The sequence below is a fragment of the Sporosarcina sp. FSL K6-5500 genome (assembly GCF_038005665.1).
In the GTDB taxonomy this organism is placed as follows: Bacteria; Bacillota; Bacilli; order Bacillales_A; family Planococcaceae; genus Sporosarcina; species Sporosarcina psychrophila.
This window is the reverse complement of the sequence record NZ_JBBOTP010000001.1, coordinates 2,740,001-2,970,686: the sequence shown is the minus strand read 5'-3', so window position 1 is coordinate 2,970,686 and position 230,686 is coordinate 2,740,001. Positions and strand designations below refer to the sequence as shown.

At 39.4% G+C, this 230,686-nt stretch carries 207 protein-coding genes, 20 tRNA genes, 2 rRNA genes, 1 other RNA gene, 8 pseudogenes, 2 riboswitches and 1 other annotated feature (2 of these 241 cut by a window edge); of the genes and pseudogenes, 74 read left to right on the top strand and 164 right to left on the bottom strand.

Going from position 1 to position 230,686, the window contains the following annotated elements:
- Window positions 1–269, bottom strand: partial view of a metal-dependent hydrolase gene (locus MKX62_RS14260; RefSeq protein WP_340741696.1) — the 5' portion only. The gene continues 211 nt to the left of window position 1, outside the view; the window shows 269 of its 480 coding nt (coding positions 1–269); its start codon is at window positions 267–269; the stop codon falls past the left edge of the window.
- Window positions 270–748: 479 nt separating this feature from the next.
- Here MKX62_RS14260 and ssrS point away from each other — a divergent pair.
- The 3 genes from ssrS (at window position 749) to MKX62_RS14245 (ending at window position 2,719) form a co-directional block, all read left to right on the top strand.
- Window positions 749–940, top strand: a non-coding RNA gene (gene ssrS / locus MKX62_RS14255) — 6S RNA.
- A gap of 74 nt (window positions 941–1,014) precedes the next feature.
- The gene (locus MKX62_RS14250) at window positions 1,015–1,572 is read left to right on the top strand and encodes an SLOG family protein (protein ID WP_067213872.1); all 558 of its coding nucleotides are present in this window, start codon (window positions 1,015–1,017) and stop codon (window positions 1,570–1,572) included.
- 421 nt (window positions 1,573–1,993) lie between these two features.
- Window positions 1,994–2,719, top strand: coding sequence for a glycerophosphodiester phosphodiesterase (locus MKX62_RS14245; RefSeq protein WP_340741695.1), 726 nt, complete (start codon window positions 1,994–1,996; stop codon window positions 2,717–2,719).
- Window positions 2,720–2,794: 75 nt separating this feature from the next.
- Here MKX62_RS14245 and MKX62_RS14240 read toward each other — a convergent pair whose 3' ends face one another.
- From MKX62_RS14240 to MKX62_RS14220, 5 genes are all read right to left on the bottom strand, one after another.
- On the bottom strand, window positions 2,795–3,499 hold the full coding sequence (locus tag MKX62_RS14240; protein WP_340741694.1) for a gamma-glutamyl-gamma-aminobutyrate hydrolase family protein: 705 nt from the start codon (window positions 3,497–3,499) through the stop codon (window positions 2,795–2,797).
- A gap of 30 nt (window positions 3,500–3,529) precedes the next feature.
- Complete coding sequence (locus MKX62_RS14235) at window positions 3,530–5,188, bottom strand: FAD-binding dehydrogenase (RefSeq protein ID WP_340741693.1); 1,659 nt, start codon at window positions 5,186–5,188, stop codon at window positions 3,530–3,532.
- A gap of 21 nt (window positions 5,189–5,209) precedes the next feature.
- Window positions 5,210–5,527, bottom strand: a complete 318-nt coding sequence (locus MKX62_RS14230) for a thioredoxin family protein (RefSeq protein ID WP_338653143.1) — start codon at window positions 5,525–5,527, stop codon at window positions 5,210–5,212.
- A 110-nt stretch (window positions 5,528–5,637) separates the two neighbouring features.
- Complete coding sequence (locus MKX62_RS14225) at window positions 5,638–6,432, bottom strand: GNAT family N-acetyltransferase (protein WP_340741692.1); 795 nt, start codon at window positions 6,430–6,432, stop codon at window positions 5,638–5,640.
- A gap of 108 nt (window positions 6,433–6,540) precedes the next feature.
- Window positions 6,541–7,050 carry a DUF3231 family protein gene (locus MKX62_RS14220; RefSeq protein ID WP_067213871.1) on the bottom strand — a complete coding sequence of 170 codons (510 nt, stop codon included), beginning with the start codon at window positions 7,048–7,050 and terminating at the stop codon, window positions 6,541–6,543.
- 217 nt (window positions 7,051–7,267) lie between these two features.
- Between MKX62_RS14220 and MKX62_RS14215 the strand changes: the two genes are divergently transcribed.
- Entirely contained in the window at window positions 7,268–8,254 is a 987-nt protein-coding gene (locus tag MKX62_RS14215) for a M23 family metallopeptidase (protein WP_067206962.1), read from the top strand.
- A 397-nt stretch (window positions 8,255–8,651) separates the two neighbouring features.
- On the top strand, window positions 8,652–9,209 hold the full coding sequence (locus tag MKX62_RS14210) for a membrane lipoprotein lipid attachment site-containing protein (protein ID WP_340741691.1): 558 nt from the start codon (window positions 8,652–8,654) through the stop codon (window positions 9,207–9,209).
- A 70-nt stretch (window positions 9,210–9,279) separates the two neighbouring features.
- On the opposite strand, the gene MKX62_RS14205 is transcribed toward MKX62_RS14210, so the two are convergent.
- The 6 genes from MKX62_RS14205 to MKX62_RS14180 form a co-directional block, all read right to left on the bottom strand.
- Entirely contained in the window at window positions 9,280–10,062 is a 783-nt protein-coding gene (locus MKX62_RS14205; RefSeq protein WP_340741690.1) for a class I SAM-dependent methyltransferase, read from the bottom strand.
- A 134-nt stretch (window positions 10,063–10,196) separates the two neighbouring features.
- Window positions 10,197–10,535, bottom strand: a complete 339-nt coding sequence (locus MKX62_RS14200) for an ASCH domain-containing protein (RefSeq protein WP_340741689.1) — start codon at window positions 10,533–10,535, stop codon at window positions 10,197–10,199.
- 129 nt (window positions 10,536–10,664) lie between these two features.
- Entirely contained in the window at window positions 10,665–11,390 is a 726-nt protein-coding gene (locus tag MKX62_RS14195; protein WP_231885780.1) for a class I SAM-dependent methyltransferase, read from the bottom strand.
- A gap of 161 nt (window positions 11,391–11,551) precedes the next feature.
- Window positions 11,552–12,010: a VOC family protein gene (locus tag MKX62_RS14190; RefSeq protein WP_340741688.1), complete on the bottom strand. Its 459-nt coding sequence runs from the start codon at window positions 12,008–12,010 to the stop codon at window positions 11,552–11,554.
- A gap of 474 nt (window positions 12,011–12,484) precedes the next feature.
- Entirely contained in the window at window positions 12,485–14,521 is a 2,037-nt protein-coding gene (locus tag MKX62_RS14185; protein WP_340741687.1) for a prolyl oligopeptidase family serine peptidase, read from the bottom strand.
- Window positions 14,522–14,645: 124 nt separating this feature from the next.
- Entirely contained in the window at window positions 14,646–15,662 is a 1,017-nt protein-coding gene (locus tag MKX62_RS14180) for an LLM class flavin-dependent oxidoreductase (protein ID WP_067206944.1), read from the bottom strand.
- 154 nt (window positions 15,663–15,816) lie between these two features.
- Window positions 15,817–16,044, top strand: a binding site (T-box leader).
- A gap of 59 nt (window positions 16,045–16,103) precedes the next feature.
- Between MKX62_RS14180 and MKX62_RS14175 the strand changes: the two genes are divergently transcribed.
- Together MKX62_RS14175 and serA are read left to right on the top strand one after the other, a co-directional pair.
- Entirely contained in the window at window positions 16,104–17,264 is a 1,161-nt protein-coding gene (locus MKX62_RS14175) for a pyridoxal-phosphate-dependent aminotransferase family protein (protein ID WP_340741686.1), read from the top strand.
- Window positions 17,265–18,851, top strand: coding sequence for a phosphoglycerate dehydrogenase (serA, locus tag MKX62_RS14170; protein ID WP_187047035.1), 1,587 nt, complete (start codon window positions 17,265–17,267; stop codon window positions 18,849–18,851).
- Window positions 18,852–19,176: 325 nt separating this feature from the next.
- On the opposite strand, the gene MKX62_RS14165 is transcribed toward serA, so the two are convergent.
- The 6 genes from MKX62_RS14165 to MKX62_RS14140 all read right to left on the bottom strand — a co-directional run bounded on the left by MKX62_RS14165 (window position 19,177) and on the right by MKX62_RS14140 (window position 26,190).
- Complete coding sequence (locus MKX62_RS14165; RefSeq protein WP_340741685.1) at window positions 19,177–19,614, bottom strand: hypothetical protein; 438 nt, start codon at window positions 19,612–19,614, stop codon at window positions 19,177–19,179.
- 130 nt (window positions 19,615–19,744) lie between these two features.
- Window positions 19,745–20,173 carry a hypothetical protein gene (locus MKX62_RS14160; RefSeq protein ID WP_338653161.1) on the bottom strand — a complete coding sequence of 143 codons (429 nt, stop codon included), beginning with the start codon at window positions 20,171–20,173 and terminating at the stop codon, window positions 19,745–19,747.
- A 397-nt stretch (window positions 20,174–20,570) separates the two neighbouring features.
- The gene (locus tag MKX62_RS14155) at window positions 20,571–21,029 is read right to left on the bottom strand and encodes a YjdJ family protein (protein WP_340741684.1); all 459 of its coding nucleotides are present in this window, start codon (window positions 21,027–21,029) and stop codon (window positions 20,571–20,573) included.
- A gap of 873 nt (window positions 21,030–21,902) precedes the next feature.
- Window positions 21,903–22,709, bottom strand: coding sequence for an HAD family hydrolase (locus tag MKX62_RS14150; protein WP_340741683.1), 807 nt, complete (start codon window positions 22,707–22,709; stop codon window positions 21,903–21,905).
- Window positions 22,710–22,897: 188 nt separating this feature from the next.
- Window positions 22,898–24,964, bottom strand: coding sequence for a catalase (locus tag MKX62_RS14145; RefSeq protein ID WP_340741682.1), 2,067 nt, complete (start codon window positions 24,962–24,964; stop codon window positions 22,898–22,900).
- Window positions 24,965–25,101: 137 nt separating this feature from the next.
- Complete coding sequence (locus MKX62_RS14140; RefSeq protein ID WP_340741681.1) at window positions 25,102–26,190, bottom strand: branched-chain amino acid aminotransferase; 1,089 nt, start codon at window positions 26,188–26,190, stop codon at window positions 25,102–25,104.
- A 400-nt stretch (window positions 26,191–26,590) separates the two neighbouring features.
- Between MKX62_RS14140 and MKX62_RS14135 the strand changes: the two genes are divergently transcribed.
- Window positions 26,591–27,559, top strand: a complete 969-nt coding sequence (locus MKX62_RS14135) for a ring-cleaving dioxygenase (protein ID WP_340741680.1) — start codon at window positions 26,591–26,593, stop codon at window positions 27,557–27,559.
- A 297-nt stretch (window positions 27,560–27,856) separates the two neighbouring features.
- Window positions 27,857–28,504 (top strand): CPBP family intramembrane glutamic endopeptidase, encoded by a 648-nt coding sequence (locus MKX62_RS14130; protein WP_340741679.1) that lies wholly within the window; start codon window positions 27,857–27,859, stop codon window positions 28,502–28,504.
- Between the two features lie 269 nt (window positions 28,505–28,773).
- On the opposite strand, the gene MKX62_RS14125 is transcribed toward MKX62_RS14130, so the two are convergent.
- The 5 genes from MKX62_RS14125 to MKX62_RS14105 form a co-directional block, all read right to left on the bottom strand.
- Complete coding sequence (locus MKX62_RS14125; protein ID WP_067206910.1) at window positions 28,774–29,223, bottom strand: SRPBCC family protein; 450 nt, start codon at window positions 29,221–29,223, stop codon at window positions 28,774–28,776.
- Between the two features lie 160 nt (window positions 29,224–29,383).
- Window positions 29,384–30,106 (bottom strand): amino acid ABC transporter ATP-binding protein, encoded by a 723-nt coding sequence (locus MKX62_RS14120; protein WP_067206907.1) that lies wholly within the window; start codon window positions 30,104–30,106, stop codon window positions 29,384–29,386.
- 17 nt (window positions 30,107–30,123) lie between these two features.
- Window positions 30,124–30,825 (bottom strand): amino acid ABC transporter permease, encoded by a 702-nt coding sequence (locus MKX62_RS14115; protein ID WP_338653165.1) that lies wholly within the window; start codon window positions 30,823–30,825, stop codon window positions 30,124–30,126.
- A gap of 85 nt (window positions 30,826–30,910) precedes the next feature.
- Complete coding sequence (locus MKX62_RS14110) at window positions 30,911–31,705, bottom strand: basic amino acid ABC transporter substrate-binding protein (protein WP_067206901.1); 795 nt, start codon at window positions 31,703–31,705, stop codon at window positions 30,911–30,913.
- 242 nt (window positions 31,706–31,947) lie between these two features.
- The gene (locus MKX62_RS14105; RefSeq protein WP_067206899.1) at window positions 31,948–32,565 is read right to left on the bottom strand and encodes a cyclase family protein; all 618 of its coding nucleotides are present in this window, start codon (window positions 32,563–32,565) and stop codon (window positions 31,948–31,950) included.
- A 323-nt stretch (window positions 32,566–32,888) separates the two neighbouring features.
- Between MKX62_RS14105 and zwf the strand changes: the two genes are divergently transcribed.
- Entirely contained in the window at window positions 32,889–34,331 is a 1,443-nt protein-coding gene (gene zwf / locus MKX62_RS14100) for a glucose-6-phosphate dehydrogenase (RefSeq protein ID WP_340742583.1), read from the top strand.
- Between the two features lie 229 nt (window positions 34,332–34,560).
- A complete protein-coding gene (gndA, locus tag MKX62_RS14095; protein WP_340741678.1) occupies window positions 34,561–36,009 on the top strand; it encodes an NADP-dependent phosphogluconate dehydrogenase in 1,449 nt (482 codons plus the stop codon).
- 285 nt (window positions 36,010–36,294) lie between these two features.
- On the opposite strand, the gene MKX62_RS14090 is transcribed toward gndA, so the two are convergent.
- Window positions 36,295–36,741: a GNAT family N-acetyltransferase gene (locus MKX62_RS14090; RefSeq protein ID WP_187047028.1), complete on the bottom strand. Its 447-nt coding sequence runs from the start codon at window positions 36,739–36,741 to the stop codon at window positions 36,295–36,297.
- Window positions 36,735–38,954: an RNA polymerase recycling motor HelD gene (gene helD / locus MKX62_RS14085; protein ID WP_340741677.1), complete on the bottom strand. Its 2,220-nt coding sequence runs from the start codon at window positions 38,952–38,954 to the stop codon at window positions 36,735–36,737. The genes MKX62_RS14090 and helD overlap by 7 nt, the downstream gene beginning before the upstream one ends.
- A gap of 390 nt (window positions 38,955–39,344) precedes the next feature.
- Between helD and MKX62_RS14080 the strand changes: the two genes are divergently transcribed.
- The gene (locus MKX62_RS14080; RefSeq protein ID WP_067206889.1) at window positions 39,345–39,536 is read left to right on the top strand and encodes a hypothetical protein; all 192 of its coding nucleotides are present in this window, start codon (window positions 39,345–39,347) and stop codon (window positions 39,534–39,536) included.
- A 78-nt stretch (window positions 39,537–39,614) separates the two neighbouring features.
- The gene (locus MKX62_RS14075) at window positions 39,615–39,839 is read left to right on the top strand and encodes a DUF5342 family protein (RefSeq protein WP_067206887.1); all 225 of its coding nucleotides are present in this window, start codon (window positions 39,615–39,617) and stop codon (window positions 39,837–39,839) included.
- 60 nt (window positions 39,840–39,899) lie between these two features.
- On the opposite strand, the gene MKX62_RS14070 is transcribed toward MKX62_RS14075, so the two are convergent.
- The 3 genes from MKX62_RS14070 to MKX62_RS14060 form a co-directional block, all read right to left on the bottom strand.
- Complete coding sequence (locus tag MKX62_RS14070) at window positions 39,900–41,588, bottom strand: methyl-accepting chemotaxis protein (RefSeq protein WP_187047026.1); 1,689 nt, start codon at window positions 41,586–41,588, stop codon at window positions 39,900–39,902.
- Window positions 41,589–41,768: 180 nt separating this feature from the next.
- Window positions 41,769–42,452, bottom strand: a complete 684-nt coding sequence (locus MKX62_RS14065; protein ID WP_340741676.1) for a GNAT family N-acetyltransferase — start codon at window positions 42,450–42,452, stop codon at window positions 41,769–41,771.
- The gene (locus MKX62_RS14060) at window positions 42,449–43,561 is read right to left on the bottom strand and encodes a mandelate racemase/muconate lactonizing enzyme family protein (protein WP_067206881.1); all 1,113 of its coding nucleotides are present in this window, start codon (window positions 43,559–43,561) and stop codon (window positions 42,449–42,451) included. The genes MKX62_RS14065 and MKX62_RS14060 overlap by 4 nt, the downstream gene beginning before the upstream one ends.
- An 83-nt stretch (window positions 43,562–43,644) precedes the next feature.
- On the opposite strand from MKX62_RS14060, the gene MKX62_RS14055 reads away from it, so the two are divergent.
- The gene (locus tag MKX62_RS14055) at window positions 43,645–44,895 is read left to right on the top strand and encodes an HTH domain-containing protein (protein ID WP_340741675.1); all 1,251 of its coding nucleotides are present in this window, start codon (window positions 43,645–43,647) and stop codon (window positions 44,893–44,895) included.
- A gap of 78 nt (window positions 44,896–44,973) precedes the next feature.
- On the opposite strand, the gene nhaC (MKX62_RS14050) is transcribed toward MKX62_RS14055, so the two are convergent.
- A complete protein-coding gene (nhaC, locus tag MKX62_RS14050; protein ID WP_338653169.1) occupies window positions 44,974–46,428 on the bottom strand; it encodes a Na+/H+ antiporter NhaC in 1,455 nt (484 codons plus the stop codon).
- A gap of 645 nt (window positions 46,429–47,073) precedes the next feature.
- On the opposite strand from nhaC (MKX62_RS14050), the gene MKX62_RS14045 reads away from it, so the two are divergent.
- The 3 genes from MKX62_RS14045 (at window position 47,074) to MKX62_RS14035 (ending at window position 50,929) form a co-directional block, all read left to right on the top strand.
- Complete coding sequence (locus tag MKX62_RS14045; RefSeq protein WP_156475977.1) at window positions 47,074–48,408, top strand: TrkH family potassium uptake protein; 1,335 nt, start codon at window positions 47,074–47,076, stop codon at window positions 48,406–48,408.
- Between the two features lie 164 nt (window positions 48,409–48,572).
- Window positions 48,573–49,283 (top strand): polysaccharide deacetylase family protein, encoded by a 711-nt coding sequence (locus MKX62_RS14040; protein WP_187047811.1) that lies wholly within the window; start codon window positions 48,573–48,575, stop codon window positions 49,281–49,283.
- A 929-nt stretch (window positions 49,284–50,212) separates the two neighbouring features.
- Window positions 50,213–50,929: a 3-ketoacyl-ACP reductase gene (locus MKX62_RS14035; protein WP_340741674.1), complete on the top strand. Its 717-nt coding sequence runs from the start codon at window positions 50,213–50,215 to the stop codon at window positions 50,927–50,929.
- Window positions 50,930–50,997: 68 nt separating this feature from the next.
- Here the strand turns inward: MKX62_RS14035 and MKX62_RS14030 are convergent, their stop codons facing one another.
- From MKX62_RS14030 to MKX62_RS14010, 5 genes are all read right to left on the bottom strand, one after another.
- On the bottom strand, window positions 50,998–52,296 hold the full coding sequence (locus tag MKX62_RS14030; RefSeq protein ID WP_340741673.1) for a hemolysin family protein: 1,299 nt from the start codon (window positions 52,294–52,296) through the stop codon (window positions 50,998–51,000).
- A 69-nt stretch (window positions 52,297–52,365) separates the two neighbouring features.
- Complete coding sequence (locus MKX62_RS14025) at window positions 52,366–52,689, bottom strand: MerR family transcriptional regulator (protein ID WP_445683552.1); 324 nt, start codon at window positions 52,687–52,689, stop codon at window positions 52,366–52,368.
- Window positions 52,690–53,222: 533 nt separating this feature from the next.
- Window positions 53,223–55,229, bottom strand: coding sequence for a penicillin-binding transpeptidase domain-containing protein (locus MKX62_RS14020; protein ID WP_338653175.1), 2,007 nt, complete (start codon window positions 55,227–55,229; stop codon window positions 53,223–53,225).
- 368 nt (window positions 55,230–55,597) lie between these two features.
- Entirely contained in the window at window positions 55,598–56,149 is a 552-nt protein-coding gene (locus MKX62_RS14015) for a DUF420 domain-containing protein (RefSeq protein WP_370569972.1), read from the bottom strand.
- 105 nt (window positions 56,150–56,254) lie between these two features.
- Window positions 56,255–57,037 (bottom strand): ABC transporter ATP-binding protein, encoded by a 783-nt coding sequence (locus MKX62_RS14010; RefSeq protein ID WP_340741672.1) that lies wholly within the window; start codon window positions 57,035–57,037, stop codon window positions 56,255–56,257.
- A gap of 154 nt (window positions 57,038–57,191) precedes the next feature.
- On the opposite strand from MKX62_RS14010, the gene MKX62_RS14005 reads away from it, so the two are divergent.
- The 4 genes from MKX62_RS14005 (at window position 57,192) to MKX62_RS13990 (ending at window position 60,602) form a co-directional block, all read left to right on the top strand.
- Entirely contained in the window at window positions 57,192–58,097 is a 906-nt protein-coding gene (locus tag MKX62_RS14005) for an AEC family transporter (protein WP_340741671.1), read from the top strand.
- Between the two features lie 117 nt (window positions 58,098–58,214).
- Complete coding sequence (locus MKX62_RS14000; RefSeq protein ID WP_187047017.1) at window positions 58,215–58,646, top strand: YusW family protein; 432 nt, start codon at window positions 58,215–58,217, stop codon at window positions 58,644–58,646.
- Between the two features lie 620 nt (window positions 58,647–59,266).
- Complete coding sequence (gene pssA, locus MKX62_RS13995; RefSeq protein WP_067206854.1) at window positions 59,267–59,800, top strand: CDP-diacylglycerol--serine O-phosphatidyltransferase; 534 nt, start codon at window positions 59,267–59,269, stop codon at window positions 59,798–59,800.
- 25 nt (window positions 59,801–59,825) lie between these two features.
- On the top strand, window positions 59,826–60,602 hold the full coding sequence (locus MKX62_RS13990; protein WP_067206852.1) for a phosphatidylserine decarboxylase: 777 nt from the start codon (window positions 59,826–59,828) through the stop codon (window positions 60,600–60,602).
- A gap of 67 nt (window positions 60,603–60,669) precedes the next feature.
- Here the strand turns inward: MKX62_RS13990 and MKX62_RS13985 are convergent, their stop codons facing one another.
- From MKX62_RS13985 to corA, 12 genes are all read right to left on the bottom strand, one after another.
- Window positions 60,670–62,106: a DEAD/DEAH box helicase gene (locus tag MKX62_RS13985; protein WP_067206849.1), complete on the bottom strand. Its 1,437-nt coding sequence runs from the start codon at window positions 62,104–62,106 to the stop codon at window positions 60,670–60,672.
- Window positions 62,107–62,356: 250 nt separating this feature from the next.
- Window positions 62,357–64,396: a glucose-specific PTS transporter subunit IIBC gene (gene ptsG / locus MKX62_RS13980; protein ID WP_340741670.1), complete on the bottom strand. Its 2,040-nt coding sequence runs from the start codon at window positions 64,394–64,396 to the stop codon at window positions 62,357–62,359.
- A 379-nt stretch (window positions 64,397–64,775) separates the two neighbouring features.
- Window positions 64,776–65,618 (bottom strand): glucose PTS transporter transcription antiterminator GlcT, encoded by an 843-nt coding sequence (glcT, locus tag MKX62_RS13975; RefSeq protein ID WP_067206843.1) that lies wholly within the window; start codon window positions 65,616–65,618, stop codon window positions 64,776–64,778.
- Between the two features lie 402 nt (window positions 65,619–66,020).
- Window positions 66,021–66,995 (bottom strand): quinone oxidoreductase family protein, encoded by a 975-nt coding sequence (locus tag MKX62_RS13970; RefSeq protein ID WP_067206840.1) that lies wholly within the window; start codon window positions 66,993–66,995, stop codon window positions 66,021–66,023.
- Window positions 66,996–67,010: 15 nt separating this feature from the next.
- A complete protein-coding gene (locus tag MKX62_RS13965) occupies window positions 67,011–68,783 on the bottom strand; it encodes an acyl-CoA dehydrogenase family protein (RefSeq protein ID WP_445683533.1) in 1,773 nt (590 codons plus the stop codon).
- Complete coding sequence (locus tag MKX62_RS13960; RefSeq protein WP_340741669.1) at window positions 68,773–69,534, bottom strand: 2-phosphosulfolactate phosphatase; 762 nt, start codon at window positions 69,532–69,534, stop codon at window positions 68,773–68,775. The genes MKX62_RS13965 and MKX62_RS13960 overlap by 11 nt, the downstream gene beginning before the upstream one ends.
- Window positions 69,531–70,595, bottom strand: a complete 1,065-nt coding sequence (locus MKX62_RS13955; RefSeq protein ID WP_421102462.1) for a phosphotransferase family protein — start codon at window positions 70,593–70,595, stop codon at window positions 69,531–69,533. The genes MKX62_RS13960 and MKX62_RS13955 overlap by 4 nt, the downstream gene beginning before the upstream one ends.
- A gap of 40 nt (window positions 70,596–70,635) precedes the next feature.
- On the bottom strand, window positions 70,636–71,508 hold the full coding sequence (locus tag MKX62_RS13950; RefSeq protein WP_187047806.1) for a 3-hydroxyacyl-CoA dehydrogenase family protein: 873 nt from the start codon (window positions 71,506–71,508) through the stop codon (window positions 70,636–70,638).
- Between the two features lie 3 nt (window positions 71,509–71,511).
- Complete coding sequence (locus MKX62_RS13945) at window positions 71,512–72,081, bottom strand: TetR/AcrR family transcriptional regulator (protein ID WP_187047013.1); 570 nt, start codon at window positions 72,079–72,081, stop codon at window positions 71,512–71,514.
- Window positions 72,078–72,851, bottom strand: coding sequence for an SDR family oxidoreductase (locus MKX62_RS13940; protein WP_187047012.1), 774 nt, complete (start codon window positions 72,849–72,851; stop codon window positions 72,078–72,080). The genes MKX62_RS13945 and MKX62_RS13940 overlap by 4 nt, the downstream gene beginning before the upstream one ends.
- A gap of 2 nt (window positions 72,852–72,853) precedes the next feature.
- Window positions 72,854–74,080: an acyl-CoA dehydrogenase gene (locus MKX62_RS13935; RefSeq protein ID WP_187047011.1), complete on the bottom strand. Its 1,227-nt coding sequence runs from the start codon at window positions 74,078–74,080 to the stop codon at window positions 72,854–72,856.
- A 301-nt stretch (window positions 74,081–74,381) separates the two neighbouring features.
- Window positions 74,382–75,344 (bottom strand): magnesium/cobalt transporter CorA, encoded by a 963-nt coding sequence (corA, locus tag MKX62_RS13930; RefSeq protein WP_067206826.1) that lies wholly within the window; start codon window positions 75,342–75,344, stop codon window positions 74,382–74,384.
- A gap of 582 nt (window positions 75,345–75,926) precedes the next feature.
- On the opposite strand from corA, the gene MKX62_RS13925 reads away from it, so the two are divergent.
- Window positions 75,927–76,403, top strand: coding sequence for a DUF5658 family protein (locus tag MKX62_RS13925; RefSeq protein ID WP_187047010.1), 477 nt, complete (start codon window positions 75,927–75,929; stop codon window positions 76,401–76,403).
- A gap of 63 nt (window positions 76,404–76,466) precedes the next feature.
- On the opposite strand, the gene MKX62_RS13920 is transcribed toward MKX62_RS13925, so the two are convergent.
- Both MKX62_RS13920 and MKX62_RS13915 read right to left on the bottom strand, forming a co-directional pair.
- The gene (locus MKX62_RS13920; protein ID WP_067206824.1) at window positions 76,467–76,784 is read right to left on the bottom strand and encodes a spore coat protein; all 318 of its coding nucleotides are present in this window, start codon (window positions 76,782–76,784) and stop codon (window positions 76,467–76,469) included.
- On the bottom strand, window positions 76,781–76,981 hold the full coding sequence (locus MKX62_RS13915) for a hypothetical protein (RefSeq protein WP_340741668.1): 201 nt from the start codon (window positions 76,979–76,981) through the stop codon (window positions 76,781–76,783). Before MKX62_RS13915 ends, MKX62_RS13920 begins: the two co-directional genes overlap by 4 nt.
- Window positions 76,982–76,983: 2 nt before the next feature.
- On the opposite strand from MKX62_RS13915, the gene MKX62_RS13910 reads away from it, so the two are divergent.
- Window positions 76,984–77,523 (top strand): hypothetical protein, encoded by a 540-nt coding sequence (locus MKX62_RS13910; protein ID WP_340741667.1) that lies wholly within the window; start codon window positions 76,984–76,986, stop codon window positions 77,521–77,523.
- 216 nt (window positions 77,524–77,739) lie between these two features.
- Here MKX62_RS13910 and MKX62_RS13905 read toward each other — a convergent pair whose 3' ends face one another.
- The 3 genes from MKX62_RS13905 to MKX62_RS13895 are packed head-to-tail and all read right to left on the bottom strand — an operon-like array spanning window position 77,740 to window position 78,793.
- Window positions 77,740–78,309 carry a manganese catalase family protein gene (locus MKX62_RS13905; RefSeq protein WP_067206819.1) on the bottom strand — a complete coding sequence of 190 codons (570 nt, stop codon included), beginning with the start codon at window positions 78,307–78,309 and terminating at the stop codon, window positions 77,740–77,742.
- 14 nt (window positions 78,310–78,323) lie between these two features.
- Window positions 78,324–78,590, bottom strand: coding sequence for a spore coat protein CotJB (locus MKX62_RS13900; protein ID WP_067206816.1), 267 nt, complete (start codon window positions 78,588–78,590; stop codon window positions 78,324–78,326).
- Entirely contained in the window at window positions 78,587–78,793 is a 207-nt protein-coding gene (locus MKX62_RS13895) for a spore coat associated protein CotJA (protein WP_082786798.1), read from the bottom strand. The genes MKX62_RS13900 and MKX62_RS13895 overlap by 4 nt, the downstream gene beginning before the upstream one ends.
- Before the next feature lie 150 nt (window positions 78,794–78,943).
- Here MKX62_RS13895 and MKX62_RS13890 point away from each other — a divergent pair, with 150 nt between their 5' ends.
- Window positions 78,944–79,753: a DUF2935 domain-containing protein gene (locus tag MKX62_RS13890; protein ID WP_340741666.1), complete on the top strand. Its 810-nt coding sequence runs from the start codon at window positions 78,944–78,946 to the stop codon at window positions 79,751–79,753.
- Between the two features lie 796 nt (window positions 79,754–80,549).
- On the opposite strand, the gene MKX62_RS13885 is transcribed toward MKX62_RS13890, so the two are convergent.
- Entirely contained in the window at window positions 80,550–82,178 is a 1,629-nt protein-coding gene (locus tag MKX62_RS13885; RefSeq protein WP_340741665.1) for an ABC transporter substrate-binding protein, read from the bottom strand.
- A gap of 433 nt (window positions 82,179–82,611) precedes the next feature.
- Here MKX62_RS13885 and MKX62_RS13880 point away from each other — a divergent pair, with 433 nt between their 5' ends.
- The 4 genes from MKX62_RS13880 to MKX62_RS13865 all read left to right on the top strand — a co-directional run bounded on the left by MKX62_RS13880 (window position 82,612) and on the right by MKX62_RS13865 (window position 87,890).
- Window positions 82,612–83,226 carry a YIP1 family protein gene (locus MKX62_RS13880; RefSeq protein WP_067206807.1) on the top strand — a complete coding sequence of 205 codons (615 nt, stop codon included), beginning with the start codon at window positions 82,612–82,614 and terminating at the stop codon, window positions 83,224–83,226.
- 736 nt (window positions 83,227–83,962) lie between these two features.
- On the top strand, window positions 83,963–85,939 hold the full coding sequence (locus tag MKX62_RS13875; RefSeq protein ID WP_340741664.1) for a methyl-accepting chemotaxis protein: 1,977 nt from the start codon (window positions 83,963–83,965) through the stop codon (window positions 85,937–85,939).
- 1,066 nt (window positions 85,940–87,005) lie between these two features.
- Window positions 87,006–87,425, top strand: a complete 420-nt coding sequence (locus MKX62_RS13870; protein WP_067206802.1) for a DUF948 domain-containing protein — start codon at window positions 87,006–87,008, stop codon at window positions 87,423–87,425.
- A 15-nt stretch (window positions 87,426–87,440) separates the two neighbouring features.
- Window positions 87,441–87,890: a DUF948 domain-containing protein gene (locus MKX62_RS13865; RefSeq protein ID WP_340741663.1), complete on the top strand. Its 450-nt coding sequence runs from the start codon at window positions 87,441–87,443 to the stop codon at window positions 87,888–87,890.
- A 47-nt stretch (window positions 87,891–87,937) separates the two neighbouring features.
- Here MKX62_RS13865 and MKX62_RS13860 read toward each other — a convergent pair whose 3' ends face one another.
- The 4 genes and pseudogenes from MKX62_RS13860 to MKX62_RS13845 form a co-directional block, all read right to left on the bottom strand.
- The gene (locus MKX62_RS13860) at window positions 87,938–88,471 is read right to left on the bottom strand and encodes a DUF948 domain-containing protein (RefSeq protein ID WP_082786505.1); all 534 of its coding nucleotides are present in this window, start codon (window positions 88,469–88,471) and stop codon (window positions 87,938–87,940) included.
- 27 nt (window positions 88,472–88,498) lie between these two features.
- Window positions 88,499–88,915 (bottom strand): DUF948 domain-containing protein, encoded by a 417-nt coding sequence (locus MKX62_RS13855; RefSeq protein ID WP_067206796.1) that lies wholly within the window; start codon window positions 88,913–88,915, stop codon window positions 88,499–88,501.
- A gap of 141 nt (window positions 88,916–89,056) precedes the next feature.
- A pseudogene (locus MKX62_RS13850) lies at window positions 89,057–89,191 on the bottom strand (anti sigma factor C-terminal domain-containing protein); the annotation flags it as partial.
- 154 nt (window positions 89,192–89,345) lie between these two features.
- Window positions 89,346–90,101 (bottom strand): NRDE family protein, encoded by a 756-nt coding sequence (locus MKX62_RS13845; RefSeq protein WP_340741662.1) that lies wholly within the window; start codon window positions 90,099–90,101, stop codon window positions 89,346–89,348.
- 294 nt (window positions 90,102–90,395) lie between these two features.
- On the opposite strand from MKX62_RS13845, the gene MKX62_RS13840 reads away from it, so the two are divergent.
- From MKX62_RS13840 to MKX62_RS13820, 5 genes are all read left to right on the top strand, one after another.
- Window positions 90,396–90,767, top strand: a complete 372-nt coding sequence (locus tag MKX62_RS13840; protein WP_340741661.1) for a hypothetical protein — start codon at window positions 90,396–90,398, stop codon at window positions 90,765–90,767.
- A gap of 96 nt (window positions 90,768–90,863) precedes the next feature.
- The gene (locus MKX62_RS13835; RefSeq protein ID WP_067206787.1) at window positions 90,864–91,490 is read left to right on the top strand and encodes a LysE family translocator; all 627 of its coding nucleotides are present in this window, start codon (window positions 90,864–90,866) and stop codon (window positions 91,488–91,490) included.
- A 920-nt stretch (window positions 91,491–92,410) separates the two neighbouring features.
- A complete protein-coding gene (locus MKX62_RS13830; protein ID WP_340741660.1) occupies window positions 92,411–92,839 on the top strand; it encodes an Rrf2 family transcriptional regulator in 429 nt (142 codons plus the stop codon).
- A 138-nt stretch (window positions 92,840–92,977) separates the two neighbouring features.
- Window positions 92,978–93,619, top strand: a complete 642-nt coding sequence (locus MKX62_RS13825; protein ID WP_340741659.1) for an NAD(P)-dependent oxidoreductase — start codon at window positions 92,978–92,980, stop codon at window positions 93,617–93,619.
- A gap of 23 nt (window positions 93,620–93,642) precedes the next feature.
- On the top strand, window positions 93,643–94,707 hold the full coding sequence (locus MKX62_RS13820) for an LLM class flavin-dependent oxidoreductase (RefSeq protein ID WP_340741658.1): 1,065 nt from the start codon (window positions 93,643–93,645) through the stop codon (window positions 94,705–94,707).
- Between the two features lie 851 nt (window positions 94,708–95,558).
- Here the strand turns inward: MKX62_RS13820 and MKX62_RS13815 are convergent.
- Both MKX62_RS13815 and MKX62_RS13810 read right to left on the bottom strand, forming a co-directional pair.
- The gene (locus MKX62_RS13815) at window positions 95,559–96,833 is read right to left on the bottom strand and encodes an acetylornithine deacetylase (RefSeq protein WP_370569994.1); all 1,275 of its coding nucleotides are present in this window, start codon (window positions 96,831–96,833) and stop codon (window positions 95,559–95,561) included.
- A 211-nt stretch (window positions 96,834–97,044) separates the two neighbouring features.
- Window positions 97,045–97,147, bottom strand: a riboswitch (TPP riboswitch).
- A 17-nt stretch (window positions 97,148–97,164) separates the two neighbouring features.
- Complete coding sequence (locus tag MKX62_RS13810) at window positions 97,165–99,351, bottom strand: S-layer homology domain-containing protein (protein WP_340741657.1); 2,187 nt, start codon at window positions 99,349–99,351, stop codon at window positions 97,165–97,167.
- 232 nt (window positions 99,352–99,583) lie between these two features.
- Between MKX62_RS13810 and MKX62_RS13805 the strand changes: the two genes are divergently transcribed.
- Window positions 99,584–100,612, top strand: a complete 1,029-nt coding sequence (locus MKX62_RS13805; RefSeq protein ID WP_067206771.1) for an NADP-dependent oxidoreductase — start codon at window positions 99,584–99,586, stop codon at window positions 100,610–100,612.
- A 96-nt stretch (window positions 100,613–100,708) separates the two neighbouring features.
- On the opposite strand, the gene MKX62_RS13800 is transcribed toward MKX62_RS13805, so the two are convergent.
- Complete coding sequence (locus tag MKX62_RS13800; protein ID WP_340741656.1) at window positions 100,709–101,626, bottom strand: PhzF family phenazine biosynthesis protein; 918 nt, start codon at window positions 101,624–101,626, stop codon at window positions 100,709–100,711.
- A gap of 41 nt (window positions 101,627–101,667) precedes the next feature.
- On the bottom strand, window positions 101,668–102,213 hold the full coding sequence (locus tag MKX62_RS13795; protein WP_340741655.1) for a hypothetical protein: 546 nt from the start codon (window positions 102,211–102,213) through the stop codon (window positions 101,668–101,670).
- A 226-nt stretch (window positions 102,214–102,439) separates the two neighbouring features.
- On the opposite strand from MKX62_RS13795, the gene MKX62_RS13790 reads away from it, so the two are divergent.
- The 3 genes from MKX62_RS13790 (at window position 102,440) to MKX62_RS13780 (ending at window position 104,503) form a co-directional block, all read left to right on the top strand.
- Window positions 102,440–103,072 (top strand): TetR/AcrR family transcriptional regulator, encoded by a 633-nt coding sequence (locus tag MKX62_RS13790; RefSeq protein WP_067206763.1) that lies wholly within the window; start codon window positions 102,440–102,442, stop codon window positions 103,070–103,072.
- On the top strand, window positions 103,065–104,207 hold the full coding sequence (locus tag MKX62_RS13785; protein ID WP_340741654.1) for a DUF418 domain-containing protein: 1,143 nt from the start codon (window positions 103,065–103,067) through the stop codon (window positions 104,205–104,207). The genes MKX62_RS13790 and MKX62_RS13785 overlap by 8 nt, the downstream gene beginning before the upstream one ends.
- A 98-nt stretch (window positions 104,208–104,305) precedes the next feature.
- The gene (locus tag MKX62_RS13780) at window positions 104,306–104,503 is read left to right on the top strand and encodes a hypothetical protein (RefSeq protein ID WP_067206759.1); all 198 of its coding nucleotides are present in this window, start codon (window positions 104,306–104,308) and stop codon (window positions 104,501–104,503) included.
- A gap of 118 nt (window positions 104,504–104,621) precedes the next feature.
- Here MKX62_RS13780 and MKX62_RS13775 read toward each other — a convergent pair whose 3' ends face one another.
- The 3 genes and pseudogenes from MKX62_RS13775 to MKX62_RS13765 form a co-directional block, all read right to left on the bottom strand.
- Window positions 104,622–105,146 (bottom strand): 5' nucleotidase, NT5C type, encoded by a 525-nt coding sequence (locus MKX62_RS13775; RefSeq protein ID WP_067206758.1) that lies wholly within the window; start codon window positions 105,144–105,146, stop codon window positions 104,622–104,624.
- 1,203 nt (window positions 105,147–106,349) lie between these two features.
- Window positions 106,350–106,733, bottom strand: a pseudogene (locus MKX62_RS24470) (DEAD/DEAH box helicase); the annotation flags it as partial.
- A 418-nt stretch (window positions 106,734–107,151) separates the two neighbouring features.
- The gene (locus tag MKX62_RS13765; RefSeq protein WP_340741653.1) at window positions 107,152–107,595 is read right to left on the bottom strand and encodes an SWIM zinc finger family protein; all 444 of its coding nucleotides are present in this window, start codon (window positions 107,593–107,595) and stop codon (window positions 107,152–107,154) included.
- A gap of 213 nt (window positions 107,596–107,808) precedes the next feature.
- Between MKX62_RS13765 and MKX62_RS13760 the strand changes: the two genes are divergently transcribed.
- The 5 genes from MKX62_RS13760 (at window position 107,809) to MKX62_RS13740 (ending at window position 113,464) form a co-directional block, all read left to right on the top strand.
- Window positions 107,809–108,318 carry a ferritin gene (locus MKX62_RS13760; protein ID WP_067206752.1) on the top strand — a complete coding sequence of 170 codons (510 nt, stop codon included), beginning with the start codon at window positions 107,809–107,811 and terminating at the stop codon, window positions 108,316–108,318.
- Window positions 108,319–108,864: 546 nt separating this feature from the next.
- Window positions 108,865–109,197: a DUF485 domain-containing protein gene (locus tag MKX62_RS13755; RefSeq protein WP_067206749.1), complete on the top strand. Its 333-nt coding sequence runs from the start codon at window positions 108,865–108,867 to the stop codon at window positions 109,195–109,197.
- Window positions 109,198–109,212: 15 nt separating this feature from the next.
- On the top strand, window positions 109,213–110,763 hold the full coding sequence (locus MKX62_RS13750; RefSeq protein ID WP_187046999.1) for a solute symporter family protein: 1,551 nt from the start codon (window positions 109,213–109,215) through the stop codon (window positions 110,761–110,763).
- 83 nt (window positions 110,764–110,846) lie between these two features.
- Complete coding sequence (locus tag MKX62_RS13745) at window positions 110,847–112,766, top strand: DUF294 nucleotidyltransferase-like domain-containing protein (RefSeq protein WP_340741652.1); 1,920 nt, start codon at window positions 110,847–110,849, stop codon at window positions 112,764–112,766.
- A gap of 32 nt (window positions 112,767–112,798) precedes the next feature.
- Window positions 112,799–113,464, top strand: coding sequence for a 3'-5' exonuclease (locus MKX62_RS13740; RefSeq protein ID WP_340741651.1), 666 nt, complete (start codon window positions 112,799–112,801; stop codon window positions 113,462–113,464).
- Between the two features lie 89 nt (window positions 113,465–113,553).
- On the opposite strand, the gene MKX62_RS13735 is transcribed toward MKX62_RS13740, so the two are convergent.
- The 9 genes from MKX62_RS13735 to argC all read right to left on the bottom strand — a co-directional run bounded on the left by MKX62_RS13735 (window position 113,554) and on the right by argC (window position 123,176).
- Window positions 113,554–113,679 carry a hypothetical protein gene (locus MKX62_RS13735; protein ID WP_255428601.1) on the bottom strand — a complete coding sequence of 42 codons (126 nt, stop codon included), beginning with the start codon at window positions 113,677–113,679 and terminating at the stop codon, window positions 113,554–113,556.
- The gene (locus tag MKX62_RS13730) at window positions 113,672–113,980 is read right to left on the bottom strand and encodes a hypothetical protein (protein WP_231885777.1); all 309 of its coding nucleotides are present in this window, start codon (window positions 113,978–113,980) and stop codon (window positions 113,672–113,674) included. Before MKX62_RS13730 ends, MKX62_RS13735 begins: the two co-directional genes overlap by 8 nt.
- Before the next feature lie 157 nt (window positions 113,981–114,137).
- On the bottom strand, window positions 114,138–115,520 hold the full coding sequence (locus MKX62_RS13725) for an S-layer homology domain-containing protein (protein WP_340741650.1): 1,383 nt from the start codon (window positions 115,518–115,520) through the stop codon (window positions 114,138–114,140).
- 193 nt (window positions 115,521–115,713) lie between these two features.
- Window positions 115,714–117,255, bottom strand: coding sequence for an S-layer homology domain-containing protein (locus MKX62_RS13720; RefSeq protein WP_340741649.1), 1,542 nt, complete (start codon window positions 117,253–117,255; stop codon window positions 115,714–115,716).
- Window positions 117,256–117,428: 173 nt separating this feature from the next.
- Window positions 117,429–118,376, bottom strand: coding sequence for a stalk domain-containing protein (locus MKX62_RS13715; protein WP_187046994.1), 948 nt, complete (start codon window positions 118,374–118,376; stop codon window positions 117,429–117,431).
- A gap of 633 nt (window positions 118,377–119,009) precedes the next feature.
- Window positions 119,010–120,179, bottom strand: coding sequence for an acetylornithine transaminase (locus MKX62_RS13710; RefSeq protein WP_187046993.1), 1,170 nt, complete (start codon window positions 120,177–120,179; stop codon window positions 119,010–119,012).
- Window positions 120,158–120,937 carry an acetylglutamate kinase gene (gene argB, locus MKX62_RS13705; RefSeq protein WP_340741648.1) on the bottom strand — a complete coding sequence of 260 codons (780 nt, stop codon included), beginning with the start codon at window positions 120,935–120,937 and terminating at the stop codon, window positions 120,158–120,160. The genes MKX62_RS13710 and argB overlap by 22 nt, the downstream gene beginning before the upstream one ends.
- Complete coding sequence (argJ, locus tag MKX62_RS13700; RefSeq protein ID WP_340741647.1) at window positions 120,900–122,126, bottom strand: bifunctional glutamate N-acetyltransferase/amino-acid acetyltransferase ArgJ; 1,227 nt, start codon at window positions 122,124–122,126, stop codon at window positions 120,900–120,902. The genes argB and argJ overlap by 38 nt, the downstream gene beginning before the upstream one ends.
- A gap of 15 nt (window positions 122,127–122,141) precedes the next feature.
- Entirely contained in the window at window positions 122,142–123,176 is a 1,035-nt protein-coding gene (argC, locus tag MKX62_RS13695; protein ID WP_340741646.1) for an N-acetyl-gamma-glutamyl-phosphate reductase, read from the bottom strand.
- 217 nt (window positions 123,177–123,393) lie between these two features.
- On the opposite strand from argC, the gene MKX62_RS13690 reads away from it, so the two are divergent.
- Window positions 123,394–124,173, top strand: a complete 780-nt coding sequence (locus MKX62_RS13690) for an enoyl-ACP reductase FabI (RefSeq protein WP_187046989.1) — start codon at window positions 123,394–123,396, stop codon at window positions 124,171–124,173.
- A gap of 758 nt (window positions 124,174–124,931) precedes the next feature.
- On the opposite strand, the gene argH is transcribed toward MKX62_RS13690, so the two are convergent.
- From argH to MKX62_RS13665, 5 genes are all read right to left on the bottom strand, one after another.
- Entirely contained in the window at window positions 124,932–126,260 is a 1,329-nt protein-coding gene (argH, locus tag MKX62_RS13685; protein WP_340741645.1) for an argininosuccinate lyase, read from the bottom strand.
- The gene (locus MKX62_RS13680; protein WP_340741644.1) at window positions 126,261–127,784 is read right to left on the bottom strand and encodes a Na+/H+ antiporter NhaC family protein; all 1,524 of its coding nucleotides are present in this window, start codon (window positions 127,782–127,784) and stop codon (window positions 126,261–126,263) included.
- 158 nt (window positions 127,785–127,942) lie between these two features.
- On the bottom strand, window positions 127,943–129,046 hold the full coding sequence (locus MKX62_RS13675; RefSeq protein ID WP_340741643.1) for a Ger(x)C family spore germination protein: 1,104 nt from the start codon (window positions 129,044–129,046) through the stop codon (window positions 127,943–127,945).
- Entirely contained in the window at window positions 129,043–130,125 is a 1,083-nt protein-coding gene (locus tag MKX62_RS13670) for a GerAB/ArcD/ProY family transporter (RefSeq protein WP_340741642.1), read from the bottom strand. Before MKX62_RS13670 ends, MKX62_RS13675 begins: the two co-directional genes overlap by 4 nt.
- Before the next feature lie 3 nt (window positions 130,126–130,128).
- Window positions 130,129–131,613 carry a spore germination protein gene (locus MKX62_RS13665; protein ID WP_340741641.1) on the bottom strand — a complete coding sequence of 495 codons (1,485 nt, stop codon included), beginning with the start codon at window positions 131,611–131,613 and terminating at the stop codon, window positions 130,129–130,131.
- A 388-nt stretch (window positions 131,614–132,001) separates the two neighbouring features.
- Here MKX62_RS13665 and MKX62_RS13660 point away from each other — a divergent pair, with 388 nt between their 5' ends.
- Entirely contained in the window at window positions 132,002–132,904 is a 903-nt protein-coding gene (locus MKX62_RS13660) for a cation diffusion facilitator family transporter (protein WP_187046984.1), read from the top strand.
- Window positions 132,905–132,955: 51 nt separating this feature from the next.
- Here the strand turns inward: MKX62_RS13660 and MKX62_RS13655 are convergent, their stop codons facing one another.
- Together MKX62_RS13655 and MKX62_RS13650 are read right to left on the bottom strand one after the other, a co-directional pair.
- Window positions 132,956–133,936 (bottom strand): LCP family protein, encoded by a 981-nt coding sequence (locus MKX62_RS13655; protein WP_340741640.1) that lies wholly within the window; start codon window positions 133,934–133,936, stop codon window positions 132,956–132,958.
- Between the two features lie 20 nt (window positions 133,937–133,956).
- On the bottom strand, window positions 133,957–134,610 hold the full coding sequence (locus MKX62_RS13650) for a DUF1232 domain-containing protein (protein WP_340741639.1): 654 nt from the start codon (window positions 134,608–134,610) through the stop codon (window positions 133,957–133,959).
- A gap of 237 nt (window positions 134,611–134,847) precedes the next feature.
- On the opposite strand from MKX62_RS13650, the gene MKX62_RS13645 reads away from it, so the two are divergent.
- Both MKX62_RS13645 and MKX62_RS13640 read left to right on the top strand, forming a co-directional pair.
- Window positions 134,848–135,429, top strand: coding sequence for a branched-chain amino acid aminotransferase (locus MKX62_RS13645; RefSeq protein ID WP_340741638.1), 582 nt, complete (start codon window positions 134,848–134,850; stop codon window positions 135,427–135,429).
- A gap of 14 nt (window positions 135,430–135,443) precedes the next feature.
- Window positions 135,444–136,388, top strand: coding sequence for a TRM11 family SAM-dependent methyltransferase (locus tag MKX62_RS13640; RefSeq protein ID WP_340741637.1), 945 nt, complete (start codon window positions 135,444–135,446; stop codon window positions 136,386–136,388).
- A 68-nt stretch (window positions 136,389–136,456) separates the two neighbouring features.
- On the opposite strand, the gene MKX62_RS13635 is transcribed toward MKX62_RS13640, so the two are convergent.
- Entirely contained in the window at window positions 136,457–138,004 is a 1,548-nt protein-coding gene (locus MKX62_RS13635) for a sensor domain-containing diguanylate cyclase (protein WP_340741636.1), read from the bottom strand.
- A 248-nt stretch (window positions 138,005–138,252) separates the two neighbouring features.
- Between MKX62_RS13635 and MKX62_RS24465 the strand changes: the two genes are divergently transcribed.
- Window positions 138,253–139,440: an ABC transporter permease gene (locus MKX62_RS24465; protein ID WP_445683532.1), complete on the top strand. Its 1,188-nt coding sequence runs from the start codon at window positions 138,253–138,255 to the stop codon at window positions 139,438–139,440.
- Between the two features lie 321 nt (window positions 139,441–139,761).
- Here MKX62_RS24465 and MKX62_RS13630 read toward each other — a convergent pair whose 3' ends face one another.
- Window positions 139,762–141,147: a leucyl aminopeptidase family protein gene (locus MKX62_RS13630; RefSeq protein ID WP_340741635.1), complete on the bottom strand. Its 1,386-nt coding sequence runs from the start codon at window positions 141,145–141,147 to the stop codon at window positions 139,762–139,764.
- Between the two features lie 331 nt (window positions 141,148–141,478).
- Between MKX62_RS13630 and MKX62_RS13625 the strand changes: the two genes are divergently transcribed.
- The 3 genes and pseudogenes from MKX62_RS13625 (at window position 141,479) to MKX62_RS13615 (ending at window position 144,242) form a co-directional block, all read left to right on the top strand.
- Window positions 141,479–142,105, top strand: a complete 627-nt coding sequence (locus MKX62_RS13625; RefSeq protein ID WP_187046978.1) for a LysE family transporter — start codon at window positions 141,479–141,481, stop codon at window positions 142,103–142,105.
- Window positions 142,106–142,257: 152 nt separating this feature from the next.
- Window positions 142,258–143,490 carry an MFS transporter gene (locus MKX62_RS13620; protein WP_340741634.1) on the top strand — a complete coding sequence of 411 codons (1,233 nt, stop codon included), beginning with the start codon at window positions 142,258–142,260 and terminating at the stop codon, window positions 143,488–143,490.
- Between the two features lie 125 nt (window positions 143,491–143,615).
- A pseudogene (locus MKX62_RS13615) lies at window positions 143,616–144,242 on the top strand (LysE family transporter).
- On the opposite strand, the gene MKX62_RS13610 reads toward MKX62_RS13615, so the two are convergent.
- Window positions 144,227–145,579 carry an amino acid permease gene (locus MKX62_RS13610; protein ID WP_067206690.1) on the bottom strand — a complete coding sequence of 451 codons (1,353 nt, stop codon included), beginning with the start codon at window positions 145,577–145,579 and terminating at the stop codon, window positions 144,227–144,229. The pseudogene MKX62_RS13615 and the gene MKX62_RS13610 overlap by 16 nt on opposite strands.
- Window positions 145,580–146,058: 479 nt before the next feature.
- Here MKX62_RS13610 and MKX62_RS13605 point away from each other — a divergent pair, with 479 nt between their 5' ends.
- Window positions 146,059–146,733, top strand: a complete 675-nt coding sequence (locus MKX62_RS13605) for a DNA alkylation repair protein (protein WP_340741633.1) — start codon at window positions 146,059–146,061, stop codon at window positions 146,731–146,733.
- Window positions 146,734–146,859: 126 nt separating this feature from the next.
- Here the strand turns inward: MKX62_RS13605 and MKX62_RS13600 are convergent, their stop codons facing one another.
- Window positions 146,860–147,045 (bottom strand): gamma-type small acid-soluble spore protein, encoded by a 186-nt coding sequence (locus MKX62_RS13600; protein WP_338653252.1) that lies wholly within the window; start codon window positions 147,043–147,045, stop codon window positions 146,860–146,862.
- 348 nt (window positions 147,046–147,393) lie between these two features.
- On the opposite strand from MKX62_RS13600, the gene MKX62_RS13595 reads away from it, so the two are divergent.
- Both MKX62_RS13595 and MKX62_RS13590 read left to right on the top strand, forming a co-directional pair.
- Window positions 147,394–147,717 (top strand): PadR family transcriptional regulator, encoded by a 324-nt coding sequence (locus MKX62_RS13595; RefSeq protein ID WP_067206684.1) that lies wholly within the window; start codon window positions 147,394–147,396, stop codon window positions 147,715–147,717.
- Window positions 147,710–148,738 carry a DUF4097 family beta strand repeat-containing protein gene (locus tag MKX62_RS13590; protein ID WP_340741632.1) on the top strand — a complete coding sequence of 343 codons (1,029 nt, stop codon included), beginning with the start codon at window positions 147,710–147,712 and terminating at the stop codon, window positions 148,736–148,738. Before MKX62_RS13595 ends, MKX62_RS13590 begins: the two co-directional genes overlap by 8 nt.
- Window positions 148,739–149,636: 898 nt before the next feature.
- Here MKX62_RS13590 and MKX62_RS13585 read toward each other — a convergent pair.
- Window positions 149,637–150,140 carry a DinB family protein gene (locus tag MKX62_RS13585; RefSeq protein WP_340741631.1) on the bottom strand — a complete coding sequence of 168 codons (504 nt, stop codon included), beginning with the start codon at window positions 150,138–150,140 and terminating at the stop codon, window positions 149,637–149,639.
- 234 nt (window positions 150,141–150,374) lie between these two features.
- Between MKX62_RS13585 and MKX62_RS13580 the strand changes: the two genes are divergently transcribed.
- Together MKX62_RS13580 and MKX62_RS13575 are read left to right on the top strand one after the other, a co-directional pair.
- Window positions 150,375–151,700, top strand: a complete 1,326-nt coding sequence (locus MKX62_RS13580) for a M20/M25/M40 family metallo-hydrolase (protein ID WP_340741630.1) — start codon at window positions 150,375–150,377, stop codon at window positions 151,698–151,700.
- 60 nt (window positions 151,701–151,760) lie between these two features.
- On the top strand, window positions 151,761–152,207 hold the full coding sequence (locus MKX62_RS13575) for a YaiI/YqxD family protein (protein WP_067206672.1): 447 nt from the start codon (window positions 151,761–151,763) through the stop codon (window positions 152,205–152,207).
- An 80-nt stretch (window positions 152,208–152,287) separates the two neighbouring features.
- On the opposite strand, the gene MKX62_RS13570 is transcribed toward MKX62_RS13575, so the two are convergent.
- Window positions 152,288–152,425 carry a hypothetical protein gene (locus MKX62_RS13570; RefSeq protein ID WP_187046973.1) on the bottom strand — a complete coding sequence of 46 codons (138 nt, stop codon included), beginning with the start codon at window positions 152,423–152,425 and terminating at the stop codon, window positions 152,288–152,290.
- Between the two features lie 67 nt (window positions 152,426–152,492).
- Complete coding sequence (locus MKX62_RS13565) at window positions 152,493–152,639, bottom strand: hypothetical protein (RefSeq protein ID WP_187046972.1); 147 nt, start codon at window positions 152,637–152,639, stop codon at window positions 152,493–152,495.
- Between the two features lie 1,122 nt (window positions 152,640–153,761).
- Here MKX62_RS13565 and MKX62_RS13560 point away from each other — a divergent pair.
- Complete coding sequence (locus MKX62_RS13560; protein WP_067206669.1) at window positions 153,762–154,217, top strand: GNAT family N-acetyltransferase; 456 nt, start codon at window positions 153,762–153,764, stop codon at window positions 154,215–154,217.
- Window positions 154,218–154,584: 367 nt separating this feature from the next.
- Here the strand turns inward: MKX62_RS13560 and MKX62_RS13555 are convergent, their stop codons facing one another.
- On the bottom strand, window positions 154,585–155,589 hold the full coding sequence (locus MKX62_RS13555) for an LLM class flavin-dependent oxidoreductase (protein WP_340741629.1): 1,005 nt from the start codon (window positions 155,587–155,589) through the stop codon (window positions 154,585–154,587).
- A 132-nt stretch (window positions 155,590–155,721) separates the two neighbouring features.
- Here MKX62_RS13555 and MKX62_RS13550 point away from each other — a divergent pair, with 132 nt between their 5' ends.
- Together MKX62_RS13550 and MKX62_RS13545 are read left to right on the top strand one after the other, a co-directional pair.
- Window positions 155,722–156,801, top strand: a complete 1,080-nt coding sequence (locus tag MKX62_RS13550; protein ID WP_340741628.1) for a type III polyketide synthase — start codon at window positions 155,722–155,724, stop codon at window positions 156,799–156,801.
- Between the two features lie 12 nt (window positions 156,802–156,813).
- Window positions 156,814–157,344 (top strand): isoprenylcysteine carboxyl methyltransferase family protein, encoded by a 531-nt coding sequence (locus tag MKX62_RS13545; RefSeq protein WP_340741627.1) that lies wholly within the window; start codon window positions 156,814–156,816, stop codon window positions 157,342–157,344.
- Window positions 157,345–157,881: 537 nt separating this feature from the next.
- On the opposite strand, the gene MKX62_RS13540 is transcribed toward MKX62_RS13545, so the two are convergent.
- The 4 genes from MKX62_RS13540 to nhaC (MKX62_RS13525) all read right to left on the bottom strand — a co-directional run bounded on the left by MKX62_RS13540 (window position 157,882) and on the right by nhaC (MKX62_RS13525) (window position 161,115).
- Window positions 157,882–158,136: a GlsB/YeaQ/YmgE family stress response membrane protein gene (locus MKX62_RS13540; RefSeq protein WP_067206657.1), complete on the bottom strand. Its 255-nt coding sequence runs from the start codon at window positions 158,134–158,136 to the stop codon at window positions 157,882–157,884.
- Window positions 158,137–158,467: 331 nt separating this feature from the next.
- Window positions 158,468–158,878: an NUDIX hydrolase gene (locus tag MKX62_RS13535; protein ID WP_067206654.1), complete on the bottom strand. Its 411-nt coding sequence runs from the start codon at window positions 158,876–158,878 to the stop codon at window positions 158,468–158,470.
- 47 nt (window positions 158,879–158,925) lie between these two features.
- Complete coding sequence (locus MKX62_RS13530) at window positions 158,926–159,291, bottom strand: hypothetical protein (RefSeq protein ID WP_067206651.1); 366 nt, start codon at window positions 159,289–159,291, stop codon at window positions 158,926–158,928.
- Between the two features lie 426 nt (window positions 159,292–159,717).
- On the bottom strand, window positions 159,718–161,115 hold the full coding sequence (gene nhaC / locus MKX62_RS13525; RefSeq protein ID WP_067206648.1) for a Na+/H+ antiporter NhaC: 1,398 nt from the start codon (window positions 161,113–161,115) through the stop codon (window positions 159,718–159,720).
- 745 nt (window positions 161,116–161,860) lie between these two features.
- Between nhaC (MKX62_RS13525) and MKX62_RS13520 the strand changes: the two genes are divergently transcribed.
- The 4 genes from MKX62_RS13520 to MKX62_RS13505 are packed head-to-tail and all read left to right on the top strand — an operon-like array spanning window position 161,861 to window position 164,966.
- Complete coding sequence (locus tag MKX62_RS13520) at window positions 161,861–162,232, top strand: GntR family transcriptional regulator (RefSeq protein WP_067206645.1); 372 nt, start codon at window positions 161,861–161,863, stop codon at window positions 162,230–162,232.
- Window positions 162,233–162,246: 14 nt separating this feature from the next.
- The gene (locus tag MKX62_RS13515) at window positions 162,247–162,936 is read left to right on the top strand and encodes an ABC transporter ATP-binding protein (RefSeq protein ID WP_340741626.1); all 690 of its coding nucleotides are present in this window, start codon (window positions 162,247–162,249) and stop codon (window positions 162,934–162,936) included.
- Window positions 162,933–163,763, top strand: a complete 831-nt coding sequence (locus MKX62_RS13510; RefSeq protein ID WP_187046965.1) for a hypothetical protein — start codon at window positions 162,933–162,935, stop codon at window positions 163,761–163,763. Before MKX62_RS13515 ends, MKX62_RS13510 begins: the two co-directional genes overlap by 4 nt.
- Before the next feature lie 15 nt (window positions 163,764–163,778).
- The gene (locus MKX62_RS13505; RefSeq protein WP_340741625.1) at window positions 163,779–164,966 is read left to right on the top strand and encodes a hypothetical protein; all 1,188 of its coding nucleotides are present in this window, start codon (window positions 163,779–163,781) and stop codon (window positions 164,964–164,966) included.
- A gap of 220 nt (window positions 164,967–165,186) precedes the next feature.
- Here the strand turns inward: MKX62_RS13505 and MKX62_RS24460 are convergent.
- The 12 genes and pseudogenes from MKX62_RS24460 to MKX62_RS13445 all read right to left on the bottom strand — a co-directional run.
- A pseudogene (locus MKX62_RS24460) lies at window positions 165,187–165,296 on the bottom strand (thermonuclease family protein); the annotation flags it as partial.
- A 91-nt stretch (window positions 165,297–165,387) separates the two neighbouring features.
- On the bottom strand, window positions 165,388–165,714 hold the full coding sequence (locus MKX62_RS13495; protein ID WP_340741624.1) for a hypothetical protein: 327 nt from the start codon (window positions 165,712–165,714) through the stop codon (window positions 165,388–165,390).
- Between the two features lie 5 nt (window positions 165,715–165,719).
- On the bottom strand, window positions 165,720–166,904 hold the full coding sequence (locus MKX62_RS13490; protein WP_340741403.1) for an IS256 family transposase: 1,185 nt from the start codon (window positions 166,902–166,904) through the stop codon (window positions 165,720–165,722).
- A 102-nt stretch (window positions 166,905–167,006) separates the two neighbouring features.
- A pseudogene (locus tag MKX62_RS13485) lies at window positions 167,007–169,052 on the bottom strand (glycoside hydrolase); the annotation flags it as partial.
- 36 nt (window positions 169,053–169,088) lie between these two features.
- Window positions 169,089–170,276: a sensor histidine kinase gene (locus tag MKX62_RS13480; protein WP_197485375.1), complete on the bottom strand. Its 1,188-nt coding sequence runs from the start codon at window positions 170,274–170,276 to the stop codon at window positions 169,089–169,091.
- Window positions 170,277–170,451: 175 nt separating this feature from the next.
- Window positions 170,452–171,099 carry a response regulator transcription factor gene (locus tag MKX62_RS13475; RefSeq protein WP_067206628.1) on the bottom strand — a complete coding sequence of 216 codons (648 nt, stop codon included), beginning with the start codon at window positions 171,097–171,099 and terminating at the stop codon, window positions 170,452–170,454.
- A gap of 130 nt (window positions 171,100–171,229) precedes the next feature.
- Window positions 171,230–172,066, bottom strand: a complete 837-nt coding sequence (locus MKX62_RS13470) for a metallophosphoesterase (RefSeq protein WP_340741622.1) — start codon at window positions 172,064–172,066, stop codon at window positions 171,230–171,232.
- Between the two features lie 331 nt (window positions 172,067–172,397).
- A complete protein-coding gene (locus MKX62_RS13465; protein ID WP_340741621.1) occupies window positions 172,398–173,138 on the bottom strand; it encodes a thermonuclease family protein in 741 nt (246 codons plus the stop codon).
- A 112-nt stretch (window positions 173,139–173,250) separates the two neighbouring features.
- Window positions 173,251–175,290 carry a catalase gene (locus tag MKX62_RS13460; protein ID WP_445683531.1) on the bottom strand — a complete coding sequence of 680 codons (2,040 nt, stop codon included), beginning with the start codon at window positions 175,288–175,290 and terminating at the stop codon, window positions 173,251–173,253.
- Window positions 175,291–175,364: 74 nt separating this feature from the next.
- Window positions 175,365–175,727: a fluoride efflux transporter FluC gene (locus MKX62_RS13455; protein ID WP_340741619.1), complete on the bottom strand. Its 363-nt coding sequence runs from the start codon at window positions 175,725–175,727 to the stop codon at window positions 175,365–175,367.
- Complete coding sequence (locus MKX62_RS13450) at window positions 175,724–176,101, bottom strand: fluoride efflux transporter FluC (RefSeq protein ID WP_340741618.1); 378 nt, start codon at window positions 176,099–176,101, stop codon at window positions 175,724–175,726. Before MKX62_RS13450 ends, MKX62_RS13455 begins: the two co-directional genes overlap by 4 nt.
- Window positions 176,098–178,254 carry an ATP-dependent helicase gene (locus MKX62_RS13445; protein ID WP_340741617.1) on the bottom strand — a complete coding sequence of 719 codons (2,157 nt, stop codon included), beginning with the start codon at window positions 178,252–178,254 and terminating at the stop codon, window positions 176,098–176,100. Before MKX62_RS13445 ends, MKX62_RS13450 begins: the two co-directional genes overlap by 4 nt.
- Before the next feature lie 526 nt (window positions 178,255–178,780).
- Here MKX62_RS13445 and MKX62_RS13440 point away from each other — a divergent pair.
- Complete coding sequence (locus MKX62_RS13440) at window positions 178,781–180,259, top strand: WD40/YVTN/BNR-like repeat-containing protein (RefSeq protein ID WP_340741616.1); 1,479 nt, start codon at window positions 178,781–178,783, stop codon at window positions 180,257–180,259.
- A 200-nt stretch (window positions 180,260–180,459) separates the two neighbouring features.
- Here MKX62_RS13440 and MKX62_RS13435 read toward each other — a convergent pair whose 3' ends face one another.
- The 4 genes and pseudogenes from MKX62_RS13435 to MKX62_RS13420 all read right to left on the bottom strand — a co-directional run bounded on the left by MKX62_RS13435 (window position 180,460) and on the right by MKX62_RS13420 (window position 183,490).
- Window positions 180,460–180,921, bottom strand: coding sequence for a VanZ family protein (locus MKX62_RS13435; RefSeq protein ID WP_340741615.1), 462 nt, complete (start codon window positions 180,919–180,921; stop codon window positions 180,460–180,462).
- Window positions 180,922–181,810: 889 nt separating this feature from the next.
- Window positions 181,811–182,234: pseudogene (locus MKX62_RS13430) on the bottom strand (nucleotidyltransferase family protein).
- A 316-nt stretch (window positions 182,235–182,550) separates the two neighbouring features.
- On the bottom strand, window positions 182,551–182,958 hold the full coding sequence (locus MKX62_RS13425; protein WP_156475971.1) for a hypothetical protein: 408 nt from the start codon (window positions 182,956–182,958) through the stop codon (window positions 182,551–182,553).
- A 265-nt stretch (window positions 182,959–183,223) separates the two neighbouring features.
- A complete protein-coding gene (locus MKX62_RS13420) occupies window positions 183,224–183,490 on the bottom strand; it encodes a hypothetical protein (protein WP_340741614.1) in 267 nt (88 codons plus the stop codon).
- Window positions 183,491–183,603: 113 nt separating this feature from the next.
- Between MKX62_RS13420 and MKX62_RS13415 the strand changes: the two genes are divergently transcribed.
- On the top strand, window positions 183,604–184,956 hold the full coding sequence (locus MKX62_RS13415) for an IS1182 family transposase (protein WP_338652378.1): 1,353 nt from the start codon (window positions 183,604–183,606) through the stop codon (window positions 184,954–184,956).
- Window positions 184,957–185,015: 59 nt separating this feature from the next.
- On the opposite strand, the gene MKX62_RS13410 is transcribed toward MKX62_RS13415, so the two are convergent.
- Together MKX62_RS13410 and MKX62_RS13405 are read right to left on the bottom strand one after the other, a co-directional pair.
- Window positions 185,016–185,183 (bottom strand): hypothetical protein, encoded by a 168-nt coding sequence (locus tag MKX62_RS13410; protein WP_340741613.1) that lies wholly within the window; start codon window positions 185,181–185,183, stop codon window positions 185,016–185,018.
- Between the two features lie 507 nt (window positions 185,184–185,690).
- Window positions 185,691–185,957, bottom strand: coding sequence for a hypothetical protein (locus MKX62_RS13405; protein ID WP_067206586.1), 267 nt, complete (start codon window positions 185,955–185,957; stop codon window positions 185,691–185,693).
- A gap of 354 nt (window positions 185,958–186,311) precedes the next feature.
- Between MKX62_RS13405 and istA the strand changes: the two genes are divergently transcribed.
- The 3 genes and pseudogenes from istA to MKX62_RS13390 form a co-directional block, all read left to right on the top strand.
- A complete protein-coding gene (istA, locus tag MKX62_RS13400; RefSeq protein WP_422397631.1) occupies window positions 186,312–187,562 on the top strand; it encodes an IS21 family transposase in 1,251 nt (416 codons plus the stop codon).
- Window positions 187,563–187,565: 3 nt separating this feature from the next.
- Complete coding sequence (gene istB / locus MKX62_RS13395; protein WP_340741390.1) at window positions 187,566–188,339, top strand: IS21-like element helper ATPase IstB; 774 nt, start codon at window positions 187,566–187,568, stop codon at window positions 188,337–188,339.
- 45 nt (window positions 188,340–188,384) lie between these two features.
- A pseudogene (locus MKX62_RS13390) lies at window positions 188,385–189,146 on the top strand (tyrosine-type recombinase/integrase); the annotation flags it as partial.
- A 77-nt stretch (window positions 189,147–189,223) separates the two neighbouring features.
- Here the strand turns inward: MKX62_RS13390 and MKX62_RS13385 are convergent.
- The 13 genes from MKX62_RS13385 to MKX62_RS13325 form a co-directional block, all read right to left on the bottom strand.
- A complete protein-coding gene (locus tag MKX62_RS13385) occupies window positions 189,224–189,646 on the bottom strand; it encodes a hypothetical protein (protein ID WP_082786501.1) in 423 nt (140 codons plus the stop codon).
- Window positions 189,647–189,863: 217 nt separating this feature from the next.
- Complete coding sequence (locus tag MKX62_RS13380; RefSeq protein WP_067206581.1) at window positions 189,864–190,373, bottom strand: DUF6985 domain-containing protein; 510 nt, start codon at window positions 190,371–190,373, stop codon at window positions 189,864–189,866.
- A 402-nt stretch (window positions 190,374–190,775) separates the two neighbouring features.
- Complete coding sequence (locus MKX62_RS13375) at window positions 190,776–191,363, bottom strand: histidine phosphatase family protein (RefSeq protein WP_340741612.1); 588 nt, start codon at window positions 191,361–191,363, stop codon at window positions 190,776–190,778.
- Between the two features lie 140 nt (window positions 191,364–191,503).
- Window positions 191,504–191,806 carry a hypothetical protein gene (locus tag MKX62_RS13370; protein WP_067206574.1) on the bottom strand — a complete coding sequence of 101 codons (303 nt, stop codon included), beginning with the start codon at window positions 191,804–191,806 and terminating at the stop codon, window positions 191,504–191,506.
- A 904-nt stretch (window positions 191,807–192,710) separates the two neighbouring features.
- On the bottom strand, window positions 192,711–193,574 hold the full coding sequence (locus tag MKX62_RS13365; RefSeq protein WP_067206571.1) for a CPBP family intramembrane glutamic endopeptidase: 864 nt from the start codon (window positions 193,572–193,574) through the stop codon (window positions 192,711–192,713).
- A gap of 59 nt (window positions 193,575–193,633) precedes the next feature.
- On the bottom strand, window positions 193,634–194,167 hold the full coding sequence (locus tag MKX62_RS13360; RefSeq protein ID WP_067206568.1) for a hypothetical protein: 534 nt from the start codon (window positions 194,165–194,167) through the stop codon (window positions 193,634–193,636).
- Between the two features lie 201 nt (window positions 194,168–194,368).
- The gene (locus MKX62_RS13355; protein ID WP_340741611.1) at window positions 194,369–194,752 is read right to left on the bottom strand and encodes a hypothetical protein; all 384 of its coding nucleotides are present in this window, start codon (window positions 194,750–194,752) and stop codon (window positions 194,369–194,371) included.
- A 123-nt stretch (window positions 194,753–194,875) separates the two neighbouring features.
- Window positions 194,876–195,175: a hypothetical protein gene (locus MKX62_RS13350; protein WP_067206563.1), complete on the bottom strand. Its 300-nt coding sequence runs from the start codon at window positions 195,173–195,175 to the stop codon at window positions 194,876–194,878.
- 144 nt (window positions 195,176–195,319) lie between these two features.
- Window positions 195,320–195,760: a terpene synthase gene (locus MKX62_RS13345; protein WP_340741610.1), complete on the bottom strand. Its 441-nt coding sequence runs from the start codon at window positions 195,758–195,760 to the stop codon at window positions 195,320–195,322.
- Window positions 195,761–195,870: 110 nt separating this feature from the next.
- Window positions 195,871–196,440, bottom strand: coding sequence for a hypothetical protein (locus MKX62_RS13340; RefSeq protein WP_340741609.1), 570 nt, complete (start codon window positions 196,438–196,440; stop codon window positions 195,871–195,873).
- A gap of 478 nt (window positions 196,441–196,918) precedes the next feature.
- Window positions 196,919–197,209, bottom strand: coding sequence for a hypothetical protein (locus tag MKX62_RS13335; RefSeq protein WP_340741608.1), 291 nt, complete (start codon window positions 197,207–197,209; stop codon window positions 196,919–196,921).
- 356 nt (window positions 197,210–197,565) lie between these two features.
- The gene (locus MKX62_RS13330; RefSeq protein ID WP_067206554.1) at window positions 197,566–198,003 is read right to left on the bottom strand and encodes a hypothetical protein; all 438 of its coding nucleotides are present in this window, start codon (window positions 198,001–198,003) and stop codon (window positions 197,566–197,568) included.
- Between the two features lie 615 nt (window positions 198,004–198,618).
- Window positions 198,619–198,807, bottom strand: coding sequence for a hypothetical protein (locus MKX62_RS13325; RefSeq protein WP_067206551.1), 189 nt, complete (start codon window positions 198,805–198,807; stop codon window positions 198,619–198,621).
- Window positions 198,808–199,360: 553 nt separating this feature from the next.
- On the opposite strand from MKX62_RS13325, the gene MKX62_RS13320 reads away from it, so the two are divergent.
- Window positions 199,361–199,897 carry a hypothetical protein gene (locus tag MKX62_RS13320; RefSeq protein ID WP_067206548.1) on the top strand — a complete coding sequence of 179 codons (537 nt, stop codon included), beginning with the start codon at window positions 199,361–199,363 and terminating at the stop codon, window positions 199,895–199,897.
- 459 nt (window positions 199,898–200,356) lie between these two features.
- Here MKX62_RS13320 and MKX62_RS13315 read toward each other — a convergent pair.
- From MKX62_RS13315 to MKX62_RS13275, 9 genes and pseudogenes are all read right to left on the bottom strand, one after another.
- A pseudogene (locus tag MKX62_RS13315) lies at window positions 200,357–201,564 on the bottom strand (oxalate decarboxylase family bicupin).
- Window positions 201,565–201,768: 204 nt separating this feature from the next.
- Window positions 201,769–202,047 carry a hypothetical protein gene (locus tag MKX62_RS13310; RefSeq protein ID WP_338653315.1) on the bottom strand — a complete coding sequence of 93 codons (279 nt, stop codon included), beginning with the start codon at window positions 202,045–202,047 and terminating at the stop codon, window positions 201,769–201,771.
- 462 nt (window positions 202,048–202,509) lie between these two features.
- Entirely contained in the window at window positions 202,510–203,058 is a 549-nt protein-coding gene (locus MKX62_RS13305; protein ID WP_340741607.1) for a GNAT family N-acetyltransferase, read from the bottom strand.
- The gene (locus MKX62_RS13300; RefSeq protein ID WP_187046946.1) at window positions 203,055–203,642 is read right to left on the bottom strand and encodes an AAA family ATPase; all 588 of its coding nucleotides are present in this window, start codon (window positions 203,640–203,642) and stop codon (window positions 203,055–203,057) included. Before MKX62_RS13300 ends, MKX62_RS13305 begins: the two co-directional genes overlap by 4 nt.
- Window positions 203,639–204,166 carry a signal peptidase I gene (gene lepB, locus MKX62_RS13295; protein WP_067206530.1) on the bottom strand — a complete coding sequence of 176 codons (528 nt, stop codon included), beginning with the start codon at window positions 204,164–204,166 and terminating at the stop codon, window positions 203,639–203,641. Before lepB ends, MKX62_RS13300 begins: the two co-directional genes overlap by 4 nt.
- 377 nt (window positions 204,167–204,543) lie before the next feature.
- Complete coding sequence (locus MKX62_RS13290; protein WP_187046944.1) at window positions 204,544–204,981, bottom strand: YusW family protein; 438 nt, start codon at window positions 204,979–204,981, stop codon at window positions 204,544–204,546.
- 703 nt (window positions 204,982–205,684) lie between these two features.
- Complete coding sequence (locus MKX62_RS13285) at window positions 205,685–207,685, bottom strand: methyl-accepting chemotaxis protein (RefSeq protein ID WP_187046943.1); 2,001 nt, start codon at window positions 207,683–207,685, stop codon at window positions 205,685–205,687.
- A 184-nt stretch (window positions 207,686–207,869) separates the two neighbouring features.
- Window positions 207,870–208,463 (bottom strand): histidine phosphatase family protein, encoded by a 594-nt coding sequence (locus MKX62_RS13280; RefSeq protein ID WP_335339517.1) that lies wholly within the window; start codon window positions 208,461–208,463, stop codon window positions 207,870–207,872.
- 42 nt (window positions 208,464–208,505) lie between these two features.
- Window positions 208,506–209,294 carry an alpha/beta hydrolase gene (locus MKX62_RS13275; protein ID WP_067206522.1) on the bottom strand — a complete coding sequence of 263 codons (789 nt, stop codon included), beginning with the start codon at window positions 209,292–209,294 and terminating at the stop codon, window positions 208,506–208,508.
- Between the two features lie 119 nt (window positions 209,295–209,413).
- Between MKX62_RS13275 and MKX62_RS13270 the strand changes: the two genes are divergently transcribed.
- Window positions 209,414–209,926 carry a gamma carbonic anhydrase gene (locus MKX62_RS13270; protein ID WP_187046942.1) on the top strand — a complete coding sequence of 171 codons (513 nt, stop codon included), beginning with the start codon at window positions 209,414–209,416 and terminating at the stop codon, window positions 209,924–209,926.
- 302 nt (window positions 209,927–210,228) lie between these two features.
- Here MKX62_RS13270 and metK read toward each other — a convergent pair whose 3' ends face one another.
- Window positions 210,229–211,425 carry a methionine adenosyltransferase gene (gene metK / locus MKX62_RS13265; RefSeq protein ID WP_067206517.1) on the bottom strand — a complete coding sequence of 399 codons (1,197 nt, stop codon included), beginning with the start codon at window positions 211,423–211,425 and terminating at the stop codon, window positions 210,229–210,231.
- Window positions 211,426–211,614: 189 nt separating this feature from the next.
- Window positions 211,615–211,732: riboswitch (SAM riboswitch) on the bottom strand.
- A gap of 182 nt (window positions 211,733–211,914) precedes the next feature.
- Here metK and pckA point away from each other — a divergent pair.
- Window positions 211,915–213,501, top strand: a complete 1,587-nt coding sequence (gene pckA / locus MKX62_RS13260) for a phosphoenolpyruvate carboxykinase (ATP) (RefSeq protein WP_340741606.1) — start codon at window positions 211,915–211,917, stop codon at window positions 213,499–213,501.
- A 175-nt stretch (window positions 213,502–213,676) separates the two neighbouring features.
- Here pckA and MKX62_RS13255 read toward each other — a convergent pair whose 3' ends face one another.
- The 5 genes from MKX62_RS13255 to MKX62_RS13235 all read right to left on the bottom strand — a co-directional run bounded on the left by MKX62_RS13255 (window position 213,677) and on the right by MKX62_RS13235 (window position 216,058).
- Window positions 213,677–214,468, bottom strand: coding sequence for an alpha/beta hydrolase family protein (locus tag MKX62_RS13255; RefSeq protein ID WP_340741605.1), 792 nt, complete (start codon window positions 214,466–214,468; stop codon window positions 213,677–213,679).
- Window positions 214,458–214,919, bottom strand: a complete 462-nt coding sequence (locus tag MKX62_RS13250) for an NUDIX domain-containing protein (RefSeq protein ID WP_340741604.1) — start codon at window positions 214,917–214,919, stop codon at window positions 214,458–214,460. Before MKX62_RS13250 ends, MKX62_RS13255 begins: the two co-directional genes overlap by 11 nt.
- A 46-nt stretch (window positions 214,920–214,965) precedes the next feature.
- Window positions 214,966–215,274: a transposase gene (locus MKX62_RS13245; RefSeq protein ID WP_340741603.1), complete on the bottom strand. Its 309-nt coding sequence runs from the start codon at window positions 215,272–215,274 to the stop codon at window positions 214,966–214,968.
- Between the two features lie 88 nt (window positions 215,275–215,362).
- Complete coding sequence (locus tag MKX62_RS13240; protein WP_067206503.1) at window positions 215,363–215,545, bottom strand: putative motility protein; 183 nt, start codon at window positions 215,543–215,545, stop codon at window positions 215,363–215,365.
- Between the two features lie 63 nt (window positions 215,546–215,608).
- On the bottom strand, window positions 215,609–216,058 hold the full coding sequence (locus MKX62_RS13235) for a Dps family protein (RefSeq protein WP_067206501.1): 450 nt from the start codon (window positions 216,056–216,058) through the stop codon (window positions 215,609–215,611).
- 101 nt (window positions 216,059–216,159) lie between these two features.
- Here MKX62_RS13235 and yidD point away from each other — a divergent pair, with 101 nt between their 5' ends.
- Window positions 216,160–216,390 (top strand): membrane protein insertion efficiency factor YidD, encoded by a 231-nt coding sequence (yidD, locus tag MKX62_RS13230; protein WP_067206498.1) that lies wholly within the window; start codon window positions 216,160–216,162, stop codon window positions 216,388–216,390.
- Window positions 216,391–216,550: 160 nt separating this feature from the next.
- Entirely contained in the window at window positions 216,551–217,528 is a 978-nt protein-coding gene (locus MKX62_RS13225) for a metal ABC transporter solute-binding protein, Zn/Mn family (RefSeq protein WP_340741602.1), read from the top strand.
- Between the two features lie 508 nt (window positions 217,529–218,036).
- Here MKX62_RS13225 and MKX62_RS13220 read toward each other — a convergent pair.
- The 5 genes from MKX62_RS13220 to MKX62_RS13200 form a co-directional block, all read right to left on the bottom strand.
- Entirely contained in the window at window positions 218,037–219,482 is a 1,446-nt protein-coding gene (locus MKX62_RS13220; protein WP_340741601.1) for an o-succinylbenzoate--CoA ligase, read from the bottom strand.
- Between the two features lie 196 nt (window positions 219,483–219,678).
- Window positions 219,679–220,497 (bottom strand): 1,4-dihydroxy-2-naphthoyl-CoA synthase, encoded by an 819-nt coding sequence (menB, locus tag MKX62_RS13215; RefSeq protein WP_067206491.1) that lies wholly within the window; start codon window positions 220,495–220,497, stop codon window positions 219,679–219,681.
- A complete protein-coding gene (gene menH, locus MKX62_RS13210) occupies window positions 220,494–221,339 on the bottom strand; it encodes a 2-succinyl-6-hydroxy-2,4-cyclohexadiene-1-carboxylate synthase (RefSeq protein ID WP_340741600.1) in 846 nt (281 codons plus the stop codon). The genes menB and menH overlap by 4 nt, the downstream gene beginning before the upstream one ends.
- Window positions 221,332–223,044 carry a 2-succinyl-5-enolpyruvyl-6-hydroxy-3-cyclohexene-1-carboxylic-acid synthase gene (gene menD / locus MKX62_RS13205; RefSeq protein WP_067206486.1) on the bottom strand — a complete coding sequence of 571 codons (1,713 nt, stop codon included), beginning with the start codon at window positions 223,042–223,044 and terminating at the stop codon, window positions 221,332–221,334. Before menD ends, menH begins: the two co-directional genes overlap by 8 nt.
- Window positions 223,037–224,422, bottom strand: coding sequence for an isochorismate synthase (locus MKX62_RS13200; RefSeq protein ID WP_187046935.1), 1,386 nt, complete (start codon window positions 224,420–224,422; stop codon window positions 223,037–223,039). The genes menD and MKX62_RS13200 overlap by 8 nt, the downstream gene beginning before the upstream one ends.
- A 163-nt stretch (window positions 224,423–224,585) precedes the next feature.
- Here MKX62_RS13200 and MKX62_RS13195 point away from each other — a divergent pair, with 163 nt between their 5' ends.
- Window positions 224,586–225,497 (top strand): 1,4-dihydroxy-2-naphthoate polyprenyltransferase, encoded by a 912-nt coding sequence (locus MKX62_RS13195; RefSeq protein ID WP_187046934.1) that lies wholly within the window; start codon window positions 224,586–224,588, stop codon window positions 225,495–225,497.
- Between the two features lie 184 nt (window positions 225,498–225,681).
- A complete protein-coding gene (locus tag MKX62_RS13190) occupies window positions 225,682–226,410 on the top strand; it encodes a TraR/DksA C4-type zinc finger protein (RefSeq protein ID WP_187046933.1) in 729 nt (242 codons plus the stop codon).
- Window positions 226,411–227,267: 857 nt separating this feature from the next.
- On the opposite strand, the gene MKX62_RS13185 is transcribed toward MKX62_RS13190, so the two are convergent.
- The 22 genes from MKX62_RS13185 to MKX62_RS13080 all read right to left on the bottom strand — a co-directional run.
- Window positions 227,268–227,339 (bottom strand) — tRNA-Glu (locus tag MKX62_RS13185).
- A 10-nt stretch (window positions 227,340–227,349) separates the two neighbouring features.
- Window positions 227,350–227,440 (bottom strand) — tRNA-Ser (locus MKX62_RS13180).
- Window positions 227,441–227,449: 9 nt separating this feature from the next.
- Window positions 227,450–227,524, bottom strand: a tRNA-Asn gene (locus MKX62_RS13175).
- A 1-nt stretch (window position 227,525) separates the two neighbouring features.
- Window positions 227,526–227,602: transfer RNA gene (locus MKX62_RS13170), tRNA-Ile, on the bottom strand.
- Between the two features lie 4 nt (window positions 227,603–227,606).
- A tRNA-Gly gene (locus MKX62_RS13165) sits at window positions 227,607–227,680 on the bottom strand.
- Window positions 227,681–227,687: 7 nt separating this feature from the next.
- Window positions 227,688–227,763 (bottom strand) — tRNA-Phe (locus MKX62_RS13160).
- Between the two features lie 59 nt (window positions 227,764–227,822).
- A tRNA-Asp gene (locus MKX62_RS13155) sits at window positions 227,823–227,898 on the bottom strand.
- A gap of 3 nt (window positions 227,899–227,901) precedes the next feature.
- Window positions 227,902–227,976 (bottom strand) — tRNA-Met (locus MKX62_RS13150).
- Between the two features lie 42 nt (window positions 227,977–228,018).
- Window positions 228,019–228,111: transfer RNA gene (locus MKX62_RS13145), tRNA-Ser, on the bottom strand.
- A 17-nt stretch (window positions 228,112–228,128) separates the two neighbouring features.
- Window positions 228,129–228,205, bottom strand: a tRNA-Ile gene (locus MKX62_RS13140).
- Window positions 228,206–228,212: 7 nt separating this feature from the next.
- Window positions 228,213–228,286 (bottom strand) — tRNA-Met (locus MKX62_RS13135).
- Window positions 228,287–228,308: 22 nt separating this feature from the next.
- Window positions 228,309–228,384, bottom strand: a tRNA-Ala gene (locus MKX62_RS13130).
- Between the two features lie 81 nt (window positions 228,385–228,465).
- Window positions 228,466–228,542 (bottom strand) — tRNA-Pro (locus MKX62_RS13125).
- Window positions 228,543–228,568: 26 nt separating this feature from the next.
- Window positions 228,569–228,645 (bottom strand) — tRNA-Arg (locus MKX62_RS13120).
- 21 nt (window positions 228,646–228,666) lie between these two features.
- Window positions 228,667–228,752 (bottom strand) — tRNA-Leu (locus MKX62_RS13115).
- A gap of 7 nt (window positions 228,753–228,759) precedes the next feature.
- Window positions 228,760–228,834 (bottom strand) — tRNA-Gly (locus MKX62_RS13110).
- An 8-nt stretch (window positions 228,835–228,842) separates the two neighbouring features.
- A tRNA-Leu gene (locus MKX62_RS13105) sits at window positions 228,843–228,924 on the bottom strand.
- Window positions 228,925–228,954: 30 nt separating this feature from the next.
- Window positions 228,955–229,030: transfer RNA gene (locus tag MKX62_RS13100), tRNA-Lys, on the bottom strand.
- Window positions 229,031–229,036: 6 nt separating this feature from the next.
- Window positions 229,037–229,112, bottom strand: a tRNA-Thr gene (locus MKX62_RS13095).
- Between the two features lie 24 nt (window positions 229,113–229,136).
- Window positions 229,137–229,212, bottom strand: a tRNA-Val gene (locus MKX62_RS13090).
- A gap of 66 nt (window positions 229,213–229,278) precedes the next feature.
- Window positions 229,279–229,394, bottom strand: a 5S ribosomal RNA gene (gene rrf / locus MKX62_RS13085).
- A gap of 154 nt (window positions 229,395–229,548) precedes the next feature.
- Window positions 229,549–230,686, bottom strand: a 23S ribosomal RNA gene (locus MKX62_RS13080) (it continues 1,794 nt past the right edge of the window).

The window sequence follows — 230,686 nt, the reverse complement described above, 5'->3', positions numbered from 1 at the left end:
GCTTCATTTGGGATAAAGGCATTCAGTAACGTCGCGATAATCACTAAGAACAATAAACTGTGTGTAAATGTACGATGACCGAATAGCATATTGATAAGCTTCGATAACAACTTAAATTTTCTTCCGATTTTACTACCACTGTGACAAATGTCAGGAAGTAACGCGCCAATTATCCCCGCTCCAAGCATTATAATCGGATCATGATTTGTAAATTGTGCATAAGCAAGACTTGCTGCAATGCCGCCTACGATGTGTGTTTTCCCTGTCATGCTTATTCTCCTTTTTCAGCTAAATTCATTTCTTAACTAGTTTGAACTCCTCTTCATTAAAGCAAAAAGATTCGCTATGTTTCAATTTCCAAATTTCCACCATTCTAATTCTCTTCTTGGCCACTAAAGCGTATGTATGAGTCCATTTGCGCAAAATAGTTACTGCTCCGTTTACATCGCTATTCATAAAGATATAAGTTCCAGCTCTATAGAGTTCTCGAACACTCGTCTTCCACTGAAAACGGGTTTTTCTCCTTTCAATCCTATCTTCATTATACCAAACGAACGTTCTTTTTAATATAGTTTCTACATATTTATTCCATAATAAAAACCAAGAATACACATAGCTAAAGTCACAAGTGTTTTTAGTTTGTTCATAAACGTTGTTGCAGTGCATGGATCAGAAATCATTCAAATATTTCTTAATGGATTCCAACAATTTCATTTGAAAATATCAAGCCGATGATGTACACTATATTTACAAGCTGCGTTGTGCGTATAAATATTAAGTTTTAACCCTTAAGCTGTAATCGGGAGTTTTACCTAGATACAGGAATGGCATACCCAGTTCTTTCGATAACTGGGGCATACAGGATTGTTTCTGCGAACACCCACTTTGAGAAGTGGTGGTTTAAAACTTTCTAAGACCATACGGCAAAGGCGGCTGTTATTTTAATAATTTAAATGAAACTGGTTTCCATTGGAAGCTGGTTTTTTTATTACACATTTGAAGGGGGCGGACATCATTCTCAAACGATTGGTTGTCACGGGTTATAAACCCCATGAACTCGGCATATTCGATGACAAGCATCCGGGCGTCCGTTTTATAAAAAAAGCATTAGAAAAACGACTAGTCGCCTTACTGGACGACGGGTTGGAATGGGTAATTATAAGCGGTCAACTAGGAATTGAAGCATGGGCAGCCGAGGTCGTAATCGATCTAAAAAAAGAATATACCGATTTGAAATATGCCGTAATTACTCCTTTTACAGATCAGGAGAAAAATTGGAACGATATGAAAAAGGAAAAGTATCATTCTCTCATCGCTAAAGCAGACTATCATACGAGTCTTACGAAGAGACCCTATGAAGCTCCATGGCAATTTATCGAAAAAGATAAGTTCTTCATGCGCAATTCTGATGGAATACTCATTGTTTACGATGAGGAAAATGATGGCTCTCCAAAATTTGTTAAAAGGTCCGCGGAAAAACATGCGGAACGTTCCGATTATCAAGTTCTCACAATCAGCGCGGACGACTTGCAAGTAATTGCAGAAGAAGAACAAATGGATGAATGGCAATAAGGTTTCCGATTCCTTGACACTTCTTGTGCTACATGGTATGATAGTTCCGTTAACAATAAGGTAATGCTTAAGATTTGAATATCTGGCATTCTACGTACTGTTTTTGAGAATACTTATTCACACTGGCGCGACTAAAGGGTCGCAAGGACATAAAAGTAGGCAGGGTTTATGTTGCTTAAGTTAGAAAGCACCCAGTGGAACAATGACCGCGGCTCTGAAAGCTTATCCTTTCTATGGAAATTATTCCCCGAATAATCGGGATGAAAAATTAAATTCAAAAGTATAGTGTTACCTGACAAAACAAAGGGATGTTCCTCAATCGAGGACATCCCTTTTCCAATTTCATTTACTAATCGGGTTTATAATTGCGTTGCTGTTATACACATATTACAATAGCATGAAAAGGATGGTGATCACAATAATGGATATTTACGCACATCGCGGTTCGTCCGGAACACATCCAGAAAATTCACTCGCCGCCTTCCATGAAGCTGCCAGGCTTCCTATTTACGGCGTAGAATTCGATGTTCATTTGACAAAAGACGGTGAACTGGTTGTCATTCATGATGAAACAATAGCTAGAACATCAGATGGCAAAGGTTTCGTGAAAGACATGACACTTGCGGAGTTAAGGTCATTTGATTTTGGCAGTTGGTTTTCTGATGAATTCCGGGGCGAACTTATACCGACGCTGTATGAAGTACTCGAAATTTTTTCCGAGACTTCTCACCATCTAAATATCGAACTAAAATCGGATATATTTCCTTACGAGGGAATGGTGGGGAAAGTTGTTGCAATGGTTCAGAAGATGAAACTCGATGCGCGTGTCGTTATTTCATCATTCGATCACGAAGCTGTTCGGGCAGTAAAAAAAATTGCACCGCACATTGAAACTGCAGCCTTGTTCATGGAAGTACTAGTCGATCCGCTCGATTATATGCGTACTATTCCTGCCGATGCACTCCATATCTCATTACCATCCGCTGCTCGTCCATCTATGAGAAAAGTGGTAGAAACCGGAGTGGCTGTTCGCGTCTTCACTGTTAATGAAGTAAAGTATGCAGAAGCACTGAGGAAAATTGGTGTCACCGCCCTATTTACTGATTATCCAAAAAAAATGATGATTCACTTGAATAGAAAAAGCTGAACAAACCCAGCTTTTTCTATTCAATCATTTTTTCGTTTAAAGATTGATTACTATCACTAGCCATTATTTAATTCCCTAGTTAGCACACTCACTAATGAATCTTTCAAATATTCGCAAGGAAACAGCATCCCCTGCTGCCGATAATGCTTCGGGATGCCATTGAACGCCTAATACGAATTGTTCATCCGTGCTTTCAATTGCCTCTACAATTCCATCGCTTGCTACACCAGTAACTTTGAAATCCGACGGTACTTCCTTCAACGATTGATGATGATACGAATTCACCTGAATGCGTTCACTCCCCGCAATCGATTCAAGCAAACTTCCTTTATCCAGTTGAACATAATGAGAACAGTGCGTGTTGGGTGCCTTTTGTATATGTTGAAGAATTGGACTGTCGTTTTGTTTATAAAGATCTTGATACAATGTTCCACCAACTGCGACATTCAATACTTGAAGCCCTCTACAAATGCCAAGAATCGGTTTCCCTGTTTTGAGCATTCTGCGCGCAAGTTCAAGTTCGCTTGAATCCCTGCTTGGTGAGACTACTCCGAGATACTCATGCGGTTCTTCATTAAACAACATCGGATTGATATCATTTCCTCCAGATAATAAAAGGCCATCAAACATTTCGATCAGTTGCTCAACGTCTTGCTCCAACCCAACCGGAACAATCATCGGCAATCCACCCGCTCGGATAACTGCCTGTACATATGTGTTTTTTAATATATTTTCCCCATCTTGCTGAACATCTGTCGTTATACCAATAACTGGTTTCATCCACATATCCCCCTTATAACTAGTATATTCTTACGCTCGCGTATAGTTTGCACATGCCCTTCCCGCTTGCCTTCCGGAAAAAATACAGCCTCCAAGGAACGTCCCTTCCAATGAACGATAGCCATGAACACCACCACCGCCAAATCCTGCTACTTCGCCAGCGGCATATAAACCCGGTATTGGATTCCCAGTCAGGTCAAGAACTCGGCCATCTAAATCGGTTTGCAATCCACCAAGTGTCTTTCGACTGACGATATGTAAACGCACCGCAATCAACGGTCCTTTTTTAGGATTAAGGAGTTTATGTGGAGCCGCTACTCTGACAAGCTTATCTCCGATATAGTGACGGGCACCACGCAATGCTGTAATTTGCAAATCCTTGGTAAATTTATTATTCATCTCTCGATCCCTAGCATTGACTTGCCGTTCAATGTCGTCTAACTTCAATAAGTTTTCTCCAGTCATTTTATTCATCCCCGAGACAAGTTCCGGGAGTGTATCGGCTACGATAAAATCTTCGCCTTTATCCATGAATGCTTTTACCGGTGCAGTTGGGCCAGGCAGGATTCTCTGTAGCACTTTCCAGATACTCTTTCCCGTCAAATCCGGATTTTGCTCAGATCCGGATAACGCAAATTCTTTCTCGATGATCGATTGGGTCAATATGAACCATGAGTAATCGTAACCGGTTGCCCGGAGTGCTTCAAGTGTTCCTAATGTATCGAATCCAGGGAAATTCGGAGCTGATAATCGCTTCCCCTTAGCATCTAGCCAAAGGGAGGATGGGCCAGGAAGAATACGAATCCCATGATTTGCCCATACCGGGTTCCAGTTTTTAATGCCTTCCGTATAATGCCACATCCGATCCCTGTTAACAATTCGGCCCCCAGCTTGCTCTGTAATCGCCAGCATACGCCCATCCACATGCTCAGGAACCCCTGTAATCATATCTTTCGGTGCTTTTCCAAGACGGAGTTGCCAGTTTTTTCGGATCAATTCAAGATTCGCTCCCATACCCCCACTTGTCACTAACACCGCTTCCGCATATAATTCAAAGCCACTAATCACTTCACGGGAACTCGCTACACCACGGGCGACGGCACTAGGTACAAGTACAGCACCACGTACTCCAGTCACAGCACCATTTTTCGTAATCAATTCATCGACACGGTGGCGAGGCAGATACTCAACTAATCCTTTATCTATCGCAATCCGCATTTTATCCTCAAAAGGTTTAACGATACCAGGTCCTGTTCCCCATACAATATGAAAGCGCGGGACCGAATTACCAGGTCCTTCCGCTAGATGGCCACCGCGTTCCGCCCATCCTACAACCGGAAAAAAACGAATGCCTTGCGCATGCAACCACTCTCTTTTCTCAGTTGCAGCGAAGTTAACATACGCTTCGGCCCACTTCTTTCCCCAATAATCTTCATCTTCCTGACGGTCAAAACCAGCAGTTCCCAACCAGTCCTGCCAAGCAAGTTCCTGCGAATCCTTAATGCCCATTCTTCGTTGCTCAGGTGAATCAACGAGAAATAAGCCGCCAAATGACCACCAAGCTTGTCCGCCAAGAGAGGCTTCCGGTTCCTGATCGAGCAGTAGAACTTTCTTCCCGGCATTTGTAAGCTCTGCCGTCGCAACTAATCCCGCCAAACCAGCACCAACAACAATGACGTCATATTTCATTGAGTAGCCTCCCCCCTTAAATCAAGCCGAAAGACTGTTAATAAATTCTTCGATTTCCGTTTGCGATTTACGGTCTTTACTAACAAAGCGACCCGCTTCAACACCACTATGGAATGCGATAAAACTCGGGATTCCAAAAATATCTAAGTCTCCACATAAATCTATAAACTCATCACGGTCAACAAGAATGAAACTATATTCCGGGTAATCTGCTTCGATCCCAGGTAACAAAGGTTCTATTACTCGGCAGTCCGGGCACCAATCTGCCGAAAACATGAACATTGTTCTCTCCTCATTTTTCAGCTTGTCGAATTGTTCCATTGATTGTAGTTTTTCCATTTGAAATCACTCCTATTTTTTAGTTAGCTTACACGATCTAATTATAGCATCAACAAAGACACAATTTAATATTTTCAGTGAATTATAGTTAGATTCCACCTACCATTCTGTTATTTGAAACTCCACATGCACCATTTCCCAATATCAACAAAACCAATTCGTTTATAGATGGAGCCCGCAGCGGGATTATCATAGAAAAGACAAAGCATCTTGCCTTCATTGAGCAATTCTGTGCAAAGAATAGACATGCAATATGAAGCTAATCCTTTTTTCTCATATCCCGACAAAGTACCAACGCCAACAATCATAGCAGACTGACTATTTTCTGCAGTGCTCGATGCGGAACTTATTATCCGCCCATCTTCTTCGATGAAGTACGTACGAGCAGATTTATTATTAAGTGACTGACGTTTACGTTCAACACTGAATGTACTCGTAGCAAATTCGGGAATTCCATACATTTGATCTATGATTCGTTCCGCGTCATCAGGTGTCGCTTTTTTCACTTCAATCTCTGAGGGTACTTCTTGCAAACCCTTAGCATGCTCACATTTAGCGTAATAGAGTACACGTGGATTTGACGGTTTACTAGTCAAATACGGTTCCAATTTAACAACAATCTGCTCAATCCCTGAAATGAACTCATACTTTTCATCATGATTGATAATTTCTGCAAACCCTTTTGCATCGTATTCTGCTGGTGCATATACGATGAAATTACCATCATAGTTTAGTAGAATCCCTCGCAATTCACCATCCTCAACAAAATCTCCCCATAATTTCTGAATCGGATTAGTAAACCCATACGCTTCAATATCTCCTATTATAAATAGATTTTCTGCTGGCTTCTGTGAAATGAAATCGAACGTAACTTTCCTGTCTTCTTCCACAAGCTGTCGAATCATCTGAATTCCCCCTCTTCAAGTTTTATGGATTAGCTTACCATATAAGACTTTCAAGGTGCAATACGAAAAGGACCTTGTCAACTTAATGACAAGATCCTTTTCGTTTCGTTAACGGCTAGGAGAATCCGTATGAAGCGGTGGCGGTATAATCCACCCTTTTTCTTTGTTCATTCTCAATAACTTCAAACCAAATAACATTTTATCTGCATGGAATTTTCCGAACATCATTGCAAGGTCTTCTCGCAAGCATTGTCCCAACACTTGGCTGCAAGACACAAGAGCTTGTCCGACGTTAATCGATATGGCACCGCTGATTTCAGGATCCATAAACCTTGCACCGACCGGTATATCTTCTGCTTTCGCTTTAGGGCGTTCTGGCAATGACGGCGGCAATGCAATCCCATTCTCTTTTAAAATATTTTCAAGTTGTTTGTTCTCCGATTTCATCGTTTTTACTGCTTCTTCCAACAGCTCGATGAGATCCCCGTCACCTGCATGATTAATAAATGCTTGATACGCACTGATTAGACCATTATTCGCTCCTACAAAAGCCCATGAGCCTAGTACTTCACCGTAATGTAACGGTTCGTCTTTTGGATTACCATTTAAAATACCCAATTCATCTCTCCTTTTCTCTCCACTTGTGTAATGGATTTCAATCGTATTATGTGCTAGAAAAACATTTATATACATATTTTTCACCCGTGAGTCACATATAGATCACAGGTGAAAAATCAGCTTTAATTCAATTTTGAATTGTTTTCCTGAAAAATGTACTTATGAATAAATCCAATTGGGGAATTCTAATATACATGTATTAAAAGGAGGTTTTTTCGTGCGTCACTGGTTTGTTTTACCAATGTATGTACTCGCATTGTCTTTGCTATTCTTAACGGTTGTATCAGCAAAAGAAGAGCCTACTCAAGAAATGATTCTAGATGAACGAATGCGTCTTTATTTACGCTTCGAAAGCGTAACTGTCCCATGGTATTATTTAGCTGCAGTTGATCAATTTGAACGCAACATCCAACAAGTTCGAACTGATATTCCGAAGAATGAAGGTCCGGTCGCCATTCAGTTTTCAGATGATTATTGGACAGGCCCACTTAACCCCGATAAAAAAGATACCTCTCCTGAATCGATTGCTTATTCAGACGGAAATGGACTTGATGGCAATGAAGATGGGTTAGCCAATATAAATGATGCAGAAGACGTCCTTTATACAATGGCAACTTATTTAAGCGAATACGGGCAAGCAGAAGAAGATTTCAAATTGGCTTTATTGGACTATTACAAGCGCGAAGACACGGTTAAACAAATTATAGCTATTGCAAAACTGTATAAACACTTTGAAACATTGGACTTAGATGAACACGCCTTTCCTGTCCCAACCAATTACAATTACAGTTACCGTGGAACCTGGGGAGCAAGCAGAGGATGGGGTGGCAGAAGGATTCACGAGGGAACCGATTTGTTCGCTGGATATGGTACCCCTGTTCGAGCCACGTCCTATGGAGTTATCGAAATAATGGGATGGAATGACTTTGGAGGTTGGCGGGTCGGCATTCGCGACACCCATAATACGTACCACTATTTTGCCCATTTAGCTTATTTCAATAAAGATCTAAAAGAAGGAGACATAGTTGAACCAAAGACCATCATTGGTTCAGTGGGTAGCTCAGGTTATGGAAAAGCAGGAACATCAGGACGTTTTCCTCCTCATCTCCACTACGGGATGTATAAATATAACGGACGTACAGAATGGGCTTTCGATCCTTATCCTTCGCTTAGAATTTGGGAACGGCAGGATAAACAGAAGTGAGGTCAGTGAAAACATCAGTTATAATACTAACGTATTCGGTTGACGGAGAGAAAACATCAAATAACAACCTATATTGGGGACACAATTCACTATGAATTGATGTCTTCCTTTTTGTTGTTATATCAATGCTTAAGTCGATTTGACAAACTAATTAACAGATCAATACGTACACGAATTGAAGTCACCGCATAAATTTATGCGGTGTTGTTGAAACAAATGCCGATAATGTTGCTAATTGTTCACTTAATATGAAGCGAACTTATTAAATAAATGAAATTTATGTTTAAATATATTTTGAATTTTTAAATTATCCATTTAAACAAACTAGCAGGATTCTTGAATGAAGTGAAACCAAAAAGTGGGACAATTCGTCTCATTAAAAAAAGGGGGATAATTGTTGAAAAAAATATTATTGTTTATTTTAGCCACCTTCATTTTGAGCGCTTGCAATAAATTGACTAAAAATTCAAATGAAGCTAGTGTTTCGCGTTCAAAAGAAACCGCTTCTACTGTTCAAACTTTGCCAGAAGATATGCCAAATGACTTTGGGTTCTCTGTTCAGTTTGGTGTGGGAAAAAATAATGAAATCAACACATTTCAAAATACAGTTACCAAAGATTTAATAACGGATGGGACTGCAAAGGCAACTGTAAATTTAACAGATAAGGAAATGGATAAGATTTATAAGAAAATGAAAGAAGTTAATATAGTTGAAAAGAAAACTTTTATACCTGAACCTATAAACGGAACCATTTGCACACAAGAACCACACGAAGAGGATGAATGGAAAATTACCATCAACGGCGAAATCATAACTCATTCTTTTTCAGAGACATACTGTGATCCTACCAACGATGCTAAACAATTAATTGAGTTACGAAATTACGTATTTAGTATAATTAGAAGTAAGGAAGAATATATAGGACTTCCCGAATCCAAAGGGGGATATGAATAGTTAATAAAAAATGGATACTTTTTTACTAACGTTTAATAATTCAACTAAAGTACTGTTAGTGAAAAAAATATTATTCAATCTTTAGCTTTATAGCTCTTGTAGTAATAAAAGTTTTAATATGCTTGTCTAAAATCCTTGTTCCACCGAAGTCATCCTCATAAAAACCTGTAATAACAAACCCTGCTTCAATTTGCCCTTGAATTTGATCTTCCAAAGTATGTGCGTATTCTATTGTTTGACTTGATTTTATATAAGCTTGAACTTCATCCTCTTGCAAATAATCCAATGACGATGAAGGTATGGAATATTTCACATCAAGAATACCTTTTCTTTCTTGATTATCATCAAAAATCCATAATAAAGGATTTGTAAATCCTGCAATTAAAATACCTCTATTTTTTAAAACTCTTGAAACTTCCTTCCATACAAGGTTAACATCTTTTACGAATAAGTTAGAAACAGGATTAACAACAATATCAAAATATTCATCTTTAAAGTCACTAAGGTCTGACATATCGCCTTGTACCGTTTTTATAGTTAATCCATCACGTTTAGCTACATATTCATCTTGTTGCAATTGCTTTTTAGATATATCAGTAACTGTTACATCTGCTCCAGCCGCAGCTAAAATAGGTCCTTGTTGCCCTCCACCAGATGCTAAACAAAGTATTTTTAATCCTACTAAAGATTTCGGAAACCAATCTCGTGGAACTGATCTTTCAGTAGTGACAGTAATTTCCCATTCACCAGATTTACTTTTTTCAATGATTTCGCTACTCACAGATTGTGTGTATCTAGACCCCTCTTCAACTTTCTTATCCCAAGCGTTACTGTTTTGTTGTGTTGTGTCCATTGTAATTCCTCCTATTTTGGCTAGGTTGTGGATGGGGCACCTTCTTAAAGTGAATCCGCTACGTTACTTTATTAACAGTAAAAACAATCTCCTGGCAGCCTGCAAATATCCCCATTAGTTATAGCGATTTTGGTTTAATACTTTATTGTAATAGCAAGTGTTCCCCATTCACTTTCTTGTTCCAGCGAATATATTTCATAGGTTCCTTTCAGCATTTTTTCCATTGTCCAACCTTCACAATCAAAACTGTGAAGCGGAATATCTTTATACATATTTTCAAAAGTATCATATTTTTTTAATTCTAAAACTTGAACTTTTAATGTTTCATTTTGTTCAGGCACACTTATAAATTCGATGGTATCGCCTACTTTAATTCTTCTTCTATTCTCATCATTTAAGCGTACCTCAACTGTCTTTCTCCCTTCTTTAATTGCTTTAAAATACTCTTTATATAACCCCATTTGATGTTGCATTTCACTACACCTCTATTTTATATTTCTTTGCCTTCAATTATTCTTCTTTGGTGTAATACCTGGCCGGTAAGTCAAAAACGTTCCTATTTATCATAGAAACGTCGCGACATTAATAATAATTTTCCATCATTACTTTTTGAAAGCTTTTATTATAAATGTTGCAGGCACTAATTGGGCTTTTTGGGTTGAGTACCATCTCGAAGGATTATCTGAAACTTTGTTATCAGATAACTCAACATCATCTAATACTTTTTCAATAGTGAAACCGGATTCGATTAGTGTATTTATATATGTACTTAATTTCCGATGGTGAATAATGACACTATTATGCCACGCTTCATTGTATTCCGGACCTTCGATATTATAAGATTTATTAAAAGTAAACGATGACTCTTCGTAGGTCAAGCGGTCGTGGATAGGGTGTTCCCAACTAAAGATGAAAATACCACCTGGCTTTAGATAGTTATGGATATTTGACAATGTACGTCGTAAATCAACCGTCCACCCTAATGCATAAATTGAGTATGCAATATCAAAGTAATTGCTTGGTAGTCCTGGGTTTTCCTCCATTGGAGACTCTACTAAAGAAACTTTGACTTGTTGGTTACTCAACAATTTAGTAGCTGTTTCTATTTGCTTTGTTGAAAGATCCACCCCCCATAGTTCCTTTGCTCCTTGGTTACCCATATATTGTAATGAATGCCCACTACCACATCCAATATCCAAGACCTTTTGATTTGAAATATCACCAAATAGTCCAAGTCGTTCTTCATTCAAAGAAAATGGTCCATATTCCGGAAGAGCTGCTCTTCCGAAAAAACGTTCTGCTGATTTCTCCCAGCTTTCCTTATTCAATTTCAAAATCTCCTTATTTGCTTCGATGATTACCACTCCCCTTGATTGTTCACAAATTTAATTTAGTACCAATTTACTTCTGACTATCTAAATTCTACGAAATATTATTATTTCTTTTTCAATCAAATGCCCCTTAAGTTTAACAAGGAAAATAGTTACAATTAGTTATTTTTCCTATTCCAATCTTCTAACGACATCATTTCAAAGTCTTCCTCAAAATCCAACCTTAAAGGGGTAATTAATTCAAGAGAATTACCATCAGGATCTTGAAAATATATTGCTGCATGCGCATTGGGATTATTCGGTAAAACTAGTGGTTGCTTTTCTGGTCGGAATCCAAAGTCAGTCTTTACTGGAATTCCTTTTTGTTCGAGCCATTCTTTGGCAACCTCTATATCCTCTATATCAACTTGAAAAGCAATGTGTCTCAATGAAGGATGATATGGTGTTTCAACTTTATCTGTTTCCCACAGCCCTAACCAACTACGTCCTTTCTCAATCCAAAAAAATACTAGTTTCTCTTTTTGATATGCAATTTCAAAATTAAGTTTTTTATAAAACTCTATAGATGTTTCAAGATTCCTAACAGGTAAATGTGCTTCATATAAACCTTTAATCATCGACATAACCCCCTTTTGGTTAGAATACTTTTTTCGAATCAATCACCTCAAATTACTGTCTGAAAATCATTCAATTTCAGACCTGAGGTAAAAAGCATTCACTTTATGATTTGGAGACGAAAGATCAAACCAACACCTATGTTGAAGTATTGAATACGGTGTACAAACTGAGCGAAGGCGCCTTACAAGGGGTAGCCGAAGCCCTAAGACTAACGGCGAAGCTGTCTGGCTTAGGGCGGGAAGCATCCCCGAGCGCCGAAGGGAATTCAATGGGATTCTTTATTCCAACTTATTAACTTATCTCATTGAAAAATTCTTGCTAAAACTGTTGCGCTTTTTAATCGCAAAATCATAGGAATGGCTATATACAAAAAAAGGGGGACCTATCCGCTATTGCGAATAGGTCTGTAATTCCCCTAGTTATTTCGTTCCCATCACAAGAAATAGTTACGATTGTTTCGGTTCTTGTCTAACTTAAATTTCAATCTCCAATGTCTTAAACAAGAACGAATACATATCCGTCTGTTCTTCGATGATTTTAACAGTTGGTTTACCAAGTCCGTGGCCGGCATTCTTTTCCACCCGCAGAAGGATTGGATTGTTTCCTAGTTGTGCCGCTTGCAATGTCGCTGCAAATTTCGTCGCATGCCACGGCACCACACGATCATCCGTATCAGCTGTTGTCACAAGTGTCGGTGGATACTCGACGCCTTCTTTGACATTATGAAGCGGAGAATACTTGTACATGAACTCGAAATGTTCCGGATTTGTTTCAGCATTTCCGTAATCGGTCACCCAATAGCGTCCCACAGTAAATTTATGATAGCGCAGCATATCAGTGACAGGAACGAGACAAAGTGCCGCCCCATATAGATCAGGCCGCTGAGTGATGCATGTTGCGACAAGCAATCCACCATTACTTCCGCCCATAATGGCAAGCTTCTTGCTGTTCGTATAGTTTTGTTCAATCAGCCACTCTGCTGCTGCAATGAAGTCATCAAAGACATTTTGCTTTTGCCCCAACGTCCCCGCTTTGTACCATTCCTCACCAAACTCTCCACCGCCACGTAAATTCGCAACCGCATACACGCCGCCCGCCTCAATCCACATACGCTGTGATGGGGAAAAAGCCGGAGTCAAGTTAACATTAAAACCGCCATAACCATATAACAAAACAGGATTATCGCCCGTCAATTTCAACCCTTTTCGATGCGTCAGGAACATCGGAATACGCGTGCCATCTTTGGATGGATAAAACACTTGAGTAGTCTCGAAGCCTGTTGCTACAAATAACTCTGACGTATTAAATACAGTATTCAATTCATCTTTTTCAAAATCATAGCGTGCAATCGTTGTCGGCACCAAATATGATGTATAGCCTATGAACATCGTTGACGCTGTTTTCTTGCCGGTCACGCCTGATAAGGAAATGTAATTAGGAAGAGACACTTCTTTTTGGAACTGTCCGTCCAAATCATAAATACGTAGTTTGTAATGGGCATTATGCAAATAGCATACGACAAACTGCCCGTTAATGATTTTTGCGAATGTAATGACGTCTTCTTGTTCTGAAATGATGTCAATCCAATGCTCTTTCCCTGGTTTGTCCAAATGAACAGCAATAATTTTTTCTTTCGGTGCATCGTGACTAGTCGTGAAGTAAAAGAGCTTCCCTTCATTTCCTATAAACGAATATTCGCCGTCATCGTCTGCCAATAAATGAACAAATCCTTCATCAGCTTGTTCATCACGATAATAGATACGACTTTTATTTTCTGTTCCTTTCCATACTGATAAAATCAAATAACGATAATCATCAGAGAGTATTGGATTAAAAGATAACTCTTTATCCTCAGTGTCTTCATATGCCAGAATATCCTCTTCTTGGACTGTACCAACCGTGTGCCAGTAAACGCGGTTATAGTTACTCTCATCTTCTGAATCGACCGTCCCAGGTTCAGGGAATCGATTATAATAAAACCCGCTTCCCTCTTCATTCCATGCAATACTGCTAAACTTGCACCATTTGATGACGTCAGCTTCGTCTATTCCCGTCTGTAAATTGCGGATTCGGATTTCCTGCCAGTCACTTCCGTTCAATGAAACACCGTAAGCTAAGCGATTCCCATCTTTCGTAAACGCAAGATTCGTTATCGCTGCCGTCCCTTCTTCATTCAACGTATTCGGATCTATAATGACCTCAAGTTCATCTGATGATATATCCTTTGTCCGATAAAAGATGGCTTGGTTTTGTAATCCATTATTTTTATGAATATAATAATAGTCCCCTTCTTTTTGCGGAACGGAGTATTTCGGATAATTCCATGATTTCGTTAATTTCTCTTTCACTTTATCCCGTTTCGGATACGTTGCTAAATAGTCTTGGGTTGCTTCATTTTGTTCATCAATCCAATTCTTCACCTCTAAAGTTTCCGGCTTTTCGAGCCAGCGAAAAGGATCTGCAACATCAGTACCATGGTAGTTTTCAACAATCGTTTCTGTCTTTGTCATATTGCCCACCTCATTACCCCCTATAAATGTCATCATCTATATTTTACCATATCACCACCTCAATTAAATAACTATTCTAAATAAAAAGCCGCTAACCTAATTAAAGGTTGCGACTTTTATTTATTCAATCCATCATGTCTGCAATTATGCTATACGAACGCATGCGCTCTTCATGACTGTATACTTGCGTATTGATAATTAATTCGTTCGCTCTTGTTTCTTGAATGAAACTTTCAAGCTTGCGTTTAACCGTTTCGGGACTGCCCACAATCGTTGTACGAGGATCGAGCGTTTGCTTAATAGATGCTTGTTGCTGTGGTGACCAATACTCATTGATATTGTCAACTGGTGGTTTTAATTGTGATGGCATTCCCGTAGTGATACCAAGGAATTGAAGTTGCTGTGAAGTCGCCAACCATTGCGCTTTTTCGTCCGTCTCCGCTGCGATGACATTGATACCAAGCATGGCATACGGTTCTTTCAAAAACTTAGATGGCTTAAAGTTTTGATGGTACAACTGTAATGCTTGCAACGTATACGCAGGTGCAAAATGACTCGCGAAAGAAAAAGGTAAGCCTTTCTGTGCTGCAAGTTGTGCACTAAAGCCGCTCGAGCCGAGAAGCCAGATGGGTATATCAAGTCCTTCACCTGGAAAGGCGCGAACTCGAGCGGATCTGTCCGGTTCAAAATAAGCTTGAAGTTCGGCTAATTGTTCCGGGAAATCGTCACCAGTACTTTGTAATGTGCGACGCAGTGCATAAGCAGTTGCTTGGTCAGAACCTGGCGCACGCCCAAGTCCCAAATCGATTCTTCCAGGATAGATAGATTCGAGTGTACCAAACTGTTCGGCAATAACAAGTGGTGCATGGTTAGGTAACATAATACCGCCCGAACCTACGCGAATTCGTTTTGTTACGCCTGCAATATGACCTATAAGTACCGATGTTGCGGAACTTCCAATGCCAGGCATATTGTGATGTTCTGCAAACCAGTACCGATTGAAACCTAATTTTTCAGCATGCTGTGCCAATTCCGCACTATTTTTGAAGGACTGTGTTGCATTGCTACCTTCATTTATTGGAGAAAGGTCCAAAACGGAAAGTGGAATCGAATTGAACTTTTTAATTTTATCAGCAACCAAATCTTTTCACTCCTTATTTTGTTCTTATAAGAAAGAATACCGTTCCTGACTAGATTCCTCTACCAATTGGACTCAGAAAAACGTGATTTCGGATAAAATGATGCTTGACATTCAATTTTCATTTGTTATGATTAGTTCTAATTCCATAACTAATCTAACTATTTTGATGGAGACACACTTTATCTACTGAAATCTCAAGAGAGCTGATGGATGGTGCAAATCAGTGATTTCGCAGTAAAGTAGCACTCTGGAATAGATAAACTGAAACGTCTAGTAGGTTTATCCGTCACATGCGCGTTAAGCATGCTAACCAAGACTGTCTATTTTTTCAGACAGTAAAAAGGGTGGTACCGCGTGAGTATTTCAGCTTTTCGCCCCTTACATTTATTTGTAAGGGGAGGAGGGCTTTTTTTTATTCCCAAAATCGAGAGGAGAATGAAGATGTTACAAGATCAAATGCTACTTAGGATTCCAGGACCAAGTCCCATCCCGCCAAGTGTACAACGAGCGATGAGTCGACCAATGATTGGCCACCGAGGACAAGAGACATCGAATATGCTTAAAAATATCGCACCAGGTCTGCAACGGATTTTCGGTACGACACAAGACGTTGTTATTTTAACAGGTAGCGGAACAGCTGGTTTGGAAGCTGCTGTTGTAAATATTGTGAAGCCTGGTGATGAAGTATTAGTCATTGTAACAGGCGCATTCGGCGAGCGTTTCTCAAAAATTTGTGAAGCTTACAATATCACGGTTCAAAGCTTAAATGTCGAATGGGGCGAAGCGCTGAATCCCCTAGAAATTAAACGCTATCTACAAGAGCATCCTGAAATCAAAGCTGTATTTTCTACATATTGCGAGACTTCTACTGGCGTATTAAATCCTATCAAGGAACTCGCACAGGCAGTACGTGAAGTGTCAGATGCATTAATCGTCGTCGATGGTGTTTCCTGTGTTGGCGGTGTTGAGACGAGAATGGATGATTGGGGAATCGATGTCCTGGTGACAGGTTCTCAAAAAGCATTCATGCTACCAGCAGGACTGGCTTTCATCGCAGCAAGTGAACGTGCCTGGACTATCATCGAGAATAACCCACAACCACGCTACTATATGGATTTAGTAAGATATCGTGACAATCTGTTAAAAGATACTACCCCTTTCACACCTGCACTATCTTTGTTATTCGGCTTGGAACAAGTTCTTCAGCTTGTCGATCAAGAAGGAGTCGAACAAGTAAATGCACGACATATTTTGATGATGAACATGACGCGCGCCGCTTTCCGGGCATTAGGTATTCCTTTATTAACAAGTGATAAAGATGCCTCTCCTACGGTCACAGCGGTTAAACCGGAAGATTTCGACGCAGAAGCGTTTAGAAAAGTGATTAAACATGAGTTCGGCTTAATCGTAGCAGGCGGCCAACAGCATTTAAGCGGCAAAATATTCCGCATTGGCCATATGGGATACTGTTCTCCCGCAGATGTCCTTCAAACAATCAGTGCGATGGAAATCGGCTTACTCAAAGTCGGCAAAGAAATTGAATTAGGAAAAGGCACTGCCGCTGCACAGCAAGTCTACTTAAACGAAGGAGTGTTGGTCTAAATGACTTTTAATATACTTATTAGCGATCCGTTAAGTGAAGATGGTATTTTTCCATTAAGGCAGGCTGAAGGCTTGAACATTGTCGTTGATACAACTTGCACACCCGCTGAATTAGCGTCTAAAATTCATAACTATGATGCCTTGCTTGTTCGTAGTCAAACACAAGTGACACGCGAAATTATTGAAAAAGCAACGAGGTTAAAAATCATTGGGCGTGCTGGTGTCGGCGTCGACAATATCGATTTAGACGCAGCGACTGAACATGGTATTATCGTTGTCAATGCTCCGGACGGCAACACGAACTCCGCTGCTGAACATACAATTGCAATGCTGATGTCCCTTGCTCGCAAAATTCCACAAGCCTTCAACTCATTAAAAAATCAGCAATGGGACCGCAAGTCATTCATTGGTGTTGAATTAAAAAATAAGACACTCGGTGTAGTAGGTCTTGGTCGTATCGGCGCGGAAGTTGCGGCAAGAGCAAAAGGTCAGCGAATGAATGTCATTGCCTATGATCCTTTCTTAACGGAAGAGAAAGCGAAGAAGATGGGTATTACTGCGGGAACTGTTGAAGAAGTACTAAGAGCAGCAGACTTTATTACTGTTCATACTCCACTTTTGAAAGAAACGCGACATATGATCAATAAAGAAGCCTTTAATCTGATGAAAGACGGCGTTCAAATCATTAACTGCGCACGCGGCGGTATTATCGATGAAGATGCGTTGTATGATGCAATCGTATCGAAGAAAGTTGCAGGAGCTGCACTCGACGTCTTTGAAACGGAACCATTTGTTGGCCATAAACTGCTGACACTTCCTGAAGTCATCGCGACTCCACACTTAGGTGCAAGTACGATTGAAGCGCAAGAAAGCGTTGCGATTGATGTTAGCCGTGATGTAGTCACTTTCTTAAACGGCGGTGCGGTGCAAAATCCAGTCAATCTTCCTTCAGTCTCAAAAGAAGCGCTGGCTAAAGTTGAACCATTCTTTGACTTAGTTGAAAAGTTGGGCGTATTCTTATCTGATTTAGCAGAGGGTGTTATCGAGGAAGTAAATATTTATTACTCAGGGCAGCTTGCTGAATCTGATGTCCGTCCTTTGACACGCAACACGCTAAAAGGCCTGTTGAAGCGCAATCTTGGAAACCATGTCAATGATGTCAACGCCAAGTTTTTGGCAGACCGTATCGGCATCAAGGTTAATGAACATAAAACTTCTACATCTAAAGGTTTTTCAAATTTAGTTACGGTTGAAGTATCGACAACGAATGGAGTAAGACGTGTTGCCGGAACTTTACTAAATGGTTTAGGTGCACGTATTGTCAAAGTCGATGATAATCTTGTCGATGTAAAACCTGATGGCCATTTACTATTCATTAAACATAAAGACCAACCGGGTGCAATTGGCCGGGTCGGAACATTACTAGCAATCGAAAACATCAACATCGCAACGATGCAAGTTGGTCGATCCACTGTTGGCGGTAATGCAATCATGATGCTATCTGTCGATAATCATGTTGAGAAGGCTAACGTAGAACGTTTGAAAGAGCTTGAAGATATCTTTGATGTTATTGCGATTGATTTGTAAGTACGATTCTAATTTATTTTAATATAGTCAGCACTTAATAATTAGATTGTTCTTCCAACACCGCTTAGTCGCTTGGTGATGGCCTCACGCAATAAGCCCGCCATAAGATCACTGTCGGTCTTATTGCTTCGGCTCACACTTGTCGCTCCTTCGCTAGTTTTTTTTATAATGGTGAGATATTCCACCTAGTTAATACTAAATAAATAGTGCCGAATATATAGTCACTAAACAAATGGATAGAGTTATCAGACAAAATCTGATGACTCTATCCATTTTTCTTTTTTAGAAATAGTGAGTGAACAAATAAAGTTTCAAACCCTCAAAATTACAAAGCCCCTTTTTCTTCTACACCAGTACCTAGTTCCCTGCAAATGAAATTAATAAATAATAAATAAAATGGATAACTAATTAGTTGCGAAATAATAATAAGCCCAGAAACTGGAGCAGATTTATCTCCTGGATAAGTTACAGGGAATAAAAATAAAAATATTATGACTAATAGAATTAAATAGGGAAACCAAAGAATGACCGACCAGTAACTTGCTTTTCTACCTTCCAACCAGTTGCTAATCAAAAAGTAAAATAAAAACAGTGTTGAAATAAATCCAGCAAAATGAATAACACCAATCACAATGTCTACTGCATTCACTTGCCATCCTGTCAGCCGCCAAATTCGATAGTAATTGACTTGAAGTTCAATGGAAATAAACAACGCAAAGGCATATAACGCGCTGACCATATTTAACTTCAAAAAGAACTTCACTAACTAAAAACCTCCATCATTTTAAGATGTATGTGAATGGATTACCACGTATTTTAATAGGTTATTGATGATATGAATTATCCCTAAAGACTAACCTGTCTGGTTAATAACAATGCCGTTCCACAGTATATTATTTGTATTTACTATAAGACGTTCTTTCTGGCATCAGGGATTCGATAAAATTGATATCTTTTTCATTTACCACGCCCGCAAAGAATTCCGTTCCGTTATGTTCAGAACTAAAAATTAATATTTCATTTCTTCTTAGAAAGATTGAAAACCATTTGATTTCAATCTTTCTGTTTAAGTTAGTAAATAAATAGTCAACCATCTCCGCTGTTTTATTTCCTGTGAAAATAGTCATTTCGTTTTCAACGGATATTTCAAAAGATTCCTTGGCCCTAGATTTAACTTCTTCTATCAAAGCCTTTTCAATACTCCAGCAATGGATTTCAATATTGTCCGACTGATCCAAAAAGTATTTCATCAAAGGAACCCAGTAATCATTTTTTTCGTTTCCTCCCACTACAGGTACTTCAAAATATAATTTATAATTCATTTTAATTATCCCCTTTAACTCGTTTTCCATAGAATGGTTCCCAAACAATTTCACAATCGAACTAGATGAATAAGAATCATCATTTATTGAGTTCGTTCCATTTTGTACGACGATTTTTCCACTATATTCATCGCAGGAATCAGTATCACTTTTAGAAATATAAAGTTGTTTTTTTATTCTATATATTGGACAAATGAATACCTATTTGAACTGAGCAAAGGCGCCTTACAAGGGGTAGCCAACCAAACAACGAAGAGTTCGGTTTGTATAATTTCTGCGTTCTTTGCAGAAATTATACAGTTAATGCCAAGAGGCTATTCCATATAGGTTAAAGGATACCTCATCTGGCTTAGGGCTTCGACATCCCCGAGCGCCGGAGCGAATTCAATGGAGTTCTTTATTTCAACCTATAGAGTCTAACCACTGCAGTAACTAGAATTAAAATACCGATAAACAAAAGACTAGCGAAAATGATTTTCAAACCGCTAGTTGGAGAATTAGACAGGAAACCGCCTAATACCAGGAATAAAACACTAATAGAAGCAAGGTAATACGTGAACACCTTATGGTTACGTTTAAATAAAATATACCCCAGGAGGATTATGAGATATGTCCCACTTAACAACATTAGCAAAGGAAATACAGGTGCAAATTTAGCTGCATACATAAAATAATCAATTGGTAGAATTTCGCTTGCGTTTTCCACTTGTCCATTCACTATTCCAGAAAAAAGCGCGGTATGTTTCCATTCCCAAGAATGCTCTAGTAGTGCGCTACCTTCATACCATGCTACCCCAGTAGAAAATAGTAAAAGAATTGATGCCAAAACCAATTGGATGATGACCCTAAAAGACATTTTCTCCACCTCAAATTATCGATAAACTCTGATTTCCATTTACTCACAACTTAAATATCTCTACTATATATGTTGAACAAATGAATACGACGTATGCGGTTTACAAGGGCTTTTGGAAGGCTACTGAAAAACCCTAATAATTGGAATGAAATAGAAATCCTACGAATACCGCTTCGACGCTTTGTGGATGCCTACCACGAAGACGCGCCTTCGCTAGATGGTCTATGTGAGAAAGCGCATTTCATTATTAGTGGTGAAATCTGCAACCTGGATTGCCTCTTTCTTGACTATAATTATATATGTTGAATCCGGTATATATACTGAGCGAAGGCGCCTTAACAGGGGTCGCCGAAGCCATAAGACTGGCGGCGAAGCTGCTTGGCTTATGGCGGGAGGCATCCCCTAGCGCCGGAGCGGTTCAATGGGATTCATTTATGTAGTATCAACTAGTAATCACATTATAATCTCAGCATATACATCTCAAAATCACATTTTTCTCGATATTGAACACCCTAGCGCAGGCGCGGCAAAGGGGTCGCCGAAGCCGTAAGACTGGATGCGAAGCGATAATCCAGGCTTATGGCGGAAGGCATCCCCAAAGCGCCAAGCGTTCTATAATCCACACCCCGAATTATAACTCTCTCATTATCGAGAACCACAGCAGATTCAATGGGATTCTTTAATTCAACATATATAATACGTTCTTCACGATACGAAGATTCCGTTAATTTTAGATGATCAATCCAAAACTATTTTCATTTCCATAATTTAAATCCCGCACAAAAAAGCGCTGACCAACTGGAGCGCTTTTTCGTTTTGTAATGTAAGCAGTTTGTCCACTCCATCCTCAATCCTTCAGGATAGATTTGATACTCATTGGACAGCCTGTTTCTTATTCAACTCTTCAAGGATAGGATATAACTTTTCTAAATGATTAATTTCATAAGTCGGTACAACTTCTTCACTGGGCAGTTTATTCTCCCGATTAATCCAGACAGAACGCATTCCGACACGTGATGCTCCTAAAATATCCGTCATTAGATTATCGCCTACCATTATTGCTTCCTCTGCAGTTACGCCGCTTTCAGTAAGCACATGTTGAAAAATAGATACGTCTGGCTTCCCTATTCCGAATGCGCCTGAGATGATGATTTGGTCAAAATAAGGAACGAGTTCGGATGTGACTTCAAGTTTCGTGTGTTGTAAACTTGGTGAACCATTTGTTAATAGTACAAGCTTGTATGTATCTTTCAGACGGTCCAGCACTTCGAATGTTTCTTCATATAAATAGGGATGCTTTTTTCGTTCCTGTGGGAATAATTCTGCTAACGTGCTGCCAAGGTCTTCATCATTAATGCCGATTCGCTGAAGTCCATTTGTCCACGCTTCCTTACGATAGCCTGGAACAATTGCTTTCATTTTTTGAAAATAGTCCCCTTCATCATTGAATGTCCCCCAGAGGCCTTCGAATGGGTTAATGCCAATCATCTGAGTAAATTCATAGGTATCATACGATTCGTAAAGCTTTCTCGCTTCCAATCTGACAGCTTCTTCAAGTTTAGCAGGATTAAGATCATGTACTTGGGCTGCATGTTCACATGTTTTTTCGAATGCGGTTTCTACACTTTTTTTATCCCATAATAATGTATCATCCAAATCAAAAATAATCGCTTTTATCATAAGAAATCATCCCCTATCTGCTTTATAAACTAGTATACATGATTTCAGACTAGTTTAACGAGTAAGAACAAAAGCGCTAGAGTCTAGACGTGAAATAGCTTCTCTTGGTGTTTAACCACAGTACGAGATTTTATAATTTCCTAGTCAAAAAAAAACCGCTCCCTATTTCTAATCGGAGCGGCCATTCTTCAATAAATTTCTCTGTCCCAGAAGCGTTGCTGTGCGATTGCTTTTACAAAATCATCATCAAAATCGGGATTATCCGTCGCGAAGACAATTCCTGGCCCCGCCTTCGCATTTGATAATTCAAAGAAAGGAAGACCTGTCGATGCAAATCCAATCGGTTTATAATGCTTGAACGATTCGTTAATAAAGTATTGGATATTGGAATTGAATTTTGCTTGATTTTCAGCCGTACCACCAACAACATATAAGCTATCAAATAAAACCGGATCCATTGTAAGGAATGTTTCATTAACGATTACATTAAGGCCATCCGCACCTCTTACTGTGCCTAGTTTTTCACCAACAATATCCACTGTGACGCCATATTTCCTTAACGTTTTGACAGCTCTTTTCACTTCTGCACCATTAAAATCATTGCCAATCAGCACGCCGACTTTCAACGTGTAAGGGACTCTCGTCGTATTTTGCTGACTGAGTGCCGGTGATGAGGCCTTGACGTTCACTTGCTTGCTAGTAGGAGGGTTTACCCCGACACCATCTGCGATATGGATTGCCAATTCTTTATCCACATTGGCAAACATATCAACGACTTGCTGTCTCACACTTTTACTAGCCACTTTCCCAACTTCAAAGATGAATGCATCAGTGATATGTTGCTTCTCTGGTGGCGACATACTGTTCCAAAATAGCCTTGCCTGAGAAAAGAAATCTTTGAATGAATCGCTTCTTGCTTGAATGATACGCCCTTCCACTTTTTCTGCATAATGGACGAATCCACCTTCTTTCGCAGTAGAAGTGGACGGTGTATTATCCGCAAGCGAGTTTTTATGGTAACTGACCTGCCCAACATCAATCCTCTGACGGCTATAGCCATTTCGCTGATTATTATGGAATGGACAGACGGCACGATTGATAGGAATCTCAGTGAAATTCGGTCCCCCGAGGCGAATGAGTTGTGTATCTAAATAGGAAAATAATCTACCTTGTAGAAGTGGGTCATTTGTGAAATCAATTCCAGGTACGACATTACCCGGATGGAACGCAACTTGCTCTGTTTCCGCGAAGACGTTATCAACATTTCGATTAAGTGTCATCTTGCCAAATATTTTAACAGGAACGATTTCTTCCGGCCAAAGTTTCGTAGCATCTAGTACATCGAAATCGAACATGAATTCATCTTTTTCATCAATCATTTGTACACCGAGTTCATACTCCGCAAAATTACCATGTTCAATTGACTCCCATAAATCCCGCCGTTGAAAGTCTGGATCTTTTCCTGAAATCTTCTGTGCCTCATCCCATACAAGCGAATGTACCCCAAGTGCTGGTTTCCAGTGGAACTTTACAAACCGGCCTTTGCCTTGTTCATTGACGAATCGGAATGTATGAACACCGAATCCCTCCATCATTCGCCAACTCCTCGGAATCGCCCGATCTGACATTAGCCACATGACCATATGAGCCGATTCTTGGTTGTTAGCAACAAAGTCCCAAAACGTATCATGTGCAGAGGCAGCTTGCGGCATCTCATTATGTGGTTCAGGCTGTATCGCATGGACAAGATCCGGGAACTTAATGCCATCTTGGATGAAAAAGATGGGAATATTGTTACCCACAAGATCATAGTTCCCTTCCTCCGTATAAAACTTAACAGCAAATCCTCGTACATCCCTTACTGTATCCGCAGAACCTTTGCTCCCTACAACATTCGAGAATCTCGTAAAAACTGGGGTTTTCGTTCCGGGTTCCTGCAGAAATCCTGCTTTTGTAAATTCCCTCATTGATTCATACAATTCGAAAAACCCGTGCGCTGCATATCCTCTGGCGTGTACAACCCGCTCTGGAATCCTTTCATTGTCAAAGTGAGTTAATTTTTCTCGAAAATGAAAGTCCTCCATTAATGTTGGTCCACGGATACCCGCTTTCAATGATTCCTCGTCATTCGAAACTTTCAGTGCTTGATTTGTTGTCATTTTTGTTCCTTCATTATTCACACGGAATTGTTCCAACTGTTTATCTTTACTGTTTTCATCTATGACTTGTTTGTGGTTTGGTGATAATTTATCCACACAATCCCCTTCCGCTATCCATTTAGTAATTCTAGGCGCTTCCCTACTATATGCAGGACTTCCCCAACTGGATACAAAGAAAAGGATAGCACCTTGGAAGGGCTACCCTTTTCTTCACCTTTATATAGAAGAAACAATTATACTTTTACCGTGTCAGTGACTTCAACTACCCACCCGAATGAATCTTCCACTTTACCGGTTTGAATACCCGTTAGTGTCTCATACAGTTTTTTAGATAATTCACCGGTTTCATTATTATTAACGACCATTATGTCATCGCCCCAATTGAGTTCTCCAATTGGTGAAACAACTGCCGCCGTTCCCGTTCCGAATGCTTCCTCTAAGGTACCTGCTTGGTGTGCTGAACGAAGTTCTTCCATGGATATTTTACGTTCAACAACCGGAATATCCCAATGCCTCAGTAATTGAAGGATTGACTTCCTCGTAATTCCTTCTAAAATACTGCCATTTAATATTGGTGTAATAACTTCACCGTTAATTTTGAAGAAGACGTTCATACTTCCCACTTCTTCTATATACTTTCTTTCTACACCATCAAGCCAAAGAACTTGTGAATAACCTTTTTTGCTTGCTATTTCTTGTGCTCTTAGCCCGGACGCGTAGTTACCCGCCGTTTTTGCCGTTCCAGTTCCGCCTGCTACTGCACGCACATACTCATTTTCAACGAGAATTTTAACGGGATGAATTCCTTCTTTATAATACGATCCAACAGGAGAAAGGATAATGATGAATTTATATTTCTTCGATGGTGAAACGCCAAGATAGGGTTCAGTCGCAACCATGAATGGTCTTATGTACAGGGAAGTTCCTTCTGTTACTGGAATCCAGTCTTTATCGATAGAAATTAATTTTTCTAAAGCTTCGATTGCAATTTCTTCATTGAAAGCTGGCATGCATAAGCGTTCACTCGATTTGTTCATGCGACGCATGTTTTCTTCTGGGCGGAATAACAATACTTGCCCCTCTTTGCCTACATAGGCTTTTAATCCTTCAAAAATTGTTTGTCCATAGTGAAAAACGGTTGCCGCCGGATCCAGTTCAAGTGGTGCATATGGAATGATTCTATGATCCGTCCAGCCTTGGCCTTCACAATAGTCAGCCACAAACATATGGTCTGTAAATACTCTTCCGAATTCCAACTGATCTGATTGTGGTTGTTGTTTTTTTGATTCACTCAATGTGACAGTGATTACATGGTTCGTCATGATGTGTGCATCTCCCTATGTCTAATTTTCAGGCCAGCTGATTTGGCTATTTCCGTATATTATGTGATTAAAAAGGAATACCTAGATAAGCGTTACCTCACGCTTAAACGATATTCCTTCATTTATCCATGTACGTAAATAACTTTCTAATAATATAGATTATATCAACTTCTTCGTAAATAAGCTATCTAATCATAAAAATATATCACATTTTTTATAGTCCCTTTCCAGAATTAAGAATAATCGTTCTGAATACCTATGAAGATAAAAACAGATGATATGTATGGATATTGAACCCTCGAAGGGACACATCTCTTGACAATTTCGTCCTCTCGCTGTAATATTAGCTTGAATTCAAGATAACTTTACAAAGATATTATCCAAGAGAGGATTGATAAAGATGAACGTAAAAGGCATTCACCATCTAACAGCAATGACTGGTAGCGCGGCGCATAACTTTAAGTTTTACACTGAGGTACTTGGTATGCGACTAGTGAAAAAAACAGTAAATCAGGACGACACAACTGCTTATCATTTATTTTACGGAGATGAGCAAGGGAATCCAGGAACTGAACTGACATTTTTTGATTTCCCAAATGCTGGACCAAAACGAGCAGGTGTCAGTAGTATTTCCAACTCATCACTTCGTGTAGCAAGTGACGCTGCACTAAATTATTGGATTGAACGCTTTACTGAATTTAACGTAAAACATGCACCCATTTCAGAATTTGCTGGTCGCAATGTTATTTTCTTCGAAGATGCGGAAGGCCAACAATTGACGCTCGTTTCCGATGAGACAAATTCAGTCGCTGCGACTGGAACTCCATGGGATAAGAGCCCTGTTCCGATTGAGTATGGGATAACTGGGCTTGGTCCAGTTAGGCTAACTGTTCGCACTCCTGAACCGACTATCGCAGCCCTTCAAATACTCGGGTTTACAGAGAAGAACCGTGTTCCAGCTCTTATTGAAGGACAAGACGACATCGTTGTTATGGAAGTCGGAGATGGTGGTTCAGGCGCTGAAGTGTATGTTGAGCCACGCAATGACTTGCCTGCAGAGGTTCAAGGGATAGGCGGCGTTCACCACGTAGCTTTCCGTGTTAATGACGAAGAAGAACTACATGCATGGATTGATAAAATTAACAGTACACGATTGCCGAACTCCGGATTTGTAGAGCGATTCTATTTCCGTTCACTATACTTCCGCGAGCCAAATGGTATCCTATTTGAACTTGCAACAGATGGACCTGGATTCGCAACAGATGAGCCGCTTGAAACATTGGGTGAGTCACTTGCGCTACCACCATTTTTGGAAGGTAAACGTGCGGCAATTGAAGCGAATATCAAACCATTGAATACAAGTAGATAAAAGAGCTGCGTGTAGAGATAATGTCTGGCTCTATACATCAAGATTCCTATATGGAGTAATCACCATTACTGGTGGTTACTTCTTTTTTATTGGAATATATTTTATGCGTTAACCATGAAAATCTAACTTGAAATTGTTTAGTGTAATCGATATATCCTTCAAAATCCAATTAGTAGATTATACTGATTAATTAATCGGTAAATGATACGATATAATGGATACGGTTTAAAATGATAGTCATTGCTACCCGAAAGATAGGGATCTTTATTACGACTTAAAACACATGGAGGATTTATAATGAAACTCTCAGTTTTATTAATTGGCCCTACGATTATAATCTTTTTAGGTTTAATCATATTCAAAAGTGTCCCTATTACCTTTATCCTATTCTATGGTTGGCTTTTATTTGTTCCGATTCTGCTATACTTTAGAAATAACAGTATTCGATGGAATCGTAAAAAACACCTCAATCTCAAATCTTTCACAGTTGGTCTGATTAGTGGTGTTATTTCTTTGGTAGCTATTTACGGGGCAGTTGCACTACTACATAATTTAGTTTTCGATCTTGGCGAACTAAAACAAATTTTGGTGGAGTGGAATTTCACAGGAAGTATCCTTTTCTGGTTAATTATTTTCCTCATCTTCATCAATCCTGTTTTGGAGGAGCTCTATTGGAGAGATGTTATGTATAAGCGCCTTATAGATAGAGTAGGTGCGGCTCAAACGATTATGATTACATCATTTTTTTATAGTCTATATCATCTAGTTCCCCTCTTTTCAATTTTCACATTTCCTTTTAATTTCATTGCTGTTATTCCAGTATTTATAGCAGGTCTTATGTGGGGCTACTTTAGATACAAATTGAATTCAATCAGCGCATCAATTATTAGTCATATCCTAGCTGATCTTGGAATCATGTTGGTTTACTTGAACTATATTTTGTAATTTGCCCTACCAAATATCCCCTAAGTAATTTACTCTATTTGTTGAGATAAAGAATCCCATTGAATTCGCTAGGGAATGCTGCCAGTCTTTGGGCTACGGCTCCCCCTTTAAGGCGCCTTTGCTTAGTTTATATAGGAATTCGGTGTATGTTGTGTTGTCCTCAAATCATATTGGTACTCATCATGATAAAAAGGCCATTCCCCGTGGGATGGCCTTTTCTATTGTATAGACTCCATCATCCAGTTAGTTTCTGTGAGAGGATCGATAGTTTAGTTTTCCGATTCAGCTACCTCTTTTACCCGTTGTAAAAATTCCACTACAATCTTGTCTGTGGAAAACAGTAAAAATAATTTCATGAACCATTTTAACGGACGATTCGTCGCAGTATAGGTTAAAGAAGTTCTGTGATCACTGAGCTTGACCAGCTCGTAGCGCGCCGTTATATCAAACATATTAGCAAGTGTAAAACCAACCTTTAACTTTTTCGCATTCGGGGAATCGTCATACTCTAACGTTTCTATTTGGTACTCCATAACACGCTTTCCTTCTTTATATTTTTGTAAATACACACTTCCGACCATTCCATCTGTTATTGTAATAGGTTTATTTTCAACTACTTGTGGCATAATTTTTTGCATATTTTCTAAAGAACCATTAAAAAAATTCCATACTTGCTCAATTGGCGCATCAATCTCTATTTCCTTCGTCCACTGTTTCATAATAAAAATCACCTCACAAAAATTTGCTTACATGTATTATAAATTTCACTTTACCACACAAGAAGATTCACAAATTCCTTCATAAAAAAGGAAAACAGTATAAGCGAACATACATCGCCTATCTGCTTTCCTTGATTCCAGCTTGCAAGATTGGTCCAAACTAGAGCACTTTACTTAAAAATGCTTTTGTTCGTTCGTTTTTGGGTTTATTAAATACTTGATCAGGTATACCTTCTTCTACGATTATTCCTTGATCCATAAACATCACGCGATCGCCCATCTCTCTCGCGAAGCCCATTTCATGCGTGACGACGACCATTGTCATCCCTTCAATTGCAAGCTGTTTCATAACATCCAGCACTTCTTTCACCATTTCTGGGTCGAGTGCAGAAGTCGGTTCATCGAATAGCATGATTTTAGGTTGCATCGCTAATGCTCTCGCAATTGCAACACGTTGCATTTGACCACCCGATAACTGTTCGGGATAAGAATTCGCTTTATCAGCTAGTCCGACCTTCTTCAACAATTCATGAGCTAGTTTTTCCGCTTCCGCAGAATTCATTTTCCGGATTTTCCGCGGAGAAATAGTGATATTATCGATTACACGCATATGCGGGAACAGGTTAAACTGTTGAAACACCATACCAACATCTTTCCGGATTCCATTGATATCCGTTTTCGGGTCATTTACTTTAACTCCGTCTATAAAAATGTTGCCGGCCGTAATATCTTCCAACAAATTTATACAGCGTAAAAATGTACTTTTCCCAGAACCACTTGGACCGATAACACAAATGACTTCTTTTTCTTTCACTTCATAATCGATTCCTTTTAACACTTCCAATTTCCCAAAAGACTTATAGAGGCCTTCCACTTTAATCATTTGATCACCTTCCTACCTTAACGCCGAGTTGAGAACATTTTCTTTCTTTGCATTGGAACATAGCTATTACTGAAGCGTTTTTCTACATACGAAATAATTTTACCGAAAACGAAAGTTAGACACAAATAAAGTATTGCAACCGTAAGATAGGGCTCCCAAAACCTTGAATAAGCTCCGGCAACTACTTTCCCCGCGTACAATAAATCATTAGCTGCGATAATCGTAACTAATGATGAATCTTTTAGAAGGGCAATCAATTCATTCCCAAGTGGTGGAACCATCCGTCTAAAAGCCTGCGGTAGAATAATATTTTTCATCGCTACATTTTGCGTCATTCCAAGAGACCTTGCCGCTTCCATTTGCCCTTTTTCAATCGACTGAATACCCGCACGTATAATTTCCGCATTGTATGCAGCGCTATTTAAAACAAGCGCAAGTGCACCTGATACAAAATAACCCAATGAGTGACCGAAAATCCCTGGAATAAGTGCTAGATGTATTAATAAAATTTGTACTAATAATGGCGTCCCACGGAAAAAGTCGACATAGTATTTGGATGGATAATAGATCCACTTTTTCTTGGATAATTTCCCCATACCCACGAATAAGCCTAATACAAATCCTCCCAAATAGCCAACTACGGTGAGTGCTAAAGTAATTCCAATTCCACGAATGAATAATTCGCGATAATTCCATATCATTTCCCATCTAATATCCATTAAATCCAGAAAATCTAGGAAAACCAATTCAATCACTCCCATTAAATGACTTGGTGTATGCATATCGTCTTTAAACTACAAACGATTAGTCAACATCAAACCCTGTGATTTCCTTCAATTTCCCGTTGTCCTTGATAATTTTAATCCCTTCATTCAGCATGTCAATAATTTCTGTATTGCCTTTTTTGACCATTAATCCATAAAACTCTTTTTCAAAACTATCATCTTCTACTGTTTTAAGTTTCACCTTCGGGTTGTTCGCTTTGTAATCAATGATAACTGCATTATCCCCTACAGCTGCATCTGCATTACCATTAATCATTTCACTAATTGCTAGTGGCATAGATTCTGTTGCTACAATTTTGGAACTTGTATTCCCTAGAAGTTCCCTAGTTACGATATGACCCGTTGTATTGATTTGAACAGAAACCCTTTTATCTTTCAAATCTTCAAACTTGGCAACAGTTGAATCTTCCGGTACAAGAATCAATTGGTTTGCAGCAAAATATGGATCTGAAAAATCGAATGATTCTTTGCGTTCATCTGTGATCGTAATCGATGACACAGCAAAATCCACTTCTCCACCATCTACTGCCGGGAATAAAGGCTCCCAACCGTAGTTTTTGAATTCAACTTCAAATCCTGCAGCTTCTGCAATCGCTTTCACAATATCAATATCTATCCCAACAATATTGCCTTTCTCATCCATTAACTCCATTGGTGCATACGTTGCATCCGTCCCAACTTTTAATACTCTTTTTCCACTGTCTCCATCTTTCGATGAACCAGAATCCTTCGTGCCTGTTCCACAAGCAAACAATAGAATGCTTACACTCGCTAACAGTAACCCCAATGATATAAAGCGCAATCCTTTTTTCATCGTCATTCCCCCTTATGTTTTTGAGTTCCTGCAACATGTATCACTATAGTTATCCGAAAGTTCTGGATAGTTACTTTATTATATACGAGTCATCAGTCCTATACAATAGAAAAATAGACGTTACCTAAGCACAACCGACTAGGGTATAATCCACAGACCAATAATTTTATAGTTTCCTATAGGAACAACAAAATCCCACCGGTAATAGTTACCCGGTGGGATTTGATTCTCAATTAATAAAATTATTGTAGTCCCTCAAATAATAACACTCTTGCAGGTGATGCATCTGTACCCGTCAATTTTAAAGGTGCAGCAACCATGAAATAGTCCCCTTGTTCAACTTCTTTTAAACGAAGTCCTTCAATAATAATAATTTCGTTTGCAAATAATGTTTTATGAGTTGGATGTCCTTCTTGGCTTCTTTCAATTCCAAGCGTATCTATTCCCACTCCTCGAATACCAATCTCGGAAAGATATTCTGCTCCATCTTGTGCAAGATAAATAAAATCAAAATTAAATGTATCCTCAAAAGAATTCTTCGTTTTAAATAGAACGAAATCACTCTTTTGGATCTCAAATTTTTCTAAATCCGCTTTAGAAATCCCATCTTCTACATTTGTTAGATCGAGTACTTTACACTGTCCCACAAGACTTTCCATTGGAATTGATTCGAATGTATCTCCATCTACAACCATGTGTAGCGGCGCATCGATGTGTGTTCCTGTATGCACATCAATCTCCAACCGAGTTTCGGTTACATAGCCATTTGTTACCCGATTAAGTTTTGGTTGTTTTTCAGGTTTATCTTTGTAAACAGTCATACCTTCATAAATAGTGCCTGTTACATCATGCATTTTCATTTTAGCAACACTTCCTTTTTTTTAGTGTCTGACTATATAGCTATCCTCGCATGAAATTTAGCATGCCGTCTAGCAAAACTACTTTCGTTACCTCATCAGTATACCAAAATTGACACTAAGTTCATGCATGTCCTCTATATATGATTTTATTTATAGTCTTAGAACCACACATCGTTTAATGATATACTTGAAGCAGTTTCAAGTATAATTCGTGTCTACACTACAATTGGAGGAAAGCGAAAATGGATAACGTAACAGCCTCAGTTGGACCTGATGAAAAAAATCAATTAATTGATTTCCAAGAAGAATGGACAACCCAAGACATGACCTTTGTTTTATTTGGAGCAACGGGAGACTTAGCAAAACGTAAATTATTTCCTGCTTTATATAATTTGTTTCTCGACGACAAATTGCCAGATTCAATCTCCATAATTGGTTTAGGCAGAAACTATTTTTCCGATGACATTTTCCAATCAAAAGTCGAAAGTGCACTTCGTGAATATTCTAGAAGAGCTGTCCAAACTACCGGATTGAATGAATTTTTAGCCAAATTTCGATACTGTAAATTTGATGCAACAGACAATGATTCGTATCAAAACCTACATGAACTTATTCACGACAGAGAAATAGAATTAAACATTCCCGGAAATCGACTTTTCTATTTGTCGGTTGCTCCTCAACTGGTTGATATCATTACATCTGGTCTTAATCAAAGCGGTATCAGTCAAACATCAGGCTGGAAGCGGCTCATAGTTGAGAAACCCTTCGGAAGCGATTTAAAGACGGCACGACAATTAAACGAGAGTTTGAACAACGCTTTCAATGATGAAGAAATTTACAGAATCGACCACTATCTTGGAAAACCTATGGTCCAAAATCTCGAATCCTTTGAATTCGCCAATCCGATATTTGGTTCATTATTAGATCATAAACGAATTGCTAATATACAAATCACAGCATGTGAAACGGTCGGGGTAGAAACACGAGCCGATTATTACGATCAAGCAGGTGCAATTCGGGATATGGTTCAGAATCATCTTCTTCAGTTAGTAATGATGACGGCCCTTCACCTACCCGAAAAAATGACTGCTGAAGAAATTCGAAAGCAAAAAGTAACGATCATGGAATCCCTTCGACCTATCAATAAAGATAAGATGGAACAAGATGTTGTACGTGGTCAATACGAAGCCGGTGAGATTTTTGACACCCCGGTTGTTGGTTATAAAGAAGAGCCTGGGGTTAATGCTTCTTCAATGAATGATACTTATTTCGCAGCTCGCCTCTATATTGACAATCCATCTTGGAGCGGAATCCCCTTTTATATACGAACAGGGAAACGGATAGGTACAAAATCCACCAAGATTGTCATTGAGTTTACGAACAATGTAAAACAAATAGATGCCCTTCCAGCCGATGGGATCACTCCAAACTTATTGATATTCGAAATTAGTCCGAATGAAGGTATTTCTTTAGTGATAAATATGAAAAACCCTTCAAGTAACCAATTTGAGCCAGCTTCCATTAATTTCTCCACCAATTCAGAGGATCAGCCAGAAGCATATGAACTACTTCTATTTGATGCGATACGCGGTAATGCAACATTCTTCGCTAATTGGAAAGAAGTTGAATTATCATGGCAGTGGATTCAACCACTCCTAGAAGCGTTTCAAGAGAATACACTACCTTTACATTCATACCCTGCCGGTTCAAATGGGCCAGAAGCAGCTAATCAACTATTGCAGGCCGATCAATTTAATTGGTGGTAAAGAGCCGCCTGTTCAGGAGCACAGCCAAAGTACGCCGCGTCCTGCGACAATTAGGAGGGATGAAGTTCAATCCCTCCCCGCTGCGTGACCCATATCCTGGAGGCCTCCAAGTCTCTAGGTGATGGAGTCTAGACGTGAAATCTTCATATTGCAGATTACCTACAGTACGAAGTTTTATTATTTCCGAAGCAAAACGTGATAAATTACATAAAAAGAATGGGGTAGGATTATGACTAAGAAACAAATGGGCGTTATTGGTTTGGGCGTAATGGGGATGAACCTTGCGCTAAACATCGAAAGTAAAGGCTATTCGGTAGCTGTCTATGATTATTGGACAGATCGAACAGATGAATTTTCCAACAAAGAAGCGAAAGATAAAGCTATTCATGGGAGCTACAGCATTGAAGATCTAGTCGCTTCGCTAGAAGTCCCACGTAAGATCTTATTAATGGTTAAAGCCGGGGAAACAACAGATACAGTGATCCAGTCCCTTGTCCCTCATCTTCAACAAGGGGATATTCTTATCGATGGAGGAAATACATTCTTTAAAGATACGAATAGACGTACAGCAACCTTAAAAGAATCAGGCATACATTTCATTGGTGCAGGTGTTTCTGGTGGAGAAGAAGGAGCTCGTAACGGCCCATCGATTATGCCTGGAGGCTCAAAAGAAGCTTACGAACAAGTGAAGCCCATTCTTGATGCTATTTCGGCAAAAGTTGACGGCATTCCCTGCAGTGCATATATGGGTCTTGATGGAGCAGGACATTATGTGAAAATGGTTCATAATGGCATTGAATATGGCGATATGCAACTGATTTCCGAAGCCTATTTCATCATGAAACATGCACTTGGTCTTGAAGCGCAGGAGCTGCATGAAATATTTTCAGAATGGAACAAGGGAGAACTCGACAGCTATCTCATTGAAATCACAGCAGATATTTTCACAAAGATGGATGAAGAAACTGGGAAACCGCTCATTGATCAAATTCTAGATGTAGCCGGACAAAAAGGCACAGGAAAATGGACAAGCCAAAATGCGTTAGACTTAGGCGTGTCCCTTCCAATCGTCACAGAGTCCGTATTTGCAAGATTTATTTCTTCTATTAAGGGAGAGCGCGTTGCAGCAAGTAAACTACTAAAAGGCCCTGAACTGAAAAAGTATGTAGGTGATCCAAAAGAGTTGATTGAAGCGATTCGTAAAGCTTTATATATGAGTAAAATTTGTTCATATGCCCAAGGTTTTGCGCAAATGCGTGCAGCATCTGAGGAGTATGATTGGAAAATCCCTTACGGAGAAGTAGCCATGATTTTCCGTGGAGGATGTATCATTCGTGCCCAGTTCTTACAGAATATCAAAGAGGCATTTGATACTAACAGTGACTTGCCAAACCTATTAGTTGATCCCTATTTCCAAGAAATAGTAGGAGACTATCAGAATTCGCTTCGCGAAGTAGTAGCCGTAGCCATTCAACATGGGATTCCAATTCCTGCTCTCTCAAGTGCATTGGCTTACTATGATAGTTACCGTACGGAGACATTACCGGCCAATCTTATCCAAGCTCAACGCGATTATTTTGGCGCACATACCTATGAACGCCTGGATAAAGAAGGCCATTTCCATACTGAATGGGCAATAACAAAAGCGCAAGCGCCTGGTCAGGGGCGACAGGCATAAGACGGGCTGGCGAAGCGGCGTTCTTTGCCGCACAGCCGGACCGACAAATTAAGGAACACAGCCAAAGTACGCCGCGTCCTGCGGCAATGTCTGCGTGACCCACATCCTGTGGGCCTCCGAGCCTCTAGGCGCTGGAGGCCTAGACGTGAAATAGCCTATTTCGCAGGTTATCCATAGTACGAGATTTTATAGTTTCCTAAGCAGCAAAAAAGTACCAGGTACCGATAATCGGCGCCTGGTACTTTTTATTGGCTTTCGGTCGTTTAAAATTTCGGTGACAGTCATTTAGTTTGCGGACAGTTTTTTCTCCAATATGATTCTATGAATTCCCTCGTCATCCGCGAATGTTTCCACAACATCAAATCCATTTTTAATATTAAGGATAAGCATATTCCGCCAGCTATTTCTCGTCTTTGTTTGAACAATTTTATAACCCGACTCAACTAAAAAGCGATGTTGCTGTTCCAGTAGCCTTGTTGCGATTCCTTTTCCTCTGTAGTCCTCATGAACTGCCCCGTACCAACTATAATACTTATGCGGGTCAAGCTCGTAACCAATTTTATAACCGACCACCGTTGATTGATCAAAAGCTACATTTATTAAGATTTTCTGCTTTAATTTTATTTTCTCCACTAACGTTTTGGAATCTTTGAAAATACTTTCATGTAATTCCAAAATCCCATCAATTATTTCATGTTCAGGAATCTCCAAAAACTGTTTAAAGTTCAGCATAACGAACCCTCCTCACCAATAATATGCAGTTCATGCATTGGCCTTGTCATTGCTACGTATAGTAACTTTCGGTCGATTGGGTGATTTCGGAATGGCTCGTCGAAAGCGGCGATAATGACCGCATCAAATTCCAATCCTTTTGCTAAGTGGCTTGGAACAATGAGCAGACAATTGTCATTGATGCCAGATTGATCTCCCACTAGATGGACTGACATTCCAAACTCCTGCAGAGAGGTGAAAATCTCCCTAGCCTCTTTACGCGTTTTACAAATAAGTGCGACAGATTGATGACCGCGTTCGATAATTCCTTCATAAATACGTTGAATGCCGCCCCCCTCTAACTCATGCATCTCATAATACTTCGGTTCTCTTCCATGACGAACGACCGGTTCTACAAGTGGTAGATCTTCATCCATCTGTGCAAGAACTTGATTCGCCAGATTCATTATTTCAATCGTCGTTCGGTAGCTTTTTTGAAGTGTCGTATACGTTGCTCTTGGAAACAGTGCCTTTATCGGTTCCCATGATGTTAATGATCTGTAACTATGAATTCCCTGGGCCAGATCCCCAACCATTGTAAACATATCCGTCTCTAGACCGTCTTGCATTGAAGCAAGCTGGAATTCGCTGTAATCCTGTACTTCATCGATGAAAACAACCCTCATTTTCCATTCATCTGCAATGCCTCTAAGCTTTGCGTGCAAATAATAAAGAGCTGCTAAATCCTCGACTTCCCAAAACTCTTTTTTATGTGCCTCCCAAAAAGCATATCTGTCGCGCTCGGACCACTCGTCTGCAAATTCCTTTTGTAGTTCGCTACTTGTTAGCCAGTCCCGATATAATTTCTTGATATTGAACTTTTTGAATCTGCGCATATAGGCTGACGCAACCGTTTTGCCTTCCTTTTCAATAACAGGAAGTCTTTCATCTCTTTCTTCCAATATTCTTGTTAACTTCAGTTTCCTTCTTTCATCATCCCTTATTCCGTATAACGCCTTATCAAGTGCCGCGTCGTACTTTGTCGTTAGCATATCCATAAGTTGTTTTCGTTTTCGCTTAACGTCACTTTGAACGATAATTTTAATTCTATCCAGTCTTTTCTCAACTGGCATATACGAAAACTCTTTTAGAAATAGCTGTTTCAACCGAGAAGCTTTCATAATCCGATATTTTTCAATAAAGACATCTTCAAATAACTCAGCCATATCCAGTTCCAACTTATGCACATAGCGTTGCATGATTTCTCGGTATTGTAGGCTTCCCTTCACACGTGTTACAAAAAGCAAACTTGCATCTAGCGTGTCAGATTCAGTAAGCTGTTCCAACTTAGCGTCTGGATCCATCAACTTCAGTTTCAATCCTGTAGCACTTAAAACATATTCGCTATATGTCGTCTGACAGATGCGCCCTACACCGAGTTCGGGAAGCACATCCGCAATATAATCCATAAATAATTTACTTGGTGCCAAAATCATCAATTTATCAGCAGGAAAGTTTTCACCCATTGTATAGAGGAAATAAGAAATACGGTGAAGGGCAATCGTTGTTTTCCCGCTTCCTGCGGCTCCCTGTACAATAATTGGTTGTTTCAAATTCGCACGGATAATTGCATTTTGTTCAGCTTGAATCGTCGACACAATTTCAGTCAGCCGTGTATCCGCCTTGCCAGCAAGGGCTTCCTGAAGTAGTTCATCATTCGTTGTAAGATCGACATCACGGATATCAAGAAGTTCACCTTCTTCAATTCGATACTGCCGTTTGGAATAGAGATGTCCCTCGAACTCTTCATCTCGCACTTTATAGGATAGAGCCCCTAGTCTCCCGTCGTAATAGACATTTGCAACCGGTGAGCGCCAGTCGACGATAATCGGTTCCTGCGTTTCCCGGTGGAATAAAGAAGTCTTGCCAATATAGAGTAACTCATCAGCCTCATTCTCTTTTCGAAAATGAATGCGGGCAAAATAGGGCTTCTGCTGAATTGCCTCCAGCCCCTCTTTTTGCGAACGGGCCATTTCAAAAAATCGAGCGTTTGTCAAAATGTTGATATAGCTTAAACTTGAATCCAAATAATCCAGATCAGCCATCGACTGGCGGATCTGTTCTTGGGAGGATTTTACATCACGTCGCGATTCCTCCAACAATTGCTGCATGTACTGTTTGGTGTAGTCAAGGCGCTGTAATTCAAACTCTAAGTCAGGATGTTTCTGAGACATACAGACCCTCCATTTGTTGTATTTTGCGTCACGTGCGGTTGTATGGGAGATGTTGGGGATTATTAAACAGAATTGAAGTTTACCACTTGCTAAAGGCGGAATCAACACCATTTAGTACAATGGAAAAAATATTCTGATTAAAGAAGTGATTCAGCGCGGATAGATACAGATAAGTAAATTCACTACCACTGGTTTAGATATTCGTAAAAGTAAATAGCGCTTTCTCATCAAACTCTCATCTGCGTCTCATGTCTCTCTAATTTAGGTGCGTTACTCTAGATAAGTAGGACAGGTTGAAAGCATGTCCACAAAATTGGCTAGCGTATTTCATGTACATTAATCAATTCTTAAAAATTATTCTATCAAACATAAAAAATGGAGGCCCCAACTATGTTGACTAAACTTCAAAATCGAATTCATGAATGGATAGCAGTAAACTACCAAGGGAATGAATATTCATGGCTCTCCCAGAATGCAGTCACAAACTGGTTTAGCCCTAATCCATTAAGTAAACATGAAATTCAGCAATTACAACAAGCTAAAATCAAAGCAAATGCTAACATGCATAACTTCATGTACTAGTCCTAGAATTATACTTTCTCAGCAAATTTTTATTATAACTTTTAAAATATCAATCTAAAAAAAATGGAGGCTACAAGTATGGTCAATCAATTTCAAATTAAAAAAGCGTTATTCCAGAACCACATTAATGAACGGTTTTCATTTTCATTAAACTACCAAGGTAATGATTTTCAAGGCATTTATCACGAGGGCGTAATTAACTGGTTCAATCCACACCCACTAAACAAAATTGAGTCACAACAATTAGGGAAAATCGAATCCAGTGTAACTAATAAAATGAACAGGCTTCTTGTCTCCAGCTAAGAAGTGTGGCGAAAAAACAAGCTAATTGCAAGTGGCAATCAGCTTGTTTTTTCCTACCTATTAGACTTTAAATTGTCCCATATCATTTTGCAGTTTTTCCGAAAGCTCCGCAAGCACTTGCGCACTTGAAGAAATCTCTTCATTTGCAGCAAGCTGTTGTTCTGTCGCTGCGCTTGTCGACTGAGCTGCAGCAGATGATTCCATGGCAAGTTCCTGCACTTTTGAAGAACCACTAGATACTTCATCCGTCATTGTACGAATCTGTTCGATTGCGGCGGAAACAGCTGTCACTTTTTCACCGACGTCACTAGCCGCCTGTTCAATCCGGTTAAATACACTGCGTGTACGTTCCGTCACAACAAGCCCCTCTTCAACGCGGCGATTTCCATCTTCCGTGCTGGAAACAGCCTGTGCGACGTTGCCAATCATTCTATCAATCATATTACCGATTTCTCCAGCGGATCGTTTCGACTGTTCAGCAAGTTTTCGCACTTCTTCTGCAACAACCGCGAAGCCTTTTCCATGCTCGCCAGCACGGGCTGCTTCAATCGCCGCATTGAGCGCCAGCAAATTGGTCTGCTCAGCAATATCAGTAATGAGTGACGTTACTCTCCGGATTTCTTCCGAATAATTAGCCATGCCATTCATTATCTCAGCCGACTGTCCAATTGCTGAACTAATGACCGTCATTTGGCCGTTAACATCTTCCATAAGGGATGCTCCCTCTTCGACCAATTGGGCAACGTCTTCAGATGACAGAAGCATTGCTTCATTATCTTCCGTAATTCGGTTGATGCTTGTTACCACTTCTCCCATAGCTAAAACCGTCTCATTTACAATCGCAACTTGCGATTCGCTTCCGAATAAGTTTTTCTCCGAAATTTCGGCAACCATTTCAGATGCTGCTAAACTCTCTTCCGAACTCGCAGATAATTCTTCCGCCTGGACGGCAAGCTGAACTGCAGATTCATTTGCATTCGTAATGATAGCGCGAAGGTCTTTGCTCATACTGTTAAATGCCGTCGCCATCTCACCTATCTCATCTTTATTGCGAATTATAACCGGTTCTATTGCTAAGTTACCATCCGCAATTTCTGTTAACGCTGCTGTCATTTTCCCGACTGGACGTGCAATACTACGGCTGATCACAACAGCAATAGCAATACTCAACAGAATCGCTAGGGCAATTAGCCCCACAGTCAAAATACGTGTTTGCTTAATAAGTTTTTCAATTTCTAGATTTATTTCGTCCGTCTTTGCATTTTGATCATTAATTTGGTCATTGATTTCCGTTACAATTATATCCTCAAAGACAGATGCATCAGATGCAATACTGAGCGCCTTTTCTTCACTGGAATTATTAAGTTCACTAATGGCCGACTCTAAAGTTTCTACATAATTTACACGTGAGTCTTTTAGTTCGTTAAATAACACACGTTCGGCGTCTGTCTGTGGCAATTTGTCTAGGATTCCCCAGTACAAATCAAATGTTTCGATTGACTTTTCTTTATTCTTTAAAAACAATTCATTTCCAAACAATAAGTAGCCCCGAAAATCGGTCGAAGTTGCATACTGTGCAGATAATAGTTTTTCAAACAACACCACTTTTGTTACCTGTTCGTCTAGGATAGATCGGTACTCACTATTCACTTTAGTTAGCGACCAAAAACCCATTGCCCCCACTATTATCATAAAGACAAGAACAGATAAGAACCCGCTCCATAATTTTTTACCAACTGAAAATTTCATTTAAGTTTTACCTCCCGCATATTAAATCCATTCATTAGTATAGCTTATATGAAACTAGTAGTATAGTTGTAATAATAAAATATAATGACATAGGTATTAACATCTAATTACAATTTAATCCCATCTAAAAAAACCTTACTTTACATGTATCTTGTAAAGTAAGGTTTTATTCTATCAAGATCACTTTTCAAAACGAACAACCCATTGGTTATCCACTTGTTCAATGCCTGTCCCCTTCCAACCATCATACAGGTACTTTTGTTGTTGTTCTGTATCCGCCATCAAGACAAAGCAACAGTCCAAGGTATCCTGTTCTATTAAAGGGCCTGTTAAATCTTTCATCAAAATATATCTGAGTAAATCACCATATTTCACTTTTAATGCTACAATTTGCATACCATGTGCAAATTTATCTTTTAGACTGGCAATATTAAATGGTGCAACAGTTGTACAAATATAGCGAAATTGCTGTGAATCTACTTGCTTCATTAGAACTTTCCCCAATAACACTTGTAAGCCATTGCCTTGGAAGTCCGGATCGACATTCGAGATTTCGGAATAGAGCACAAGCGCCCATTTACTTCTTGGTAGTCCCGCATCTTTCCCTAGATGCTCTTCATCCAGTTCTGGTTCAAGCATGGCCCGAAATGCAATCAGTTGTTCATTAGCATAGGCACCAATCATGAGTCCTTTGCCGTTTAAAATATAGCTAAACTCCTCTTCTGTCAACGGCTGTAAAAAGGAACCTGTAGATAATGATTCAATCACTTTCCGCTGAAGGATAAGAATTTCGTCGAGCTGATCTGCTTCTAAGCGTTTTATAGTAATTTCACGCCCGTTTTTCAACAAATGCTTTTCCCTCATCCGCTTACCTTCTCTGAGAACACAGTCAGTTCCTGCAACACTTGCTCATCAATGTCGATTCCTAATCCCGGCTTGCCACTCAAACGGATAAATGGAACGTCATAATGTAAATTTCCAACGTCTTTGCTGAACTTAAGCGGTCCTGTTAATTCCACACTTGTAATTATTTTTTTCGAGAATGCAACGTGGAATCCTGCTGCTGATCCGATAGAGGACTCCACCATCGAACCAATCTGACACTCAATCCCCGCCATTTCGGCCATATGGGCAAGCTTTGTCGCTGGATAAATCCCGCCACATTTCATCAATTTAATGTTCACTTTATCAGCAGCACGCTTCGCGATGATTTCTCTCATGTCACGCACGCCACGTAAACCTTCGTCAATCATCATTGGAGTAGAAGACTTAGATTTCACCTCGACCATACCATCTATATCATCAGCTCGCACAGGCTGCTCCAACCAATCGAGCGAACAGTCCTGCAGCTTTTGAAGACCTTGTAATGTATTGGCGCTATTTACCCAACCTTGGTTAACATCGACACGAATCGCAATATCCTCGCCTACACGCTCACGTACCGCTTGAATGCGTAATACATCGTCCGCTACATTGGTGCCGACTTTCATTTTCATCGAACGGTATCCAGCGGCTACACGTTCTTCTGCTTCATTTGCCATTGCTTCCGGAGCTGCGATGCTTAACACATGCGTAATCGGAAACTCTTCGTGGTATCTTCCCCCAAGAAGATTATAGACAGGGACACCAAGTGCTTTTCCTGCAACATCATAGCATGCTATGTCAATTGCAGCTTTTGCTGTTGGTACTCCGTAAATTTCAGCATCCATCAGTTCATGAATTCGCTCCATATTCATAGGATTTTCACCTATTAACTTCGGTGCCAGGGTATTTTTCAAGATTTCAAAAGTACCTTTCCAACTCTCACCCGTTACATGTTCATCGGCAACACCTTCTCCATAGCCGACTAAACCGGTATCCGTTGTGATTTTGACAATGATGGATGGCATATAATCATAAGTAGCGTAACTAATAATAAAGGGTTCATAAAGTGGTAGGTGAATCGCATAAATTTCAATTTCAGCTATTTTCATAAGTCAAAATCCTCTCTCTTGGCAAACTCTATTTTTTATTGTATCATTGTCGTTAAATAGTCGCTAATCATTGGGGGTTCATCGTGAAGATTAAAATCGCAGTTATCGGGTCAACTGATTTTTGCCAACGTACAGAACAACTTGTCAACAAACGAAAAGATATTGAACTTAACTGGTATCGCTACGCTGAACCCAGTGAGGCACCGAGTTTACTACAGACACTTAAACCGTGTGATGCCCTTTTGTTTTCAGGTTCCCTGCCTTACTTTTATTCCAAGAAGCTACTTGATAACCTACCTATCCCAGCCATTTACCTGCAACAAGATGAAACGGCAGTTGCCATTACATTGCTTCATTTATCTGCACAGAACCAGCAGGATTTGAGTCGCGTATCCATCGACGTACGTGAGCAATCCTATATTGAACACGTACTCAATGATTTAGGTCGAAGTGTGGAGTTGCCTTTTGTTCACTTGCTAAAAGATGATGAAAAAATCACTACCATAACGTCCTATCATCAAACTCTTTCTTTACAAGGTAAAACAGATATGGCGATTACAAGCGTCCATGCTGTTTTCGAACAGCTACAGCAGCAAAACATTCCTGCATGTAAGATGATTGACCCTGAAAGTACGATTCTTCGGAGTATTGAACAGGCAAAACAGCAAGCATTGTTACAAAAAAGTAACTCCGCACAGATCGCAGTCGGAATTGTAAAATCAATTTCTTCGCGACAAAACGTAGAGACATCTATTGCGAAAATGGCGTCCATCATGCAGGCTCGTTGGAGTGTACATGACGGTGATTTCACCCTGTACACTTCAATGGGAAACATCGAATCCGCTATAAAAAACAAGGAATTTCTTTCTACGTTCCAATCACTTGCTACCAAAGCGAAAATGGCATTCGGCTGTGGCGAATCAATCATTGATGCAACTGAAAACGCGAACTTCGCACTCAATCTTATACAACTAAGTGATGGTCATTGTTTTTATATGTTAGATACAAACAAAAGATTGCATGGTCCGTTTCCACAATCGGAAGTAACCGTTGAGATGAAAATCACTGAACCTGCCCTTGTGGAGATGGCCGAAAAAACCAAGCTCAGTCCAGCAAATATCTCTAAATTGATGCAATATAGTCTGATGCGTCAAACGAAACAATTTACTGCAAATGATTTGGCATTATATTTAGATGTCTCACGAAGAACAGCAGAACGTACATTAAAAAAACTCGTCGACTATAAGTATGCGACGATCATTGGTGAAGAAATGACCTACCGACAAGGAAGACCTCGCGCTTTATATGAATTTAACTTTCACCCTTATTTTTAAAAAGAATGGAAAGTTCACTTGATAGATGTGAACTTTCCATTCTTTCTTGTCTAAACTCCAGCGCTTACGCTTTTGTTTTTAAGCCAAATTTACCTCTTCGTTTACTTTTTCTTTTTTTAATTCATCTACTGCAAGTTTTTCCTTTTCTTGTTCAGTCAACTTCACAATCGAAAAGCCTGTTAATGCATAAATAATGGATATTAAAGGAACAACTAAATTCAATATGGCATATGGACCGTATTGTACAACACTTACTCCCAATGTTCCAAAAATGAATACACCGCATGTATTCCATGGGATGAAAACCGAAGTCAGCGTTCCACCGTCTTCAAGTGCACGTGATAAGTTTTTCGAATGCAAGCCCATATTCTGATACGCTTTACTGAACATCCGTGATGGAACGACGATAGAGATATATTGCTCTGAACAAGATGCGTTTGTTAAGAAACAAGCTCCGATTGTCGAGATAATTAACGACGCGGAAGATTTAACAACTTTAAGCAGTTGATTCATTAATGCCTGAAGCATCCCTGAAAACTCTAGAATCCCGCCAAATGTCATGGCGACAATAGTCATAGATACCGTAAACATCATCGAATCCAATCCGCCCCTGTTAAATAATTCATCGACCATTACATTTCCCGTAGCAATTGTAAACCCGCTCTGCAACGCCTCAATCCCCCCTATGAGAGAACCACCTTGTATAAATATTTGTGAAAGGAAACCAAGTACAATACCTACAACCAGTGCTGGAATTGCAGGTACTTTCAAGGCTACTAGCACAATGACGGCAAGTGGCACAACTAAAAGCCAAGGTGAAATCAGAAAGTTTTCTTGTAGAACTTTTGCTGTTTGTGCAATTTCAGCAACTTCAATATTATTTTCAGCAAAACGATTCCCCAAAAAGGCATAGACACCAAGAGCAATTGCTAAGCCAGGAACCGTCGTGTAAAACATATGCTTGATATGATCAAACAAATCCGTCCCCGTTAACCCTGCTGCTAAATTCGTAGTATCTGAAAGCGGAGACATTTTATCCCCAAAGTAGGCTCCTGATATAATTGCTCCTGCAATCATACCTGCTGGAATCCCCATACTTAAACCGATTCCCATTCCCGCTACGCCGATTGTTCCCATTGTCGACCATGAGCTACCAATTGCCAAAGATACAATTGAACAAATAAGACAAATTGTAACGAGAAACCAAGCTGGTGTAATGATTTGCAAACCATAGTAAATCATCGTGGCAACAATACCGCCGCCCATCCACGCTCCAATTGTCAGCCCTACCAAAATAATGATAACGACAGCCGGAAGAGCCAATCGAATACCTTTATACATCATTTCCTCAATTTCCTTCCAAGTAAATCCAGCTCGCCAAGCTACAATAGCTGCAGTCGATGTTCCAATTATCAATGGAATATGAGGACCTTGTTCTAATTTAACAACCGTAAATATCATGACAACAATCATTACGACTAAAGGAAGTAACGCCATCCAAAAACCGATTTTTCTCTCATTTTGTTGATCCATCTATATTCCCCCAGATTTAAGTATTTTCAAAATTATTAACTGTCGCTTAATAGTCGTTAATAGATATATTAAGGGCTGTTTGGAACAAAGTCAACCGTATTTCCGAATTATTTGTAAGCGGTTTCAAAAGAAATGAACTATTATTAAAGTTACCCCCATCAAAAATAATCTCGCCCCGCCCTTCAAATAAAATAGGTAATGAGATTTTTCATTCTGATTTAAAATGGCTAGGCGGAAGCATTTTAACACTTTAAAAGAGACTTTTTGCATTGTAAGTGTTGAAATAAAGAACTTCATTGAATTAGCTACAGCGCTTGGGGATGCCTCCCGCTTTTAAGGCACCTTCACTCAATTTATATAGGTATTCGAATGTCCAACTTATATAGTTGTTTATTTCCAAAAAAAGTAACGTAAAAAGCACCTATTCTGATAATATGTAAGCAACTAAACACTATCAAGCTGACACGCATAAATTTCTATCCGCTGTGTCATTCTCATCTTTTTAGCTCAGATAGTAACAGTCGAATGGAAAATACTACTCTCCATCGAGAGACTGCAATCGGAAAGGTTTACTGTAGTTGGTTAATCACTAGATATCTATCGACTAGCCCGCAATAAGAATTCCATATTCTATAGGATGGGAGCATGCATATGCACTCAAAGAAACTATATAGACGACACATCTCTCCTCCAGTGGTAATTGCCGGAAATTTCCTCCTACTAATCCTTATCGGCACGTTACTTTTGAAATTGCCGATTGCAACTGAGCGCCCAATCACTTGGATTGATGCACTATTTACAGTGACGTCTGCAACGACGGTGACTGGGCTAATTGTATTCGATCCAGGCTCTACACTTACATTATTTGGAGAAATCGTTTTGCTGTCTCTTATTCAATTGGGCGGAATTGGCTTAATGGTATTTGCCGTAGCCATACTTTTATTGCTTGGGCGAAAAGTTGGGATGCAGAACAGAATTTATCTACAAGAATCCTTTAGTTTTCAAACGCTCGGAGGAATGGTGAAATTCGTTCGTCAGATTTTACTTTTTGTTCTGATTGTTGAAGGGATTGCTATTATCATCTTATCGCTCCATTGGGTACCTACCTTTGGGTTACGGGATGGGATTTATTACAGTGTTTTCCATGTCATCTCGGCATTTAATAACGCAGGATTTTCATTATTTCCTGATAACCTTGCTCAATTTGTTAGTGACCCGCTCGTTAATCTTGTTCTTTCTTCATTACTCATCATTGGAGGATTGGGGTTTGTAGTCGTGCTCGATCTTGTCAAAAACAAGTCGTTTGTGCATTGGTCACTTCATACAAAGATGATGATTACTGGAACGATTGCATTAAATTGTGTAGCCACAGTGACAATCTTTGTGCTTGAGTTTAATAATACGCATACAATTGCTGACTTTTCATTGGCCGATAAAGCACTGGCATCTTATTTCCAAGCGGTTTCTCCCCGTACTGCCGGCTTTAATACAATCTCGATTGGTGACATGGAAGATCCTTCTTTGTTATTTACAATGCTCCTCATGTTCATCGGAGGAGGTAGTGCTTCAACTGCATCGGGGATTAAATTAACTACATTTATGATTATTGTCATAGCTACCCTCTCCTATTTTAGATCCATACGCGAACCTCATCTTTTTGGGAGGACGATTAAATTCGACATTATCTTTCGATCATTGGCAATTGCAACGGTTAGTACTATGATCGTTTTTGGTTTTATATTTATATTAACGATTATAGAAACCATCCCGGTATTTCCTCTCGCATTCGAAGTCTTTTCAGCATTCGGGACTGTGGGATTATCAATGGGGGTAACCGAAGACTTTAGTGCTATTGGAAGAGTGCTATTATGTGTGGTGATGTTTTTAGGTCGAATTGGTCCACTGACATTATTCTTTTTACTGCTGAAACCGAAAAAAGAGTCTTTCCGTTATCCTTATGATCAAGTCCAATCTGGATAAAAAATAAATGACTCGAAGTACAAAAAAATAGCCGTATAATCCTTCCTCTTTGACAAATACTATTTGCGAGGACACAAACAACAATGAATCCTCTGCCAAAATAGCAAGGCAAGGAGGAATAATGCGTGAAGTATTGGGGATTAAAAATAGGAATTGTTAGTGTGATGTTTTTTTCAATTGCTTATGTTTCTTTTGCAACAGAGAAAGATAGGCCTTATTACGAGGATAAAGGGTATGTGCTGTGGGATATCAAAACAACAGAGAAAGTCATTGCTCTTACATTTGACGATGGTCCACACCCTACTTATACACCACAAATCTTAAATGTACTTGCTAAATACGATGCGAAGGCAACTTTTTTCGTTATTGGAGAGCACGCTAAAAAATTTCCAGCTATTATCCTTAGAGAAGAAGATGAAGGCCATGAAATAGCTAATCATACGTATACCCACCCCTATTCAAAAACTGCAGAAGTACTAGAAAATGAATTAATAAAAACGAATGAGGTCATTTATGACATTACCGGTACTTATCCAACGTTATATCGGCCCGTAGGTGGAAGTTATAATGATCGTATTATTAATATTGCTGTAGAGAATGGGTTTAAGGTGGTTATGTGGTCATGGCATCAAGATACAAAGGATTGGCAAAGACCAGGGGTAAATAAAATTGTAACAACCGTATTATCAGGTGCTAAACCAGGTGATGTCGTTTTATTTCACGATGCGGGCGGTGATCGCTCCCAAACCGTGCAAGCACTCGAAGAAATTCTACCTGCACTTAAGAAGCAGGGATATGAATTTGTCACGATATCTGAACTTTGGAATAGAAATGGTAGTCAAGTATCAAATCAAAAAGATGATTTATTGAAATGAAGAGCCATAGATCTATCTAATGAGCCCATAATGATGAGTTCAAATTTCCCATTGGAAGTATAAAAGAGCTATTTATGCTGAATTAAAGAATCCCACTGAATTTACTTTGGCGCTCAATAATGCAAGAGCTGTTATTCGGGTTGTGGGTTGTAGATCGCTTGGCGCTTTGGGGATGCCTCTCGCCCTAAGCCTGGATTAGCGCTTCGCATCCAGTCTTACGGCTTCGGCGACCCCTTTGCCGCGCCTGCGCTAGGATATTCATTATCGAGAGAAATGTGATTTTGAGATGTATATGGCGAGATTGTAAGGTGATTACTAGTTGATACTATATAAATTGAAATAAAAAAATTCCATTGAACCGCTTCGGCTACCCCCGTTAAGGCGCCTTCGCTCAGTATATATACCGGATTCAACATATATAATTATAGTCAAGAAATCCACAATCTAGGTTACGGATTTTATCACAGCTTATGAAATGCGCTATCTCAAATAGACCATCCAGCGAAGGCGCGACTTCGTGGTAGCCGGAGCGATAAGACTGAAGGAGGGATGCAGTTCAATCCCTCCCTGGTCTTCTTTCTGGCTTACCGCGGGAGGCATCCACAAAGCGTCGAAGCGGTATTGGCAGGAATTCTAATTGTGCCTAAGTATCGGGACTTTTTCAGTGGCCGCCCAAAAGCCCTTGTAAAGCGCATACGCCGTATTCATTTGTTCAACATATATATCAATCATTTTTGTTGTGAAAGCAGTATAAACTTGGATAAAAACCGTTTGTAGGTAACTATTTGCGGTTGGCATCTGCTAGTGATGCCACTTTTTTTCACACCTCAGTTCCTCCAAAACGTTTCTTATAATCGCCGCGGACACTAATTCGCGCTGCATTTGTTATACTGCTCTATGTAGAAACTTTCATAGAGGGAGTGTTATGTATGCAAATCATAAAAGGTAAAAATGCTATAATTACTGGTGCAGGCAGAGGTATCGGCCGCGCGACAGCCATTGCTTTTGCTCAAGAAGGCATCAATGTAGGACTTATCGGAAAAACAGCCGAAAACCTTGAGAAAGTAGCAAAAGAACTTAGCGAATACGGTGTCGAAGTGACGATGGCAACTGCCGATGTATCGGATAATGAATCAGTCATTGCTGCAGTCGAACATATCAAATCAGAGCTTGGTCCCATCGATATCCTCATTAACAATGCAGGCATCGGTAAATTCGGCAAGTTCCTTGAACTTTCACCAGAAGAATTCAAAAATATAATCGATGTTAACTTGATGGGCGTCTATTACGTCACACGAGCTGTTCTACCAGGAATGATTGAAAGAGAATCAGGCGACATCATTAATATTTCCTCAACTGCCGGTCAAAAAGGAGCACCAGTTACAAGCGCATACAGTGCATCAAAATTCGGTGTTCTCGGACTTACGGAATCGCTTATGCTTGAAGTGAGAAAACATAATATCCGTGTCAGTGCATTGACACCGAGCACAGTCGCTACAGATTTGGCTTTCAGTGAAAACTTGACAGACGGCAACCCGGATAAAGTGATGCAGCCTGAAGATCTTGCTGAAGTAATGGTTGCACAATTGAAACTGCACCCGCGGATCCTAGTTAAATCTGCTGGTTTATGGTCAACTAACCCTTAAGAGAACTTCAACTAAATTTTTTCAAAACAAAAGGACCTTTTTAGGTCCTTTTGTTTTGAATGAATAGTCTATTCGTTTTTCCGGATTTCTATATAGCGTATTTGATGCCCGTCTAGTTCTTTGATTATAAAAAGAAAGCCGTCTTTCTCAATCACTTCGTCTTCTTCAAGTTCGTAATTCTGCGACAAGCACCATCCGCCAATCATATCCACAGTTTCATTTTCCAATGATGTTCCAAGTAAATCATTAATTTCTTCTATCAATACTTTACCGCTGACGATATAATGGTCTTCTGCAATTCTTGTGATTTCCGCGATCTCATCTGCATCAAATTCATCGTGTATATCCCCGACAATTTCTTCAAGGATGTCTTCGATTGTTACCATTCCAGCCGTACCGCCATATTCATCGATTACAAGCGATAATTGGGACCGTTCGTTTTGCATTCTTTTTAGAACTTCATCAATGGGCAATGTTTCGATTACCACTGGTATCGGATGCAACAAGTCTTTAATGGAGAATGACTCTAAGGCCGAGCGATCTCCGAGAGTAAAGTATAGCAAATCCTTACTGTTGATAAAACCTATGATATTATCTATATCCCCCTCGTAAATGGGATAACGTGTATATCTTTCCTCTTGGATTGTATATGCAACTTCATCGAAAGAAACATCCGAAGAGAACGTTACCATTTCAGTCCGTGGCACCATAATCTCTTTTGCAATTCGGTTGTCAAATTCGAACATTTTGTTAACATAGTTCAGTTCGGACTGATTAATTTCTCCGCTTTTAAAACTGTCTGACAAAATGAGCCGTAACTCTTCTTCAGTATGAGCAACTTCGTGTTCCGATGCTGATTTAAAGCCGAATAGACCTATAAGCAAACGAGCTGACCCATTCAACACAAAGATAAAGGGAAACATTAATTTATAGAACCACATTATTGGTTTAGAAAAAAGCAATGTCAATGCTTCTGCTTTTTGGATTGCTATTGTCTTCGGAGCAAGTTCCCCCACTACAACGTGTAGGAAAGTAATGAAGACAAAGGCAATTACAAAGGAAAGTATCTGGGAAACAGATGGATCTACATCGAATTTTTCAAACAGTGGATGTAGCATTGTCTCGACTGTTGGTTCACCGAGCCAACCAAGCCCTAAAGCGGTAATTGTAATTCCTAATTGGCAGGCAGAGAGATACTCGTCCAAATGAGTGGTGACGTGCTTTGCAGATATCGCACCTTTTCGTCCTTCTGCAACTAGTTGATCAATTTTTGTACTTCTAACTTTTACTAATGCAAATTCTGTTGCTACAAAGAAAGCTGTTAAAGCAATCAGTACTACAACTAATACTAAATTTAATATTTCCACTATGTCAACCTTACATTAAGCAAAGCCTCCACCTCCTGAAATGATTGTTTACTACTTTCGCGTGTAAAATTAGACAAGTAATTGTAATAAAGCTTGTATTACTGGCAGAGTATCATGGGTGATGCTCTCCTTAATTGAAGAGTTTTCCCGTTCAGCTCTTTTTAATAAAACCAAAAGTTCCTGAAGATTACTTTTTACTAAGAGTGCTTTCTCCAGCACCAGCTCACTAGTATCAGGAAACGCCAGCTTCTCATTAATTTCTTCAAGTGAGAAACCTTTTCCCTTTAAATATGAAATCTTATCTAACTGCTCAACATCAGAAAGGTCAAAAAGACGATAGCCAGTATCGGAACGTGATGGTTTTAAAAGATTCAAGTTTGTATAATAATCGATTGTCCGTTTAGATACACCTGCAATGTCGGCTAATTCCCCAATTTTTAGTTTATCCTTCCCAATAGACTCGCCTCCAAACTATCACGTGATACTTTTATTTTACCATTTTTATGAAACAACAAACAAATATTGAACTAACTATTTTCTACACTTTCAAAAAATTGTTCATAGAATTGTACCAAATCGCGCTCCTAATATAATAGCTAAAACATGATTGGCTAAAATCAAGCTACATCACCTGACAATCTAGAAATCGAGCAAGTCATCACTTTAATCGATAAAATAAGGAATTTTCCAACTATATAGGTTAGATTAAAGAATCCTACCAACAACGCTTGGCGCTAGGGGATGCCTCCCACAATAAGCCGGACAGAAAATCACTGTCAGTCTTATTGCTTCGGCTACCCCAGTAGACGCCTTCGCTGGAGATTATATAGAATCATTCGTTCAACATATATACTATGAAAAGCATCGTTCGCTGTACTTGCGTTTTTTCAGTGAACTAGACACCCAAACCATGCTTGCACAAGCTATTAGTTCCCCATGACTTGTGCAACCTTTTTTACTACATAGCTGCTTCCACCTTTATCCTCTATACTTTCAATCATCATCGCCAAAATATAAGACGTTTCATCTGTTTGATACCCGACGAAGAATCCATTTTCCTTGCCGCCCTTTTCCTGTGATGACTTTAATTCTGTAGTGCCTGTCTTCCCAGAAAGTTTAACAGAAGGGATATTTGCATCTTTAGCAGAACCATTTACCACTACTTCACGTAAGTCTGCCCGAAGGATTGCAGCGTTGTCAGCTGAAATTAGCCCCTCTACCCATACTTCACCTTTTGGTTCATCTTCGAATAAAACCATCTTGAACATCTTTCCGTCATTTAGGATTGGAGCATAACTCGAAGCTAAGTGAGCGATGTTCATTAACATTTGACCTTGTCCATAAGAGGTATCCACAAGTTGTGCTTCTGTCCCGATTGTTCCGTCATTCGATATTTGAGAAGTTCGGAGTGGATAACTAAAGGGAATATCTGCTCCAAAACCGAATCTTTTTAGACCTTCAGTTAGGGTATCTTTCCCCATTTCGAGTGCTTCCTTTGCAAAATAGATATTATCCGAGTAAGCAAGTGCTTTTTTTAAGTCGATTGGATTCGGTGGAGTATAAACTCTTGTGACACCAAAATTGCCCCATGATTCATCTTTTTTCCACCTCTTCCCTTCAATTGTATACCCTTTACTAGGATCAATCGTTCCTGCCTCTAATCCAATTGCCGCTGTAATCGGTTTTATTGCCGACCCAGGAGCATATGTCGCTGCGAATCGATTTAATAGTGGTTGTAAAGGATCATCAGTCAATTCTTGGTAGCGTGATGAACCCACGCCAATCATAAATTCATTTGGATCGAAAGCTGGTGAACTTGTCAACACAAGCATTTCTCCCGTTTTGGGATCCACTGCTGCCGCTGTTCCTACCTCACCATTCATCGCATTAAATGTCCTCTGCTGAAGTTCCGCATCGATTGTTAATGTGACTGAATTACCATCTGCCGCAGTTTTCTCAGCTATCGTAATTCTCTCTGCTTCTTGTTTCGTTTTCTCAATATATATTCGAATCCCGTCCTGACCACGGAGCTGTTCTTCAAGTAGCTGTTCGAGTCCACGTTTACCGATAGAATCGTTTTCTCCATACCCCTGAGCTTTGACTTTCTCTAACTCGTCAGCATTAATACGACTGATATAGCCCGTAAGATGTGAGAGTGACTCGCCATATGGATATTCTCGCATTTCTACTTGTGTATAGGTAACCCCTGGCACTTCAATCATTTTTTCTATAATCATATCTTGGGTTGATGCCACTTTTTTAATAGGAACAAATTGATCTGGCTTGACCCAACTTTGAGTGAGTTGTTTGTTAATAAATTCCGGCGTTACGCTAAGTATTGTTGCGAGTTTTTCTGCATCTCTTTCTTCATTGAACTTTTCTGGTACGATTCCTGCTTCGTAGCCTTTTCCGTTTATAGCCAAAGGCAGTGCATTACGATCAAAGATTTCACCGCGCTTTGAAGAAATAGTAGAAATGCCTACTTTATCTGCCTTCGTTAAATCTGGGAGAATGAAAGATGGATCCCATTCGACAAACCAATTTTCATCTTCACTTGATTTACTATATGTCATAATTACTTTTTTCTCGAACTCCACTGGTCCTGCAACGGTTTCCATTGTTATATGTACAGGAAACTCCGGTTGATCCTCAGGTTTATAGTTCTTATCTTCATCCGACTTAGTAAAAACAACTTTTACATCAGTGATAGTTAAATCTTTATAAAGCTTCGTCGTTCGGTCAATATATTCACTTGAACCAAAAGCATCTTTTGAAGCTTCACTTACATATTCATCATACATTTTTGTAAACTCAGCATCGTTCCATAATTTGATATAAGCCGAAAGCCTATCTTCGGGCGTTTCCTTTTTTGAACATGCTGCGAGAATAGCAATAACGATAAGAAAAATACCGATGTATCTCCATTTTTTCATATGTATGACCTCTTTCATTTGTATTTACACTGAAAAACCATTTGTGAATAATTGGATTTAATTACTTCCCTTAGTTTCAAGGCATTTCTTAAGGCATTACTCAAAACCCTCCTTTTTATCAAAGGCATCCTTCATCATAAAAAGAACGCTCTACTATCAGTACGTTTAATTATACAGAAGGTTCCATTAATTCAAAATAAAAGACCTTTAAATTACACTTTCAAAATTCACTCCCCTGTATTTCAATTCCACTGACTAAATTTCCACATAAAAAAAACACCACCAAAAGGCAGTGCTAATTCATGTGCTACTATGATGTTAATTTAAGTGTGTTTGTCCATACATTTATACTAACTCCAGCAACTCACTCAATAATAAGGTGAAATCAGTATATACACCAAAACACCTGTAAAGCTGACGTATAACCAAATCGGCATTGTCCATCGCGCAATTTTCTTATGACGCTCATTCTCCATATTCCATGCGCGAGCTACACTCGTCAGTGCAAGCGGGACGATAGCTGCTGCAAGAATAATATGTGTAATTAGAATGAAGTAATAGAATCCAGCCATAAAGCCTTCTCCACCGTAGGGCGTGGATGGTGCTAGATAATGGTAAGAGACATACGTAATTAGGAAGAGAAATGTAGTAACAAACGCCGCGTAGATAAAACGGCGATGAACAGTGATATTCCTTTTAAGAATAGCGATAAGAGCACACACCAGGAATACAAATGTAAAACTGTTGAAAATTGCATTCATCAAAGGAAGGATTGTTAGATCGAATGCATCAAAATCTTTAACTCCTCGCATTCCAGACAAAACGCCAATTGCACCGATGAGTATAACAGAAAGTGCAATAATCCATGGTTTATAATTACGTTTTTTAAACGTTTTTGCAGATTTTTCATTCTTCATCATAAAAATCATTCACTCCATTACTAATTAGATGAAACGCTATCCTATAATTGTATAGCAAGAAGCAAATCAATGCCTTATCAAAGAGTACTTTTTTGTGAACGAATACTAGCTCCTTATTTCCAACCATGGCCTACTTTCCCTCCAATGCACATGGACGGGAATTCCAAATGTGTCACTTAGCAACTCATCGCTAACTACTTGTTCTTTGGGTCCTGCGGCGATGACTTTTCCATCCTTCAGAAGGAGAACATGTGATATCCCTTGGACAAGCTCTTCGATATGGTGGGTTACATAAACGATATGGCATTCATCCTTCATAATTCCATCCAGTGATTGGAGGAACCGCTCACGCGAAAGAATATCCAATCCAGAGCATGGTTCGTCCAACACAAGCATTTTAGGCTCACTCATTAACGCACGGGCGATGATGACTTTTCTCTTTTCCCCTTCTGAGAGTAGCCGATAGGGCTTTCCCTTCAAATACGTCAACTGCAGGCTCTCGAGTAAAGAATCCGCTTTCTCCCATTCTTCTTTTTTCACTTGCTCATAAATACCGAAACTAGCAAACTTTCCACTTACTACGACTCTTTCAATCTTTTCATTATTGAAATATTCGGTAAAGCGCTCCAATGAACTACTGACAAAACCTATTTCTTTACGGAGTTCCGGCAAATTGGTCTTCCCAAACAGATTGCCCAGTACGCTAACTTCGCCAGTTGAAGGGAAATGGAATCCAGACATGATACTAAGTAGGGAAGTTTTCCCTGATCCATTCAAACCAAGTATTCCCCAATGTTCATTTTGATGGACGGACCAATTAATGGCCTGCAAGATTACCTTGTCCCCCTTACTGAATGACACTTCCTTGAATGAAACAATTTCATTCACACTAAAAACCTCCTTTTTTTACAGCAAAAAGCACCGTGCAGATAATGTAAATCTACTGGACTTCGCTACATTACTTTGTTTGTCTATCATTATAGTTGACTAGTCCAGATTCTGCTATGCTAGTAGCAGGTCAAAACGTTGGAGCTGAACCCTAATGAATTTACTATTAATTATTTTACCAGTATTTATCATCTTCTCAATTGGCTACATAGGACAAAAATTTATAGGCTTTGATATTAAATCAATTTCAACAGCGGCCCTTTATTTAATGTCTCCCTTTTTAGCATTCCGCACGTTTTACACAAATGAGTTGACGATGGACTATTTCTATATTGTGTTATTTAGTTTACTCCTGACAACTATCCTGCTAATTGTTGTATGGATTACGGCAATTAGTATGAAGGCAACACGGTCAGAACTATCAGCAATGATTCTTGGCGGGGTATTTATGAATAGCGGGAACTACGGAGCTCCGGTAGTACTGTTTGCATTCGGAGCAGTCGGATTTGACTATGCCGTTATTATGATGGTATTTCAATCGTTACTAATGAATACCGTCGGCATCTTCTTTGCAGCGATGGGTGGAGAAGAAAAATCTACATTACGCCAGTCCGCACAGCGGGTAATCCGTATGCCACTCATGTATGCCGCCTTTTTAGGAATAGGACTCCAGCTAGTTTCAGTGCCCATTCCAAACGCAGTCATGGATGCCGTTAGCCTCATTGCTGATGCATCTATTCCGACTGTGATGCTCGTACTCGGTATGCAGCTTGCGGCCATTTCGCGAAAAAGAGTCGCTTACCGCTATGTTTCTGCCGTCAGTATTATCAGAATGGTAGCCTCTCCGTTGATTGCAGTCGGAATTTTGTATTTCATGCCCGTCAATGACCTTCTAAAAGCGGTCGTTATTGTACAAGCATCCATGCCCGCAGCGGCAAATACAACGATGCTTGCATTACAGTTTGGGACAGAACCTGATCTTGTATCGTTTACAACATTTTTCACAACACTAATCAGCATTATCACTATTCCAGTCATACTGTTCTTCTTAGGTGTTTAATACTGACACGTGATTGGAAACAGATTTATCGTCTCTATCCGTATAACTCCCCCCTACTCCGGTTAGATTGACAGTAGTCTACTTTAGATAAGGCCGGAAAGGATGACCGAGTTGAATATGATGCGTTTAATTTTACGAATCGCGATGATTTCTACACTAATACTGATTGTCGGTTGTAGCAATAAGAACCTAGTAACAGAATCCGATTCACCCAAAGAGCCGCTTGGTGAGACATACGGCTTCACGGCTTTTGATGTAGCAATTGATACAAAAGAAATCAAACAAGCAGTCACCGCCAATTATGATGAAAAACGTGATAAAACAGAGGCAACATACGAAAATCAAATAGAAGACCTCTACTTGCATGGCAATAAAGCCATGGAAAAGCTTAATACAATCTTCGAGGAACTCTCGCTTGAACCAGACATGGATGATGAAGATATCATCAAGCAAGCATCAGAGGCATTCGAAGTGATTGATTATACAACGTTAAAATTGACAGTGAAGTTTAAAGGCCACGATATAAAAAAATTAATGATGTCGAAATAGTCCCTCTGAATAACAGTAACGCCCCTATCAGCAATTGATTGGGGCTTTTTTGTTGCAATCACTATCTCTACTTTTTGGGCGTTTACACTTCTTTTAAAAAGAATCATCGAGACATTCATGATGCATCGAGGTTTTTGCCAAAACATTTTATGGGAAAATCAAAGATCTTGATTTCAGCTTACATTAGACAAAGCAGCTATGATTTTTTTAAGTGTAGGGGATAGTAGATGGTCAGTTCCCCCACTGCTTATCTCTGAATAAGCTATTGTCCACTGAAGTTATTCCTATGGCTAATCATATAGGAGTAGCGCCACCACTTAGCTTGTTTGAACGCTTTTGTTCATGTAGTAAGAAACCCTTACTGCAATAACAGTTTATTATAAGTAACGGGAGGTCCAAGAGATTGAAAGAGAGCAAAGCGGCTGACATTCATACTTTAAATTGCACAGCATTCATTATTCAAGTATAATATAAGATTACCGGTTACATACTTTATTTTAATTCGTCTTTAATTTCACAGTTTTCACCATAGAAATCATGGTATCATTGTATTTTCGGGTAGTTGAAATCATGGCTATTAATTAGTCTAAGATCGTATGTACACTATTAGGAGGTGTTTTATGATTTCACCTGATTATGTTGAACAATCCAAAGTGAAAGCGCAGTTAGCAAATGCAATTACATTGATGAACTTATGTTTCGGCGTTATTGCTATTATTCTTATTATAAAAGGCTTAGGTCATATGAGTTTACTTTTCATCTTCCTTGCCGCATTATTTGATCGTTTCGATGGAATGGTCGCGAGACATTATAATGCAGAATCGCTTTTTGGTAAAGAACTTGATTCATTATGTGATTTAGTTTCATTCGGATTAGCACCCGCATTATTGATTTACGAAACAACACTTTATTCGACGCCTTGGCTTGGAATCATTGCTACCGTTTTTTATGTCTTAGCCGGTGCAGTTCGTCTCGCTCGTTACAATGCATCTGAATTTGATGGTGCATTTTATGGTGTTCCTATTACGGTAGCAGGGGTTGTCATGACACTAAGCTTTTTCCTTGTTCCATATGTGGGTCCATTATTTTTCGTTATATTGATGTTGATTATGTCAGTATTGATGATTAGCAACATTCGTATTGCGAAAGTGTAAATGAATCGTTCGGAGGATAAATTAAATGAAAAAAGCACTTTTTAAATCTTTTGTTGAGCTCACGGGGAATCCAGTTTCTTCTGCTCTCTTAAAATCATTTACAAGTTCACGATTTAGCCGGCCGTTCATTCAGCCATTCAGCAATGCTTATCGCATTAATAATGACGAAATGGAACACCCAATCTCACACTATAAAAGTCTACAAGCCCTCTTCACACGCCAGCTAAAAGAAGGTATTCGTCAAGTGGATCCTTCGCCCAATGCCCTCACTTCACCAGTGGATGGTGTTGCAAGTGGAGTTGGGAAAATAGCTACCGACCAATCTTTTCTGATAAAAGGCCATCAGTATAAGATAAACGAAATTATGGGTACCTCTGAAAAAGCAGCTGCTTATAAAGATGGCACGTATTATATCTTTTACCTGTCACCTAGCCATTATCATCACTTCCACTATCCTGTTACAGGAAGTTTGGTTTCACGCTACGCTCTTGGCGGCGTTTCTTATCCAGTGAATAGTTTAGGATTACGTCTTGGACAGAGCCCCTTCTCCACGAATCATCGCCTCATTTCAGAAGTAATGACAGATTTCGGAAAAGTGGCCATAATAAAAGTTGGAGCTTTAAATGTGAATAGCATACAGCTTCACAATTCATCAAAAGAATGCATTAAAGGAAATGATTTTGGTTATTTCAGTTTTGGATCTACAGTTATTCTGTTTATAGAAAATAATCCGGACTTCATTCCGACTATTGAGTTGAACAGTGAAGTGCAAGTGGGACAAGCAGTTGGTAAATGGACTTAGTAGTATATAAAAAGCAATCCTTGTTCAGTGAATATACTGATCAAGGATTGCTTTTTTATATCGAGATTTATTTATTCGCTTTATGCACTTTCAATAACTTCCCTTTAACTGTTGTCGTTTTCATTTCATTCAACACCAGCTTACCTTTGCCATTCAGTATATCAATATAGGTCACAGTGTCCTGGATTTTAATGATTCCGATGTCTTCTGCAGAGACGCCAGGAATATTTGTAATTGTACCGACAAAGTCAACCGCGCGAAGCTTTTTCTTTTTACCACCGTTAAAATAGAGCTTCATAATATCTTTATTTACTAGTTCATTTTTGTTCTTTTTCAATTCAGGAAGGCTTTCTATTTTCTCTGTAAATGCGCCCATTGCTACTACAACTGCCTGTTTGGATGGAGCATTGCGTTGTTGAATTTCAAATCCAATGTACGCTTCAATCTCATCAAGGAAGTGATTTTCATTAGGCGTAACGAAAGAAATCGCTTTCCCTCTCTTACCAGCCCGTCCAGTTCTCCCTACTCTATGCACATAGCTTTCAGTTTCCACAGGGAGATCATAGTTAATTACATGCGTAATGCTGTCGATATCAATACCACGGGCAGCAACATCTGTGGCAACTAGGTAACGGAATTCGCCGCGCTTGAATTCATCCATGACAGAGAAACGGTCTTCCTGCATCATGCCGCCATGGAGTTTGTCGCAAGTATAGTGGAGTTTTTCAAGCTGTTCAGTAACACTATCCACTTGATCTTTTGTCCGGCAAAAAATGATGCAGCTATCTGGATTTTCAACAACGGTCACATCACGCAGCAGGTCAAATTTCTGTGGATCCCTTACGATAATGAGTGAGTGGTCAATTTGATCCGTCAATGTAACAGTAGAAGCTATCTCAATATTTTTCGGGTTCTTCATATATTTACTGCTTAGTTTGCCTATCTTTTCTGGAAGTGTTGCTGAGAAAAGCATAGTCGTTCTATTTTTCGGTAATTTATTAATAATCGATTCGACTTGGTCAATAAAGCCCATATTTAGCATTTCATCAGCTTCATCTAGCACCAGATATTCAATTCGATCAAGCACAAGTGAACCTCGCTCAATATGATCGAATACACGCCCTGGTGTCCCGACAACTACGTGGCATTTTTGCTTCAGTTCTTCTTTTTGATAGGCATATGGTGATTTCCCGTAAACAGCGGCAGCTTTAATACGCTTAAAACGGCCAATGTTTGTAATGTCTTCTTTGACCTGATCTGCGAGTTCACGCGTCGGTGTTAAAATTAGCGCCTGTGGTTTGTTCTCGTCCCAGTCAACCATTTCACAGATGGGAATTCCAAAAGCCGCTGTCTTCCCGCTACCCGTCTGTGATTTGACAACTAAATCGTTTTTAGTAAGTGCCGCAGGAATTACTTTCTCCTGCACTTCTGTTGGTGAAGAATACCCAAGCCCGTCTAGCGCCCGTGTAATCTCCTTGCTTAAGTTGTAATCTTGAAATGTCATTGTTAATCAGCCTCTCATTCTAAGTGTATTATCTCACAAACAGGGGCCATTCGTCAGTTAAGGAAGTCTTCTGACACTAATTATAAGGGTGAAATACAAAAAAGAAAGAAATCAGCTATTTTATACATGGCTGATTTCTCTCTAAAGGGGCCTGACACTCAGTATTTACAGGTAAGAAAGTATAAGTTTTCCGACTTAGAATAGTGTCTAGCTTCAGACGCTCGGTTCTAGAAGGCGCCTTCCGCTTTTCTTACTTTTCAATCGTCACAATGTTGTCTTCTTCTAATTCAACAGTACCTGACTTATTAATAACGACTGATTCACCCTCAAATAGATTAGTGAAGATAATCGGAGTAATGATTGAAGTCGCATGCTCCTTAATATAATCAACATCGAATCTCAACAAAGGTTGTCCTTTTTTAACTTGATCACCTTGTGCAACTAAAGCTTCGAAACCTTTACCATCTAATTTGACCGTATCAATTCCAACATGAATTAAAATTTCTCTTCCTGAATCAGCTTGAATTCCTAATGCATGTTTTGTCGGGAAGAAAGTAACGATTGTCCCATCTACTGGTGAAACAACAATACCTTCAGATGGCACAATCGCAAAACCGTCGCCCATCATTTTTTCGGCAAACACAGCATCAGGTACTTCTGAAAGTGGCTTAATCTCGCCTTGTATCGGTGAAATAAATACATCTGTCGTTTGATTCGTTATAACTTTACTTACAGCTTGGACAGGTTGTTCAACCACCTCAGTACGAGGTCGTTTTCCACTGATTACATCTTGAATTTGGCCTTTAATAATTTCAGAACGTGGGCCGAATATTGCTTGAATGTTATTACCAACTTCAAGTACGCCCGCCGCACCTAACTTTTTCAAGTCTTTTTTGTTAACGGCTTGAACATCGATAACAGATACACGAAGCCTTGTAATACAAGCATCTAACTGGCTGATATTCTTTTGACCACCCATTGCTTCAAGAATATTGTAAGCAAGATCAGTGTTGCCCTTTGGACCAGTTTTCGCTTCTTCTGTATCTTCATCATCTGCTTCACGTCCCGGTGTCATTAGATTAAACTTACTAATCATAAAGCGGAACAAGAAGTAATAGATTACTGCAAAAACAAGGCCGAGTAATACGGCAATCCACCATGACTCTTTGCCCGGTAAAATACCGAAGAGGAAGAAGTCAATGGCTCCACCTGAGAAGGTGTAACCGATATGAACTTCCAAAAATGTCATCAATACAAATGATAAACCATCTAAAACAGCATGGAGTAAGAAAAGTATAGGCGACAGGAATAAAAATGAAAATTCAAGTGGTTCGGTTATCCCTGTTAAGAATGATGTTAAAGCACCTGACGCTAATAGTCCTGCAACTAATTTTTTCTTTTCTGGTCGCGCTGCATGATACATCGCGAGCGCTGCTGCCGGCAAACCAAACATCATAATTGGGAATTCTCCACCCATGAAGTTACCAGCTGTAAGTTGTACACCATCTTTTAATTGTGCAAAGAAGATTGTCATATCACCACGAACAACTGAACCAGCCGCCGTCGTATATGTACCAAATTCATACCAGAATGGTGCATGGAAAATATGGTGCAATCCAAACGGTATTAGCAAACGTTTGATAAATCCAAAGAAGAATACGGCGATATATGTACCTTCATCGAGTAACCAAAGTGATGCACTATTCATTCCGGCTTGAACTGTTGGCCAAATAACAATCAATAGTAATCCAGCTACGAAAGCCGCACCAGCTGTAGCAATTGGAACAAACCTTTTCCCTGCAAAGAACCCAAGGAAAGAAGGCATTTCAATATCATGAAACTTGTTGTAACAAAACGCTGCTATCAAACCTACAATAATCCCGCCGAAAACTCCGGTTTGTAACGTTGGAATTCCGAAAACGAGTGCATAGGCTGGATTATCAGCAAGCATGTCTGGTGTAATCCCGAGCCATGAACTCATTACTTGATTCAATACAAGGTAACCAACAAGTGCCGCAAGTGCTGCAGCGCCGTCTTTTGCTAACCCAATCGCGACACCAATTGCAAAGATGAGCGGTAAGTTATCAAAAATAATTCCCCCCGCATCTTCCATTACTGTTGCTGTCAACTGGATCCAATCTGCTGATAAAAATGGCAGATAGTTAAGCATTGTTTCTTGCTGGGCAGCATTACCTATACCAAGCAATAAACCTGCTGCTGGAAGTAGGGCTACTGGAAGCATTAAAGCTTGTCCAACTTTTTGTAAAACACCAAAAGTTTTTTTAAACACTGTATAACCTCCTAAATCTTTAATAAGTCATCGGGGTTTTTCAACTATATAGGTTGACATAAAAAATTCCATTGAATTCGCTACGGCGCTTGGGGATGCCTTCGCTTAGTTTAATAGCTATTCATATGTTCAACATATATACATACAAAAAAGACATGAGAAAAAAGGAAATTGAAATAAGCCTAAGAGTTGCCCCCAAAACTATCATCAATCATCTTTTCACTCATGCCTGATCGTATCAGTAACACGTACGAAGATAATATTTTTATAAATTATGTCTGACGCCAATTGTATTACCCAATGACTTTATATATTAACCCTATCATAGTTATTAGAACCTTGCAAATAGATTTATTTGACCTGCAACAGATTACGATCTTTATTCCATTTTTGCTTGTATCCGTTGGAGATGAAGTGTTAAGTAAACCGCTTCAGCTTCATAGATCTCTTTTTGTAAGGTCTGTTGCATTACTTTAATCAGCTTCCAAGCTAGATTGTAACAAATTGGATACTCGTTTTTTAACAACCCTGTGATTTTTTCCGGCTCAGCAATCTTGTCTCCACGTACCACCCGCTCAATTGCAAAACGAAGATGGCGGATTAAACGAATATAGTCGATGCTAGTTTTATCAATAATTATGTCCAATTGCTCTTCAATCATTGTGACAAGTCGAACAATTAAATCTGAATGTCTCGTTAATTCACGCACATTTTTATTTACAAGGGCACTGTGAATATGTAAGGCAATGAAACCAATTTCACCTTCTGGGAGCGCGACAGATAGCTGTTCATTGACCATCGCTGTCACTTCAGCAGCAATTTTATACTCATCAGGATAAAGTGCCTTTGTCTCCAGTAAAAAAGGATTCCGAATTACCATTCCCCGTCTCATCCGATTAACCGCAAAGAATAAATGGTCTGTCAGCGCTATGTGGATATGTTCATTTAGCGGCATGCCAGCCCGTTCCCGAATAATTTCGACTGCTGAAATAAGCACTTTTAATGTCTTTTCATCAAGAGTGGAAATAAGCTGTTTGTACTGCTCCTGCTCTTCAGGATCATTCAATACAAATAATTTCTCAACTTCCTCTCGAATAATCGACTCTCCAGACTTTTTACCAAAGCCAATGCCCCGACCAATTAAAACGACTTCATTTCCATTCACATCAGTAGCAATAAGTACATTATTATTCAACGCTTTCTTGATCAGGTACGTTTTCATCCATCTATCCCCATTATCTTTTCTTGACTCTATTCTAGCACTAATCTCAATTGAATAGGTGCCTGTTATGCTCACCATGAATGTACTTATGACCGCCATTGGGCTGTTTATGACCGGCACGAAGCGTATTATGACCGCCTTACGTCACTCATGCAAATAAGTTTTAATACATTTTCTTTACATATAGAAACACCACGAGTAGGAAATCTTTATCAATCTCTCAACTACCTATTTATTGAACATATGACTACATGTAAAAACTTAGCGAAGGCGTCTTAAAAGGGGTAGCCGACGCCATAAGACTGATAGCCGCGCAGCGTCAGGCTTATGGCGGAAGGCATCCCCGAGCGCCGCAGCGGAGTTGAGGGGTATTTTTTCTCAACTCTCTAATTACCACTATTATTAAGGAATCAAAACAAGTTTCCCCATCGTTTTTCTCCCCTGCATCAATCGATGTACATCCGCCGCTTCTTCCAGTCTGTACGTGCCGCCAATCGTCAATGCTAAATCGCCGCTCTCAATAAACCCAAGCAATTCCTTGAAACTAGCTTGATACATATCATAATTATTCATAATTTGTGGCAGGAAAAATCCAATGACAGATTGATTGCGGCGCATCAATTCTCCAGCCAGCAGTGGTGAGGATTCACCGCTTGCCGCACCAAATACAACCACACGTCCGAATGGTGCAAGGCATTTCAACGTCTTGCGGAAAATATCGCCACCGACCATTTCAAGTGCTAGATCCACGCCTTTACCATTGGTTAGTTCACGGACCTTTAATTCCCAACCTTCTTCTGTATAGTTAACAACATGATCGGCACCCATTTCTTTTGCATGCACCAATTTTTCATCACTGCTTGCAGTAGCAATAATCTTGCCTGCTCCAAATATTTTCGCAAGTTGAACTGCAATTGCACCGACCCCACCTGCTGCTGCATGAACGAGAACGGTTTCTCCTTTTTCAAGCCGTCCCATTGTCTTTAAAATATGGTATGCCGTTTGCCCTTGCAGGGGTAGCGCGACTGCCTCAACAAAATCAACGCCGTCAGGAATAGGGGCAAGTGCCATCTCATGAAGATTCACATACTCCGCATAACCCGCCGATTCAATTAAAGACACGACGCGCATACCAGATTTATAACGTTTAACGTCTTTCCCTACTTCAGTAATAACGCCTGCAACTTCAGCACCAGGCATAAACGGCAGCGGAGTCGGCACAACGTATTTCCCTTCACGACGCGCGATATCCGCATAATTCACACCAATCGCCTTCACTTCAACCAGCACTTCTTGATCGCCAATTGTTGGTTTATCGATATCGACTAGTTCCAACACGTTCGGACCTCCATACTGTTCAAATCGAATTGCTTTCATCTTCAAAATCCCCCTTTAAGATATATACTGCCGTGATTCATTAAATGCTTTAGCAATGGCTCTTTTCGTTTGGATTGTGCCTTTACTCGCTAGATTACTAAATCGATTTGTCACATCAGCAAGTGCTGTCTTGCGCTTCTCTCCAGTTGTAACACCTGCAATCAATTTGCGAGCAATCATCTCAACTTCGAAAAGCGTATCGTCAATCAAAGCTTCTGTCAGTTGCACTTTAAGAGTAGATTTTTCTTCACCTTTTTTTGCAATTGATTTCTCAGTTCGCAGTACAGCAGATTCAGCTGCGTATAGTGCAATTGCGATGTCAGCCAATTTTAGTATCGTTTCTTGCTCATCCGCAATACTAGCTGCAAAAGCTTCATAAGCAAGACCTATGGACAGTAAAAATACATTGCGGATTGAACGGATTGCTTCTTTTTCATGGGCTAGAATTTCATCCTCTAACTCAATTGATTGCTTTAGTTGCGCAACGGCCTGCCCGACAAGCCCTGGTAACGGGACTAATCCTTTCCCCACCTGTTGCAACAGAGCCATCGGAATGAGCAATCGGTTAATTTCATTTGTACCTTCGAAAATTCGGTTAATACGCGAATCACGATACACTTGTTCAACCTTATACTCTTTTATAAATCCATAACCGCCATGAAGTTGAAGTGATTCATCCGCAACATAATCCAACGTTTCAGAACCGTATACTTTGCAGATAGCGGCTTCAACCGCATACTCCCTCATTCTGTCTGCAATAAGCTTCATGTTACTTGACCCGTCCACTTCACCAAGTGCATCTTCAAGATAGGAAGCAGTTCGGTATTGAAGAGACTCTGCTGCGTAAATGCGTATTGCCATATCTGCCACTTTTTCTTCGGTGGCAGTAAAGGATGCAATCCTCTTGCCAAATTGTTGACGTTCATTTGTATAATCAATCGCTAACTTGAAGGTGTATTTCGCTGCTCCTGTGCAGGCAGAACCAAGATTGAAGCGGCCCAGATTTAGCACATTCAATGCAATATGATGTCCTTTGCCGATTTCACCCAATAAGTTCTGGACAGGCACTTCACAGTTGTCGAAAAATACGGCTGTCGTGGACGAACCCTTGATGCCCATCTTCTGTTCTTCTGGCCCAAGTGATAAGCCTGGAAAATCTTTTTCAACGATGAACGCCGTAAACTTGGTACCATCGACTTTTACATAGACAATGAAGGTATCGGAAAACGAAGCATTTGTAATGAACATCTTCGTTCCGTTCAACAAATAATGCGTTCCCTCTTCATTTAATAGCGCTGTAGTAGATGCAGCTAAGGCATCCGACCCGGCAGAAGGCTCTGTAAGGCAATAGGCGCCGATAAATTCACCAGATGCAAGCTTCGGCAAATACCTTTCTTTTTGCCACTGCGATCCGAAATACGTAATCGGTAACGTTGCAATACATGTGTGATTAGAATGTGCAACGCTATAACCACCTGCAGCTCCGATAATTTCCCCTACAAGCCCTTTCGTGATTTTATCGAGGCCAAGTCCACCGTATTTCTCGGGAATACTATGGGCAAGCAAACCCAATTCTCCTGCTTTTCTAAGAAGTGACCTGACAAGCGTAAAGTCCCCGCCCTCAATTTGTTCATTGTGAGGCCGCACTTCTTTTTCAATGAATTTCTTCGCCGTATCGGCAATCATATGGTGTTCAGCCGTAAAATCTTCCGGGGTGAAAATAGCTTCTGGCTGCGACGCGCTGTATAAAAATGACGTACCACGATATATTAGTTGATCAGTAGTCAATCGTTTTATCCCCTTTCACACTCATTTTCCCGTCCTCAAATTCGGGTACAACCTCAACTATTCCTCTAGTAGCGGAATAGAGAATATCTTCCTCCAAATCCACTTGCATAAGCATCTGGCCTGTTAAAGATGTTTTGAGTATCGAAGCGGCGTTCTCTTTATTCCCTCTATATAAATACAGAGCTGCTTTCGCAGAATCCGTCAGTTCCCACGACTCATTTTGTCGAAGTAATTCATCTATGAAATAGCCTGCCCCGTAAAAGTCCTCTAGGGAAAACTGCTTCATGGTTCCAGCGCAAATTAAAATGATTGAATCGTCCACGTGCTCTAGTGCTATTTTTCGTGCAACAGCGTGCCCATTTATCAATGAGGCGGCGAATACCTTTTTTGCGTTCTCGACATGACGAATAGCGACGGTGCCATTCGTTGTTGAAAGGATGATAGTTTTTCCCTTTGCAACATATTTAAGTATCGTGGGAAGCGGATCCACAAAACCTTCAATTGTTAGTCCTTCAGATTCTCCAGCTATAATTGTCGCTGATTTCTCAAAACTTCCCGCTACTTTCAAGGCTTCCTCCCCGTCCATTACAGGGATAACTTCCTTTGCTCCATGATGAAGAAGTGTGGCAATGGTCGTTGTCGCAAGTAAAATATCAAACACGACTGCCACTTTATCTTTATTGATCAACTCTGGCATGATCGCTTCTTTTTGAAGAATGACATGAAGCTTTGGTCGAGTTACTGTCATCATTTTGTCGTTCCGACCATCGCTTGCTTGACAAGTATCTCTACAAATTTATCCATATGAGAGAAGCGAGCATCTGTCGTTTGTCCATTTTTATAGCGGTAATAAATTTGCTGACAAATGACAGCGAGTTTAAAGTACGCAAAGGTACTATAATAATTAATATTCGTCATATCCCGCCCACTTTTCTCTGCATAACGCGCAATAAAATCTTCGCGTGTGAAAAATCCTTTCTGAATCGTAATCGGTGGTTTGCCAAGTCCATGCAGTAACTGATCCGGATCATCTGCCTGCATCCAATAACTTAGTGCCGCCCCGACATCTGCAAGTGGGTCTCCAACAGTCGTCATTTCCCAGTCAAACAATCCTGTCATCACAGAATAATCAGGTGAAAACATCGCATTATTTAATTTATAATCATAGTGAATAATCGTTGGTTCAGCTGATTCAGGAATATTGTTTTGCAGCCAAGTAGTAAGCGCTGCAACTTCCTCAATAGCAGATGTCTTCGCTTTTTCATAGCGTCCAATCCAGCCATGGACTTGCCTTTCCAAGAACCCGTCCGGCTTGACCATCTCAACAAGTGCTGTTTTTTTGTAGTCAATCGCATGTAACTCCACAAGTTTATCGACCATGATTTCAGATACTTTTCTTCCTAATTCTTCAGGAGAATTCGTACCACTTGGAAACTCTGTATCGAGAACAATTCCGTTCCGTCTTTCCATAACAAAAAATGGGCTACCTATGATAGTTGAATCATTACAAAAGACGAGCGGTTTCGGTGCAGTTGGATAAACAGGATGAAGTGCAGCTAATACATTGAATTCTCGTTCCATATCATGCGCTTTCGCAGCAACTGGACCGAGTGGCGGACGTCGAAGTACCGCTTGCCAAGTCCCTATTTCGATTTCATAGGTTAAATTAGAATGGCCCGTTCCAAACTGCCGAACTTCAAGTTCACCTTCTGGTAAATCGGCACAATTCTCCCGAAGAAATCGCAAGAGGACTTCTTCGTCCAATCCTTCTCCTTTTCGGACAGGTATCGTATCGTTAGTTGTTGATATCACCCTACTCACTCCCTATTCTTTTGGAATTAATTCACCCTCATCAGCCGCGATTGTAGGAATAGAATCCTTGTCCCGTTTTCCGTCCTAAATGACCTGCTTCTACTTTTTGCACAATACATGCAGCTGGTTTGTCTGCCTGATTTCCCGTTTCCGCGAATTGCTGCTGCATGACAAAATTGACAACGTCTGCGCCGGATAAATCAATAAGTTCAAACGGTCCCAATGGATGCCCAAGCGATTTTTTCACGATTAAATCTATATCTTTAAAATCAGCGATTCCATTTTCATAAAGTGCAATGGCTTCTTTATGAATTGCGCCTAATATACGGTTTGCGACAAAGCCGGATATTTCCTTTCGAAGGATAATTCCCTCCTTGCCGATTTGTCCACAAACAGCTAATGCAGTCTGCGCTGTTTCTTCAGACGTTTCTTCACTCATGACGATTTCCACACACTCCATAACCAGAGGTGGGAAAAAGAAATGCGCGTTACAAACTTTGTCTGGACGCTCCGTCACTTCTGCAAGCAACGAGTTGACGATGGTTGAACTATTAGAGGCTAAAATGGCATGTTTCGGTGTAAGACGGTCCAGTTCCCTAAACAATTGCTGTTTACTAGTTAGTTTTTCCACAATCGCTTCAATTACAAAATCTGCATCTCTCGCGGCTTCGTTGAGATTATCCGTGAATGTGAGATTTTGAAAAGCAGTTTCCTTGCTACTCGCAGTTAACTTCCCACTTGCAACCCATTTATCCATTCGCTTTTCCAAGCTCGCTTCTGCACCCTTCAGTGCTTCACTATTTACATCCTGCAATGAAGTCCTGTATCCTCCAAGCGCGCACAGCATAGCAATTTGATGCCCCATTTGTCCCGCTCCAACAACAAGAATATGCTTAATTTCATTCGCACTCATCATTCATTCCCCCTTCAAATCAATTCCGTGTAAGATGAAATCCATATACATATTCGCAAGTTCTTTCGACGATATATTGCCAGACGGGTCAAACCATTCATAACTCCAGTTTGTAACCCCTAAAATCGCAAAAGTAGTCATTTTGGGATCTAGATTATCCCGAAACTCCTTCTTTTCAATTCCCTCTTTAATGATTTTCTCAATAGTGAGATGGAACATTCTTCGTTTATTTTTTATGACACTACTGTTTTCCTCTGATAAATGACGCATCTCCCTAAAGTAAACACGTACATTTGAACCTTGTGTTTGAATATCCTTAATGAGCATCTCAACAATTTTCGTAAGCTGATTTCGGCAACTTTCATTACTGTCTAAAACCTTCTTTTGTCTGGCTACTAAATCATCGATATAGCGGAGATGGATGTCCATAAGAAGCGTTTCTTTACTCGTGAAGTAATAGTAAAAAGTCCCTTTCGTCACGCCTAGTGAATCAACAATGTCCTGAACAGAGGTTGAACTAAACCCTTTCCGTTCAAAAAGTTGAATGCTTTGTCTAGTAAGCTCTTCTTTCATAATGTACTCATTCCACCGTCGACTAGCAGAATATCTCCCGTCACATAGTCAGAAGCTTTCGATGCAAGGAAAAGAGCGACACCTTTTAAATCTTCTTCTGACCCTAAGCGGTTTAACGGTGTGGAATTTAAAATATATTCATGCCCTTGTTCAATTGTGACTTTTGACATTTTGGTTGGGAAAAATCCAGGTGCAATCGCATTAACGTTAATATTGTGCTGCCCCCATTTAGCTGCGAGATCTTTCGTAAATGTGATAACTGCTCCTTTACTGGTGTTGTAGCCGATAGTATCCATAAAGCTCGGATGCGTCCCGCCAAGTCCAGCAACGGATGCGATGTTAATGATTTTTCCGTTTTCTTGCTCAATCATGACTTTACCGACTTCTTGACTCATCAAAAATGTGCCATTGACGTTTACATCCATCACTTTTTTCCACGCTTCATAGGGCATGTCAACAACAGGCGCACCCCATGTTGCCCCGCTATTGTTGACAAGGATGTCTATCGTGCCAAAAATTTTCATCGTCTCTTCAACTACCTTTTTTACGTCATGCTGATTCGTCACGTCACATGCAAGTCCAATCGACCGAACACCAAGCGCTTCCAGTTCTTTACTCATTTCAATACAAGCTTCAATATTGCGTGAACACAGCACAACGTTTGCACCTGCTTCCGCAAACCCTTTTGCAATCTGTGCCCCAAGTCCTCTGCCACCACCTGTTACGATTGCTGTTTTCCCCGTTAATCTAAAAAGGTCAAGTACAGTCATAATTAGTTCCCCTTTCCGTGAGCTGCATATTTTTTAAGTTCCAGACGTGCGATTTGATTGCGATGAACTTCATCAGGTCCATCTGCGAGACGCAGCGTTCTTGAATTTGCCCACTGCGCCGCCAATGTATAATCTCCACTTACACCCGCTCCACCAAACGCTTGAATAGCGCGGTCGATTACACGCAGTGCCATATTTGGCGCCGTCACTTTAATCATCGCGATTTCTGCTCTCGCTTCTTTATTACCAACCGTGTCCATCATATAAGCTGCTTTTAACGTCAAAAGGCGTGCCTGCTCGATATCAATGCGTGATTCTGCAATCCATTCTCGAACGACGCCTTGTTCAGCAATAGATTTCCCAAATGCAGAACGTTGTTGAACACGAATACACATTTCTTCAAGCGCACGTTCTGCAGCGCCAATTAACCGCATGCAGTGATGAATTCGACCAGGTCCTAGACGACCTTGCGCTATCGCGAATCCTTTCCCTTCACCCCACAACATGTTTTCCGCCGGTACACGAACATTGTCAAATGTGATTTCCGCATGTCCGTGCGGCGCATGATCATAGCCAAATACGGAAAGCATTCTCTCAACCTTCACCCCGGGTGTATCAAGTGGCACTAAAATCATCGACTGCTGCTCATGCAACGCAGCATTAGGATCGTTCTTGCCCATGAAAATTGCAACTTTACAACGCGGATCGCCCGCGCCGGAAGTCCACCATTTACGCCCATTTAATATATACTCGTCCCCATCCCTGATAATGCTTGATTGGATGTTTGTTGCGTCGCTAGAAGCGACATCCGGTTCTGTCATAGCAAAGCAAGACCGGATTTCCCCATCTAACAGCGGTTCGAGCCATTGTTTTTTCTGCGCTTCCGTTCCATATCGCACAAGCACTTCCATGTTTCCTGTGTCAGGCGCGTTGCAGTTAAATACTTCTGGCCCTATTAATGATCGGCCCATAATTTCACAAAGCGGTGCATATTCTACATTGGTAAGGCCTGCACCCATTTCACTTTCAGGAAGAAACAAGTTCCATAGACCTTTTTCGCGTGCTTTCATTTTCAACTCTTCTATAATTGGCGGATTTTGCGCCCAGCGATTTTCTTGTGCATTTAGCTGTTCGTCAAAAGTCTTTTCATTTGGATAAACAAGTTCTTCCATAAATGCCGTCAACTTCTGTTGCAATTCAATCGTCTTTTCCGAGTATGAAAAATTCATAATCTCTCTCCATCCTTTCATTCTATAAATAATATGTGTACTAACCGGTTAGTATGTTCTGAATATAACAACTATTCAACATGTTAACGCTTACTAATCGATTAATCAAGTAGATATATGGAATTATAGGATGCCATCGAATTCGCTACGGCGCTAGGGGACGCCTTCGCTTAGTCTGTATAGTATTTATTTGTTCAACATATATAGTTTTATAGAGTAAGGAAGAACAACGTTTAAAAAGGCGCCAGCTATGTAGATGCTGACGCCTTTCGATAAATCTATCCATACAAATGACTACCATTTAAGATTTAAACATACCTAACCAGCCTTTATATTTGAACAATGCCAACATAGACGTTCCTATTACAAGCATAACAATTAATACGATGATGTATCCGTATCGCCAAGTAAGTTCCGGCATGAACTCAAAATTCATCCCGTATACACCCGCTATAAACGTTAGAGGTATGAAAACGGATGATACAATCGTCAGTATCATCATAATACGGTTCATTTGATTCGAATTTATCGATAATTGGCTGTCTCTAATATCAGTTGTTAGTTCCCGGTTAGATTCAAGAATATCTCCGAGTCGTAGTAAATTATCATAGATATCACTAAAATAGGCTTGTTCATTCGCAGATAGCTTTATCCGTTCTGAATTAATTACTCGATGTAAAAGTTCATGCATCGGCAAAATTGTTCGCCTTAATCGCAATAAATTGCTGCGGACTTCGAATACAGAATCCATGGATAAATGAACAGTTGATGGTGCAAGCGTGTCTTCAATATCATCCAGATGATCTTCTATTTTATGAAGTACCGGGAAGTAATCATCGACGATTTTATCGATAATCTGATGCGCAACAAAAACATGTCCTTTTTTCCATTTCCCTGGATTTTGAATAATCCTTTCCCTCGCATTTTCCAGCCCCTGAACCGCCGTATAATGAAAAGTGATGACATAGTTTTTTCCGAGATACAAATTTATTTCTTCTGCTTTTATCGTTTCAGGATTTATGGTATGCAATACAAAAAAAGCATAGTCATCATAAAAATCCAATTTCGGTCGTTGAAGACGGTTCAAACAATCTTCGATAGTCAGCGGATGAAACTGAAAAAATGAATGCAACAAAGAAGCTTCTTCTTCATTTGGCTGTTCCAAATCCACCCAGTACCACTTGAATTGACGAGTATGTATGTCTTCTAGCGGAAAATCAAATAATAATTTATTCTCTACTGTGAGTCCCATCGTCCGGATCAAACGAACACCTTCTTTCTAACTCCACAAATCCTGTTCATGAGTAGCCTTCGCTCGATATATATATGTTGAATTAAAGAATCCCATTGAATCTGCTGTGGTTCTCGATAATGAGTGAGTTGTAATTCGGGGTGTGGATTGTAGAACACTTGGCGCTTTGGGGATGCCTGCGCTAGGTTGTTCATTATCGAGAGAAATGTGATTTTGGATGTATATGGCGAGATTGTAAGGTGATTACTAGTTGATACTATATAAATTTGAAATAAAGAATTCCATTGAACCGCTACGGCACTCAGTATATATACCGGATTCAACATATATAATTATAGTAAAGAAATCGGCAATCTAGGTTGTAGATTTCATCCCAGCTACTAAAATGCGCTTTCTCATATAGACCATCCAGCGCAGGCGCGACTTCGTGGTAGCCGAAGCGATAAGACTGAAAGCGGTCTCCTTTCTGGCTTATCGCGGGAGGCATCCACAAAGCGCCGAAGCGGTATTAGTAGGAATCCTAATTCATTCCAAGTACAAGGGCTGTTTCAGTGGCCTCCCAAAAGCCCTTGTAAGCGCATACGACGTATTCATTTGTTCAACATATATAGTATACAAAAGAAAATCATTCACCGCATTGTTCACACTCTTTCATCAGCCTTACTGTCTAGTATGAATAGCCGCAAGTTATCCCAAACTCTATGTAGAACTTTAACTATCGTCAGCATAGGAGGCGTTACTATTCAGGATGACAGGAATATATTTTCCACCCGTAAAAAACTGCTTACCGCCGGAATTCTTCTTTTACTATTAGCCGTTGTTGATTCATTTTTCACCGATTTTGGCATTCAAAAACAGTATATCACTGAAGCGAATCCATTAATGGCACTTATCTACGACACAAGCATTTGGGGATTTTACGCCCTTAAAATTAGTTTGCCCTGTGTTTTACTCTATTTACTGACAGAGGTTGAACAAAAAAGGTATTTAAAACTATTAGTTGGATCTGCAATTCTGCTTTACAGTGTCGTTCTATTCCAGCATATCTATTGGATTTCATTAGTGCTTTAGGACAATGAATCCAAAATAAACACCACTCAATCAACTTAGTGGTGTTTATTCGTGTTACTTTTGTTATTTTAGTTGTTGCTTGTACTCGGTGTACTCCTGATAAAGGGCTGTAACCTCACTAGACTGAGCAGGTGTAAGCGAGCACCAACCATGTTGGAATTGCAAATCATATAATTTTCGATGTTGCTGCGATGTTTCTTTCATCATATCAAATAGTGATGAGTAGAACTTTGAATTGCTCGCTTCAGGCATAGCAATTGCGTAGGAGTTGCACATATTTTTTTCCGTCGCTAATGCTGAGCTTAACAGATCAGAATCATTGACCGCGGACTTTTTAGAAAGCTGTGTTTTAGGATTTTGAATCTTTTTAGTAGAAGTCATTGCATATTACCCCCGTTTTCATTTAGGACAGTTAGCAAATTATCATAGTGCGTCAAGTGCATTTTCCCTGCTTCTTCGAATTGTCGTTTTAAATCAGGCAGTTGGCAACTTTGAGCGGCCTGTCTATACTGTTTCACCGCTAGCAAATTCGAATTTAGCATATTTTTCAAATAGCCAATATCTGAAGTTGACACCATTCTTGGGGGCTCAAAGTAAAGTATCTTCTGTTGTTGTTGCGATTGCCCTTCTGATTGTTGTGGTTGTTCCAGTGGTTCAGGTTGCTTTGGTTCTTGTGATTGCGGTGTTTGCGGTGTTTGCTGTGGTTCTGGTTGTTGTTGTTGCTGCGGTTGCTGTGGTTCTGGTTGTTGTTCTTGTTGTTGTTGCAGCGGTTCTTGTTGTTGTTGTTGTTGTTGTGGCGGTTGCTGTTGTTGCTGTTGCTGTTGTTGTTGCTGTTGTTGCTGTTGTTGCTGTTGTTGCTGTTGTTGCTGCTGTTGTTGCTGTTGTTGTTGTTGTTGTTGTTGCTGTTGTTCTTCTTGCTCCTGCTGTTGAATCTGTATCTGCAGTTCGAGTTGTTGAAGTTGAATTTGCAGTTTTTTTAGTTGTTGAAGCTGTTGTTGTGATTGTGCAGACTCCACACTTCTTAGCTCCTTTCAAACAATTTAATCTTAGTATGAATCTTGCGACAGATATTATACGGTCTAAAATAAAAATACCAGGATATGAATCTAGTCGAAATTGAGTCTTGAAGCCCATCTTCTATCCTTCAGCTTCTAGTGAAAAGTCCTATTTGAATTGGAATAGGCGGTTATGCTGATGTTCGCAGAAATCCATCACTTCTTAAACAACGTGAAGGAGGTGGTAGTTCTATAATCAATTAGTTTAGTAAATTTAAGGATACTGATTCTAGTAAATTAAAAATTCCGTCACCCAATTACCAGGGGAACGGAATAATCTTTTAAAATACCTTTTTACGATCACGCTCATCTTTTAGTAGTTCAACTGATTCCCTAAAGCGCAAAGAATGAATATTTTCCCTCTCCCTCAAAAACCTCAAGGAATCATTGATTAACGGGTCGTCTGAAACGTCGATAAGCCATTGGTATGTCGCTCTCGCTTTTTCTTCAGCTGCGATGTCTTCATACAAATCGGCAATCGGATCACCTTTCGCTTGAATATACGTTGCAGTAAACGGAACACCGCCTGCATTTTCATAGAAGAGATCGTGACCATGATTGACGAAATGTGCACCAAGGCCAGCCTCTACTAGCTGTTCGGGTGTTGCGTCTTTCGTCAATTTATAAATCATCGTCGCTAGCATTTCGAGATGAGAGAATTCTTCCGTTGCAATATCAGTCAATACCCCGATGACCTTACTTGGAACCGTATAACGCTGATTCATATATCTGAGCGCCGCAGCAAGTTCCCCATCTGCTCCACCATATTGTTCCATAAGGTATTTCGCGAGCGTCGGATTACATGTACCTACCTCAACTGGATACAAGAGTTTTTTTTCATAAACCCACATTACCTATCCCCTCCTTATCGTTGCCATGGCCACGGTGTTGAATTCCAGCGCCATCCAATTTCAATTGCCTGTTCAGAAGGAACTGATGCGAGGGATAAAGGTCCATATCTATTTTCGTATTGGTGTCGTACATGGGCTGCTGCTTTTATTGCTTCCCGCCATTGATCTAGGGCTTCCGCTTCATCGGGATGCGTATCCGTGTACAATGTTAGTTCAACAACGACGAAATCTGCTTGCTGCACGCGTAACATCATTTGGCGTTCTTCTTCAAACGCACTCATGAAATCCCCTCTTCCCGAGAAAATCCATCTGCAAGTGACGGCCAAAGTGTCCCTGTTCGTAACGCTTCTTCAGGTGAGTTTTGAGGGAGTCCCGGTTGCTGGTAATTCATAAAAATTTGTGGCGGCAAAACAAAGGTCTTCACCCGTATAGGCGGACACGGGTCAAGCGGCGAAACGTAAGGCCTATAACTCCCCCGGAACATTGGACGTTCCAAATTTAATCACTCCTCGAACCATCATATGATAGAACCGCCTACTTGATACACTGACATATTTTTCATAATCCGAATGCTTTATCTCATAAATACTATGTGTGACTCATAGGAATAACAATAGAAAGAGGAGGTTGTTTTTTGGTTAAATCGTTTCAAGTGGATGCACTATTTAAACTTCATTTTTGGCTACAAATTTTGGGAGACCATAGCCGTTTCATCCATGACTCATTAGCGCCCAGTGAAATTGAAAATATCAAGATTTCTAATACGTTCATAGAGAAATTCGATCAACTGCTTACAGCTTCTGAACAGCAATTAGAAGAGCAACAGCTTCTCACCCTGCTCCAGAATGCAAAAATCGCAAGTGAGGAAATTCGAACATTTAAATTGCAATTAATTCAGGAACAGTTAATCGGAAATATAAAAATCTCTTTACCTCCATCCTTCATCAACCACATGGTCAATGAAGTAGAAGAAGCGATCCGTCTCTTTTCCTATTTGGAAAAAGGACAGATAGCACCAGCCGTCCATCCACTCCATCATGATTTGCTTTGGTTACTTGACGCCGCCGGTCATGCAGGTGCCATTGACGCAAACCTGGACCGGGTTGAAAAACCACTGCATGAGAAAAGCCGTAAATTTACAAAGGAATGGGAAGACTTCTATTTAAAAGCGATAGAACTCGCTGGTTTCTTACGAACAAACATCATGAAATTCCCTGCTTTAGAAAATTTCCATAATGATGTTCATTTGGAAATGACAATTTTCCAAGTATTTTTGCACGAATTAGAAGAAATGGAACTGAATAAAGAAGCACTAGGAACTTTTACTGCACTTATGGCTGATCATATGGCTCGAGAGGAAAGTTATTATTTAATGAAATTGGCAGAAACAGCCGGTACCCCATCCCCATCAAGCAATCCTACAAAACCGCGAACAACAGCATAATCGAACCGCTGAAGATTACATCAAAATAAAAGAGGCAGCGTCTAACACGATTCTAAATCGTGGCAGACGCTGCCCTTATTGTTGTTCAAGTTTTAACCAACACAACTATTCTTTATGTTTAACAGATAACAAGTCTGTTGATTAACCACTTTCTTACATTATGACCTGTTAGAAAAGCAAATAAGTCTGCATTTGCAACTATACATTTCTGACTCGCTTTGGACTAAATAATCACAATACCTTTACCTCGGGTTAAATGTGGCTGGAAGTGTTGAAGTCACTTCCAACCACATCCCTTGGGGAGGAATTGTAATTCATTCCTCCTCGGCCATTCTGTTGCGATTATCTGTCCGTCGCGAACCTACAATGTTCAGGTGTTAATGCAACTACTTTAGAAGATGAAAATTCGGGCACTCCATCGATTTTAATAAAGCCTCTTTGCTTAATTTAGCAAAGATTATACAAGTAACAGTGTGACACTGCCTTAAACTCGAAAAGGTAATATTAAAAAGATGGGGTAAGTAGCCAAAATTGCATCTTTGGCTGCTCCATCCTGGATAGGAAAGTAGCTATTCACTCGTTCCCAAAAGCTTCAGTACTAAGTGTACCTATATCTTTGGGGAACGAAGGACGAACGGCAACCCTACACAGCAAGAAATCCCGATAATTGTATAGTAGTCGTTCACCACAAAGCAATACGAATACACCTGTATATTGGGCGTCTTGTGTCTTATCACAATCGTAAGCGGTATCTCCTGGTTAACTTTGGTTAATCAACACTTGAGACCTTTTACCATTATTTATTTAAATAGATTTTAGCGAAATTATCATTTTCCATTGGATGAGCCTCAAAACCTTCAACATAATCGGCAAGGCCAATAGGCGGTGTTGTATGAGCTATTGTTACCCATGGAGCATCTTCATGGAATATTTCCTGCGCCTTTTTATACAATTTAATTCGTTCTTCTTGATCGAAAGTTTCACGAGCTTGTTGCAATAAAGATGTAAATTCTTCATTTTTATAAAAAGCACGATTACTAGCGGGTTTCTCAGTGTTAGTGCTACTTAAATTCGGAGATAAGAAATTGTCTGGATCGGCCATCACACCTGTCCAACCGTACATTGCCATCGTATGCTCACCGTTTCCTGTTTTCTCAAGATACGTAGCCCACTCATAGGTTTTGATTTCAGCTTCAATACCAATCGCTTGTAAATTTGCTTGAATCACTTCAGCCGTTTTTAAAGGCTGCGGCATATATGGTCTTGGGTTACTCATTGCCCATATCTCTGTTTTAAACCCATCGGGATACCCGGCTTCCACCAATAATTTCTTCGCATCTTCAGGATTATATGGATAATCCACAATATCATCATTGTATCCCCAAAGTGATGGTGGTATTGGATTCTTCGCCACTTCGGCATAGCCATTATAGAATGCATCTACTAACCCTTTCTTATCAATAGCCATATTAATCGCTTGACGCACTTTTACATTATCAAACGGTGCCTTTTCCGTATTAAATACCATGAAACCATTATTAAAACTTGGTCGTTTGACCAGTTTTAAACTGTCATTCGCTTCGACTGTATCAGCATCACTAGGGTTCATACCATCAATGATATCTACCTCTCCAGATAATAAGCCATTTAAGCGAGCAGAGTTATCAGGAAGTACCGTGAAAATTATTTTATCCAAAAGTGGTTGACCTTCAATATAGTAATTTTCGTTCGCCTTTAATACAATTTTGTCATTACGTGTCCAACTTTCGAATTCAAATGGCCCCGTACCTACGGGATGTTCAATGAATTTCTCATTGTACTTTTCAATCGCCGCTGGACTTGCCATACCAAACATCGGAATTGCCAAATAGCTAATAAAAGGAGCTGTCTTTTCTATCAATTTAATTTCAACAGTTGAATTATCGATTGCCTTTACATGTTCAATTTTGTGATTTGGTTCCCCTTTAAATCCTCCATAGAGGAACGGATAATATGTAAAATCCCCAATATGATAAGGATTCTGTGGATCCATCCAACGGTCGAAATTGAAAACGACTGCATCGGCATTGAAATCTGTCCCATCGTGAAACTTAATACCGTTTTTAAGATGAATTGTCCACGTTAACCCATCATCAGCCGTTTCGAAAGATTCCGCCAATTTAGGTTGTAATTCCAACTTCTCATCGTATTCAAATAATGTTTCAAAAATAGCATGTGTAACCCGTATCGATTCGCCGTCCGTTACATTAATTGGATCTAGCCCTACAGAATCCGCACCTCGAGCATAAACTAACGAACCGCCTGCTTTAACTGCCCCATCCTTATTTTCTTCTTTTGAATCTTTCTTATTATCTTCTGAACAAGCCGTAAGTACTAGTAATAGTACCACTAGAATACTAGTCAACCTAAAAGCTTTCCTTTTCACTATAATTCCCCCTTTATTTCAACGGGATAAAAAGTAATATGTGTAGACTCTATGCAGAATGAATTCAGCTCAGTTCACATAACAATTATCTGTATTTTAATCCGATTGATTATACTGATTTATCTTATATAACTATTTTCTACTCGTCAAGGTCACTTTTATTGGTTATATAGGTTGAAATAAAGTATCCCATTGTTAGGCGCCTTCGTTCGGTTTATATGGTATTCATTTGTTCAACATATTTAGCACGATTTCCCCCAGTAGAGTAATGGTAAATAGTGACCTGCACTGGGTTGCATCTCATACAATATAAATAATAGAGATGACTATCGATTCGTCATTTTCAGTCAACTAATATACAGACATACTAATTTTCAAATATATAAAAAAGAAAAGTGGATCATGAAAACTGACGGAAAGGAGCAATTTAAGAATGAATCCGCTATTTTCGATTTGGTCACAGCCAAGCACCACAATTCGATACATTATTGGTCATAAATCAATGATGTATCCATTTATCCTAATTTCCATTTCCGCGCTTATCAATAGCATTATGGCATTTGCAGACTTAGGCTTTTTTAACGGTTTTTCATTATTTACAACACTTGTTGTCGTTCTTTTTTCTAGCTTGCTTTCAGGGCTGGCAGGCTGGGGAGTTGTTATAGTTGCGTATACGTGGATTGGTAAATTATTAGGTGGAACAGGGACAATGCGGAAAATGGGCCTTGCAACCGGAGCCAGTGCAATTCCTATGATTTGGACAGCGCCTATAGGAGTCATTGCAATTTCCCTCTACGGACAGCAGCTTTTCGCTACTCCAACAGGCCCGTTAGGTACGAATATGTCCGTGGGCTTCTTCTTCTTTCAAACCTGGATTATGTTAGCTATTTCTATTTTCGGGCTTGTTGTCGAGAGTAAAGCAATTGGAATTGTTCACAACTTCTCTGCATGGCGCGGATTTGGCACAATGATGTTATTTATGTGTTTTATAGTCGTTATTTCAATCATTATCCTTGGATCCATATTTTCAATACTTCTTGCTATGTAGTCGGTACTTAACAAATAGACTGTTCTTCCAACAACGCTTTGTCGCATGGTGATGGCCTCACGTAATAAGCTCGCCAGAAGATCACATAGGAGGGATTGAACTGCATCCCTCCTTGATCTTATTGCTCCGGCGCCTGTAGTATGCGGATGTGCTGCCTTTCATTAGTGGCGCTCCTTCGCTAGATTTGTTCGTTATACGGGTGAGGTATAACATCTAGTAACTCCAAATAAATAGTGCCGAATTTATAGTATTTAATCCGAAGGTTACCTACCTTTAAAATAACTACTGATTAAACGACAAACTTCTATGTTTTCCCCCTAATGACGCTATTACTCTAGTAAATTGGTTCACTATTAAAATTGCATTACTTTTCTAGTCAAATAAATAAGCCCTTATTTTTCCATTTGAATTGCATTAATTTCATCCATATAAATGTATTTTAACCGAATCCCCTTTTGGTAATATTGCATTCTCAACTAATATCACAAAAAATATCCCCCTCGTTTCAGTATAATTTTTTTCTTCTTCTCTCCTATTTATTATTTTAAAATAATTAATCAAACCATATAGAATATTATGACATGTTCAATTCTTTCGTTTAGTAGTATGCTAAAGTTAGTGGATAAATATGATTCCTTAGTTCTACGTATTTCCACGTAGTCACCTGAGCAATCAAGCACTATTATCCCTATTTCCAAAGACTTAAAACACAAAGTTAGAGAAAGAGGTTAGCTGGATGAAAAAAATCTTAATGGGCCTGCGAAACATTAAAACGAAACTAATTACATCTTTTGCAATCGTATTAATTATCCCTGCAATTATTATTGGAGCACTGGCTTATATGACGGCCAAAGACGCGGTTAAATCTGAGATATTGGCTGGTTTCACTGAAAATATCAACTTATTAAATTCAACAATTGATAATACGATGCAACTAAAAACACATGATATAAATACCTTTTCTACAAATATAACTTCAAGGCTATACCAGGGAGATAGTAGTCCTGAACTACGCGAAATCTTCACTCAGTACATAGAACTACATCCGGAAGCCGAAATCATCTATATAGGTACTGACAAAGGTTTATTTATACAAGAACCTGATGTAGGGATTCCTGCGGATTACGACCCTAGAAAAAGACCCTGGTATATAGAGGCAATGGACAAAAAAGGTGAAGTCATTATTTCCGATCCCTATATTTCGGCGAGTACAAATGAAATGGTTGTTACCCTTTCACAGGTAATAAAAGATGGTTCTGGGGTTGCGGCAGTAGATATCAACTTGAATCATTTACAAAATATAACCAATCAAGTAAAAATAGGTAAATCAGGATATGCCGTTCTAATAGACAAAAGTAAAAAATATATCACGCACCCTACCGAAGCTGCCGGAAATGAAGTAAATATTGGCTTATCCGATAAACTTTATGCTCAGGAAATCGGACAGTTTGACGCTAAGTTCGATGGTGAAGAAAGATTAACGGCTTTCGTAACTAATGAGTTAACCGGTTGGAAGCTCGCGGGATCTGTAGCCACCTCAGAGATTAATGCTGCAGCATTACCTATTCTACAAAGGACCGCTTTGATCATCTTGCTTGCGATCATTATAGGAGCGATAACTGTTTACTTTATTATTAAATCCATCATTAATCCAATCAAAGATCTAAAAGAAAAAGCGATTACAATAAGCCAAGGAGACTTAACACAGCATATCGATGTGCAAACTAACGATGAAATCGGACATTTAGGACAAGCATTTAACGACATGCAGGAAAGTCTCAGAACGTTAATTAAAAACGTTGAAAAGAGTGCAGAATTAGTAGCATCCTCTGCTGAAGAGTTATCGGCAAGTGCGGAACAAACAAGCGATGCTACAGAACAAGTGGCAACTTCCATTCAAGAAGTAGCACATAGTGCAGAAATGCAAACAGATGGTGTAGACTCCGCTGCACATGCATTAGCTGCGATTTCTATTGATGTCACGCAAATTGCAGAAAGTTCTACAATGGCTTCTGAACTATCTTATCGTGCAACGACTGAAGCTGAAATAGGTGGTCAAGCGGTCACAGATACGGTTAATCAAATGACATCAATTCATAAATCTGTTATTGAATCGAACACAATCACCAAATCATTGCATGAGCGATCTAAGGAAGTGCGTTCGATTTTGGATGTAATTACAGATATTGCGGGACAAACAAACCTTCTTGCTTTGAATGCCGCTATTGAAGCTGCAAGAGCTGGTGAACATGGTAAAGGATTTGCTGTTGTAGCTGATGAAGTTCGTAAACTAGCGGAACAATCTCAGAACTCTGCAAAAGAAATCCGTGAAATCGTGGAAGGCATTCAAGTAGATACAGAGAACTCCGTTGAAATCATGGAACGTATTACGGAAAATGTACAAGAAGGTGTAGATGTATCAAATGAAGCCATTGAGAAATTCAATCACATCATTCACAGTATGAAAGAGATCACACCTCAAATGGAAGAAGTCTCGGCCACTGCTCAAAGAGTAGCCGGCGCTGTTCAAGGAGTCACTATCACGGCAAATGAAATTGCAAACAGCGCGCAAGGCAATGCAGCTGCTTCCCAAGAAGTAGCTGCATCTTCAGAGGAGCAGCTAGCTTCGATGGAGGAAATTTCTTCATCGGCTGAATCACTATCCTTTATGGCAGAAGAATTAAAAGAATTGATTTCCAAGTTTAAGTATTAATAAACCTTAGATTTCTTCATGATTAAAAGCTCAACTTTCTCTTGTATGAATAGAGAAAGTTGAGCTTTTATCACGTCTATTAATTAACCAATAGTAACCAGTGAATATCATGATCAGCTACTGGGCGCTACGTGAATAGTTGACTTTGGATTGCTTTGGATAGAATGACTTCTATACGATTACCGAGATGCCTGGATGTGTAGGGGTGCGACTTTGTCGAATCCCTACACATTTTTTCGGTAATCGTATGCTGGTCCTTTATCCGTCGTGATCCAAATCCAAAGTACTCGTAGTGCTGAATCTTTTTTGGACGAAAAAATAGAGGGGCATCTACCTGGATAAAAGCCGCCAAAGATGCAATTTTGGCGGCTGATGCTTCCTATATGGTTTTCACTTTTTTATTAAAGATGTGTCAGTTTCTATAAGACATCACATGAATTAGATGCATAATCTTTACTAAAAGTAAGCAAGGTACGCATTGTACAACGTGCAAGAGTGGCCGAAATTGCATCTTCGGGCACTTACACTCTCTATAGAAAGTCATCTATTCACTTCATTCAAACATAACTGCATTTTTCACTTGAACATTGTAGGGACGCGACAGGCAACAATTCACAACAGGATTACTGAAAAATGTGTGGCTAGAAGTGACGGAGACACTTCTAGCCACACTAGGACCCCTCAGTAAATCTGTCATGAATAGTTAACCGAAAGCGGGCCGAAAATAGTCCAGTGAAAATCAAGATCATTAAGCCCTACTCACCAGTATTTTATGCAACTAAATGGTTAATCAACAGACGTAAGTTTTTATCTTACTATGCTCTATAGCTTATTTGAACCTCCCCTCCGCCTACCCTAAATGACAACTCCAAAATCCGAGTTCAACTGCATCCAAACTGTTGTAAGTGTTTAGTGAGGGCTGTATAGTGGTAGAAAAGAGATAAAGATAATTTACTATATATATTGAACAAATGAATCTCTATATAAACTCAGCGAAGGCGCCGCAGCAGATTCAATGGAATTCTTTATATCAACATATATAGTCCGAATTGGAGATGAAGTATTAATGGAAATTCTTTTATATGTAAGTGCCCTCATTGCATCCTTATCCTTATTGCTTATTGTCATTTTTGTTATCATCACATTAAAAAGTGCAAAACAGACCATGGGAGAGGTTTCAGAAACACTGAAACGGGTTGAGACGAAACTCACTGGCATCACTGAACAATCCGAGCAATTGATGGAAAAGACGAACCGAATTGCCGATGATGCGGAAAACAAACTACAAACATTGAATAGCTTATCCGACTCTGCAAAAAAACTTGGAAACTCCACGGATCATATGAACAGATCGATTCTTGCGATTTCGGATGATGTTGCTACACCTCCCGAAAAATATCGTGATTTTATGGAGAAAGCAACGGTTCTAACTGAGACAGCGGCACGGGTTTATTACCGTTTTCAAAAGGAAAAGCATAAAAATTAAATGAGGTGATTCAATATGGATTGGTTAGGTATTGGTGTACTCATTATCGGAATCGCATTTGCTATACTCGTCATTTATTTATTGAAACCGATTAAAAAACTAGCGTCTGTACTTGGAAGCCTCCAACAGACAACAGATCGTCTGCCAAAGGTATTAGACGATGTAACAAGCCAAGCCACGACCGTACTTCAAGCAAGCAATACGACACTCGCTAACGTCAATCAACAAGTAACTGATATTAGTCCAGTATTCCACATTATCGGAGAGGTAGGTAAAGAGGCAGAAAAGTTCACATCCGCTGCTCTTGATAAAACAACTTCGTTAAAACAACAAACTACTGGCGCAAAGGAATTTGTGACAAGCAAAAAGTATGAAGGTATCTTTGGCCTACTGTCATTCCTATTCTTCCTTTCACAGAAGAGACACGAAATCTCAGAAAAAATGCCTAAAACAAAATCAATTTAAGCAAATAAAAATCGTGTGAAGGGAATCTTAATCCCTCCACACGATTTTTATTCTCCCCTACTAACAGCCTCTTTTGCTTCTTCTTTCATCTTATTAATAGCAATTGTATGTTTCTCACCTTCGCTATACAAGTTTTTCCCAAGAATTACACCAGACCGTTTTTTAGCCATTTTAGTTTTTCTCATTGTATAGAATCCGAGAGCGGCAGTACCATATAAACCACCCAATCTCTTATCCTGCTTGTCTCTATCTGCTTCGCTCATTTTATTCTTAGCGGAAGCAGTCAAATCGACAAGTGAAGAGGACAATATCCTTGTAGACTCACCAACATCACCGACGATATGAAACAAAGGTGACAGCGTTCCAAGCTTTTCATTGACATCAGCAAGAGTGTTATTACTATTTTGGATTAAGTTCCCTGTCTCCTGTAAGATGCCGTCCAATTGAGTTGGTAGTTGTTCAATTGTCTTATCAACACCATTTAAAATAGAAGCAACATTATTCAATACGCGTGCGAGATAAATGGCAAGTACCAATAACGCGATTCCAATCAGCAATACGCCGATTCCCATTAAATCCATATCCATCCCTCATTTCAATTTTTTAAATTAAGTACGTTTTCCACGTTGCCAAGAAGTTAATAGGCTTGAAGCGAATTCAGAAAACTGAATGACGCGCACGAACGGTTTTATCCCCGGCAATGAAGAGTTTTGTGCATAGCGCTCAGTTCGCACTTCCAATTCCTCACTCAATAATGATGACGAATCCCCAACATGCTTGACCGTATAAAAAACACTATTTAATGCCAGTGATTTTTCTTCAATATCTGTTGCCGTAGTATTTGCCTCCGCAATCGTTCGTTCCAATTCAATAACCGACTTATCCAGTTTAGTTTCAAACGTACTGACAGTCTTTCCAACAGTCCCAATGATACCTGACACGCGGAAAAGCAATTTTGCAAAGTATACTGAAACAAGCGCAAACGCGATTGCTACGATAAACACGCTAATATGTATGAAAGCCATTTATCTGCAGCTCCTTCCTTCTCATTTTATACCACTTAGACATGGCCCATGAAACATAAGTATTTTTATGATTAATCAGAAGTTAAAAATCAATCCTTTCTACCTAATCACAAACAACCACTTTATCTCATTCTAACAGATTTATTCTGCATCCCAATTCCAATACGTAATTTCACCTAATGAAACGCAATGAATTCCTTTTAATTCTTGCAGTTTCATTAATTCTTTGACTGGACCTGTAACAACCGCACCGTTCGCTTGGAAACCCTGGTCCCTAAAATGGTCGTACTTCTATAAAATGTTAGGGTCTATTTTGAGCTTTCTATAGCTTTTTCAATTAAGACTGAAAAATGTTTCTGATCAACTGAATCGATTGGCAACTTGCACACTAGATATTCGGAATTCTGTATATGTATTTGTGGTAAATACATCAGATGAAATACTTCCTTTCATTCGCCAATTCTCCGTTTACAAAAGTACGCTCAACGAAAGTAATGCTTTGATCATGCCCTACTAACAAAACAGTAGACGAACGGGTTCCATAATTAGGAGTTTTGATGAAGAGCGGTGATAGTTGCCGTTCGAGGTCCAAGCCTACCCCCGTATTCGGCAATAGTGCATCTGGCGCGACGTCAGCATCAGAAATGAGTTCGAACAGTGCATCAGTATCAATAATAGCGTGTTCCAATACATAATCCCGAAGTGTAGTTCTCCCCTTCACCACTTTCGGCCAAGCAGTGTTTAGAAATTGATTGCTCAAACCATGTGTCCCTGCGGATACTTCCATAATTTCTGGTTGCTTATTGGAAAAGTAGAATAAGGAATCAGCATCACCAACGAGAATGTTGAATCCTGCATAATCATCTTTTCTCTCTTTTAACGTTTCGAGGAAAACTTCGGGCGACACGTTCCCCGCCAAAAAATTTGTGACGATATCCCCCCGCGTTTTTTTGTCGGCATTAGCTTCTCCCGGATCACGGTAATTCGTCAATGCTGCAAATCGACCAGACTTCGTTATACCGAGCCAAGTCCCCATATGCAATAAATCACGTCCTGCCAATATATCAGGCTGATCCGTCCAAAACTCTGCGGAAGCTGTCGGACGTTCATAAAACTCATCTCGATTTGCAGCTACAATCAATTTGTACATCGGATGGTCAGCGTAATGAAAATTAATCAGACACACTTTCTCACGTCCTTTTAACCTCTATTATACATTGAATCAATACTAAGTTTCTGAACAATGATGTATCATAAATTCATTCGGTTAGAAATTGACAAAAAACTAAATTCTCGTTCACACTAGTAATAATCTATGCTCCTTTTGTTAGTGTAGGGCACAGATTGAATCATAATTCCCCTCTCTACAATTGGTATTTTTTATTTTTCTGCAAGTAATTTAGATATAGCAATCAATTGTTTTACATATTTCCACTAATAATTCAGTGGGTACCTTAGATTTAGGAGGTGAATTAAAACTATGATGTTAGAAATTAAAAATAAAAATACATTGAACAAAGCTAAAATTACAACCTTTATATTTTACACTATTTTTTTCACACTGCTTGTAGGTTGTAAACAGAGTAGCACAGATTGGGCATTCCATTTTGTAGTATGGAACGAAGATATATACGAAATTGATAAATCGGTTATTGTTGATGTAGAGAAAGAAATTGGCACGGTGAAAAAGTATGTAGAAAATGAAGGATACTATAAAGGGGTTTTTTCAAATTTCGTTCCAAAAGGTACAAAGTTATATAAGATAAAAGATATAAATGTTAACGAAGCAATAGCAGTAGAGTTAGATGGCTATTATATTGAAGCGAGAAACCAGGGAAAGTATGGAGAATAAAAAAAGGCATTTGGCACTAATGCAATTCCGAATTTTTTCTGTACCAGCGGCCTTAAATTTAGTTTGTTTATTAAAATAGTCGAAAGGGGTGGTGAAATGCTTGATATCTCTACTTTGAGCGCATTTATTATCGTCGTCATCGGATTGTTTTTGATACCAGGACCTGCTGTCTTATTAACAATTACCCGGGCGGCACAGGGAGGTCGTAAAACCGGAATCATGACTGGGCTTGGCATAGCAACAGGAGATTTCATTCATACGTTATTTTCTGCTGTCGGATTATCAGCAATTCTAATGACTTCCGCGGTTGCTTTCAATGCTGTGAAATTCGCGGGAGCGTCCTATTTATTATATATGGGTATTCGGGCGATTTTGGCAAAAGCTTCGACAACCAAGATGCCTGATATTTCACAGGTGTCAGCATCACGCGCTTACGGGCATGGTATTTTGGTGGAAGCTTTGAATCCGAAAACTGCTCTTTTCTTTTTAGCTTTTTTCCCACAATTCGTAAAGCCGGAAAATGGGTCAACCTTTATCCAATTTCTAATTCTAGGCATTATTTTCGTTGCATTGAGTATGATCTATACAACAATTTTGGCAATTGGTACGGGTACGATTGGGCGACTGATGAAGCCGAGATTAGGGATTGGCCGGTGGGGCGGAAAAATTTTAGGATTAGTTTATATCGGCATTGGTTTTAAAGTCATTTTTCAAAGTCGTTAACACTTTATTGTTCTAGATAACTACATTTTTCAATAAGAGGTTTCGTGAAGTTAACAAGAACCGGTTCTCTAAAATTTGTTTAGTATAAGTCCCTAAAACCATAATTTCCAGCTCTGTATCAAGATCAAATACCCTATATATGTTGAACAAATGAATATGGCGTATGCACTTTACAAGGCTTTTGGGAGGTTGTTGAAAAGCCTGATACCTAGCATAAAATAGAACTCCTACCAATACCGCTTCGACGCCTTGTGGATGCCTCCCGCGATAAGCCAGAAAGAAGACCCCTTTCAGTCTTATCGCTCCGGCTACCACGAAGACGCGCCTTCGCTGGATGTTCTATGTGAGAAAGCGCATTTCATTATTAGTGATGAAATCTGCAACCTAGATTGCGTCTTTCTAGACTATAATTATATATGTTGAATCCGGTATATATACTGAGCGAAGGCGCCTTAACAGGGGTAGCCAACCGAACAACGAAGAGTTCGGTTTGTATAATTTCTGCGTTCTTTGCAGAAATTATACAGTTAATGCCAAGTGGTTATTCCAGATAGGTTAAAGAATACCTCATCTGGCTTATGGCGAGAGGCATCCCCTAGCGCCGTAGCGGTTCTATGGAATTCTTTATTTCAATTTATATAGTATCAACTAGTAATCACAATACAATCTCTCCATATACAACTCAAAATCACATTTCTTTCGATCATGAACACCCTAGCTCAGGTGCGGCAAAGGCATCCCCAAAGCGCCAAGCGTTCTACAATCCACACCCCGAATTAATACTCTCTCCTTATTGAGTGCCACAGAGATTCAACGGGGTTCTTTAATTTTATAACACCCACTCCCCATCACTTGAATAATAACAATTGACAATCAATACGCGCTGTAACTATAATGATTACACCGGGAGGTTACTTGCAATGAAAATCAGTAGTCGCTTTACAGTTGCAGTTCATATTCTATCCCTCGTGGCGATTGAAAGTAACGAGCTTTGTACTTCGGAATGGATTGCGGAAAGTGTGAATACAAATCCTGTAGTCATACGAAGAATAATTGGTAAACTAAGAAATGCAGGACTTATTCAAGTTCGGCAAGGTCTTGGGGGAGCTACGCTTCAAAAATCTTTAAAAGATATTACTTTACTCGATGTGTACAGAGCAGTCGAAGTCGTGGAAGAAGGCGAACTTTTTCAATTTCATGAAAAACCAAATCCAAATTGCCCGGTTGGCGCCAACATTGAGGCAGTTCTTGAGCTGATTTTACTTCGAGCTCAAGAAGCGATGGAATCTGTGTTACATGAAATTACGATGGAAGAATTAGTATCGGTATTAACACAAAAAATCGGATAGTTCATTCGATTTTTTAGCCGTCGCTGTAACTGTAACCATTACAGTTACATTTGGATTAATTATAGCCAATGGCTTCAAATCACTAGGCGCGCATTATTTTATGTGCATAAAAAAACTAATTTACTGGAGGATTTAAACATGAAAATTGGAATTATCGGAGCTACAGGAAAAGCAGGAAGCCTTATTGTAAAAGAAGCGAATGACCGCGGACACGAAGTAACAGCTATCGTTAGAAATGCAGCAAAACTAACTGAAGAAAATGTTGTCGCCCTCGAAATAGATATATTTGATCTACAAGCTGAAGACCTTCGTCAATTTGATGTTGTTGTAAATGCATTCGGTGCTCCTGCAGGACAGGAACATCTTCATCTAGATGCCGGAAGAGAGTTAATAGAGGCGTTTGAAGGCGCTCCAGAAACAAGATTAATTGTTGTAGGTGGCGCGGGAAGCTTGTTTGTAGATGAAGCAAAAACCATCCGTCTAATTGACACACCGGAATTCCCTGAAGAATACTTTGCAACTGCTTCCAATCAAGGAAAGAACTTAGAAGACCTGCAAAAGACGAGTGGAGTTAAATGGACATTCATTAGCCCAGCAGCATTCTTTAATCCTGAAGGAAAAAAAACGGGTTCGTATCAAAAAGGAAAAGACAATTTAATCGTGAACTCAAAAGGTGACAGCTATGTAAGCTATGCTGACTATGCAATTGCAGTTCTTGATGAAATCGAAAATCCTCAACATATAAATAAACGTTTCACCCTTGTTTCTGAAGCGGAATAACTTAGTTTTAGGAGATGAGAACAATGCAAACAGAAACTAGGAAACCCGGAATTGAAATTGGAATATATACATTTGGGGATCTTGGTCCAGATCCCCTAACTGGAAAAACAATAAGTATTCAACAGCGCCTTCATGAAGTATTGGCTATTGGAAAGCTGACTGAAGAAGCCGGACTTGATATTTTTGGTGTCGGTGAGCATCACCGCTTAGACTATGCCGTATCAGCTCCGCCAGTTGTTCTGGCGGCAGTGGCACAAAACACGAAGCGTATTAAATTGACGAGTGCAACGACTGTTTTGAACACAGTCGACCCTGTTCGCCTATTCGAGGATTTTGCTACACTCGATTTAATTTCGAATGGTCGCGCTGAGATTATTACAGGTCGTGGTGCATTCGTTGAATCTTTTCCGTTATTCGGTCATGACTTAAACAATTATGACGAACTGTTCGATGAAAACATACGACTGCTTCAAGAATTGAATACCAATGAAATCGTCAATTGGAATGGGTCATTCCGTTCGCCTTTAACTAATTCTATGATTGCCCCGCGCCCTGTTCAAAATAAACTGCCGATTTGGGTTGGTGTAGGTGGAACACCTGATAGTGCAATACGAGCTGGAAAACTTGGAACTGGTTTAGCATTAGCTATCCTTGGTGGGGATCCAATTCGTTTCAAACCACTTGTTGATTTGTATCGCCAAGCTGGCATAAGTGCCGGACATCGTGTAGAGGATTTAAAAGTGGCTGTAACAGGACATACGTATATAACAAAGACATCCCAACAAGCGAAAGACGAATTTTATCCTTACTATGCAAATTATTGGGGATATGTGAACAAACAACATGGAATGATTACGAGAATATCCCGCTCTGATTTCAATTATATGGCCAGTCCCGAAACCGGATTATTTGTCGGCAGCCCTCAGCAAATAATTGAGAAGATTCTCCACCAACACGAACTATTTGGACATCAACGATTCATTGCACAAATGGATATCGGCGGCTTGCCGTTTTCTAAAGTCGCAGCGAGTATTGAAATGTTAGCAACACAAGTAGCTCCGATCGTTCGGCGTGAAACGGCTCGTTAAGGTATCTCATAATAATCTATCTGGAAACATAGAAATCAATTGATACCGTATAAGTAATAGCTTCACTTATTTATATGTTGAAACACATGACTGCTTACTTTTGTGATAAAACACTAGAAGCCTTATGTACATGTGCTTTTGAATCGCTTTGGACTGAACGACTACTGCACCATTATCGGAATTTCTTGCAGCGTAGGATGCGACTTTGTCGCATCCTACGCTGCTTTTTCGTTAATTGTATGGGGGCCCTTCGTCCACCGCTCTTCAAAGGTACAGCTACACTAAGTTCTGATGCTTTTGGGAACGAGTGAATAACTACATTCCTATCCATAAAGGGGCAGCCAAAGATGCAATTTTGGCTGCCTAATCCCACTCTATAGTATTTCCTTTTTGTATTTTAGAAAGGGTCACTTTCTATATGGCATCACATTGTTACTTGTATGATTTTTGCCAAAGTAAGTAAGGAAAGCTTGTTAAATGCAGCAGAGTGCCCGAAATTTCATCTTCGGGCACTTGCAACTTTTATAGAAAGGTAGTTATTCTTCCATCTTCCAAAGTAGTTGCATTTTCCACTTAAACATTGTAGGTATGTGGTGGACAGTTAGTTGTAACAGGATTACCGAAAAGAGTGTAGCTGGCATTTCCAGCCACATTTAACCCGCGGTAAAGGTGTTGTAATCATTTCGTCCAAAGCTAGCCGCAAATGTACAAGTCAAACGTAGACTTTTAAGCTTTTCTTAAGGTTTAGGCTGTCCCTTGTAAGGTGCCTTCGCTTAGTTTATATAGGCATCCATTTGTTCAACATGTAACAGTTTAATAGTAGTAGATGAATGGGGAGATTACTTGCACTCCTATTTTTTCGTATTACACCACTCATTTATAAATAACATAAGCGTCTTGGTAAATACCACTAATTCTTCAATGTTTATCTTTTCATCGACTGAATGTGCCTCTTCCAACTTTCCAGGACCATAGATAACAGTTGGAATTCCTGCTGCTCCTAGCCAGCCCGCATCTGTTACTGATCTCGACATACCTATTATTGCAGGACTTTTTTCGGTTTGTTCATGACAATGCGCAAGAAGTTGAACAGCTGCATGGTCCGCATTCATTTCAAGCGCCGGAAATATTTCTCCACGTTCTTCAATCATTGATTTTCCACCCCAGCGAAAGTGAATGGGATTTTCTCTTAACCACGTGTCTGCTTTTGCTACATGGTTCAAATGCTCTTCGATTTCTTTTGTTACAGATTGATAGGTTTCATTCGGATAGAAATGAACGGTGATCCAGAGCCGACATTCATCCGCCACAAAAGCTGCATGCCTTCCTCCTTCTATAACTGCTGGATTAATAGTAGTGGTGCCAGGCGCAAAACCCGGATATTTTTTTGTCACAGCCCAGTGACGTTCTAAATCTTGTAATCCAGCAATAACCTTCATCATCTTTTCTATCGCACTAGCCCCATTAACCGAACCGCCTGCATGAAGCATACTCATCCTCATTGCATCATGGAAAACTTCCTTACTTTTAATCGTTATCCAGCCGGTAATCACACCACCCTGACCATGGATTTGACGATCACTGCCATCGACTACAAGTGCAAAGTCTGCTGTATAGCCTTTTTCCATACATGAAAGTGTTCCTGCCTCTCCCGCTTCCTCCCCAATGACAGTCTGAATTTGCAAATCACCTTTCAGTTCCACACCTAGTTCGTTTAATAATTTAACGGCTAGTAAAGTCGCCGCTACTGCACCTTTCATATCGGATGTTCCTCGCCCATATGCGTTGCCATCTTTAGTCGTTAGTTCAAAGACAGGCACAGTCCACTCTGTTTCATCCCCCACTTCCGCAACGTCTATATGTCCATTAATGATTAGGCTGTTATACAGGTTTCCATCCGTTCCCTTTTTAACGCCTACAACGTTCGGGTCGCCAGGAAATACATCCCAACTAACCGTTTCAAATTTTTCTTGTGCTAAAAAATCTTGAATATACCGCTGTACGCCTGTTGTATTTCTTGCCGGTGGACTAACTGTCGGGAAACGAACGAGGTCCGCTAGCAATTGCACTAACTCCTCTAGACGTTCATCAACTAGGTTACTAATTTTATTTTCCATTTTACTCATCCATCCCTTATCTATATTTTTGGTAGGTGAATCTATATACGTTGTAATAAAGAATTCCATTGAATTCACTACGGCGCTAGCCCTTGTAATGCGCCTTCGCGCAGTTCACTATCTTTATTTCATTTGTTCAACATATATACACTGGAACAGAAAACAGCCGCTTTCCATAATCGGAAGGCGGCTGTTTTCTACGTATATAAAGACATTGAGTGTAGAGTTTCAGCTGCTTCCCTACGCTAGTATGAACTAGATCAGGTTCGAAGGGTTTACATCTATGATGTGTCTCAGCCTAAACGGCTCCCCTAGCAGTATCTATTTAGTTTTTTCTTCTTCACAATGCATCTGTTCTTTCTTCCCCTTTAGGAAGATAGTTCGATAAGTCGATATCACGTAACCCGTTCTTTATTTTAGTTGTGTAACCTAAATTTTCATTCGATAAAAACGAAGCTTTTGAAGCAATCATTTCTTCTAATAAAGGCAAATACGTCGGATCAATATCTTTCCAAAGTTTGTACGAATTTATTAAATCCTCTAAAGTCAGATGCTTGTAATCATCGCCTTTATAGTCACGTAATGCGGAAATACGATACCAAATATCGCCATTATCACGAATCCAATCCTCTTTATCCGCTACAATCGCTGTTTGTATAGCCTGCGCTGTATCTAAATACTTCTGATCACCGAACTCATTATAAGCCATGAGTAAAACGTTCATACCGCCCAACACATGATTCATAGAGGCATGCGTCGTTACTTGCTGTGCAATCGGGAAGTAATCCGCGATGTAGTAAGACTCGTCATTCACAGGAATGACGTTTCCTTTACTTTTTTGTGAGACTAGTAAGTCAGCATAATTACGCAATGGCTCTTTCGCATTCTCAATTCCAAAATCAGCACCACTATTATAGTAGAAAAGCGCGATTTGCTCATTAAAACGTGTATCAATGAATGGAGCTGTAATGTCATATAAATCTTTCAAATAGGTGCTTGTAACTTCTGTTTCCCAATAATCTTTGTCACCTTTGAAATTCTTCAAGTTAACAAATGAGTTGTAAATTAAGTTCTCAAAATAACGATCCTCTTGCTCATTATATAAAACCAGCGCACGATCTTCTTTTAATAGAAGTAAGTTCCGCCCATATCCTTGCCCTGTATCAGGCATTGGCTCTGTGGTTATCGCCATTTTATTGTATGGGCCACCCGCCGTGTACCAATTATTACGTTTTTTATAATACTTAGCTGACTCAAGCATCCAGCTCTCCATATTCTCTTCATTCGCAAATAATTGGTCATCCGCATTCATATACCACTGATCTACAATGTCATTGCCTTTTGAATTTAACGTATGCACAGATAATAATGTTGTTCCAACCTGAGCATAAGACAGTGCCTCTTTTTCACCGAGCAATTGACGCATGTAACTGTAGCCATCATTCTCATACTCTAATGACAATTGCTTTGACAAATAAGACTGACCAACCATCCGCTCCTTCACTGATCCATCTAGCTTCACAAATTGGAGTAAACCTGTCGGATAGGATGTTGTGTCACTGCCAAAAACATCTTTATCATTACGTTTAATCTTGTATTTATCATAACGGTTTAGCTCAAATGAAGCCACTTCATTTTCTTTTTGAATGACATCTACTGTTACAGCAGATTCAGTAGGGTTAATGATTTTCGAAAATAAGAAGTAATCGCCATTATCAAATGAACGAACCGTTAACTCAATGGTCGCACCTTCTATACCGATGTCATAAGTGTAAATATTATCTCGTGAAAATGAGTTATCGATTCTCGTATGATTCGTGAAAAGTATATTCTCTGTCGATCTTAGGTAAATCGGATGTTCATCAAATGACACCTTCATTAAATTCACAGCAGAGGGAATCCGAGTAAAATTAGGCGACAGCTCTAAGTTCGTTAATTCATATTTTTTGGTAGTTGCAATGTTCCCCTTCTTCACAAGTACTTGATGCAGAATCACCGCAAAAGTAGCGCGGTCTACTTGTGATCCGTGATTGAATAGACCTTTTTGTATGCCTGGCATAATTCTGTATTGTGGAACTGCGCCTACACTTCCTTTATCCAATGAAATAAGACTTGGCCATTCGATTAATGCACTATCTTGCAAATTAAATGCATCTACTAATGCCAACTCCATTTGCCTACGTGTTAAAGGTTCTTCCATACCAAAAGAATTGCCTGTCACGTCTTTGATTAAAAATTCATATCCCGCTTTTGTAAAAGATTGAGTAGCCTCTCCAACTGTCATTGCTAGATCCGGACGAAATTGCATATCGCCGTAACCCGTCAATATGCCCATTTCTACAAGTTGCATAACTTCATTTTTCGCCCAGTGGCTATTTGGAATATCCGTAAATTTTGCAGCTGTCGTGACGTCTTCTGATTTAACGACTTGAGCTTCTGCCGCGTTAGCTGTTAATCCAACAGTAGCTGACGTCGGTAAAGCTACCGTTAATGCTAAAGCGAGAAACATTGTATTTATTTTCTTCATTTTTGTTTAAAGCCCTCCTTTAGTTAAAATTAATAACATCAAATTATAGTTAAGTATAATTATAACACTTTTGGATACTATTTTGGAGTTCGTCCACAGGAGAAAGCAAGGCTGAACAATAGCAATTCAATGGAAAAGAAACACCAGTCCATAATCATTGACCTTAGTAACTCTTGAGTGTTAGGGTTTTCACTTGCCAACTAATTCGGCAAACTACAAAGGAGGAATTGCAATGAAGCAATTGATACAACAGGAAATTCACCTAGCAAATCGTCCCAAAGGAATGCCTGCGAAAGAAGACTTTACCTTTGTAAAGAATTCAGTTCCCTCACCAAAAGTAAATGAAATTTTAGTACGGACGCTTTATTTATCTGTTGACCCATACATGCGTGGAAGAATGCAAGATGCCAAGTCATATATTGCTCCATTTGAATTGAATAAGGTCATTTCAGGGGGTGTCGTAGCTGAAGTAGTTGAATCCCAGTCAGACGCCTTTAAACAAGGTGATGTCGTTGTTGGGAATCTTGGCTGGGCTGAATATACCGTAGCTACTCCAAATGAAATTCGCAAAATAGACCCTAAAATGGCACCTATTTCAACACATTTAGGTATTCTCGGCATGACAGGTTTAACTGCCTATTTTGGATTGCTTGATATCGGAAAACCCCAAGAAGGCGAAACGGTCGTCGTTTCTGGGGCTGCCGGGGCAGTTGGATCAGTAGTTGGACAAATCGCGAAAATCAAAGGTGCCAAAGTAGTAGGTATTGCAGGTTCAGATGAAAAGATTGACTACTTATTGAATGTACTCGGCTTTGATGCAGCTGTAAATTATAAAAAGGATAGTTTCTGGACAGATTTAAAAAATTCCGTACCTGCTGGAGTAGATGTCTATTTCGATAATGTAGGCGGCGACGTTTCAGACGCTGTTTTTACAATGCTAAATCGAAATGCTCGTATTCCATTATGCGGATCAATTTCTTCCTACAATGCTGAAGGAAAAGATAGAGGTCCACGTATTCAATCAGCTATGATCAAGACGAGCGCTATGATGCAAGGCTTCACGCTAGGCGATTTTGCCACTGATTTTGAAAGAGGGTTTACCGACTTAGGTAAATGGCTACTGCAAGGCAAACTGAAATATGAAGAAACAATTGTTGAAGGATTTGAAAATACACCAGAAGCATTCCTTGGTTTATTTAAAGGAACAAATCTGGGAAAACAGCTCGTAAAAGTGGCTAATCCTGAATACGCGAAACTTTAACATTTAATGTAAAATAGCATGACCTGCAACTTCCAAATACTTATTCAACAATCTCCTCAGGTTACTAAATGAGGAGATTTTGTTTTGTCAAAAAATCTAAACCTTGTTGTGTTTGTTCGTAACAAAAACTATTTCAAGCTCTTTTACATATACTGCAGTTCCTGTAATTTCAATATCATAACTTTTTTCATTTTTCGAGACTTTAACTAGTACACGACCATCCTTTCCCATTTCATGTCCTTGTTCTACTAAAATACGTAGATGGTTTTCGAAGTTTCTATCTATGTATTCGGCGTAATAAGCACCCATCACTCCTGAGGCTGTTCCTGTAACGGAATCTTCAATTGTACCGGAATATGGTGAAGAGAAATGACGAGCATGCATATCTGCATTTTGATCGTACGTCTCCAAACAAAAAGGATGAATAGATGCTTTAGGTATTTCTTTTAATACGGATGGAAATAGCTCATTGTTAGCTTTCATTTTATTAAAAATGCTAAGTTTCTTAATTGGAACTAACAATGTCCATGAACCTGTACTACCATATACAGTGGGTAAATCAGATTCTATATCATCTCTATTAATTCCGATTGAATGGGCCAATTCTTCGTACGAACCGCTAAAGTCTTTTAATTGTGGGGAATCTTGTTTCATAGTTATGTATTCCTCACCATCCGCTTGTGAATCTATTCTGATAGGTAAAATCCCTACTTTCGTTTCAATTGTTAGTTTACTCTTATCATTCAATAAATTCTTAGACTTTAAAGCATATACAGCAGCAATTGTTCCATGTCCACATAAATCCATTTCTTGTCCTGGTGAAAAATAACGTATTCCAAGATCAGCCACATTCGAATTGACTAAAAATGCAGTCTCGTTGAAACCTGCCCTGTAAGCTATTTCTTGCATCTCAAAATCTGTTAAATCATCCCCGTTCAGCACTACTCCAGCAGGATTCCCTTTGTTTGGCTCTTTACTAAATGCGTCATAATGGTAAATAGTTATCGATTTCACTCTTCATTTCTCCCACCTAAAATAAATATATTATCCACTCTTCATTTCCATACAGTCATATACTTCTTACGGTATTTGATATCTTCTTCTGTCTCAATCAAACCCATTGCTATCTGTTTAATTTCTTCCTCTTTTAATGCATCATATAAATTTTTCAAGCCTTGAATCATATCAAATCGAATCAAGGTGTAATGTTTTTCATGCACACCGTTTTGAAAACGTTCCACTATATGATGAATCACTTGTTGTTTTTGTTCCTTTCCAGCTAAGCCCACTCTCCATATCGACTGTAAGCTATGTCGGGCTGTAACAAATTTCGGATCTTTGGTCACTTCCCATAACGCTGGAAAATCGCCTAATATACGTTTTTCTGGATCACTTTTCGCAAGACCAGCTAGGAACTGAGCACCCCTAGATCTTCGATGATTATCGGAATCTGTTAGCCATTCCTTTAATTCGTCCCAAACTTCATAAGCCCAGTCCACTTCTTCTTTTACAGCTGCATTAATAGCATTAAACGCTTCCAATTGAACATTTTTGTCCTTTGCTTCTAGGTTTTCAAAGTAGGATCGGGTTACACTGTCCACTTGATTCATCTCCCTCTCAATAAAAAGTTATTTACTTACGACATTACATCCTACCGATAAATATACAGTGAACCCCCTCATATATCTATCGCTATACTTCATTAATAAATTGACCGTGAAATTTCTCCGTGTTAAAATCTGATTGAGTGATCAATTAAAAATTTGATTGTACAATCAAATTAACTTGGAGGAATCATAATGTATATAAATAATAGAGGTCATATAAATGAAGGAAGATAACAAAGTTGAAGGAAAAAAATCGTTTATCGCAGAAGCAAGACGTGACCAAATTGTGGAAGCAGCAATTAAAACCCTTGATGAAATTGGATACTTAAAAGCCAGCCTTTCTCAAATTGCTAAAAGAGCGGACATCAGTACCGCATTAATTTCTTACCATTTTTCGGATAAGAACGATTTGATGAACCACCTTCTGATGAATCTTGTAGAAGGGTCAACATCTTATATCTTAGAGAGAGTTGGTCGAGAAAATACAGCTTTTGAGCAACTGAATACATTCATAGCGGCAAATTTAGCATATCAAGGTACGCATCCGACACGTTATACGGCTCTGATAGAAATTGTCTTTAATGCCAGAACGCCCGATAACATTCCCTACTATAAATTAGGCGATGATGAAGAGGACCAAATCATGTATGAACTACAACAAATACTACATTATGGTCAAAAACAAGGGGAATTCGGATCTTTTAATGTAGTAGTCATGGCCAGTATGATTCAAGGAGCTATCGGAGAGTATATGGCTCACACTGCTATAACAAAAAAAGTCGACTTGGATACGTATAGCAGCGAGCTCGTGAAAATTGTTAATCAGGCAGTAAAGGGTAACAAATTTGACTAACGTTACTCTAAAGTCAAATCCTATCTCCAATTATGATCGGAAGCTTGCTCCGGATCTTGCCCGCGGCTTTATGCTACTGTTCATCGCATTGGCACACGCCCACGTATTTCTATACGCCGCCGATCGAGAAATCACAAAGGTTGACCAGATCGTTGTATTGTTTCGGCAAGTCTTAGTTGACGGCCGTGCATTCCCTATGTTCTTTCTCCTCTTTGGCTACGGTATGGTCCAGCTCATGCTTCGTCAGGAAGAAAAAGGTAACGATTGGATTTCAATTCGCAAGCTGTTCCGCCGGCGAGGCTGGTTGATGATTCTCATCGGTTTCTTGCATGTAGCACTATTATTCGAAGATATCATAGCATTATATGGCCTGGCTACCCTTCTCTTGGTCGGATTCCTCCGTGCATCAGACAAGAAGCTTTTATGGATTGCTGGAATATTTCTTGTTCTAGTAGCAATCTTTGGTTCATTGATGCCTCGTGGTTACGACGCCTTAGTAGATAACGCTGTACTCTCCTCAATAGCGCTGGAGAACCCATTTCTCGCTAGCGCTATCCGTATTCCGGAGTGGATTATCTACACACCTTTGCTTGTCTATCAGGTCGTCCCTGGCATGCTTATCGGAATTTTGGCGGCACGGCGGCGAATCCTCGATAATCCGGAGCAACACCTGCTCTTGCTTGTGCGCACTTCAATGATTGGTATTGGTCTCGCTACTGTCGGAGCAATCCCGTTGGCACTGATGTCCTCACAGTATTGGACTAATCCATCGTTTGGAGCGCAGACGTTCGCTACTATTCTACACACCGGTACTGGCTATGCAGGTGGATTGGGCTGGGCAGCGTTTATCGGATTGTTAGTCATCAAGCTTGGGGAAAAACGAGGACCCATCACTATGGCTATCGCCGCAGTAGGACAGCGCTCGATGACCTTTTACATTTTTCAATCGGTCGTATTCATCGCTGTTTTTGCTCCGTATGCCGGCGGTCTAGGTGCACATATGGGCCAAGCCGGCAGCGATGTCATCGCGTTATTCACCTGGCTCCTCTCAGTAGTCATCGCCGATTTCATGCGTCGCGCTAATGTGAGAGGTCCTGCGGAGACCTTGTTGCGAAAGCTGTCTTATCGTACTTGATTTACTGATTGGGATAGTCGTTAATTTAGGATGCACCAAGGTTGTTAATTAAGAAAGCGATTGTGTGAAGGAAGTTACTCAAGAAAAAGGAGATTACAATGAATTTTATAGAGAAAGTATTTAATTGGATGGTAATGATTGGACTAGGATTATTAGTAGGACGAATTATTACACTTGTGTTTAGACTTCTGGATATTCCGTTTACAACCTTTTTTAAAGACTACAGTATCATTTCATTGATCATTTTAATAGTAGGCGCGATTGGTTCACAAATGATGAAGGATAATAAAAAATAAAAGGTATCTGGTACTAATACAATTCAGGGTTGTATCAGCACCAGATACCTTAAATTTATAATACCCCTCTCTTCCTTTGATGAAGATGAGGGGTTATTTTTGATTCTATCGCACTAATTTACTTAAGAAAATAATCCGCGGTATCTTTCCAATTGTTTAATCGCGTATATCCGGTTGTATGGACATTATGTGGAGCTGTGAAAAGTAGGCCCTTCCCCTGAAATGTTTCTAAATTACTTGGCGTATCGTCTATCAAATAATCTGCAAGAATTATGCTTTTATCGCCGCAAAAGACGAAATTCTTTTCATTCAAAAAACTGAAGTGTTTCTTTAACCAGCGATATTTTGGTGCTAACGAAGCTGGAAACTCCATTGCTGCGGTTACAATATATATTTCATAGCAAGCACTTAATTCTTTTATCACTTCTTGACTATCTTTTATCACGTCTAACTCCAAGAAAAATAATTCGTTTGCTAAATAGTGGTCCACTTTCTTTTCAAATCTAGCATCTAATTCTATGAGTTTCTTGCCATGCAAATGGTGGTCCGTATAACTTTCGTTAAATTCATCATTAAATAATTCTAGACATTTAGCGCTAAAATGCGATATGACTTCATCCATATCAATCGCGATACGTTTCACAACATTTACCCCTTTATGATTCATCTCATGATTCTACTATTTATGTTGACATAAAGAATCCTCTCAACAACGCTCGGCGCTTTGTGGATGCCTCCCGCGATAAGCCTGACAGAAAACCGCGAGGGCACTGAAAAAGTACGATATCCTTCAATCCCGTTGATTTCCGTTCCGAGCGGACGCTTTCCGCGGGCACGGCTTCAGCCAATCGAACAGCAAAGGGTTCGATTGGCCGTATTTCTGCGTTCTTTGCAGAAATAAAGGCATTCTTGCACCGTGCTCCCAACGCTAGCGCTTTTGCTCGCAAAAGCCGTTCTTCGTAACGGCTCTTCACTACAATCAACTAGTTCTTACTATAAAAAAGAACTTTTTCAGCGCCCTCCAAAACCGCTGTGTGGCTTATTGCTTCGGCTACCCCTATGAGGCGCCTTCGCTGGAGATTATATAGAATCATTAGTTCAACATATATATATGTATTGAACTAATGACTACGGCGTATGCGCTTTACAAGGGCTTTTGGGAGGCCACTGAAAAAGCCCTAGTACTTGAAATAAATTAGGATTCCCCCTAATACCGCTTCGGCGCTTTGTGGATGCCTCCCGCGATAAGCCAGAAAGGAAACCACTTTCAGTCTTATCGCTCCGGCTACCACGAAGACGCGCCTACGCTGGATGGACTATGTAAGAAAGAGCTTTTCATTATCTGCGATGAAATCTGCAATCCGCATATACATCTCAAAATCACATTTCTCTCGATAATGAACATCCTAGCGCAGGCGCGGCAAAGGGGTCGCCGATGCTGTAATACTGGATGCGAAGCGCTAATCCAGGCTTACTGCGTAGAGCATCCCCAATAGCGCTAAGCGTTCTACAATCCACACCCCGAATTAATACTAGCTCCTTATTGAGCGCCACAGTAAATTTAGTGGGATTCATTAATTCAACATATATAGCATGCAATTGTCATTCATATACTGACTAGTGCTGTGCACGGCTTATCTGAAATTTATGCCCCACAACATTTTTTATACTTTTTTCCACTTCCGTGCCAAGCAACCTCTGAATATCAGAAATATCCTCAGGCTTGTCCCCCACTTTCAAATGTAATATTCACGAGATTCTGTGCACTCACACAATTCAAAAGCTGTGACATCCACCAGAGTTTCCAACTTTATTCAGCAGGGGTTTGAATCCCTGCTGAATAACCTTAAATCGATAATATCTCCCGAATATCGTCTTCCGATAACGAGGATAGCATCGTTTCACCCGTTTGAATAACTTGATCGATTAATTCCTTTTTACTTTGCTGCAATTCGTTTATCTTTTCTTCTATTGTTCCTTGGGCAATAAGCTTTATAACTTGAACAACGTTCTTCTGCCCCATTCGATGGGCTCTACCAATTGCTTGCTCCTCGATTGCTGGATTCCACCATAAGTCATAGAGAACAACCGTATCCGCACCAGTTAAATTCAGGCCAGTCCCGCCAGCTTTTAATGAAATAAGAAAAATCGTTTCAGATCCTTCATTAAAATCATCGACGAGTTGGACTCGCTCCTTGGCTGGCGTTTGACCATCTAAATAGAAGCAACTTTGTGACTTGCCATTTTCAAGCGAAAAGGAGAAAGGAAGATCTTCGTCTACAATTTGCAGTTGTCCATAAACGAAATCTTCTTGCTGAAAAACACAATTTTGATGTTGCAAGGTAGCAAGTAACTCATCTACCGCGTATGGAGGTATGACTATATCTTTTCCTGACCTACCGTTACCTCCCCAAGTACTCGTATCATAGATGGTTTCAGTTTTATAAAACTGCATTAATTTATGGATAATCGCCAAATCTTCCATTTGAAACACATGATATGCGGGATCATACGTAAAATGCTTGCCAAACTGCAAGTCAGTGTTTTGTGACATGCTATCGAATAACTGCCGAATATCCTTGACGATATATAATCGTTTAGTTCCAATTTTCATCTGAATGTCAAAAATATCTTTTTCTCTATAATAGCTAGCTAACGTATGTGCCCTCAATAGAAATTCTACTTTCAAATAGCACTTCATCTTCTGCATTCAATTCTGAACGATTGTTACTTTCTCCAAAGTAATCAATCAACTCTTCAGCTCGCCGATATCTTGCATTTTTCGTTCCACTCTTTTTGCTACTAGTAGCAACGTTTTGTTCATCGGCAATTGCCAAAAGCGTAGCACAAACATGCTTACACTCTCCACAGGAATAATGCGCAGGACAGTTACAATCATCATCAATGTCGTAACCATTCAATTCTATTTGAACAGTATACAACTTGCTTCCAGAGACTGTTGCACGCCATATATTCTTAGCACTATTTAATTGTAAACCATGTACTCTACCACTTTTATGGTAAGCTTCTCCTTTATTAAATGTAGAAGCCGTAAATATTCTTTTTATTAAACTAGTATCTAATTTGTTCATATATCTTCCCTCCGCCTATTTTCCCGGTGCGAACACTCACTTTTATCCTCTATTATACAATGTTCCAAGTTCTAACCGTAAATTTCATCTTTTCCTATCGCTAAAACTCCTAATACGACAAAATTCCGTGTTTTCAATCAAAATACGTGAATGAAAATCTAGATTAGGCTATGATAAAGAAGAATAGTCTTAACAATAAAAGGAGGCAATATGATGATTAGTCAACGACTAGCGGATGCTCTTAATCAGCAAATGAATAATGAGTTCAACGCTGCACAAGCTTATATGGCAATGGCTGCTTATTGCGAGCACAATAATTATGCTGGCTTTGCCAATTATTATCTTCAACAAGCCGAAGAAGAGCGTTTTCACGGCATGAAAATTTATAACTATATGAATGACCGTGGGTTACAAGCTAAATTCTCCGCAACGTCAGAGCCAAAAATCGAATTCGCGTCAGTATTGGATACATTTGAATCGGGTTTACTACAAGAAAAAGGCGTTACCAAGAACTTTTATGAATTAACGGACCTCGCTTGGGAAGAAAAAGAACATGCCACAATTTCGTTTTTGAGATGGTTCTTGGACGAACAAGTTGAAGAGGAAGCATCTTTCGATACACATATCGAGTATTTGAAGCGTATCGGAGAAGATAAAAACGCATTATATATTTATGAGAAAGAACTTGGGCAACGCGACTTCTCTGCAGAATCTGGAGAATGAATAAGTTCCAATTTTTTCACTACCCCTCTCTTCCTTGACGAAGATGAGGGGTATTTTTATACACTTTTTTTGTGATATACCTACATGTCTTAGACCTCATAACACTTTCCTCTCCCCCCAGATTGATAGGATACTAATACCCTATGACTTCACCTCCCTTTATAAATGTTGAACCATTGGATACTTAAATTGGCTGAGCGAAGGCGCCTTATAAGGGACACCCTCCCGCCGTAGTGAATTCAATGGGTTTCTGTATTTTAATATATATAAATTGGTTCCATCGTCTATACTTGCCGCTAATTCCTAGCCATTTGATAAGTTCCTTTTCTCGCAGTGACAAAACTAAGTTTTAACTATTCAGAAAAATACCTTGTGCGTTATCGGAAAATTTGGTAATGTGAAACTAGCCTTCTATTATATGATTAACATTTTTAACAGATTTAGTGCGTTTTTTACAAAATATGAAAGCGAATTCATCTAAAAGGAGGCTTATTACTTTACTAAACTACCAGTTTTCAACACTTCAGAAAAAAAGGGGATGAAATCGTGGGTAAAAATCCGAAGAAAAAGCAAGCAAGTGAAACCTTGGACTATGAAAAAATTATCAATACACCTGAATTCAAAAATTTAGTCAAACGAAAAAGAATCTTTTCTACGCCATACATTATTTTCTTTTTTATCGCCTATTTTACACTACCTATTCTCACCGGATATACAACCATACTTGAAAATCGAGCCATCGGTTGGATGACTTGGACATGGGTCTATTCATTAAGCATGTTCGTAATGGTATGGGTGTTTACATCCATCTATATGAACAAAGCGAAAAGCTTCGATATAGACGTTGAAGAAATTCTAAAGAAAAATGTTTTAAAATAAAGGGGGTACTTACACGTGGACAATATTATATCAATAGCAATTTTCGTTGCAGTGATTGGATTGACACTCGGTATTACTTACTGGGCTGCTAAACAGACAACAACTGCAAGTGATTTTTACACGGCTGGGGGATCGTTAACCGGTTGGCAAAACGGAATGGCGATTGCTGGGGACTACTTGTCTGCTGCATCATTCCTTGGAATTGCCGGAGCAATTTCGTTAAATGGATTTGATGGATTTTACTATAGTATCGGTTGGTTAACTGCTTATCTAGTAGTTTTATTTCTAATCGCCGAGCCGCTTCGTAATCTAGGGAAATTTACAATGGCTGACATGATTGGAGCACGTTTTGGAGCAAAAAAGGTTCGTGGCGCTGCAGCGTTAAATACAATTACGATTGTGTTATTTTATATGCTTGCTCAGCTTGTAGGTGCAGGTGCACTTATTAAATTACTTCTTGGAATTGACTACTGGATTGCAGTTCTAATCGTTGGTGTCATGATGACAATCTATGTACTATTCGGTGGTATGACTGCAACAAGTTGGGTTCAAATTGTTAAAGCGATTTTACTTATGATAGGAACCATTGTTATTTCATTCCTCGTTTTGTTAAAGTTTAATTTCAACTTTATTGGGATGTTTGATGCCATGAGAACGGCAACACCACATGGCGATGCCTTCTTACATTCCGGAATAATCTATAAAGATCCGATTGGTTTGATCTCTGTACTAATTGCACTCGTTTTAGGTACGGCTGGCTTACCGCATATCTTAATGCGTTTCTTCACGGTAAAAGATGCGAAAACAGCTCGTTCTTCTGTTATTTATGCAGTTTGGATTATAGGTATATTCTACGTCTTAACCATTTTCCTTGGATTCGGTGCAGCTAAGTTTGTTGGTGTAGATGCCATTGTTGCTGAGAATGCTGCTGGGAACATGGCCGCACCAATGTTAGCGGGTGTGTTGGGAGGATCAGCACTTGAGTCATTCGTTGCAGCGGTTGCGTTCGCAACGATTCTAGCAGTTGTTGCCGGACTTGTTTTGTCAGGAGCTTCAGCTATTGCACATGATATTTACGCAGAAATTATTAAAAAAGGAAAAGTAACAGAGAAACAACAAGTAAGAGCTGCAAGATTCGCTGCACTTGCTGTTGCTATTGTCTCAATCATTTTAGCACTAGGTGCGGAAAAATTGAATGTCGCGTTTCTTGTTTCACTCGCATTCTGTATCGCCGCCTCTGCGAACGTTCCGACAATTCTTCTTACGATCTATTGGAAAAAATTCAATACGACAGGCGCAGTTGCTTCAATGTTAACCGGTTTGATTGTCGCGCTTGTTCTTGTTGCATTAAGTCCTAGCGTTATTAATCCTGTAGAAGGAGCGGCGTTCTTCGTTGGGCAACCACTCTTCCCATATTCGAACCCTGCCATAATTTCAGTTCCAGCAGGATTCTTAGCAGCGATTATTGGTACACTCGTTTCATCTAAGAAATTCGAAGCTGAAGAGGTTTCTTATGCCGAAGTGAAATTTAAAGCAGAAACAGGTTATAGAGAGCTAGAACGATAATTCACAGCAAAAAATCCCCCTCCCTAATTTAACTGGACGAGGGGGATTTTTCTCTAAAAAGATGAAGGTGGAGGAAATTCATAATGAACAGTGCACAACAAAAAATATATAAGAAAGTGCATGACCAGCCTATTTTCAGAGGATTAACTGAGGAAAAATTTGCTGAACTAATGGCTGAATGCAAAATTACCTATTATCGGAAATCTGCAAAAGTGAATTACTTTATAACACCTCATGAAGGGTTGTTACTCATTTTAACAGGGACAGCAGAGATATTCATTGTTGGTGATGATGGGCAATCCTTCGCCCTTGAAGAAGTTCAAGAAGGTGAGGTAATCGGTTTTTCAAATATCGCTTATTATTTAGGTGAATCCAATAGGCCGCTCGATCGTCATCGTCTTGTATTGGAAGTAGTAGAAGATTCCTATTGTCTACAGATTCCATATGCTGTCCTAAAAGAAAGAATAGATGACACGGATGTCCGTGACGCTATTTTGAAACTCATGTCTATTCGTCTCGCAAATGTCTATGCTTCCCTTGGTGAGCAGGTTAAGTTGTCAGATGAGTGGGGAGAAAGCGAGCCTTATGTTCGTCGTGTCGAAGACTTTATGAACTCCTCTGTGATTACGGCCTCTGAAGATGCGTCAGTTCAGCAAATAGCACGAATAATGGTCGATAACTCAATCAGTTCGCTAATGGTCGTGGATCAGGAAGAGCAACTAATCGGGATCATTACAAAAAAAGACCTTGTCCAAAGAGTCGTTGCACAAGTGGCAAACGGCGAACTGAAAGCTAAAGATATTATGACAAAAAAACCGCATACTATTTCACGTCATGATTATTATTACGAAGTCCTTTCGGCATTTTATAAGAATGGGGTAAAACACTTACCTGTTGTCGAAGGTAATCGTTTGGTAGGTATAGTTACACTGTCCAATCTTATTTTTAAGCGTGATCGTGGATCAATGGGTGTATTGAAAACGATTGAAGAGGCTTCTTTCGAAAATTTACCTGCAGTTAAAAACGCGATTTACGATGTGTTATCTAGTTTAATTAACGATGATATCTCTACCATTCATACGTTGGAGATTATTACAAAACTATACGACCGACTCGCACGACACTGTGTGAAACTCGCTGTACAGTCGTTAGAAAGGCAAGGTAAAGGAACACCGCCCGTCCCCTTCGCATGGTATGAGATGGGAAGTGGTGCTAGGGGCGAACAATTCATGTTGACGGACCAGGATCACTTCCTTGTCTACACCGACCCACAGGAAGATGATAAGAAGCACGTGGCGTTTTATTTTTCATTGCTTGGTGATGCAATTGTTAAGCATTTGGAGAAAGCTGGCTATTCCAGATGCGTCGGAAAAATGATGTCAAGCGAGGTACAGTGGCGCGGTTCCGTTTCCGATTGGCAGCAACGTCTACGTAACTGGGCGCTTAAGGCGACTAATGATGATATATTACTTGGCTATAACTTTTTATCTTTTCGTTTTCTAATGGGTGATGCATCGTTACATAATCATTTTGTTCGGATGGTACAAATTCAATTGAAGTCCTCACAAACTTTTCTTTATCACATGGCGCAGCAGGAACAAAACAATCCCATACCGCAAGTAAACCAGTCCTTTTTGGCATTATTTAAAGGAAGAGGAACCCGAGAAATCATTGACATTAAAAAAAACGCATTGTTTCCAATGCATCATTGCCTACAAATACTGGGCGTTCAAAAAAATATCATTACACGCACACCATTACAATTAGTAGACGACCTTGTACAATTAGGTGAACTATCGGCTGGCTTTGCCGATGATATACGTCATGCATATGAAATTGCACTAAGAACACGAATTCAACTGGCTTGGAAAAAACATCTGCGAGATGAATCTATTACCACAGAAATTCAGTTTGCATCGATGCGAAGATGGCAACAGGATGAAATAACAACGATGTTAACGACAGTCCACGCGCTGCAATCACATCTACTTGCAAAATTATGATCTATTTTCGCTATCGCTTGGAGGCAATATGTATGTTTTGGAGAAAACAACGATTAAATTATAAGTTGGATCAATCATTTTTGCTGAATACAAAGTTGCGTGATATGCCGTTTACTGTCTTCGATACTGAAACGACTGGGTTTGCAATTGCTGCCGATGACGGACTCATTGAAATTGGAGCTGTCCATGTCGAAAAGTCAGAAGTAACGAATCGTGTATTCCAGACCTTTGTAAAGCCATTAGGTGAAATACCTGAATATATTACTAGGTTAACTTCTATTGAACAATACCATGTAGAAAATGCCCCAACTGCGCTCGAAGCTATAGAGAGCTACTTTCAGTTTATTGAGGATACGAAGAGTGGAGGGTGGATTGGACATCATGTAAGCTTTGATACGCTGGTCATAAAAAAAGAATTACAGCGTGTGAAATACTCCTACGAAGAACCCACTTCTTTTGATACGCTTGATTTAATCGATTATTTAAATCCATCTTGGGACCAACTAGATCTCAAAGAGTACGCACAGCTATTTGGCACGCCACTATTTGAACGCCACCGCGCACTTGGAGATGCACTGACAACAGCTCATTTATTTGTTGAATTATTGAAGCATCTTGAAGAAAAAGGAATTATAACGCTGGCGGATTTACTGCGATTGAAACACAGTAATCTTCGTCTAAAGACAGCTCGGTTTTAGCTATAGCTAATAAAACAGGACCCGCTGATTTATTTGGAGTCCTGTTTCCCCTTTTTCGTGCTTATAGGATGAAGAAACATTATTAATTATTATAGATCTACCACTTCCGTCAACTCCCCTAAATTCGTCGAGCCAAAAACTAGGAGAAGAAGAAATACGATTAAGATGACCGTATTAATAAAACTTCCGGCGTCAAAACCGATTTTTTCACTCACGTCCGTTCCCCCTGTCTTTATTCATTCGCCTTTTTATTCCCTCAAATAACTCGTCTAATGTTAGATCACCATTTTTCTCTAGAAAATCAGTCATTTCATTTACTTTTTTATCGTTTAAACTTTTAAACTCTCCTAGCAATGTAACTGATATGACTGGTTTATCCCTAAATAGTTGAACGGAATCGACTTTCAGTTTGCCGAGCAAAAGGAGTGATGCCGCTACAATTTCAAGATCTTTCCCTTTCAAGAGATCGCCCAGCGTGTATTTTGTATTTGGATTTTGATTGAAATTATTGTACACGCCTAAACACATCCTTTTTCGGGATAGTGATTCGTACTTTGGTGCCTTATTGTTTATCTTATGTTAAAGGCTTTATGTTTGTGTTTGGAATTCCTTTAGAAAGGGAGTTTCAATTCCTTATTACCACAAAAAAAAACACCCCGAAGGATGCTTTTCGTCATTTTTTCAGAATGTGTTTTTTCCCCTTACTATCTTCAACTATGATTTCAGTGTCCATTACAGTCATATCTTGCGCTTGGATAGTAGACAACCTTTTCGTTTTACCATTCAGCATACTGTAGGCGAAAACACCTTTTTTATTGAAATAATACATGGCACTAGAATCATATTTAATCGATTTATTATTTTGGTTTACGTTAGGTTTCACTTTTGAACCTTTTATGTCGTCAAAAATGACACGCGCATCAAACTCATGAACTTTCTTTATGCCAAAGCCAATTTGATCGGCTGAATAAAGGATTAACATATCATCAGTATTAACTTCCTCATTAAAACCTTTATCGAATTGACGAACCTTTTTCTCTATCGTGAAGTAGATTTCAAAATTATGGAGTGTTACATTCCGGATAACATTGCTATTCGGAAGGTTATACATGGTAATATCGTTGTACTTGTCACCAGTTGTGCTTAATTTCTCACCCGTTATCGATGATACCATTAGACCGTAATCTGTTGGCAACCCGCTCTTTATATCAACTTCTTTCCAATAAGGAGTGAAGATTTGATTATTGAACAAGATGATGGGAAATCCATTTCTAAGCTTTTGCTCTACATAGCCATCTGAATCACTGAAATCATCTTCTGACAGTAAGATAATTTCCTCTTTTGTCTTTTGATTAATTTTCACAAGTTTGTTAGTTTTCACTGTGTATATCCAACCGTCCCGTTCAACTTCTACACCTTTTTCACTGACAGCAGAACGATAACCCGCAAGTTTCATTTTGTCATCAAGAGCACGGGCTAGGAAAGAAGAAAATTGCGAACGTGTTACCGGATTTCCCGGTTTGAACGTTCCATCTTGGTATCCACCTGCTATCAAGTTTTTAGCTAAACTATTGATATCCTTAAAAGCCCAATTTGCTGGCGATACATCGACAAATGTCGGCTGATTGTCCATTGGCAACTCGAATGCTCTGCGCAAGATTGCCGCCATTTGCGCTCTTGTCGTGATTTCTCCGGGGCGCATATAACCATTTTCTCCACGAAGAATACCAAGTTCACTGACTGTCGTCAAGGTTTGATAATGTTTAGATATATTGGAAACGTCTTTAAATTGCACTGTCGGTTTGTCAATCAGCTTAAAATCGAGCGCTTTCACAAGCATTGCTGCGACCTGAGCACGCGTGATGGGTTCATTCGGTCGGAACGTTCCATCTGGATAACCACCGATAATGTTTTTATTATACAAATAAATAATATCTCCATTCGGTCCCTTTAAATCGGAAAATGGGTTTGAATCGCGCCCTGTTTCTGCTTTCGCAATAGGAATAATAGTAAATACTAGCAGGAATGCAACAAGTGCCATGGTAAATTTCTTCATTTTAATACCCCCTTATTCTAGTAAATTATAACATATGTATTGGAAGTAAGACTCCCTTATAAGGTGCCTTCGCTCAGTTTATATAGGTATTCATTTGTTCAATAAATAGTAATTTCATTGAATAGATGGACCGTTTTCATGAAAAAAAGACGGTGAACCAATTTCCCAATCGGTTCACAATCTAGTGTAGTGGTTATTTCAAATATCTTCTTGAGCCCGCATAGTTTGCTTTGTATGGGTGTGTATCAATGGATACAATTTCCACGTTTCTGCTTGAATTGGGTGCGTGAATCATCTGACCTTTTCCGATATACATGCCGACGTGATAGACCTTCCCTTTGCCTTGATTGTACGCAAAAAATAGTAAATCGCCCGGTTGCATACTTTTCCTTGCAACAGGTGTACCATTCACCGCCTGGACGAATGAATCACGCGGAATCATGATGCCGTGATTTTTGTACACCGAATGGATAAGACCCGAACAGTCAAAGCCAAAACCTGATATCCCTGACCAGATGTACGGAAGTCCAAGAAACATCTTGGCACTATCGACGATATCTTGTTGAGTCGGTTTTGGTATTGCAGCAAAGTTTTTAACGACTTTTGCATCTTGCTTACGCAAATATTTCACACCATTGGCAGGCGTTTGAACGTGTAACCAATCCCCTTCTTCCTTAATGACAGGAAGCATTGTTGTGTAGCTGATATCCATGAACTTGTTGGCCTTTTTCGGTTCATTATAAAGAGTAGCGATATTCGTATCAACGATTGCTAGTTGGCAATCCGTATAATCAGTCGTTATTTCCGTCACATGAGATTTCGGAACCCATCCTGGATATCCCGCTTTATTCCTAGGCGTGTATTGGTCCTTTACAGCAATTTCATGCCAGTTTCCGCTACTTTTTAGAATAACAACTTCTTGCCCATAAAGGGCTTGTGTATCTGTTTTTCCAACAAGCCATAATTTTTGACTGACAGACATGCTTTTCGCCCACTTTTGAATGTCGGTAGGATTAGAAATAGAAGGACGGTCCACTACACGATTGTTGTTCGGTGATTTCCATAAGTTTGTCACCTGCACAGCAACAACTGCCGTCTTTTTACCGTCAGACTTATAGCAGACAGGCTGTTTTTTAAATTCTGGGTTCAGTATTCGTGCGAGAAACACACCGAAATTCGCTTTTGTAATGAATGCTGTTGGCTTATATGTATTGTTTGGATAACCCGTTGTGATTTCATTAGCGAAGAGCGTTTTAATAGAATCAGACGCCCAGTATGCCGAATCGACATCTTTGAAAGTCTGTTCTGTTGTTCCCTTCAACTCAAAAGCCTTGACTAAAATTGCTGCCATCTGTCCCCTTGTTAACTTATTGTTTGGCATGAACTCGCCGTCAGCATTACCATTGACGATACCTTCATCGGTTATTGTCGCAATGATGTCGTATCCTTCGTCTTCTGGAGTGACGTCGGTGAAGTTTGGATCGGGTCGGTCTACCGTTTCGAGTCCTAACGCCCTAATAATCATAGCTGAAGCTTCAAGGCGCGTAATTTCTTCATTCACCCCAAAGTTTTGTGCTGGGTCTGCAAAGATAATACCGCGCTCCGCCAAAAAATCTAATTCTGCTTTCGACCCGTACTTATCATTGACGTCTTTAAATAATGGTGCCGCAGAAACATTGTCGAATGTAGCTAACATAACAAGCAGCACAGTAAAAAATACCATAATCTTTTTCATCAAACATAAACTCCTTTTCTAGTGAAAGATTGTATATTAACAGTACAGGAGATTGAACATTCTGTATAGTGGTACTTCATGAAATAACATAGAAAAAAGCCTGAAACGCCTGACCTTTTACAGGGCAGTCCCATCGTTTCAAGCTTTTTTTCATATGCCATGCTTTTCGATTGTTAGTTTTGGATTAGTAGCTCCAAGAAGTCTTCTGAAACGTATGTTTTCATACCTTTCAATTCTGGTGCAACTTCGAATTTACGAATGCTTTTATTATAACCATACATGTTGTCGCCGCGTTTAATAGTGAATGAACTGTTATCCAATGTAACAAGTGCACCATTTACTTTTGGTTGAGAAAGAACATGATAACCAAGATGCTCAGCGACTATACGAAGTGGAATCATCTTAACGCCATTTTTCATGTAGTGGTCGTTAGCGATGATGTCTTGTAAGCCTGTTGATACTTCTGGTTTTTCTTCCGGCTCAACTTCAGGCGCTTCTACTGTTGCATTATCCAAAGCAATAATTTTAGTTGGTGGTGTTTGTGGTGGTAGGCTTCTCGTTGTGATTGAGTAAAATACCATCAATTCTTTACCGTTCAACTCTTTCAATTCGATTGCTTTACCTTGTTGATTGAAAAGAGGCGTATCTTTGCCGATATTCAATTTCAACTCGCCATCCAAGCTTAAGAATTCTTTGTCAAACTGGCTGACTTTCACTTCACCAAAAACTTCTTCATCGTTTAAAATGACAATTTCAGGTGTCACTGTTGCCGGATAAATCAGGATCATAGGTTTATTTTTATCATAATAGGCTGAAACAGTTGCACCCTTTTTAAAGTCTGCTGGCTTTAAAGATTTTGTCGTCCCACTATTAAATAGCAAGGAATTATCATTGATGCGCAAAATCGTAATCATTTTATCTTCATTTTCAATCGTTACACGAATTCCCTCTTCTTCTTTTTCAATTTCTTGAATGACACCCGTAGCTTTCATAAAGTTTGTCGTAACTTGTTCTTTTTCACTAATGGCTTGTGTAGTATCTTCTTGTGCTTGTGCTGAATAGCCACCCACTACGCTTCCTGCTAATAGTGCTGCCAATGCGATTGTACCGATTTTCTTCATAATATCTCTCCTCACTTTTCCTTATTCAATTGATTAGACGGAGGACGATGGAAGAAGTTTCATTTTTTTTGGCGGGGCCATTATGGGATATGATCGGTCGGTCGGGTTATTTGATCGGGGCGCGGGGGTTATGATCGGGATGCCGGGGTTATGATCGATACGGCAGGGTTATGATCGGGACGACGGATTTATGATCGATACGTCAGGGTTATGATCGGGACGCGGGATTGATGATCGATGCGTCAGGGTTATGGGGGCGCCCGAGTTATGATCGATGCGACATGGTTATGATTGGGGCGCCCGAGTTATGATCGGTGCGACATGGTGATGATCGGGACACCGGATTTATGATCGGTGCGACATGGTTATGATCGGGGCGCCCGAGTTATGATCGGTGCGACATGGTGATGATCGAGACACCGGATTTATGATCGATACGACTGATATATGATCGGGTTGCCAAATTTATGATCGGGACGCCCTTTTTGCATCATTGGGTATGCTTATCAATTGTATGAATGTTTCGTTTCAAATACAAAAAGACCCGCTAGTTTTAGCGAATCCTTTTGTTTTAACCTTCAGACTGAGGTCTATTGAATAGCGCTTCACTGAACGCCTTAATTCAAAAGATCATTACGTTATTGCCGTTTTTTCGGGGAGTAGAACTGCTGATAGAATATCCACAGCTTGGTCGATTTCTTCGTATGTAACCGTTAACGGTGGTAATAGTCGAATGACGTTAGCTCCTGCTTGAACGAGCAGTAAACCTGCTTGTTCTGCCTGTTGAATGAATGGCAGAATCTCCTCTTCGCATTCAATACCGAGTAACAGACCCGCCCCACGAATAGAAAACTGGTCTTGCGGCAATAATGCCTGCACTTTTTCAATCAAGTAAGTCGATTTGTCTTCTACTTCTTGTAGAAACTTCTTCTTAAATACAATATCGACAACTGTTTGTGCAACTGCAACGGCCAGTGGATTACCTCCAAATGTCGTGCCATGCGTTCCTGGGCCGAATGAAGGCAAAAGCTCACTTGATCCAAGCATGGCACCAATCGGGAATCCACCGCCTAATCCTTTGGCAAGTGTAATGATATCTGGTTCAAGGTTTGTCTGCTCATAGGCATATCGCGTTCCCGTACGGCCAATGCCCGTCTGTACTTCATCGACAATGAGTAAAATACCTTTTGACTTACAGATATCTGTTATTTTTTGTGCAAAGTCCGGGTCAATTTGGTTGACGCCACCTTCTCCTTGAATAACTTCTAGCATAATTGCGGCTACATCGCCGTCAATTGCAGCTTCCAGTTGTTGTTCGTCATTGTATGGAATGATACGAAATGTTTCTAGCAGTGGACCGAAGCCCTCACGAACCTTCGCTTGCCCAGTCGCAGACATGGCGCCGAATGTCCGGCCATGAAAGGATTGTTCGAAGGTAATGATGACGTTTTTCTGTGTATGCTTTCGAGCTAATTTAATGGCTGCTTCATTTGCTTCAGCACCGCTGTTACAGAAAAAAGCATGGCTGAAAGGTGTATCCTTTATAAGCTTAGCTGCCAACAGTTCCTGCTCGGGGCTTTCGAATAAATTTGAGACATGCCATAGTTTTTCACTTTGCTGTTTGACTGCTTCAACGAGCGCTGGATGTGCATGACCAAGACTGACGACCGCGATTCCACTTATGAAGTCGAGGTACTCTTTTCCTTTATCATCCGTCACGACTGTACCTCGCCCTTTTACAAGATGAACTGAACGACGTGCGTAATTTTGAAATAGCGTAGTCAAATGAAAACCTCCTCGCATTTAATTATGGTACCTTCTAATTGCTGTCCGACAATTTGCACCGATGGAATACCTGCATCTAGACAATCAAGTGCAGCTTTCACTTTCGGTAACATGCCTCCGTATATTTCGCCTGTTTCGATCCACTGGACAATTTCGGTCGGTGATGCCGTTTGTTGAACACTTCCTTCTATTTGAATGCCAGGAGTATCCGTCACAAGAAGCAGGCTGTCTGCATTTATTGCCAGAGCAATCTTACTTGCGACTGTGTCCGCATTAATGTTGAGAGGAGCTCCATCTTCTGTTGCACCGATACACGAAATAACTGGCACAAGCCCATCTTTAAGAAGTGTTTCTATTAATTCGATGCGGACATCCTGGATTTCTCCTACAGAGCCGTACAGTTTTTCATTCAACACTTTACATGTTAGGAGATTTCCATCGTATCCGCTAAGGCCAATCGCATCGATGCCACCTTTATTTAATTGATGGACGAGGGCTGGATTCACTTGACCTATTAATGTCGATTGAACTATCCCCACTGCTTCTTTCGACGTTACACGGATACCGTTTACTACGGATGATAACACTTTATTTCTGGCAAGTTCTTTATTAATAAAAGGTCCGCCTCCGTGAACAAGCACTACATCATTATCGGCTTTTTGCAGTTGTATCATATTCTTGAAAAAGTCTTCATTTAACCCTTCCAACATACTTCCACCGAGCTTTATTACCATTCGTTTACGAGCGATAAGTTGCGTTGATTTGGACATAGTCATATGTTAAATCGCACCCCCATGCTACTCCCTTACCAATTCCCTGATGAAGATCCACACTAATTTTCACTTCCGGTTGTTTCAAATAGATCAGCAGTTGCGCTTCGGAAAATGGGACAGGCGCCCCGTTTTCAACAACAGTTGTTGGACCGATTTTAATTTTTATGGCATTCGGATCCAGCGTGGCCCCACTATAGCCGACAGCCGCGATAATTCTTCCCCAATTGGCGTCACAGCCAAAGATAGCCGTCTTCACAAGCGGTGAACCAACCACCGTTTTAGCAATTTTACGTGCTTCGATATCCGTAATCGCTCCTGATACTTCGACTTCAATAAGCTTCGTCGCGCCTTCTCCATCTTTCGCAATCATTTTCGCAAGGTCTTGAGAAACAGCATGCAATGCTTCCGTGAATTGTTCCCAGTCCGGATGTGCCGGCGTCAATGAATTATTCCCTGCCATCCCATTTGCCATTACGAGCACCATATCGTTTGTAGATGTATCGCCATCTACTGTAATCGAGTTAAACGTCAAATCTGTCACCGTTTTGAGAGCAGCTTGTAGATGAACTGATTCAATCTTAGCGTCTGTTGTGATGAAACCGAGCATTGTTGCCATATTTGGATCAATCATCCCTGATCCCTTTGCAGTTCCGGCGATAGTGATCTTTTTGCCATCAATCACTGTGCTGTATGCTGTATTTTTTGTTACGGTATCTGTCGTTAGAATCGCTTGTGAAAATAGAATCGAACCTTCTAATTCAGAACTTGGCTCAAGCTTTTGAATTCCATTTACAATCGGTTCCATTCGCATCATCTCACCGATAATTCCAGTGGATGCAACTCCTACTAATGCAGGTGCAATACCGAGTTTTTCTGCCGCTTTTTGTTGCATAAGACGGGCATCTTTCAATCCTTGCTGGCCTGTACACGCATTCGCATTTCCCGAATTAACAATGATTGCCTGCATTTTCCCCGTTTGTTGCATCGCTTCTTTTGTAATCATTAGCGGTGCCGCCTGAATTGCATTCGTTGTAAATACACCTGCAACATTTGCGGGTACTTCACTAACGAGTAATGCCAAATCATTTTTCTTATGTTTAATTCCACAATGGATGCCCGTGGCTTTAAAACCAATTGGGGACACGATGTTATTTCCCGATATGCGCTTTAGAGCTAAAACTGTTGTCGTCATAATACTCCCCCTAAGTTAGATGAATGCCGGGACAAGTGACAGGCCGGTTATTTCCTCGAGACCGAATTGAACGTTCATGTTTTGAATGGCTTGCCCTGCTGCCCCTTTGACTAAGTTGTCGATGACAGAAACGATTGTTGCCCGATTCGTCCGCGGGTCCACTTTCACAAGGAGATCACAATAGTTTGAGCCGTATACTTGATTGGTTCCAAACTTATCTTTTTCTTGCATAACACGAACAAATGGATGATTAGCATATGCTTCTTTCAGACAATCAATGAGGTGAGCTTCTGTTACCCCCTCCACAACTGGTGCATAACTCGTCGCCAGAATTCCTCTTGTCATAGGAACAAGATGTGTACTAAATGTGATAGGTGGAATTTCTTTTGCAAAGAATGCCAACGCCTGCTCAATTTCTGGAATATGCTGATGCTGATTTAATTTATAGATGGCTGTATTTTCATTTGTTTCGCTGAAATGTGTCATCTGACTAGGCTGATTGCCAGCACCGGATACGCCGCTTTTTGCATCGATAATTAACTGGCTTGCATCGATTGCATTTTCTTTCAATAATGGCAATAGCGACAACAGAACCGCTGTTGGGTAACAACCCGGATTGGCAATTAACTGCGCTTGCCGGATTGCCTCATAATTCCATTCAGTCAATCCGTATACGCTCTTCTCAACAGCTGACGCCGGTGCTGGTTCTTTTTTATACCACTGCTCATATTGAGACAGATCTTTTAAACGGAAATCTCCCGACAAATCGATAAGCTTCGGTCCTTTTCCGATTAACGGAGGAAGAAGTTTGCTGGCAACACCAGCTGGAGCACTTGAGAATACGACATCGAATTCCGCTAACCTGTCTAGCTCTATTTTTTGAAGTGGCTGATTGACTATATTCATAAGATGTGAATACTTATGTGAAAAAACTACACCTTCTTCAGATGAAGTGAATAATTCAATTTGTTCGACTTTTGGGTGGTTATGCAGTAGCCGGATGAGCTCAAGTCCACCGTACCCTGATGCGCCAATGATTCCTACTTTCATTACAATCACCCCTGTTTATAAGTTATTCTTATTATATGTATGCATAATTATAAAGTCAACTGTATTTTTATTTATGTTTGAATTATGTATCTTTGAATACGTTTTCATTTTTATGTAATGGCTATTCACAACTTCTGAACAAATGTGCTATAATTCTTTTAGCATCTGGTACTAATAATAGGTATATAAGATTTTATTACCTACTCAGGAGGTTACTATGGACGATTTACTTAAAATTAAAGGTAAGAACATTGTTGTAATGGGCGTGGCAAATGAACGAAGCATTGCTTGGGGCGTCGCAAAAACACTTTTTGCAGTCGGTGCAAATGTTATTTTCACATATAGAAAAGAGCGTTCACTTGCTAAACTTGAAAAACTATTAAGTGCAGCCGGTTTTGAAGCAAAACTGATTGTGCAATGTGATGTAAATGAAGATGAAAGTATCCATGAAGCATTTGGGAAAATTGGCGCTGAAGTCGGTACAATTCACGGAGTTGTCCATTCACTTGCATTTGCGCATGCAGAAGATCTGAAAAACGACTTTGTTGAGACTACGAGAAGCGGATACGCATTTGCGCAGGATACGAGTTCTTATTCACTCATTGCGACTGCTAGAGAAGCACGTCCATACATGACAGACGGTGGTTCGATCGTAACAATGAGTTATTTAGGCGCGCAACGTGTGCTTGATGGCTATAATGTGATGGGTGTTGCTAAAGCAGCGCTTGAAGCATCTGTGAAGTACTTGGCGTTTGACTTGGGGAAAGAAAATATCCGTGTCAACGCAATCTCAGCTGGTGCGATTCGCACACTGTCTGCAAAAGGCATAGCTTCCTTCAATACGATTTTGACTCAAATTGAAGAAAACGCTCCATTAAGACGCAACGTCACACAAGAAGAAGTAGCGGACATGACACTTGTTACGTTGAGCAATCTGTCCCGCGGCGTAACTGGTGAAATCATTTATGTAGATGCTGGCTATAATATTATGGGTTAAGAAAATAGCTTGAAAGGATAAATTGTCCTTTCAAGCTATTTTTTTGTTTCGATATGAGGAGTGTTAACATATATCTCTGGGGACCAAGCATATATCGCCCTAACCGATCATATAACCCGCTTACCAATCATATAAGCCACTTACCAATCATATAATCCGCCACCCGAGCATATTTCCCCCTAACCGATCATATATCCCGCTTACCAATCATATTTCCCCCTTACCAAGCATATATCCCACTTACCAATCATATCCCACACTTACCAAGCATATATCCCACTTACCAAGCTTATAACCCACTTACCAAGCATATATCCCACTTACCAATCATATAACCCACTTACCGATCATATATCCCACTTACCGATCATATATCCCACTTACCAAGCATATAACCCACTTACCGATCATATATCCCACTTACCAAGCATATAACCCACTTACCAAGCATATATCCCACTTACCAAGCATATAACCCGCTAACCGATCATATATCCCACTTACCAATCCTATTTCCCCCTTACCAAGCATATAACCCACTTACCAAGCATATAACCCACTTACCGATCATATCCCCCGCTAACCAAGCATATATCCCACTTACCAATCATATATCCCGCCAACCAAGCATATATTCCGCCAACCGAGCACACTTCTCCCTAACCGATCATATCCCTCCGCACACCGAGCATAACCCCCCACTTACATGCCACAACATAAAATAAAAAGGACTGTCCTTTTTCAGACAGTCCCATCCTTTATTTCCCCACTTGCTTCATCAAGTGCTTATTCCCTTTTGTAATAATATTTTCATAATCAATGTAATCATATATATCATCCGTAATTTGCTCGCTAAACTCAGCCAACTCTTCGACCGTCAAATCCTCGATTGCTTTCTTCTGTTGCTCACAATAAATAATCAATCTGCCAACGATTTCGTGTGCATCGCGGAATGCTGTTCCTTTGCCTACTAAATAATCGGCAACTTCTGTCGCGTTGAGGAAGCCTGCTTTAATCGCTGCTTTCATATTATCCGCATTGACGTGTAGTGTATCAATCATTTGCGACATAATTTCAAGGCAGTCCATTACCGTATCCAGTGCGTCGAAAAATTGTTCTTTATCTTCCTGCATGTCTTTATTATAAGTAAGAGGCAATCCTTTCAAAGTCGTCAACAATGAAAACAAGGAACCATAGACACGTCCCGTTTTCCCGCGAATTAATTCTGCAGCATCAGGATTTTTCTTCTGCGGCATAATGCTACTTCCCGTTGAATAGGCATCTGCCATATCAATGAATTTAAATTCTTGGCTACTCCATAAAATAAGTTCTTCGCTCAAACGACTCAAGTGCATCATAACAATTGAGAAATCCGACATTAATTCAAGTAAATAATCGCGATCACTAACGCCATCCAGGAAATTATCCACAGGTTTCGCAAAACCTAATAACGCTGTCGTTACGTCGCGGTCGATATTATGCGTTGTACCAGCAAGCGCTCCGCAGCCTAATGGGTTTTCATCCAAAATTTCAATCGCATTGCTTACACGCTTTTTATCCCTTTGGAACATTTGTGCATAAGCCCCTAAATGGTGGCTAAACGTAACGACTTGCGCACGCTGTAAATGTGTATAACCAGGCATAATTACGTTGTTTGCTGCCCCTTTAGTATTCAGTGAATCGATAAGCATTTGCAGACTGTCCATCACTTGCGCCGCTTTGCCTTTTGCATACAAGCGCATGTCTACAGCGACTTGATCATTACGGCTACGGGCTGTATGTAGTTTCTTTCCTGTTTCTCCAATACGTTCCGTCAAATGCATTTCTACGAATGAATGGATATCCTCGTAATTGCCTTCAACTTTAATCGCCCCCGTTTCGATATCTTGCAAAATGGATTCGAGCCCACCCACTAGCAGTTCACCTTCTTCTGGCGTCAATAAATCACAGTGCACCAGCATCGTAACATGTGCTAAGCTTCCTGCAATATCCTCTTTATACAACCTATGATCAACAGGTAATGATGTATTAAATTGCTCCATTATTTCATCCGCACGACTTGTAAAACGTCCGCCCCAAAGTTTCATTTATACTCTCACTCCTTTTTTGTATTTTCTTGCATTCAGTCTCGATAATACAAGTACTGCTAAAATAAGAAGAATGACTGTCAAAAGCAATGTACCTGCACTTCCTGTAATACCAGCAACGATAAAACCGACAAATGCAATCGACGCATTCAAAAGTGCATACGGGAATTGTGTTTTCACGTGATCAATATGATCTGCCCCTGCGCCTGTAGAGGATAAAATCGTCGTGTCTGAAATCGGCGAACAATGATCGCCGAAAATCCCACCCGAAAGAACTGCTCCAATACAGACTAACAGATGTGCATCGAGTGTGACAGCCATCGGTATAGCAATAGGTAGCATGATTGCGAATGTTCCCCAAGATGTCCCTGACGCGAGAGCCATTCCGGCACCGACAACGAAAAGAATTGCTGGGATGATGAACGCAGGAACATTTCCTTGCATTGCTTCAACAATAAAACTTGCTGTACCCATCTCATTTATCACTTTACCTAGCGACCACGCTAAGACAAGCGTAACGGCAACATACACCATTTTTTGCATACCCGTTGTATAGATGGAGAAAATTTCGTTAAACTTTTTAACTTTATAGATAAGCATTAAAATGACAATCGCTATTGCTGCGAATAAGTATGCCGTCGATAAAGCAATCCTGAAATCATTCCCAGGTACTGGTTTCAAAGGGAATCCGAATGAAACTAATAGCCCGAATAAAGTTATGAATAATACTAATAAAGGAAGCAGGATTAAACTTGCATGACTTCCCTTGGTCATGTCCTCACCTTGCTCCGCCTTTCGAAGAGGTGTTGACGTTGGCCAATAAAGAGCACCAGTCTGCTGTACCCTTCTTTCCGCTTTCGACATAGGACCGAAATCCAGTTTTGTTATCGCCATAAGCGGCACCATCATAACTGCTAAAATTGCATAAAATTGAAATGGAATGACCTGTACTAACGTACTGAATTCAGAGGTCGTAATGTTCAACAAATCAAATTCATTTTTAATGAGTCCCATGATATAAACACCCCATCCGATGAACGGGATTAATACCGCCACTGGAGATGATGTTGAGTCAATAATCCAAGCGAGCTTCTCTCTAGAGATTTTCGCTTTATCAAAAATCTTCTCAAACACGGGACCTACGATTAGAGGCGTTCCAATATCGGAGAAAAAGATGAGAACACCGCCAAACCAAGCACCGAGTTGCGCTCTCACACGTGTATTAATAAACTTCGTTGCTTTTTCTGCAAGAGCCGCACCACCACCCGACTTCTCCATAAGTGCAACAAATCCTCCTATGAAAAACAGTAAAACCAAAACTGCAGCGTTATAGCCATCTGCCACTTGTGGAAACAAATAATTTCCGATTGTCTCCATTGTCGCTTCAATCGGGCGACCTCCAACCAGAATTAGAACACCTATATATACGCCCGAAAATAACGATATGACGACATTTTTCGTTACAATCGCCAATATAACTGCAATTATTGGAGGGATTAAAGATACAATACCCATGTGTTCCATTAAAATCCCCTCTTCCATTCACTAATATGTATAAATATGAATTATATTTCATAATTAATCAATTAGCAAGAAGTATTAATGAGCTGAGTTTAATAGAACTATTTGTTCTACTATCAAGATGAAACAAGCGCAACAAATCGTTACGCTTGCTTCATTATCTATTTTATAATACCTGTATTAAGAAGGTCGAAATTTACACTTACTTTGTATTCTACCGAGGAAATTATTTTTCCGGTTAACTTTTGATCCCATTTCCCTTTGTAATACATCCTGAAATAATCACTAAATCCGACGGGGTCAACTTCTAATTTCCGTAGTTTTTCTAGGAGATCTTTTACTTCCTCTTCAACGTGTTTACTAATATCGTCCTGCAATTCCGCAAAATCTCCATCTCTGATCAAATCTTTATTTCCCTTATATTCAACAAGGGATCCCTGCAATTTGATTCGAATAGACAATTGTGGAGAGTTCAAGTTTTTATTACTTTTAATAGCCACTTTATTTTCTATCAATTCAATATGCAGTTCTTCTTTGTCCAAACCCTTGTCAAGTCTAATCTCAAGTGGAGCGAGTTTGTCCAACCCTTTCATTGCCTGGACCATTGAAGATTGTTTACGTGATATTGTTTCAATCATTTTTCCACCATCAAACAAAGCAACGCTTTCAATTTTAATCGATTCCTCTTTTTTTTCTAAATAAGGCATTGACGCATGAGATACTGTACTCGTTTCTGAATTAATAAAGTCATGCAGTGTTGTAAAAGGACTAAATGATGTATGCATTTTGGGTTGTAACAAATCATATAAATACATATTTATACTTGGAATGTTAGGAAGATTTCCTTTCAATATATCTTCTGCTTTATCTTTCACAATCGCAAGACGTATATTATTCCCAACGGTCGCATCACGGTAGAAATGTTTAGCAATCACTATTACATCACTTTTCTTAGCATACTCTTCGCTAAATAAAATTGTTCGCAGCTGGTTTAATGAGATCATTTTACCCGCCTGCGAAGAGACCTCCGTGAACCCCTCCTGGATTAAGGATGTATTTACTGAAAAGTTTTGTGTAATTTCCTGTGATTCACCTGTCGACTGTGGAATAGACACCGTCATCCTTACTTCATCTTCACTGATATAATCGAATGCAATACTGCTAATCATCGATAAATCCTCAACGGAATTTGAAGGTTTTTTTTGTGAACAACCACCTGTACACAGCAAACAAATTAGGGTTATGAAGAATATAAACCGTTTCATTTTACAACCTCTTTTTTTATTTTCAGTAAATGGATCATGCACAAGAAGATTGGCCAAATCATAAATCCATAGTTAATATAATAAACGCGTTCATAAACCATCTTTTGATATTCAGCTGGAAATGGAATGCTAACTATGCCAAACACAATAACAGCTATCATGTATAAATGACTCCATTTTTCTTTTGCCCGTATTGAATCCAACCCTTTTTTTGCAACCCATAAGAACGCAGCCGCGGTTGTGAGGATTAGAAAAACCCACAGTGATATAGCTAAAACATCAACTCGCTCAAGAAAAGGAAGAGTAACTGCGTTAAGCAAATATAAAACTGGATACATCACATTTTCAAGTTGCCATTCGGAATAATACATAACACTTGCAAAAACTGTCAGTAGATATACTAATACTGTGATCCATATGCCCAATGAAGCTTGTTTAAACGCTTTTTTCTGTTGGATAATATATGGAAAATAAAAAAGAATTATTTCAAAACCGGTCATTGCTATAAATCCATTTTTTGTTGCTGTGAAAAACTCCTGTTTAGTAAAGTTAAAAAGAGGAAGAACATGTTTAATATCCCCTTCGCCAATTGCCCATTTCAAAAAAAAGAGAATCCAAATCACTAGAAAAAAACTAATGATACAAAATCGTGCGATTGATTTTATGCCGCTGCTGACAATGTAAACGAGCAAAATCATGAATATGATCAAAGGCCCGATTATTGTCCGGTCTGGCAACGCAATAATTTGAATTAGGTCTAAATAACCTTCAATAACAGACGACAATGTCAACGCTGCATATACAATCAAAATTCCATTCAGACATTTCCCAAGCCATTTGCCAAACAATAACTCGTGAATCTCGAATAAACTATGTTGATTATATTTCAGGGCAATCCAAATCATCGGAATAAGTAACAGGTTTGCGAAAACTCCGAACAGGAGTGGAAACCACCACTGACTAAAGCCGACCGGGCTTAGTAAATTCGGCAAAGTTAATAAAATGTTGCCGCTCATCACAAGATGGACAAGAAAGACGACATGATATCCGTTCAATACCTTTGTTTCGTTTTGATCCATGACCTATTCCTTTCCGTCTTTAGGGAGTACTTTTTTACTTTCCGCACTTGCGACACCCTTTTTATGTTTCAGGAAGGAGGATGGCGCCAAAACAATGCTGTCCAGAAGGTCTGTCCACTTTCTAGGGATAACAGGTGACATAAAAGGAGTTCCTAAAGATGTTAAATTTACTAAATGAAAAATAAGCCATGCAAATGCTATCATTTGTCCGTATAAACCGAAGAATCCCGCTGATAAGATAAATATATATCGAACAAAGCGACTTGCATTACTCATTTTAAAACTTGGACGTAAAAATGAAAGTAGTGCTGAAATGGCTACTAATACAATCAATATATTACTGACCAGACCCGCTTCAACAGCCGCTGTGCCAATAACGATACCGCCGACAATACCAATTGTTTGCCCGATTTTGGTCGGCATCCGGGACCCTGCTTCCCTTAGTACTTCAATAACCAGTTCCATGAAAAGAACTTCAATGACTGGTGGGAAAGGAACCCTACTTCTGGATTCATATATACTTTTCAACACTTCGTAAGGTAACATTTCAGGATGGTGAGATAAGGCTGAAATGTAAAAAGGAGTTAGCATTATCGTTAAGAAGAAACCGAAAAAACGGATACAACGAAGTAATGTGGCAGTGGTCCAACGATTATAATAATCTTCCGGAGACATGAAAAAGCCAAGAAAAGAGCTCGGACAGATCATTGCGCCATTACTGTTGTCCATCATAATAACGACTCTTCCGTCAATTAAAGAGCTAGTTATCAAATCAGGTCTCTCGGTTATATGGTATTGAGGGAATGGAGAGAATTGATGGTCTTCCATCAACTGGGCTAAAATGGAGATATCTTCAAAATGTCTATAGTTAATCGCATCAATTTTATTAATTACCTTAGTCAAATTGTTCTCTTCTACAATTTTTTCGATATATATAACGGAAATTTTAGTATTTGTTTCCGTCCCTATCCTAAAGTCGCGATTTTTTAATCCAGTATTATGTATCCGTCTTTTAATGAGGGATAGGTTTGTTTGCAGAGATTGCGTAAATGAATCCCGCGGACCACTGACCGTTGATTCAGTATCTGAATTAGAGATTGTACTAGTTGGTGGGCTATAAGTATTCACAATTGCGAACAGATCTTTTGAATGAAAGTAAATAACAGTATTTCCTTCAGCGATTGAAGATAAAACACTAGGAAGATTGACTTTCTCTGGCACATAAGCCGATTTTAGCAAGTCTTCCTTTTGATCTAACAATGGAAAGATAACAGTTCTGTGCAAAGTGAGTTTTTCGATAAGTGAGCTAAAGTAAATGATTGTCACAAGCTCATCGGATGTTTGAATGTCTTTAATTACGGCATCATTTATTCCAGTTAACTCGTTCTTAATCGCGGCAATCGTAATGAGCACTTTGTCGTTCTGAGCGGATGTAGAATTGGATGTTCCTTTATACTGACTATCCTCCCCTCCTTGCAAAAAGCTCATCAAAATCACCTTCCTTTTTGGATACTGTTAGTTTCACTATCTCCTAAATCATGATAATTTATTCTAATTGTGGGTAGTATACAGCATAATTTCCTCTTTTATAATATGTTGAAATAAAGAATTTCATTGGATTGGTAAGGCGCCTTTGCACTGTTTAAATAGATATTCATTTGTTCAAGACTTAGGGTAAAGAATTGATGAAGTGCTAGCTCTTTTCCTTGCTGTCCGAATCTGTCAGTGTTACAATTGGAAAACGTCTTAATTTAGCGAGTGATAGCTATGAATGCATTCAACTTAAACGATTATACGAATACCCAAAAACCTTGACAGGAGCCTGTCAAGGTTTTTTGTTTCCCTCGGGAAACATATCAATAGGAGGTCATCATTGATGAATAAGCATAGTCATTCAAGCGCTTCAATAATTGCGGTTTGGATTAGTTTAATAAGCAATATCCTCCTAACAGGGATTAAACTTGTTGTGGGCTTCCTCTTTCAAAGTCCGGTCCTTCTAGCTGACGGTTTCCATAATGCAGGCGACGTGATTGCCAGCGGTGCTGCCCTGACCTCGATGCGGATATCCAAACGTCCCGCGGATGATGACCATCCTTATGGTCATGGAAAAGCGGAAGTCATCAGTTCTGCTATTGTCGCACTGATTTTAGGGCTAGCCGCAATTTACATTGCGTATGAAGCGATTTCTGCACTTTTTGAGGAACCAGCAAAGGCTAGTTTAATAGCATTACTAACTGCATTTATTTCACTTATATGGAAACACGCCTTGTATGTCTATACAATCCGGATTGGTAAATTGACTAATAGTAAAGGGTTGATTGCGACCGCCTATGACCACTTGGCAGACGTTTACGCCTCACTAGCAGCTGTTGTCGGAATTGGTCTTGCACTTGTTGGTGATCTGTACAACATTCACTTCCTCTCTTATGGTGATCCGGTTGCCGGTATCATTGTGTCGTTTTTAGTGCTCAAACTTGCTTATGATATCGGAAAAGAAGCAATGGATGTCTTGATGGAGAAAAACATAAGCCGGCACAGACTGGATGGATTCGCAGCCTTAATCATGACTATCCCTGAAGTGAAACGGATTGACCGTTTGCGCGCTCGGGAACATGGACATTATATTCTTGTAGACCTGCGTGTAGGTGTACCAGGTGAAATGACTATCCAAGAAGGGCATGATGCTTCACGAAAAATCAAGGATACCATCATGGCTAGTAATGAAGATGTAGATGAAGTTTTAATTCACTTAAACCCTTGGTATAAAGACGACGAATAATAAAAACGACGTACATGTCAGCTGACATGTACGTCGTTTTTTGTTCATTACTTAGTTTTCAGGTTGCTCTTCGACTAATTCAGTATCTACCACTTCGTCCTCTGTCGATAAAAACTGTTGTAATGCCTCTTTGTTTTGTTCGAAATCAATACTTAGAACTTCCCCTGCCGCTACACGCTTCTCTTCAAAAGAGTGTTCAACAGGAATACGTAGCGTCTCTATTTTATCAGTCTTGCCGAGAAGTAAACCTTTACCGATCGTAAGGATCGTTCGATTATCCACATTTGTATTAACGTAAGGCTCCACAACGCCGAGTAACTTAGGCAAGTTTAGTAAACTGTGGATGCTCACAGCTTCATCCTTTAATTTCGACAACGCTTCCTGCTGCCGTTCCACCCGCCCATAATCATTATTTTTATCGTGGCGGAAACGCACATAGCCAAGTAACTGTTCGCCATTTAAAACTTGGTTTCCAGGCTGTAATGTCATTCCAATTCCATGAGACATGGCATAAGGAATATCAACTTCTATCCCATTAGGAGCTACAACGTCTACGATTTTCGAAAATCCAGTAAAGTCAACAATTGCATAGGAATGAATATCAATATCAAAATTTTGCTTAATTGTTTGCCTTACAAGTTCCGGACCTCCAAGTGAAAAGGCAGAATTGATTTTATGATACCCGTGATCAGGGATATCCACATACGTGTCTCTCATAATAGAAACGAGTTTCATCTGATGAGTCGTTTGATTATAATGAGCAATCATTAACGTATCGGCTCGTGCATCTTCATTTCCCCGCGAGTCACTACCTAATAACAGAACATTAATTTCACCAAATTGTGGATCTGCACCTTCAAATTCATCAAATGACGCGCTGTCATCTTTAAGTGATCCTTCGTTTGCTATAGATAACCCGCTATAGTATTGAACTACTCCGTATATGATTCCCGCTAACAAAATCAATGTAGTTACAATAAAGAAATTTCTTAGTCCTTTACGTTTCTTATTTCTTCGCTCGCTTCTTTTCATTCAAAAATCCACCTATCGCTTTATTCTATGTTAGTTCTTCCTAATGAATTTGAAGCAAGTTGTACTGCAATCGCATCATCTAAATAACCAATGGCAAATAGATAGTCAGGGATAGCGTCTAAAGGAATGATAAAATATAATAATGCACTTCCAATTATCGCAAGTTCACTCCGTGTACCCTTCCCCAGACGAAACTTCTTGAATAAGTCCTTCATCTGACAAATAAGTGGCCCGATGCTACCCACACTTTCCAGCTTCTTTCCGAATCCAGTAAGAATATCGTTTTTTCCTTCTACTGTTTGTACATATTGTTGGTACTTTGCTAACTTCTGTTCGATGACGGCTTCAGTTACATTTTGATTTGCCACGTCTGAAGATGCAAAAACCTCCTGAATACTTTCAGCAGATGTACGGTTCTTCAACAAAAAATCTTCCTGCTTCTGTTCAATAGGGTAACCAGCTGCTTCAACAAGATCGACCAAAGGCACTTCTAAACAGTCAGCAAATCGCTCTAAATGTTGCAGGTTCGCTTTTCTTTTACCGTTTATCACTCGTGAAATGGTAGCTGTATCGATTTTGCTAAGTTCACTTAGTTTTCGCATTGACAATGAACGCTCTTTTAATAATTCCCTTAGTAACAAACCAAGAGGCGAATTGATTACGTCATTAGCCATTATCAATTCTCCTTTCCATGAAACTAACCGAGAATTAGACGCTATGAAGAATTGTATAATTGTGTTGACAATTTGTCAATATAAATAAACCCCATCTTCTTCGACCACTTTTTTAAAAATAGTTGAAGGAAGTACGTGTTACAAATTAAAAGCCTAATGAAACAATGTAGGCTATACTAGTAGGTAAGAGGAACAGAGTATAATTCAATTCCTCTCTAGTCAAGGAGCTGATCTGAAATGTTAAAAAAACAGATGGAAAAGTATATTGCTGAAAATACGCTGGATAATAAAATCGAGTTCTTTAATGTGGATAAAGAATATGTCGCCAAACATCAATTGATTGCCGGTGATGTAACAATTGTAGAGAAAGCGTTTAAATTCAGTGCCATAGAGCGGTGTGTGAAAGAGACGGAAAATCTGATACGGGAGGAAGATCAGAACTTTCTAAATGACAGCATTTCCTACTTAAAAAATCATATGAATGAATTCGTTTACGTAGAATCAAATGCTTTTGAAGTAATCAGAGTCGACGCTGTCGTTCTAGAACTTGATGATGTCTTCGAAACTTATACAGCCCTATTCGGACTAAAATTACAAAAGAAATTCGGGAATGACATGAAGGCATATCTTGACAAGCATTTACATGGAGATGGTGCTAAATATAGTGTGATGTTTTCCAATGAAGACGGGTTATGGGATGTGAATTTTGCACTTAATTATATTGAAGGTTTTAGTGAAAATTTATCTTTTGTTGAGGTTTATCAACTGATGTATGACTTTATATTCAAAATGGTTGAAGCCGTTGATGAAGCGCAATGAAGGATGGGAATTAATTGAATGATTTAGGTTTTATTTACACATATACGCAACACACAGATGAGCATGATTTGTGCATGTTAGAAATGAGATCATTTTTCGGCTTTGATGTCACTTCTACTGTGTTGAGAAGTTCGATTGAAATCGATCCAAGTCGCAGCGCATTTATGAAAGAAAGACTGGATATCATGTATGAAGGCGATAATCTTGATGAAATCTCCCGGCAAGTTGAAAAATACGATTTAGGTGGCTCTACATTTAGAGTCGTCAGTTTGAATACAACAGATCTCGATACGACGAAAAAGATTGGGCATCCGGAGCGTAGGAAAATCGAGCGTGAAATTGGACTACGTGTCAATGGTACTCCCGACTTAGTGAACCCACCTGCAAATACGTTTGGCATTGTTTTATTAGATGGTAAGTGGTATTTCGGGAAGCATGTTGAAAGTGAGTCGGTCTGGTTCCTTCATCAGAAAAAACCGCATATGTACTCTACAGCATTAAGTACACGTGTCGCAAGAGCAGTGGCCAATATTGCGATTCCGCATCCAAAGGGTGTACGAGCCATCGATCCATGTTGCGGCATTGGTACAGTGCTGGTTGAAGCATTGTCGATGGGCATTAATATCGTCGGACGAGATATTAACCCGCGTGTCGTTTTGGGATCAAGAAAGAACATTGCTCACTTTGAGCTAGAAGGCACTGTAGAAATCGGTCCTATTGCAGAAGTCGTTGACGACTATGATGTTGCGATTATCGACATGCCTTATAATCTTTTTACACATATTACGCCTGAAGAGCAGCTTGAAATATTGAAGGAAGCACGACGGTTTACGAAGAAAGTGATTGTCGTGACGATTGAAACAATCGATCACATGGTTGAAGAGGTCGGATTCGTCATTACGGATCGCTGTGTTGCGAAAAAAGGACATTTTCACAGACAAGTTCTTGTTTGTGAATAAAAGGAAAGACCTCGTTTAAAGTAGCGAGGTCTTTCCTTTTGTGATTTCATGGGGAAAATCTAGGCTATTTAATTTTCAGATAGTACAACTCTATTCCTTCCATCCACTTTTGCTTGATATAATGCTTTATCCACCCTGCTGAATAGTTCTAGGATTGTCTCCCGATTACTATGATAACTACCGACACCTAGTGAAATTGTTACATTATTATTTGTCGGACATATAGTGGACGAGACATTTATACGAAGTCTTTCAGCGATATCCATTGCTTCCTGGACATCCGTTTCAGCCAGCAGGATTACAAACTCTTCTCCACCCAATCTAATACAGACATCGTCGCCCCGAATAATTTCACTCATTTTTCCAGATAAAAACTTAAGCACTTCGTCTCCGACTTGATGACCATATCGATCATTGACGGCTTTAAAATGGTCGATATCAATCATAATCATAGAAAATGGTCGATTGTCCATAGTCCATCTTGCAGTGACTTTGTCTCCGTACCTACGATTCTTTAATCCGGTAAGAGGGTCTGTGTAGGAGCGTTCCTTATAATCCGCAACCCTCTGTTGCTGACTGTTTGCGTATTCGTGAATTGTTTCATTCAACTGCTTAGCCTCAAAATACCATGTTGGAATATCAGCACTTTCGCTTTGTCCCCCATTTTCTTTTAGATTTGCAGAAAACGTCGCCAATTTGCGCAACGGAAATGATAGCCTCTCGGATAGAACAATGGTTAACAAGAAAAAGAATATGATAAAAGGAAGGGCGTACAGTAACATTTTATAGACTATCCCCTTCAAAGGTTCAAGGCTTGCAACGTAAGGTGTTTGGGAAACAACTCCCCACTTACTCGACTTAATGTATGTGTACCCGGCAAGAAACTCCTTTCCTTCTGAGTTTGTAACTTTTTGTGATCCATTTTTATGTCTCAGTACTTTTTGTGTAACTTCATTTTTACTGATATCCTCACCAATTCGTTCAGGATTCGGATGGTAAACCAGCATTTTCCTATTATCGACTACCCACACATAAGATCCGTCCGTTGCAAAGTGTTCATCAAGAATGTCATGAATAATATTATCTTCTTGCAAATAAATCGTGCCGCTCAAAAATCCAAGGTATTCATTTTTTTCATTCCACAAAGGGGTTGATACGAGAATAAGCAGCCTGCCTGTTGCCGCCATATAAGGCTCCGAGATAAGGGGTGTTCTTCTGTATAGTGCTTCCCTAGGACCGCTGGTTTCCAGTTTTTCACCGACAATGCCCACATCAGGCGAAGTGGCTAGTACCACTCCTTCCCTGCCAACAACGGAAAGGGAATTAAAGTTTTTACTGCTATTTAATAAATCTGCAAGCTTTTCTGTCAATTTTTCAGTGTCGTCAATATCAGCAACCATTTCAGAAGCTTTAACTTTTAGATTACTTTGCATTCCGTTAAATACCTCTTCCGTTAACTGTCCCAATTTCATTGAATAGACTTTGTTGATTTCCAAGGTATTATTTATCAAGTTTTCTTTTGTAACAAAATATCCAGAAAATAACGTGATACCGAGAATGCACATCATCGAGAATGATACGAGAAGCGTTATCCAGAATCGTAACGTTTTGATCATATTTATTACCTCTTTTTTAGTTGTATTTCATCTCTATCATGGTATCAGTTATAAAGGTGACAGTAGAATCGTTTAAATTATCAACAAAAAATTAGTAGAGGCAATGAGCACCATTCACCAATTTATAGGCGCTCATAAACTCCCTATATATGGTATACACTTACTTTATAAGATATACTATAAGTGATATCTATGCTTAGTAAATGCCCCTTATAGTATAGTACATATTTGAAAGTCATGGTGATATAATGGAAGTTAATTCAATCTGGGATAAAAGAATAAAGGCATTTTATGTTGAAATCGTGAAATACTTTTCACTTATTGCATTGGGTGTATTTTATTCCTTTATCATCTTTGGTAGTGTTTTTCTTTATTACTACGTGAAATTTCTTCAGTGGTTACCACCATTTCTTCCAACCGAAATGATAGCGTCATTAGTAATTACGTTTACTTTTTTAAAGACAGATATTCGTACATTTGTCAAAAAAGCTGATGTCATCTTTTTAATGCCAGCAGAGACAGCGTTGTCCTTATATTTTAGAAAATCGATGTTTTATAGCACTTTTATAGATGTGATCAGACTCCTAATTATGCTATTAATTATTAGTCCTCTTGTAAAACAGAGTGAAATTATTACGATTACATTCCTTATTACTTTTCCAGGTCTAATCCTCTTGAACATTCGCCTGACTTGGGTTGAACAATGGATGACTACTAAACTTCCAAAGTTAATTCACAAAGTCATTCGGTTTCTAACATTTTATACAATTATTTATTTGATGTTTATAGGTCTGTGGGTAATTGCAGGAACTTTATTAATTATCAATTCCTTCATTTGGTTTTATGTATTTAATAAGAAAGGAAGGGGGCTTAATTGGGACTATTTAATAAGTCAAGAAGAAAAGTCCCTATTAAAGATTTATAAATTTATTAATATATATATTGATGTCCCCCATCTTCAGCATTCGTTTAAACGCAGGAGGTTCTTGGGTTGGCTAATAAAGAACGGAATAACTTATAAGCAATCTTCTTCTTACACATACTTATTTTCACACTTGTTTATTAGGAATAATGAATTTTATTATTTGTATGCAAGATTAACCTTAATAGGGATTAGCATTCATTTTTTCTTTCCTGCTAATGGCTGGATTATAGCTTTTCCACTGTTATTTTTATCTGGGTACCAGTTACTTCCTTTACAATACTCGATAAATAACAGTTCCCGTATTTATCCCCTATCAATTAAGGCCATTAAGCAGTCTTTTCAAAAACTACTAATGAACCTATTAATCGTGCAGCTACTTTTTTTCAACTTGGCTTCGTTTAGTCCTAATCCTCTTATAAAAGTGGTTGTAATAATTTTCTCGGAGTTGTTAGTTATATATTGGTTTGTTTACTTTTTTGCATCAAAACGAATTATGAGACAACCTGAATAACTATTTACTTCAAAATTACAGCAGTTACTTCACAAGTATAAGTACAGTAAATCGCACTGAAAAATACAAGAGCCTTTTTGGAGGTGCATATGCTGAATTCACTAATGCACACGTCACTTGCAATAAAAACAAATTTCACTAAATCCTAATTTTTTTTATATTGATTAGTTTCCAGCCTTTCATTCTACCAGGAATAATAGGTAGAAATAGAGGTAATATGTAGATGTTAGTTGTATGAGTACCTATATAATTTGAGCATTACACGGTCAATTTCACAAATAACAAGAAAGTACCCAGCATGATAACTGAGTACTTTCTTTTTTAGTTTGAAACATATGTTGTAAAGTCAGCCAATAGGCGTGCACCGTAGCCTGTCGCAGATTTTGCATAGTATCCTGAAGCACTGTTTTTACTCATCATGCCCGCCATATCAACATGCAACCATTTACTTTCTTTCGGTACAAAACGACGAAGGAATAAGCCTGCCGTAATTGATCCTGCCCCACCTAATGAACTGATGTTGTTCATGTCCGCATAGTCACTGTCAAGCGACTTTTCGTATGCGTCAACTAATGGCATAGGCCAGATGAAATCACCGTTTTGATCGCCGATTTTTTTCATTTGGGCAGAAAGTTCTTCATCTCCGAAAACGCCACCGATTTCAGTGCCGAGTGCATTGACGATTGCGCCTGTGAGCGTTGCGATATCGACGATGTAGTCCGCTTTCCATTCGCCTGCACGAATAAGTGCATCTGCTAAAATGAGGCGTCCTTCTGCATCGGTATTGCCGACTTGCACCGTCAATCCATTTTTGTAGGTAATAACTTCTCCTGGTAAAACTGATGTGTTGTCAGGCATGTTTTCCACAATTGGAATAAGTGCCACGACATTCACTTTCGCGTTCGATTTCGCAAGCAATGTGAGTGCACCAGAAACAGCAGCTGCTCCCCCCATATCCATGCGCATATCACTTAGGTCTTTGCCGCCCTTCAAGCTGATGCCACCTGTATCGAATGTCACGCCTTTACCGACGAGTGCCACAAGCGGTTGCGATGCGTCACCTTTGTAAACTAGTTCAACGAATGAAGGCTTGTAGATACTGCCACGCGCGACTGTCAGGACGCCGTTCATCTTCATTTCCTTAAGCTTTTCTTTATCGAACACATTCACTTCAACGCCAGTACCTTCAAAGTTGTTCTTCAATACTTCCGGGAATGTTTCTGGATTTAAGACGTTTGACAGTTCATTCATCAAGTCGCGTGAGAATGCAGTTGCTGCCGCACGAATCTTCCCTGCTTCAACGAATGGTTTCGCTTCGTCTCCAACTACATGAAGCTTAGTTTGGAATGCTGTGACATCCGATTTATATGTAACAAACTGGTACGCTCCTAGTTCCCATCCTTCTGTAAATGCTGTCAGCACAGATCCTTTATCCAACTTTGTATAGGCATCCAAAAGAACTTGCGCTTCAACAATTGCTGTTTCGGCTTTTTGAGCGCTTACATCTCGAGCAATATTCCCTGCTGTTGCGCGAACTTTCTCTAGTGTCATATCTTTTTCTTTACACTCTTTTACCACAATATAATGTGTTTCTCCGATTAATACAGAACTATGCCCCGCCTTTTGATTGGCTACGAATTGTTTGATCGCAGCATTTCCCGAAACAATTGGATTGTTTGCGAAAATAACTTTTACTTCATTAGACATATGATTTCCCCCTGGTAAATTATTTCGACTTCTAAAATAGTTTATCACAAGTTATCCAACTTCAACGAATTATCTTTTTTCGGAAATCACGAGGCAAAGTGTTGTTTACTAAATCGAGATTTATCATTTCTTCTTACCAAATCCACTATATAAAGGCAGTCTTTAATCAGATGAACGGAGCCATCGCAACTTAATATTATGTTAATAAAAACGCTTCTAAAGCAGAGAATACAACCTCAAACATTCCATTTGAATTCCCCCCTTTAAATAGTCCTATAAGTCATCGCCTTTGAATAAAATGAAATGACGTCATATTAGTGGAGGGCTATTCATGAATTCAATATTCACCTATATCTTTTTAGGCATATCAATGGCTGCACCAATTGGACCGGTTAAGTCCGTCTTATTAAATACGGGTATTAAAAATGGTTTTTTTCATGCCTGGTTTTTTAGTCTTGGTGCTTTGACAACCGACATCATGTATATGTTCATAGTGTATTTTGGCGTTGGTCAATTTATTGATTCGCCTTTAATGAGAATAATTCTTTGGTCTTTTGGCTGTTTTGTACTGTTGTATACGGGTATAGAAAATTTACTATCGCTACATAAAATTGAAATGAATTTGAAATCCGGTAAAAGAGTCCGACTTAGAAAATCAATACTATCTGGTTTCTTCATGTCATTGTTGAATCCACTGACCATCCTTTTTTGGCTAGGGATATATGGTTCTATACTCGCGAATACGGCTGGAGTCTCTACAGGATATCAAATTTTTATAAATAGTATCGCCATTTTGGTTGGCATCATTTTAGTGGATTTTATAATGTCCTTTTTATCCAGTGGAGCTCGTAAATTATTATCCACCAAGCTTTTGAAAATCGTCTCTCTTATTTCATCCATAATAATGATTGGTTTCGGAATCTTCTTTGGTATGCAGGCTTTTCAAGCGTTATTTTAATACACCCTCACCTGGTTTCATAAGTATGTTCCCTCATTTTCACATAGTACTGTTTAGTAAAAGACTATACAATAAACATCTAACGCATAAAATGAACACACAAGGAGACCATACCTTTATTAGTCAAAAACAGGATTAGTCGAGGTGTGGTAATGGGAAAAAGTACGGTTCAAGTAAGTATATGGTGCACTGTAAGTATGGCTTCAATTCCTCTTATCATGACACTAGGGAATTCCATGCTTATTCCAGTGCTCCCGATACTGGAAGAAAAGGTCGGAATCACATCATTTCAGTCGAGCATGATCATTACAAGCTATTCAGTCGCGGCTATTTTTCTAATACCAGTAGCAGGCTATTTATCAGACCGTTTTGGTAGGAAAATGGTTATATTACCGAGTTTAATCTTCGCTTTAATCGGGGGTCTGATTGCCGGGTTTGCTTCATGGAAAATGGAGGACCCATACACAATGATCATCTTTGGTAGAATCCTGCAGGGAGTAGGGGCGGCTGGAGCCATGCCAATCATTTTGCCACTTGTGGGTGACCTTTATCAAGATGATGATGAAAAAATGAGTTCTTGTTTAGGAATTATCGAAACGTCGAACACGTTTGGAAAAGTATTAAGTCCCATCTTAGGTTCAGTATTTGCTGCTATTTTATGGTTCCTGCCGTTCTTCTCCATTTCAGCGCTTAGTTTAATTTCTTTTGCACTTATCTTTTTCTTTGTTAAAGTCCCCAAAGAAAAAGATGATCCTGTAAAGTTTAAGCAGTTTTTAAGTAACACAAAAAAAGTATTCAAGGTGGAAGGAAAATGGTTGTATACCGTATTCCTTAATGGGGTCCTGGTTATGCTGATATTATTCAGCATGTTATTTTTCCTATCAGAAAACCTTGAAAAAGTTCATGATATAAAGGGTATAAAAAAAGGGTTTGTTTTGGCCATACCGCTACTGTTACTTTGTATTTCTTCGTTTATTTCCGGTCGAAAAATTAAAGGGGATTTACAGACGATAAAAAAAGTAATGATTATTTGCTTGATCGCAATGTCCGTCAGCGTCATATTCGTAGGGTTTACAAGCAAAAAACTGTTCCTTCTGTTAGTGGTAACGAGTATAGTTGGAATAGCTATTGGTGCATTATTGCCTGCACTCGACGCTATTATTACAGAAAACATAAAAAAAGAGTTAAGAGGCACGGTTTCCTCTTTTTATAGCTCAGCGAGATTTATCGGTGTCGCAGCTGGTCCCCCTATTATGTCACTTGCAATGAAAAACTTTCTCAATGTTAGCTATATTACTGCAGGTGTATTGGGATTCATCCTATTATTCATTGTCTTTAAGTTCATCAAAGTCGAGGAAATTGAAAAAACGAATAAAATAGCGTAAAAATAGGACCTAGCAGCGATTGTTGCTAAGTTCTTTTTTTAAGTAGAATTTCTCCTTTAGATAGTTGTACAGGTCAATCCCTTCGAATAAGATACATAGACATCATTTTAAGGGCGGACTTTTTCATGAATTCAATAGTTGCCTATATCTTTTTAGGTGTATCCTTGGCTGCGCCAATCGGCCCTGTTAACGCGGCGCAACTAGACACGGGGATTAAAAACGGATTTTTTCATGCTTGGATTTTTGGTATTGGAGCTTTAACAGCTAATGTCTTGTATATGATTATGGTATATTTCGGGATTGGCCAAATTATTGAGTTCCCTCTTGTAAAAATAATTCTTTGGTCTTTTGGTTGTTTTGTTCTTACATATACGGGTATTGAGGGTTTACTTTCGCTACATAAAATTGAGTTAGCTTAGAGATTTGGTAAAAAAACTCGTCTTAGACGTTCCTTATTATCAGGTTTTTTCATGTCACTTTTGAATCCGCTTACTATTCTTTTTTGGCTGGGGATCTATGGTTCAGTTCTTGCGGAAACAGCCAAAAACTTTTCAGGGAATCAAATCATTATCAATAGCATAGCCATCATAGTCGGTATTATTTTATGGGATACTATAATGGCTACTATATCCAGTGGTGCACGCAGATTTTTATCCACCAATCTTTTGAAGCTCATTTCCATTTTTTCGTCCCTAGCCATGATCGGATTTGGGATTTACTTTGGTATTCAAGCCTATCACGCACTATTTTGAGCTTCTTCTTTCTTCCATCTTTTCCGCAACGATATGACTACAATCCCGATTACCGCAAGAAAAACTAAACTGATAAAAAAGCCTGGTCGACTTGTTTTATGAAAGAGTGTTCCGCTAACGGCGGCAACGACCAGAATCATTCCAATCACTCTTTTTACTTTATCCGCAGTAGTCGGCTCAATTAATCTGTGATACATGACTAAAATGAAAAGCCAATTATAAAGCAGCATTAGTGCCGCAGCAGTGGTTATATATTCGTACACTTTTTCAGGCAATAATAAAGAGGTAACTATAGAAAGTACAAGCCCAGTTGATGTTAAAGCGATAGCAGGTAACGGCATTTTGAATTTCTTTTTCGTTTGTTTACTGAATATTTTAGGAGCATCTCCATCTTCAGATATTGTCAGAAGTATCGTGGTAACCGAAAACAGGGATGCAGACATCGTTGAAAACCCGGCAATAATAATTGCAGCTGTAAACACATGCGGGAAAAATTCGATATTACTAACACCTGATAAAGCCTCAACAAAAGGGCTTTTGTTCTCTCTGAACTTATCATATGGCATCAGTAATAGCGCTAACGAAAGTGCGGTAACATAAATTATTCCAAGCAACCCTAACATGACTTTACCCGATTTGGGAGCGTCCTCCTTATTTTTAAGATGGATAGCCATTACGCCCATTACTTCAATTCCTCCATGAGCGTAAAAGGCAAATAAAAGAGCGCTCCAAAACCCGATTAATCCGTTTGGAAAGAATTCATTTACTGTTTCTGGAATCCCAGCCTTTTGGTCGCCCTCAAGTGTCCCTGTCAGCGCTAAAATGGCAATCACAATAAACATAAAAATAGCGGCAATTTTCATTACAGCGTATACGCTTTCTAATTTCCCAAACGCTTTTGCTCCAATAAAAAGAACAATGAGCCCGCAAACGGCATAGATCGATGCAAATATCCATAACTTAACATTAGGAAACCAAAATCTAGACAAGATTGAAATCGCCGTAAGCTGACTGCCAATGATTAATATTTCCGAACACCAGTAAACCCAACCACTACTAAAACCGGCCCAACGTCCATATGCTTTTTTTGCATAGGTACGGAATGACCCTTTCTGCGGATCCTTTGCAGACATTTTCGCTAGTGCTTCAAACACGATATACGTTGCACTTGCAGCCATTATAAAGGCTAGAATGACCGATGGACCTGTCATTTTGATTGCAATACTTGATGCCAGGAAAAAACCTGTACCTATAATGCAACCTACTCCAATTAGGGATAATTGCCACCAAGCAAGATTCGCTGCCTCGTCCTTGCCACCTGACGTTTTCTTCCCCATTTCTACACCTCCACATAAAGATAGCCTTCCACAAGAAAGTGGATTTATGTGCTAATGAAACGATGAAAAAACTTCTATTAAGGCAATAGATTCAACTTATTATAATTATTTGTTTTCCTTAATTTAACACATGATAGCATCACTACTGAAACAGTCCCGTGATGCGAATGTTACTCGCTTCACAGGACTGTTTTCTATGTTAAGCACTTTGTTATTTCATTCCGATTAAATTATTTATTCAAGAAATATCCCTCAATATCATCTATATACTCGGCACTTAACAATTGGAAAGGAAGTGATTTTTTTGTGATTATTACTAGGAATCAGTTTCCAATATCGCTACGTCGCTAGATTCATGTGTCGTACAAATAGATTATTGCAGTTTCTATTGAATTCTAAATTAATAGTGCCAAGTATATAGCATTAAGTTATTCTTTTTGATACGCTTTTCTTAATCACACCGTCAGGAGGTAATTTCATTGAAAACAGTATGGAATCATCAAGGAATTATTGAACTATTTGAAGCCAATCGCAATGAAGAACTAGCTGGACCGATGACGGCCTATCTGAAAAATCATTTCCCTTTCCTCGGTATCAAAAGTCCTAGACGTAAGGAATTATTGAAAGAGCACTTCGCCGAATATACGTTGCCTGTACCTGAGCAGCTGTTTGAAGAAGTGTGGAAACTTTATGAACTGCCGAAGCGGGAGTACCAATATGCAGCAATTGCGCTGATTGAGAAAATGAAAAAGCATTTAACGACAGATGATTTTCCTGCTTTACTTCAATTAATTGAAACGAAATCATGGTGGGATAGCGTGGATTCAATTGCGCCTCACTTTGTAGGTCACATTGTAAAACTTGATCGCGATTATGGTGAAAAAATCATGTTGGAGTGGTCTCTTTCGGACAATATGTGGACAAACCGTTCAGCAATTCTTCATCAATTAAAATTCAAACAACAGACAGATACCGAGCTATTATTCCAGATTATCAAACAGCATTCAGATTCTAAGGAGTTTTTCATCCAAAAAGCGATTGGTTGGGCATTACGAGAATATGCAAAGACGGATCCAGATCTTGTGAAAGTATTTGTGGAGGATCATCCATTAAAGCCGCTTAGTAAGCGGGAGGCGTTGAAGCATTTTAAGTGACTTCGCTCTTGTCAGTGTAAGTAAACCATCAAAACAAGAAAATCTCCCCTTAAGTTGAAGTTATTTCATCTAAAAAAATGCCAAGTATCCACACCATTAAAAACGGTTCGGTTACCTGGCATCTTTTTACAGATTTTTCTTTTTTACCTCTTCCATATTAGTATCACTATAAATTGCGGTTCCAGTTCCACCCGTTTTGGCAAGTATTTCTTTCACCTCATTATACGTTAGACCAGATTCTTCATTTTGTCGTTTAACCTCCATAATGTCCGTACCCGCTTCTGTAAATTTCTTTTGACTATTACTTTTCATTTGAGAACCTCCAATTATTTTGTCCCCTTATAGTTCCCCAATGAAAGATTTTCACGCAGGCTCTTCCTGCCAACTATGAAATCATTGTCAAATGCCAGGAATATCACCGTTACTTGCCTTCCTCATAAATGCTCACAATTTTTCCAATTGAGGCAATTCGGATTTACACATTAGTTTGGCTAACACTCAAAATTATGTGCGGAAATTGTGTGGGTATGAAAAGTACTTGTATAAATGACAAATCCAGTACCTTGCAATGAATAATACTATATGATATATTGTTGTCAACAAGTACTTTGTATGAGATAGTACTGTCCATTGAACTATAGTGAAAGGAGTGTAATCAAAGTGAATGTACAATTCAAAAAAGGTGTGTTGAATTTATGCGTGCTTGTTCTTCTTGATAAGCAAGATCGCTATGGCTATGAGCTTGTGCAAAAGATTTCCGATCAGATTTCCATTTCCGAAGGTTCTGTTTATCCCCTGCTACGTCGGTTAACGAAAGAAGGTTATTTCACGACCTATTTGCAGGAATCAACGGAAGGTCCTCCCCGTAAGTACTACACATTGACGGATGCTGGCCGAGAATATCTTCATGAACAGTTAAACGAATGGAAAAGTTTCACGGATGGCGTCAATACATTAATCGAGGAGGGTGTAAGGAATGACTGAAAACCAATTTATAGTTGAACTTGAAACTGCATTGAACCAACTGCCTGCTGAGGAACGGAATGAAATTATTCAAGATATCCAAGAATACTTCTCGAATGGCCGTGAGGATGGAAAAACAGAAAACGACATCGCCACCTCCCTAGGCTCTCCTACGAAAATTGCTGAAGAATTACTTGAGTCGTCTTCATTTGTGGAAAGTAAAGCGGAAATCGTGTCAACGAATGAAATCATTACAATCCAAGATAACCTGTTTTTGAATGTCGATATCAACGTCCAGCATGGCGCACTATTTGTCAGTCCATCTGACAGTTTGATGACGACCGTTGAATTGATTGGTTCTAATGAAAAATTGAAACTAACTGCGGAAGTCGTTGGCGATACATTGTTCATCAGGCTTAAAAGTTTACGCCACTGGTTACTCATGTTCAATTTCAATATGAAAGCGGTGACCCTTAACGTGATTATTCCAATGAAGCTGTATCAATCGATTGCGATGAAGACAGATAATGGACGGATTTCTGCTGAGAAAATACTCTGCAAAAAAGTCAGTGTAAATACCGACAATGGAAAAATCCAATTAAAAGAGATTGCTGCCACTTCGTTGACAGCTGAAACGGATAATGGACGAATTGAAATCGATAAGGTGCAGATCGATCATTTACGAGCGAAAACGGATAACGGGCGAATTGAAATGCGTCATGTCGATGCGGACAGCATTGCAGCTGAGTCTGATAATGGTAGAATCGAGCTCGAACATGTCACGGGTTCCATTGTTGGCAGTACTGATAATGGCCGTATTACACTTCAGACGGACAGCCTTGATCGAAATATTGATTTTCAAACTGATAACGGAAGCATTGTTATTCAATCAACTAGCAAGCCAACAAATGTCTCCATTCATACGAAAACGGGCCATGGTAAAGTCGATGTATTTGGCGAACGCAATTCACGGACGGTCATCGGCACTGGTGAACATACGATTCGTTTGAAGTCGGATAATGGACGGATTACGGTCGGGTGACCATGGATATGATTGGTTGGTGATGGTTTATATTCGCTCGGTGAACTGATGTGGTCGGTGGCAATGGTTTATGATCGCTTTGCTTACTGATTTGCTCGGGAGCGATGACATATGATCGCTTTGCTTACTGATTTGCTCGGGAGCGATGACATATGATCGCTTTGCTTACTGATTTGCTCGGGGGCAATGGGATATGATCCTTTAGCTTACGGATATGCTCGGGAGCAATGGGATATGATCCTTTAGCTTACGGATATGCTCGGGGGCAATGGGATATGATCCTTTAGCTTACGGATATGCTCGGGAGCAATGGCATATGATCGTTTTGCTTACTGATTTGCTCGAGAGCAATGGCATATGATCGTTTTGCTTACGGATATGCTCGAGAGCTAATGGCATATGATCGTTTTGCTTACGGATATGCTCGAGAGCAATGGCATATGATCGTTTTGCTTACGGATAAGCTCGGGAGGTAATGGCATATGATCGTTTTGCTTACGGATATGCTCGGGAGCAATGGCATATGATCGTTTTGCTTACGGATATGCTCGGGAGCAATGGCATATGATCGTTTTGCTTACGGATATGCTCGGGAGCAATGGGATATGATCGTTTTGCTTACGGATATGCTCAGGGGCAACGGCATATGATCGTTTTGCGTACTGATATGCTCGGGAGCAATGGCATATGATCGTTTTGCTTACGGATATGCTCGGGAGCAATGGTATGTAATCGCTTTGCTTACTGATATGCTCGGGAGTAATGGTATATGATCGTTTTGCTTACGGATATGCTCGGTCTACAACCCTATATGCTCGTTTTCCATGTTAACTAGTTAATCTCAAATAAAAAAAGCTGAGGACACCGATTTCCAGGTGTCCTCAGCTTTTTCATGTCTTTACACGACCGGTGCTTCTCCACCAAATGCTGCCCACTCTTCGCGAGATGGTCCGTAGACGCCCGGCACAGGCAAGCCGGATTGTCTCATAAGTACGGTCATTTGACCGCGGTGATGCGTTTGGTGCGCGGTTAATATACCAAGCACAGTTCCGATCGCCCATTGCTCCCCGTACATCTCTTTTAATTCAGCTAACGATTCATCAGTCCACTGTTCTTTGATTGCCGCAACCATTGCTTCATTTGTTGAACGGTAAGCCCCAGCAATTTCAACAGCCGATGTTGGTACAGCTGCATCGTGAGGATTTGCTTCGAAATCAAGGCCTGTCCTTGACATCATCTCGCCAAGCGTTGTAACGATATGCCATGCGATTCGGCCAAGGGTACGGTCTTCGGCTGACACTTCTTGATCAAGAGACTTATCAGTTAATGTGTTTAGGATTTTCTGTGTCGATTCACTTTCATGGCCCCAGTTAATAAGAAACTCTTCGATTGTTTTAAACATATATATCCCTCCAAATTTTTCTTTACTCTATAAACCTTTTCGTCACCTGTCGTAATTTCCCCTTCATTATCATAAAAATAGAGGACATGGGCATTCTCCTGCTATTTATAGAACTCGCCGTTTCACTTCCTCTAGTAGCGTTGCTTGCCTGGCTTTGTGAATCCATCCCTGTCACGATTTTAATGTAACTGTATCGTCATGGTATAATTTCCATAATTAGAATGGAGGAATCTTATGACCCGTAAAAAAATGCTGTTCCCATTCCTATTACTAATTTCTATCCTAATGACAGCTTGTTCAGCTAGTTCATCTGGCGTGGAAGGTCCTGAATTTGATAAAGCACAAACTGAATTTATCCAGGAATTAAGCGTTGAAAAGATTTTTTCCTCATTAAGTGAATTAACGAAAAACCCTCGAGTAGCTGGCACAAGCTCGGAAATGCAGGCAGCTGCTTTTTTGACTGCTCAATTGAAGTCGGAAGGATATGAAGTCGAAGTTCAACCATTTGATTTCGAAAGGTACGTCATACCAGAGTCGCATGGCCTAGTTGTCGAAGACTTTCCGGGCCCACTCTCTCCTGCCCCATTTCAATATTCAGTTGACGGTAATGTCGACGGTCAATTGATCGATGCAGGATATGGCTTGAAAAAGGATTACAAAAAAATTGATGTAAAAGGAAAAATTGCGCTTGTCGCTGTTGATAAAACTGCTTTTTATGAACTGGTTTTATTCGCTTCAGAGGCAGGTGCTAAGGCTATTCTTCTCTATTTCCCTGATGAACTGGAAATTGATAACTGGACGCTTGGTAGAGAGCATTTCAAAGACTTCATCCCCGCTCTAGCTCTTACTTATGATGAAGGAACGAAGCTTGTTGAATTTGTGAAAAACGGTACCCCGGTCAGCGCGGCTGTTAAAATTAAAGGAGCCCGTATTGACAAGGCTGCATCACAAAATTTGATTGCCACTAAGCATCCCACTTCCGAAGCGGATGATGACATCATACTAATTGGTGCCCATTATGATTCCGTCGACAAAGCACCCGGTGCGAGTGACAATGCAAGCGGTACAGCAGTTGTCCTTGAACTGGCAAGGATGTTCAAAACGATTCCAACAAATAAAGAAATTCGATTCCTATTTTTTGGTGCTGAAGAAGAAGGATTACACGGTTCAGAAAAGTATGTAAGTACTTTGACGAAAGATGAAATCAAGCGCTCTGCCGCCATGTTCAACTTGGATATGGTTGGCAGTGCCGACGCTGGAGATTTAGCCATACAAACGATAGATGGTTCAGACAATGTAGTTACAAAAGTCGCAAGTAAAGCGAACGAAGCACTAAATGGTGACCCAATCGAGACCGACTTCGGTGATAGAAGCGATCACACACCTTTTCATAATGCAGGAATCGACGCAGCCTTGTTCATTTATGATCCTGTGGAAGAGTGGTATCATACGCCAGAGGACACAATTGAAAAGTTAAGTAAGGCCCGTCTTGTTAACGTCGCCAAAATTGTTGGTACATCGATTTTTGAACTAACCTTTTCAGGTACAACCAAAGAATAATACAAAACGAGTTCTTTATTCATAAAATCTGGCATACTAAAGATAAAGGGAGGCTGCTTTATGACGACAATTCTAATCGACGCGGATGCGTGTCCGGTTGTGAAAGAAACGATCCGAATAGCGGGGACCTTCGGATTTCGCTGCATCCTTATCTGCGATACGACCCACGAAATGCATCGAGATGGTGCAGAGACTATTATCGTCTCTAAGGGGGCGGATGCAGTTGATTTTGTTCTTGTAAATCGTGTACAGAAAGATGATATTGTCGTTACACAAGATTACGGTTTGGCCGCGATGGTGCTTGCAAAAAAAGGGCATCCAATTGACCAAAACGGGCGACTTTATACGGAAGACAATATTGACCAGCTGTTATATGCTCGCCATACCGCCCAGAAAGTTCGAATGGCTGGCGGACGATTACGCGGACCAAAAAAGCGTTCAAAAGAGAGTGATTTGAAGTTCGAAGAAAGTTTAAAAAAGTTGTGTACGGAACTTGTAGATAAGTAAGAAAAAACCAGTAAGCATCTTATGAAAAATAGAAAGAGAGCCCAAACCATAATCGGTTGGGCTCTTTTTTGTCAGTATCGTTATTTTTTGTCCCTTATTTCTTCTAAAAGATCTATTACTCGATTGTTTTGCGTTTCAATGGTCTTTAAACTTTTCTCAATTGTGTTTGAAGAAAAAAACACAATCAGTACAAGAGCCACTCCAATAATCAATTCCAATGCTTTTCCCCCATAAAATAGCTCTTTTCATTATGAATATTTTCTAGTTTAAAGCATCGTCGGCATTCTATACTTTTTTCCTCATTTCATCACGTATTTCTTTCAGGTATTCATTCCTTTGTTTCGCGGACTTTATAATAGCAACAACTGCATAAATACCAAATCCTAGAATACCTAAATACAGTAAGAAAGGTATAATTCCTAAAATAGACAATAAACTAACCCCCTTTATTAATCGTATCTCCCTCCACTCTACCACAATTATCCATAACGGTAAGACGTATATATGCAATATGTTTTCATTTTCGCCTTGATAAGAGCAATAGTATATAGTCGGTGCTTAACAAATAGAATGTTCTTCCAACACCGCCTTGTTCGTTATACGGGCGAGGTATATCACCCATTTAACCCCAAATAAGTAGTGCCGAATACACATGTGTTGATTAACCAAAAACAACCAGTAAATAACTGAATCCAACACTAGGCGATTCGTGTGCAATTACTTTTGGGTCGCTTTAGATTGAACGACCTCTATAGGATTACCGAGATGTCTTGAAGTGTAGGAATGGTGCTTATTCATCCGTCGCTCTCCAAATGTATACGTACACAAAGTGCTAAAACTTTTCGGAACGAAAGAATAGCGGAACTTTTTATCTGGATAATAGCCGCCAAAGATACAATTTTGACGGCTGAAGTCTTCTCCATAGTCTTGTCTTTTTTAGTTAAGGAAGAGTCACTTTCTTATAGTACATCGCATGATAAGACGCGTAATCTTTACTAAAAGTAAGCAAGGAACACCTTGTACAAAGTACTTGAGTGCCCGAAATTGTATCTTCGGGCACTTACAACCTTTATAAAAAGTCATCTATTCTTTTTTTAAAAAACAGCTATATTTTTTACTTGAACGTTGTAGGAATGCGACAGGCAACTATTCGTAACGGGATGACCGAAACAAGTGTGGCTAGGAATGACGAAGTCATTTCTAGCCACACTTGCCACTCGGTAAAGAGGTCATGAATAGTTCGCCGAAAGCGGACCGGAAATGATCCAGTGAAAATAGAGTTTTTCAAGTCTTTCTTACCTGCTCTTTATGCAAGGTAATGGTTAATCAACAGACGTGTGCTGAATATATAGTAGAGGAAAAAAGAAATTTATGACAATTAATATGATATAATCAAAATGCTCACAAATTATCTGATAATTAGTAGGGAGAAATAGTAAGAGGAGGCGTTCATTATGACAAACAAAATCACTTTTATTACTGACGACTACAAGGGGATAGCGACTAATTAACAAATTGGTTTAGTGTTTCCCCGAATTTTGAAAGGGGAAAATTATGAGTACAGAGAATGTGAAAATTGTAGAACTAAATGCAGAAAACTGGTATGACTGTTGTGAATTAGAGGTATCAAAAGAACAACAAGAATATATTGAGCCAAATGCAATATCAATAGCTCAATCAAAGTTTGAACTTACGTTAAAGCCATATGCTATTTATGCTGAAGAAAGAGTAGTTGGTTTTTTGATGTACAATTCTGTTCAAGAGGAACTTGATGGTTATTGGGTATATAGAATAATGGTGGATAAGCAATTCCAAGGCAAAGGTATAGGTAAAGCCGCTACTAAACTAATGATATCAGAAATGGCTATATCGCTAAATGCAATAAAAATTGTAGTAGGTTATCATCCAAATAACTTGGGAGCTCATAATTTGTACTCTAGTTTGGGATTTATTGATGATGGTGATAGGTTCGGTAAAGAAATGGCTGTTATCAAATATATAATCAATTAATAAACCAATAAGTATCTTAAATTCCGTCCTAATCGATGTTTCAATTGAAGATAGAAAGAGTATGTTTCGAATAATTCCTTTCAAAACATGCTCTTTCTTTTTGTTTACTTTTAAATTTCTTTCCTTACTTTTATCAAATCAGTTTCACTATTCTTGTCAGATCTAACGGGCTATTTTATACAGTTCCTTAGATTTCAAAAAAACAAAATAAGAGCACCGCCAAAAGGCAGTGCTCGTCTATGCTGGTATCTTAAATTGAAATACATTGCTCTCCCTGAATGAAATCCAGCAGCCTATCGACAAGCTTTTTTCATCGTTCTGTCATCTTTTGTACAAGTTATGCGTACGTTGAAGGGTAGACAATCGTTCAGACTAACATTTCCTTAGCAATCAATTCATAGGATTTCAGCTTATCTTGGAAATCGTAAGCAATCATGACAAGCATCACTTCATCCGCATTATATTCTTCTGCAATTTTTTCAATCTCAGCACGGACCTTTTTTGGCGTACCGACAATCATCCGTTTGCGATTTTCGATAACCCGTTGCTGTTCATAATGACTATATGGATAAGTAAGCGCTTTGTCGGGTGAAGGAGTTCCAACTGAGGGCATTCCCTGTTCAAGCATGACCATGGACAAATCAAGTGAAGAGACAATTCGCTCCGCTTCTTCTTCCGTTTCTGCACAGGCGAAGAAGACAGCAACTGCCTGCTTTGGCCTTTGCAAATATGCAGAAGGTTGGAATCTTTTGCGATAGTGATTCGCGTAAGAAGGGCCTCCTTCTCCGTTGATGAACTGTGCAAACATATACGGTAACCCTTTTTCTGCTGCGAGAAGTGCGGAACTTTGGCTTGATCCCAACATCCAAACTGGTGGTGCTTCTTCAATGATGGGCGTTGCTTTCAAGCCTTGATATATGTGCTCTGCTGGCATTGTGTCATTCAAATACATGAGCAAGTCATCCACTTGTCCAGGGAATTTATTGACATCTCGGTAGTTCCCGTCATGCAGTGCATATGTCGCACGCGGCATTCCACCCGGTGCGCGGCCAACCCCAGCATCAATCCGTCCTGGAAAAAGTGCTTCAAGAAGTTTGAAGTTCTCAGCTACTTTATAAGCCGAGTAATGAGGCAACATTACACCACCTGACCCTAAACGGATTGAAGACGTAACAGATGCAAGATGTGAGATGAGTATTTCAGGTGATGACCCAGCAAGCGTCGTTGCGTCATGGTGTTCAGAAACCCAGAACCTTGTATAACCCCATTCCTCAGCTTTTTTTGCAAGTTGTGCTGTGTGTTTTAGCGATTCCACGGCGTTACTGCCTTCGGAAATCGGCGATTGGTCTAAAATGCTTAATTTTATGGACATAAAAGCCCCCCTATCATCATTCCCTCCATTTTACATGAAGTTCCCTATTTACATGGTGGGCATGCTCAATATCAATGTTTGATAAAGTCATATTAAGGCAATGAGTACTATTAATGAAGCTGGAGGTAGCCTATGCCAAAAATTCTTTCTGTTAGTACTTTTAAACCGCCTCATGAAGTGAAACAGCAACAAGCAGTTGAGTTAACCCGATCACTTTTTAGTGAGAAATATAATGATATTGAAAGGCTTTTAAAAGTCTTTCAAAATGGCGACATCGAAACGCGGAATGTCTGTATGCCCATTGAATGGTATGGAAAAGAGCATGACTTTGAAGAGCGCAATAATTTATACATTCAACATACTGTCGATTTCGGTGTACAAGCTGTGCTGTCATGTCTCAAAGGGGATGGCATGCTTGATGAACCGATTGAACCGTCAATGATTGACGCCATTTACTTCATCTCAAGCAGTGGGATTTCAACACCAAGCATTGAAGCACGTATTATGAATCGGCTTCCTTTTCGGGATGATACAAAACGTGTTCCTATTTGGGGGCTTGGTTGTGCTGGAGGAGCCGCTGGAATCAGCAGGGCGTATGAGTATTGCCTTGCCTTTCCGGAAGCAAATGTCCTTGTACTCTCTGCTGAATTATGCAGTTTGACGTTTCAGAAAGACGATTATTCAAAAAGTAATCTAGTAGGTGTCTCACTATTTTCTGATGGGATTGCTTGCGCATTGGTTTCTGGGGATAAATCTTCGGTGAAGGTCAAAAAAGCGATGCCCAAGGTTATTGCAACCACGTCAAAACTGATGCCTGATTCTGAAAATGTTATGGGCTGGGATGTGAAAAACACTGGACTGTATGTTGTTTTCTCAAAAAGCATTCCAGCTATCATAACAAATTGGCTCGGACCTTTCGTCCATGAATTCCTCGGTGATCATGGGCTAACAAAAGACGATATCTCACACTTCGTCGCACATCCTGGTGGAAAAAAAATACTTGAAGCATATGAAACAGCCCTAGGATTTGATCAAAACAAAACGGATATTTCGCGTGATGTATTGCGTCACAATGGGAATATGTCGTCCCCTACTATCCTTTACGTGTTAGAGAAGTTCATGGAAAGTGAACCTGCTGCCGGTGAGTATGGACTAATGGCTGCACTCGGCCCTGGATTTTGTGGTGAACTGCTGTTATTGAAATGGGAATGAGGTGTTTTGCAGATGCTATTTGCCATTGTCATTTCAATCGTTATCTTACAGCGGCTTGTTGAACTTGTTGTTGCGAAACGCAATGAGCAATGGATGCGCAGCCAAGGGGCTTTCGAAGCGGGTGCCGCCCACTACCCCATTATGGTTGCCATGCATATAGCCTTTTTCATTTCCCTTCTTGCAGAAGTCATTCTGCTCGACAAGTCACTGTCATCAATATGGATTATACTTCTCGTCATTTTTCTAACGGCGCAAGTAGCACGGATCTGGTGCCTTACTTCGCTCGGGAAGTTCTGGAATACAAAAATCATCATCTTACCAGGTGCAGACGTTGTACAGAAAGGCCCGTATAAGTGGGTGCGCCATCCGAATTATGTAATTGTGACGACTGAGCTCTTGGTGCTTCCCCTCATGTTTGGTGCTTATTTAACAGCAATCATTTTCACATTGCTGAATGTTTGGATGTTATCCGTGCGGATTCCCGCAGAAGAGAAAGCATTGAAGGATGCGACGAATTATAGAGAGAAGTTTTCGCTGGAATAATATATTTGGCACTACTTATTAGAATTAACTAGGCGGTATACCTCACCCGTATAACGAACAAATCTAGCGAAGGAGCGACACTAATGATAGACAGCCCAATATCGCCGCATCCTGCAGGCACCGGAGCAATATAGACCAAGGAGGGATGCAGTTCATCCCTTTCTGACGGGCTTATTGCGTGAGGCCATCACCAAGCGACAAAGCGGTGTTGGAAGAACACTCTAATTGTTAAGTGTCGACTATATAATTAACAAATACATTCGATACCTACTTTTCTAAAGAACAAAAGCGCAAGTGCCTGTTCAGGGGCGACAGGCATAAGACGGGCTGGCGAAGCGGCGTTCTTTGCCGCACAGCCGGACCGACTTATGACCCGAGCCTCTAGGCGCTGGAGTCTGGACGTAAAATCTCTATGTTGCAGCTTATCCACAGTACGTGATCTTATGATTTTCTAAGCTACGATTAAAAAACGCTGAGCTTAACTAGTCAGCGTTTTCTTATTTCCTTGCCATCAAATAACTTTCAATCATGAAGAGATTAATATCTCCTACGCATGGATTTCATAACGAAACTAACAACAATCACTATGATAAGTGCTCCGACAATGGCAGGTACAATGTAAAAATCAGCTAATTTCGGACCCCAATTCCCTAGCAACCTACTTCCAATCCATGCACCAATGATACCAGCAATCACATTTCCTACGAGTCCACCCGGCATATCTTTACCTGCGACTAACCCTGCAAACCAACCGATGATTCCCCCAATAATTAAATATAATAACAGTCCCATACATTACATCCCCTTGTTATTTATTTTTAGTATATGAATTAATTATGATAACGGTAAAAATCCATTTTTTTAATCAACTAGAATGTTTATAAAGCCTATAGAATACTTAGAAATTGCCCTGAATAATTGAAGAGACAAATGACATGTCGTTACTCCTCCCCATATTCATCAGTTTCTTTTCCTTACTAAAATGAAAAAGTTCAAATTTCGTATTCTCTATAAACTAATACGCTTAATAATTCTTGAATATACCTTTTCTCCATAACTCTTGCCACTCCATTTCACCATCGACTAATCCCATATTCTATTCTATCTTCTAGCATCCCTCCCATTACACTTGAATTGTATAAGCCGAAGATGATTTAAGCATTCTTTCTACTCCGCCAGGATGATAAGGCATAAAGCCATTCGCTGTCGGCAAATCTACCCACTTTATTTCTAAAATTTCTTCTTCGTCTTGAATCGAGCATTCCCCGGATACGATCGTTGCTTTAAATGTTAGAAATAAAGCGTGATGCCCTTTTGCATTAAAAAATGCTTCATTCACCGCCACGATACGGTCAACTTCAATTGTCAAACCTGTTTCTTCTTGGGCTTCACGAATAATTGCCAGCTCTAACGTTTCCCCATCTTCAACGTCACCGCCGGGAAGAGACCACCCGCTACCTTTGTTATTGACCATCAGTACTTTTTGCTCATCTTCTTTATAAATAAGTGCATAGACAACATTTACTCTTTTCATTTCTGACTTCCCCCCAATGTCCATTAACTACAACAGAATCCCCAAAACTACCCTTCATACATGCCTATATAGGGTATTTCCTTACCGTCTACTATTACAATATATGCGGGCGTATCCGTTTTATATATCTTTGTTCCAACAGGTAATTTATTAGATGTACCACTTTTAAAGTTCCATGCTTTGTCCGTCTTTTTTGTTATTTCTCCCACTTGCTCACCCAATTCATAGGATAATTCTTTTAGCCATTCTAGATCTCGAGCCTTCGAGTAGACGATACTATCTAAAACAAAAATATCCGCATCACTACTTCCAAGAAAATCTTTCGGCGTGGGATTTCCTTTATAAGCTTCTTGACAGCCTGATACTACCAATAGAAGGAAAGTTATAAAGAGTACTAATCGACCCATTTTCATGAATATAACTGCCCCCCTTATTCAAAAGTCTTATAAGTCAACATGCAAAAAGCGAGTGATATGACAGGCAGAAAACCGAAAACAGGCCCAAGTGTAAATGAAACCCCGCCATTAACATAGCGACTAGTCCGAAGCGGTTTCGTATTGATATTCTATCTAAATACGCTTTATCAGCCTCTGAAATACCTTCATCGTCTTATGAAAATCTCTTTATAAACTCCATGCATTTTTTTATAAAGCCTCATAATTCATATGCCCTAAAATACAACATAACCTCCTATATTCGCCACAATATGGAACAACCCTACTACTTATACGTTGTTCATGCACAAATGGTTCCATAATCTACAAATAATAGGCTTTTGAATGTTTTATTAATTTCCAAAAGCGAAGGAGCACTCCCTAACAGGTGTGCTCCTTCGCTTTTTACACTTTTACCTTTTCATCAGTCAGATACGTCAATGTTTTCCCAGTAAACCCAAACAGAACTGTTAATATCGGAGACAACAGGCAAAAGAATGCGAATGGCAAATAGTCTACTGTTGCGACACCCAACACACCTGTAATGAAAATACCGCAAACGCTCCACGGTACTAACGGATTGACAACCGTGCCCGCATCTTCCATCACTCTACTCAAGTTCTTATTCGCTAACCCTACTTTTTCATATTGTGATTGGAAAGCTTGCCCTGTCAATAATATCGACAAATACTGTTCACCAATCAACACATTAATCCCAATCGCCGTTAACGCAGACGCTGCAATGACAGAGGAAACTTTCTTCAAAAGACTTTCAATTTTCCCGAGTAGACATTGGACAATTCCTAGTGTAAATAACAATCCCCCCATACTAAGTGCCAACAACACCAAACCAATTGTAAACATCATACTTTGCATGCCACCACGAGTAAGTAATTCGTCAATGTCTTTGATTCCTGTCGTTGAAACAAAGCCTTCGAATAAAATCTTAAACACTTCTGGAGCACTGAAACTCTGATGGAAATAGGAAATGATAATCGCACTGATGGAACTTAACGCCAATGTCATTAACGCCGGGACTTTCATTATCGTCAGAACAAAGAGAACAACAAGAGGAATCACCGTATACCAGTGAATCATCCCTGTTTCCAACAAGCCATCTTGGAAATAGGCAATTTTATCAACATCGCTTAATGTGACACTTGGTGATAATAAAGCGAAGATAATCAGCGATAAAATAAATGCCGGGATTGTCGTCCAACCCATATTTCGAATATGTTCAAACAAATTGACGTCAACAATGGATGAGGCCAGATTTGTCGTATCCGACAGGGGTGACATCTTATCTCCAAAAAATGCTCCGGAAACAATTGCACCCGCCGCTATAGGCAGTGACAAATCGAGCATAGTCGCCATCCCAATAAATGCTACCCCTACTGTTGCTACCGTCGTCAACGAACTACCGATTGAAACACCAACAATTGCAGTAACAACAAAAACAATTGCAAAGAAAAATGACGGTGTAATTAGATTAAACCCGGTATAGATTAGCGTCGGTATCGTCCCACTCATGATCCAACTACTAACTAAAATACCAATGAAGAAAAACAGGAATACTGCACTCATACCCGCTCCTGCTCCTTCGACCAGGCCACCTTCAAGTTTGCGGTACGAAACCTTTTTGAGCAGACCATAGCAAATTAATAGTAATATTGAAAACAAAATTGGCAAATGTGGAACTGCACCAAACTGAACAATACTAACACTAATTATCGTTACAATTGCTGCTATAAGTGTTATCGCCTCTAGAAATGTGGGTGAAATAACTTCCTTTATTCGAAACATGATGAAATCCTCCTCGATGGTTTAAAACTGTGTATTATTTTTGGATACAAAAAAGCCCCTTCAATCCCTTGGAAAGGGACGAAGAAGCTCTCCGCGTTACCACCCTAATTGATGAACCAGTTCTGGACTGGCCATCCACTTCATTAGTTGTTGAGAAAATCGGATGGCGTACTTCATACATATTGCTGCCTGAATTCACACCTACCATTCAGTCTCTTGCTGCTGCTCACAATATGATTACTGGACCATCTCTCAAATATATTCAATTTTAATGATTATCTTTTGTACAAAAGTAATTGATTTGAATCTTATCACGTTTAGCGGGCATGTCAAGGAGTTTCGCAAAAAGATTAAGTGTTGCACGTTTCTCGAAATTCAGATAACAACCAACGTCTAACGCAATTTAGAACTCAATAAGAACCCTCGAATAAGAAGAAATGGATATTCTTGGTTGACAGTAAAAGTGTATTAAGGATATAATACAAATTGTAATGTGTATCAACCAATTAATACACATTGTTTGTAGGGCAGGTGAATGTATTACGTGGCATTTCTTTGCGATTACTGTATAAATGCTTTAATACATAATATTGCTTTTCTAGACGCATTCTTTTATCGCAAAAGTATTAGACACTTAATACAGTCATCGTAACTAGTGTTTCGTCCATTAATTTTGCCAACACTGTATTACCCCCTTAGTACAGGTTAGGCGTAAAACCATTATGTTTTTTTAGGAGTTGGGTTTATGGATATAAAGTTTAATAATCGTGATCCTGTTTATGTGCAAGTGATTCGGCAATTTAAAGAACAAATTGCAACAGGTTACTTTGAACCGGGTCAGGAGATTCCATCGAGAAGGGAACTCGCTAATCAGCTGAAAATTAATCCAAATACGGCGCAGCGAGCGTATAAAGAAATGGAGGAACAAGGGTTGATTTTTACGGAGGGGAATTTGCCAAGTCGCATTACGAGGGATGCGCAGATGCTCAAAATAGTAAGAGAAGAATTGATTTTAGAAGCTGTAGATACGTTTGTTCATTCGGTTCGATCCATCAATGTTCCTGTACACGAGGCTTTGGATTTAGTGAAGAATACGTATGAAAGGGAAAATAATTAAATGGGGGGATCTTTGTGATTGAAATAAAAAATATAACAAAAAAGTTCGGCAGGAAAAAAGTATTAAATGGCGTTTCTTTTACTGCTGAAAAAGGGAAAATCACTTGTCTAATTGGCATTAATGGTGTTGGGAAAACAACAATTATGAAAGCGATTATGGCTTTAACCCCCATTAATGGAGGTAAAATCCTCATTGATGGTGAAAAAATTCATAAAGGGAGTTATGAAAAAATCACCTTTATACCAGATACAATAACGATGTTACCGCAAATGCGAATACGGGACGCCTTTGTATTTATGACTGATTTTTACAACTGTTGGAATCAGGAACGTGCCACTGAACTGCTCCAGTTTTTCAAACTAAACGAAACGGATCGTATTTCTGAACTCTCAAAAGGCAATTCCGCAAAAGTGAACCTTATACTTGGTTTGGCAATGGATGTCGATTATGTCTTAATGGACGAACCATTTTCAGGAATTGATATATTTAGCCGTGAGCAAATTGCCAATGTATTTACGAGTCATTTAATTGAAAATCGTGGCGTTATTATCACAACACATGAAATTAATGATATCGAACATTTAATTGATAAAGTTGTTTTACTAGATGACGGCGTAGTTTTAAAAGAATTCGATACAGAAGAAGTAAGAGAAAAAGAGGGGACATCGGTAATCGATGTAATGAGAGAGGTGTATCAAGCATGAATCGTTATTTGAAGTTAGTCAATTTCGAAGTCAATAGATTTTTAAAGCTTTACCTCGTTTTACTTGGCATTACGATTCTTTCGCAAATCATTGGGGTGATTGTTCAATCACGGGCCTATTTAAATCGGGCAAATGAATTAATGTATAAGGATTTAATGACGAAGGACCAGTTTATCGAACAATATGGGAATATCTCTTTCTATAATTTTACTCAGGCAGCTTGGTTTCTGCTCCCCATTATGCTTTGTGTTGTAGTATTAATAATCTATGTCTTTTTTATTTGGTATCGTGATTGGCTTGGAAAAAATACATTTAGTTATCGTTTACTCATGTTGCCAACAGCACGCATTACTATTTATTTTGCAAAGGCTACAACGATTTTACTCTTCGTTTTAGGTCTTGTTGCATTACAACTAGTATTATTGCCAGTTGAAAGTCAAGTTTTACAGTGGGTGGTACCAAGTGAGTTTCGTACCGATCTTTCGATTTATGAAATTACTAACCTCCACAATTTAAGCGTATTTTTGCCAAGCATTTTTATAGAGTTTGTTCTTTATTATGCTGGTGGAATGCTAGCGGTGTGTATTGTTTTTACGGCGATTTTGTTTGAACGTTCTTTCCGTATTAAAGGGATTATTTATGGCGTTCTCTATTGTGTTGCTTCCCTTTTAATCTTCTTTGCACCCCTATTCGTTAATGAGTTCATCTTAAGTAATTATTTTTATCCAATAGAACTATTTTTCCTGGAACTAGTAGCAGGTCTTCTCGTTTTAGCTTGCGCCATTTGGATAGGTAATTTTCTACTAAAGAATAAAATAAGAGTTTGATGGGAGGTTACATAAGTGAAACGTTATTGGAAAATCATTTCGATTTGTTTGATTACGCTAATTGTGATTGGAACTTTTTATATACAATCAAGTTTAGCTACAAATGAGCATATAAAAATTGATTTTGAAAAAGTAAATGGCAATGAGGATGAGTTGCAAAATATAGTATTATACTGTGATTATTCAGGAAATAATCACCACCTGTATCAACCTTTACAAGTTACAAGTGAAGAAACAATCAAACCAACTAATTTATCTTTTTCACAAAAGTTATCTAGATTGGGTGTTCCGAATTATCTTGAAGAATTGGTAGAAAAACATAGGAATTTTATGCGAAGTAAGGATTTAAGCCCGCATCTTTTTTTTGAAGACGAAAATTTAGTGGCATATGCCCATATGAATGATTTTAGCTTTGATATTGAAGTGTTAACTAAAAAAACGGACGAAATTACGTCAATCCAGTTGGATGTATCCGAAAAAGAAAATTACGGTTGGATGCAAGTTGAGGAAGTTCAAGTAATAGATAGTGAATTAAAGGTCATTACACGGGCTTCTCGTATAGGTGGTAGTGTTAGAGATGAATTACGAGTCTATACATTTGATATGAAAGAGCAAAAGCTTGTAAGTGATGACACGATTGCTTCTACTCCGACGGTAGAGAATGGTTATTCTGATTTAAGAATCATAAATGATAATTATTCTATTCAGCGACAAAAATACCTTCTAGTTAAAATTGAGGCTTTTGAAGATGAAAAAATCTATAGAGACGGTGAACCGAAATTAGTCGCGAATGAATTCATCGTTTACGATATAGAAACTAATCAATCTAAAAAAGTTGTTGCTTCTGATGAAAAACTTGGTTCTTTAGGTGGTTCATCCGCTATCTCTAATTCTACACTCTTTATTCCTTCACAGACATATAATGGTATAGAAGTCAATTTGTATGACATTGAAAGCGACAAATGGGGCAAAAAACTATCATTTGATTTAGTAGATAATAAGGATGATGAGGAGGCACCTTACATTAAGGTAATGAATGGAAAATTCTATATTATTCATGCAACAACTAACGGGCATACCATTTTTATAGGCGATTTAATAACAGGGGAATCCCTATATGAAGGTAAGTTGAAAGTGAAAAACCAAGAAGAAGTTCAAAAGAATTATCGTCTTTACTTTCATGGAATCGAGAATGTTCAATAAAAAAAAAGGGTAGTTTGGTCAACCACCTTTTAATTAGAAAGAGATGAGAATGACAGCATTATTGCTGTCATTCTCATCTCTTTCATTTTGAGTAACGGATTCTAACACAATTCGGGGTTCAATGGGAATCCTCAATAACATCAACGTTCACACGTAAAGCCACCCCTTTTCCGAATAGGCGGGATGCTTTTTCTTTACACCGTTTGGATAGTTCTCGCTATCCGCTGTTGAATAGCTCATGAGTACGTTCTTTCGCTTCCTCTCCGAACGGCTGCTTCCCAAGTCGAAGGTGGTGTTCGTTTCAGGCGTATCGATCAGTAAATAACGGATATTCATCACAAATATCTCCATGTCAAAAGTCATCTGATTTATTTTTAAGTCTCATTAAAAATAAGCAATTAAAATGTGCTAAATGCAACATCTAATTTTTCGGCGTATAGATACTTTTACTCTTTCCATCAATAATTAATAATGACTTTTCTGGTATTGTCTCGCCTAGATAATTAAATTCATCTTCTGAAAAATTGGCTACTACACTTAATGTTTCATCATATTCAGTCACTTGAACTAATCTATCATCTGATATGATTTTAAAATCCGTCATTTCTTCTGTTATTGCTTTTTTGCTAAAATTTGACAATACCTTAGAATGTCTTACGATTGTTTCTTTATGTTTTTTCCACTCGTTTTTGGGAGTGTCAATATTTATGTGTAAATGACAATCGGACCTCTTCTTAATGATCATCACACTTTTTATTCTTTCACTTCAAACATCTCAGCCAGCTCTGCGCGTGCTTGATCGAAACCGATATGGCATCGTGTGGAGAAACGTTGGTTGTACTCTTCAAACTGCGAGACTAGGAAGCGTTCGAGTGCTTCTTCGTTCGGAAACTGCTCTTTGCGCTTTGTATATTTCTTGATTTGCTTGTTAAATGACTCGATTAAATTCGTTGAGTATATGCTTCGCCAAATTGACTTTGGAAAGCTGTAGAAGGTAAGTAGATGGTCATTTGTAGCGAGTGATTTTGTCACCTTTGGGTATGATTTTTTCCACTTTTCACAGAAATTATCTAACGCGACTTGCCCAGCTTCCTGATTATCAGCTCGGTAAACCGTTTTGAAGTCATCACAAATCTCAGCACGGTCTTCAACACGTACTTTATGTGAAATATTGCGCGCCACATGCACTAAACATGTTTGGAATTGCGCTTTAGGAAATACGCTTGTAATCGTGTCAACCATACCTGTTAAGCCGTCTGAAAGGAATAGAAGGACTTCTTCAACGCCACGCTCTTTTGTTTCTAGTAAGAGCTCTTTCCAATTAAATGCTGATTCTGTTGGAGCGATTGTGTAAGCAATTACTTCTTTTGATCCATCTTCACGAATGCCCACAGCTATATAAACAGCCTCTTTAGAGACCGTTTCACGTCGAACAGAAATATAGGTTGCGTCTAAATAAACACAGACGTAGCGCGCACTGAGTTTCCTTTTAGTAAAGGCCTCTACTTGTTCACCCACTACCTGTGTCATATTAGATATTGTTTGACGTGTGTAATGATGGCCATACATTTTTTCGATTAAATCGGCAATTTCCGACATGGTCACGCCTTTTTGAAACATGTGAATGACAAATGATTCAAGTGTATCATTTGACCGCTTATAAGGTGCGACTGTCTGTTGTTTAAACTCGCCGTTGCGATCACGGGGAATTGTGATTTGGAGGTCACCATATTCCGTGTGTAGCGTTCTTTCATATGAACCATTACGTGAATTACCTGAATTAAAACCGATTCGGTCGTATTTTTCATAATCTAAAAAAGCCGTCAGCTCCGTGGCGAGCAGCGCATTTACCGCTGTTTCTAAATGCGAACGAAAAACTTCGGTAATATCTTGTTTTTGGACTAGTGCTTGGACAATATCTGCTGTAAACTGAGTCATAGGGAAGACCTCTTTTCTAGGATTGGTTGTGGTGACTTAATTCTACCAAGAAAAGGTCTTCCTTTTTGTATTTATTCATTTACACAAGATATTTTACACTCTCTCGTTTTTATCTATATGATATAAAGGAGGTACATTATAAAGTATCTCATACAACATCCTATTTGATATTTCATCTTCCAATTTTAAGGTTCCCCATCCCCACCAATAAGTCGTGATTACTGAATCGTTGTAAACCAACTTATACAATGGGATCGTGTAGTTTGAATCCAAAAATAACTTCTTGTATTTATCCTTTACAGGTATTTGTTTAGAAAACAGTTCGGGAACTCCGCCGTTACTCGAATAGTATCTCCCTACATAGTACTCACTTTCTTTATTTGTTTTCATATCCTCATCCATCCAAGAAAATGCTGGCGTTTCTATTCCATGTGCAAAGGCAATCGTTTTGTTTGCAAAATCATTTCCGCCTTCAGTTCCAACTACCATATCCCATTCTTGTTGCAGATACTCCATTCTCTTAATTCTAGCCTGGATATCATCCTTTTCAGTAGTAATATGTTCTGGCGAATAGTCATCATAGATCTCCCCAGTGCCATCGGTGTCTAGAAACCATGAGTTAAATGCTAGACCAGTATCTAGAATCGAAGTTATTCTTTCTTCTACACTAGGCATTGCAAGCGTCGGATTCAACTTTCTACCTTCACCTTGGAATCCTTCAATCTTGTTTCCATCTTTATTGGTTACAGTTGCATTCTCGTAAAGTGAAGTATCCCTAAACTTAGCAGTTTCCCACTTCTCTTTACCGGGTTCATGGATTGAATGATACGAATCATAGGTGCCAATTAAATAGCCAAGGTCTTCTGCTTCTTTTACTAACTCTGGTTTAATAAATCCTTCCTGCCAGTCATCAAGTCCAATCCACATGTTTTCTAACCCTGAATCCTTCATATCCTTTATCACATCTACAGTATTTGCATCTGCCCACTTCTCTATTGGGTCAACTACATTTCCAAGTATGCTTTTTAATAATCTCTTATTTAGGTCAATTAATTCAACAGGATTTAAATTTTCTATTTTCCTGTTTAATAGCCCCTGAGTTTCTTTATCTGTTTCAGTAAATATTTCCGGATTATAGAATTCTTTTAGTTGCATTACGGCACTTAAGCCTTTTACTATTCTATTTTTAGTGTATTTGTCTACATAATCTAAGTTATTTAAATCATCAAAGGCCGATGAAAGATCTGATCCATCTTCAACTTTAGTAGTTAATAACTCCTGAATCCATAATCTCAGTTTTTCGGGGAAACTGTCTCTTAGTTTTGCCCATTTTATATTTTCCTCTGAAATAACAGTTCTGTCCCAAAAATAAGCATGGGGTGCACCGTAAAGCTTTTCAATTTCACTATTTTCTTTAGCCTTATCCGCCAAGCTTTTGAAGTCACCCTGTTCAACCAAATACTTTTTATAGGTCTTTGCAACATCTGCTGGATTTTTTTCCGTTACATATATTCTAAAACCATATTCCTTCACTTTATTAATCGCTGGAAACTCATGATTAAAAGTAAACTCAATATCATTTTCTGTATTAAAAACAACTTCACTATTATAAGGATTTTTAATTATATAGACTAGCGAATACGCACTTTTATCAACTGCAAAAAACTGCATAGAGAAAGCCTCAATCACCTTCATTTTTTCTTCACTTAAATAATCTTTCCAGACTGGATCATTGCTTGGAATATGCTTCCCTTGATTTAATGGGAGCATATATCCATCACCTTTCACTTTTGGCCATGCAAACATGTTGTCTTCATCTTTGTTGGATTTTATGGTTACATCTACATAATTATCTTTTTTTTCTATTTCAACATCAATTGCCTTTTCTAAATAGGTCCAAGTTATAGTATCTCCACTGTCTTTTAAATTTGAAACTTTCATTTTCTCCAGTGGTTCCGATGCTCTTTCAGTAATTCCATTGGACTCCACCTCAAACGCAAGGGTCTCTGGATCCACACTAAAGTTAAAATCCACATTACCTTTTCCTGAATTAACCTCTTTGATTGGTATCTTTTTGTCGTTCACACACCCTACTAGAACACTTGTTACAATTGCAGCAATTAACATGATTGATAGAATTTTTTTCATGTATCACACCTCCATAACTAGAGTAACCGGGGTGTGTTACGCGAATGTTACAAAAAAAGCTAACTTATTATTTTTTAATTCAAACCCAAAATCCAACTTGTGATTATCCAAAATGGTCTTGATAATAGGTAAGCCCAAACCTGTACCTGAAAGCTCCTTACTTCTTGATTTTTCTAATACATAAAAAGGTCTCCATATATGTTCTAAATCATTTTCGTCAATTGCGCCAACCCCGTTAGCAATCGTAAGCTTGACGATATTAGTGTCTATAGTTAATGTAATTTCAATACGCTTATCATCGGAATATTTAATAGCATTAGTAATTAAATTATCGAGAACAACATCTATTGCTTCTTTTTCTGCATTGATAAAATATTCCTTGTCCGCATCTACATTTAATGAAAAATCAATACAGTTTTCCTGTAGTATCAGCATGTATTTTCCCGTCATGTCTATAACCCTTTTACCTAAATCAAAAGTAGATTTATTTAATGAACTATTTTCTAACTCTGTCCAAAACAGAAGCTTCTCAATTAATACATCCATTTTCTCAATCTGTTCTTCAATTACATCTCTAAATGTTCCGTCATCCAAACCGTCCACTATCCCCTGTTCATACACTTTCATTATTGATAGTGGCGTTTTTAGTTCATGGGACACATCTGACATTAATTCTTTCAATCGCTTATTTTGGCCATTGATTTCATTATGGGCTTTCTCTAATTTTCCACTCATACTGTTTATACTTTTCGCAAGTTCTCCTACCTCATCATTGGTTGTAATCTCTTCTTTCCTGAACTTTAAATTAGCTATATCTTGAGACAAACTTTTCAAGGATTCTAAAGGCCTTGTAATTTTTTTAGATATGATTACTACTAAGAAAACAATTAATATGACTGAAATTGTCATCAAAAATAGATTAAATCTATTTATGATTATGATTGCTTCTTCCATATGTGGTAATGGTAATCCTATGGCGATAATCGTATTATCAATTTTTATAAATTTAGTTAAAACTTTATATTTGCTTACACCTTGATCGTATATCTTATTGACGCTTTTCTCCTGCAAAGTAGTTAACGTACTTTCAGTAATCCAAAATTTATTTAACTTTATTTTTTTCATTTCAAATTCTAATTTTATTTTTTCATTAAGTTGATTCAAACTTCCACTAATCTCTGAATGAACAATAGTTACGGCGTACTCTTCTTCTATCTGTTTCAATTCGTTTAAGAAACCACTTTCAGGTACACTGATTATCTCGTTAGCTACCTTGTCTAAAACCTTTCTTTGCTCATAAATGTAATATCTGTCTACCAGGAATATATTTATGAGTATTGAAAAAATAAACGTGCAAATTACAATGGATGATATGCCAACTGAAAACTTGCTTCCGATTTTAATCTTCCTTCACCTCCAGGCAGTACCCAATGCCTCTATAGGTTTTGATAAGGTCATCCCCTATTTTAGTTCTTAATCTTCGGATGTGAGTATCTACTGTTCGATGATCCCCTTCATAATCCATACCCCAAACTATATCAATAAGCCTATCCCTCGATAAAATAACACCCCTATTATTAATGAAGAACAGTAATAAATCATATTCAATCTTGGTAAGTTGTAAGGGTTCATTGCTCTTATATGCTTTTTTTTCATTCTCCTTTATCCTAATACCTCTGAATTTAATTTCCTCACCAATGTTCAGGAGCTTTTTAGCTCTTAATATTACGATTCGTGGATCAAATGGCTTCTTAATATATTCATCAGCCCCTCCATTTAAGGCCTTTATTTCATCTTCATGTTGACCTTTAGCTGTTAATATCAGAACTTTGGTTTGACTATTTCCCTTTATATATTTACATACTTCTATTCCACCAATTTTTGGCATCATCCAATCTAAAACGGCTAAGTCAATCTTGGTTGATTCAGCTATATTCAATGCTTCCTGTCCATCCCTAGCTCCCAGGACATTGAAGCCTTCCTCTTTGAAATATGCTGACAGTATCTTAACCATTTGCGGTTCATCATCTGCGATTAGAATATTCATTTTTTCCCCCTTGAGTTAGAAACTTTGACCAAAACCATATTATTACAAAAGAAAAACAAAAAAGGCATCACAAAAGTTTGGTCAACTCAGGAGAAGCCTTCAAAAGTACAAAAACAATCTAAAAGAAATTTTATATAGCTATGTCAAACACGGATATCTCAGGAGGGCTCCAAAATCGAATAGGTATCCTCGTAGTGCCGATTCCGCTATTCACATAAAGATGAGTATGAATTCCTAGTTGATACATTCCTTTTCTATATTTCTTTGCAAGAGGAGGTGTCACCACGGGACCAAGCGTCGGAACAATGACCTGCCCTCCGTGACTGTGTCCTGCCAGTGCCAAATCAAAATTATCATACCCTATTTCGTCCACAAGGTCCGGTTGATGCAACAGAAGAAGCTTAGCCCCCTGATCGTCAACACCTGAATACGCCTTTTGAACATCGGGGTTTCCAAGCATGGCATCATCCACCCCTATTATAGTTAATACTTTTCCACTTTCAAGTTCTATTTTGCTATTCTGATTTGTAAGTAGCTTAAATCCTGATTCTATCATAATCTTTTCGTAAAACCTGACGCCGCCACCTCCATAGTCATGGTTCCCCCAAATGGCGTACTTTCCATATCTACTACTTAGCTTATCAAGTATTCCACTTATCTCTGATCGCCCCTCGAACTCGGATGCTACATCTATGAGATCGCCTGTAAAAGCGATTAGGTCAGGTTTGAGTTTATTAATTCGGTCTACAAGTCTCTCCAGCTGCTCTAGCGAATAATTCGGACCTAAATGGACATCTGAAAACTGTACTACCCTTATAGAATTCTCACCTCCCGACGAGAACTTAAGTTCATATTCCTTTGTGATCAGAAGTTTTGGCTCTATTTTAAGTGAGTATACAACTATTCCTGCTACTACTATGCTTACTATAATCAAGAATTTTATACTGCCAAGAACTACTCTTTTCAATTCTCCACTGCCTTTCTTGCACATTAGTACTAGCTATTGTTTCAAAGTATTAGGTACCTCTTGCTAGTACTATACAATCTCATTGTGACACCAATGTTACGTACGGAAGAAAAGCTCAGCTAAACTCGGGTACCCTTTCACAAAAAAGTAGATGGAATTTTTTTAATCACATATTTAAGTATTCATTTGTGATAATTGGTTACACAATTAAAAACATCCTTAAATCGATAACTGATTTAAGGATGTTTTTGTTTTATTTGCTGTGCCTATCATCTTTCCCCGTTTACAAAAAACGAGAAGTTAAGTATAGTTCTATCTTTTCCATCGAATATTAACGCTCGCACGCATTACCATCTTTATTGCCATCCATTTTTTCTGAGTAAGCAGGATGCCCTTTTTTCACGCCATTCGGATACTTCTGACGTAGTTCCGTACAGTTTTTAAACGCTTCTTTAGTACCGGATACTGGTTGTGTTTCAGGTTTCTTTTCTACATACGTTTCGCTGTCAAATCCGCGATCAGTCGCATAATCTTCAAGCGTCCAGATGCCAATTCCCGCTTTTTTGGCCTTCTCTTCTGCTTTCTTAAAAGCGTCTAGATGTCGTGTATTTGGCGGATAAACGTACCCCACTCGGGCTAGCCCTTCTTCCAACAGTTTTTCCTGAACACTCACACCATCAATATAAATATAAGCAAGCAATCTATCATATTTATCTGTTTTCCCACCGACATCGAATTCGATTTCTAATTTCCCGCTGTTCATCAGCTCACGATTACGCTCTTTCGCTTTCTCACCGAATGGCTGCTTTCCAAGGCGCGGATGATTCGTTTCCGGAGTATCAATGAGTAAATACCGGACATTCTGTTCTTTACCTTCATACATAATTTTAATCGTATCGCCGTCAATCGTTTTCACAAGCTCCACCGGGATTAAACCGGCTCGGCTCGGTTCTGCTTCTTGTTCAGGAAAGAAAATATTGTACACAATCAACGCGAGTAAGACGACACCGATACTCACAATGCCTGCTGGTTTTTTCAGTAAGGTGCTAGTATTCTTTTTGTTTTGTTTCATGTATCCGTCACCCTTTTACTAGTTCATTAGTTATAACATTCTTATGTTACCAGTTCTGCAACCAAATGAAAACAGCCGCCACCTAAGTGACGACCGCTTCACTTTCAATCCATCAAAAGATTTTACGTTCCCAATGCCTGTGCTCAGCGACCGCGGCGATAAACTCGCTGTTGAAATCTGCTACGTCAGACAGTACGATGCCTGGACCTTCTTCTGCATCTGAAGCCTCGAAGAAAGGCTTGCCGGTTGTGGAGATACCGATTGGTTTATAGTGTTGAAAAGCTTCGTTGATAAAATTGACGATATCTTTCTTAAGTTTCCTTGGATTATCCGCCTCGCCTCCGACGACGTATAGCCCATCATACAAAACGGAATGGATAGTGAGGAATGTTTCCGTCACTTCGACTGCCAGTTTATCTTCACCATAAACGAAACCGAACTTCTCGCCGATGATATCCACAGTCATTCCTGCGTCTACGCAGGCTTTGACAACCGCTTCCACTTCGCCGCCATTGAATTTTTCACCAATGAGAATGGCGATTTTTCGTGTAGCCGGCGATTTCACCGTTAATTCCTGACTAAGGGCTGGTGACGATTCGGTCACGTCCGATTCCTTGCCCTCGGGATGATTGACCCCCACCGCTTCAGCAATAGCGGTTGCCAAGCCTTTATCGACATTGACAAACATATCCACGACTTGCTGTTTGACATTCTTATCTTTCACTTTACCGACTTCAAAACTGAACGCATCGACAATATGCTTTTTCTCGGGCAATGTCATACTGTTCCAGAAAAGACGTGCTTGCGAGAAATGGTCCCTGAAAGAATTACTGCGTGCTTGAATTTTGCGTCCTTCCACTTTCTCCTGATAGTGGACGAAACCGCCTTCTTCTTCGGTAGATGTTGTCGGTGTATTGTTTGCCAATGAATTTTTATGATAGCTGACCTGCCCCACATTGATTGCCTGTCTGCCATAGCCATCACGCTGATTGTTATGGATTGGACACACTGGACGGTTAATCGGCAACTCATGGAAGTTCGGTCCGCCAAGGCGAATGAGTTGCGTATCCGTATATGAAAACAAGCGACCTTGCAGCAATGGATCATTTGAGAAATCAATCCCGGGAACAACACTTCCCGGATGGAATGCGACTTGTTCCGTTTCCGCAAATACATTATCGACATTGCGGTTCAACGTCATTTTCCCAATGATTTTGACGGGTACTTTCTCTTCCGGCCATAGCTTGGTCGGATCCAGGATATCAAAATCAAACATGAATTCATCTTTTTCCTCAATCAATTGGACGCCGAATTCAAATTCGACGAAGTCCCCTTTTTCAATGGACTCCCAAAGGTCCCGGCGATGAAAATCAGGATCTTTCCCGGCGATTTTCTGCGCTTCATCCCAAACGAGGGAGTGAACGCCGAGTTTCGGTTTCCAATGGAATTTCACAAAATGCGCTTTCCCTTCAGCGTTCACCAAACGGTATGTATGAACCCCGAATCCTTCCATCATCCTGAAACTCCGAGGAATCGCGCGATCGGACATATGCCACATGATCATATGCGCAGACTCCTGGTTACTTACAACGAAATCCCAAAAAGTATCATGTGCAGAAGCCGCCTGCGGCATTTCCTTATGCGGTTCAGGTTTTACGGCATGGATAAGATCCGGGAATTTGATGGCATCCTGGATGAAGAAAACTGGCATATTATTACCCACTAAATCATAGTTTCCTTCTTCGGTATAGAATTTCACCGCAAATCCGCGTACATCGCGTACTGTTTCTGCCGATCCCTTGCTGCCGGCTACGGTGGAAATCCGTGTGAATACCGGTGTTTTCGAACCGGGTTCCTGCAGGAAAGCCGCTTTCGTATAGTCTTTCATCGATTCATATAATTCGAATTTACCGTGGGCCGCGTAGCCTCTAGCGTGAACGACTCTTTCAGGAATCCGTTCATGGTCAAAATGGGTCATCTTCTCACGGAAATGGAAGTCCTCCATCAATGTCGGACCACGCAATCCTGCTTTCAAGGAATGTTCGTCCTCTGACACGTTAAGTCCTTGGTTCGTCGTCATCTTTTTACCCGCATCATGTGAACGGTACGTCTCTAACTGCCTATTCTTTTCATCATTATGTTTGTTGTCCAATGTCGTTTCCTCCATTCGGAATTTTAGTAGTCTACTACTCTATTCCCAAATGTACTCAACTCAAACGGACAAATTTAGTAAACACTGCTTCCCGCCAGGTAGCCTAGAAATGCAAGGCCGATTCCCGATATATATATAAGCAGAAGATAGAGTACCGCATTCCTTTTCCTACCGTTTTCCCACATGATTAACAGCTCTTTATTCATCGTGGAAAAGGTCGTCAGCGCCCCTGCGAAACCGGAGGCAAACAGCAGAGTCGCCCATAAAGGTAGTTCCAGCCCGAAAACGACTCCAATCATTAGGGACCCTGCCAGATTGACGAGCAATGTTCCAGCTGGTAACCCATCCTGCTCATTCATCTTTGCTGAAATAAAATAACGAATGACTGCACCGGAAAAGCCTCCGATTCCAATCATCAATAAATCCACGAAAGTCATGTACAAACCTTCTTCCTGCCTAGATGAAAGCCGAGCGCCCCGGCAGTAAGTCCGCCGATTATACTAAGAATGATATACAATCCAGCCAAGAGAATTTGACCTTTTTCCATCAGTAATATAGTCTCCATGCTTAACGCTGAAAACGTTGTAAAAGAACCTAGAAAACCCGTCGTTACGATATCTTGCAATTGTTTATCCGCTGCTAGTTTGCGAAAAGCTCCTGCTACTATAAAACATAGCAAAAACGTTCCCACAATATTTACACCTAGCGTCGAAAAGGGAAATCCTGAATCGTTGGAAACGACATGGCCAATCGCCACGCGTATAATTGCTCCTGCCGCTCCTGCCAATCCAATCCATAAGAGCTTTTTCATAGGGCAACTTTCTCAAGTAACCTAAGGGAAAGAACCGTTTCAAGATCAAGCCTTTTCTCGATTTTACCAAATTGGATATGAATTTCATCACCATCACGCCGTGTGACTTCACCCTGCCCGAATACACGGTGTTTGACCGCTGTTCCAACCGCTAGCTCGTCACTATCTTGAATACCATCAGGATTTAGTGCAATCGACGCTTTCCTAATCTTCACTGGCTTCTGCTCTTTGTTCGCTTCACCCGGTTTCAAAAGAAGGCCCCTTACTTCATTCAGAAACCTAGAATCTTCTTTTGGCTTCCCTTCGTCCTGACCATATGACAGCAATTCAAGTCGGTTTTTCGCACGTGTCATCCCGACGTAGAAGAGCCTACGCGCTTCTTCCAACATCGCTACATCACTCTCATCTTCCTCTGATGGAATAACCCCTTTTAGTAAATCAATCATGAACACACGCCGGAACTCAAGCCCTTTCGCACTGTGAAATGTCGATAACGTCACCGCATTTTCAGGTGCATTGAATTTCGCATTTTTTACTGCCTGTTCAAGTTCTTTCAAACGCGTCGCAAATTCCACCATCGTTCGGAGTTGTGATGCAATTCCTTCAAGTGTATCTAAAATGCTAAGCAGGCTTTCAAAACGGAATCCAAACTTTTCAGCTCTACTTTTAAGCGCCGCCTCATACCCAAAATCATTCCGAATCAGTTGAATCACTCGTTCCGGACGCATCTCTGGAATCACAGCGTATCCTTTTTTATAGTCAGCTAACTTTTTGACTTGACTGTCTTTCATTTCAACCGTTTGAATAAATGCATCGAATACATTCCCCGTTGTTGCAGTATTTTCAAACTGGGTGAGCATGTTTCGTGAAATAAAGGCATTCATTTTCATGATGATCTTCGCAAATACATCTTTCCGTTCCATATTAAAACTGAGACGCATAAAGTTCAAAATATCCTCGACAATCCAATGTGTGAAAAACTTGTCATCTGCATCCTTCATATAAAACGGAATCCCTCGTCTGTGCAGTTCACTCACGAACATCGTTGACGATGAATTGTTCCTAAACAAAATAGCAATCTCATTCAAATTCTTCTCGTTCAGCAGTTCATAAGTTACGTATTCTAATTGCTGTTTCGGGCTAGTAAGCTGTTTGATATAAATTGGCTCAACCTTGCTGTTTTCTGTATGCATGTCTTTTGGATAGCGCTTTTTGTTCCGTTTGATGAACTTCGAAGACATCTCCACGATTTCTTTTGACGAACGGTAATTACGCTCCATCATCAGCACTTGAGCATCTGGATAGACACTCTTGAAATCAAGAAGATAATCCGGCTCCGCCCCGCGCCACGTATAGATCGACTGGTCATCATCAGCAACCACACAAAGATTGCCGTGATGCGCCACAAGATGCTCCACAATTTTATGTTGAACAAGGGACGTGTCCTGGCTTTCGTCGGTTAGGAGGTAGTCGTAGAGGTTTCGAAAGTGCTCGCTAAGTTGTTCGTCTTCTCGAAGTGCCTGTTCCGCAATTGTCAGCATATCATCAAAATCAAGAAGCAGGTGACCACTTGTACGCGTCTTATACTGCTCGTATTTCCTGGCAATGCGTCCTGCCTTATCAACAGGCCCTTCAAGCTCCTCCCATTTCCCGAGTGGGATCATACGGTTTTTAATCCCACTGATGAATGTCGAAAGAGACGACAGTTCGTCATCCGTGCAATCCTCTTTCAATACGTCTTTATATATGCCTTTCAATAAAAATGCCTTATTGATAGACTGACGCCCTGTTTTACTTCCTTCAATCAGCTCATATGTTGTGCCTATTTTCTCTAAGTAGCTACGCGCAATCATAAATGCCAAACTATGGATTGTGGAAAAGTCCACGCGGGCACTGTGCGGGAAAAACCTTGTGAAACGCTCCGTCATATCGCGCGCAGATGCCCGGCTAAATGTAATTGCTTTAATACGCTTCGGATTGACGTTCTTTTCTTCAATCAAATAACCGATTCGCATGATCATTGTCGTCGTTTTCCCTGATCCAGGGCATGCTAAAAGTAAAAGCGGACCATCTGTTTGCAGCACTGCTTTCTTTTGCACTTCATTCAAATCTATATTCAATTCTTTCTTTTTTCGTTCAAAAAAATCATTCATTTTACCGTAACTCCTTTTACTTACACTGTACTTAATTTACCATACGAACGCCTATTTGTAGAGGAATCAAACATCATTCATATCAAAAAACCTCTCCTGAGTAAGCAAAGGTGACGGTTACCATAATTTAGTCGAATATAATCACGAAGGACAAAACTAAACAGAACCAAGGTACTAAATTTACATATGCTCACTTCTTCACTTTCAAAACCTCACATATTGTCATTTTCATTTCAATATTAATCATAGTGTTTAACTTCTTTTGTTTGGATGAAAATGTGTGCAGAACAATGCTACGACTCGGGGAAGTTGAAGATAACATCAAATACTTACCTATTACCACCGTTAGTTGAATAAGGGGATTTTACTAAAGAGGAATTTTATCTGTATAACCGAAAACGATAGAAATAACTCCGGAAGCAACTACCTTTTATAACTCCTTCAATCCAATATCCATATTATCCGTTAGGTGAACATAAATTTAGATTACAGCTACAAATTTAAAAAGGGGAATGGGTGATTAATATTGAGTAACATTAAACAAGTATTTTGGGTCCTAGTTACCCTTTCGATAGTATTTAGTCTTTTTTATTTAGGGATTAAAAATGAAAAAAATGCACTCTCTGATGTCGGTATTGAATTAACTCTTAAAGAGGCTATTAATCTTGGATTAAATAGAGCGAAAAAATGGAATGAGAATGCGTATTTAGTAATTGTAACCAGTGTTGATGAAGATATGGGAGGAACAAGGGGAGCAACAGGGAAACGATATAAATGGACTTTGAGTTTTGAGGCTTCAAGTACCGATCAACAATTATTTGTATTAATTTCAAAAGGGGAAATAAGTGGAGTTGATGAGGGGAAGGGAGCTAGTTTTGGAGAAATAAAATTAGATGATATTAAATTTGATAGTCCTGATCTAGTGAAATTCGCGCAGAAAAAATATGGTTTACAAAAAGGAGTGGATTGGGCTACAGGATACAATTTTATACTTAATGGTGAAAACGGTAAACCAACTGTAACTGTTTTAGGAAATGATAAGGATAGCCTTTTTACACGAATAACTTTCGATGCTAGAAACGGAGAAATAGTGGGTGCCAGACACAAAGTACCAAAAGGAGGAGGGGTGATCAAAGCACGTTTAGGATCCGACGAATCTGAAACATTAAAAAATGGAAAGGCTATTTTGGGGATATCAGCTAATGATAATCAAGTAGTTATTTGGGGAGATCAAAAGCCGAGGGTGTTTAATTATTCAGTACAACCTTTTATTGAGTTTAGTAAAAACTATGGAGAGTATTGGAATGCATTGAATTTTAATGAGGAAATTCTAAATGCATGGATTAATTTAGATAATGAATTATATGCTGCGACTGAATTAGGACTCTGGCGTATTGAAACCTCTGAAAATAAAATGAAAAGAATTTTTACAACAGAAAATAAGATTGAGAAAATTGACTACTCAACAAATAATAATATCGTCATTTTATCTAACAATTATATATACAAAACAATCGATAATGGTGAAAATTGGAATACAATTATTCAACCTGAATCCGAGAAAATTATTTCATTGCAAATTTCTGATGGGGGTACAGTGATTGTTTTAACAAGTAATGGGAATATTCATCAGAATAATGGTGATAAATGGATTAACATTGAATTAGCCCAAGGTTTAGAAACACCATCATATATGAAGTTAATTGGAGATGATTTGTTCCTTCTTTCAGACTACACATTGTGGATTCAAAATCTTAAAGATGATAGGTGGAATAAAATACAAACCAATTATGAATTTAAATATTTAATTAAAAAGAGAAACAACTTATTTGGTGTTAATGAAGATGGAATAATATATTTAATTAAACTTGGAGGTGATACTAATGAGTGGAAAGTAGAAAGGTTGTTTGAAGCAAAAGACGGGATTATAACAGATTTAGAACTCACACAAAATGATTTATTTATAGCAACAATGCCAGATTACTATTGGGAAACCATGAATTAAATAAGAACTGTTTTTGTATGATGATCAATTGATTTAATAGAAAGAACGTTTTTATGAACGAGCTTGTATAAATCATACACGGTAGGTTAACATTAAAGCCGTTCAAGAAAGTAGTTACCTCCATTACGCAAGAAAAGCTGCCCTTTAAAGGCAGCCGACTCTTCACTAAAGCACCAGATAGTTGAAGAATAATTACAGTTCTATTTAAGTAGTTTCTGAACAAACTTTGTTCTCCAAATTCCAAACCCTATTAAAGCACCAGGCATATTTAGGATGAAATCATCGACGTCGAAACTACCCTTTCTTGTAACTAATTGCATTACCTCAATAATAAATAATAATACAATCATTGAAATAGAAAATACCATTACTTTGTTTGTTTTCTTTATGAAAAATGGTAAATAAATACCCATTGGTAAAAACAAAATAAAATTACCCAAAAGGTTTTTGATAGGGATATCCAAATTTATACTTCTATCAAGTATTGCATGAAAATATGTATTTATAGTTTTAAATGGAACGAAATTTGAAGAGTTTTTCATATACTCTAAGAATGGCAGGTCATACCTATAACCCCTAAAACCTAAGAATAATATAAACACCAATACCAATAAGTAAAATATAAAACTTATACTAAATACAATCTTAATTTCTTTCTTCATTTTCTCCCCCTGCACTTGCTGTTATTCATAAGGTGCTTTTTTCACTTTACACCATTTAGCCCATCGTTGGATAGGATATGAGTTTCCTCATGTTCTAACTTTAAACCTTTTGGAAAGTCCGTCAGTTCCTTTATAAAGGAACTATTCTCACCATGTCTAGCTTTTCAGCCGCTCGGCATACCTTTTCCTTAGGAATGTCTTTAGTCATTGTTCTGACGACTTCATCTGGCTTCAGAACTTCTAACCTGTCAGTCATAATGCAAGCAGAAGTATTAACGCGATAGTTTTAGGTGACGTGGTTCCTTCATTCCTACCCTCATTTGTAAAGTTGAAATTTAAAATCACAGAATCTCCTGTCTTTCACGCTGTTAACATTTATAACAGAACTTGTCGCGCGTACGCAGTTAGCTTAAGAAGATAGAGATTATGATTAGATAAACGTGTGCTGCAATAATTACAGTTAACACAACTAAACCGAACCACGCTATCAATTTCCAATTACCCTTTGAATTCAAATAGAACGCGACATATAACACTAGTGCCAGCACTGCGATAGGCAAGTGATAGAACCATACTCCACCAAGTTGCAGAAATATTGTCATTGGGTAGCTTAAAAGTAAAGCTACTATGCCTCCCAATATATATCTAAGTGTTTCAGCGTTAAAAAATTCACGACTTACTTTATAGCTCAGGAAACCACCAATAGCACTGATAAACACCGCTAACAAACAGATATAAAGAATGGTTAGATAGGTCACAAACACTCCCCTTTTCAATCCCATATTACCATAATTGTTCATACGTTTTGTTAAACTAACCTGCCCCGTTAGCACAATAAGAAAAGAATTACTGTTGTTACACTAAAGCACCCGTTAGTTGAAGAATAAAATCAAACTTCCACAGATAAATCAATCCAAATTTCATGCCATTTTTTCTCCTGCATACGCTCAATATATATTGAACGTAACTTGCTATTATTTTGATAATATGGAGTAGGTTTAACAATCTTTTTAAACAAATCATCCAGTCCGTATGGAGCCATTATTTTAAGTTCACTGTTGCATATTTTACAGCTATTACAGTTGGTATTTCTGTAAAATGGGCAACACCATCAAAAGAAGAATTATAAGAATCAAATCCATTTTTTAAATGCATACGTGCTTGATTTTTTACCGACCACGGCTGGTTAGGTATTAAAATTTCTAATTTTTTTCTAAATCTTTTTCTGTTTCCCACGAAGTATCTATGTTGTCAAAGTAAATAACATCAATGTCATTTATAGGTGTATTGATGTTATGTAAAACATCCCACACTTTATTTCTAATGAGTCCAGCTGCAACCCAAGCATCATTTAAATTTAATTTCTCAACGCTTTTTAAAATAGAGATTATATACTCGTCATTTTTGATAATATTTATCAACTGCGTTTCGTAATTAGTCACATCAATTCTCCTTTATTCAAACCTGCTTTTTTCTTGAACATTATAACCTAAAACTTTATGTAGATTTAACTTTCCAATTCGAAACATCTTCTTCCACTAACCTGCCCCGTTAGTTCAATAAGAAAAAGAGCTTCCTAAGAAGCCCCTTTTGTTCGACTAAAGCACCCGTTAGTTTAAGTACACTCATTCACAAGTCATCATTATATAATTTATTAGTTGACTCCGTTACAAATTGAAACCACTCTTCTTCCGACAATTCATCATAAGCAAATCCCATTACAGAGAACTTACCATAATTGATTACATCTAGCACCTGATCAAGCAATCCCGTTCCAGCTTGCCAATCACGTAGTCTTGCATCACTACAAGAAAATGTATCTTTACAATTTCCACACCGAATATAGACTATATTTATTTCATCTATTTTATTATCATCGGCATAGTATAAATTACCGTTTGTAGCATTGCAGGTAGGACAAACAGCTTCAAGATGTTTTTTATACAGATTTTCAAAATAAGCCGATCTTTTAGTAGCTAATTCTAATGAACATTTACAAACCTTTGCATACTCTTCAGGATTCAATAAAATCATCAATTTCATTCCTCCCTATATGGATAATAATTATACTCTTCATTCAACTGTATTGTAACATTTTGTAAAGTGCATAATATCCCATTTAGTTATTGCGCTAAACTGCCCCGTTAGTTGAACAAAAAACTGGAATTGCTCCATGGGATCAAGCCTGAACAGGCTTGTATATGCCATACACACCAGGTTTACATAACACCGATTCACGGAAGTAGTTAACTCCATTACTCAATAAGAAATTTGCAATATAAAATGTTTCAAACTTTTCTTATCAATCTTGCGAAAGATACATTAAATTATTTAATTCAACGTGTGTTATATCATATTTTGAATCAACTGCTTCAAGTATCTTTCTATAAGCGTGGATGTCTTCATCCAAGGGCAGTTCCACAAATAAATTTAGGTCTACCTTGAAATTAAATATTGTTGTACAAAAATCTTTTGTGTCTACTAAATCACAAGCAAACTCTTCAAAAATACTCGCATCCTCTTTACTAAGTTTTTCATCCGAAAGAATATCTACTTGAATCAATTTCATATCTCTGAGCCCTTGCGGCTCTAAGTATAAAACGGCAAGAAAATAGAGCACCTCCCCAAATCCTGTATAATGAGAGTTCTGACACACACATTAACAGACTGGAGAAATGCTCTATGCCTATTATACGACAAGAAAGCCTGTTTGACATGAAAGTTTTATTTGATTTGGAACCTACCCATCGATTTAATTCAATTTTATCCGGTATTGAGATTCATCCGATCCTTGACGTAGTAATGAAAAAGTCTAGATTCGGACCTAAACAATCGCTTAATTACTCTGCAATGATCTATTCATTGATCATCCGAATCACCGAGCGTATTCCTTTTATTAAAGACTTAGTAAAACGTCTCTCTACAGACTTACGATTTAAAGTTGATTGTGGATTCTTGGTATCAGATGAAATCCCATCCGAAGCTTCTTATTCACGTATGATCACATTGATTAGCGATTCTGATGCGTTAGAAATTGTTCAAGAAAGCCTACTTCTTCAGGCTATATCAGAAGGTTTCGTCTCAGATGAAACGATAGCCATTGATGCAACGCATGTAGAAGCACGTGATCGTGCTCCATATAAATCAGATAAGGTTGAAAAAGAACCCCAAAAACGAGGGCGTAAAAAGAAAGAGGAACGTGAACAATGGCTAATTGATAAAGCCGAAATAGAAGCGAATCTTCCGGTTTACGAAAAGAAAATTGAATACCAACTTGATATACCGCTTAAGGAACTTCGTTCCTCAGTTCCCACACAACCAAAGTGGGGAATAAAGAAGAACAGTGAAGGGAAAAACGTATTTTGGTACGGATTCAAATGTCATCTGGCAGTTGGGACGAAGAGCCAATACATTCTTCAATCTCTGTTTTCCTCTGGTAATCTTAACGATGGAAAAGCTGCAATCCCATTATTAAAAGGTACTAAAGAACGCCTTCCGTTATTGAAAATAAAACATGTGACAATGGATGCTGGTTACGACTACCAACCAATTTATGAACAGATTTATCGTAATGGAGCGCAATCTATCATTGCTTATAATAAGAAGAACGAGCCCGAGCCAATAGGCTTTGATGAGCATTTCGCACCCACATGCGTGCGGGAACATTCCTATCGTTATGATAGCTTCGATGCGAAGTACAAAACGTTGAAATACACACGGCCAAACGAATGTAAGGACTGCCCATTAGCTAACGACAGTTTATGTCAGAAAATCTATAAAAAGAAAATTTCTGGCGATCTAAGACGTTACACAGCACCAGCACGTGGGTCAATGAAATGGGATGAAATTTATAAGGAACGAAGTTCCGTTGAACGTGTAAATGCTTATCTAAAAGGCTTTTTTCTGCTAGATCAGATTTATCATTGTACCGGAGTCAAAGCCAAAGTTCATTTCGACTTGGTTCATATTGCATACAATGCCAGTAAACTTGCAGTTGATCGTCTTACACAGCTTCAACTATCCGCAACAGCATAATCGTCTATTTCATTCGTTTTTTTAAGAAATCATTTCAAATTCTGTTTCTTTATGATTTTTTAAAAGTACGCATTATGAAATTGATTCACTTTAATAATATTTTTGTATATACCAACATCTTCTTTCGTCATATAAATGAACTCCATATTAACATCTTCAATTGTTAAAGGTCTTTTCAAATCTTCAATAATTAGATACCCTAACGAAATTCCTTTCTTAAAAAGCATAAATATTTCTAAATCTTTCAACCTTATTTTTCTTCTATAAGTAATCATAACGCTCTCCTTATATTGATTATTGCCGTCTAAGCAGCTCAATGATCTTCAAGTAAAGCACCCGTTAGTTTAATAAGAACAGGAATTAACCAATCCTTTTAGAATAAAACCACTAGGAAACGGAATGCTCTTTCTTCTGTTTCCTCTTATAAAAATAAAGCCAAATAAAAAAGATTATCCAAGGTATTGTCGTGAATACTGGAATTTTGGTAAATTGGATAATTAATATTTCTGCTATCACAGCTGGTATCATAATAATCAACCACATTCTAACTACCTTGTTTTTAAAACTTAGTTCAAATCGGTCACTCATATTTCTCACCCCTATTGTTTTTAACTAACTTGCCCTCTTACTTGAATAAATTTCCTTATATTGACTACTTCGATATCCTTGCCAATTCACCTGCTTATTGAACTAACCTGCCCCGTTAGTATAATTATGTCATCAAATTAATTTCGTTAAATTCTACCGAGGATTGCATAGAGAAATGCAATAAATAAAAAACCTAATGAAATGGAAAGTAACGAGATATACTTCATAAACCCTTTTTCTTTCTTAAAGAAAGCAACGAAACCAAGTATTATGCCTGTTAAATAGACACCAAATCCAATGAATATTCCCCACCAACCCAAAATAGTAATATTAATCGGTGGAAAAGCCATATATGCAACAAAAATTCCAACGACAACTGAAATGGTGGAATACTTACTAAACTTCCTCTCCATTTTTTCGCCCCATTCCATTCTATTCTATTCTATTCTATCTATTTATTCACACTATTTATTCTTTTACTTTTTGAACTAACCTGCCCCGTTAGTAAAATCACTCCTTATGTCTATAACTCTATTAAGTTGGCAATAATTCCTTTAACATTACTACTTTAGGGGGAATGGAATTGTTATTGTCAAAAGCATGGTCTTCGTTTGAAGCTGATAAACGAATAGAGGGTTTTTCACTACAAACGTTGAAGGCTTATCAGTTGTGAATATCGGTGTTAAAATCCTCAATAATAACGGTTTAAAATTCCCCAGTTTTCACAGATAATCTATTTCAGATAGAGATAGATTGGAAGTGTAGGAATGACCTTATTGTTGGAGGATTTTTTTATGATAAGAGAATTGAAACAGAAAGGTTGGACGATTAGTGCAATCGCAAGGGAAACAGGATTTGATCGAAAAACTATCCGGAAATATTTAGAGGCCGCAACAACCCCTCAATCAAAAAAAAGAATAAAAAGAGGAAGTAAGCTGGATTCATACAAACCATATTTACTGGAACGAATAAAGGAAGGTACCACGAATTGTGCAGTCTTAATGGAAGAAATTCGAGCGAAAGGCTACGAAGGAAAAAGTACTATTCTTCGAGAATTTGTCCAGCCCTACCGGGAGGCACCTAAGAAACAAGCAACCGTTAGGTTTGAAACGATTCCTGGACGGCAGGCGCAAGTAGATTGGGCAGAGAATGTCGGAGAGTTTTATGTAGATGGTCTGAAACGTCCATTGTACGCCTTTATTATTATCCTGAGTTATTCCCGTAAACGTTACATTGAGTTTACAACGGATATGACGCAGGAGACGCTGATGAAATGTCATATGAATGCCTTTAGCTATTTCAATGGCATTCCCCAGCAGCTTCTTTACGACAATATGCGAACGGTTGTCACGAAACATAGTGTCAGCCAGATTCGGTTTAACAAAAAGTTCGAGGATTTTCTATCCTATTATGGTGTAGTTCCGAAAGCATGTAAGCCCTATCGGGCACAAACGAAAGGAAAAGTAGAGAGGGCTGTAGCTTATTTAAAATCAAATTTCCTTAAGCGTCGCCTTCCTGAAAATCTAGAAGATTTGAATTCAGAAGTACGTAAATGGTTGGATGAGGTGGTTCACAAAAAGCGCAATCAAACTACGCAACAACGTCCATGTGATCGGTTTGAGGAAGAGCGTGCTCTCTTAATTACATGGAATACAAAACCGCTGTATCAAGTAAGACAATGGGAACTCCGGGAAGTGAGTAAGGATTGTTTTATTTCCTATCAGCAGAATAAGTATTCCGTACCGTATCGGTACGCCGGACAGCAAGTTAAATTACATGAAACTAATGAAGGAATGCTTGAACTATACGATGAGTATGAGCGCATAGCCGTGCATCCGCTACTAGACGGAAGACATCAAATGACGATGAAATCTGAGCATTATCAGGGATTACCTGGAACAAAAAAAGAGCAGGAAACGAATCTAGATGGTTTGGCGACCCCAGATTCTCCTACTCCAATACCGACTGTTGAAAGTCGATCGTTAGCTATATACGCTGCGCTCGAGGAAGGAGAATAACTCATGCATTCATTACTCGAAGAGCGCTTACAAACGCTCGGATGGCAACAGACAGCACAACAACTAGATGAACTGGTTGAAAGTGCTTCTGCCAATACTTTATCATATTTTGACTTTCTTGACACCCTGGTGAAACAGGAATGGGAAAATCGAGAATCAGAGGCATTGGCAAAACGAATACGAAAGGCGAAGTTTCCTTATACGAAAACGATTCATGAATTCGATTTTAGCTTTCAGCCTAGTATTAGTGAGCAACGTGTCAAAGAAACCTGTACCTGTCGCTTTATCGCAAATGGAGAGAATCGAATCATCCTTGGCCCACCTGGGGTGGGAAAGACACATCTAGCCATCGGATTTGGATTAGAAGCGTTAGCCAAAGGCTACCAAGTCTTATTTATGACGGCAGATGAATTAGGCGAGCAATGTCAAAAAGCTTCTCAAAAAGGTACTCTCTCTTATTTAATGAAACGTTTATGTAAACCGGATCTTATTATTTTGGATGAGATTGGATACTTTGACTTCGATGAAGTCACAGCCAATGTGTTTTTTCAAATCGTTTCCAAGCGATATGAGAAAGGGGCTATGATCATTACTTCAAACAAATCTTACTTAGAATGGGGAAAAATATTTGGAGACGATGTGTTAGCAACAGCGATTTTAGATCGTCTCTTGCATCACTCTGTAACTTTTAGTATTAAAGGCGATTCATATCGCATGGAGGAGAAAAAGAAGGCTGGGGTGTTCCCTCTGCCTTCAGTATCAGAATCAATGAAGTGAGGAATTTTAGTCCGGCGTTTTTGGGGAATTTTAACCCGGTATTGACATCAGTTACAGTCTTTGCTACTAATTGGTTATTTTAATGATGTAGAGATGGAATTGTTGGATACAAATCAACTGAAGCAATATCTTGCTGTATCGGGCAAGCATTTAAAACCAGCTAGTCTTGCACATCGCATCCGCTTTATGAAATCTTTTTTTCGTTGGTCTCATGAAGAAGGCTACCTGAGTAAGAATCCAACTTGCAAGATTAAAGAGCCCAAAGTAGGTAAGCGGATACCCAAGTATTTAACCGAACGGGAGATTGAACACTTTCGTGAATCCTGTCATTCCCCAATGGAAAAAGCGATTTTTGAATTCATGTTTTCTACCGGTTGCCGAATTGGAGAAATAGTAGCGTTAGAAAAGAACAATATTAATTGGTCCAATCAATCCGCGATCGTTAGGGGAAAAGGTGATAAGGAAAGGGAAGTTTATTTTAATACACGTTGCGACATATGGCTTAAACGCTATATTGAAAGCCGTAATGACAATAATCCTGACATCTTTGTGACTGTAAGGCAGCCACATAAAATGAGTGTTGCCCAAATGCGATACATCATTAAGCGGATTTCAAATCGTGCTGAAATCAATAAAGAGATTCATCCACACCAACTTAGACACAGCTATGCAACTCATTTGTTGAATAATGGGGCTCCTATTGAAGTCATACAAAGTCTTATGGGGCATGAAAAAAGCGAAACCACAAGGATATACGCTCAATTAAGCGGTAGGCTAAGGAAAGAGTATTATCAGAAGTACTTTTAAATGTAAAGGAGCAACGTCTTAAAAGACGTTGCTCTACTCTACTAAAGCACCCGTTAGTTTAATAAATATTAACCAAACTACTTAATGTTTTCTGAGTTAATAATTGTAATTACTGGTTCAAATTTTGAAATAATATCTACTTTATGTTCAATACAAGCTAATGAGTAATGTGTTAATTTACCGCTTGGAAGAAACGATTTCCTTTGTATGAAATCAAAATAATTAGACTTATCATAAATCCGAAATGACTTACCCCGAAATACCTCACTATCATCCCATATAGTAAAATCATCATAAATAACAGAATAGGTAACGTAATTTTTAAAATCAATTTGTAAGGTTACCACTTTGCTGTCAGGGTGAGGAAAGATGAGTAAGTCTGTTGGATTATCACTTTTGTTGATTATTATTCTAAGTCTTTTATCCTCAGTTCTTGGTTCTAAGATACTTTCAAATGATATATAACAATCGTTTGCTTTTATTAACTCCTCAAATGTCATTGTCTTCCCCCTTTTTTCAGCAAGTCCTTCTTCAACTAACCTGCCCCGTTAGTTGAAGAAGGATTATGAAAATCAGATGTTATTAAAGGATAATCATGCCGACTACGATAATTCTTTTCTCTATGGCTATGTTAAAGTTAATGGTTGGTTTTTATAGAAAAATGAGCTTGCAGAAGCATATCCAAATTCATTTTTAACAAAGGACAAGTTGTTAATGTTAATCTAAGTTCTCTTTTTCTATTTCTACACTTTGTTTTACCACAAAGGCATAGTTATAGTCTTCCTCATAGTGTTCCAGTTCTCCCCACGCCCATTCACCATTGTAAGCTCCCAGGTAGATTAATTCTCCATTGCGGATAATGACTTCAATCCCATGCTCTGGTTCCCACTCGCAGCCTCCTATTAAATGGACAACTGGTACCGAATTATCCTCTGGCTCATCTACAAGCATAGAGCCAAATTCTACATACTGAAGGATGTCCCTCATCTTTTCAATTTTAGGAGGCACTTGTCCAACCATTTCACAGAAGTCTTCGGAGTAAGTGATGGCTGCTTTGCATATATCTTCTATAAGGTTATCATCTATACTACTGAGAGACTTTGCACATAAATTGACATACTCAACGCTCACATCTTCTTCAATCCACACTTCTAAGTTCTTATCAAATAATTTAGAACGGACGGTTCCACTCATACCATGTTCTTCTTTGGATAGGTCTTCTATCACTTTCATCAACTCCTTTTCATTTCTTTCATGCATCATTATTTAAATATTGATAAAGTGAAGTCATACTATTTACTCCGATAAACTTCGGGTACGTCTAGTACTGGGTAGCTTATTACCTTGCCCCTACTACTATCTCGTAACACCACTTCATAATATGGCTAAGTATGACTTTTCTTATTGAACTAACCTGCCCCGTTAGTTTAACAAGAATCTCGATTATCTCCACCCGCAAACCTTCGATTCGATCGATGTAAGAACTTGTATGCGCCATACACCTCTAGTTAACATTACGCTAGCAAGTTCACGGAAGTTAACTACATTACTCAATAAGAAAATCTGCCCTGTAAAGGCAGATGATTACTAAACTAAAACGCCCGATAGTTTAAGAACAAAAAACTTTTTTTATTGGTTAACATCAATATTTACACCCCATAGTCTTTGAACATTCACTAATTTCTTTTCATTGAATTCCATTCTATAAATATCAGGTTTTGATGTGCTATGTAAAAAATCCAAGTCATAAGTGCTATCGAAATATTCCATCATCAAGGTCATAACAGCCCCGTGAGTACCTATCACTATTTTTTTATCTCTAAAAGTTTCTAATAGTTCTTTTAAGACCTTTATAGCTCTTTTTTGACAATCAGCATTTGATTCTCCTCCCTCTAAAGAGAAATTTGATTCAAAAAATGACTTCTCTAAAAGTGGAACCAATTCTTTATCTGATACTCGATTGTTTCCTGAAGAGAATATCCTCTCTTTTAAATCTTCAAAAACTAAAACTTCCTCTCCTATTTGTTGGGCTAACTGTTCTACAGTTAAAATTGAGCGTATATATGGACTTGAAGTAACTACATCAATTTCTTTATCTTTCAAAATGTCAGTCACTCGTTTAGCATCTAAATAACCTTTTTCGGTTAATCCTCTGGTTCTATCGTTTCCTTCTTTTGGCGATTCACCGTGTCTCACCATATAAACAAATGTACTCATAATATAATGTCTCCCCCAATAACTTCCTCTTTTTTTCCTCCTAAACAAAACTACGGCATTAGTTCAATAAGCAAAAAGAGCTGCCAAAGCAACTCAATAATCTTCCGCTAAAGCGCCCGTTAGTAAACAAAGACCTAAATTTATTCAGAATACAACCAAGGGATAACTGGTGGTATTCCTGCTTCAGGTACAAGATAAACAAAGACAAAAAATACACAAATTAGTACCCCAAAAAGAGAAACGAATATAGAAATTAAAGGATTAATTCTTTTCAAAATACCATATATCCCACTAACAAAGCTGGCTAATCCAAGAAATAACTCAAAAAATGCTACTGGATATACATTAAACTGTTCCATTACAAAAATTCTAATAAAGTTAAAAACAGAAATAGATAACATAAAAAACACTTGTAAAATCAACCCTAAAACTGGAATGCTCAATTGATATCACCATCCTACCTCACAAACTCCCCTGAAGAGTGTAACAAGTGATTGTCATCTTTTTAAAAAACTAAACTCCCCCGTTAGCACAATAAGAAGAGCATTATTGTTGTTCCAGTAGTCGAGTAGAAGGGAACCTCTCTACCTTACGGTAAATTGTGTTCCTCCCCCCTCACAGAACCGTGCTTGCGCTATTTACGCACACGGCTCTTCCTAGTCACCATTCACAAAAAATAGCTAATCTCTTTCACTCGGATTTTTGCTGATTCTGCTATCCTTACTAGTTTTGTTTCCATTTAGTATCCCTACCTCTGTGTGTAGTAAATGTGTCCCTAATAAGGGTGATAACTTGGTAGCATCCTTTCCTCCATCGGCATTACCCAACTTCATTGGTACTACGCTGCTATCCGACTCCCTACAACGGCATTTGGCTTCCTTGCTTATTATCGCTTGTACACCATACTCTTCTATAAGCAGAAAAGACCGGTAGGGTCTCCCGAGTTGCCGTATCCTATCAATGTGACACGTGCCAAGGTCTCTGACTCCAGAGAGGTTTTATCCTTCTTGCCTTTAACGATGGATAAAATGTAGCTTTCTGCTGTGCTTAAGGCATAAGCCCTCTCGATTTACTAACATTATGGAGCTCAATCCCTTCAACCAGTTGGCTTTCGGCCCGCCACCTAACTGTCTACGCTTAAGGCTACTGTTACCAATAGCCCTCCAAGACTCGCTACGAGTGAATGGCTAGTTCTTTCTCGACGGGAATCCCACCCGCTATATGATACGACCTAGGCTCGGCCGCACAAGCACCTCGTTAGTTTAATAAGAACAGAGACGCTTATTAAACAATCGCGCCCGATTGTAGTAGATTTGTTATTCTAAAGTATTTTTTATTAAATCCTAATCACAAAGAGCGGTTACGTCTTATTTTTCTTTTATCATTTAATATTAAAACTGATAACACCACGACACTAAGTATTACAATAAACAAAAATGATAAGTATAGCGACATGAAGCCTTCAAACGTCTCATCAAACTCTAAAAGCGCAACACCTGATTCATATATACCTCCCAGAGAAATATATCTAGCTACTTCAAGGTAAACCAAATGGAATATTATATTCATCCATAGTGAACCGGTATATGCTCTATAAAGCTGTAGAGCAATTCCAAAAGCGAAGAGTAATATAAAATAATCTATAGTTATTGCAAATGGCTTATCAAAGAATATTGATTCCATCGCCATCACTGTTATCGGTACACAAATAAAGATTAACGGTTGCAAAATTAACGAAGTAAAAAAGCGGAACTTTTTTTGCAACTCTTCAAATATTAAACCACGTATAAAGACTTCTTCTGGAAATGCTTCGTATATAAATGCTGTTATTGTATTGATTAAAACGGAAATTACAGCACTTGTTGTCAAGTTCATACTGAGATTTTCAATCCCGCCGAATAAATAGGCCGTTAAAATACCTACTCCAAGTAAGATAAAAGGCAATGCAATTCCAATAGCCATCTTAGATGATGAATTTACACCTTTTAGGCCGATACTTTTAAACGATTCGGGACTTTTTCTCTTCAGTATATAGAGTACAATGAGCGTTAATCCAGTAAAAATCCCCCCTTGTAGAAGCATGGCTACTTTTCGTTCAATATCGTGAGTTTCTATTAAATATCGTCCGACATTACCCGATACAAAGAGAAATACCGATACTAGTAGAAAATACAAAAACAATCGACTAATCCTAAACTTCGATGAATCCAATTGGTTGCTCCTTTATATTAAGACTTAAGGTTATACATGAGTACCTAGTTATGTCCGCATTAATCAAACAATATATTTTCAACGAATTCGGATTCATTCTTATAAATTTTATACATAAAGTACATCAAAATAGTAACAGCAAAAAGTAAAGTTGATTCGTAAATATTGTCTTCAGTGAGTATAGTTGTTTTAAGCGTGAACTCATTTGCTTTGATAGTAGCGATATGAATTTGGTCTATTTTCACTTCTATCTCGCTGCTCCAATTTTCTTCAATACGTATGTCTTGTTCATCAATTTTTCCTACAACACAAAAGTAGAGTAGGCTATTCCCTGGCTTATCTTTCAAAAAATAGGTCTTCTCTTCTGTTTCAATGATATATGTAGCAACAAGTAAGTTTTTGATATTTCGTTTTTTAATCCCTATCTTAATTTCGGATCCTTTGTGAGCAGTAAATGACACTACACTTCTCTTTTCACATCCTGTAATATCTGCTTTTTCAATGGTTCCAACACTCTCTTTCTCCCTGTTTTCCACTTGAATAGCATTCTTTTTTTTCATGTATCTCACATCATTGAATTGATATTTTTTCATTTATATCCCACCTTTCTTAGTGGCTTATTCATGGTTATACATTTTTTATATTCCTCACTCTTATATTTATTACGATTTAAGCAAAATTAAGTTTCAAATACATAGTTATTCTATAATTTGGCCCGTTTGCTTTATATGGTTTCCTTAAGGGCAGCCAGCTCGCCTTAAGGCAATTTATTCAACAATCGCGCCCGATTGTTGTTACTTTGCATTCTTCATACTTTTTATCGTTCTCCCGTATCCAAGTGCTAGCAAGAGCATGGCTGTATATATTATCGTACCGCCCATGGTGAATAGCGCTGATGATTTATAACTAATCGGTGGATAGCCGCTATGCGCATTATAATGCCATTCTGCACCAGCAAACACTGACTGGATAATGAATAACGTAATTCCGAACAATGCTAAAGCCAATACAGCCTTTTTTTGAAAGACCATCTTACCTAAGTTGTCTTTAAAAACAAATAGAAAGGTTGATTGTCCTTTATGCACTTTTCTACTTTCCTTCTTAGCAGATGGAACTAAAAAGAAAATAAACATTCCGCTGTAAATCAGTGGCAGGATAGTAACTTCAGAAATGCTCATCAAAAAAACTCCTTTACCTTTTGAACGTTTTTGACTCGAAATAAGATTCGTCAATCTGGCCCAATTGCGATATAGACGAAATCGCTTATAAAGCAATCGCACCAGTTAGTGCAATAAGCGACATTAAAATAAATCACCCAGACTTACTACTATTCCAATAAGTGAAAGGGCGAACACTAACAATATCAATAAAATTATAATAGGGGCTATCTTCTTCAGAAAGCCTTCTTCTTTGTTTTTAAACGCCAAATAGCTAAGTATCAGACTAAGAACACCCGCGATAATGAAAGTGAAAAATAATATTTTTAGAAGTACAACCATCGAGCCTTCAGGCTCTTGTGGTGCAATTGCATAAGAAGTAAAAATAGTTATTGCACAAATAATACTTAATATGGCAGACCACTTGCTATATTTTTTGTTCATTGTGTTCTTCCTACTTTTTCAAATCATACCATTTATTGGATTTCGATATCATAATTAATATGAAAGTTTGTTCAACTAACCTGCCCCGTTAGTTCAACAAGAAAAAAGAGTTACCTAAGTAACCCATTTTTAACTAAATTGACATTATTCTTGAGATAAATTTAACCAATTTTCTTCATCAATTGATTGGATCTTATACTTTGAACCAACTATATCTAACATTCTTTGATGAGTTTTAATATCCCACGAATCATCCACATGTTCATATAAGTCTTTCTGTATAAATTCTTGAGTAATATAGTTTGTAACAGAACTAATGTCAACTAATTCTCCAAAAAACTGTCTTAACATCATCGAATCTTCTTTTTCTAAAGGTTCATCTGACAAGAAATAAATTTTGAATACATTAACAATTATATTTATATCTTCGTCATCTAAAAAACAAAGTGGCTCTAACTTTTTATCTTCTTCTGTAAATGGTCCTCTAGTATCTTCAATAATGACATAAGCCAACATTTTATTGTCTTTAAAGAAACGAAAAATTTCTAAATCTCGTAATCTTAGTTTTCTATCGATTGAAATCATTTTTTTCACCTATTCAAATATGAATTTATAACCCGCAGTTATATCTGTACATATTCTTAATCTAAACAAGTTTTCCTTCTGAAACAAGAAAAAAGAGATGCATATTAAAGTTACTTAATTAGTATTTTAATCTCATTTTTATGTTCTTTTACAAATTCATTCAAAAAGTCATTGGCTTTTTTATTGTATACCTCTAACCCATCTTCGTTGTATGCGTCTGGTTCACCAAACATTTCTTGCGTATAAGCATCTATATAAGCAATTTGTTCACTCCTGATTTCTACGTACTTCTTATAATATTCTTTAGGTTTCATACCTAACTTTTGAGCTTGCATTTCGATAAAATCAATCATAGATTTTCCGAATGGATCTTCTTTATCTCTAAGAGGTAGCAACATCATTGTTTCCTCTTGTAGATCTTTGTTATCGGAAACATCCAAATTCATTCTTTTAGCTTCTTGCAGAATTAATTCGATTTTTACAGTTCCCTCAATACTTTCCAACACCTCTTCATCTGGATACAAAAATCTTAATTCACCTATCGTAATTTCTTTGTCTTTGACAATAGCTGCAATATCATTGTCATTAAAATCTTTTATACTACTTTGAACACTTGAACTGCATCCCATCAGTGAGATAATTAAAGACAAAGAAATTATAAAAAGAGAAATTCTTTTCAAAAAAACACCTCCATAATATAAATCCTACCACCTGTAATACGTTTTATAATGCAAAATGTTTCAAATTTTCTCTCGAACGAACCTGCCCCATTAGCCATACATGAAGCGCAAAATCAGCGCTACACCATAGGGGATGAAAATGTGTACAGTACGGGTATTGGATATTACGGCTGGGAGAGGAAGGTCGATTAACTATGGTGCCATAGAGCCCATCCGTTAGTCTGACTCCAACGACCACGGTGCATCATAAACTGTCGCACTCTATACGAGTAGCACTCATGGGAGATTAATCCTACTCTGGTTATTGCACCAGCCTGCCTTTATTTTATGAAGAATGGAGTTGGTTTCTGATTAACTTTCAACTTAATATAATCATTTTGAAGGCTCAGCCTTTTTTCAAAAAACTTTTTCTGTGTTTTTTTGTTATGCGGTTTTATAGATTTAGAGCGTTTTTAAATTTCCATGGGAGTTTAATGATTTATACAGGAACGTCCGTTCCCTTCTTCTTGAATATGCCTATTAATAGTATAATTAGTCCTATGATGAAACCAATCGTAAACAGTATAATAATTGTTACTGGTATTGCCCATATATTCCTAATAATTAAGCCATAGGTTAAACCAATCTGAAAAGATAATAATGGTGAGATTACCAACATAAAAGTGATTCCCCAAACAATGTATTTCCTTTTCTTTGACTTACCTTCGCTTAGATGATAAGCAGCAAGTGCTCCTATGAATGCAAATACATACCCTACAAAAAGCACCATTTTATCATCCCCTTCTTTTTTTAAATTTCACAATATCTCTTATCTCACTAAACTGCCAGTTAGTTCAACAAGGAATTCGATCGCTGAACAGCCTTGTATAACCATGCACACGAGGTTAACAAAACGTCAATTCTCGGCAGGTAATTATACTTCATAACCCTATAAACTCTCAGTTTCCCCCTGCGGTCCTTCGTTTTTTGTATGCATCCAATTTTATACATCGTTGAGTTAACAGGATTTCCGCTGAACGCCAGGTCCGTTTAAATCTATAGTTATGTAAATTTAACTAAACAACAAGAAAATAGAATACCTCCCAAAATCCTGTATACTAACAACCATCCCAATGAATTTTTGTTTCATTTTATATTAATATCAAAAACATAAGTTGCTTTTCCTTTGTTCCATTCTACGATAACTTCATAAATATAATATCCCTCTTCCGATGGAAGGATTATTTCATTATCTTTAAGTTCAACAACATCACTTGTTTCATCTTCGTTCCATTGTTTTAGGATGATAGATGAAGGATTTTCTTCAATTTCAATTTTTAATTTACCACCTTTTTCAACTTGTAATGTATTGAATCCAACTGCTAAGTCATTTATATCTGAACTACTAATTTTTCTAAATTTCACGTCAGTATCTAGCCATTCGAACTCACCTATCATCATTATATAATCGTGAGTACCCACAATAACTTTGCCTTCTGCTTGCTTATAAGTATTGTTTGAAGATATTCCATTACAACCAGCTATAATAATAACTGTTAACATTAACAGCATTGTTTTTTTCATTATCATATTCTCCTTTTAATCTCTAAAATTGCATTTTTTTATTTATTTGGAATATGTCCACATATTTATATATTATAGCATGCGTATTGATTAATCAGACTACAAAAATCCAGTGTCACTTTCCAACTAATTTGTCATCTTTTTGGCAGGTGATAAGGCTAAGGTTTATATTGCGTATAACGTCTGCAAACACTTCCCGATAATCTTCCTTTTAGTCAAATAAAAAAGAACAGGTAACTTTCACCCATTCTCTGCTGCAATTTCATCAATTCATCTATTATAAAAAACACTCACCTAAACACATCACCAAATAAAGGGATAACAATAAACATCCCGCTTACTAAACCAAAGATAAAAATTATTGAATAAGTAACGTACTTTTTTTCCTATATTACTCCTTCTCTAAAGGAGTTAGTTCGCTATCTTCGAAACATTATTGAAGAACGCGCAAGACAACAAGTAATCTGTTCCATAATCTAGACGCTGTACTTTTTTTTAAAGAAATGAGCTGCGTTTAATTTTCATGAGAGTTCAATAAGAAAAGCTACCCTTACAGGCAGCTACTTGTTCAACTAAAGCTTTCATTAGTTGAAGTATTTATGAGGTTTCCTTAATTTAAAACGGTCCAATTTGTTGATCAATCCGTCCCACTTCTCGTAGAGTATCGTTTACAGCTGAATTCTGATTTAATGACTTTTCCTGTTCATGAAAACTATATTTCCTTTTAGTCAAAAAATCCACAAGATAGACGCCTACAATTAAAGTTACAAAGAACCCCCAGAAAATCCACATTATCCAATGCATTACATTACCTCCCCTTTTTAATATATACGTAGCGTTCGGCTAAAAGTTACATTTACTATAAAATGACAAACCTACCCGTAAGTAAAAATGGCACGTACCCCAACGAATGCAACACCAATCACAAGAACAATAGAACCTATCAATAATTTAGATTTGATGTCATTTTTCCCTATTTCAATTTATACAAAGTATACCATTAATGTGTAATAATGCGATGTGCAAGACTGGCTGGTTTTAAATGCTTGACCGATACAGCAAAATATTGCTTCAGTTGATTTGTATCCAGCAATTCCATCTCACCATCATTAAAATAACCAATTAGTAGCAAAGACTGTAACTACGGGGGATAAGGACTCCGGGATGTAATTGTTGGTGATAGTATAAGACATATCTCTTTCCCCCCCTTATCTTCTCTTCGATATTTCTATTTGACTTGGTTAGGTATAACCGAATTGATTTTTTGGTATATTCTCGTTATTCGGTAGTCTTTGTAAGAGAAGACAATGAGTATGCCATTATTGGGAATAACTAGTATTTTTAAGGGAGTGAAAAAATGAAAAAGATTTATATTGCTTTATTAAGCTTAGCCTCCATCGTTATATTTCTTTTTATAATGAAGTTTTTTGGATGGACTATTGTGGTCAATAGAACTAGTATTGATAAATGGCTTTTATTGATCGCTGTCTTTTCTTTTCCTTCTGCAATTTACATAATTTCAGTTAAAAAAGATGTAAATATACGGGCAGCAGATACATTATCATTTTTTGTAATAATCATTGTAACAACTTGTTGTTTTAGGGCGTTTTTACTACCGTCTTATTATTATGCGTATGTAGAAAGTAATGATATTCTTTCAAAACCATACTTTATCTCTGAAAAGAGGAATTCACAAACACCACAAAAAAGTTCTGATATTTTTTATACCAAGTACATTATATATAAATCTATTACCCCCGTTCTCTTTAAAAAAGAATCAAAAGTAGTGGAGGAACGTGGCATAATTCGCTTGAAGGAAAATAAAGTGAAAACGGTTGAAATAGATGGAAAAATCTATATTACAACCGGCAAAGGTTTATTGCCTATTAAGTAGCAGAGGACGCAAGTTATAAAACATACTAAGATCAGTAGTGCAGACCAAGGCAATGGTTAGTACTACTGATCTTTGTATGTTTTCTTATTTTGCAATGGAGTTAACTACTTACGTTAAGGAGGGGTTGTTAACTAAGGTGCATGCAGCATACACACTTGAAAAGGTCTATTTTTTGTAAGAGAAATAGACCTTTCTTAATTTAATGATTTTCAATTAAAGCTACTCGTTAATTCAACAAGAAACTGGATTAGCTCCACGAGATCAAACTGTAAAACAGAGAATCGATTGCTGAACAGGCTTGTATACACCAGACATAGGAAGTAATTACCTCCCGTCTGAAACTAAAAGAATATGGAAAATGAAATATTGGGGAAATACATGAAAAACCGAAGGCGCAACAATGCCATCGGTATCATAACATTTATCTGCAAAACTTTGTACTGATGCCATTTTCAGTCGTTATTTAGGATAGTAGGAAAACCCCGGGTATTTGACGACCGGCGATTCCACTTTGCGTAGCGCATCCAATAATTCTGGTCCAACATGCAAATTGTCTCTAACCAGGTCGCGAGGGGTAAGCGCCATCCATTGACTTAATGACACATCAACAAATCGATCACTCTTGAACATTTCCAAAAACCATAAAGTTTTAGTACCGGTATTCTGAATATAGTGCCCAGTAGCAAATGGGACATAGCCTACATCACCAGCTCTATAATCAAATGTACGAGCTATACCATTTCCAGCAAATACCGTCATGCGTCCCTGTCCAGTTAGGTAATATTGCCACTCATCGTTATTCGGATGCCAATGTAGTTCTCTCATCGCGCCTGGTTCAATCTCAACAAGTGCAGCTGCGATATTTTTCGATATAGGGAAATTAGAAGAGTCTACAATTCGTACGCTTCCACCAGGTGTTTTAATTGGTGTTTGCGCTAGCAACTGATGCTTGAAGCTTTGAGGAATGGTTCCATAAGGGGACTGAACCTTCTCGTTTTCCAAAGGACCGGGAACCTTGTCTTGATAGATATAGACCTGCCCCGAAGGAATGTGGTTAAATGCACTAACTGGTACTCCGAAATTGGCAGACAGCACAACTTTGGGAGTATGTGCAAACCAATCGGAGATGGATAAAGTGTTAAGGTCAGAAAAGGTACCGTCATCGAAGACGAGCAGAAATTCACAGTGTTCCAATCCCTGAATTGAGTGTGGGAGCCCAGGGGGGAAGTACCATAGGTCGCCTGGTCCTACGTCGGCAATGAAATTTTGCCCCTCTGAGTCGATTGACGTAATTCGCGCCCGACCTACTATCATATAGGCCCATTCTGCTTGTTGATGCCAATGCAATTCTCGAACACCGCCGGGGGTCAAGCTCATATTTACACCTGCCAGCGTGGTCGCAATGGGTAGTTCCCTGACAGTGATTTCCCGTGACCACCCCCGTGATTTAATGTCATAGAAGTGTCGGAGAACGAAAATTTCATATTAGAAAGCAAGCCAGCATCCGTTTCAGGTGGAACTAACAAGTCAAGGTTTTCAAGATCCCGCATAATATCCCGTGGACCGGTATCATAGCCTCCAGCACCTTCATTTCAGATGGGCTGTGGCACTTTTGCGTACGTACCTTGATTTTGTTCCGGTTTTTCCAAGTCATAGAATCCTCTCATTGGAATGCATTCTTTGTGTACTCACCAAGCAATATATGATGTAGGGTCTTTGTAAATGACGTCGAATTCAACACTGAACGGGTTTGTATGCTGCATGCACCTATGATCAACATAACACCACTTCAAGGAAGTAGTTAACTCCATTACTCAATAAGAAAAAGCTACCCTAAGGCAGCCGATTCATATTTACATACAATTGAAGTTTTATTTACCGAAAGTAATAATCCATAAGTTTAATAATGCTAAAAGTGAGAAAGAGATAAAAAAGCCGACATTTAAAACAATAGCTATCAGTTTATAATCCCCTATTTTTCCAAATGAACCTAAAATAATTCCGATAATTGGACTTACTATAACTATAAGCAGAGTGAAGTTAAGATAATGATTATAGTAAAATTCAGATGAAGAAAATATAAAATCACTAATTTGTGTAATTACTGCGAGAAATAAAAATAAATATGAAAACGTGTTAAATTTACCCACGTTTTCACCTCCTATTACCAATTTAATATCCAAATAATTTCATTATATCTTCATGGAAATATCTTAACTGCCTTGTATGTGCATGAACATCCGGTTCTCGGCGCAGTTGACACAATCCCATGCCCCCTTACCGTTCATCGCCTATGGTACTTCATTTTCTTTATACACGAAAATACATCGTTGGACTTACGAGCTTTTTGGTGAACGTCAGACCTGTTTACATGAATAATTATGCAGATTTACCTCAATGATAAGCAGATGAAAAACCTTACCTGGAAAGTCATAGGAGGGTGTTGCAAAGCGTATTACCATGCCCCAAATAGAAAAAAAGCAACCTCCTGTTCGTAATGGAACAGGAAACAGCGAATCTTTCCTCGATATCATTGGGGAAAGGTTCGCTTCGTTAAGCTAATGGGCTTTATCAGTGGTCTCAAAATTATATGCAGAGTACTTGGGGTGTCGTTACTGATTTATCTTCCATTCAGTGTGCAAAATTGAAAATATCAACGCATCGTGGGAATGCCCATTTTGGAATAAATAACTTCTTAACTTTCCTTCTGCCAAGAATCCATTCTTCTCTAACAGTCCGATAGATGCACTATTTGCAGGAAATGTGACTGCCCCCATACGGTGCAGCCCAAGTTCATCAAATGAATAATCCAAAACCGCTTGTAATGCTTCAGAGGTAATACCGCTTCTCCAAAAGTCCGGATGTATTTCAAATCCAACTTCCGCTTTTTTCATGCCAAGTGCCAAGTTATTCAATCCAATTGTGCCTACAAACTGGTTCCCGTCTTTTAGCGTAATCGCCCAGCGCACTCCTCTTTTTGTTTCATAAGTACTTTTGAAATGCTCAATAATTTTTTCCGCCTGAGCCAACTCGTACATCGGGTCCATCCCATAATACTTAACTACTTGTGGATTTGAAAAAATGGTGAATAGTGCAGGCGCATGACCTGATTCCACTTTAGTCAATCGAAGTCGCGGCGCATTTAAAACTGGAAATGTCATACTAGCCCCTCTTTCACTTCATTTTCAACTATATCTGCCAAAGCTAATGGATTGCATTGTTCTATATACTTTTCTTCCGCGGGGAAATACCGTTGATCGTACTTTAAAGCGATTTCTTTCTTATTCCCCATATAGATGTCCCTATCTGTAATCCTTTTTAACCTCGTCTCTTGATCCAACTCTAGATAGACGACTATTTCAAAATACGGTCTCAATTCAGGACGTTGTAGAAAAACCCCTTCAACGATTACTGTTGTTCCCGCGGGGATTTCAATTTCCCGCAGTATATAACTGTCAGTTTCTCTGTTATACACTTCGATTGTCTCATTCACATCCAAACCACTTTTCAATGGTAGCAGTAATTTTTGTATTAAATAATCATACCGCCATTGTAAATGATAATAGCAATACCATTCTTCATAATTCTCGTTATAACGGACTTCCTTTTTGTGTACAAAATCATCAAGGTGCAAGATCACTGAGCCCTCTAACTGTTGCTGCAATTTATAGGCATACATCGTTTTTCCCGATCCGCCAAGACCGTCAATTCCAATGAGCATGGAACATTTAGAGTGATTTTTCATTTTGGTATTCCCATTTCACGAAATGGATAGAACCTGAACTTCACTGAACCAATAACTGATTTTTCATCGATGAAACCGATGATTCTACTATCTGTACTGTTTCTTCGATTATCTCCAAGCACGTATAAATAGCCTTCAGGCACTTCCACTTTAAAGTCTTGTGTTAACTTCTGGCCTTCGAAAATCCCAGCTTTATTCTCTTGCACATAGTCCTCTTCATATTCCACGCCATTTATATAAAGCTTGTCGTTGTTCATGACGACGACATCTCCCGGAAGACCAATTACCCGCTTAATGAAATTGTCCTCTGAATCCGGAGCATGGAAAACAATCATGTCAAAACGATCAATCTTATACACTTTTGAGATGACGATTTTATTATCATTTTCAAAAGTCGGCTGCATCGATTGACCCGATACGACGACTGGTGTAAATAAAAATTGGCGTATGACGATTGCAATGACGAATGCAATTGCTACTGATTGTATCCACGAAATGAGCTCACTTTTGCCGCCTTCTTTCATACAATACCCCCGTCTACTATATAATTCATATTATTTACCATATAACGTTACTATGCGTTTATAGACTACTATGCTCTATATTCTATTCTTTATGATAAATTCCTGCCCAACTTAAAAGATTCTTATTATAACAATCGCGCTTCGTTCACCACAATGTTAGGTAAGTGAAAAAAATGCCTTCGTCAATTCAATAAAACTTAATCATTCATCTCTTTAATTCCGTGTTACTTTTCCACTTATAACGGTCGTAAAATTATTGGATAGGCAAAGTAACTAGTTGTATATGATAAAAACAAAAAGCACTGAACTTTTGAGGTTCGGCGCTTTGAATATTGCGTACTATTTACCCCGAAAACTAGAATTCTCCCGGTAGTTTATTATTTCATATCCGAAAATTCTTGCTCACTTCCATCTGTGAATTCAATTTCCAGATCAAACTCCGCGTAATCTTCTGCACCAAATGCTTTGGACACCTTTTCTATTACTTCTTCTCTCGACATGTCTGTTGTTAAACCTAGCTCTTTAAAAATCGGTTGCAATTCACTATAAGCTTTATCTCCTGATAGCTTAATGTTATTTAATTTGTTCTTGTATTCTGCTTCGGTTTCGGACATATCCAAGTCAAATGAAGCTTCAATTGCATCTCTCTTCTTGACTGTATCTATATCTAAGTCAAATGAACGGAAACCGAACTCGCTCTGAATTTCCTCATTCGTAGGAGCGTTCTTTACTATCTCTTTATCGGTACACGCACCTAATATAAGTGCCGTCGATAATAGTGCTGTAGCGTATAACGAAAGTTTTTTAGTGTTCAAAAGATAATTCCCCTTTTCAATGTATTATCCATGCTTCATAATTCATCTTTTCAAGTAAGTTCACCTATCACGTTGAGACGAATTATCCACTGATTAGTAGGGTACATGAACAAACGGTGTTGAAAGGATAAATAAGAATACATATATAACCTAGCATTCTCAGAAACTGTCTTACAATGTTCGACAGAAAAACTGATACTTATACATAAATATAGCATACCTTATCCTGTCGGTACCATTATGGACCCAAAAATATACATCGTTTGAAATAAAGGTCGCCTGCTATTTAGTGATAGTCATTGAAGGCATCCAAAAAAGTTAAAAATAATATCTGCACTACATATTAAGATTAACAAGGTGGTATACCTCACCAGTTTTACGAACGAATTTAGCGAATGAGCAACAAGTGTGAGACGAAGTAGAGGGATGCAGTTCAATCCCTCCTCAGCAATCTACTATCGGGCTTATTGCGTGAGACCATAACAAAGCGACAAAGCGTTGTTGGAAGAATCTTCTATTCGTTAAGCGCCGACTGTATAGTACAAAGATTATAGTAGCAAAACCATTAAGTATTTTACCGATTCCGTTATACCGCCTACTAGTAAAGCGGCTCCGTCCAAAGACAGAACCGCAAGATGATTAAGATTAAGATTAATTTTAACTCTAAACAAAAACCTTCCAATTTCCCGGCAGCTAATTGTTATTAAACTTTGAAATGGCTCATGGCGGTGTGCAGATTGTCACTTAACCCCGCCAATGTATCCGCGGCTTGTGCTACCTCACGGATTGCCCGAAGCTGCTCGTCCGTCGATGCACTAATTTCTTCACTTGCCGCAGCTGTTTCTTCAGCTGTCGCCGCCATAGTTTCAATTGTCTCCATAACCGTCTCCTTATGTTCAACGACCTTATTTACTTCGTCATAGACACTGCTGATGGACTGTTCAAGCTTATTCATGAGTTTGGAAATGTCTCCGAACGTCATTTGTGTAGCCAGCACGACTTTTCCTTGTTCCTCAAATGTCTCCCCCGTTTCCCTCATTTGCCTCGAAACTTGGTGGGAGCCATTTTGAAGTTCTTGAACGGTCGCTTTTACTTCATCTGTAGCTCGTGCAGATTGTTCAGCTAGTTTCCTCACTTCATCAGCAACGACCGCAAAGCCTTTACCGTGTTCGCCAGCACGTGCTGCCTCAATGCTCGCATTAAGCGCCAACAAGTTCGTCTGCGTGGAAATTTGAGTTATCGTTTCCATGACAATTCCGATTGCTCCAACTTTCGTTTCCAAATCTCCAACGACATCCGCCATCGATTGCAGATTTGTCTTCCAGCCATCGAACGACAATTGTAGCTGATTGACTTGGCTGACTCCACTTTTGTTGACCTCTTCAGCTTCTATTGCAATGCCTGTCATAATGCTCGCTTTTTCTTGAATCCCTATTAGTTGTTCGCTTAAATAGCCAACTGTTTGCGTCACATCTTCTGTATCATGTGCGGATTTCGTTGCACCTGATGCGATATCATCGATAGCCCCCGCCATCTGCTCACTAACGGCATTCGTCTCTTCTGCGGATGCACTTAAGCTTTCTGCCGCTAAACGAACTTCATCGACAGAAAGGTTAACCAATGTAATAACATCACGAACTTTTGAAGTCATAGCATTAAAATTGTTTGCAAGTTGACCAAATTCATCCTTCGATTTCACATCCGCGTATGCGTTAAGGTTTCCTTCCGTCACCTTATCCATTGCTGTACGAATTTCACCGAGAGGACTAACAATTCTTGATATTAAGAACCAAAGAACAACAATCATTACTATTCCTGCTAATATGAAAGTTATGATGATTAAGTTCCTAGTTTGACTAACTGAACCATCAATTGCATCTTGATTGAACGCGGCACCAACTGTCCAACCGAAATGCGGGACTTCGGTAAAAACGCCGACCATTTCATTCTTATCTTCATTGTATTGTCCGATTCCCTTAGTTTTTTCTTCGTTAAATAATGCCGTTAAATAAGATAAATCCGCCAATTCCTCTTTGTCTGTTAGTAAATGAGGGTGAACGATTGCCCCATCATTTCTATCAAATAAGAATGGGTAGCCTCCAAATCCAAATTCACTTTTGGATACACTATCAGTAATATTTCCCAAACTAATGTCTACCCCAATAACACCAACAAGTGAATTGTTTCGTTTCATCGCTTTAGATGCCGTAATAACATATCCACCTGACGCTGCATCGACATATGGATCCGACCATACAACTTTGTCTGGTTGGTCGCTAGCTGCTGTATACCATACGCGGCTAGTCGGATCAAATCCATCGATAACGAGATGGGGAACAAATTTGGTATATTTGTTTTCGAATCCAAAATACATTAAATCCGTATCCGTCATTTGTCCCATATAATCATTAAAGACCTTTTCGATGCCTCGACTTAATTCGCTATCACTTCCGGTGCCATACTGCGTCTCTATAAATGATGTGACTTCCGGATTTTCGGTAAGCAAATATAGCGTTTTTTCATATTGCAACATACTGTTTTCAATCGATCGACTCATCTCCTGCACGGCAACTTCACTTTGATTTATAAGTACATTTTCCGTTTGCTTTTGCATTTGAAGATTAACGAACAAGTTTACTACCGTAAGGATAATGAAAAATAACGCTATTACACTGACAATAATTTTTGCTTTAATCGATTTCATTTCACTTACCTCCTTCTACTTTGATTCGACATACTTCACTCATAAATTCTGACCTCATTAGACTATATTTTTGATTATAGTCTAATAGTCACTAGAATGATAGAATATTTTAAATAATATAATGTATTTCGACTTATTAAATATACGCAAAATAAAAAACGCCATTCTCTGGCGTTTTAAATGCTTACTTAATACGTTGTAAATGTTTCGTACAATTAAACAGCTCGCATAGGTTTCGATCTTCTTGCAGTTTAATAATAGTGACTGATGTGTTTTCCAGATCCATAGCTAAATCCTTGTAAGGGACAAGCTCTTTTATCAATCGACCAATAAATCCTCCATGACTGACGACTAAGATTCGTTTATCTGGATGCAATTCTTTTATTTCCTCTATGAAATTAAGTCCGCGTGAAATAATTTCTTCCTGCGGTTCGAAACCGAGTTCCAGCTGTCTCCATGAGTGCCCCCATTTTTTTACTCGCTCCATTTCCGTCAATCCTTCAACCAGGCCACCCCCTGATTCCCGCAAGCGATTGTCCGATAAGAGACGGATATCAGGCATACTGTCCGCGATGATTTCAGCTGTTTTTGCAGCACGAATTAAAGGACTTGTGTAGATGACATCCCATTGTTCACCAGAAAGTCTTTGAGCTACACCGTGTGCCATCTCAATTCCTTCATCATCAAGTGGGACATCAGTACTTCCTTGTGCCCTTCCTTCTTTATTCCACGCGGTAACGCCATGTCGTACAAACCCAATTATCGTAATCGTAAACACCTCCCTCTTCACATTTACTCACAAACCATTTCCAAGTATTCCCTATACGACATACCCTAGCGACCTTAGAACATTATTCATAAATGATTCCGTATATAAGTATACTTCCTCGCGCTCTGGTTCCTGATAAACGTCATGGTACAGCCGTTTCCATTGCTTATATTGAAACTCAGAAAGTTCCTGTCGGATAAACCATTTCTTAGCAAGCACTATGTCTGTTATTTTATCCTCTTCCGCAATATGCATAAGCACTGGGATATCATGAACACTTCTTTCACTCTGCGCAACCAATTTCATGAATGATTGTAACTCTTTATACCAGGCTACGGTGAATTCATCGTTATAAAAGTCATCTTGCTTAGCTTCTTCATATAAATCACTATTGCGTGTTAACATCTCAATGTCAATTTCATGATTCAATTTCATGGATGACGAGAATTTTGTCAATACGTTCGAAAATTTAGGTGGCTGATGACGCAATGCTAGCCATGGGGAACTAAAAACAGCCCCTGCGCATTCAATTTTCTTTCGCTGTAAAAGACGCATTACGAAGGTGGCACCTATTCCATGTCCAATAATGAACAAAGGTAAATTATCATCGAGACCGACCGCTATTAATTTTTCCACAAATTTAGCGTAGGCATCAAATTGTTCATCGTGAATTTTTCCGACACCTTCCGCCCCGTGTCCAGGTAAATCTCCTGTCACGACATGAAAACCGCTGTTTCTTAGTTTCTGAATAAGCCATGCATTTCTACTATGATGTTCGTACACATTATGGACGATGGCCACGACAGCTTTTGGTGGCCCTTCCGCTTCCCATTTCCACATGGTCATCTTCCCCTCATCTATCTAGTTCTTTTATCTATATATTTCCCTATTTATCTACAATAAAAACCTAATCTTTGTTACGATAATTATACACTACCTAAAGAAAAGAGGAGAGCATCATGATTTATCCTTATAAAGGAAAAACGCCTGTAATTGATCCGTCCGTTTTCATTGGCGACTTCACGACGATTTCAGGTGATGTGACAATTGGTCCTGAATCGACAATTTGGTTTAATACCGTAATCCGGGGTGACGTATCTCCAACAATTATTGGACGTAAAGTAAATATTCAAGACTTATGCTGCCTTCATCAAAGCCCAAAGTTTCCGCTTATTCTTGAAGATGAGGTGACAATTGGGCACCAAGTAACGTTACATAGTTGTACGGTAAAAAAAGGAGCGCTTATCGGTATGGGTTCCATTGTTTTGGACGGTGCTGAAATTGGCGAAGGGGCATTCATTGGCGCAGGCAGTCTCGTGCCGCCTGGTAAGAAGATTCCCCCGAATACGCTAGCACTCGGGTCGCCAGCAAAAGTCGTGCGTGAGCTGAATGACGACGATCGTGCGGACATGGAACGGATTGTTCAGGAGTATGCCGAAAAAGGGCAGTATTACAAGAATTTACAACAGTAATAAAAGAGCTGCCTTTGAAGGCAGCTCTTATTTTTTTATAAATAAAAAGATTACTAAACCAATTAACACAAATAACGCAACAACCCCAACCAGTAGTAACAAACCTATTAAACTCATAGCCCGACGCTCTCTCCTCTCCGATCAGGTTTCACTTTATAACAATTGTATCATTTGTTTATAGCTCCTGTGATGAGAGTGTACGACAGATTCGCTACACTCTATGACGCCCGCTAAATCAAACATCCTAAACAGAAAAAACACCAAAAAACAGGGAAATCCTGCCTTTCAGTGTTTACACTACATTATTTCCCTGCTAACTCTTTCAATGCATCAGCTTTATCCGTTTGTTCCCACGGTAGATCAATGTCTGTACGGCCGAAGTGACCGTATGCAGCTGTTTGTTTATAAATTGGGCGGCGCAGATCAAGCATTTTGATGATGCCTGCTGGACGAAGGTCAAACAGTCCACGCGTAAGCTCAACAAGTTTACTTTCCTCGACTGTGCCTGTTCCAAATGTATCGATAGAAATCGATACAGGTTGTGCAACACCGATTGCATAAGCAAGTTGCACTTCACATCGATCTGCAAGTCCTGCAGCGACAATGTTCTTCGCAACATAACGTGCCGCATATGAAGCCGAGCGGTCCACTTTCGTCGCATCTTTCCCAGAAAACGCACCGCCGCCATGACGCGCATAACCACCGTACGTGTCAACGATGATTTTACGGCCAGTAAGACCTGCATCTCCTTGAGGTCCCCCTATTACGAAGCGGCCAGTTGGGTTGATGAAGTACTTCGTGTCTTCATCGATTAAATCAGTTGGTACAACCGGGTTTATGACGAATTCTTTAATATCACGCTGAATTTGCTCAAGTGTTATTTCAGGGTGATGTTGCGCTGAAATAACAATTGTATCGATGCGTACTGGTTTATTGTTTTCATCATATTCAACAGTCACTTGTGTTTTTCCATCTGGACGCAGATACGTAAGGGTTTCATCTTTGCGTACTTGTGCAAGTCGGAATGATAATTTATGAGCTAGGCTAATTGGTAACGGCATCAGTTCCGGTGTTTCATTACAAGCGTAACCGAACATCAAACCTTGGTCACCAGCTCCAATTGCTTCAAGTTCATCATCTGTCATCGAACCTTCACGCGCTTCAAGTGCCTGGTCAACGCCTGCAGCGATGTCGGCTGATTGTTCATCGATCGCAGTCAAAACTGCAGATGTTTCCCAATCAAATCCGTATTTCGCGCGTACATAACCAATTTCTTTAACAGTTTCACGCACAACTTTCGGGATATCGACATATGTTGTCGTAGTAATTTCTCCTGCAACGAGGACAAGTCCTGTTGTAATTGTCGTTTCACATGCAACACGTGCATTTGGATCTTCTGCCAATATAGCATCTAGAATAGCATCCGAAATTTGGTCACACATTTTGTCCGGGTGTCCTTCAGTTACCGATTCTGAAGTAAATAGTCGGCGATTTGTCATGTTATTTCCTCCTTATATCCTACGAGATTGATACGGTACTCATATGTCCCATGTAGAGTCTTTTCTAAATGAAAAGACTACAAGCCATTGCGAGCTCTATACACGAGGATTAAGGGCGATATCATATAAAAAGCCCTTCGCTCACGTAATAATACATGAGGAAAGGCATGATTTCATAAGCACCTTTCACTCTTATCATACAAGGACTGTGCCTTGCTACAGGTTTGGCACCTTCGCGCAGACAAAACGTCTGTGCAGGTTGCCGGGTTTCATAGGGCCTGACCCCTCCACCAGCTCGGGATAAGAGTATCCGTTCAACTATATATGCTACGAAAAATCTTGTTGCATGTCAAATCTTTTTACCCATTTTGCGTATAAATCCTTGAGGTTTGAATTAGTATAGATTATTATTCTTAATGTGTTATACTAATTCAATAATGTGATGACACCCAATTGATTGGGACTATATGCAAAGGACGGTACATACTTATGATATCTGCGAAAATTAGTGATGACCTCAACAAACTTCTTTCTGGGAAAAATGTAAAAGTTCAACTTTCAGTTCCACAACTTGTTGAAAAAGCGATTTCACGTGGTGAAGCTCAATTGACATCAGACGGAGCGGTTACAGCTCAGACAGGCAAATATACAGGTCGTTCACCTAAGGACAAATACATTGTTGAGGAAGCGTCCTCCAAAGACAAAATCGATTGGGGCAACGTCAATCGTCCAATCTCTTCTGAAATTTTCGATTCATTATATAATAAAGTAATCACTCATTTGAGAACAAAAGACGAACTGTTCGTCTTCAAAGGTTTTGCAGGCGCAGATCCAGCTTCACGACTATCCATTCAAGTTGTGAATGAATTTGCTTGGCATAACCTGTTTGTTCACAACTTGTTCATCCGCCCAACTGAAGAAGAACTAGTACAACATGAATCACAATTCACAATCGTTTCGGCTCCTTCATTTAAAGCTGATCCTGTGGTCGATGGTACGAATTCAGAGACATTCATTATCGTATCAATGGAAAAACGTATTGTTCTTATCGGTGGAACTGAATACGCTGGCGAAATGAAAAAATCAATCTTCTCAATCATGAACTACTTACTACCAGAAAATGGAATTATGCCAATGCACTGTTCAGCAAACGTTGGTGAAGACGGCGATGTTGCCCTATTCTTCGGTCTTTCTGGAACAGGTAAAACAACACTTTCGGCAGATGCAAACCGTAAATTAATCGGCGATGACGAGCATGGCTGGTCTGACACTGGTGTCTTCAATATCGAAGGCGGTTGCTATGCAAAATGTATTAATTTATCACAAGAAAAAGAACCTGAAATTTTTGGTGCAATTCGTTTTGGTTCCGTACTAGAAAACGTTGTCGTCGATCCGGAAACACGCATTCCTGACTACGATGATGGTTCATTAACTGAAAACACGCGTGCAGCTTATCCTATCCAAGCAATTGATAACATCGTTGACCCTTCTGTTGCTGGTCATCCGAAAACGATTGTATTCTTAACGGCAGATGCGTTTGGCGTACTACCTCCAATCTCGAAGTTAACAAAAGAACAAGCAATGTATCACTTCCTAAGCGGGTTCACTTCGAAGCTTGCCGGAACTGAGCGTGGTATCACATCACCTGAAGCAACGTTCTCAACGTGCTTCGGTTCACCTTTCCTTCCACTTCCAGCGACAGTATACGCTGAAATGCTTGGGAAGAAAATTGATGAACATGATGCACAAGTATTCCTTGTTAACACAGGCTGGACTGGCGGTGTCTACGGCGTTGGTAAGCGTATGGATCTTAAATACACACGCACTATGGTACAGGCAGCTCTTGCTGGAGAATTGAACAACATTGAAACAGAAACTAACGGCGTATTCGGCCTCGAAATGCCTACATTCATTGATGGTGTTCCAACAGAAGTGTTGAACCCGCGCAATGCATGGGCAGACGGCGAAGCATACGATGTAAAAGCAAATGAATTGGCAAACATGTTCCATGAAAACTTTAAAAAATTCGGTATGGTTTCTGAAGAGATTACGCTTAAAGGCGGACCGATTGCATAATTTTCAAATTAAACAGTGTAGCACATTGAATGTGCTACACTGTTTTTTTGTACCTTGGATTTGTAATTGTAAAAATGGAGTTTTAACTGCAACTTATTTCGTCTAATTGCAACTTTGGCGTTTTAATTGCAAACCCGTACTTCTAATTGCAACTTCATTTTATTCAAAAAACCACTCATTTTTCTTGTCTTCTCATCCAACTACATAAATCGCGTACAAGTTGTGCATTCATGACAGGCGGTATGAAGTGTGTATATTCAGGGAAATACCATGTCTCATATACTTTTTTATGTTCACGCAGTGCGTTTTCAAGCAAAACTGCTTGTTGAAATGACACGTTCTCGTCGATCATGCCATGAATGATGAGTACGGGAGCATCAATTTCATCCACGCGGAACAGCGCCGTACGGTTTCTGTATTCATCCGGCATGTTATTCGGTGTCCCGCCGATAACTCTTTTCATCATCCGCCGCATATCTTTCCGTTCTTTATATGTAAATACGATATCGGATACGCCAGACCATGTAACTACCGACGTAATATCTTCACGTAAAATTGCTGTCCAAAGAGCCATTATACCGCCCCGTGAAAATGCAAACAAGTGAATTTTTTCCACGTTTGTCTTCGGATTTTGCTTCAGCACATCAACGGCATTCACCGCATCCTGACGATCGGCCCCAGCAAACTCATCCCGTCCCTCGCCTCCACGGTTCCCCCGATAATAAGGAGCGAAGACAACAAATCCTTGCGAAGCAAACTGTGCAATTCGGGCAGGACGAACCATACCGATATGCTGCATGCCCCCTCGCAAATAGATGATGCCTTCGTAGTTCCCTTCTGTAATTGGTTCTGCCATGAGTCCCTTCACTTTTAACCCATCTGAAAAATATGTAATTTCTTCAAGCGAAACATGTGGATTTGGAGACGGATAGGGCCTTCTATGAATAATCGTACCATCATGACTCATGCTCTTCCACCCACTTTCTTAATGTTTCCATGCCTGTGTTTTTCATAAGGAAACTCAATTCTTCACATTGGCCAAGCTCTTCATTAGTCATCCACATAGCTCCTTCTGTTTCGTAAAGGGCTGGATGCTCATCGATTTCCGCAACTTTCCCTGTGAATACAGCTTTGCAAAATGTACTATTACTTCGAACGACATACTCTGCAAATTGCACAAGATCCGTAATTTTCACACCTGTTTCTTCAATCGTTTCGCGTATAACTGCCTCCTCAATCGTTTCTCCATGCTCTGCTTTACCACCTGGAAACTCAACGCCTCGAACTAAATGCCGAGTCAGTAACCATTTACCATTATGCTTGAGGATAACAAGGACATGCCGAGCTGGCATTCCAAATTGGTTTTCTCCGAAAGTCAGCTCAACACGACCACCATTAACATCATTGAAAATAAGCATTGCACTCACGTCCTTTCAACCAGTGTAGCGAAGGACAGCAATCCTTTCAACGAAAATACGGAAGCTTTTCGATAAATATCTTCGACTTATCATCTGTAAATTCATGAATGAGCGCATAGATCTTCATCGTACGTTGATCGACGTTGAAATTGTTCCGACCATAATGATAGGGCAAAAACGGTAAATGTGACCTAAGGAAGTTTCGGAATTCGAGTTCATCTATCTGACTAAATAACCGATGAAAAACAGGAACATACTGACTTTCTACATTAACCTCATATTCCCACGGTGAATCATCTGGGTAATGGTATACTTGCTGATTTACGACAGAAACGTACATTTTGTATTTCTCCATGCTACACCATCCTTTTTTCTTTTTAGCATGGCTTAGTATGAAAAAAGCATGCATCCCCTTTTACTGGAGATACATGCTTTACCGCAATTTACGCTTGTACGTCAACCGAAGCTCCCTTATGAGGATGGGCTGCAACAGACTGATTAGATAAACTTTTCAACATATCTGTTGCCGCTGCAGTATTCATTGCAAGTGCATTATTTAACACACTCAACTGAACAGTCGATTGCAAACTTCTCAATTGACTTGCCATGATGGAGCTCATATCCATTTGCCATCACTCCTTCCACAAGCTTATTATCGGCATTTTTCTAGTATTTTTAATGAAAAATGATTACTTGTTATCTTCACCCAGGAATGCATTCAGCATCCATTGATGTTTTTCGATACTTTGATATGTCGCGTTCAACAAATCTTCCGTCATATCGTCGCCATCTTTCGCAGCCAGCTGCATGCCTTTTTTCAACGATTTCATAATTTCACCGAAATCATTTACGACAGTTTTCACCATGCTGTCTTCTTTTTCATCCCCCGTTGCTTCTTTCACAACAGATTGTTCAAGATGTTCTTTCAGCGTCGCTACAGGATCTCCGCCAAGTGTCAAAATACGTTCTGCGATTTCATCCATATGTAACGTCGCTTCATTATAAAGTTCTTCAAACTTTACATGTAACGTGAAGAAATGATGACCTTTAACATACCAGTGATAGTTATGGAGCTTCGCATACATAACCGACCATGTAGAAACTTGGACATTCAATTCATTAATAAGTTCTTTCGACATATAAATCTCTCCCCTTATTGTTAAATATAATTCATCTCTCTGTTAATTTACCACCGAAGCATCTACAATAAACATCGAGGCATTAATAAGGAGTTTTTTAAATGAAAAAGATTTTAATTGGCTTTATTAAACTATATCAAAAAGTAATTTCACCCCTTACACCACCTTCATGCCGTTTCTATCCCACTTGTTCTCACTATGGGATTGAGGCAGTCGAAAAGCATGGAGCACTAAAAGGTTCATGGCTTGCGGTACGTCGAATTTCAAAATGCCATCCGTTCCACGAGGGTGGATTTGATCCTGTACCAGACAATGATATGCATAAAAAGTGATCTTTTTAGATAGAACGGTTTGACATAATTGTCGAGCCGTTTTTTTCGATTAAAAGAAATTCGCTTATTTAGTTGCCAAATTAGAAACACTCTTGTATGATAAAAAAGTCAGTTACACAAATCGGAATGATTACTATTAATAATACGGAGGATATATCTAATGAATAAGAAACTTTTTTTCATCATGTCATTACTAACAATTATGCTACTTAGTGCTTGTGGCGCTAAATCCACAGAAAACTCGGAAACTGGGACAGAGAAATTGTCTATTTATACAACAGTATACCCGCTTCAATACTTTACAGAACGAATCGGCGGCGACTACGTCGATGTGAAATCCATCTATCCTGCTGGCGCGGATGAACATACTTTTGATCCTACACAAAAAGATATGATGGGACTCGCGGACTCGGATTTGTTTTTCTATATAGGACTTGGCCTTGAAGGTTTTGTGGAAAATGCAGAAAAAACCATGAAAAACGAACATGTAAAAATGGTTGCAACAGCAGAGGCAATTCCTGATGAGATGCTAGACGAAGGTCATAGTGATGAAGGTCACGACGAAGATGCTGAACATGATGAACATGGACACGAAGGTCATGATCATGGGGGAATTGATCCCCATGTATGGATCTCACCACTGCTTAGTGTCGAACTTGCAACTTCTATCAAAGATGCTTTGATTGCATCAAAACCTGAAATGAAAGACGAATTCGAGAAGAACTTTGAACAACTGAAAGTAGAACTTGTCGAACTCGATAGCAAATTCAAAGAGATTTCTTCCACTGTCCCTTCCAAAACGTTCTTTGTTTCACATGCATCATTTGGTTATCTAGCCGATTCATATGGCCTGGAACAAGTCGCGATTGCGGGACTGAACTCACAAAGCGAGCCGTCACAAAAGCAATTAGCGAAAATTGTCAAAGAGGCAAAAAATCACAACATCCACTATGTACTTTTTGAACAGAATGTATCATCTAAACTAACTAATGTCGTGCGGAAAGAAATTGGTGCTGAATCACTCATGCTCCACAATCTTGGCGTATTGACAGTGGATGATGTAAAAAACAACGAAGACTATTTTTCTTTGATGGAACAAAACATTGAAACGCTGAAGAAAGCGTTAAGTGGAAAGTAAATGAAGAAAGGTTGTCCCGTATACCAGATTTAATCTGGTATATGGAACAGCCTTTTTGTTTTTGCTGTGACAGTTTGGAGTTGCCCTTACAGTTTAATCATTTGACATGACAGTTAGCGCAATTGCCCTTACAGATTGATGACTTGCCATGACAGTCCAGAGTTGACCTCACAATTTAATCTGTTGCCAGGACAGTTAACGCAACTGCCCTTACAGATTGATGACTTGCCGTGACAGTCCAAAGTTGCCCTCACAGTTTAATCTGTTGCCAGGACAGTTCAAGCAATTGCCCTTACAGTTTGAGGAGTTGCCATGACAGTCCAGAGTTGCCCTCACAGTTTAATCTGTTGCCAGGACAGTTCAAGCAATTGCCCTTACAGATTGATGACTTACCATGAAAGTCCAAAGTTGCCCTCACAGTTTAATCTGTTGCCAGGACAGTTCAAGCAATTGTCCTTACAGATTGATGAGTTGCCGTGACAGTTTGACTTTAATTTCGACTTCAACCTTACTCCAAATCCACTGACTCTTTCAATTTTCGACGCAATAACTTATTTGACCCGTTACGCGGCAGTTCATCTACGAAGCGGAATGATTTCGGTACTTTGTAACGCGCCAATCGCTCTTCACAATACGCTATCAAATCAGCTTCTTTCACATTTCCTGACACTACGACAAACGCAACTGGGACACTTCCCCACTCGGAATGTTCTTTCCCGCAAACGCCTACCTCTCGAATATTCGGATGCGCTATCAGTACATTTTCAATTTCAGCAGGGTAAATATTTTCTCCTCCTGAAATGATTAAGTCGGATCTTCTATCGACGATATACAAATAACCTTCCGAATCAAGATAACCGATATCACCTGTTGGAAGCCAGCCATTTTCCAATGGATCCACTTCGGAAAAACGACCAATATATCCAGGTGTCACATGTGAACCGCGTATAAATACTTCACCTTTTTCACCTGGCGTTTCTGTATCTTTGATTTTGATTTGATTGAAAAACAATGGTTTGCCTGCTGAACCCATTTTCCTCATTGCATCACTTGCTGCTAAGGTCGCTGTTTGCGAACTAGTTTCTGTCATGCCGTACGTTTGGAGAACAGGAACTTCAAGTACTTTTGCCCGCTTCAAATAATCGATTGGAACGGGGCCACCACCTGCCAGCATTGATTTAAATGATGAATGTGCGACACTATTATCCTTTTCCAGTTCACGCAGAACTTTATCCAATGTAAGAGATACAACAGACATCCGTGTGACGGACCCATCTCTTACCGCAATCGCCGACTTGACCGCATCAAACTTCTCATGCAACTGAACCTCATTTCCGTATAGAACAGAACGAACGAGAATCGAGAACCCGCTAATATGAAATAAAGGCATCGCACAGAGCCAGACATCGTCTTCATCAAGCCCTAAATTTAGAACAGACGACAGTGCACTCGAGACGTGATTACCTGCAGTCTGACGGACCCCCTTCGGAAATCCTGTCGTGCCCGATGTATACATAATCGTAATGGTTCTGTCTGATTGCCAACTTTCCTGGATGACAAAAGCCTGTTCCGCACTTTCTTTGATCGTAGAAAATAGTAGCTGACGTACCGGCGTATCGGCAACAACACTACTCAGTTCATTCGACACAATTACCGTATTGGCGCCTGAATCATCCAATTGATATGCGATTTCTTTTTTCGACAACCGACTGTTTAGCATAACAATCTCAAGGCCGGCCAGCATACATGCATGAATGATGACTACCATTTCAGAATTGGAGGACCCAAGCAAGGCGATCCGTTCCCCTTCATTTAAACTGTTAGCCCTCAATTTTCGTGCAAGAACCACAGCATCATCTTTTAACTGTGCGAATGTCCACTTTTCCTCTTCGAACGATAAAGCTATTTTATCAGGCGTTAAATAAGCCCGTTGCATTAACCAATTTGGAATCATGCCATCACCATCCATTCAGAAAAAGCTGCCCGATTAGAGGCAGCTTTCTTAGTTTTTATCCAGTTTGATTACTGTCTAGGCTTCAGGCGCCAGCCCCTTGAGTCGCTTCAGTCTTGCTGAAAAGGCAAAGTACGCCTTTATCTTCAAGACTTCCAGCGCTTGTCGGGGCTAAACGGCGCCTTACGCTTTTCTTTAATCAAGGAAAACGTGGGAATTGTCCGAAATCCGGTTTGCGTTTTTCTTTGAACGCATCGCGGCCTTCTTTCGCTTCGTCTGTTGTGTAATAAAGAAGTGTTGCGTCGCCAGCCAATTGTTGAAGACCAGCAAGTCCGTCCGTATCCGCATTCATTGCCGCTTTCACGAAACGAAGTGCAGTAGGGCTCATGCCAAGCATCTCTTCACACCATTGGACCGTCTCGTCTTCCAGTTGTTCATAAGGAACTACTGTATTGACTAGACCCATGTCGAGTGCTTCCTGTGCGTTGTATTGACGGCAAAGGAACCAGATTTCGCGCGCTTTTTTATGGCCAATGATTCGTGCCAAGTAGCCCGAACCGTAACCTGCGTCGAATGAACCAACTTTAGGTCCTGTTTGTCCGAAAACTGCATTTTCTGCTGCAATCGTCAAATCACAAACGACATGAAGAACATGTCCGCCGCCGATTGCATATCCTGCAACCATTGCCACAACCGGTTTTGGAATAACACGGATTAGACGCTGTAAGTCCAAGACGTTGAGACGTGGAATTTCGTCGTCTCCTACATAACCGCCATGCCCTCGTACGGATTGGTCTCCGCCTGAACAGAATGCTTTCTCGCCTTCGCCTGTTAAGACGATGACTCCAATGCTTTGGTCGTCCCGTGCGCGTGAAAATGCGTCGATTAACTCCGATACCGTTTTAGGACGGAATGCATTGCGCACTTCCGGACGGTTGATTGTTACTTTTGCAATCCCGCCATACTGTTCGTATTTGATGTCTTCGTATGTACGTATCGTTTCCCATTGACGTGTCATAGTGATCCTCCTCGATTTTTCAACTCTGAAATATGCTCCTCTATCATTGTAGCAAATGTAGCCGGTTTTTCCACATGAATTGCATGTCCAGCATGTTCTATCGTTTCGTGGCGGACATTAGGGAAATCCCTCTGCATTTCCCGGGAAATATTTACGAACTTCGTGTCGAGTTTTCCCGTTATGAGCAAAACCGGAAGATTGACTGTTCCTAGGCTCTTCCAATAAGAAGCTTGGCTACCTGTTCCAATACCACGTAAGCTGTTCGCAAGGCCTATTTCACTCTGACTAAGCCGTTCATTCCTCACTGCCAGCTGCTTTTCTTCCGACAAAGTCTTCTGAGACGCGAACAAGGGAATATTTCCCCAGAAATCGATGAATGCCGGCAATCCGTCCCTTGTGATTCTGTCTGCCAGCCGCCTGTCAGCTGCTTGTCGTTCTTCTCTTTCCACTTCCGTCTTCAATCCTGGAGAAGAACTCTCGAGAATCAATGACGAGACCCGCATTGGATGTCGCACCGTATAAGCCAGTGCAATACGTCCCCCCATTGAATAGCCAACTAAGATGAATTGATCAAGAGAAAGCTCAGTAAACAGTTCCTCAAGGTCCTCTACTTGCTGATCCATAGAGTAGCGGCCAATGTCTTCCGAAATAGTCGATTTGCCGTGTCCCGTCAAATCGACAGCTATTGTCTGGTAGTTACCTTTTAGCAACTTTGTAATTTCACGCCATGATGTGGTGCTCCCCGTAAAACCATGTAGAAATACGATGACAGGTAGATTTTCTCCACCTTGGATTTCCACATGCATATTAATTTCACGTATACGAATAGTCTTTTCATTCATTACGATCAAGCCTGTCCGTGATTTGCTTCCATAGGTCTCGGTGCGCTTTCACATTCGCTTGACGATTCGTGAACACTTCGATAATACGCACTGGTTTTTCCTTCGCTTTATCGAGCTCCATTCCGAACTCTTCTGGCGTGTGGATTGCCGCATACTGCGCATCATACATCGCAGCAATGTGGCCGAATGTTAAGCCTGTTGGTGTGCCAAACAGCTCTTCGAAATGATTACCTGCATCAGCTTGCGGAAGGTACGAGAATATTCCACCCCCATCGTTATTAATAATGACAATGGTTAAATCTGCCTCGTGGAAACGAGTAACAATTAATCCGTTGACATCATGCAAGAACGATAAATCGCCAATTAACAGCCATGTTGGACGCTTTCTTGCCGCCTGGATACCGAATGCTGTCGATACAACACCATCGATACCATTCGTCCCGCGATTCGCAAAAATTGTAATATCCTTATCCGTCTTCCTGAAGAACGTGTCTACATCACGGATTGGCATGCTGCTGCCACTTACGAGGTCGCTCTCTGTGGGAAGGTGCTCAAATAATGTTTTTGCAAATATCCCTTCATCGCCAGCAACACCCTCATACTTATTTGTAATCGCTGATGCCGCCTCATTCGCCATCGTCCACCACTCTGTATAAGATGTCTTCGGTTTATCCACAATAATTTTCATGACTGTTTCGGATGAAGTCTGGATATGATGCGTAACGACACCGAGCGAATCCCTAAATTCCGGCGATTCATCCACCGCTATAACTGTAGCTGGTCTTACTTTTTTCAAGTAAAGCGAAAGCGGCTTCGCTACTGGCTGTGCACCAAAACGAATGACAGTATCAGGTACGACTTTCTCTTTGAATGCATCACTTTTTAATAGCGCATCATAATGATCAATACAGAGCGCTATGCATTGTTCAGGTACTTCCGTGCGAAGATTTGATAGCGGATCGCATAATACTGGCCATTCCAGTGCTTTGGCAAAGTTCCAAAATGCTGCTTTATCGAACCCTATCGGCATTTCACCAGCAATGATGAAGCCTTTTTCCGACGTTGCAAGCAACTGTGAAATTTGTTGGGCAGTAGATGCATCCAAACTGTCTACACTTTTAAATCGTTTTTTGAAAGTCATTTTCGGCGTTTCCCGATTAAAATCGATCAGAAGTGGTTCCCGGAACGGCACATTTAAGTGAACGGGTCCGCGTGGAGCTGTAGTCGCAACTGACAGTGCACGGCTAATATGGCGATCAATAAAGTCTTCGATATCCGGATTGTTTTCAGCAAGTGGGAAATCTACACTATATTTCACATGCTTACCATACATTCGAATTTGATCGATTGCCTGTGGCGCACCGACTTCCCTTAATTCATGCGGACGGTCAGCCGTGATAACAATAAGAGGAATACGCGCATAATACGCTTCTGTTATAGCAGGATGATAATTCGATGCTGCAGTACCTGACGTACAGAGAAGGACGACAGGATTACCGGATGCCTTCGCCAAACCTAATGCAAAGTAGGCAGCCGATCGTTCATCGACTTGCATATAGACATCAAGGCCTTTTGTTGAAGCGAAAGCGTAAGCCAGTGGTGTCGAACGAGAGCCTGGACTAATAACTACCGTTTTCACATCAGCCATCATCAAAGCAGCAGTCATTCTACGAACATAATCAGTCAAAACTGTACGGTTATCCATTCAGTTTTCCTCCAAGCGCCCGCATAACCGGTCTGAATTTCACCCATGTTTCATCGTATTCTTTATCTGGTTCAGAGTCTGCCACAATTCCTCCACCTGCGTATAAGTACGCACTATTGCCGTCAAGAAGTGCGGAACGGATTGCCACAGCGAATTCACCATTTCCAGCAGTATCTGTCCAACCAATTGGTCCAGCATAATAACCCCGATCCAAGTTTTCCTCAGAACGAATCATTTCCATCGCTATATCAGTTGGGACACCGCCTAGCGCCGGTGTCGGGTGAAGTGCTTGAACCAAACTAAAAATATCAGTTCCTTGTTCAACTTTTCCTTCAACTGGCGTAAACAAATGCTGAATATCACGGACTTTCATCAGTTTCGGTACTTTCGAAATTTTGATGTCTGTGCAAAATGTCTTAAACACTTGTGAAATCATATTAACGACATATTGATGCTCTTCTCGATTTTTTCTATCTTCAAGAAGTTCATCGCCAAGTTCGCGGTCTTCAGTTGCCGACTTGCCTCGTTTAATGGAACCCGCAACACATGCCGAATACGCACGGCCATTTGATATTTCAATTAAACGTTCAGGTGTAGCACCAAAAAATAATTGGCCGTCTTTTTGCAATCCAAAGTGATAACTTTCCTGCTGTTCATTTGATATATGATGAAGTGCAGTGACAGCCGGCACGTCATCTGCAAAGTTTAGTTTAACCGAACGTGCAATTACTACTTTTTCAGCTTCACCATTGTTAATTTTCTTTGTGACATCTGCAACGGTTTCCAGATAATGTTCTTTCGAAAGTTCCTCTATTGACACAACTTCCGGTTTTGTAAGCAGAGCGGATTCCTCGACTTGCGCGATATGAATTAGACGGTCTCTTTCATCCCTTAACTTCTCAAACTGTTCTGCCCCATCGTTGCTTTTTGTTACGAGGTTAATGGAAATTTCTGTCTTACCATTCGTAATCGACAACTGGAAAGAAGGTACAACGAAATGGGCCGATGGAAATGCATCCCACTCTGATTGCTTAACACTTTTCGGATCAAACGAGAAACCTCCAAAAAGAACAGGTTCCCGATCATTTTCTTCTTTAATAAGCGAACTACATAATTTTTTCCAACTTGTTGAAATATGTGTGAAACGATCATTCGTTCCATCACTTGTTAATACCGTAGCATGTCCAATACCAACAAGCGTTAAAGTTTTATCTGCATTTTGCCAATAGAAACGTTCATCTTTGTAACACGAATCTCCTGCTTCAAAAAACGCAAGTGGTGAGATTCTCCCCGCATCGACAGTTTCTGTAAAAAAACGCAGCTCATTCTGCCTAACATTTAATTGAGATTCACGGGTAGCGGTCAACTTCCGATTCATTATTTTCCCTCCGTACATTCATTCGACTGATTTAAAACAATACCTATAGTCTATCATACCGAATCAATGTCGTTTCAGCACATAATAAGCAGTCCATATGTTCACTCCACCCATTTTGGAGTACAATAGATAGGGTCATTAAAAGGATAGGGAGAGAGCCAAATTGCAACAGACAATAAAAGCGGATAAAGGCTGGCGTATTTGGTGGCAGCTTACACGTCCACATACACTAACGGCAGCCTTTGCACCTGTATTTCTCGGTACCATGATTGCACTAACTTACGGAAAATTACATTTTCCTTTATTCATCGCCATGCTCGTCGCGAGTGTTTTCATCCAAATGGCAACGAATATGTTCAATGAATATTATGATTTTAAAAGAGGACTTGATACAGAACAGTCCATTGGTATCGGCGGTACAATCGTCCGTAATGGTGTAAAACCAAAAACCGTGTTGAATCTTGCCTTTATGCTTTACGGGATTTCCGTCCTTATTGGTATCTATATATGTATGGAAACCTCATGGATGCTCGCAGTCGTCGGGATCCTGTCAATGATGGTAGGCTACTTTTATACTGGAGGACCGTATCCTATCGCCTACACGCCATTTGGAGAACTGTTTTCCGGTGTTGTCATGGGAATGTTACTTATCCTTATTGCGTTTTATATCCAGACAGAAACAGTAACGACAGAAGCGGTTCTGCTATCTATCCCAAGTATGTTGCTAGTCGCAGGTATTATGCTAGCAAATAATATACGTGATTTAGAAGGCGATAAGGAAGGCGGACGAAAAACACTCGCTATTCTTGTGGGCCGCTACAACGCAATTACAATCCTAATGCTATTTTTCATTATTTCCTATGGCTGGATTATTGCAATGATTCTCTTCGGTCATCTTACTCCATGGGCACTGCTTGTATTTCTTAGTGTCAAAAAGCCGATTGGAGCGATTACTGTGTTCCGAAAAAATCACATCCCAATACATGTGATGCCTGCGATGAAAAACACTGCAGTTACGAACACTTTATTCGGCTTACTATTAGGGATCGGAATACTCATTGGGCATCTGCTCTAACTAATAAAAAAAAGCGTAAAGCCTCGATTTAACTCGAAGCTTTACGCTTTTTCTGATTTATATGTTTAGATGGAACGAAATAAAGGAAAGTTAAGTAACGATAGTCAACAATCTGTACTTTTGTTTATTAAGTACGGTGTGTATGTGCAGACTAATGCCATTACTAAAAAGGACGTGACAAAACTTGTTGAACGATAAACAAAAAGCCACTCTAAAAAAAGAACTATATGAAATGAAGGATCACTTAACAAAAACAGAAGAAGAAACAGATATTAAGGAAAGTGCACAAGAAGCTGCCGGCGAGCTGTCGATGTATGACAATCATCCCGGTGATATGGGTACAGAACTGTTTGAAAGAGAGAAAGACATGGCTTTAAACGTTCATGCTGGCTCTGAATTAGATAAAGTAGAAAGCGCCTTACAAGCGATGGTGAACGGTTCTTATGGGAAATGTGAAGTGTGCCAAAAAGATATACCATTTGGGCGACTTGAAGCAGTTCCTTACACAACCCTTTGCATCGACCATGCGACTGAGCAAGAAATCCCCAATGATCGACCTGTCGAAGAAGATACGCTTACCATGGCCAACCCAAATTCATTTTCCGGAGCGGCCCGGGATGGCGAAGACAGCTTTCAGGAAATCGCAAAATCTGGAACATCAGAAACCCCTTCCGATTTCAGCGGAGATCACGATGACTACAATACGTTATACGACAGCGGAATTTCAGATGGTGCAACCGAAGAATTTGAAGAATTCACAGGAACCGATATAAATGGAAAGTCACGCGGTTTCATCAGGTCCGATGCCTCAGAGAAATATGAAGCGGAACTGGATGATGAAGGAATCGAATCCCCTCTCGGAGATATTCCTTATCATGAAAAAGATAGTTATATAGAGGATCAGAAGAAGTGAAAAGAAACACCATAGGCCATTGCTTATGGTGTTTCTTTTCAGGATATTTTAGCTCACGTATGTTAATTAACCAAAAGTAACCAGTAAATGATTTAATCAAACACTAGGCGCTGCGTGTGTAGTTGCCTTTGAGTTGCTTTAGATAGAACGACCTCTTTACTATTATCGAGATATCTTGATGTGTAGGGATGCGACTTCGTAGCCCCCTACAAATTTTTCGGGAATCGTTTGGTGGTTATCCATCCGTTGCTCTCCAAAGGCATAAGTACACGAAATGCTAGAGCTTTTTGGGACGAAAGAATAGCGGGGCTTCTTAACTGGATAAAAGCCGCCAAAGATATAATTTTGGCGGCTGAAGTCTTCTCCATAGTCTTGTCTTTTTTATTTAAGAATGAAACAGAACTCCTACCAATATCGCTTCGACGCTGGATGGTCTATATGAGAAAGAGCATTTCATTATCTGTGATGAAATCTGCAACCTGGAGTACGTCTTTCTTGAATATAAGTAGTATCAACTAGTAATCACCTTATAATCTCGGCATATACATCTCAAAATCACATTTCTCTCGATAATGAACACACTAGTGCAGGTACGGCAAAGGGGTCGCCGAAGCCGTGAGACTGGATGCGAAGCGATATCCAGGCTTACGGTGAAAGGCATCCCCAAAGCGTCAAGCGTTCTACAATCCACACCCCGAATTACAACTCACTCCTTATTGAGCGCCACAGTAGATTCAATGGGATTCTTTAATTCAACATATATAGTTAGAATTTAAGTGAACTAGAAAACTATATATAAACAAATTAAAAAGTAGCTTTACAAGTTCATTAAGAACTTGTAAAGCTACTTTTATGTATGACCCCTACGGGATTCGAACCCGTGATACCGCCGTGAAAGGGCGGTGTCTTAACCGCTTGACCAAGGGGCCAAATTATATATGGCGGAGAAGGAGGGATTCGAACCCTCGCACCGCTTTCGCGATCTATACCCTTAGCAGGGGCACCTCTTGAGCCGCTTGAGTACTTCCCCATATATAAATGGCTCCGCAGGTAGGACTCGAACCTACGACCGATCGGTTAACAGCCGATTGCTCTACCACTGAGCTACTGCGGAATGGTGGGCCTAAATGGACTCGAACCATCGACCTCACGCTTATCAGGCGTGCGCTCTAACCAGCTGAGCTATAGGCCCTTTTTGGAGCGAGTGAAGGGAATCGAACCCTCATCATCAGCTTGGAAGGCTGAGGTTTTACCACTAAACTACACTCGCATAACAATGGTGGCTCAGGACGGAATCGAACCGCCGACACAAGGATTTTCAGTCCTTTGCTCTACCGACTGAGCTACTGAGCCACGTATTTAGTTTACATTAAGTCGTTAACTTATTCTAAACCTTATAGTATTAATAAAAATGGCGGTCCCGACCGGGATCGAACCGGCGATCTCCTGCGTGACAGGCAGGCATGTTAACCGCTACACCACGGGACCATTTGGTTGCGGGGACAGGATTTGAACCTGTGACCTTCGGGTTATGAGCCCGACGAGATACCACTTCTCCACCCCGCGACAACAATATAAGTACTATTTAATTTCACCACTAGTTAAAAATGGAGGAGGTAGAGGGATTCGAACCCCCGCGGGATTTGACTCCCCTGTCGGTTTTCAAGACCGATCCCTTCAGCCGGGCTTGGGTATACCTCCATGGCTGTATATAATAGTGGTGGACCTTGCAGGACTCGAACCTGCGACCGGACGGTTATGAGCCGTCTGCTCTAACCAACTGAGCTAAAGGTCCTTTAAGATGGCGGCAGAGGGGATCGAACCCCCGACCTCACGGGTATGAACCGTACGCTCTAGCCAGCTGAGCTACGCCGCCAGGATCTTTATGAAAATTGTGTTGGTGGAGCCTAGCGGGATCGAACCGCTGACCTCCTGCGTGCAAGGCAGGCGCTCTCCCAGCTGAGCTAAGGCCCCATTATAGCTGGCAATTATTAAAGCACAAATCTACTTAAAATGGTATATTCTTTAAGCGGCGAATCTGCTTAAAAAGCTTAATGGTCGGGAAGACAGGATTCGAACCTGCGACCCCTTGGTCCCAAACCAAGTGCTCTACCAAGCTGAGCTACGTCCCGAAGAATTATAAAGTTTAAAAACATAATGGTGCGCCCGGCAGAAGTCGAATCCACAACCTCCTGATCCGTAGTCAGGTGCTCTATCCAATTGAGCTACGAGCGCATATAAGTGAAAAGTTATTAATGCCGAGAACCGGAATCGAACCGGTACGGTAGTCACCTACCGCAGGATTTTAAGTCCTGTGCGTCTGCCAGTTCCGCCACCCCGGCAAAAATATGGAGCGGAAGACGGGATTCGAACCCGCGACCCCGACCTTGGCAAGGTCGTATTCTACCACTGAACTACTTCCGCATTATAAGTGCGGGTAAAGGGAGTCGAACCCCCACGCCCGAAGGCACTAGATCCTAAGTCTAGCGCGTCTGCCAGTTCCGCCATACCCGCAATATAAATTATGACACTAAGTCATAAAAATGGTGAGCCATGCAGGATTCGAACCTGCGACCCTCTGATTAAAAGTCAGATGCTCTACCAACTGAGCTAATGGCTCGAAAAGTGGTGCCGGAGAAAGGACTTGAACCCTCAACCTACTGATTACAAGTCAGTTGCTCTACCAGTTGAGCTACTCCGGCTAATAGTTTTCATTATAAATAAAATGGTGGAGGATGACGGGCTCGAACCGCCGACCCCCTGCTTGTAAGGCAGGTGCTCTCCCAGCTGAGCTAATCCTCCTGGGTATAAGTGCGACAAACTTCAGTTGTTCGTCCTATTCATAAACCTATGTAATAATTGTTGCAAGACCGGCGACGTCCTACTCTCACAGGGGGAAACCCCCAACTACCATCGGCGCTGAAGAGCTTAACTTCCGTGTTCGGGATGGGAACGGGTGTGACCTCTTCGCAATCGTCACCAGACTTGTATGATCTTTTCTCAAAGACAATAATTATTATAACATATCATCTAATTAATTGCAAGTACTTTTTTTTATGAACGGTACTTATTCGCTCAAAACTGAATAAAACAGACATTGTGCTATACAGAATCAGGGTAATCAAGCCCTTTTCAAAATTGGTTAAGTCCTCGATCGATTAGTATCCGTCAGCTCCACACGTCGCCGTGCTTCCACCCCAGACCTATCAACCTCATCTTCTTTGAGGGATCTTACTTACTTGCGTAATGGGAAATCTCATCTCGAGGGGGGCTTCATGCTTAGATGCTTTCAGCATTTATCCCGTCCATACATAGCTACCCAGCGATGCCTTTGGCAAGACAACTGGTACACCAGAGGTATGTCCATCCCGGTCCTCTCGTACTAAGGACAGCTCCTCTCAAATTTCCTGCGCCCGCGACGGATAGGGACCGAACTGTCTCACGACGTTCTGAACCCAGCTCGCGTACCGCTTTAATGGGCGAACAGCCCAACCCTTGGGACCGACTACAGCCCCAGGATGCGATGAGCCGACATCGAGGTGCCAAACCTCCCCGTCGATGTGGACTCTTGGGGGAGATAAGCCTGTTATCCCCGGGGTAGCTTTTATCCGTTGAGCGATGGCCCTTCCATGCGGAACCACCGGATCACTAAGCCCGTCTTTCGACCCTGCTCGACTTGTAGGTCTCGCAGTCAAGCTCCCTTATGCCTTTGCACTCTACGAATGATGTCCAACCATTCTGAGGGAACCTTTGGGCGCCTCCGTTACTCTTTAGGAGGCGACCGCCCCAGTCAAACTGCCCGCCTGACACTGTCTCCTGCCCCGATAAGGGGCATGGGTTAGAAGTCCAATACAGCCAGGGTAGTATCCCACCAACGCCTCATCCGAAGCTAGCGCTCCGGAATCCAAGGCTCCTACCTATCCTGTACAGGCTGCACCGGAATTCAATATCAGGTTACAGTAAAGCTCCACGGGGTCTTTCCGTCCTGTCGCGGGTAACCTGCATCTTCACAGGTATTATAATTTCACCGAGTCTCTCGTTGAGACAGTGCCCAGATCGTTACGCCTTTCGTGCGGGTCGGAACTTACCCGACAAGGAATTTCGCTACCTTAGGACCGTTATAGTTACGGCCGCCGTTTACTGGGGCTTCAATTCGAAGCTTCGCTTGCGCTGACCTCTCCTCTTAACCTTCCAGCACCGGGCAGGCGTCAGCCCCTATACTTCACCTTGCGGTTTTGCAGAGACCTGTGTTTTTGCTAAACAGTCGCCTGGGCCT

Excerpts from the sequence above, each read along its gene's own strand:
- MKX62_RS14245 (WP_340741695.1), top strand. The coding sequence starts at position 1,994 with ATGGATATTTACGCACATCGCGGTTCGTCCGGAACACATCCAGAAAAT.
- MKX62_RS14240 (WP_340741694.1), bottom strand. The coding sequence starts at position 3,499 with ATGAAACCAGTTATTGGTATAACGACAGATGTTCAGCAAGATGGGGAA.
- MKX62_RS14235 (WP_340741693.1), bottom strand. The coding sequence starts at position 5,188 with ATGAAATATGACGTCATTGTTGTTGGTGCTGGTTTGGCGGGATTAGTT.
- MKX62_RS14230 (WP_338653143.1), bottom strand. The coding sequence starts at position 5,527 with ATGGAAAAACTACAATCAATGGAACAATTCGACAAGCTGAAAAATGAG.
- MKX62_RS14225 (WP_340741692.1), bottom strand. The coding sequence starts at position 6,432 with ATGATTCGACAGCTTGTGGAAGAAGACAGGAAAGTTACGTTCGATTTC.
- MKX62_RS14205 (WP_340741690.1), bottom strand. The coding sequence starts at position 10,062 with ATGGACACAACACAACAAAACAGTAACGCTTGGGATAAGAAAGTTGAA.
- MKX62_RS14200 (WP_340741689.1), bottom strand. The coding sequence starts at position 10,535 with ATGCAACATCAAATGGGGTTATATAAAGAGTATTTTAAAGCAATTAAA.
- MKX62_RS14190 (WP_340741688.1), bottom strand. The coding sequence starts at position 12,010 with ATGATTAAAGGTTTATATGAAGCACATTTACCTGTTAGGAATCTTGAA.
- MKX62_RS14185 (WP_340741687.1), bottom strand. The coding sequence starts at position 14,521 with ATGACAAAGACAGAAACGATTGTTGAAAACTACCATGGTACTGATGTT.
- MKX62_RS14175 (WP_340741686.1), top strand. The coding sequence starts at position 16,104 with ATGTTACAAGATCAAATGCTACTTAGGATTCCAGGACCAAGTCCCATC.
- serA (WP_187047035.1), top strand. The coding sequence starts at position 17,265 with ATGACTTTTAATATACTTATTAGCGATCCGTTAAGTGAAGATGGTATT.
- MKX62_RS14160 (WP_338653161.1), bottom strand. The coding sequence starts at position 20,173 with ATGAATTATAAATTATATTTTGAAGTACCTGTAGTGGGAGGAAACGAA.
- MKX62_RS14155 (WP_340741684.1), bottom strand. The coding sequence starts at position 21,029 with ATGTCTTTTAGGGTCATCATCCAATTGGTTTTGGCATCAATTCTTTTA.
- MKX62_RS14150 (WP_340741683.1), bottom strand. The coding sequence starts at position 22,709 with ATGATAAAAGCGATTATTTTTGATTTGGATGATACATTATTATGGGAT.
- MKX62_RS14140 (WP_340741681.1), bottom strand. The coding sequence starts at position 26,190 with ATGACGAACCATGTAATCACTGTCACATTGAGTGAATCAAAAAAACAA.
- MKX62_RS14135 (WP_340741680.1), top strand. The coding sequence starts at position 26,591 with ATGAACGTAAAAGGCATTCACCATCTAACAGCAATGACTGGTAGCGCG.
- MKX62_RS14130 (WP_340741679.1), top strand. The coding sequence starts at position 27,857 with ATGAAACTCTCAGTTTTATTAATTGGCCCTACGATTATAATCTTTTTA.
- MKX62_RS14125 (WP_067206910.1), bottom strand. The coding sequence starts at position 29,223 with ATGAAACAGTGGACGAAGGAAATAGAGATTGATGCGCCAATTGAGCAA.
- MKX62_RS14120 (WP_067206907.1), bottom strand. The coding sequence starts at position 30,106 with ATGATTAAAGTGGAAGGCCTCTATAAGTCTTTTGGGAAATTGGAAGTG.
- MKX62_RS14115 (WP_338653165.1), bottom strand. The coding sequence starts at position 30,825 with ATGGATATTAGATGGGAAATGATATGGAATTATCGCGAATTATTCATT.
- MKX62_RS14110 (WP_067206901.1), bottom strand. The coding sequence starts at position 31,705 with ATGAAAAAAGGATTGCGCTTTATATCATTGGGGTTACTGTTAGCGAGT.
- MKX62_RS14105 (WP_067206899.1), bottom strand. The coding sequence starts at position 32,565 with ATGAAAATGCATGATGTAACAGGCACTATTTATGAAGGTATGACTGTT.
- zwf (WP_340742583.1), top strand. The coding sequence starts at position 32,889 with ATGACCTTTGTTTTATTTGGAGCAACGGGAGACTTAGCAAAACGTAAA.
- gndA (WP_340741678.1), top strand. The coding sequence starts at position 34,561 with ATGACTAAGAAACAAATGGGCGTTATTGGTTTGGGCGTAATGGGGATG.
- MKX62_RS14090 (WP_187047028.1), bottom strand. The coding sequence starts at position 36,741 with ATGCTGAACTTTAAACAGTTTTTGGAGATTCCTGAACATGAAATAATT.
- helD (WP_340741677.1), bottom strand. The coding sequence starts at position 38,954 with ATGTCTCAGAAACATCCTGACTTAGAGTTTGAATTACAGCGCCTTGAC.
- MKX62_RS14080 (WP_067206889.1), top strand. The coding sequence starts at position 39,345 with ATGTTGACTAAACTTCAAAATCGAATTCATGAATGGATAGCAGTAAAC.
- MKX62_RS14075 (WP_067206887.1), top strand. The coding sequence starts at position 39,615 with ATGGTCAATCAATTTCAAATTAAAAAAGCGTTATTCCAGAACCACATT.
- MKX62_RS14070 (WP_187047026.1), bottom strand. The coding sequence starts at position 41,588 with ATGAAATTTTCAGTTGGTAAAAAATTATGGAGCGGGTTCTTATCTGTT.
- MKX62_RS14065 (WP_340741676.1), bottom strand. The coding sequence starts at position 42,452 with ATGAGGGAAAAGCATTTGTTGAAAAACGGGCGTGAAATTACTATAAAA.
- MKX62_RS14060 (WP_067206881.1), bottom strand. The coding sequence starts at position 43,561 with ATGAAAATAGCTGAAATTGAAATTTATGCGATTCACCTACCACTTTAT.
- nhaC (WP_338653169.1), bottom strand. The coding sequence starts at position 46,428 with ATGGATCAACAAAATGAGAGAAAAATCGGTTTTTGGATGGCGTTACTT.
- MKX62_RS14045 (WP_156475977.1), top strand. The coding sequence starts at position 47,074 with ATGCATATGCACTCAAAGAAACTATATAGACGACACATCTCTCCTCCA.
- MKX62_RS14040 (WP_187047811.1), top strand. The coding sequence starts at position 48,573 with ATGTTTTTTTCAATTGCTTATGTTTCTTTTGCAACAGAGAAAGATAGG.
- MKX62_RS14035 (WP_340741674.1), top strand. The coding sequence starts at position 50,213 with ATGCAAATCATAAAAGGTAAAAATGCTATAATTACTGGTGCAGGCAGA.
- MKX62_RS14020 (WP_338653175.1), bottom strand. The coding sequence starts at position 55,229 with ATGAAAAAATGGAGATACATCGGTATTTTTCTTATCGTTATTGCTATT.
- MKX62_RS14015 (WP_370569972.1), bottom strand. The coding sequence starts at position 56,149 with ATGATGAAGAATGAAAAATCTGCAAAAACGTTTAAAAAACGTAATTAT.
- MKX62_RS14005 (WP_340741671.1), top strand. The coding sequence starts at position 57,192 with ATGAATTTACTATTAATTATTTTACCAGTATTTATCATCTTCTCAATT.
- MKX62_RS14000 (WP_187047017.1), top strand. The coding sequence starts at position 58,215 with ATGATGCGTTTAATTTTACGAATCGCGATGATTTCTACACTAATACTG.
- pssA (WP_067206854.1), top strand. The coding sequence starts at position 59,267 with ATGATTTCACCTGATTATGTTGAACAATCCAAAGTGAAAGCGCAGTTA.
- MKX62_RS13990 (WP_067206852.1), top strand. The coding sequence starts at position 59,826 with ATGAAAAAAGCACTTTTTAAATCTTTTGTTGAGCTCACGGGGAATCCA.
- MKX62_RS13985 (WP_067206849.1), bottom strand. The coding sequence starts at position 62,106 with ATGACATTTCAAGATTACAACTTAAGCAAGGAGATTACACGGGCGCTA.
- glcT (WP_067206843.1), bottom strand. The coding sequence starts at position 65,618 with ATGAAAACGTACCTGATCAAGAAAGCGTTGAATAATAATGTACTTATT.
- MKX62_RS13970 (WP_067206840.1), bottom strand. The coding sequence starts at position 66,995 with ATGAAAGCAATTCGATTTGAACAGTATGGAGGTCCGAACGTGTTGGAA.
- MKX62_RS13960 (WP_340741669.1), bottom strand. The coding sequence starts at position 69,534 with ATGATGACAGTAACTCGACCAAAGCTTCATGTCATTCTTCAAAAAGAA.
- MKX62_RS13950 (WP_187047806.1), bottom strand. The coding sequence starts at position 71,508 with ATGAGTGCGAATGAAATTAAGCATATTCTTGTTGTTGGAGCGGGACAA.
- MKX62_RS13945 (WP_187047013.1), bottom strand. The coding sequence starts at position 72,081 with ATGAAAGAAGAGCTTACTAGACAAAGCATTCAACTTTTTGAACGGAAA.
- MKX62_RS13940 (WP_187047012.1), bottom strand. The coding sequence starts at position 72,851 with ATGACTGTACTTGACCTTTTTAGATTAACGGGGAAAACAGCAATCGTA.
- MKX62_RS13935 (WP_187047011.1), bottom strand. The coding sequence starts at position 74,080 with ATGAATTTTTCATACTCGGAAAAGACGATTGAATTGCAACAGAAGTTG.
- MKX62_RS13920 (WP_067206824.1), bottom strand. The coding sequence starts at position 76,784 with ATGACTTCTACTAAAAAGATTCAAAATCCTAAAACACAGCTTTCTAAA.
- MKX62_RS13915 (WP_340741668.1), bottom strand. The coding sequence starts at position 76,981 with ATGGTGTCAACTTCAGATATTGGCTATTTGAAAAATATGCTAAATTCG.
- MKX62_RS13905 (WP_067206819.1), bottom strand. The coding sequence starts at position 78,309 with ATGTGGGTTTATGAAAAAAAACTCTTGTATCCAGTTGAGGTAGGTACA.
- MKX62_RS13900 (WP_067206816.1), bottom strand. The coding sequence starts at position 78,590 with ATGAGTGCGTTTGAAGAAGAACGCCAAATGATGTTACGCGTGCAGCAA.
- MKX62_RS13895 (WP_082786798.1), bottom strand. The coding sequence starts at position 78,793 with ATGTTCCGGGGGAGTTATAGGCCTTACGTTTCGCCGCTTGACCCGTGT.
- MKX62_RS13880 (WP_067206807.1), top strand. The coding sequence starts at position 82,612 with ATGAATCCGCTATTTTCGATTTGGTCACAGCCAAGCACCACAATTCGA.
- MKX62_RS13875 (WP_340741664.1), top strand. The coding sequence starts at position 83,963 with ATGAAAAAAATCTTAATGGGCCTGCGAAACATTAAAACGAAACTAATT.
- MKX62_RS13870 (WP_067206802.1), top strand. The coding sequence starts at position 87,006 with ATGGAAATTCTTTTATATGTAAGTGCCCTCATTGCATCCTTATCCTTA.
- MKX62_RS13865 (WP_340741663.1), top strand. The coding sequence starts at position 87,441 with ATGGATTGGTTAGGTATTGGTGTACTCATTATCGGAATCGCATTTGCT.
- MKX62_RS13860 (WP_082786505.1), bottom strand. The coding sequence starts at position 88,471 with ATGGATTTAATGGGAATCGGCGTATTGCTGATTGGAATCGCGTTATTG.
- MKX62_RS13855 (WP_067206796.1), bottom strand. The coding sequence starts at position 88,915 with ATGGCTTTCATACATATTAGCGTGTTTATCGTAGCAATCGCGTTTGCG.
- MKX62_RS13840 (WP_340741661.1), top strand. The coding sequence starts at position 90,396 with ATGATGTTAGAAATTAAAAATAAAAATACATTGAACAAAGCTAAAATT.
- MKX62_RS13835 (WP_067206787.1), top strand. The coding sequence starts at position 90,864 with ATGCTTGATATCTCTACTTTGAGCGCATTTATTATCGTCGTCATCGGA.
- MKX62_RS13830 (WP_340741660.1), top strand. The coding sequence starts at position 92,411 with ATGAAAATCAGTAGTCGCTTTACAGTTGCAGTTCATATTCTATCCCTC.
- MKX62_RS13825 (WP_340741659.1), top strand. The coding sequence starts at position 92,978 with ATGAAAATTGGAATTATCGGAGCTACAGGAAAAGCAGGAAGCCTTATT.
- MKX62_RS13820 (WP_340741658.1), top strand. The coding sequence starts at position 93,643 with ATGCAAACAGAAACTAGGAAACCCGGAATTGAAATTGGAATATATACA.
- MKX62_RS13815 (WP_370569994.1), bottom strand. The coding sequence starts at position 96,833 with ATGAGTAAAATGGAAAATAAAATTAGTAACCTAGTTGATGAACGTCTA.
- MKX62_RS13810 (WP_340741657.1), bottom strand. The coding sequence starts at position 99,351 with ATGAAGAAAATAAATACAATGTTTCTCGCTTTAGCATTAACGGTAGCT.
- MKX62_RS13805 (WP_067206771.1), top strand. The coding sequence starts at position 99,584 with ATGAAGCAATTGATACAACAGGAAATTCACCTAGCAAATCGTCCCAAA.
- MKX62_RS13790 (WP_067206763.1), top strand. The coding sequence starts at position 102,440 with ATGAAGGAAGATAACAAAGTTGAAGGAAAAAAATCGTTTATCGCAGAA.
- MKX62_RS13780 (WP_067206759.1), top strand. The coding sequence starts at position 104,306 with ATGAATTTTATAGAGAAAGTATTTAATTGGATGGTAATGATTGGACTA.
- MKX62_RS13765 (WP_340741653.1), bottom strand. The coding sequence starts at position 107,595 with ATGAACAAATTAGATACTAGTTTAATAAAAAGAATATTTACGGCTTCT.
- MKX62_RS13760 (WP_067206752.1), top strand. The coding sequence starts at position 107,809 with ATGATTAGTCAACGACTAGCGGATGCTCTTAATCAGCAAATGAATAAT.
- MKX62_RS13745 (WP_340741652.1), top strand. The coding sequence starts at position 110,847 with ATGAACAGTGCACAACAAAAAATATATAAGAAAGTGCATGACCAGCCT.
- MKX62_RS13740 (WP_340741651.1), top strand. The coding sequence starts at position 112,799 with ATGTTTTGGAGAAAACAACGATTAAATTATAAGTTGGATCAATCATTT.
- MKX62_RS13725 (WP_340741650.1), bottom strand. The coding sequence starts at position 115,520 with ATGAAGAAATTTACCATGGCACTTGTTGCATTCCTGCTAGTATTTACT.
- MKX62_RS13720 (WP_340741649.1), bottom strand. The coding sequence starts at position 117,255 with ATGAAAAAGATTATGGTATTTTTTACTGTGCTGCTTGTTATGTTAGCT.
- MKX62_RS13715 (WP_187046994.1), bottom strand. The coding sequence starts at position 118,376 with ATGAAGAAAATCGGTACAATCGCATTGGCAGCACTATTAGCAGGAAGC.
- MKX62_RS13710 (WP_187046993.1), bottom strand. The coding sequence starts at position 120,179 with ATGCGAGGAGGTTTTCATTTGACTACGCTATTTCAAAATTACGCACGT.
- argB (WP_340741648.1), bottom strand. The coding sequence starts at position 120,937 with ATGACTATGTCCAAATCAACGCAACTTATCGCTCGTAAACGAATGGTA.
- argJ (WP_340741647.1), bottom strand. The coding sequence starts at position 122,126 with ATGACGACAACAGTTTTAGCTCTAAAGCGCATATCGGGAAATAACATC.
- argC (WP_340741646.1), bottom strand. The coding sequence starts at position 123,176 with ATGAAAGTAGGAATCATTGGCGCATCAGGGTACGGTGGACTTGAGCTC.
- MKX62_RS13690 (WP_187046989.1), top strand. The coding sequence starts at position 123,394 with ATGGACGATTTACTTAAAATTAAAGGTAAGAACATTGTTGTAATGGGC.
- argH (WP_340741645.1), bottom strand. The coding sequence starts at position 126,260 with ATGAAACTTTGGGGCGGACGTTTTACAAGTCGTGCGGATGAAATAATG.
- MKX62_RS13680 (WP_340741644.1), bottom strand. The coding sequence starts at position 127,784 with ATGGAACACATGGGTATTGTATCTTTAATCCCTCCAATAATTGCAGTT.
- MKX62_RS13675 (WP_340741643.1), bottom strand. The coding sequence starts at position 129,046 with ATGAAACGGTTTATATTCTTCATAACCCTAATTTGTTTGCTGTGTACA.
- MKX62_RS13670 (WP_340741642.1), bottom strand. The coding sequence starts at position 130,125 with ATGGATCAAAACGAAACAAAGGTATTGAACGGATATCATGTCGTCTTT.
- MKX62_RS13665 (WP_340741641.1), bottom strand. The coding sequence starts at position 131,613 with ATGAGCTTTTTGCAAGGAGGGGAGGATAGTCAGTATAAAGGAACATCC.
- MKX62_RS13660 (WP_187046984.1), top strand. The coding sequence starts at position 132,002 with ATGAATAAGCATAGTCATTCAAGCGCTTCAATAATTGCGGTTTGGATT.
- MKX62_RS13655 (WP_340741640.1), bottom strand. The coding sequence starts at position 133,936 with ATGAAAAGAAGCGAGCGAAGAAATAAGAAACGTAAAGGACTAAGAAAT.
- MKX62_RS13650 (WP_340741639.1), bottom strand. The coding sequence starts at position 134,610 with ATGGCTAATGACGTAATCAATTCGCCTCTTGGTTTGTTACTAAGGGAA.
- MKX62_RS13645 (WP_340741638.1), top strand. The coding sequence starts at position 134,848 with ATGTTAAAAAAACAGATGGAAAAGTATATTGCTGAAAATACGCTGGAT.
- MKX62_RS13635 (WP_340741636.1), bottom strand. The coding sequence starts at position 138,004 with ATGATCAAAACGTTACGATTCTGGATAACGCTTCTCGTATCATTCTCG.
- MKX62_RS24465 (WP_445683532.1), top strand. The coding sequence starts at position 138,253 with ATGGAAGTTAATTCAATCTGGGATAAAAGAATAAAGGCATTTTATGTT.
- MKX62_RS13630 (WP_340741635.1), bottom strand. The coding sequence starts at position 141,147 with ATGTCTAATGAAGTAAAAGTTATTTTCGCAAACAATCCAATTGTTTCG.
- MKX62_RS13625 (WP_187046978.1), top strand. The coding sequence starts at position 141,479 with ATGAATTCAATATTCACCTATATCTTTTTAGGCATATCAATGGCTGCA.
- MKX62_RS13620 (WP_340741634.1), top strand. The coding sequence starts at position 142,258 with ATGGGAAAAAGTACGGTTCAAGTAAGTATATGGTGCACTGTAAGTATG.
- MKX62_RS13610 (WP_067206690.1), bottom strand. The coding sequence starts at position 145,579 with ATGGGGAAGAAAACGTCAGGTGGCAAGGACGAGGCAGCGAATCTTGCT.
- MKX62_RS13600 (WP_338653252.1), bottom strand. The coding sequence starts at position 147,045 with ATGAAAAGTAATAGTCAAAAGAAATTTACAGAAGCGGGTACGGACATT.
- MKX62_RS13590 (WP_340741632.1), top strand. The coding sequence starts at position 147,710 with ATGACTGAAAACCAATTTATAGTTGAACTTGAAACTGCATTGAACCAA.
- MKX62_RS13585 (WP_340741631.1), bottom strand. The coding sequence starts at position 150,140 with ATGTTTAAAACAATCGAAGAGTTTCTTATTAACTGGGGCCATGAAAGT.
- MKX62_RS13580 (WP_340741630.1), top strand. The coding sequence starts at position 150,375 with ATGACCCGTAAAAAAATGCTGTTCCCATTCCTATTACTAATTTCTATC.
- MKX62_RS13575 (WP_067206672.1), top strand. The coding sequence starts at position 151,761 with ATGACGACAATTCTAATCGACGCGGATGCGTGTCCGGTTGTGAAAGAA.
- MKX62_RS13560 (WP_067206669.1), top strand. The coding sequence starts at position 153,762 with ATGAGTACAGAGAATGTGAAAATTGTAGAACTAAATGCAGAAAACTGG.
- MKX62_RS13555 (WP_340741629.1), bottom strand. The coding sequence starts at position 155,589 with ATGTCCATAAAATTAAGCATTTTAGACCAATCGCCGATTTCCGAAGGC.
- MKX62_RS13550 (WP_340741628.1), top strand. The coding sequence starts at position 155,722 with ATGCCAAAAATTCTTTCTGTTAGTACTTTTAAACCGCCTCATGAAGTG.
- MKX62_RS13545 (WP_340741627.1), top strand. The coding sequence starts at position 156,814 with ATGCTATTTGCCATTGTCATTTCAATCGTTATCTTACAGCGGCTTGTT.
- MKX62_RS13540 (WP_067206657.1), bottom strand. The coding sequence starts at position 158,136 with ATGGGACTGTTATTATATTTAATTATTGGGGGAATCATCGGTTGGTTT.
- MKX62_RS13535 (WP_067206654.1), bottom strand. The coding sequence starts at position 158,878 with ATGAAAAGAGTAAATGTTGTCTATGCACTTATTTATAAAGAAGATGAG.
- MKX62_RS13530 (WP_067206651.1), bottom strand. The coding sequence starts at position 159,291 with ATGAAAATGGGTCGATTAGTACTCTTTATAACTTTCCTTCTATTGGTA.
- nhaC (WP_067206648.1), bottom strand. The coding sequence starts at position 161,115 with ATGTTTCGAATAAAGGAAGTTATTTCACCCACATTTCTAGAGGCGATA.
- MKX62_RS13520 (WP_067206645.1), top strand. The coding sequence starts at position 161,861 with ATGGATATAAAGTTTAATAATCGTGATCCTGTTTATGTGCAAGTGATT.
- MKX62_RS13510 (WP_187046965.1), top strand. The coding sequence starts at position 162,933 with ATGAATCGTTATTTGAAGTTAGTCAATTTCGAAGTCAATAGATTTTTA.
- MKX62_RS13490 (WP_340741403.1), bottom strand. The coding sequence starts at position 166,904 with ATGACTCAGTTTACAGCAGATATTGTCCAAGCACTAGTCCAAAAACAA.
- MKX62_RS13475 (WP_067206628.1), bottom strand. The coding sequence starts at position 171,099 with ATGAATATTCTAATCGCAGATGATGAACCGCAAATGGTTAAGATACTG.
- MKX62_RS13465 (WP_340741621.1), bottom strand. The coding sequence starts at position 173,138 with ATGAAACAAAACAAAAAGAATACTAGCACCTTACTGAAAAAACCAGCA.
- MKX62_RS13455 (WP_340741619.1), bottom strand. The coding sequence starts at position 175,727 with ATGACTTTCGTGGATTTATTGATGATTGGAATCGGAGGCTTTTCCGGT.
- MKX62_RS13450 (WP_340741618.1), bottom strand. The coding sequence starts at position 176,101 with ATGAAAAAGCTCTTATGGATTGGATTGGCAGGAGCGGCAGGAGCAATT.
- MKX62_RS13445 (WP_340741617.1), bottom strand. The coding sequence starts at position 178,254 with ATGAATGATTTTTTTGAACGAAAAAAGAAAGAATTGAATATAGATTTG.
- MKX62_RS13435 (WP_340741615.1), bottom strand. The coding sequence starts at position 180,921 with ATGAAGAAAGAAATTAAGATTGTATTTAGTATAAGTTTTATATTTTAC.
- MKX62_RS13420 (WP_340741614.1), bottom strand. The coding sequence starts at position 183,490 with ATGAAATTGATTCAAGTAGATATTCTTTCGGATGAAAAACTTAGTAAA.
- MKX62_RS13415 (WP_338652378.1), top strand. The coding sequence starts at position 183,604 with ATGCCTATTATACGACAAGAAAGCCTGTTTGACATGAAAGTTTTATTT.
- MKX62_RS13410 (WP_340741613.1), bottom strand. The coding sequence starts at position 185,183 with ATGCTTTTTAAGAAAGGAATTTCGTTAGGGTATCTAATTATTGAAGAT.
- MKX62_RS13405 (WP_067206586.1), bottom strand. The coding sequence starts at position 185,957 with ATGGAGAGGAAGTTTAGTAAGTATTCCACCATTTCAGTTGTCGTTGGA.
- istA (WP_422397631.1), top strand. The coding sequence starts at position 186,312 with ATGACCTTATTGTTGGAGGATTTTTTTATGATAAGAGAATTGAAACAG.
- istB (WP_340741390.1), top strand. The coding sequence starts at position 187,566 with ATGCATTCATTACTCGAAGAGCGCTTACAAACGCTCGGATGGCAACAG.
- MKX62_RS13385 (WP_082786501.1), bottom strand. The coding sequence starts at position 189,646 with ATGACATTTGAGGAGTTAATAAAAGCAAACGATTGTTATATATCATTT.
- MKX62_RS13375 (WP_340741612.1), bottom strand. The coding sequence starts at position 191,363 with ATGAGTACATTTGTTTATATGGTGAGACACGGTGAATCGCCAAAAGAA.
- MKX62_RS13360 (WP_067206568.1), bottom strand. The coding sequence starts at position 194,167 with ATGAAAAAATATCAATTCAATGATGTGAGATACATGAAAAAAAAGAAT.
- MKX62_RS13355 (WP_340741611.1), bottom strand. The coding sequence starts at position 194,752 with ATGAGCATTTCTGAAGTTACTATCCTGCCACTGATTTACAGCGGAATG.
- MKX62_RS13350 (WP_067206563.1), bottom strand. The coding sequence starts at position 195,175 with ATGAACAAAAAATATAGCAAGTGGTCTGCCATATTAAGTATTATTTGT.
- MKX62_RS13345 (WP_340741610.1), bottom strand. The coding sequence starts at position 195,760 with ATGATTTCAATCGATAGAAAACTAAGATTACGAGATTTAGAAATTTTT.
- MKX62_RS13335 (WP_340741608.1), bottom strand. The coding sequence starts at position 197,209 with ATGGTGCTTTTTGTAGGGTATGTATTTGCATTCATAGGAGCACTTGCT.
- MKX62_RS13330 (WP_067206554.1), bottom strand. The coding sequence starts at position 198,003 with ATGAAAAAAACAATGCTGTTAATGTTAACAGTTATTATTATAGCTGGT.
- MKX62_RS13325 (WP_067206551.1), bottom strand. The coding sequence starts at position 198,807 with ATGCATTGGATAATGTGGATTTTCTGGGGGTTCTTTGTAACTTTAATT.
- MKX62_RS13320 (WP_067206548.1), top strand. The coding sequence starts at position 199,361 with ATGAAAAAGATTTATATTGCTTTATTAAGCTTAGCCTCCATCGTTATA.
- MKX62_RS13305 (WP_340741607.1), bottom strand. The coding sequence starts at position 203,058 with ATGACATTTCCAGTTTTAAATGCGCCGCGACTTCGATTGACTAAAGTG.
- MKX62_RS13300 (WP_187046946.1), bottom strand. The coding sequence starts at position 203,642 with ATGAAAAATCACTCTAAATGTTCCATGCTCATTGGAATTGACGGTCTT.
- lepB (WP_067206530.1), bottom strand. The coding sequence starts at position 204,166 with ATGAAAGAAGGCGGCAAAAGTGAGCTCATTTCGTGGATACAATCAGTA.
- MKX62_RS13285 (WP_187046943.1), bottom strand. The coding sequence starts at position 207,685 with ATGAAATCGATTAAAGCAAAAATTATTGTCAGTGTAATAGCGTTATTT.
- MKX62_RS13275 (WP_067206522.1), bottom strand. The coding sequence starts at position 209,294 with ATGTGGAAATGGGAAGCGGAAGGGCCACCAAAAGCTGTCGTGGCCATC.
- MKX62_RS13270 (WP_187046942.1), top strand. The coding sequence starts at position 209,414 with ATGATTTATCCTTATAAAGGAAAAACGCCTGTAATTGATCCGTCCGTT.
- metK (WP_067206517.1), bottom strand. The coding sequence starts at position 211,425 with ATGACAAATCGCCGACTATTTACTTCAGAATCGGTAACTGAAGGACAC.
- pckA (WP_340741606.1), top strand. The coding sequence starts at position 211,915 with ATGATATCTGCGAAAATTAGTGATGACCTCAACAAACTTCTTTCTGGG.
- MKX62_RS13255 (WP_340741605.1), bottom strand. The coding sequence starts at position 214,468 with ATGAGTCATGATGGTACGATTATTCATAGAAGGCCCTATCCGTCTCCA.
- MKX62_RS13250 (WP_340741604.1), bottom strand. The coding sequence starts at position 214,919 with ATGCTTATTTTCAATGATGTTAATGGTGGTCGTGTTGAGCTGACTTTC.
- MKX62_RS13245 (WP_340741603.1), bottom strand. The coding sequence starts at position 215,274 with ATGGAGAAATACAAAATGTACGTTTCTGTCGTAAATCAGCAAGTATAC.
- MKX62_RS13240 (WP_067206503.1), bottom strand. The coding sequence starts at position 215,545 with ATGGATATGAGCTCCATCATGGCAAGTCAATTGAGAAGTTTGCAATCG.
- MKX62_RS13235 (WP_067206501.1), bottom strand. The coding sequence starts at position 216,058 with ATGTCGAAAGAACTTATTAATGAATTGAATGTCCAAGTTTCTACATGG.
- yidD (WP_067206498.1), top strand. The coding sequence starts at position 216,160 with ATGAAAAAGATTTTAATTGGCTTTATTAAACTATATCAAAAAGTAATT.
- MKX62_RS13225 (WP_340741602.1), top strand. The coding sequence starts at position 216,551 with ATGAATAAGAAACTTTTTTTCATCATGTCATTACTAACAATTATGCTA.
- MKX62_RS13220 (WP_340741601.1), bottom strand. The coding sequence starts at position 219,482 with ATGATTCCAAATTGGTTAATGCAACGGGCTTATTTAACGCCTGATAAA.
- menB (WP_067206491.1), bottom strand. The coding sequence starts at position 220,497 with ATGACACGTCAATGGGAAACGATACGTACATACGAAGACATCAAATAC.
- menH (WP_340741600.1), bottom strand. The coding sequence starts at position 221,339 with ATGAATGAAAAGACTATTCGTATACGTGAAATTAATATGCATGTGGAA.
- menD (WP_067206486.1), bottom strand. The coding sequence starts at position 223,044 with ATGGATAACCGTACAGTTTTGACTGATTATGTTCGTAGAATGACTGCT.
- MKX62_RS13200 (WP_187046935.1), bottom strand. The coding sequence starts at position 224,422 with ATGAATCGGAAGTTGACCGCTACCCGTGAATCTCAATTAAATGTTAGG.